Source organism: Klebsiella sp. KP20-425-1, assembly GCF_025813515.1.
In the GTDB taxonomy this organism is placed as follows: Bacteria; Pseudomonadota; Gammaproteobacteria; order Enterobacterales; family Enterobacteriaceae; genus Klebsiella; species Klebsiella pneumoniae.
In genome coordinates, this window is record NZ_CP109614.1 from 840,330 (window position 1) to 1,067,634 (window position 227,305).

General features: G+C 59.1%; 216 protein-coding genes, 4 tRNA genes, 1 CRISPR repeat array and 1 riboswitch (2 of these 222 only partly in view). Of the genes, 127 read left to right on the top strand and 93 right to left on the bottom strand.

Going from position 1 to position 227,305, the window contains the following annotated elements:
* On the top strand, positions 1-748 hold the end of the coding sequence (gene lysS, locus OHJ17_RS04210) for a lysine--tRNA ligase (RefSeq protein WP_002916299.1). 770 nt of this gene lie to the left of the window's left edge; 748 of the gene's 1,518 nt are visible here — the last part of the coding sequence; its start codon lies beyond the left edge, outside the window; the stop codon is at positions 746-748.
* Between the two features lie 234 nt (positions 749-982).
* Here the strand turns inward: lysS and idi are convergent, their stop codons facing one another.
* Positions 983-1,537, bottom strand: a complete 555-nt coding sequence (gene idi / locus OHJ17_RS04215; protein ID WP_023285541.1) for an isopentenyl-diphosphate Delta-isomerase — start codon at positions 1,535-1,537, stop codon at positions 983-985.
* 316 nt (positions 1,538-1,853) lie between these two features.
* Between idi and actS the strand changes: the two genes are divergently transcribed.
* Positions 1,854-2,567, top strand: coding sequence for an amidase activator ActS (gene actS, locus OHJ17_RS04220; RefSeq protein WP_004157874.1), 714 nt, complete (start codon positions 1,854-1,856; stop codon positions 2,565-2,567).
* 80 nt (positions 2,568-2,647) lie between these two features.
* A tRNA-Gly gene (locus OHJ17_RS04225) sits at positions 2,648-2,721 on the top strand.
* A gap of 167 nt (positions 2,722-2,888) precedes the next feature.
* Here the strand turns inward: OHJ17_RS04225 and OHJ17_RS04230 are convergent.
* Complete coding sequence (locus OHJ17_RS04230) at positions 2,889-4,277, bottom strand: MFS transporter (protein WP_032413023.1); 1,389 nt, start codon at positions 4,275-4,277, stop codon at positions 2,889-2,891.
* A gap of 129 nt (positions 4,278-4,406) precedes the next feature.
* On the opposite strand from OHJ17_RS04230, the gene OHJ17_RS04235 reads away from it, so the two are divergent.
* Positions 4,407-5,336, top strand: coding sequence for a LysR family transcriptional regulator (locus OHJ17_RS04235; protein WP_002916293.1), 930 nt, complete (start codon positions 4,407-4,409; stop codon positions 5,334-5,336).
* Positions 5,337-5,698: 362 nt separating this feature from the next.
* Here OHJ17_RS04235 and OHJ17_RS04240 read toward each other — a convergent pair whose 3' ends face one another.
* The 4 genes from OHJ17_RS04240 to OHJ17_RS04255 are packed head-to-tail and all read right to left on the bottom strand — an operon-like array spanning position 5,699 to position 8,450.
* Positions 5,699-6,502, bottom strand: coding sequence for a carboxymuconolactone decarboxylase family protein (locus OHJ17_RS04240; protein WP_009308612.1), 804 nt, complete (start codon positions 6,500-6,502; stop codon positions 5,699-5,701).
* A gap of 33 nt (positions 6,503-6,535) precedes the next feature.
* Positions 6,536-7,555, bottom strand: a complete 1,020-nt coding sequence (locus tag OHJ17_RS04245) for an aldo/keto reductase (protein WP_009308611.1) — start codon at positions 7,553-7,555, stop codon at positions 6,536-6,538.
* A 20-nt stretch (positions 7,556-7,575) separates the two neighbouring features.
* Positions 7,576-8,133, bottom strand: coding sequence for an NAD(P)H-dependent oxidoreductase (locus OHJ17_RS04250; RefSeq protein WP_004185537.1), 558 nt, complete (start codon positions 8,131-8,133; stop codon positions 7,576-7,578).
* An 8-nt stretch (positions 8,134-8,141) separates the two neighbouring features.
* A complete protein-coding gene (locus OHJ17_RS04255; RefSeq protein WP_004151785.1) occupies positions 8,142-8,450 on the bottom strand; it encodes a superoxide dismutase in 309 nt (102 codons plus the stop codon).
* Between the two features lie 138 nt (positions 8,451-8,588).
* Here OHJ17_RS04255 and OHJ17_RS04260 point away from each other — a divergent pair, with 138 nt between their 5' ends.
* Complete coding sequence (locus OHJ17_RS04260; protein WP_023282975.1) at positions 8,589-9,488, top strand: LysR family transcriptional regulator; 900 nt, start codon at positions 8,589-8,591, stop codon at positions 9,486-9,488.
* Positions 9,489-9,659: 171 nt separating this feature from the next.
* Positions 9,660-9,935: a hypothetical protein gene (locus tag OHJ17_RS26375; protein WP_004174494.1), complete on the top strand. Its 276-nt coding sequence runs from the start codon at positions 9,660-9,662 to the stop codon at positions 9,933-9,935.
* A gap of 3 nt (positions 9,936-9,938) precedes the next feature.
* Here OHJ17_RS26375 and OHJ17_RS04270 read toward each other — a convergent pair whose 3' ends face one another.
* Entirely contained in the window at positions 9,939-10,511 is a 573-nt protein-coding gene (locus OHJ17_RS04270; protein WP_002916283.1) for a DUF1349 domain-containing protein, read from the bottom strand.
* 30 nt (positions 10,512-10,541) lie between these two features.
* The gene (locus tag OHJ17_RS04275; RefSeq protein WP_023282974.1) at positions 10,542-10,835 is read right to left on the bottom strand and encodes a YciI family protein; all 294 of its coding nucleotides are present in this window, start codon (positions 10,833-10,835) and stop codon (positions 10,542-10,544) included.
* 218 nt (positions 10,836-11,053) lie between these two features.
* Here OHJ17_RS04275 and OHJ17_RS04280 point away from each other — a divergent pair, with 218 nt between their 5' ends.
* The 5 genes from OHJ17_RS04280 to OHJ17_RS04300 all read left to right on the top strand — a co-directional run bounded on the left by OHJ17_RS04280 (position 11,054) and on the right by OHJ17_RS04300 (position 15,669).
* Positions 11,054-11,383: a metalloregulator ArsR/SmtB family transcription factor gene (locus OHJ17_RS04280; RefSeq protein ID WP_002916281.1), complete on the top strand. Its 330-nt coding sequence runs from the start codon at positions 11,054-11,056 to the stop codon at positions 11,381-11,383.
* A 51-nt stretch (positions 11,384-11,434) separates the two neighbouring features.
* Positions 11,435-12,727: an arsenic transporter gene (locus OHJ17_RS04285; protein WP_023282973.1), complete on the top strand. Its 1,293-nt coding sequence runs from the start codon at positions 11,435-11,437 to the stop codon at positions 12,725-12,727.
* Positions 12,728-12,736: 9 nt separating this feature from the next.
* The gene (gene arsC, locus OHJ17_RS04290) at positions 12,737-13,159 is read left to right on the top strand and encodes a glutaredoxin-dependent arsenate reductase (RefSeq protein WP_016947386.1); all 423 of its coding nucleotides are present in this window, start codon (positions 12,737-12,739) and stop codon (positions 13,157-13,159) included.
* Between the two features lie 472 nt (positions 13,160-13,631).
* Positions 13,632-15,185 (top strand): peptide MFS transporter, encoded by a 1,554-nt coding sequence (locus OHJ17_RS04295; protein WP_002916277.1) that lies wholly within the window; start codon positions 13,632-13,634, stop codon positions 15,183-15,185.
* Between the two features lie 184 nt (positions 15,186-15,369).
* A complete protein-coding gene (locus OHJ17_RS04300; protein WP_032433512.1) occupies positions 15,370-15,669 on the top strand; it encodes a DUF1889 family protein in 300 nt (99 codons plus the stop codon).
* A gap of 62 nt (positions 15,670-15,731) precedes the next feature.
* Here the strand turns inward: OHJ17_RS04300 and OHJ17_RS04305 are convergent, their stop codons facing one another.
* Genes OHJ17_RS04305 through OHJ17_RS04320 form a run of 4 tightly spaced genes read right to left on the bottom strand, consistent with a single transcriptional unit; the run spans position 15,732 to position 20,431 of the window.
* Positions 15,732-17,180, bottom strand: a complete 1,449-nt coding sequence (locus OHJ17_RS04305; RefSeq protein WP_002916272.1) for an MdtP family multidrug efflux transporter outer membrane subunit — start codon at positions 17,178-17,180, stop codon at positions 15,732-15,734.
* Positions 17,177-19,114 carry a multidrug efflux transporter permease subunit MdtO gene (gene mdtO / locus OHJ17_RS04310; protein ID WP_004211776.1) on the bottom strand — a complete coding sequence of 646 codons (1,938 nt, stop codon included), beginning with the start codon at positions 19,112-19,114 and terminating at the stop codon, positions 17,177-17,179. The genes OHJ17_RS04305 and mdtO overlap by 4 nt, the downstream gene beginning before the upstream one ends.
* Positions 19,115-19,126: 12 nt before the next feature.
* Positions 19,127-20,152, bottom strand: a complete 1,026-nt coding sequence (gene mdtN / locus OHJ17_RS04315; protein ID WP_002916205.1) for a multidrug transporter subunit MdtN — start codon at positions 20,150-20,152, stop codon at positions 19,127-19,129.
* A 6-nt stretch (positions 20,153-20,158) separates the two neighbouring features.
* Complete coding sequence (locus OHJ17_RS04320; protein WP_002916204.1) at positions 20,159-20,431, bottom strand: YtcA family lipoprotein; 273 nt, start codon at positions 20,429-20,431, stop codon at positions 20,159-20,161.
* 205 nt (positions 20,432-20,636) lie between these two features.
* Here OHJ17_RS04320 and yjdI point away from each other — a divergent pair, with 205 nt between their 5' ends.
* A complete protein-coding gene (yjdI, locus tag OHJ17_RS04325) occupies positions 20,637-20,867 on the top strand; it encodes a 4Fe-4S mono-cluster protein YjdI (protein WP_002916202.1) in 231 nt (76 codons plus the stop codon).
* Positions 20,868-20,878: 11 nt separating this feature from the next.
* A complete protein-coding gene (locus OHJ17_RS04330; RefSeq protein WP_002916201.1) occupies positions 20,879-21,151 on the top strand; it encodes a GNAT family N-acetyltransferase in 273 nt (90 codons plus the stop codon).
* 42 nt (positions 21,152-21,193) lie between these two features.
* On the opposite strand, the gene OHJ17_RS04335 is transcribed toward OHJ17_RS04330, so the two are convergent.
* From OHJ17_RS04335 to OHJ17_RS26380, 11 genes are all read right to left on the bottom strand, one after another.
* Positions 21,194-22,606 carry an EAL domain-containing protein gene (locus OHJ17_RS04335; protein WP_023317266.1) on the bottom strand — a complete coding sequence of 471 codons (1,413 nt, stop codon included), beginning with the start codon at positions 22,604-22,606 and terminating at the stop codon, positions 21,194-21,196.
* Entirely contained in the window at positions 22,603-23,508 is a 906-nt protein-coding gene (locus tag OHJ17_RS04340) for a fimbrial protein (RefSeq protein ID WP_004151788.1), read from the bottom strand. Before OHJ17_RS04340 ends, OHJ17_RS04335 begins: the two co-directional genes overlap by 4 nt.
* A 17-nt stretch (positions 23,509-23,525) precedes the next feature.
* The gene (locus OHJ17_RS04345; RefSeq protein WP_004229447.1) at positions 23,526-24,011 is read right to left on the bottom strand and encodes a type 1 fimbrial minor subunit FimG; all 486 of its coding nucleotides are present in this window, start codon (positions 24,009-24,011) and stop codon (positions 23,526-23,528) included.
* 27 nt (positions 24,012-24,038) lie between these two features.
* Positions 24,039-24,566 carry a type 1 fimbrial adaptor subunit FimF gene (locus OHJ17_RS04350; protein ID WP_019705553.1) on the bottom strand — a complete coding sequence of 176 codons (528 nt, stop codon included), beginning with the start codon at positions 24,564-24,566 and terminating at the stop codon, positions 24,039-24,041.
* 10 nt (positions 24,567-24,576) lie between these two features.
* Positions 24,577-27,189, bottom strand: a complete 2,613-nt coding sequence (locus tag OHJ17_RS04355) for a fimbrial biogenesis usher protein (RefSeq protein WP_004900404.1) — start codon at positions 27,187-27,189, stop codon at positions 24,577-24,579.
* A gap of 81 nt (positions 27,190-27,270) precedes the next feature.
* Positions 27,271-27,957, bottom strand: coding sequence for a fimbria/pilus periplasmic chaperone (locus tag OHJ17_RS04360; RefSeq protein WP_045327653.1), 687 nt, complete (start codon positions 27,955-27,957; stop codon positions 27,271-27,273).
* A gap of 67 nt (positions 27,958-28,024) precedes the next feature.
* Positions 28,025-28,561, bottom strand: a complete 537-nt coding sequence (locus tag OHJ17_RS04365) for a type 1 fimbrial minor subunit FimI (RefSeq protein WP_004174507.1) — start codon at positions 28,559-28,561, stop codon at positions 28,025-28,027.
* A 70-nt stretch (positions 28,562-28,631) separates the two neighbouring features.
* Complete coding sequence (gene fimA, locus OHJ17_RS04370) at positions 28,632-29,180, bottom strand: type 1 fimbrial major subunit FimA (protein WP_002916190.1); 549 nt, start codon at positions 29,178-29,180, stop codon at positions 28,632-28,634.
* 479 nt (positions 29,181-29,659) lie between these two features.
* Positions 29,660-30,268 carry a type 1 fimbria switch DNA invertase FimE gene (gene fimE / locus OHJ17_RS04375; RefSeq protein ID WP_002916189.1) on the bottom strand — a complete coding sequence of 203 codons (609 nt, stop codon included), beginning with the start codon at positions 30,266-30,268 and terminating at the stop codon, positions 29,660-29,662.
* A gap of 465 nt (positions 30,269-30,733) precedes the next feature.
* Complete coding sequence (gene fimB, locus OHJ17_RS04380) at positions 30,734-31,339, bottom strand: type 1 fimbria switch DNA invertase FimB (protein ID WP_004151951.1); 606 nt, start codon at positions 31,337-31,339, stop codon at positions 30,734-30,736.
* A 150-nt stretch (positions 31,340-31,489) separates the two neighbouring features.
* Positions 31,490-31,738, bottom strand: coding sequence for a hypothetical protein (locus OHJ17_RS26380; RefSeq protein WP_002916186.1), 249 nt, complete (start codon positions 31,736-31,738; stop codon positions 31,490-31,492).
* Positions 31,739-32,556: 818 nt separating this feature from the next.
* Here OHJ17_RS26380 and OHJ17_RS04385 point away from each other — a divergent pair.
* Positions 32,557-33,513, top strand: coding sequence for a nickel/cobalt transporter (locus OHJ17_RS04385; protein ID WP_002916185.1), 957 nt, complete (start codon positions 32,557-32,559; stop codon positions 33,511-33,513).
* Here OHJ17_RS04385 and OHJ17_RS04390 read toward each other — a convergent pair.
* Complete coding sequence (locus OHJ17_RS04390; RefSeq protein ID WP_002916184.1) at positions 33,510-34,016, bottom strand: MarR family winged helix-turn-helix transcriptional regulator; 507 nt, start codon at positions 34,014-34,016, stop codon at positions 33,510-33,512. The two genes, OHJ17_RS04385 and OHJ17_RS04390, sit on opposite strands and share 4 nt — an antisense overlap.
* An 81-nt stretch (positions 34,017-34,097) precedes the next feature.
* Between OHJ17_RS04390 and OHJ17_RS04395 the strand changes: the two genes are divergently transcribed.
* Positions 34,098-34,994 (top strand): EamA family transporter, encoded by an 897-nt coding sequence (locus tag OHJ17_RS04395; protein ID WP_004151952.1) that lies wholly within the window; start codon positions 34,098-34,100, stop codon positions 34,992-34,994.
* 95 nt (positions 34,995-35,089) lie between these two features.
* Here OHJ17_RS04395 and OHJ17_RS04400 read toward each other — a convergent pair whose 3' ends face one another.
* Positions 35,090-35,299, bottom strand: coding sequence for a YdgH/BhsA/McbA family protein (locus OHJ17_RS04400; protein ID WP_002916131.1), 210 nt, complete (start codon positions 35,297-35,299; stop codon positions 35,090-35,092).
* 705 nt (positions 35,300-36,004) lie between these two features.
* Between OHJ17_RS04400 and mrkA the strand changes: the two genes are divergently transcribed.
* The 5 genes from mrkA to mrkF all read left to right on the top strand — a co-directional run bounded on the left by mrkA (position 36,005) and on the right by mrkF (position 41,543).
* Positions 36,005-36,613, top strand: coding sequence for a type 3 fimbria major subunit MrkA (gene mrkA, locus OHJ17_RS04405; RefSeq protein WP_000756959.1), 609 nt, complete (start codon positions 36,005-36,007; stop codon positions 36,611-36,613).
* Positions 36,614-36,708: 95 nt separating this feature from the next.
* Positions 36,709-37,410, top strand: a complete 702-nt coding sequence (gene mrkB / locus OHJ17_RS04410) for a type 3 fimbria chaperone MrkB (RefSeq protein WP_000820818.1) — start codon at positions 36,709-36,711, stop codon at positions 37,408-37,410.
* A gap of 11 nt (positions 37,411-37,421) precedes the next feature.
* Positions 37,422-39,908 (top strand): type 3 fimbria usher protein MrkC, encoded by a 2,487-nt coding sequence (mrkC, locus tag OHJ17_RS04415; protein ID WP_000813718.1) that lies wholly within the window; start codon positions 37,422-37,424, stop codon positions 39,906-39,908.
* The gene (gene mrkD, locus OHJ17_RS04420) at positions 39,899-40,894 is read left to right on the top strand and encodes a type 3 fimbria adhesin subunit MrkD (protein ID WP_002916123.1); all 996 of its coding nucleotides are present in this window, start codon (positions 39,899-39,901) and stop codon (positions 40,892-40,894) included. The genes mrkC and mrkD overlap by 10 nt, the downstream gene beginning before the upstream one ends.
* 13 nt (positions 40,895-40,907) lie before the next feature.
* Positions 40,908-41,543 (top strand): type 3 fimbria minor subunit MrkF, encoded by a 636-nt coding sequence (mrkF, locus tag OHJ17_RS04425; protein WP_002916122.1) that lies wholly within the window; start codon positions 40,908-40,910, stop codon positions 41,541-41,543.
* A 34-nt stretch (positions 41,544-41,577) separates the two neighbouring features.
* Here mrkF and mkrJ read toward each other — a convergent pair whose 3' ends face one another.
* The 6 genes from mkrJ to OHJ17_RS04455 form a co-directional block, all read right to left on the bottom strand.
* A complete protein-coding gene (mkrJ, locus tag OHJ17_RS04430; protein WP_004144002.1) occupies positions 41,578-42,294 on the bottom strand; it encodes a cyclic-di-GMP phosphodiesterase MrkJ in 717 nt (238 codons plus the stop codon).
* Positions 42,295-42,437: 143 nt separating this feature from the next.
* Positions 42,438-43,010, bottom strand: a complete 573-nt coding sequence (gene mrkI / locus OHJ17_RS04435; protein ID WP_002916079.1) for a transcriptional regulator MrkI — start codon at positions 43,008-43,010, stop codon at positions 42,438-42,440.
* 17 nt (positions 43,011-43,027) lie between these two features.
* Positions 43,028-43,732 (bottom strand): transcriptional activator MrkH, encoded by a 705-nt coding sequence (gene mrkH, locus OHJ17_RS04440; RefSeq protein ID WP_004152886.1) that lies wholly within the window; start codon positions 43,730-43,732, stop codon positions 43,028-43,030.
* Between the two features lie 382 nt (positions 43,733-44,114).
* A complete protein-coding gene (locus tag OHJ17_RS04445) occupies positions 44,115-44,993 on the bottom strand; it encodes an aldo/keto reductase family oxidoreductase (protein ID WP_002916061.1) in 879 nt (292 codons plus the stop codon).
* 118 nt (positions 44,994-45,111) lie between these two features.
* A complete protein-coding gene (locus OHJ17_RS04450; protein WP_002916058.1) occupies positions 45,112-46,341 on the bottom strand; it encodes an amino acid permease in 1,230 nt (409 codons plus the stop codon).
* 123 nt (positions 46,342-46,464) lie between these two features.
* Positions 46,465-46,926, bottom strand: coding sequence for a multidrug/biocide efflux PACE transporter (locus tag OHJ17_RS04455; RefSeq protein WP_002916056.1), 462 nt, complete (start codon positions 46,924-46,926; stop codon positions 46,465-46,467).
* Positions 46,927-47,028: 102 nt separating this feature from the next.
* On the opposite strand from OHJ17_RS04455, the gene OHJ17_RS04460 reads away from it, so the two are divergent.
* From OHJ17_RS04460 to ompK26, 3 genes are all read left to right on the top strand, one after another.
* Positions 47,029-47,898, top strand: coding sequence for a LysR family transcriptional regulator (locus OHJ17_RS04460; RefSeq protein WP_002916055.1), 870 nt, complete (start codon positions 47,029-47,031; stop codon positions 47,896-47,898).
* 118 nt (positions 47,899-48,016) lie between these two features.
* Positions 48,017-49,195 carry an acetyl-CoA C-acetyltransferase gene (locus OHJ17_RS04465; protein WP_002916052.1) on the top strand — a complete coding sequence of 393 codons (1,179 nt, stop codon included), beginning with the start codon at positions 48,017-48,019 and terminating at the stop codon, positions 49,193-49,195.
* A gap of 248 nt (positions 49,196-49,443) precedes the next feature.
* Complete coding sequence (gene ompK26 / locus OHJ17_RS04470; protein WP_032433510.1) at positions 49,444-50,139, top strand: KdgM family porin OmpK26; 696 nt, start codon at positions 49,444-49,446, stop codon at positions 50,137-50,139.
* A gap of 135 nt (positions 50,140-50,274) precedes the next feature.
* Here ompK26 and OHJ17_RS04475 read toward each other — a convergent pair whose 3' ends face one another.
* Positions 50,275-51,450, bottom strand: a complete 1,176-nt coding sequence (locus OHJ17_RS04475; protein ID WP_002916048.1) for an oligogalacturonate lyase family protein — start codon at positions 51,448-51,450, stop codon at positions 50,275-50,277.
* 143 nt (positions 51,451-51,593) lie between these two features.
* Positions 51,594-51,725 carry a hypothetical protein gene (locus OHJ17_RS04480; protein ID WP_004154563.1) on the bottom strand — a complete coding sequence of 44 codons (132 nt, stop codon included), beginning with the start codon at positions 51,723-51,725 and terminating at the stop codon, positions 51,594-51,596.
* 210 nt (positions 51,726-51,935) lie between these two features.
* Here OHJ17_RS04480 and kduD point away from each other — a divergent pair, with 210 nt between their 5' ends.
* Both kduD and OHJ17_RS04490 read left to right on the top strand, forming a co-directional pair.
* Complete coding sequence (gene kduD, locus OHJ17_RS04485; protein WP_002916003.1) at positions 51,936-52,697, top strand: 2-dehydro-3-deoxy-D-gluconate 5-dehydrogenase KduD; 762 nt, start codon at positions 51,936-51,938, stop codon at positions 52,695-52,697.
* Positions 52,698-52,992: 295 nt separating this feature from the next.
* A complete protein-coding gene (locus OHJ17_RS04490) occupies positions 52,993-54,414 on the top strand; it encodes an arabinose-proton symporter AraE (RefSeq protein ID WP_002916001.1) in 1,422 nt (473 codons plus the stop codon).
* Here the strand turns inward: OHJ17_RS04490 and OHJ17_RS04495 are convergent.
* Positions 54,411-55,406, bottom strand: coding sequence for a LacI family DNA-binding transcriptional regulator (locus OHJ17_RS04495; RefSeq protein WP_004149647.1), 996 nt, complete (start codon positions 55,404-55,406; stop codon positions 54,411-54,413). The two genes, OHJ17_RS04490 and OHJ17_RS04495, sit on opposite strands and share 4 nt — an antisense overlap.
* 94 nt (positions 55,407-55,500) lie before the next feature.
* Between OHJ17_RS04495 and OHJ17_RS04500 the strand changes: the two genes are divergently transcribed.
* The 4 genes from OHJ17_RS04500 to OHJ17_RS04515 all read left to right on the top strand — a co-directional run bounded on the left by OHJ17_RS04500 (position 55,501) and on the right by OHJ17_RS04515 (position 59,807).
* Positions 55,501-55,635: a hypothetical protein gene (locus tag OHJ17_RS04500; protein WP_004143987.1), complete on the top strand. Its 135-nt coding sequence runs from the start codon at positions 55,501-55,503 to the stop codon at positions 55,633-55,635.
* 12 nt (positions 55,636-55,647) lie between these two features.
* Complete coding sequence (locus OHJ17_RS04505) at positions 55,648-56,889, top strand: MFS transporter (RefSeq protein ID WP_032433508.1); 1,242 nt, start codon at positions 55,648-55,650, stop codon at positions 56,887-56,889.
* Between the two features lie 19 nt (positions 56,890-56,908).
* Positions 56,909-58,342, top strand: a complete 1,434-nt coding sequence (locus OHJ17_RS04510) for a glycoside hydrolase family 32 protein (protein WP_032433889.1) — start codon at positions 56,909-56,911, stop codon at positions 58,340-58,342.
* A gap of 121 nt (positions 58,343-58,463) precedes the next feature.
* A complete protein-coding gene (locus tag OHJ17_RS04515) occupies positions 58,464-59,807 on the top strand; it encodes a carbohydrate porin (protein WP_032433506.1) in 1,344 nt (447 codons plus the stop codon).
* A 59-nt stretch (positions 59,808-59,866) separates the two neighbouring features.
* On the opposite strand, the gene OHJ17_RS04520 is transcribed toward OHJ17_RS04515, so the two are convergent.
* The 5 genes from OHJ17_RS04520 to OHJ17_RS04540 all read right to left on the bottom strand — a co-directional run bounded on the left by OHJ17_RS04520 (position 59,867) and on the right by OHJ17_RS04540 (position 64,873).
* Positions 59,867-61,153: an ABC transporter substrate-binding protein gene (locus OHJ17_RS04520; RefSeq protein WP_002915998.1), complete on the bottom strand. Its 1,287-nt coding sequence runs from the start codon at positions 61,151-61,153 to the stop codon at positions 59,867-59,869.
* A 16-nt stretch (positions 61,154-61,169) separates the two neighbouring features.
* Positions 61,170-62,297 carry an ABC transporter ATP-binding protein gene (locus OHJ17_RS04525; protein ID WP_023287969.1) on the bottom strand — a complete coding sequence of 376 codons (1,128 nt, stop codon included), beginning with the start codon at positions 62,295-62,297 and terminating at the stop codon, positions 61,170-61,172.
* A 12-nt stretch (positions 62,298-62,309) separates the two neighbouring features.
* On the bottom strand, positions 62,310-63,212 hold the full coding sequence (locus OHJ17_RS04530; protein ID WP_002915996.1) for a carbohydrate ABC transporter permease: 903 nt from the start codon (positions 63,210-63,212) through the stop codon (positions 62,310-62,312).
* Entirely contained in the window at positions 63,205-64,095 is an 891-nt protein-coding gene (locus OHJ17_RS04535; RefSeq protein ID WP_002915995.1) for a carbohydrate ABC transporter permease, read from the bottom strand. The genes OHJ17_RS04530 and OHJ17_RS04535 overlap by 8 nt, the downstream gene beginning before the upstream one ends.
* A 451-nt stretch (positions 64,096-64,546) precedes the next feature.
* Positions 64,547-64,873, bottom strand: a complete 327-nt coding sequence (locus OHJ17_RS04540) for a cupin domain-containing protein (RefSeq protein WP_002915993.1) — start codon at positions 64,871-64,873, stop codon at positions 64,547-64,549.
* Positions 64,874-65,012: 139 nt separating this feature from the next.
* Between OHJ17_RS04540 and OHJ17_RS04545 the strand changes: the two genes are divergently transcribed.
* On the top strand, positions 65,013-65,726 hold the full coding sequence (locus tag OHJ17_RS04545; protein WP_002915992.1) for an aspartate/glutamate racemase: 714 nt from the start codon (positions 65,013-65,015) through the stop codon (positions 65,724-65,726).
* On the opposite strand, the gene OHJ17_RS04550 is transcribed toward OHJ17_RS04545, so the two are convergent.
* Positions 65,692-66,618, bottom strand: coding sequence for a LysR family transcriptional regulator (locus tag OHJ17_RS04550; protein ID WP_009308578.1), 927 nt, complete (start codon positions 66,616-66,618; stop codon positions 65,692-65,694). The genes OHJ17_RS04545 and OHJ17_RS04550 overlap by 35 nt on opposite strands.
* A 136-nt stretch (positions 66,619-66,754) precedes the next feature.
* Between OHJ17_RS04550 and lysA the strand changes: the two genes are divergently transcribed.
* Positions 66,755-68,017 (top strand): diaminopimelate decarboxylase, encoded by a 1,263-nt coding sequence (gene lysA / locus OHJ17_RS04555; RefSeq protein ID WP_002915990.1) that lies wholly within the window; start codon positions 66,755-66,757, stop codon positions 68,015-68,017.
* Here lysA and OHJ17_RS04560 read toward each other — a convergent pair.
* Complete coding sequence (locus tag OHJ17_RS04560; RefSeq protein ID WP_004229436.1) at positions 68,010-69,011, bottom strand: LacI family DNA-binding transcriptional regulator; 1,002 nt, start codon at positions 69,009-69,011, stop codon at positions 68,010-68,012. The two genes, lysA and OHJ17_RS04560, sit on opposite strands and share 8 nt — an antisense overlap.
* A 299-nt stretch (positions 69,012-69,310) precedes the next feature.
* Here OHJ17_RS04560 and OHJ17_RS04565 point away from each other — a divergent pair, with 299 nt between their 5' ends.
* The 4 genes from OHJ17_RS04565 (at position 69,311) to OHJ17_RS04580 (ending at position 73,400) form a co-directional block, all read left to right on the top strand.
* A complete protein-coding gene (locus OHJ17_RS04565) occupies positions 69,311-70,648 on the top strand; it encodes a PTS sugar transporter subunit IIC (protein WP_004174520.1) in 1,338 nt (445 codons plus the stop codon).
* Between the two features lie 7 nt (positions 70,649-70,655).
* Entirely contained in the window at positions 70,656-72,083 is a 1,428-nt protein-coding gene (locus OHJ17_RS04570) for a glycoside hydrolase family 1 protein (protein WP_004174521.1), read from the top strand.
* A gap of 67 nt (positions 72,084-72,150) precedes the next feature.
* Complete coding sequence (locus OHJ17_RS04575; protein ID WP_002915985.1) at positions 72,151-72,924, top strand: GntR family transcriptional regulator; 774 nt, start codon at positions 72,151-72,153, stop codon at positions 72,922-72,924.
* Positions 72,921-73,400: a GNAT family N-acetyltransferase gene (locus OHJ17_RS04580; protein WP_004174522.1), complete on the top strand. Its 480-nt coding sequence runs from the start codon at positions 72,921-72,923 to the stop codon at positions 73,398-73,400. Before OHJ17_RS04575 ends, OHJ17_RS04580 begins: the two co-directional genes overlap by 4 nt.
* Here the strand turns inward: OHJ17_RS04580 and galR are convergent.
* A complete protein-coding gene (gene galR, locus OHJ17_RS04585) occupies positions 73,361-74,377 on the bottom strand; it encodes an HTH-type transcriptional regulator GalR (protein ID WP_002915981.1) in 1,017 nt (338 codons plus the stop codon). The two genes, OHJ17_RS04580 and galR, sit on opposite strands and share 40 nt — an antisense overlap.
* 621 nt (positions 74,378-74,998) lie before the next feature.
* Here galR and aas point away from each other — a divergent pair.
* Both aas and lplT read left to right on the top strand, forming a co-directional pair.
* Positions 74,999-77,158, top strand: coding sequence for a bifunctional acyl-ACP--phospholipid O-acyltransferase/long-chain-fatty-acid--ACP ligase (gene aas, locus OHJ17_RS04595; RefSeq protein WP_002915977.1), 2,160 nt, complete (start codon positions 74,999-75,001; stop codon positions 77,156-77,158).
* On the top strand, positions 77,151-78,344 hold the full coding sequence (gene lplT / locus OHJ17_RS04600; RefSeq protein ID WP_002915976.1) for a lysophospholipid transporter LplT: 1,194 nt from the start codon (positions 77,151-77,153) through the stop codon (positions 78,342-78,344). Before aas ends, lplT begins: the two co-directional genes overlap by 8 nt.
* Before the next feature lie 102 nt (positions 78,345-78,446).
* On the opposite strand, the gene OHJ17_RS04605 is transcribed toward lplT, so the two are convergent.
* The 5 genes from OHJ17_RS04605 to OHJ17_RS04625 form a co-directional block, all read right to left on the bottom strand.
* Positions 78,447-79,487, bottom strand: coding sequence for an NADP(H)-dependent aldo-keto reductase (locus OHJ17_RS04605; RefSeq protein WP_002915975.1), 1,041 nt, complete (start codon positions 79,485-79,487; stop codon positions 78,447-78,449).
* A 220-nt stretch (positions 79,488-79,707) separates the two neighbouring features.
* On the bottom strand, positions 79,708-79,926 hold the full coding sequence (locus OHJ17_RS04610) for a YgdI/YgdR family lipoprotein (RefSeq protein WP_002915974.1): 219 nt from the start codon (positions 79,924-79,926) through the stop codon (positions 79,708-79,710).
* Positions 79,927-80,049: 123 nt separating this feature from the next.
* Entirely contained in the window at positions 80,050-80,763 is a 714-nt protein-coding gene (locus OHJ17_RS04615) for a TerC family protein (RefSeq protein WP_002915973.1), read from the bottom strand.
* 63 nt (positions 80,764-80,826) lie between these two features.
* The gene (mutH, locus tag OHJ17_RS04620; RefSeq protein ID WP_004143967.1) at positions 80,827-81,522 is read right to left on the bottom strand and encodes a DNA mismatch repair endonuclease MutH; all 696 of its coding nucleotides are present in this window, start codon (positions 81,520-81,522) and stop codon (positions 80,827-80,829) included.
* 85 nt (positions 81,523-81,607) lie between these two features.
* Positions 81,608-81,751 (bottom strand): hypothetical protein, encoded by a 144-nt coding sequence (locus tag OHJ17_RS04625; RefSeq protein WP_004218186.1) that lies wholly within the window; start codon positions 81,749-81,751, stop codon positions 81,608-81,610.
* 453 nt (positions 81,752-82,204) lie between these two features.
* On the opposite strand from OHJ17_RS04625, the gene rppH reads away from it, so the two are divergent.
* The 12 genes from rppH (at position 82,205) to recD (ending at position 100,690) form a co-directional block, all read left to right on the top strand.
* Positions 82,205-82,735 carry an RNA pyrophosphohydrolase gene (gene rppH / locus OHJ17_RS04630; protein WP_002915936.1) on the top strand — a complete coding sequence of 177 codons (531 nt, stop codon included), beginning with the start codon at positions 82,205-82,207 and terminating at the stop codon, positions 82,733-82,735.
* A 12-nt stretch (positions 82,736-82,747) separates the two neighbouring features.
* Positions 82,748-84,994: a phosphoenolpyruvate--protein phosphotransferase gene (gene ptsP, locus OHJ17_RS04635; protein WP_002915935.1), complete on the top strand. Its 2,247-nt coding sequence runs from the start codon at positions 82,748-82,750 to the stop codon at positions 84,992-84,994.
* A 245-nt stretch (positions 84,995-85,239) separates the two neighbouring features.
* Positions 85,240-86,115: a prolipoprotein diacylglyceryl transferase gene (lgt, locus tag OHJ17_RS04640; RefSeq protein WP_002915934.1), complete on the top strand. Its 876-nt coding sequence runs from the start codon at positions 85,240-85,242 to the stop codon at positions 86,113-86,115.
* Positions 86,116-86,121: 6 nt separating this feature from the next.
* Positions 86,122-86,916, top strand: coding sequence for a thymidylate synthase (gene thyA, locus OHJ17_RS04645; protein ID WP_002915933.1), 795 nt, complete (start codon positions 86,122-86,124; stop codon positions 86,914-86,916).
* 186 nt (positions 86,917-87,102) lie between these two features.
* Positions 87,103-87,654 carry a prepilin peptidase-dependent protein gene (locus tag OHJ17_RS04650; protein ID WP_002915932.1) on the top strand — a complete coding sequence of 184 codons (552 nt, stop codon included), beginning with the start codon at positions 87,103-87,105 and terminating at the stop codon, positions 87,652-87,654.
* Complete coding sequence (locus OHJ17_RS04655; RefSeq protein ID WP_009485674.1) at positions 87,651-88,208, top strand: prepilin peptidase-dependent protein; 558 nt, start codon at positions 87,651-87,653, stop codon at positions 88,206-88,208. Before OHJ17_RS04650 ends, OHJ17_RS04655 begins: the two co-directional genes overlap by 4 nt.
* Positions 88,205-88,612, top strand: coding sequence for a DUF2509 family protein (locus tag OHJ17_RS04660; RefSeq protein WP_020317270.1), 408 nt, complete (start codon positions 88,205-88,207; stop codon positions 88,610-88,612). Before OHJ17_RS04655 ends, OHJ17_RS04660 begins: the two co-directional genes overlap by 4 nt.
* Positions 88,597-88,920 (top strand): prepilin-type N-terminal cleavage/methylation domain-containing protein, encoded by a 324-nt coding sequence (locus tag OHJ17_RS04665; RefSeq protein ID WP_002915888.1) that lies wholly within the window; start codon positions 88,597-88,599, stop codon positions 88,918-88,920. The genes OHJ17_RS04660 and OHJ17_RS04665 overlap by 16 nt, the downstream gene beginning before the upstream one ends.
* Positions 88,921-88,932: 12 nt before the next feature.
* Entirely contained in the window at positions 88,933-92,310 is a 3,378-nt protein-coding gene (gene recC / locus OHJ17_RS04670; protein ID WP_032433505.1) for an exodeoxyribonuclease V subunit gamma, read from the top strand.
* Positions 92,311-92,430: 120 nt separating this feature from the next.
* Positions 92,431-95,316 carry a pitrilysin gene (gene ptrA, locus OHJ17_RS04675; protein WP_032433504.1) on the top strand — a complete coding sequence of 962 codons (2,886 nt, stop codon included), beginning with the start codon at positions 92,431-92,433 and terminating at the stop codon, positions 95,314-95,316.
* Positions 95,313-98,849: an exodeoxyribonuclease V subunit beta gene (gene recB / locus OHJ17_RS04680; protein WP_015875135.1), complete on the top strand. Its 3,537-nt coding sequence runs from the start codon at positions 95,313-95,315 to the stop codon at positions 98,847-98,849. Before ptrA ends, recB begins: the two co-directional genes overlap by 4 nt.
* Positions 98,846-100,690, top strand: a complete 1,845-nt coding sequence (gene recD / locus OHJ17_RS04685) for an exodeoxyribonuclease V subunit alpha (protein WP_004188670.1) — start codon at positions 98,846-98,848, stop codon at positions 100,688-100,690. Before recB ends, recD begins: the two co-directional genes overlap by 4 nt.
* Positions 100,691-100,747: 57 nt before the next feature.
* Here the strand turns inward: recD and OHJ17_RS04690 are convergent, their stop codons facing one another.
* Together OHJ17_RS04690 and argA are read right to left on the bottom strand one after the other, a co-directional pair.
* Complete coding sequence (locus tag OHJ17_RS04690; protein WP_023286839.1) at positions 100,748-101,068, bottom strand: hypothetical protein; 321 nt, start codon at positions 101,066-101,068, stop codon at positions 100,748-100,750.
* Between the two features lie 229 nt (positions 101,069-101,297).
* The gene (gene argA / locus OHJ17_RS04695; RefSeq protein ID WP_004149616.1) at positions 101,298-102,629 is read right to left on the bottom strand and encodes an amino-acid N-acetyltransferase; all 1,332 of its coding nucleotides are present in this window, start codon (positions 102,627-102,629) and stop codon (positions 101,298-101,300) included.
* 227 nt (positions 102,630-102,856) lie between these two features.
* On the opposite strand from argA, the gene amiC reads away from it, so the two are divergent.
* Complete coding sequence (gene amiC, locus OHJ17_RS04700) at positions 102,857-104,110, top strand: N-acetylmuramoyl-L-alanine amidase AmiC (protein WP_004174538.1); 1,254 nt, start codon at positions 102,857-102,859, stop codon at positions 104,108-104,110.
* A gap of 17 nt (positions 104,111-104,127) precedes the next feature.
* On the top strand, positions 104,128-105,204 hold the full coding sequence (gene cobD, locus OHJ17_RS04705; protein WP_004143954.1) for a threonine-phosphate decarboxylase CobD: 1,077 nt from the start codon (positions 104,128-104,130) through the stop codon (positions 105,202-105,204).
* A gap of 3 nt (positions 105,205-105,207) precedes the next feature.
* Here the strand turns inward: cobD and OHJ17_RS04710 are convergent, their stop codons facing one another.
* From OHJ17_RS04710 to pduA, 21 genes are all read right to left on the bottom strand, one after another.
* Positions 105,208-106,074: a GHMP family kinase ATP-binding protein gene (locus tag OHJ17_RS04710; RefSeq protein WP_032433887.1), complete on the bottom strand. Its 867-nt coding sequence runs from the start codon at positions 106,072-106,074 to the stop codon at positions 105,208-105,210.
* 91 nt (positions 106,075-106,165) lie between these two features.
* On the bottom strand, positions 106,166-107,380 hold the full coding sequence (locus OHJ17_RS04715) for an acetate/propionate family kinase (protein WP_023287962.1): 1,215 nt from the start codon (positions 107,378-107,380) through the stop codon (positions 106,166-106,168).
* Complete coding sequence (pduV, locus tag OHJ17_RS04720; RefSeq protein WP_002915858.1) at positions 107,377-107,817, bottom strand: propanediol utilization protein PduV; 441 nt, start codon at positions 107,815-107,817, stop codon at positions 107,377-107,379. The genes OHJ17_RS04715 and pduV overlap by 4 nt, the downstream gene beginning before the upstream one ends.
* Positions 107,818-107,821: 4 nt before the next feature.
* Positions 107,822-108,172 carry a propanediol utilization microcompartment protein PduU gene (gene pduU / locus OHJ17_RS04725; protein ID WP_002915850.1) on the bottom strand — a complete coding sequence of 117 codons (351 nt, stop codon included), beginning with the start codon at positions 108,170-108,172 and terminating at the stop codon, positions 107,822-107,824.
* Complete coding sequence (gene pduT, locus OHJ17_RS04730) at positions 108,172-108,726, bottom strand: propanediol utilization microcompartment protein PduT (RefSeq protein ID WP_004151971.1); 555 nt, start codon at positions 108,724-108,726, stop codon at positions 108,172-108,174. Before pduT ends, pduU begins: the two co-directional genes overlap by 1 nt.
* Before the next feature lie 2 nt (positions 108,727-108,728).
* Positions 108,729-110,081 carry a 4Fe-4S dicluster domain-containing protein gene (locus tag OHJ17_RS04735; RefSeq protein ID WP_023285520.1) on the bottom strand — a complete coding sequence of 451 codons (1,353 nt, stop codon included), beginning with the start codon at positions 110,079-110,081 and terminating at the stop codon, positions 108,729-108,731.
* On the bottom strand, positions 110,078-111,190 hold the full coding sequence (pduQ, locus tag OHJ17_RS04740) for a 1-propanol dehydrogenase PduQ (RefSeq protein ID WP_016946082.1): 1,113 nt from the start codon (positions 111,188-111,190) through the stop codon (positions 110,078-110,080). Before pduQ ends, OHJ17_RS04735 begins: the two co-directional genes overlap by 4 nt.
* Before the next feature lie 11 nt (positions 111,191-111,201).
* Positions 111,202-112,590 (bottom strand): CoA-acylating propionaldehyde dehydrogenase PduP, encoded by a 1,389-nt coding sequence (gene pduP / locus OHJ17_RS04745; protein ID WP_023282958.1) that lies wholly within the window; start codon positions 112,588-112,590, stop codon positions 111,202-111,204.
* Positions 112,587-113,603 (bottom strand): two-domain cob(I)yrinic acid a,c-diamide adenosyltransferase PduO, encoded by a 1,017-nt coding sequence (gene pduO, locus OHJ17_RS04750; RefSeq protein WP_032104148.1) that lies wholly within the window; start codon positions 113,601-113,603, stop codon positions 112,587-112,589. The genes pduP and pduO overlap by 4 nt, the downstream gene beginning before the upstream one ends.
* 10 nt (positions 113,604-113,613) lie before the next feature.
* Entirely contained in the window at positions 113,614-113,889 is a 276-nt protein-coding gene (locus OHJ17_RS04755) for a EutN/CcmL family microcompartment protein (RefSeq protein ID WP_002915814.1), read from the bottom strand.
* Between the two features lie 3 nt (positions 113,890-113,892).
* Positions 113,893-114,384 (bottom strand): microcompartment protein PduM, encoded by a 492-nt coding sequence (pduM, locus tag OHJ17_RS04760; protein WP_004181168.1) that lies wholly within the window; start codon positions 114,382-114,384, stop codon positions 113,893-113,895.
* Entirely contained in the window at positions 114,381-115,013 is a 633-nt protein-coding gene (locus OHJ17_RS04765) for a phosphate propanoyltransferase (protein ID WP_002915810.1), read from the bottom strand. The genes pduM and OHJ17_RS04765 overlap by 4 nt, the downstream gene beginning before the upstream one ends.
* Positions 115,013-115,459, bottom strand: coding sequence for a BMC domain-containing protein (locus tag OHJ17_RS04770; RefSeq protein ID WP_032423815.1), 447 nt, complete (start codon positions 115,457-115,459; stop codon positions 115,013-115,015). The genes OHJ17_RS04765 and OHJ17_RS04770 overlap by 1 nt, the downstream gene beginning before the upstream one ends.
* A 21-nt stretch (positions 115,460-115,480) precedes the next feature.
* A complete protein-coding gene (gene pduJ / locus OHJ17_RS04775) occupies positions 115,481-115,756 on the bottom strand; it encodes a propanediol utilization microcompartment protein PduJ (protein ID WP_002915806.1) in 276 nt (91 codons plus the stop codon).
* Positions 115,757-115,774: 18 nt separating this feature from the next.
* On the bottom strand, positions 115,775-116,125 hold the full coding sequence (locus OHJ17_RS04780; RefSeq protein ID WP_004900279.1) for a glycerol dehydratase reactivase beta/small subunit family protein: 351 nt from the start codon (positions 116,123-116,125) through the stop codon (positions 115,775-115,777).
* Entirely contained in the window at positions 116,115-117,947 is a 1,833-nt protein-coding gene (locus tag OHJ17_RS04785) for a diol dehydratase reactivase subunit alpha (RefSeq protein ID WP_009485657.1), read from the bottom strand. The genes OHJ17_RS04780 and OHJ17_RS04785 overlap by 11 nt, the downstream gene beginning before the upstream one ends.
* Positions 117,948-117,960: 13 nt before the next feature.
* The gene (pduE, locus tag OHJ17_RS04790; RefSeq protein ID WP_016946079.1) at positions 117,961-118,485 is read right to left on the bottom strand and encodes a propanediol dehydratase small subunit PduE; all 525 of its coding nucleotides are present in this window, start codon (positions 118,483-118,485) and stop codon (positions 117,961-117,963) included.
* Positions 118,486-118,499: 14 nt separating this feature from the next.
* On the bottom strand, positions 118,500-119,189 hold the full coding sequence (gene pduD, locus OHJ17_RS04795; protein WP_008806302.1) for a propanediol dehydratase medium subunit PduD: 690 nt from the start codon (positions 119,187-119,189) through the stop codon (positions 118,500-118,502).
* A gap of 10 nt (positions 119,190-119,199) precedes the next feature.
* A complete protein-coding gene (gene pduC / locus OHJ17_RS04800; RefSeq protein WP_002915744.1) occupies positions 119,200-120,864 on the bottom strand; it encodes a propanediol dehydratase large subunit PduC in 1,665 nt (554 codons plus the stop codon).
* A gap of 18 nt (positions 120,865-120,882) precedes the next feature.
* Positions 120,883-121,695 carry a propanediol utilization microcompartment protein PduB gene (pduB, locus tag OHJ17_RS04805; protein ID WP_032433503.1) on the bottom strand — a complete coding sequence of 271 codons (813 nt, stop codon included), beginning with the start codon at positions 121,693-121,695 and terminating at the stop codon, positions 120,883-120,885.
* Positions 121,692-121,976, bottom strand: a complete 285-nt coding sequence (gene pduA / locus OHJ17_RS04810) for a propanediol utilization microcompartment protein PduA (RefSeq protein WP_002915737.1) — start codon at positions 121,974-121,976, stop codon at positions 121,692-121,694. The genes pduB and pduA overlap by 4 nt, the downstream gene beginning before the upstream one ends.
* A 524-nt stretch (positions 121,977-122,500) precedes the next feature.
* Here pduA and pduF point away from each other — a divergent pair.
* From pduF to cobT, 21 genes are all read left to right on the top strand, one after another.
* Positions 122,501-123,310 carry a propanediol diffusion facilitator PduF gene (gene pduF / locus OHJ17_RS04815; RefSeq protein WP_002915732.1) on the top strand — a complete coding sequence of 270 codons (810 nt, stop codon included), beginning with the start codon at positions 122,501-122,503 and terminating at the stop codon, positions 123,308-123,310.
* Positions 123,311-123,513: 203 nt separating this feature from the next.
* The gene (pocR, locus tag OHJ17_RS04820; protein ID WP_004181164.1) at positions 123,514-124,425 is read left to right on the top strand and encodes a transcriptional regulator PocR; all 912 of its coding nucleotides are present in this window, start codon (positions 123,514-123,516) and stop codon (positions 124,423-124,425) included.
* A gap of 281 nt (positions 124,426-124,706) precedes the next feature.
* A riboswitch (cobalamin riboswitch) is annotated at positions 124,707-124,885 on the top strand.
* Positions 124,886-124,977: 92 nt separating this feature from the next.
* Positions 124,978-126,354 (top strand): cobyrinate a,c-diamide synthase, encoded by a 1,377-nt coding sequence (locus tag OHJ17_RS04825; protein ID WP_032433502.1) that lies wholly within the window; start codon positions 124,978-124,980, stop codon positions 126,352-126,354.
* Positions 126,351-127,310: an adenosylcobinamide-phosphate synthase CbiB gene (cbiB, locus tag OHJ17_RS04830; protein ID WP_002915724.1), complete on the top strand. Its 960-nt coding sequence runs from the start codon at positions 126,351-126,353 to the stop codon at positions 127,308-127,310. The genes OHJ17_RS04825 and cbiB overlap by 4 nt, the downstream gene beginning before the upstream one ends.
* A gap of 10 nt (positions 127,311-127,320) precedes the next feature.
* Positions 127,321-127,956: a cobalt-precorrin-8 methylmutase gene (locus tag OHJ17_RS04835; RefSeq protein ID WP_002915711.1), complete on the top strand. Its 636-nt coding sequence runs from the start codon at positions 127,321-127,323 to the stop codon at positions 127,954-127,956.
* Positions 127,953-129,092 carry a cobalt-precorrin-5B (C(1))-methyltransferase CbiD gene (cbiD, locus tag OHJ17_RS04840; protein WP_002915708.1) on the top strand — a complete coding sequence of 380 codons (1,140 nt, stop codon included), beginning with the start codon at positions 127,953-127,955 and terminating at the stop codon, positions 129,090-129,092. The genes OHJ17_RS04835 and cbiD overlap by 4 nt, the downstream gene beginning before the upstream one ends.
* Positions 129,086-129,691: a cobalt-precorrin-7 (C(5))-methyltransferase gene (locus tag OHJ17_RS04845; RefSeq protein WP_004174583.1), complete on the top strand. Its 606-nt coding sequence runs from the start codon at positions 129,086-129,088 to the stop codon at positions 129,689-129,691. The genes cbiD and OHJ17_RS04845 overlap by 7 nt, the downstream gene beginning before the upstream one ends.
* Positions 129,681-130,250, top strand: coding sequence for a decarboxylating cobalt-precorrin-6B (C(15))-methyltransferase (locus OHJ17_RS04850; RefSeq protein ID WP_002915684.1), 570 nt, complete (start codon positions 129,681-129,683; stop codon positions 130,248-130,250). The genes OHJ17_RS04845 and OHJ17_RS04850 overlap by 11 nt, the downstream gene beginning before the upstream one ends.
* On the top strand, positions 130,243-131,016 hold the full coding sequence (locus OHJ17_RS04855; RefSeq protein WP_004149602.1) for a cobalt-precorrin-4 methyltransferase: 774 nt from the start codon (positions 130,243-130,245) through the stop codon (positions 131,014-131,016). Before OHJ17_RS04850 ends, OHJ17_RS04855 begins: the two co-directional genes overlap by 8 nt.
* Positions 130,997-132,052 carry a cobalt-precorrin 5A hydrolase gene (cbiG, locus tag OHJ17_RS04860; protein WP_004174586.1) on the top strand — a complete coding sequence of 352 codons (1,056 nt, stop codon included), beginning with the start codon at positions 130,997-130,999 and terminating at the stop codon, positions 132,050-132,052. The genes OHJ17_RS04855 and cbiG overlap by 20 nt, the downstream gene beginning before the upstream one ends.
* The gene (locus OHJ17_RS04865; RefSeq protein WP_004143930.1) at positions 132,052-132,777 is read left to right on the top strand and encodes a precorrin-3B C(17)-methyltransferase; all 726 of its coding nucleotides are present in this window, start codon (positions 132,052-132,054) and stop codon (positions 132,775-132,777) included. Before cbiG ends, OHJ17_RS04865 begins: the two co-directional genes overlap by 1 nt.
* Positions 132,774-133,559, top strand: coding sequence for a cobalt-precorrin-6A reductase (locus OHJ17_RS04870; protein WP_002915627.1), 786 nt, complete (start codon positions 132,774-132,776; stop codon positions 133,557-133,559). Before OHJ17_RS04865 ends, OHJ17_RS04870 begins: the two co-directional genes overlap by 4 nt.
* A gap of 10 nt (positions 133,560-133,569) precedes the next feature.
* Complete coding sequence (gene cbiK, locus OHJ17_RS04875) at positions 133,570-134,364, top strand: sirohydrochlorin cobaltochelatase (RefSeq protein ID WP_004174588.1); 795 nt, start codon at positions 133,570-133,572, stop codon at positions 134,362-134,364.
* Complete coding sequence (locus tag OHJ17_RS04880) at positions 134,361-135,071, top strand: cobalt-factor II C(20)-methyltransferase (protein WP_002915624.1); 711 nt, start codon at positions 134,361-134,363, stop codon at positions 135,069-135,071. The genes cbiK and OHJ17_RS04880 overlap by 4 nt, the downstream gene beginning before the upstream one ends.
* Entirely contained in the window at positions 135,071-135,808 is a 738-nt protein-coding gene (gene cbiM / locus OHJ17_RS04885; protein ID WP_023159322.1) for a cobalt ECF transporter S component CbiM, read from the top strand. Before OHJ17_RS04880 ends, cbiM begins: the two co-directional genes overlap by 1 nt.
* Position 135,809: 1 nt before the next feature.
* On the top strand, positions 135,810-136,091 hold the full coding sequence (locus OHJ17_RS04890) for an energy-coupling factor ABC transporter substrate-binding protein (protein WP_002915619.1): 282 nt from the start codon (positions 135,810-135,812) through the stop codon (positions 136,089-136,091).
* Positions 136,078-136,755 (top strand): energy-coupling factor ABC transporter transmembrane protein, encoded by a 678-nt coding sequence (locus OHJ17_RS04895; RefSeq protein ID WP_032433501.1) that lies wholly within the window; start codon positions 136,078-136,080, stop codon positions 136,753-136,755. The genes OHJ17_RS04890 and OHJ17_RS04895 overlap by 14 nt, the downstream gene beginning before the upstream one ends.
* 8 nt (positions 136,756-136,763) lie before the next feature.
* Positions 136,764-137,588, top strand: a complete 825-nt coding sequence (locus OHJ17_RS04900; RefSeq protein WP_002915614.1) for an energy-coupling factor ABC transporter ATP-binding protein — start codon at positions 136,764-136,766, stop codon at positions 137,586-137,588.
* The gene (locus OHJ17_RS04905; RefSeq protein ID WP_023159325.1) at positions 137,585-139,108 is read left to right on the top strand and encodes a cobyric acid synthase; all 1,524 of its coding nucleotides are present in this window, start codon (positions 137,585-137,587) and stop codon (positions 139,106-139,108) included. The genes OHJ17_RS04900 and OHJ17_RS04905 overlap by 4 nt, the downstream gene beginning before the upstream one ends.
* A complete protein-coding gene (gene cobU / locus OHJ17_RS04910) occupies positions 139,102-139,647 on the top strand; it encodes a bifunctional adenosylcobinamide kinase/adenosylcobinamide-phosphate guanylyltransferase (RefSeq protein ID WP_002915611.1) in 546 nt (181 codons plus the stop codon). Before OHJ17_RS04905 ends, cobU begins: the two co-directional genes overlap by 7 nt.
* Before the next feature lie 43 nt (positions 139,648-139,690).
* Positions 139,691-140,746 carry a nicotinate-nucleotide--dimethylbenzimidazole phosphoribosyltransferase gene (cobT, locus tag OHJ17_RS04915; RefSeq protein WP_004143920.1) on the top strand — a complete coding sequence of 352 codons (1,056 nt, stop codon included), beginning with the start codon at positions 139,691-139,693 and terminating at the stop codon, positions 140,744-140,746.
* A gap of 95 nt (positions 140,747-140,841) precedes the next feature.
* Here cobT and OHJ17_RS04920 read toward each other — a convergent pair.
* From OHJ17_RS04920 to OHJ17_RS04930, 3 genes are all read right to left on the bottom strand, one after another.
* Positions 140,842-140,918, bottom strand: a tRNA-Met gene (locus OHJ17_RS04920).
* A gap of 32 nt (positions 140,919-140,950) precedes the next feature.
* Positions 140,951-141,027: transfer RNA gene (locus OHJ17_RS04925), tRNA-Met, on the bottom strand.
* Between the two features lie 33 nt (positions 141,028-141,060).
* Positions 141,061-141,137: transfer RNA gene (locus OHJ17_RS04930), tRNA-Met, on the bottom strand.
* 210 nt (positions 141,138-141,347) lie between these two features.
* Here OHJ17_RS04930 and mltA point away from each other — a divergent pair.
* Positions 141,348-142,445: a murein transglycosylase A gene (mltA, locus tag OHJ17_RS04935; protein WP_002915579.1), complete on the top strand. Its 1,098-nt coding sequence runs from the start codon at positions 141,348-141,350 to the stop codon at positions 142,443-142,445.
* 87 nt (positions 142,446-142,532) lie between these two features.
* Positions 142,533-143,354 (top strand): tRNA cyclic N6-threonylcarbamoyladenosine(37) synthase TcdA, encoded by an 822-nt coding sequence (gene tcdA / locus OHJ17_RS04940; protein ID WP_002915577.1) that lies wholly within the window; start codon positions 142,533-142,535, stop codon positions 143,352-143,354.
* A gap of 42 nt (positions 143,355-143,396) precedes the next feature.
* Here tcdA and csdE read toward each other — a convergent pair whose 3' ends face one another.
* Positions 143,397-143,828, bottom strand: a complete 432-nt coding sequence (gene csdE / locus OHJ17_RS04945; protein WP_023282953.1) for a cysteine desulfurase sulfur acceptor subunit CsdE — start codon at positions 143,826-143,828, stop codon at positions 143,397-143,399.
* Complete coding sequence (csdA, locus tag OHJ17_RS04950; protein WP_004174604.1) at positions 143,828-145,033, bottom strand: cysteine desulfurase CsdA; 1,206 nt, start codon at positions 145,031-145,033, stop codon at positions 143,828-143,830. Before csdA ends, csdE begins: the two co-directional genes overlap by 1 nt.
* 197 nt (positions 145,034-145,230) lie before the next feature.
* Here csdA and OHJ17_RS04955 point away from each other — a divergent pair, with 197 nt between their 5' ends.
* From OHJ17_RS04955 to rlmM, 4 genes are all read left to right on the top strand, one after another.
* Entirely contained in the window at positions 145,231-145,455 is a 225-nt protein-coding gene (locus OHJ17_RS04955) for a YgdI/YgdR family lipoprotein (RefSeq protein WP_002915549.1), read from the top strand.
* Positions 145,456-145,806: 351 nt separating this feature from the next.
* Positions 145,807-146,724 carry a glycine cleavage system transcriptional regulator GcvA gene (gcvA, locus tag OHJ17_RS04960; RefSeq protein WP_002915545.1) on the top strand — a complete coding sequence of 306 codons (918 nt, stop codon included), beginning with the start codon at positions 145,807-145,809 and terminating at the stop codon, positions 146,722-146,724.
* Positions 146,725-146,743: 19 nt separating this feature from the next.
* Positions 146,744-147,139 (top strand): DUF423 domain-containing protein, encoded by a 396-nt coding sequence (locus tag OHJ17_RS04965; protein ID WP_002915543.1) that lies wholly within the window; start codon positions 146,744-146,746, stop codon positions 147,137-147,139.
* Positions 147,132-148,232, top strand: a complete 1,101-nt coding sequence (rlmM, locus tag OHJ17_RS04970; RefSeq protein ID WP_002915541.1) for a 23S rRNA (cytidine(2498)-2'-O)-methyltransferase RlmM — start codon at positions 147,132-147,134, stop codon at positions 148,230-148,232. The genes OHJ17_RS04965 and rlmM overlap by 8 nt, the downstream gene beginning before the upstream one ends.
* 48 nt (positions 148,233-148,280) lie before the next feature.
* Here rlmM and fucR read toward each other — a convergent pair whose 3' ends face one another.
* From fucR to fucP, 5 genes are all read right to left on the bottom strand, one after another.
* Positions 148,281-148,991: an L-fucose operon activator gene (fucR, locus tag OHJ17_RS04975; RefSeq protein WP_004142883.1), complete on the bottom strand. Its 711-nt coding sequence runs from the start codon at positions 148,989-148,991 to the stop codon at positions 148,281-148,283.
* Between the two features lie 58 nt (positions 148,992-149,049).
* Positions 149,050-149,472: an L-fucose mutarotase gene (fucU, locus tag OHJ17_RS04980; RefSeq protein ID WP_017899197.1), complete on the bottom strand. Its 423-nt coding sequence runs from the start codon at positions 149,470-149,472 to the stop codon at positions 149,050-149,052.
* Position 149,473: 1 nt separating this feature from the next.
* The gene (gene fucK, locus OHJ17_RS04985) at positions 149,474-150,892 is read right to left on the bottom strand and encodes an L-fuculokinase (protein WP_032433500.1); all 1,419 of its coding nucleotides are present in this window, start codon (positions 150,890-150,892) and stop codon (positions 149,474-149,476) included.
* A 107-nt stretch (positions 150,893-150,999) separates the two neighbouring features.
* Positions 151,000-152,775, bottom strand: a complete 1,776-nt coding sequence (gene fucI / locus OHJ17_RS04990) for an L-fucose isomerase (RefSeq protein WP_032433499.1) — start codon at positions 152,773-152,775, stop codon at positions 151,000-151,002.
* A gap of 32 nt (positions 152,776-152,807) precedes the next feature.
* Positions 152,808-154,118 carry an L-fucose:H+ symporter permease gene (gene fucP, locus OHJ17_RS04995; RefSeq protein WP_032433498.1) on the bottom strand — a complete coding sequence of 437 codons (1,311 nt, stop codon included), beginning with the start codon at positions 154,116-154,118 and terminating at the stop codon, positions 152,808-152,810.
* A gap of 566 nt (positions 154,119-154,684) precedes the next feature.
* Here fucP and fucA point away from each other — a divergent pair.
* On the top strand, positions 154,685-155,332 hold the full coding sequence (gene fucA, locus OHJ17_RS05000) for an L-fuculose-phosphate aldolase (protein WP_002915470.1): 648 nt from the start codon (positions 154,685-154,687) through the stop codon (positions 155,330-155,332).
* Positions 155,333-155,359: 27 nt separating this feature from the next.
* Positions 155,360-156,508 carry a lactaldehyde reductase gene (gene fucO, locus OHJ17_RS05005; RefSeq protein WP_016947549.1) on the top strand — a complete coding sequence of 383 codons (1,149 nt, stop codon included), beginning with the start codon at positions 155,360-155,362 and terminating at the stop codon, positions 156,506-156,508.
* A 58-nt stretch (positions 156,509-156,566) separates the two neighbouring features.
* On the opposite strand, the gene xni is transcribed toward fucO, so the two are convergent.
* Both xni and OHJ17_RS05015 read right to left on the bottom strand, forming a co-directional pair.
* Entirely contained in the window at positions 156,567-157,322 is a 756-nt protein-coding gene (xni, locus tag OHJ17_RS05010) for a flap endonuclease Xni (protein ID WP_004142871.1), read from the bottom strand.
* A gap of 97 nt (positions 157,323-157,419) precedes the next feature.
* Positions 157,420-159,363, bottom strand: coding sequence for a sigma-54-dependent Fis family transcriptional regulator (locus OHJ17_RS05015; RefSeq protein ID WP_004149580.1), 1,944 nt, complete (start codon positions 159,361-159,363; stop codon positions 157,420-157,422).
* A gap of 77 nt (positions 159,364-159,440) precedes the next feature.
* Between OHJ17_RS05015 and OHJ17_RS05020 the strand changes: the two genes are divergently transcribed.
* The 9 genes from OHJ17_RS05020 (at position 159,441) to OHJ17_RS05060 (ending at position 169,172) form a co-directional block, all read left to right on the top strand.
* Positions 159,441-159,557 (top strand): hypothetical protein, encoded by a 117-nt coding sequence (locus tag OHJ17_RS05020; protein WP_004219275.1) that lies wholly within the window; start codon positions 159,441-159,443, stop codon positions 159,555-159,557.
* A 77-nt stretch (positions 159,558-159,634) separates the two neighbouring features.
* On the top strand, positions 159,635-160,807 hold the full coding sequence (gene ssuD / locus OHJ17_RS05025) for an FMNH2-dependent alkanesulfonate monooxygenase (protein ID WP_002915347.1): 1,173 nt from the start codon (positions 159,635-159,637) through the stop codon (positions 160,805-160,807).
* A gap of 46 nt (positions 160,808-160,853) precedes the next feature.
* On the top strand, positions 160,854-162,254 hold the full coding sequence (locus OHJ17_RS05030) for an FAD/NAD(P)-binding protein (RefSeq protein ID WP_032433497.1): 1,401 nt from the start codon (positions 160,854-160,856) through the stop codon (positions 162,252-162,254).
* A gap of 73 nt (positions 162,255-162,327) precedes the next feature.
* Positions 162,328-163,734: an LLM class flavin-dependent oxidoreductase gene (locus OHJ17_RS05035; protein ID WP_002915313.1), complete on the top strand. Its 1,407-nt coding sequence runs from the start codon at positions 162,328-162,330 to the stop codon at positions 163,732-163,734.
* A complete protein-coding gene (locus OHJ17_RS05040; protein WP_004151072.1) occupies positions 163,731-164,753 on the top strand; it encodes a methionine ABC transporter ATP-binding protein in 1,023 nt (340 codons plus the stop codon). Before OHJ17_RS05035 ends, OHJ17_RS05040 begins: the two co-directional genes overlap by 4 nt.
* Entirely contained in the window at positions 164,750-165,448 is a 699-nt protein-coding gene (locus OHJ17_RS05045; protein ID WP_015958893.1) for a methionine ABC transporter permease, read from the top strand. The genes OHJ17_RS05040 and OHJ17_RS05045 overlap by 4 nt, the downstream gene beginning before the upstream one ends.
* Positions 165,445-166,323, top strand: coding sequence for a MetQ/NlpA family ABC transporter substrate-binding protein (locus tag OHJ17_RS05050; protein WP_002915265.1), 879 nt, complete (start codon positions 165,445-165,447; stop codon positions 166,321-166,323). Before OHJ17_RS05045 ends, OHJ17_RS05050 begins: the two co-directional genes overlap by 4 nt.
* Before the next feature lie 193 nt (positions 166,324-166,516).
* Complete coding sequence (locus tag OHJ17_RS05055; protein ID WP_004149572.1) at positions 166,517-167,938, top strand: MFS transporter; 1,422 nt, start codon at positions 166,517-166,519, stop codon at positions 167,936-167,938.
* 10 nt (positions 167,939-167,948) lie between these two features.
* Positions 167,949-169,172, top strand: coding sequence for an acyl-CoA dehydrogenase family protein (locus tag OHJ17_RS05060; RefSeq protein WP_004890080.1), 1,224 nt, complete (start codon positions 167,949-167,951; stop codon positions 169,170-169,172).
* A gap of 45 nt (positions 169,173-169,217) precedes the next feature.
* Here the strand turns inward: OHJ17_RS05060 and OHJ17_RS05065 are convergent, their stop codons facing one another.
* The 5 genes from OHJ17_RS05065 to queF all read right to left on the bottom strand — a co-directional run bounded on the left by OHJ17_RS05065 (position 169,218) and on the right by queF (position 175,854).
* On the bottom strand, positions 169,218-170,159 hold the full coding sequence (locus OHJ17_RS05065; RefSeq protein WP_002915261.1) for an aliphatic sulfonate ABC transporter substrate-binding protein: 942 nt from the start codon (positions 170,157-170,159) through the stop codon (positions 169,218-169,220).
* Positions 170,160-170,297: 138 nt separating this feature from the next.
* Positions 170,298-171,665: an L-serine ammonia-lyase gene (locus OHJ17_RS05070; protein WP_002915259.1), complete on the bottom strand. Its 1,368-nt coding sequence runs from the start codon at positions 171,663-171,665 to the stop codon at positions 170,298-170,300.
* A 65-nt stretch (positions 171,666-171,730) separates the two neighbouring features.
* Positions 171,731-173,020 carry an HAAAP family serine/threonine permease gene (locus tag OHJ17_RS05075; protein ID WP_004151070.1) on the bottom strand — a complete coding sequence of 430 codons (1,290 nt, stop codon included), beginning with the start codon at positions 173,018-173,020 and terminating at the stop codon, positions 171,731-171,733.
* A 509-nt stretch (positions 173,021-173,529) separates the two neighbouring features.
* Positions 173,530-174,897 (bottom strand): nucleotide 5'-monophosphate nucleosidase PpnN, encoded by a 1,368-nt coding sequence (gene ppnN / locus OHJ17_RS05080; RefSeq protein WP_002915258.1) that lies wholly within the window; start codon positions 174,895-174,897, stop codon positions 173,530-173,532.
* Between the two features lie 111 nt (positions 174,898-175,008).
* Positions 175,009-175,854: an NADPH-dependent 7-cyano-7-deazaguanine reductase QueF gene (queF, locus tag OHJ17_RS05085; RefSeq protein WP_004174633.1), complete on the bottom strand. Its 846-nt coding sequence runs from the start codon at positions 175,852-175,854 to the stop codon at positions 175,009-175,011.
* Between the two features lie 68 nt (positions 175,855-175,922).
* On the opposite strand from queF, the gene syd reads away from it, so the two are divergent.
* From syd to OHJ17_RS05125, 8 genes are all read left to right on the top strand, one after another.
* A complete protein-coding gene (syd, locus tag OHJ17_RS05090; protein WP_002915253.1) occupies positions 175,923-176,468 on the top strand; it encodes a SecY-interacting protein in 546 nt (181 codons plus the stop codon).
* Between the two features lie 631 nt (positions 176,469-177,099).
* Positions 177,100-177,429 (top strand): YqcC family protein, encoded by a 330-nt coding sequence (locus OHJ17_RS05095; protein ID WP_002915249.1) that lies wholly within the window; start codon positions 177,100-177,102, stop codon positions 177,427-177,429.
* Complete coding sequence (gene truC, locus OHJ17_RS05100; RefSeq protein WP_002915236.1) at positions 177,429-178,223, top strand: tRNA pseudouridine(65) synthase TruC; 795 nt, start codon at positions 177,429-177,431, stop codon at positions 178,221-178,223. The genes OHJ17_RS05095 and truC overlap by 1 nt, the downstream gene beginning before the upstream one ends.
* 4 nt (positions 178,224-178,227) lie before the next feature.
* Positions 178,228-178,671 (top strand): flavodoxin, encoded by a 444-nt coding sequence (locus tag OHJ17_RS05105; RefSeq protein ID WP_002915235.1) that lies wholly within the window; start codon positions 178,228-178,230, stop codon positions 178,669-178,671.
* A 471-nt stretch (positions 178,672-179,142) separates the two neighbouring features.
* Positions 179,143-180,495 carry an MFS transporter gene (locus tag OHJ17_RS05110; RefSeq protein ID WP_002915225.1) on the top strand — a complete coding sequence of 451 codons (1,353 nt, stop codon included), beginning with the start codon at positions 179,143-179,145 and terminating at the stop codon, positions 180,493-180,495.
* Between the two features lie 2 nt (positions 180,496-180,497).
* A complete protein-coding gene (locus OHJ17_RS05115) occupies positions 180,498-181,838 on the top strand; it encodes an enolase C-terminal domain-like protein (RefSeq protein ID WP_004185436.1) in 1,341 nt (446 codons plus the stop codon).
* 17 nt (positions 181,839-181,855) lie between these two features.
* Positions 181,856-183,196 carry a glucarate dehydratase gene (gudD, locus tag OHJ17_RS05120; protein WP_023158721.1) on the top strand — a complete coding sequence of 447 codons (1,341 nt, stop codon included), beginning with the start codon at positions 181,856-181,858 and terminating at the stop codon, positions 183,194-183,196.
* A 72-nt stretch (positions 183,197-183,268) separates the two neighbouring features.
* Positions 183,269-184,408, top strand: coding sequence for a glycerate kinase (locus tag OHJ17_RS05125; RefSeq protein WP_032433495.1), 1,140 nt, complete (start codon positions 183,269-183,271; stop codon positions 184,406-184,408).
* Positions 184,409-184,565: 157 nt separating this feature from the next.
* On the opposite strand, the gene barA is transcribed toward OHJ17_RS05125, so the two are convergent.
* Complete coding sequence (gene barA, locus OHJ17_RS05130; protein ID WP_032433494.1) at positions 184,566-187,316, bottom strand: two-component sensor histidine kinase BarA; 2,751 nt, start codon at positions 187,314-187,316, stop codon at positions 184,566-184,568.
* Positions 187,317-187,429: 113 nt separating this feature from the next.
* Between barA and rlmD the strand changes: the two genes are divergently transcribed.
* From rlmD to eno, 5 genes are all read left to right on the top strand, one after another.
* A complete protein-coding gene (gene rlmD / locus OHJ17_RS05135) occupies positions 187,430-188,734 on the top strand; it encodes a 23S rRNA (uracil(1939)-C(5))-methyltransferase RlmD (protein ID WP_032433493.1) in 1,305 nt (434 codons plus the stop codon).
* A 121-nt stretch (positions 188,735-188,855) separates the two neighbouring features.
* A complete protein-coding gene (gene relA / locus OHJ17_RS05140; RefSeq protein WP_002915217.1) occupies positions 188,856-191,093 on the top strand; it encodes a GTP diphosphokinase in 2,238 nt (745 codons plus the stop codon).
* Positions 191,094-191,204: 111 nt separating this feature from the next.
* On the top strand, positions 191,205-191,996 hold the full coding sequence (mazG, locus tag OHJ17_RS05145; protein ID WP_002915215.1) for a nucleoside triphosphate pyrophosphohydrolase: 792 nt from the start codon (positions 191,205-191,207) through the stop codon (positions 191,994-191,996).
* A gap of 280 nt (positions 191,997-192,276) precedes the next feature.
* Positions 192,277-193,914 (top strand): glutamine hydrolyzing CTP synthase, encoded by a 1,638-nt coding sequence (pyrG, locus tag OHJ17_RS05150; RefSeq protein ID WP_004142808.1) that lies wholly within the window; start codon positions 192,277-192,279, stop codon positions 193,912-193,914.
* An 81-nt stretch (positions 193,915-193,995) separates the two neighbouring features.
* The gene (eno, locus tag OHJ17_RS05155) at positions 193,996-195,294 is read left to right on the top strand and encodes a phosphopyruvate hydratase (protein ID WP_002915213.1); all 1,299 of its coding nucleotides are present in this window, start codon (positions 193,996-193,998) and stop codon (positions 195,292-195,294) included.
* Between the two features lie 63 nt (positions 195,295-195,357).
* On the opposite strand, the gene OHJ17_RS05160 is transcribed toward eno, so the two are convergent.
* Positions 195,358-196,467 (bottom strand): SDR family oxidoreductase, encoded by a 1,110-nt coding sequence (locus OHJ17_RS05160; protein ID WP_004174640.1) that lies wholly within the window; start codon positions 196,465-196,467, stop codon positions 195,358-195,360.
* A gap of 474 nt (positions 196,468-196,941) precedes the next feature.
* Here OHJ17_RS05160 and queE point away from each other — a divergent pair, with 474 nt between their 5' ends.
* Positions 196,942-197,613 carry a 7-carboxy-7-deazaguanine synthase QueE gene (gene queE / locus OHJ17_RS05165; RefSeq protein ID WP_002915210.1) on the top strand — a complete coding sequence of 224 codons (672 nt, stop codon included), beginning with the start codon at positions 196,942-196,944 and terminating at the stop codon, positions 197,611-197,613.
* 40 nt (positions 197,614-197,653) lie between these two features.
* Here the strand turns inward: queE and queD are convergent, their stop codons facing one another.
* Positions 197,654-198,019 carry a 6-carboxytetrahydropterin synthase QueD gene (queD, locus tag OHJ17_RS05170; RefSeq protein ID WP_004174641.1) on the bottom strand — a complete coding sequence of 122 codons (366 nt, stop codon included), beginning with the start codon at positions 198,017-198,019 and terminating at the stop codon, positions 197,654-197,656.
* 316 nt (positions 198,020-198,335) lie between these two features.
* Between queD and cysJ the strand changes: the two genes are divergently transcribed.
* The 11 genes from cysJ (at position 198,336) to cas2e (ending at position 211,330) form a co-directional block, all read left to right on the top strand.
* A complete protein-coding gene (cysJ, locus tag OHJ17_RS05175; RefSeq protein WP_023278758.1) occupies positions 198,336-200,135 on the top strand; it encodes an NADPH-dependent assimilatory sulfite reductase flavoprotein subunit in 1,800 nt (599 codons plus the stop codon).
* Complete coding sequence (cysI, locus tag OHJ17_RS05180) at positions 200,135-201,847, top strand: assimilatory sulfite reductase (NADPH) hemoprotein subunit (protein ID WP_004142787.1); 1,713 nt, start codon at positions 200,135-200,137, stop codon at positions 201,845-201,847. The genes cysJ and cysI overlap by 1 nt, the downstream gene beginning before the upstream one ends.
* A gap of 98 nt (positions 201,848-201,945) precedes the next feature.
* Entirely contained in the window at positions 201,946-202,680 is a 735-nt protein-coding gene (gene cysH, locus OHJ17_RS05185) for a phosphoadenosine phosphosulfate reductase (RefSeq protein ID WP_002915177.1), read from the top strand.
* A 206-nt stretch (positions 202,681-202,886) separates the two neighbouring features.
* Positions 202,887-205,550 carry a CRISPR-associated helicase/endonuclease Cas3 gene (locus OHJ17_RS05190; RefSeq protein WP_032433490.1) on the top strand — a complete coding sequence of 888 codons (2,664 nt, stop codon included), beginning with the start codon at positions 202,887-202,889 and terminating at the stop codon, positions 205,548-205,550.
* Positions 205,551-205,561: 11 nt separating this feature from the next.
* Complete coding sequence (gene casA / locus OHJ17_RS05195; RefSeq protein ID WP_009486039.1) at positions 205,562-207,118, top strand: type I-E CRISPR-associated protein Cse1/CasA; 1,557 nt, start codon at positions 205,562-205,564, stop codon at positions 207,116-207,118.
* Positions 207,115-207,657 (top strand): type I-E CRISPR-associated protein Cse2/CasB, encoded by a 543-nt coding sequence (gene casB / locus OHJ17_RS05200; protein ID WP_004142782.1) that lies wholly within the window; start codon positions 207,115-207,117, stop codon positions 207,655-207,657. Before casA ends, casB begins: the two co-directional genes overlap by 4 nt.
* A gap of 18 nt (positions 207,658-207,675) precedes the next feature.
* Complete coding sequence (cas7e, locus tag OHJ17_RS05205; RefSeq protein WP_009308513.1) at positions 207,676-208,731, top strand: type I-E CRISPR-associated protein Cas7/Cse4/CasC; 1,056 nt, start codon at positions 207,676-207,678, stop codon at positions 208,729-208,731.
* 10 nt (positions 208,732-208,741) lie between these two features.
* A complete protein-coding gene (gene cas5e / locus OHJ17_RS05210; protein ID WP_009308512.1) occupies positions 208,742-209,488 on the top strand; it encodes a type I-E CRISPR-associated protein Cas5/CasD in 747 nt (248 codons plus the stop codon).
* Positions 209,470-210,120 carry a type I-E CRISPR-associated protein Cas6/Cse3/CasE gene (gene cas6e, locus OHJ17_RS05215; protein WP_009308511.1) on the top strand — a complete coding sequence of 217 codons (651 nt, stop codon included), beginning with the start codon at positions 209,470-209,472 and terminating at the stop codon, positions 210,118-210,120. The genes cas5e and cas6e overlap by 19 nt, the downstream gene beginning before the upstream one ends.
* Positions 210,117-211,037, top strand: coding sequence for a type I-E CRISPR-associated endonuclease Cas1e (gene cas1e, locus OHJ17_RS05220; protein ID WP_009308510.1), 921 nt, complete (start codon positions 210,117-210,119; stop codon positions 211,035-211,037). Before cas6e ends, cas1e begins: the two co-directional genes overlap by 4 nt.
* On the top strand, positions 211,037-211,330 hold the full coding sequence (cas2e, locus tag OHJ17_RS05225; RefSeq protein ID WP_032433488.1) for a type I-E CRISPR-associated endoribonuclease Cas2e: 294 nt from the start codon (positions 211,037-211,039) through the stop codon (positions 211,328-211,330). Before cas1e ends, cas2e begins: the two co-directional genes overlap by 1 nt.
* 96 nt (positions 211,331-211,426) lie before the next feature.
* A CRISPR array of direct repeats spans positions 211,427-212,188; the repeat unit is 29 nt; unit sequence GTGTTCCCCGCGCCAGCGGGGATAAACCG.
* 138 nt (positions 212,189-212,326) lie between these two features.
* Here cas2e and OHJ17_RS05230 read toward each other — a convergent pair.
* From OHJ17_RS05230 to OHJ17_RS05240, 3 genes are read right to left on the bottom strand one after another with little or no spacing between them, the layout of a single operon-like run.
* Positions 212,327-214,348, bottom strand: a complete 2,022-nt coding sequence (locus OHJ17_RS05230) for a hypothetical protein (RefSeq protein WP_009308508.1) — start codon at positions 214,346-214,348, stop codon at positions 212,327-212,329.
* On the bottom strand, positions 214,335-215,522 hold the full coding sequence (locus OHJ17_RS05235) for a DUF3142 domain-containing protein (RefSeq protein WP_032433886.1): 1,188 nt from the start codon (positions 215,520-215,522) through the stop codon (positions 214,335-214,337). Before OHJ17_RS05235 ends, OHJ17_RS05230 begins: the two co-directional genes overlap by 14 nt.
* 35 nt (positions 215,523-215,557) lie before the next feature.
* Positions 215,558-216,613, bottom strand: a complete 1,056-nt coding sequence (locus OHJ17_RS05240; protein WP_009308506.1) for an aminopeptidase — start codon at positions 216,611-216,613, stop codon at positions 215,558-215,560.
* Between the two features lie 246 nt (positions 216,614-216,859).
* Here OHJ17_RS05240 and cysG point away from each other — a divergent pair, with 246 nt between their 5' ends.
* The 13 genes from cysG to rpoS all read left to right on the top strand — a co-directional run.
* Positions 216,860-218,266 (top strand): siroheme synthase CysG, encoded by a 1,407-nt coding sequence (gene cysG / locus OHJ17_RS05245; RefSeq protein ID WP_072196938.1) that lies wholly within the window; start codon positions 216,860-216,862, stop codon positions 218,264-218,266.
* A 9-nt stretch (positions 218,267-218,275) separates the two neighbouring features.
* Positions 218,276-219,184 (top strand): sulfate adenylyltransferase subunit CysD, encoded by a 909-nt coding sequence (cysD, locus tag OHJ17_RS05250; protein WP_002915160.1) that lies wholly within the window; start codon positions 218,276-218,278, stop codon positions 219,182-219,184.
* Between the two features lie 9 nt (positions 219,185-219,193).
* On the top strand, positions 219,194-220,621 hold the full coding sequence (gene cysN, locus OHJ17_RS05255; protein WP_002915159.1) for a sulfate adenylyltransferase subunit CysN: 1,428 nt from the start codon (positions 219,194-219,196) through the stop codon (positions 220,619-220,621).
* Complete coding sequence (cysC, locus tag OHJ17_RS05260) at positions 220,621-221,226, top strand: adenylyl-sulfate kinase (protein ID WP_002915158.1); 606 nt, start codon at positions 220,621-220,623, stop codon at positions 221,224-221,226. Before cysN ends, cysC begins: the two co-directional genes overlap by 1 nt.
* Before the next feature lie 50 nt (positions 221,227-221,276).
* Positions 221,277-221,603: a DUF3561 family protein gene (locus OHJ17_RS05265; RefSeq protein ID WP_002915157.1), complete on the top strand. Its 327-nt coding sequence runs from the start codon at positions 221,277-221,279 to the stop codon at positions 221,601-221,603.
* 140 nt (positions 221,604-221,743) lie between these two features.
* Entirely contained in the window at positions 221,744-222,061 is a 318-nt protein-coding gene (ftsB, locus tag OHJ17_RS05270) for a cell division protein FtsB (RefSeq protein ID WP_002915156.1), read from the top strand.
* A 19-nt stretch (positions 222,062-222,080) separates the two neighbouring features.
* Positions 222,081-222,791, top strand: a complete 711-nt coding sequence (ispD, locus tag OHJ17_RS05275) for a 2-C-methyl-D-erythritol 4-phosphate cytidylyltransferase (protein ID WP_004151063.1) — start codon at positions 222,081-222,083, stop codon at positions 222,789-222,791.
* Positions 222,791-223,270 (top strand): 2-C-methyl-D-erythritol 2,4-cyclodiphosphate synthase, encoded by a 480-nt coding sequence (ispF, locus tag OHJ17_RS05280; RefSeq protein ID WP_004181093.1) that lies wholly within the window; start codon positions 222,791-222,793, stop codon positions 223,268-223,270. The genes ispD and ispF overlap by 1 nt, the downstream gene beginning before the upstream one ends.
* Positions 223,267-224,316, top strand: a complete 1,050-nt coding sequence (gene truD / locus OHJ17_RS05285) for a tRNA pseudouridine(13) synthase TruD (RefSeq protein ID WP_004185423.1) — start codon at positions 223,267-223,269, stop codon at positions 224,314-224,316. Before ispF ends, truD begins: the two co-directional genes overlap by 4 nt.
* On the top strand, positions 224,297-225,058 hold the full coding sequence (gene surE, locus OHJ17_RS05290) for a 5'/3'-nucleotidase SurE (RefSeq protein ID WP_004142750.1): 762 nt from the start codon (positions 224,297-224,299) through the stop codon (positions 225,056-225,058). The genes truD and surE overlap by 20 nt, the downstream gene beginning before the upstream one ends.
* On the top strand, positions 225,052-225,678 hold the full coding sequence (locus OHJ17_RS05295) for a protein-L-isoaspartate(D-aspartate) O-methyltransferase (protein WP_002915108.1): 627 nt from the start codon (positions 225,052-225,054) through the stop codon (positions 225,676-225,678). The genes surE and OHJ17_RS05295 overlap by 7 nt, the downstream gene beginning before the upstream one ends.
* A gap of 125 nt (positions 225,679-225,803) precedes the next feature.
* Positions 225,804-226,940, top strand: a complete 1,137-nt coding sequence (gene nlpD, locus OHJ17_RS05300) for a murein hydrolase activator NlpD (RefSeq protein WP_004149542.1) — start codon at positions 225,804-225,806, stop codon at positions 226,938-226,940.
* A gap of 157 nt (positions 226,941-227,097) precedes the next feature.
* On the top strand, positions 227,098-227,305 hold the 5' end (the start) of the coding sequence (gene rpoS / locus OHJ17_RS05305) for an RNA polymerase sigma factor RpoS (RefSeq protein ID WP_002915106.1). The gene runs 785 nt beyond the window's last position; 208 of the gene's 993 nt are visible here — the first part of the coding sequence; the start codon lies at positions 227,098-227,100; its stop codon lies off the right edge, out of view.

The window sequence follows — 227,305 nt, forward strand, 5'->3', positions numbered from 1 at the left end:
GATCAACCGTAACTTCCGTAACGAAGGGATCTCCGTTCGTCATAACCCAGAGTTCACCATGATGGAACTCTACATGGCTTATGCGGATTATAAAGATCTGATCGAGCTGACCGAATCTCTGTTCCGCACCCTGGCGCAGGACATCCTCGGCAACACCGAAGTGCCTTACGGCGACCAGGTGTTCGACTTCGGCAAGCCGTTTGAAAAACTGACCATGCGCGAAGCGATCAAGAAATACCGTCCGGAAACCGAGATGGCGGATCTGGATAACTTTGATTCCGCGAAAGCGATCGCTGAATCTATCGGCATCAAAGTGGAGAAGAGCTGGGGTCTGGGCCGTATCGTGACCGAGATCTTCGAAGAAGTGGCGGAAGCGCACCTGATCCAGCCGACCTTCATCACCGAATACCCGGCGGAAGTTTCTCCGCTGGCGCGCCGTAACGACGTCAACCCGGAAATCACCGACCGCTTTGAATTCTTCATTGGCGGCCGTGAGATCGGTAACGGCTTTAGCGAGCTGAACGACGCCGAAGACCAGGCGCAGCGCTTCCAGGATCAGGTTGATGCGAAAGCCGCAGGCGACGACGAAGCAATGTTCTATGACGAAGACTATGTCACCGCGCTGGAACACGGCCTGCCGCCGACCGCTGGTCTGGGTATCGGTATCGACCGTATGGTCATGCTGTTCACCAACAGCCACACCATCCGCGACGTTATTCTGTTCCCGGCGATGCGTCCGCAGAAATAATCGCCCTTCGCGAAAAGCAAAAAACCCGGCTTGCCGGGTTTTTTTATGTCTGATGTGAGGTCCTAAGGCTGGCGTAGCCTGGCTCAGCGCAGCGCAAGCCGGGGATCCCGGATGGCGGCGTAAACGCCTTATCCGGGCTACGCAATGGCGCAGAACCGTAGGCCTGTGCAAGCGTAGCGCCGCCAGGCATTAATGACAGGCACAGGGCTGCGCCTGGCCTGGAGAATAGTCAGCTTACCCGCGCATACGCGCAACAAAGTCGGTCAGCGCCTGGCGGGCGTCCCGATTTTCCGCTTCCAGCACCATCCACGGGCTGAACGCCCACGGCGTGGCGGCCAGCGCGCTTAACATGGTTGCCAGGTCAACCCACTGATAGTCCATGACTTCATCGTCGTTAGGCTGCACTTCGCTTACCACGCGCGCGGCATATACCGGGCACACTTCGTTCTCAACGATACCGTTTGGGGCGACCGCCCGGTAGCGGAAGGCCGGGTGAACCGGCGCGATATCAGAGATCTCCACACCGAGTTCGAAGCGACAGCGGCGCGTGACGGCCTGCTCGAAGGTCTCGCCCTGCTGGGGGTGTCCGCAGACCGAGTTGGTCCATACCCCGGGCCAGGCTTTTTTGCCCAACGAACGGCGAGTGACCAGTAACTGACCCTGCTGGTTAAACAGCCAGCAGGAAAACGCGAGATGTAAAGGGGTATCAAACGTATGGGCGGCATACTTCTCCAGCATACCGGCAGGCTGATCCTGCTCATCCAGCAAAATGACGTGTTCCCCGGCCATGACGACTCCTGAAAATAAAAAATGACCCGGCACAAACCCGCCGGGTCATGTACTCAGGCCACTAGGGTAGCCCATAAATGGGAGAAAGGCATTACCAAAACAAGCCCTGGAGGCAGCTCTGTGAACGGCAACGCGCAATAGCGAGGAGAGGCCGCCGCGCCGCGTGGCGCAAATATGAATTTCTGCCTGCCGCAGACCGCGCGCTAGGGACGGGGGATAATGGTTTCGCCATCAGGGATGACGCCCTGCGCCGCGGACTGGTATGATATTCGCCCTGATTGCGAGGTAAGTGGTTGTGTTAAGTGCAGGATGCCTGATGATGAAACGCTTTTATATGACACTGATGCTGGCGGCAAGCCTGGTGCTGGCCGGCTGCTCCAGCACCTCCGATTCCGGTGGCACCTACACCGTTAAACGCGGCGATACCCTGTACGGCATCTCCCGCACCACCGGCACCAGCGTTCGCGATCTGGCCCGCCTGAATAACATCTCCCCGCCTTACACCATTGAGGTGGGGCAGAAGCTGAAGCTTAACGGCAGCAGTTCAACGAAGACAACGAAGAAAAAATCTTCCTCTACGCGCACCGCGGCGGTCACGCCTTCGTCCGCGGTACCTCAGTCCTCCTGGCCGCCGGTGGGACAGCGCTGCTGGCGCTGGCCGACCAGCGGCAAAGTGGTCCTGCCTTATTCCACCGCCGATGGCGGCAATAAAGGTATTGATATCGCCGGAACCCGCGGCCAGCCGGTGTATGCCGCCGGGGCGGGCAAGGTGGTCTACGTCGGCAATCAGCTGCGCGGCTATGGCAATCTGATCATGATTAAGCACAGCGAGGATTACATCACCGCCTATGCCCACAACGATAAGCTAATGGTGAATAATGGCCAGAGCGTGAAGGCCGGCCAGCAAATTGCCACCATGGGCAGTACGGATGCCGATTCAGTGCGGCTGCATTTCCAGATCCGCTACCGGGCGACAGCCATCGATCCGCTGCGTTACCTGCCGCCGCAGGGAAGTAAACCTAAGTGCTAAAAGGTTATTTTATCGCCAGTCAGCATCCGGCAGGCTTGTCACAGGGTGCGTAAGGGCTATAATGCTTCTCGCACCTCTTCGCGGGCGTAGTTCAATGGTAGAACGAGAGCTTCCCAAGCTCTATACGAGGGTTCGATTCCCTTCGCCCGCTCCAAATTCAAGTCTCCTGAAGTCTACCTAACTCAATTTTCCCTTAATAAATCAGCGGTTATAGCATTCTGTTAGTCTATTGAACTCCGACGGAGGACTCCACTTTGGTTGCGGGATCGGCGTTTTGCGCTGCTGGCGCTGGAGTCGTAGCGTTTAGTGATATTTTCGCGCTTATCCTGTTTCCGCAGGATGAGCGATTTTACGCAACCGGCTCGCGCTGACGACGACCGATACCGCAGAGGCCGCGGCGGCGCTCCACAGCGCAACATGAATTGACCTTTCATCTGCTGCCAGCAGAACGGCTACGGCGGCGGCTCCCAGGCACTGCCCGAAAGTGCGCATAATGGATAAAACACCGGACGCATAACTCGCGTGCTCACGAATAACGTTTGAGAGCATTTCCCGGTTATTGGGACTCTGAAAGCAGCCAAACCCTATTCCGCATACCAGACTTCGCAGGCAGATATCCCACATTGAAGGGCTGGCGGGTAACGTCGCCAGCAGGATCAAACCGACGACAAATATCACCAGCCCCAGGGTGGATATCGCCGGGGCTGATATCGTGTCCGCCCAACGGCCTGCATGCGGCGCAATCAGCACGATCCCTAATGGCCACGGCGTAAACAGCAGGGCAGACACTACCGGACTGTAGCCGTATTCGCTCTGAAACAGGAAGGGTAGCGCAATAAAGGTGATCCCCTGGCTGACAAAAGCAACCATCGACGTGAAGGCCGCGAGGGTAAAACGTTCATTTTTAAACATGCTCGGCGGCAGTAAGGGATGACCCGTGCGGCGGATTTGCCAGATAAAAGCCATGCCGCTCAGCGCAGCGAGAGCCATCCAGCAAAGGCTGCCGAATTGAGAAGTAGCGTTCTGTAGGCTGTTCGCCGCCATGATCGTCGAACCCAACAGCAGCGCCGACAATATGGCGCCCACGGTGTCGAAGGGCGCCTGCATACGGATCGCATCCCGCGGCAGCGCTCTGACCGCCAGCAGTAAGGCGAGGGTGCCGGGAAGAATGTTTATCGCAAACAGCCATTGCCAGCTAAGAGTGTGAAGGATCGTACCGCCCAATACCGGGCCGATAGCGGAGCTCGAGGCAATGAGCAGGGCATGGAACCCCAGAATGCGGCCAAGTAAGCGTCCGGGAAATACGGACCTGAGTATTGCGGGGGCAATACTCAGCGTCGCCGCGCCGCCGATCCCCTGAAGCACGCGCATACCGATAAGCACTTCGGGCTTATTCGCCAGCGCACAACCCAGTGATGTCAGGGTAAAGGTCGTCAGGCCCGCCAGAAATACGGGGCGATAACCCAGACGGGCCGCAAGCGCCGCGAATATCGCCAGCGTCATCGCAGCCGCCAGCAGATACCCGTTGGCGAACCAGACGGCAATACTGGCAGGTACCTGCATCTCCTGAGCCATGGAGGGCAGGGCAATGTTGATCATGGTGCCATCAAACACGCCCATTAAGGTGGTGGTCATTATTGCGGCCATCACCCGTGCGCGCGCCGGGCCAGGCAGTCCTTCGTCGCCGGGTTGACTGGAAAAGAGCGTCATCATTTGTCCTCTGAGAAGAGTGTATGGATGACAAAACTATAAAGATGGCTTTTACCAGGCGGAAGGCGCACTATTTTCACTTTATTGTTGCATCAAACGCCTTATCTTAATGTGCTGGGAGGAAGGGTAATGTCTGATCCCGATTTTAATTTGCTGGTAGCTCTCGACGTATTGCTGAGTGAAGCGAGTGTCGCAGGTGCGGCTCGTCGTCTGAACCTCAGCACTTCGGCCATGAGCCGGACATTAAGCAGGTTACGCGATGTCACAGGAGACCCGATCCTGGTACGCGCCGGGCGTAACATGGTACTGACCCCGTGGGCCGAAGCGACCCGGGATCGCGCCAGGCGTGCAGTGCACGATGCCAGGGCGGTATTACAGCCCTCAACTGAAACGTTCAGCGCGCAAAATCTGGCGCGTCTTTTTACCATCAGGGCAAACGATGGTTTTGTGGTGGCGTTTGGGCCTGCGCTTATAGCAGCGGTTGCCGACGCAGCGCCGGACGTCTGTATACGCTTCGCGCCTAAGCCGGAAAAAACGTCGCGCTATCTTCGGGAAGGGCTGGTTGATCTGGAGATTGGCGTTCAGAGTAATATGGGGCCAGAAATACGGCTGCAACGACTGTTTGAGGATCGGTTTGTTGGCGTCGTCCGTAAAGGGCACCCGCTGGCTAAGCAGGCTGAAATAGGCGTGAGTGATTATGTCGCCTGGGGCCATGTGGTAGCGTCACCCGAGGGCGCGTTGCACGGATCCGTTGACGATGCGCTGGCCGAACTGGGGACAAAACGTAAAATTGCAAGCGTCGTACCGGGATTTCCGACAGCACTTTCCGTGGCGCTGGAATCGGATCTTATCGCCATGATACCCGCACTCTATTTACTCAATCAGCAGGTAACGGACCAGGTACACCTTTTCGAGCTGCCGTTCAAAAGCCGTCGTATTACGGTATCGCAGATGTGGCACCCAAGAATGGAACGCGACCCCGGTCACCGCTGGCTGAGAGAGCAAATTCTTGCGATATGCGGTGTGGCCCGGTCAGTCATGACTAAGGAGCCTGTATAGCGATTGCTATAACATCAATGTATATTAAATGAATAATTCAACTTACTGATATTTAAGGTTAAATGCATCAAACGAAGTAGCGGTGTAGTAGCTAAATTGAGATGTCCATCTCTGACCAAATAGACATGTCCGCGCTACCGTCTCGCCACAGCGATCGCTGCTTTCAAAGGATGAGACTCATGACGGCATACGGAACGGAAATTTTCTCAATGAGCGATGTGAACAGACTCACGATCGAAGTCTCCATACTTCGATAGACCGTTTATGTTCTTTCCGCGAGACCTGATCGAAAGCCCTCCAGGTACCTTTAAATTAACAATTAACGATAAATAAAGGACAGCTTCCCTGTCCTTTATTCTTTTTTATTCAGCTTTGCTCTCGCGCGCTCGCAATACCTCACCGACCACCGGGGCGGCGGTAAACGCATTTGGCCATCCCGCGTAGAACGCCGCCTGGGCGACCACTTCTCCGGCCTCTTCAGCCGAAAGCCCATTATCCATAGCTCTGTTTAGGTGGTAGCCAATCTGCGCGCTCTGTCCGGCGGCGATTAACGCGCTGACCGTCACCAGACTTCTGTCGCGGGGCGTAAGCGCGGGCCGTTGCCAGAGGTCGAGAAACAGCGGGTCGGCGGTAAATTTAACCAGGCCAGGCGAAATGGGGCCGACATTTTTTTCCACGGTGTCTGCACGCTGTTTCTCTACCTGTTCATTGAGTGGCAGCAGCGTTGGCGAGGCGGCGGGCAGGGCCTCTGCCGTCACGCCCCTGGCTTCAAAGATGGTTTTAGCGACGCTGACGGCTGACATCGCATTGGGCCAGCCAGCGTAGAAGGCGAGGTGAGTAATGATCTCTGACACTTCCGCTGGCGTCACGCCGCTATCGAGCGCAACGGCAATATAGTGCTTCAGCTCGCCTGGCTGGTTGCGGGCAATCAGCATCGCTACGGTCACGATGCTACGGTCGCGGGCGGACAGGGCGTCACGTTGCCAGAGGTCGTTGCTGATGGCCTCGCGGCCGAAGCGCGCCAGCGCCGGGGAGACCGCTTGAATATCAGCGTCAGCAAGGGTGGAAGGGGTAATTTTCATCATAGCTTCATCTCTTTGTTCGTTGGCATAGGCAAAATCAGACAGCACAAGCGACAAGGCTGCCGCGGCAATCACGTTTTTCATATTTGCTCCTTTCCCGATCAGCAGGGCGGAGCGTTACCGCGTCCAGACCTGCTTAACGTCCTTCGTTTGCGGCGTGTTTTGCGCCATGATCCCCGTCAGAACGTGCGGCTGGTAGGTTTCTTCAAGAAACTGGATTTCCTCCGGGCTCAGGTGAAGATTGACTGCGTTTACCGCGCCATCGACGTGATCTTTTTTTGTGGCCCCTACGACAGGCGACGTCACTTTTGTCAGCAGCCAGGCCAGCGAAATTTCGGTCATGGAGACCTGATGCCGTTCGGCAAGTTCGGCGACGCGGGCAATAATGATCCGGTCCTGTTCTGCCGTGCCGTCGTATTTGCCCCGGGCATAATCATCTTCCACCGCTCGCCGCGTGTGGCCTTCTAAGCGGGAGAGACGGCCGCTGGCCAGCGCGCTATAGGGAGTCATGGCGATACCCTCTTCCGCGCACAGCCCGAACAGCTCTCGTTCATCTTCACGCATAATCAGGTTGTAGTGGCTCTGCACAGAAACAAAGGATGTCAGCCCTTCGCGTTCGGCAAGGGCGTTCACCTTCGCCAACTGCCAGGCATAGCAATTGGAAATGCCAATCGCGCGCACCTTGCCGGCGGTCACTGCGGTGTGCAGCGCCTCCAGCACGTCGATAACCGGGGTGTTGTAATCCCAGATGTGGTAGATGTAGAGGTCGATGTAGTCCATCCCGAGGTTTCGCAGACTCTGGTCAAGCGAGCGGGCTATCGCCTGTTTTCCGCTGATCCCCTCGGCAATCTGCGCGGCGGTTCGTGGCAGAAACTTGGTGGCCAGCACCACCTCCTCGCGTTTTGCCATCTCCCGCAGCGCCCGGCCAACGTACCGTTCGCTGGAGCCGTTCTGATAGGCGATGGCGGTATCGTAAAAATTGATGCCCTGTTCCAGAGCGTGGCGGATGATGTCCCGGCTGGCTGTTTCGTCCAGCGTCCAGCGATGCTGACCCGTTGACGGATCGCCAAACCCCATACATCCCATGCAGATACGGGAGACCAGTAAGTCACTCTTCCCGAGCCGGGTATACTGCATCGTTATTTTCTCCCTTTGGGTTATTCCACCAGAGTATTAAGCCGCGCGATCAGTCTGGCCGCGTGTTCCCGGGCAAGCGTTTTTTGCTGAGCGATTTTGTCGGCATCCCGGTCGGCGTAGCTAATACCGCAGGTATAAACCGGCGCCAGCAGCTCAAGATTGCACAGCCTGGCCGTGGTCTCGAAGGGAAGGAGATACTCCTCAATGGCATGGCCAAAGAAACCGTCAGCGGTATAGAGCGCCTGTGGCGCTCCCGTGGTGAAGGAGAGGAGCAGCTTTTTACCACCCAGTTTCGCCGTTGAGCCATGGGCGAAGCCGTGGACAAATACCTCGTCCAGCCACTGTTTCATTAACCCGGGCAGCCCATACCAGCTAAAGGGAAACTGCCAGACAATCACATCCGCCTGCAGCAGGCTTTCCTGCTCAGCGGCGATGTTGAATTTGCCGTCCGGATAGAGCCAGTCCAGACGACGGATTTCCGCATCAGGCAGGGCGGTCGCCAGCTCATCGAGGATGGTGGCGTTGGCGATGGAATGGTTAAGATCCGGATGCCCGGAAACGACAAGAATATGAGCCATTCCCAACGTTACTCCTGATGTTTAAATTCAGCGGAGAAGAGATTTTCCCAGCTAATAAACGAGCCGAGTGGAATACACTCGAAGGTTAATAGACCCGCTTTTGCCAGCGGAAATTCGGCCATGACATTATTCGCCTCTTCCACGGTGTCGCACTCGAGGAAAATAGCGACGCCGGGTCGATCCTGACGGAAATAGATGTCGCGAATAAAACCTGACTTGTACAGTCCCCAGGCGTGCAGGGCTTCTGCGGTAAGGTGCGGCGCATAGTGTTCCAGCGTCGCGCCGGGGGCAGGGATATCCAGACATAAAATTCGCATAGTTGTCTCCGGAAAGTCGTTGTCAGCGGGAAGAGACAAAAGTATACGAGCCGCAGGGGGGGAAGATTAGGCGGTCATTGACTTAAGAATATTTAGCCTGTACTTAATAATCAGGCGAGGGTGTCTTAAGGAGATGCTATGAATAACGCGCTTTATAATCAGATACGCATCTTTCAGAGCATTGCGCGCGAGGGCAATATCTCGGCCGCTGCGCGCAAGCTCGAAATCACGCCGCCGTCGGTCAGCAATGCGCTCAGGCTGCTGGAGGAGCATATTGGCCACCCCCTTTTTGTGCGCACTACCCGGCGTATCGAGCTGACGGAAACCGGGCAACAGCTGCTGGAGCAGACCGCCGCGGCGGTGGAGACACTGGAAAAGTCGCTGGAAATCATCCGCGACCAGAATCAGGAGCCCTCCGGGGCAGTGAGAATAACCCTCTCGCGCTTTGCCTACCTGCTTATTCTCAAACCGGCGATGGCGGCATTTTGTCAGCAATATCCGGGGATCCAGCTGGAAATATCGGTCTATGACGGTACCGTCAATATTATTGAAGAGCGTTTCGACCTTGGGATCCGCTTTGGCGATATTCTCGAAGGCGGCGTGGTCGCCCGCCCGTTAATGAAGCCGTTTCGTGAAGGGCTATACGCCTCCTCTGCCTATCTTGCCGAATATGGCGTGCCCGTGATGCCTGCCGATCTCCATCATCACCGGCTGATTGGCTATCGCTTTATTACCAACAACCGCATCCTGCCGCTGATCCTCAATGACCACGGCGAGCAGCTCACCGTCGAGATGCCCGGACAGTTAATCAGCAATGATATTGACGTCATGGCCGACGGTATTCGCCACGGACTGGGGATTGGCCGTTTATTTGAACCAATCCTGCAATTACAGCCCGATCGTGAGCAGTTTATTCCCGTGATGGAGGACTACTGGAAAACCTATCCGCCGGTTTATCTCTATTACCCAAAAAACGCAGGCAGAACGAAAAGGGTGAAAGCCCTGATTGATTTCCTGATAATGCATGCCGCGGAATAAAGGCTATTTTGCGTGCGAAATATCTGAAGGCACAGATCCTGTCTTTCCCTCAGTCTTAACCCTATACTCCTTGCGGATAAAGCGGTTTTTATCGCGATGATTTTTGCCGCTCAACGGCTTAACCCATCACCAACGTCATAGGCTGGGAATATCAATAAGGGAGAGGTATCAATGGGCAGACGCTTCATAGTCTGTATATTCGCGCTGGTGGCGTTTTCGGCCAGTGCTGCGCATGGTGTTCACGGTGGCCATAACGGGCAGTCGGTGAGCGCTGGCGCCGACGGCGGCAACGGTTCGAACGGCGGCGATATCGATAATTCCTCGGGTCGGGCAGGGTGCCCTGGCGGCACCGATCCCGATAAGCACGGTCATTTTTATCTCCCTGGCACCAGCGAACCCTGCAATCCTGGGCCCCAGGATGCAGAGAAAGTCGGGTCTTCCCGCTAGCGTTCAGCTCAGATCGTGCAGCGCTTTGTCCAGCGGCGGGGAAAGCTGAATATCCTGAAACGCAACCGCCAGTCCGCCACGCTCCGGTGAGCAGCACATGACGCCCGCTTTCACCGGGCCTGGCGGAAAGTAGCCGAGCCGCAGCAGCGGCCAGCGCTCGCCGTCGGTTGAATACTGCAGCCTTAACGCGTCGCCCTTGCGGGTCAGCCGCAGCCAGAAGGTGCGCGGGTCGCCGGGGAAAAGCCCGGTGGCCCAGTCGGAGTGGGTTAGCGTCAGTACGCTGCCGATGGCCGGGGCATCGTCATTAAACTCAATTCCCGCCTTCAGCCAGGTCTGCTCGTCGGCCATCATCATCAGCCCAGCCTGGTCGTAAAGCGTGGTGAAATCCGCACAGATTTTTGCCTGCAGGGTAAAATCGCCCGCCACTTCTGCGGCATAGAGATGGCCAGAGAAGCGCTCGAAGCCATACCAGGTATGGCGCCAGAAGTCGGTATGCTTATTAGTGACCACCGTCAGGCCGTCGGAATCGCGGCGCCACTCGGCAGGTTCATTGATCCAGTGAAAGTACGGCTGCATTTTTCCTCCGGGATATGCTTTCAGACAGGGTTATAACAGCGACTGCAGCGCGGGTGACGCCATGCTGGCCTCAAAGGGAATAATCTCTGTACGGGCGAGACCCAGCAGCTGGAAGGGCTCCTGGCTCAGACGCGCTTGCAGAGTTTCCCGGCTATCGCATTTTGCCAGAATGACGCCGCCGGTGCGGGGAATACGGCGGCCGGAGGCGAGAAAGAGGCCGTCGGCATAGCCATTTTTGAACCATTCGATGTGGGCGGGGATCGCACGGTCAACCGCTTCGAGCGGTTTTATATACGTTAAAACAACCACATAAATCGTACTCATCCTGAAAGCCCTGGCAATCCAATGGGATCTCCAGCCTGACATATTTCGATGATGGATAAAAGAAAACGCGGCATTTTTCTGTGCTATTTAGCAGGGATGGCGGGGCGCAACATCCCGGATGCTCATCGCAGACGTGAATTAATATATATGTTTTTTCGCATGTGTATTGATCTTTCTTTGTGGCCCCGTATGCTGTCCGTCACGCTTGAGGAGAAATCATGTCTTTATTGCCCCTGCAACTGTTCAAAAACCTCGCCGATGAAACTCGGCTGGGGATCGTATTGCTGCTCAAGGCGCGTGGAGAGCTGTGCGTGTGCGATCTCTGTACGGCGCTCGCCCAGTCCCAGCCCAAGATCTCCCGCCATCTGGCGATGCTCCGTGAGAGCGGATTGCTGCTGGATCGTAAACAGGGTAAGTGGGTCCATTACCGCCTCTCTCCGCAGATGCCGGCCTGGGCGGCGCAGGTGATTGAGCAGGCCTGGCTCAGTCAGCAGGAGGATGTGCGGCTGATGATCAGCAGACTGGCTGGCGGGCCGGGTTGCCGGTAAAAAATTTATCTTAACATATATGATTTTTCGAATGTGATTTGCGGAGGAACGATGTTGCTGGCAGGTACGATTTTTATCCTGACCCTGGTGCTGGTAATCTGGCAGCCGCGGGGGTTAGGGATCGGCTGGAGCGCGGCATTTGGCGCGGCGCTGGCGCTGGCCACCGGTGGCGTACAGGTAGCCGATATCCCGGTGGTATGGCATATCGTCTGGAATGCGACCGCCACCTTTATCGCCGTTATCATTATCAGCCTGCTGCTTGATGAGTCTGGCTTTTTCGAATGGGCCGCGCTGCACGTTTCCCGCTGGGGAAGAGGCCGGGGTCGTCTGCTGTTTACCTGGATTATCCTGCTCGGCGCGGCTGTGGCGGCGCTGTTTGCCAACGATGGGGCGGCGCTGATCCTCACGCCAATCGTGATTGCCATGCTGCGAGCGCTGGGGTTCAGCAAGGGAACGATGCTGGCCTTTGTCATGGCCGCCGGATTTATTGCCGATACCGCCAGCCTGCCGCTGGTGGTGTCGAATCTGGTGAATATCGTTTCGGCAGATTTCTTTGCCATCGGCTTCAGGGAGTACGCTTCGGTGATGGTGCCGGTCGATCTCGCGGCGATCCTCACCACCCTGGCGATGCTGCACCTGTTCTTTCGCAAGGATATCCCGCCGGCCTGGGATATGGCGTTACTGAAAGCGCCGGCCACGGCAATAAAAGATCCAGCGACGTTCCGCACCGGCTGGGGCGTGCTGCTGCTGTTGCTGGCTGGCTTTTTCGTCCTTGAACCGCTGGGGATCCCGGTCAGCGCCATCGCGGCGCTCGGCGCCGGGATCCTGTTTGCTGTCGCGAAGCACGGGCGGGTAATTAACACCGGCAAGGTGCTGCGCGGCGCCCCGTGGCAGATAGTGATCTTCTCGCTGGGAATGTATCTGGTGGTGTATGGTCTGCGAAACGCCGGGTTAACGGATTATCTGACCACGGTGCTGAACATGCTGGCGGAGCGCGGGCTCTGGGCCGCGACGCTGGGCACCGGTATCCTGTCGGCCTTCCTCTCTTCAATAATGAATAATATGCCCAGCGTACTGGTCGGCGCCCTGTCGATTGATGGCAGCGCGGCAACAGGGACGATCAAAGAGGCCATGATTTATGCCAACGTCATCGGCTGCGATCTGGGGCCCAAGATCACGCCAATTGGTAGCCTGGCCACGCTGCTGTGGCTGCATGTGCTGGCGCAGAAGCACATCACCATCGGTTGGGGGTATTATTTCCGCTGCGGCATCACCATGACCCTGCCGGTGCTGCTTGTGACGCTGGCCGCGCTGGCGCTGCGTCTCTCCTTCAACCAGCCATGAGAACGTACTATGAGCATCACCATTTACCATAACCCTGACTGCGGCACCTCGCGTAATACGCTGGCGCTGATCCGTAACAGCGGCGCCGAGCCCACCATTATCTATTATCTGGAGACGCCGCCGTCGGGTGATGAGCTGCGCCAGCTGCTCGCCGCGATGGGGATCCCGGTGCGCGCGCTGCTGCGGAAAAACGTCGAACCCTACGACGCGCTGGGCCTGGCGGAAGACCGGTTTACTGACGACCAGATAATCGACTTTATGCTTCAGCATCCGATCCTGATTAACCGTCCGATCGTAACGACGCCGCAGGGCACCCGACTCTGCCGCCCGTCAGAGGTGGTGCTGGAGATCCTGACGGCGCCGCAAAAAGGCGCATTCGTGAAGGAGGACGGTGAGCCAGTCATTGATGCCGCAGGGCAGCGTGTGAAATAGCGCGCAGAATGGCGCCGGCTGTAGCAGCCGGCATGCCGTGTTAATCCTCCTGTATGGTAGGCTCTCCAGGTATGTAGCGCCTGGATTGCTGACAATATTCTCGATTAGCGCTATTTCTCCACTATCCAGTCTGTTTCCCTTACTTTTCCTGCCGTTATACACCGCCTCTGCGCCGGTGGTTTATGTCTCTCGATAAATTATTAACTGTTTGTTTTTAATGGGTAAAATTTCGTTTTGTGCGTAATGATATAAAGTCAACGTCGTTTGCATTATTGCGAACATTAAATCTGTAAAACTAGATGTTTGTCGACTTTTCATCTAAAAAGGGAAGGTAAGGGGCTGGACAAAACCATTGCGTGGTTATCAAATGGTTAAAAATGCTCGTGTTTGATGTTAATACAAACAAATTATAAATCGTCAGCCTGCTTTATACGGTTAACTTGCGCTGCGGCGCACCTTACCTGGAGAATTTATGCATTCCTCTGTTAATAAAAACGAAAGCCGTACCTTTTTCGGCCATCCTTATCCGCTGGGCTCCCTGTTCTTCACTGAAATGTGGGAGCGCTTCTCGTTTTACGGCATCCGTCCTTTACTGATCCTGTTTATGGCGGCGACAGTGTACGACGGCGGCATGGGCCTGGCGCGAGAGAACGCCTCGGCGATCGTTGGGATTTTTGCCGGCAGTATGTATCTGGCCGCGCTGCCGGGCGGCTGGCTGGCGGATAACTGGCTTGGCCAACAACGCGCCGTCTGGTACGGCTCTATCCTGATCGCCCTGGGGCACCTGTCGATCGCTCTGTCAGCATGGCTGGGCAACGATCTGTTCTTTATCGGTCTGATGTTTATCGTCCTGGGTTCCGGGTTGTTTAAAACCTGTATCTCGGTGATGGTCGGCACCCTGTATAAAAAGGGCGACGCGCGCCGCGACGGTGGTTTTTCGCTGTTCTATATGGGGATCAACATCGGCTCGTTTATCGCGCCATTGATCTCTGGCTGGCTTATCAAATCGCATGGCTGGCACTGGGGCTTCGGCATCGGGGGGATCGGGATGCTGGTGGCGCTGATCATTTTCCGTGTCTTTGCCGTACCGTCGATGAAGCGCTATGACGCGGAGGTTGGCCTCGATTCCACCTGGAACAGCCCGGTGGCGAAAAAGAATGGCGTTGGAGCGTGGCTGCTGGCGCTGGCTCTGGGAGTGGCGGTGCTGGTCACGCTTATCAGCCTGGGCACGATCGTGATTAACCCGGTGGCGGTGGCCAGCGTGCTGGTCTATGTAATTGCCGCCTCCGTGGCGCTCTATTTCATCTGGCTGTTCGTCTTCGCCGGACTCAACCGTAAAGAGCGGGCGCGCCTGCTGGTATGCTTTATTTTGCTGGTCTCGGCGGCCTTTTTCTGGTCCGCGTTTGAACAGAAACCGACCTCCTTCAACCTGTTTGCTAACGACTACACCAACCGGATGATCGGCGATTTTGAGATCCCCGCGGTCTGGTTCCAGTCGATTAACGCCTTGTTTATCATTCTCCTCGCGCCGGTATTCAGCTGGGCGTGGCCTGCGCTGGCGCGTAAAAACGTTCGTCCGGGCAGTATGACCAAATTCGTGATTGGCATCCTGTGCGCAGCGGCGGGCTTTGGCCTGATGATGCTGGCGGCGCAGAACGTTCTGAGCAACGGCGGGGCCGGTGTGTCGCCGCTGTGGCTGGTGGGCAGCATCCTGATGCTGACGCTCGGTGAACTGTGCCTCAGCCCGATTGGGCTGGCGACCATGACTCTGCTGGCGCCGGAGAGAATGCGCGGCCAGATGATGGGGCTGTGGTTCTGCGCCAGCGCGCTGGGTAACCTGGCGGCGGGCCTGATCGGCGGTCATGTGAAGGCCGATCAACTGTCGCTGCTGCCGGACCTCTTCGCCCGCTGCTCCATCGCATTGCTGATCTGCGCCGCCGTGCTGGCCGTGCTGATTGTCCCGGTCCGCCGGATGCTGGAGAACAGCCGGTCCAGCGCCGCGCAAAAATCCCTCAGCAACGCCTGACGCGATCCTCAGGCCGGCCCTACGGGGCCGGCTTGTTTTTTGTCCAATCCCCGCCCCAGCAGAACAAAATCCCCTTTTCACAATGCGCGATGTCCCATAACGTGAGCGTGTTCTTTGAAATCACGTCGCTTTCCGGTCCATAGTGTAGTCAGGTTTACTATGTGGTTAATATAAGGACACACCTATGCCAGCAGTCATTGATAAAGCATTGGATTTCATCGGTGGTATGAATACGTCTGAGCCAGTACCACAGTCTATGGATGAAAGTACCGCGAAGGGAATTCTCAAATATTTAAAAGAACTGGGCGTACCCGCCACCCCGGCCGACGTCGCTGCGCGCGGCCAACAGCAGGGCTGGAGCGCTGGGTTTACCGATAAAGTGGCGGAGTGGGCTGAACCGGTCGCCGCCGGCGAACGGCTGGTGATTAAGCATCCGGAATTCTTTTCCACCTATATGCGGGAAGAGCTGCGCGCCCTGGTGTAATCGCCGCGCATCCACCCCGCCTCTTCAGCTTAATGCCTTCCCCTATTGGGAAGGCATTTTTGTTATTGCCCTCGATAGCCGCCGCCCAGGGCTTTGATCAGGGTAATGTCGGTGCTTAGCCGCTGGGCCTCAATGTCCAGCAGCAACAGCTGCTGGGCGAGGACCGCCCGGCGGGCTTCTTCGGCGGCGTAGCGGCTGAGGAGGCCGCGCTGATAATGGGCGCGAGCGCTATCGGTGGTGGTCTGCGCCGCGGTGACTTTTAGCTGCTGCAGCGCGCGCTGCTGATTCAGGTCGTTAAGCTGGCTGGAGCTGATGGCGACATCGCGAACCGCATCCAGCACCGCCTGGTTGTACTGTTTGATCAGGATGTTGCTGGCGGTGCGTACCGACTGCAGATTAGCGTTCAGACGGCCGCCGTCGAAGATCGGCAGATACAGCCCGGGCAGCAGGTTGATCTGCTGGAAAGAGGACTTAAACAGATCCCCGACGCTCAGGGCGTTATAGCCCCAGAACGCTTTGATATCAAAATGGGGGTAGAAGGCCGCTTTCGCCGCATCGACCTGGCTCAGGGAGGCGGTGACGTAGCCGCGCAGCGCCTGCAGGTCCGGACGGCGGGCCAGCAGCTCGAAAGAGAGCGACGGCGGCAGCGTCTCCTGGAGCGCCGGCAGCGCCACCGGATGGATGGCCGGCATGCTCTGCGCATCGGCGCCGATCAGCGCCCGCAGGGTTTCACGATACTGGGTCAGCATCCCCTCGGCGCTAATGATCTGCTGGCGAGCGGCGAGCTGTTCGGCCTGGGCGTTGGCCACATCCACACTGTCTTCCAGGCCGCGCCGGGTCCGGTGCTCGTGGGCTTCCACCGAGAATCGGGCAATGCCCTCCAGCTCCTGCAGCAGCGCGATTTTCTGGAACGTCGCCTGCATGGCGAAATAGAGCTGCGCCACGCTGCTGGCGATGTCGAGCTCAATGCCGGCGGTCTCCGCCAGCCGGGCGTTTTTCTCGCCAATAGCGGCGGCGACCCGGGCGCGATCGGCCCCCCAGAGATCGATATTCAGCTGCGCCCCGACGCCAACGGTATTCAGCGTATACCAGGGGCCGTTTTTATCCACCGGCAGGGAGTATGAGTAGGGCCAGCTAAAGGATTTGTCGGTGATCCGCAGGCGGTTTTGCGCCGCGACGGCGGTGGCCTGCAGGCCCATCGCCGACCGGGCGAGTTCCACCGTGGACTGCGACTGGGAGATGCGCAGCCGGGCGGCCTGCATGGTCGGCGAGTTCTGCAGCGCCCGGTTGATCAGCATATTGAGCTGAGGATCATCATAGGCCTCCCACCAGCGGGCGGCCGGCCAGTCGCTGTTCGCCAGGTGGATCACCTGCGCCAGCTGGGCCTGCTGCGGATTGACGATGGCGACCTGGGCAGGCTCATCCTGGATCAGCGCGCAGCCGCTGAGCAGCGTCAGCGTCAGGGTAAAAAGAGTGCCGCGCAGGCGCGCGGAGAAAGGAAGGATCATCATGACGTTTTAGCCTGTTGCTCAGTCGCTATCGGTGTCGGCCCCCAGTCGGGCAGGGCGGCCAGCGCGGCGGCCAGCGCCGGGCCAAAGGGGTTAGTCAGGTCGGCGGTCAGCTGTTCGCCAGGCGCCGTCGCCTCCTGTTCGATACGTTCAGCGTAGCGCCGCAGCTGTTCGGCGCAGCGGGTCAGGGTCGGGTCTCCCGGCGCGGCGTTGAGTCGGTAGCCTTCGCTGAGGCGGGCGATCTCCTCGGCCTGGGCGAGGGTGGCGCGCATCGGCCAGCCTTTCGCCTGGGGCCAGGGGTGAGCATACGTGCCCAGCGGTTCGGCGCGAACCCGGTGGATCAGCGCTTCGCTGTCGGTGAAGGCGACAAGCAGGGGAGCCAGCGGAACCGCCTCCTTCGGGGCGGCGAGGCAGTCCGCCAGCCGGCGATAAAGTGCCGCAAGGCGGGTTTTCAGCTGCGGCGCTTCGCTGTCCGGCCAGAGATACAAATGAACAATGGAGGAGACCAGCACCCCGAGCAGGATGCCCAGCACCCGATCCCGCAGCTCGGTGAGGTTCGTCAGCGGAGCAAACCAGCTGAGAAAGGCCAGCGCAAAGGTGAAACCAATCTGGATCCCGGCGTAGGCGATACGCTCCGAGCCGGCGGCAATCCACGCCGCCAGCGCCAGCACCGGCAGGGACATCGCCAGCAGGCCCGTCAGCGAATCGGTCCAGGGCTGGACAAAGACGATTAACAGCAGCGCCAGCAGGGAGGCGAGCAGCGCCCCGCCGATGCGCAGCCATGTCTTTTGCATCGTGGCGCCCAGCCCGGGCTGGGCGACGATCACGCAGCTCAGCATAATGGTATGTAGACCCTGCCAGTCGGCAGCGGTATAGAAGACATAGCAGATTAGGGTCGCCAGCAGGGTCTTGAGCGCAAAATGGAGATATGCCGGGTTGCGCCAGGCGTCCGGCGCCAGCAGGGGCGCCTTCTCCACCTCACCCTGCGGCAGGGCAACCGGCTCACCCTGCGCCAGCCGCTGCAGAGTGGTAGCCATCTCCTGCAGAACAGCGCGATTGACGCCGCGACCGCTGAGCGTCAGGGGAGGAATAGCGCCGTCAAACGGCCCCTCGCTAAGGGCGTTCTTCAGCTGAAGTACCGCCTGCGACAGCTGCTGGCGATCGTCACTATCCGCCTCGTCTGCTTGCAGCAGGGCCGCCAGCTGGTAGCAGCGCAAAGTGGCGGCCAGCCGCGAGCGCCAGGCCTGGGGATCGGCGGCGATCTCCGGTGTCGCCCGGCTGGCCTGGGCGAATAGCGACTGCAGCTGATTGAACTGCGCGGCGGTCTCGCCGAAGGTCGGTGGCGCTTCAGCGTCCGGGGCCGCCAGCCGCCGGGCGACCTCGTGCAGCATCCCGGCCAGACGCGCCTTAAACTGGTTACCGGGAAAGGCCTGCTGAAAGCAGGCGTTGACCAGCAGGGTGACGAGGATCGCGGTGTTAATCGCCACCCACAGCCAAAGCAGCAGCCGCACCAGGATCTCGCTCTGGCTGGTCATCGACGGGAAGGTCTGAGCGTAAATCACCGCCAGCGCCACCACGAAAAAGGCCAGTCCCAGCTTGCCCAGCACCCGCATCAGATAGAGGGCGCAGAAAAAGAGCGCCACGGAGGCCGCCAGGCGGATCAGCGGGTAGTCATAGGTCCACTTGATGATCAGCAACACGCCGCCGAGCGCCACGGTGACGGTGACAAAAAAGACCACGCTGACCAGCTTAATCATCAACACGTTAGGCTGGCTGACGTAGAACACGACGATCAGCGCAACGGCCAGGAAAGGGATCTGCAGGGTCATAAACAGGGTGATGAGCACCGCGCAGCTTAGCGTCAGGCGCAGCGTGTAGCTGGCGCGTCCCGGCGCGTCGCGCAGTTCCTGGCGTAAAAAATGGGCGAGAGGAAACATAGCGTCGCCCGGCTACGGCTGCAGCACGGCGCTGGCCGAGGCGCCCATGCGGAACAGTTCCGGGTCGGGATCGCTGACGGCGATTTTCACCGGGAAGCGCTGCGAGACGTGGACCCAGTTAATGCTTTTCTGGATCAGCGGCAGCCCTTCGATGACGCTCCCACCTTCGGGCAGGACCCCGGAGCCGACCGAATCCACCACCCCGTTAAAGGTCCGGTTGTGGTTGGTCATCACGGTGATCCGCGCCGCCACGCCGGGGCGCACGTTGTTCAGGTCGGTTTCGCGGAAGTTCGCGATCACATACCAGCGGTCGTCATCCAGCAGGGTGAAGACCGGCTTCAGCGCCGAGGCGTACTGGCCGACGGTGGTTTTCAGCGCCACCACCACGCCGTTGAACGGCGCGCGCACTTCGGTAAATTCCAGATGCAGTTCAGCGAGGGCGATTTGCGCCAGGACCCCGGCGCGTTGCGCCACCATGGCATCCACGCCGGTTACGGCCGCCGAGGCCTGTTTGGCCTGCAGCAGCGTGGCCTCCAGCTCCGCCCGCGCCGCTTTCTCAGCGGTGCGCGCCTGATCGAGATCTTCCTGGGAAGCGAACCCCTGCGGCACCAGCGGCTCAAGGCGGATACGCGTGGAGGTGGTCTGCTTAACCAGCGCTCTGGCGCGCTCGACGGCGGCCGCCACCGACTGGGCGTTATACTCCTGCGCTTTGATGGTGCGCTGGGTCAGCATGATCTGCGCGTCGAGGGTCGTCAGCCGGGCTTTCGCGTCATCGAGCATTGCCTGATAGGGGCGGGGGTCGATGCGGAACAACAGATCGCCTTTTCTCACCCGCTGGTTATCGCGAATGGGCATCTCCACGATGCGTCCGCTGACCTCGGGCACTACATCGATGGTATCGGCATAGACATAGGCGTCATTGGTCTCCGGCGAGGTTTGCAACTGCCAGATAACGAGGATCAGCGCCAGGATGGCGGCAAGGACCAGCGCCAGCAGAGGCCACTTTTTGCGTAACAGGGAAGTGCGGGAAGTTGTCATAAGCGATCAGTGAACAAAAAACAGAAACCACAGCAACGTGGCGAACAGGAACATCAGCGCGACGTAGCTGAAGACCAGGGGAGAAAAGCGCGGCTGCCAGCCTTTACGGGTAATCAGGATATGGCAGGGGATCAGTAAAAACGCACCGCCCAGTAAGCAGAAAAACCAGCCGGGAAAAGCAGCGCCCAATACCGGGATCTCTGGCGAAAGTGAGCAGCCGGAAAGCGGCAAGACGAGCAGTAACCGCGCCGGGCGGGCGATGGTGGCAATATGATTCAATGGAACATCCCTGAGTGATCATACCAGTGTGTCATGAGTGTAATCGCCTCGTTGCGGGAATGAAAGTCAACCGATCGTTGACTGCGGGATCCTTGCGCGATGGGAGAGCATGATGTGAGGCGTCAATTCCCGCGCTTGCGCATAGTCAGCCGCCACGGCGAGGGCTATGCTTAGCCTGAAAGATAAAAACGACCGAGGCAATGTCATGGATAAGGAATTACTGGAAGCCGGCTACCGGGCCTACACCGGGGAGAAAATCGACGTCTACTTTAATACGGCGATCTGTCAGCATTCCGGGAACTGCGTGCGCGGCAGCGCGAAGCTCTTCAACCTGAAGCGTAAGCCGTGGATTATCCCGGATGAAGTGGATGTCGCGACGGTGGTAAACGTGATTGATACCTGCCCGAGCGGCGCTCTGCAATATCGTCATAAATAAGCGAGGAGAAGATGGAAATACTGGAAGGGCATAACAAATTTTATGTTAACGACGCGCAGGGAAACCAGGTGGCGGAGATTGTTTTTGTTCCCACCGGCGAACACCTCAGCATTATCGAACATACCGATGTTGATCCCAGCCTGAAAGGCCAGGGCGTGGGGAAACAGCTGGTGGCGAAGGTAGTGGAAAAAATGCGCCAGGAGCAGCGGAAGATTATCCCTCTCTGCCCGTTTGCCAAACATGAATTCGATAACACCCGCGAATACGACGATATTCGCGCATGACGTACCGGCACCGGTGCTAACCGGTGCGCTTTTCTCGCACCCTCAACGTTTCGCCGGATCGCGCTGGTGGGAAAAGCGGCGGATCAGATCCGGGAGATGTTCGCGCCGCATCGGTGGTGAAAACAGATAGCCCTGGAAGCGATCAATCCCCAGCGATTTTAACTGCGTAAATTTCGCCAGTGAATCCACACCTTCCGCCACACAGCGGCTGCCGCTCAACTGGCAGTAGTAGGCCAGGCTTTTTATTAGCGCAAGCGCCTTTGGATCGTGCTGGGCGTCATTGACGATGCTCATATCCAGTTTATACGCATTGAAGTGCAGTCGACGCGCCGGAAAGATAACGCTCCCCTGAGAAAAGCAGTCGTCCAGCATCACGCGCACGCCAGCACGTTGCAGCTGCGCCACGTGGGCGGCGGAGCGGCTCTGATGGCGAAAATCGATAGTTTCAGCATATTCCAGCACCAGCCTTGCCACGCCCTCTGGCTGCCGAAGCTGCTGGCGAGCGGCTTCCACCATCCGCAGCAGGCTGTCACTGTCGGCGAGTGAGGAGGGTATGTTGACCGAAAAATAGAAGGTGCCTGGATACTCATTAATATTCTGCACGGCCTCCTGCAGAACAAAGGCCGTAAGCAGCAGCCAGGTGTAGTCGGCGCGGAAGTGCGGCAGAAAGGTCTGGGGGTGAAGTACCTGGCCGCGGTGGCGCCAGCGGATCAGGATCTCCACCCCCTGTAGCTGTGAGCGACTATCGACGATAGGTTGAAAAACCGGGAAGACCTGGCGATCGTGAATCGCTTGTACCCATTCCTGTTCAAACGCCGTCAGTGCGTTTGCGGGTGAGCGCGGCAGCAGCGTGCGCGGAAAGCGGGGGGCCAGATGCGGATGACATTCCACCAGCTTTTTCACCCCAGCCAGCCGCTGGGTGTAGAGCGTTTTCTGGCTCAATCCGAGACGTTGGGCCTGCTCGCCTATCGTCTGCCCTTGCAGCAGGGCGAGGATCACCTTGAGCTCGGCGTGGGTCAACCCGACGACCCGTTTTCCGTGGATCAGGGCGGCTTCGCCGGCAAGCCGCTCAAGCCGCGGCGCATTCTCCAGCCGATGGGCCAGCTCCGCGCAGGACAGATCGGCGGGGGCAGTATGGACGTTGCGCAGACGATCCGGATGACTCACCTGATAGAGCAGCGTTTGCCACAGCCAGATGGCCGGGCTGCGGCTCAGAATCAACATCGGTAACGGCGGCAAGGCCTCGTCGAGTAGCCTTGCCGCCTGGCGCAGCGTGGTGAGCATCCACAGGGGATCGTCAGGGAGATACACCACGATCCGCTTCACGGCGGCCAGCTCGCGCAGGGACACGCCCTCGACCGGCAGCTCAACGGGCCGCTTCGCGGCGTTCAGCATCAGCTGGCTCAACCCGCGGGCGGCCAGCGAGCAGGGCGAGAGGATATAATCGGTCATCATTGATAGACAAAGGTGATGCCGATGATCGACTGCACGTTGCCGGCGGTAACCTGGCCTGTGGTCCGGGCATAGGTGGCCGTCAGGCCGAGGTTGACCGGCGAGGTGCCGACGGTGCCCAGCGAGACCGTGCTGTTCGCCGGGACGGCGCTGCCGTTGCGCGTCAGCTGAACGCCTATCCCCTGCGCCGGCGAGGCGGAGGCGGTATTGGTGAAGATCGCGTTGGCGCTGTCCGCGGTGGTGCCGGAGAGGTAATACCCCAGCTGCTGGCTTTGCGCGCAGTGGACGGTGAGCGGCACGGCCATCGATCCCGGGTAGTCCGGGAGGGTGACGGTGACATCGCGGGCGGAGACGTCGCAGCCGCCGGTGGGGACCACCACGTCGTTGTTGGCGTAAATGTTCCAGATGAACTGGAAGGAGTCGCTATTGTAGTTGTTGGTCTGATGCAGGATCAGCACCGCGATTAACGATCCTGCGGTGATGGCCACTCCACCGGCAGTGCTCACCGGCGTCAGATACAGGACGGCCGGCCAGGGTTTATCGGTCCGTGAATCATAAATCACCCGCGCGGTTTCCGTGGTGGTCGGGAACGGGTAAGAGGTGCCGTTATATTTCACGGTGCCTGAAAAACTCGACAGCACACCGCCATAGGCGGATCCGCGCTGCAGGGTCACGTAATCGGTGATCGTTTCCGGATAGTCGTTATGGCAAAAAATCTGCGTGGAGAGGTCGACCACCAGGTTTTGCCCGACGTTCACCGCCGGGGTCAGGTTAACGTAGACGTTGGCTGACCCGCCGCCGATGGGAATCGTCGCCCCGGTGGCCGTTTTGCAGGCAAAGGACCAGGCGTTCATCGACCAGCCCAGCAGCAGCAGGGTGGTGAACAGGGGGATTATTTTTTTCATCATGATGCTCTCCTGGCTCAGGCGTAGGTATAGGTGACGTTAATCACCGCCTGAATGGTGCCTTGCGTGGCGCCGCCGTTGACGGACAGCGCCCTGACCTGCAGCGGGAAGCGAGCGGACTGGCTGGCCTCATCCACCTGTACCGACTGGCTGCTGCCATTGTTCAGCGTGGTGCCGTCCTCGTTCTGCAGTTCGAGCTGAATATTGCCCGCCGTTCCCTGGTTTTTGTAATAGCCGGTGCTGTCCGCCGTTCCGCTGAAGGTGGCTTTCACCCGTGAAGTACCCACGGGGCAGTTGCTCAGATCCAGCGCCACGCTGTGCCAGGCCGATGCCGAGCCCGCACCGATCAGGCTAAAGGTATAGAGATCGCCCAGCTCGACGGTGGCATTGACGGTGGAAACCGTGCAGGGTCTGGCCACCACCTTCCCGTTGACGGTGAGAGTGACGTCGGCCGCCCGCAGGGAAGCGCTCGCGGTTAACAGGCCGGCCAGCAGCCAGCCCACATGAGTCCATTTCATTTCAGCCTCCGCTTACTGAAATTCCAGGGTGAATGTCGCTGTCGCATTGACATGCCCGGCGGTGACGGGCACCTGAGTGGCCATCAGCCGGGCGTAAAAGTTGAGAATATTGGTCTGGCCCGGGGTCAGCGTGGTCCAGGTCATGGTGGATGACGGCGCATTGACCGGCAGCCGGGACTGCTGCTGATCGAGAATTTCCACCCCCATTCCTGCCGCCGCCGAGGCCCCGGCATCGAGTTTTAACAGGCTGGTGTTGATGCTGTCCGCCACGCCGGTGAAACCGACCTTCACCGCGGTGACGGAAGTGCCGCAGGGCGACAGCACGATGCGGAACGGCACCGGCGGCGTCGTCGCCCCAACGGCATAAAACTGCTTCGCGGCGTTATCCTGTAAATCGACAGTAAAATCCTTCGATTCGCCGGCTACCGCGCAGGCGTTATCGCGGACATAGCCGCTGATGGCGATCGTGCTATCGGCGGCAAGCGCAGCCGGTGCGCCCAGGGTGAACAGGGCGCCCAGCAGATACTGCAGTGTTCTCATCATGATCTCCTTAGCGGCACGCGACCGAAAGCTGACTGAGCGCCTGCTGCTGGCTCTCCGGCGGCAGACGGTAATCGGCCACGCACTGAGCGTCCGGGCCATCGCCCCATTTCACCCGCACTTTGCCCGCCAGCGCCATCCCGCTCAGGTAGACCTGGCCGTTGTCCGCGACGATGCTGCCGCTCTGGTTGCTGTCGCCGGTGGCGAGGGCGCCAAACGGCACCGGTTTGCCGCGATGGGTCAGCGTCATCAGGATCTTCATCCCCACCTGGGCGTTAAAGTTGGCGCGGACAATCGCCCCATGGGTGGGCACCACGCTGACCACCGCATCGTCAAGGTCGACATTGTCCGCCAGGGTGTTGGTATCCAGCGCGATCCGGTTTTCGCGATACTCAGTGGCATAAGGCAGGACGGCATACCCGCGCCAGTCGGTGCGTACCCCGGTCTGGTTTTCCACTTTCACGCCGCCGGCGCCGGGGGCTTTCACCAGCACCACGGTATCGTTTAACGGTTGGCTCAGGGTGATGCCGTTGGCGTGCGCCAGCACGCCGCCGCTGACCCCGTAGTAGAGCTGTTTAAAGCCATCGCTGCGGCTGTAGCCGACGTTGGCGTTGCCGTAGCCGCCGCGGTAGTTGAGGGCGGTGTAGCCTGTGCTCCCGTTGTCGCCGTTGCCGCCGCCGGCATAGCCGGTCTGCACGCTATAGCTGAGGTTGTTGTCTTCCAGCAGGGTGCCGTACAGGCCCGCCAGATTGGTCATGCGGCCATTGAGATCGTGCGACAGGCTGTAGCTGGCGCTGGCGTGCCGCCAGACCGAGCGGCTGTCGGAACGCAGCCAGTGGCTGAAGGGGATATTGATATTGATCGCCAGCATTTGATCGCGCCCCTGCTGCCAGGCGTTTTTTGTCAGGCTGTAGCTTAGCGACCAGTTGATATCGTCCACGGCGGCGTTGAGGCCGGCCTGCAGCTGCTCATCGGCATCGTCGGTGCCCCAGTAAGTCTGGTGGCTACCGCTGAGATAGAGGGTGGCGGTGCGCCCCAACTGCTGAGTCACGCTCAGCTGCACCTTGCCGCGCTTGCTGTAAGCCAGATTGTAGTAGTCGGTAAATTTCGGTTTTACCTGGATAACGCCGTCCTGGGTTTCCACACTGTAGCCGCTCATCCGGCGGTAAGTGGTATCGGCAAAGTTATAATAGCCGCGGGTAGAGTAGCGGTAGCCCACCAGCTGCAGGTTGGTGCCGGTCTCATCCAGGGATTTGTTATAGAGAAAACGCACCGACTGCCCCTGATGTTCGCTGTCGTCAGCCAGGGTGGCGTTGGCCTGAGTGATATCCAGCGACAGGGCGCCGAAATAGCCCATGTTTTTCCCCACCCCAAGGTTAAAGGCGCGATAGCGGTCTGCCAGTTGGGTGCCGCCGTAGAGCGTCCAGCCTGCCGGCAGGCCATGCATGGCCGTGCCCTGGAAAAAATCGGGCGTTTCCTGCTGACTGTTGCCGCTGCGGTACTCCCCGGCGGTGAGGGCGAAGCGGGTATGGCCTTCACGCTGGAGAACCGGCACCGTTGACCAGGGCACGCTGAAGACCTGGCGGGAGCCATCCGCTTCTTTGATCGTGACCTGCAGATCGCCGCCATTGCCCGCGGCGTAGAGATCGTCGATGGTAAATGGTCCCGGCGGCACTGTGCTCTGGTAGATTTCGTAGCCGTTTTGCCTGATTGACACCTGCGCCGTGCCGCGGGCGATCCCGTGGATCACCGGCGCAAAGCCTTTCTGGCTGTCCGGTAGCATATTGTCGTCGGAGGCCAGCTGGGCGCCGCGGAAGTTGATCCCGTCGAAGACATCGCCGTTGGTGTAGCTGTCCCCTAGGGTGAGTCGCGAACGCAGAGGCGTGATGTCCCGCTCAAGCCAGCTGTTAACGTGCTGCCAGCGATTCTCGTTGGATGAGGTGCTACCGCCGCTGCTGTAGCTCCAGGTGCTGTTATCGCGCAGACGCCAGGCGCCAATGTTCAGGCCGCTCTGTAGATTCAGATAGGCGTAACGGCTGCTGCCACCTGTGGTGTTATGGGCGTTATTGCCCGTGAAGTTATAGTTTATCAGCCCGGCGGTGATACCGTTATCCCACAGCTCCGGCGGAATATAGCCGCGCGCATGGTTACCCATAAATGCCTGGGGGACGGTGAGGTACAGGCGCTGCTGTCCGACGTCGAAGCGCGTGGTAGCTTCGCTGATAAGCGTGGTCAGCGGCACGCAGGCCGTGCTGTCCAGCGTCGCCATGCCCGGCACCCGACCGGTATCCACACCCATGCTCGCCAGCTGGCCGCGTGTCAGGCAGGGTGACAGACCGTGACCCTGGGCATCGGCCTGGAAAGTGACGTCTCGGGTGGTCATAAAACCATTGTTGAGATAAATATCGACGCGATAGGTGCCTGGCGGAACCTCCTGGCCTTTTTCAAATCCCGACAGGTCAGCCACCGCCGCCGGATCGTCAGCTAAAAAGCGGGGGTTAAAATAGAGGTCCGCCCGCGCGGCAAACGGCTGTGAGCAGAGCCACAGCGCCAGCGCCGGAGATACCAGGCGCCGGGCAGTTCGGCAACCTAAATGATCCAGTCCATATTTCCGATGTGACATTATCCCTCCGGTCCGACGTTGCCCGGCTGTCATTGCTTCTGGTCATGCGCAGCGTGTCCCGCGCGGCGGGGCGCTTCTGGGTTAGCGCAGCACGCCATTCATTTTCGGCGTCAGCGCGCCGTAATCATTAATCGTGCGATAGGTGATGGTGTTCCCGGCATCCGCGGGTAGCTTGACGCTGGTTTTGCCCATCGGCGGTACGAGGGCGTTCTCCAGAATGCGTGTCCCGGCGTTCAGTTCGGTCACCGTCAGGTAATAGGGGGTGGGGTTCGTCAGCGTCAGCGACGATCCGCTACGGCTAAAGGTCAGCTTTTCCGCCGCTTGATCCGGAGGCAGGGCCAGTTTTCCCGGACGGTAGTAGAGCTTGATGCGGCTGATAATCGCCAGCTGCAGGGTATTGTCGCTGAGCTTTGATTTATCCATCGAAGGGATCGCCTTCACGTTCATCCAGAACAGACTTTCCCGATCCTGCGGCAGCTGGTTATTGGTGGCGTCGATAATGCGCAGGGTGTTCTCTTTTTTACCCTGCATGGCAAACAGCGGAGGAGTGATGACAAACCGGCCGTCTCGCTGACCATCGGCATTTTCCACCCATGACTGAATAAGCCAGGTACTGTTGTCATCATTATTGGTCACCGCGAGCTGGACCTGCTTCTGTCCCGCCGGGTAGATAACCCGGGTCGCGCCAAGCGCAACGCCCGCCTGCGCGCTGGCGCTAAAGATACTGGCGGCGAAAAGCACACATCCTGCCAGTAAGCCATACGCCATCGTTGCCGTTTTTCTCACATTATCTCCTTGTCTGCTCACCGTGTTGTCCTGTTTGTCTGCGGATTAATTACTGATAGGTCAATGAGAACCAGGCCTGGGCATTGGCTGCACCGCCGGTGACCTGGCGTCCGGTCGCCCGATATTTGGCGACGAAATTTAGCGTCGTCGGTCCGCGGTAGAGTGATATCCAGCGATCCGCTGGACGATTGAGCGGGAGCTGCTGGCCCTGGCTGTCGAATAGCGCAATACCGATCCCACTGGCGATCCCCGGACCTTCACCCACCGAAAGCACGTCGGGGTTTTTTCCATCAGCCACGCCGTGAAAGGTCACCCCCACATGCTGGCTGACCGCCGTACTGCAATCCTGTAAATGAATCGCGAAAGGGATTGGGTTGCTGTCTTCGCCGACGGCATGAAATCGATTACTGCTGATCTGCCCCAGATTGACCGTCATCTGCCGATCGCCGGCTTCGACGCGGCAGGAGCTCGCCATTATCAGGCCCTGAAAACGCATGCTGCCCCCCGGCAGCGTGACGTTCCAATGATTACCGGCCAGCGCCAGCGGAGGCAGTAGCAGCAGCAGACCAGATTTCATTCCCTGCATCGTTTCACTCCGGTTGAAAATAGAGAGCGGGCCCTCCTGGCCCGAATAGCTTCCCTGCCTGACTCGGGTCTTACTCGTACTGCACTTTGAACGTGGCATCCGCGTTCGCTATACCAGCCGTCGCTGCGCCGGTCGCGTAGTAACGTGCCTGGAACGGGATGATGTTGGGGCCGTCATTCAGCGTGGTCGCAGCACTGAAGGTGGCGCCGTCCAGTGCCAGTGGCGTACCGGTATTATCGAGGATCTGCACGCCGACGTTGGTTGCGCTGCCAGCGGCAGAGTTTTGCAGGGCCAGAACGGTGGTATTGCTGCTGTCGATGGCCGTACCGGCGAAGGCGACGGACGCTTTGGTGGCTACCGTAGTGTCGCAATCATCCAGCTGGATGTTGAAACCGACGGCCGAACTGGTGCTCCCCGCCGTGGCCAGTTTCGCGGAACGCACCTGGCCTAACTGAACGGTTTGATCGATAGAGCCGGCATCCACCGCACAGGCCGCATTAACGACTTCTCCTTTAAAATGCACGGTCCCGCCGTTGACCGTGGTGGTATCGGCCAGAGCTGCCGTGGAGCTCAGTGACAGGGCTGACACAACAATCATTGCCAGTGTTTTGATTTTCATACTGTTTTCCTTTGAACGATGTCGAAATAACGAACCGGATTGGCAGCCGTTGTGCCTTCCAGGCATTTCAGATTTCAGCCGAGTGGTCCGGCTGCCGGCTCTGCACAGTTTTCGCCCAACCGATGAGACAATTGGGGCCATTTTGACTCGTTGGGATAAATGATCTGTATTTTGTGTCAACCTGGTATTCTGTGGTTTTAAATGCTGCCAAATTTGGTTTTTATGGTAATATAATCTGGTGTGGTGGGAGGGGGTGCGAAAGGAATAGCGATGGCGTTGGCGACGGATCGCCGGTGCAGCAGAGATATGGTTAGAGAAAAGTGAGTAATTGCAGGTTTAAAAATAGATAATAATCAATGAGATATGATTTTTTTTGCGGAAATATGGCGCAGTGAGTTGCAAAATATGTCAAAACATTTTTATGATATAAACAGTTTGGCCCCAATTGACCTGTTCGTTATTTTTTTAATTCTTTAAAATCAATCTGTTATTTCATTTTTCGTCTTCTGGTCTTTTTCCTCTAAAAGATTATTTCTTTCCCAGATGCCAGCGAAACGTGCCGCATTACTGGCGGTGTAACGTACTGTGTGACGAATATTGCGATGTCCTAGATAATCCTGTATCAAACGCGTATCTGTCCCTCTTTCAGCCAGTTCATAGCCGCAGGCGTGACGCAGCATATGGGGGTGAGTGTGCGTGACGGTACCCGCATTTTCCCCGGCGGAGCGAATAATACGATACGCCTGCTGGCGGGAGAGCGCGGTGCCGCGGCGGGAGATAAACAGTGCGTCCGTTTTGTCCGCCGCTTTCCAGCCGGCACGGACCAGGCTCCAGCGCTCAATCGCCTCGCGCTCATCAAAACGCAGTGGATGAATCGTCGAAAAACCATTCTTTAATCGCCGCACATTAACCCGCCCTTCATGGAGATCCAGATCGTGATAATGCAGATCCAGCAGTTCGCTAATGCGCATGCCATGGCGAAAGGCCAGCAGAATGAGGCAGTAGTCCCGTTCGCCGGTAGGGCCCTGACGAGCAGCCTGCATCATGGCCTGAACTTCTTTGGCGGTTAGAAAACGACGTCGGTTCACAATAGTTGCTCCTGAAAATAGGTATGAATGACCGTCACAGCGAAACCATACGCCATGACGAGAAAGGTTCTGTAATGCTAAAACGGTACAGGGTGAAGATGATTAATCACGAATTGATAACATATTACATTGCCAGACACTAAAAATATCGTCGGGTGATAATTCTTAATTTTAAAGATTTTAATCATCGGCTCAATAGTATCTGTGCGGGTTGCCGCCAGGTATATAAAATGAAAGGATATTTTTCACTACCAGCCGTTATTAAAAACACAGCCGCGGAAATTTTTTCCCACCAATAAATACCCAGTCTTATTCCTGAGTAAACGCAGGGTTATATTAACTCTCAGTCATAAGGATTAAATAAGAACTTGTGGGAACAGTAATCCTAATTAACGCAGGGTTAATAATCATGAATATTTTAATTTGTCGACCGCTCGCGATACAACGCCATCCATGGCGTCAAGGCTATTGGATCAGCGACGATCGCTGTTTGTCACGGGGATTGTCCCAGATGCCATAGAAGCGCCCCGCATTGCTGGCGGTATACCAGACGGTGTGGCGGATATTGCGATGCCCGAGATAATCCTGTATCAAGCGGGTATCGATCCCCATATTCGCCAACGCAAAGCCACAGGAGTGCCGCAGCATGTGCGGGTGGATCTCCAGTGGCAGCCCCGCCAGTCCCCCTGAGGACGCGATAATCTGATAAAACTGTTGGCGGGAAAGGGGATTACCTTTGCGGGAGAGAAATAGCCATTCGCTGGCGGCCTGCGGCCAGCTGCTGCGAATGGCCAGCCAGCGCTTTAGGGCGTAGATCTCTTTATCCAGCAACGGGTGGGTAGTCGAAAACCCTTTTTTAAGCCGATGGATGTAAACACATCGGGCAGCAAGGTCGATATCCGATATTCGTAGACGACAGATCTCGCTGGCGCGCAGACCATGGATGAAGCACAGTAACGTCAGGCAATAATTACGTGCAGCATAAGGACCGGTATCGGCCGCTTTAAGTAAAGACTCAATTTCATTCTGAGTCAGGAAGTTCCTTTTTTTTATGTCGGCGTTATTCGTCATGGTTTTCCCTTTTATTGCAGGCATATTTTTGGTTTTCCGAGCCTGCGTCAGGTCATTGTTAAATTTGACTGCCTTTTTATTTTGAAACAGCGTGGTGATAACGTTTTAATTTGCTACGAGCGCGAGCGGTATCATGGGCTAGCTCCATTGCTAACGATAAGAGGCCGCGATCTGAAGGGTAAAGAAAGGGTGAGCTGGCTGAACTGATGAATCTTTCCTGGGGGTTTCCACGTCCTGTACATCCCTGATCCTCTTGATGATACCCGCATGATGATGAAGGCTTGGGCTTCCGGCCACGGCAAGGCGGCTATCAATGCCGTCATGATTGATTGCCTGTTTACTGGGCAATGTCACCCCTGTAAACCAGCCTCCCTCGCCGACAACCTTCGGGAATGGCATGAGAAATTTCTCAGACAAAATACAACCTTAAGTCGTCTGGATAGCATTCACTGCAAAACTACAACAGTGATTAAACCATACTGCAAAAAGCCTGGTGATAATAGCATTGTCTGTAATAGAGCACATTACGCCGTATTTCAACGGGTAAGCTTAATCTGGTACATGCGGTTGAATGAGATGAAAACTCGTCACGGTCAACGTATACAGGAAGATATCAATGGGAGGTAGTAGAGGACAGGTAAGTATTGCGACACGGTCTGGCGGCGGGTTGGAATACTCGCTTCGGCGCGGGAAGGACTCACATCCAGGATACGCCGAAGCCTGCCGGTTCACCACTTTTCGTCACGTGCCTCCTGGCGCTTGTCGCTGCGCCAGGTGGCCTGTACGGAAAGCGATGGCAGCAGTAACCAGGGTAAGTAAGCCTCTTTTCATGGAAGTGATCCTGCTGAAGAGTACAATAAATAGCAGTTAAAGAATATTCTTGCCGGAAGCGCAGCATAATAACTGACAAAAAATGCTCGCCAAGAAATAAGTTATTTATTTTTATCTGTGATTTTTTGAGTAATTATTCCTGTTAAAAGGTATTGGTAACCAATAACGCATAAAAAGATATAGCTGTGGTATGCTCAAGATATTGAGGCATTCTGCGCTAATACGGTGTCGGGAAGATAGCGATCGGTAGATAATGCGGAGCCTGGTGACTACGAACAATCCCGTGAACAGCTTCGACAAATTCCTCACCCTTCAGCGCTGACACCTTCGCTCGCCTGTCGTAAAGTTGCTGTCAGGCGGTTTACGTTTACTACAATGGTATAACGATGACGACTCCGATTGCGCTCCGCGACTGGCGCCTGCTGGCGGCCGGGTGCGGCGGCCTTCTACTGCTGGCCGCCGCTATCACCTTGCACAGCCACTGGGGTGACTTTCTCCAGTGGTGTCTCGCCACCCAAATTACCCTGCATCGCTATCTGGTGATGTACCTTCTGTTGCTGAATAACCATCAGTACAGCGGCGGTATCTGGCTGCTGGTGGGGGCCTTTCTCTATGGCGTGCTGCACGCCGTCGGACCGGGACACGGTAAATTTATCGTGACGACCTACCTGAGCACCAATCAGGAGAGCCTGACGGCGGCGCGGGTGGTGCCCTTTCTCGGCAGCCTGTTACAGGGCGTCACTGCGATACTCTTCGTCTTTATTCTTGCGGTGGGGCTGAATCTGGCCGCCGGCTATCTTAGCGCCAGCCGCTGGTACGTCGAGAAGATCAGCGCCCTGACCATCGGCGTCTTTGGGGCTTATGTTATCTTTCGCGCTCTGCAAAGCCTGTGGCCGACAAAACAGGTGATTCGCCGTCTGACGCCAGCGCATCAGCATGACGCCTCGTGCGGCTGCGGCCATCACGGCGTGGGGCAGGATCTGCAGGGCGCTGACTGGAAGACGCGCCTTGGCGTGGTGCTGGCTATCGGCGTTCGGCCCTGTAGCGGGGCGATCATGATTTTATTATTCGCCAATGCGTTGGGGATTGTTAGCTGGGGCATCGCCGCGGTGATGAGCATGGCGCTGGGCACCGCGCTCTCGATCCTCGGTCTGTCGCTACTGGTTCACTATGCGCGCCATCGGACGGTCAAACGATTGGCCACGAATCACCGCCCGCGGCCCTGGCTGGTACCGTTGGTGAAGATCCTCGGCGGTCTGGCGCTGATCCTCTTTGCCGTGGGATTGTTTTTCAGCGTGGTGCCGATCAGCGCCAACGGCGACTTTATCGCCGCTGGCTGTTAGCCCGTTTCCAGCAGTCGCATCAACACCCGCAGCGCCTGATCCAACTGCTGGCGTTCACCGTCACTGAGTCCTGCCAGCAGTTGCCGTTCGTTGTCGACGTGGGTTTCCACTGCGGCATCGATCCGTTCGCGTCCGGCGGAAGTCAGGGCGACCAGCATACTGCGGGCATCCTCCGGATTGGGCAGGCGGGTAATAAACCCGCGTTTCTCCAGCGCCTTCAGACGATGGGTCATGGTGCCGGAGGTAATCATCAGCGTGGAGAAGAGCTGGGTGGGCGAAAGTACGAAAGGCGCTCCGGCGCGCCGCAGCGTCGCCAGCATGTCAAACTCCCAGCGCACCAGATCGTGGCGCGTAAAGGCCACTTCCACCTGCGGCTCCAGCAGCATAGCGCATCGTTTCAGGCGACCTATCGGCCCCATGGGGCTGCAGTCGAGGTCTGGCCGCTCCCGCTGCCACTGGGCGAGGATGCGATCCACGGCGTCGATCGGCGGTGATTTGTCCATTAGTGCTCACTTGTCTTGATATCAAGATACTTGGCGGTACATACTTCACTCACTAATTTACCTTGAAGTGAAGATAAAATCATGGCTTTTCTCTCACGTAATCTGATTCTCGACCTGCTGCTCACCGCGCTGGCGCCCGCTATCTGGGGGACGACCTACATCGTCACCTCCCAGTTTCTTCCCCCTGACCGCCCATTTATTGCTGCGCTGCTGAGGGTGCTGCCGGCAGGTATCGCCCTGCTGATCTGGAGCCGTCGTTTTCCGCAACGCGGCGAATGGGCAAAGCTGATCGTTACCGGCATCTTAAATATCGGCGCGTTTCAGGCGCTGTTGTTTATCGCCGCCTATCGCTTACCCGGCGGGCTGGCGGCGGTGATCGGCGCGATCCAGCCGCTGCTGGTGATGCTCCTCGCCTGGTGTGTCGACCGGCAGCGCTCGCCCTGGCTGGCGGTGTTCTCCGCCATCGCCGGCATACTCGGTATGGCCATGCTGCTGCTGTCGCCGCACACCGTACTCGACCCGCTGGGCATCGGCGCGGCGTTTCTCGGGGCGATCAGTATGGCGCTGGGCACCTGGCTCTCCCGGCGCTGGGCGCTCTCCCTGCCGATCGTCGCGCTGACCGGCTGGCAGCTGACGATCGGTGGGGTGGTGCTGGCCCCGGTGGCGCTGATCGTTGACCCTCCTTTGCATCAGGTAACAGTGCTGCAGGCGGCCGGCTATCTGTGGCTGTGCCTGGCGGGCGCCATGCTGGCCTATGGCCTGTGGTTTCGGGGGATTGGCCGCCTCTCACCGGTGGCCGTGTCGGCGATGAGTCTGCTGAGCCCGGTGACCGCCGTGGTACTGGGATGGATATTCCTCGGACAAAAGATCCAGGGGATGGCGCTGATGGGATTGATCGTGGTGCTGGCGAGCGTGCTGTCTATCCAGCGCGCGCTGGCGCGTCAGGCGGCGGGAGCAAAAACGAAAAAAGCCCCGTAACGGGGCTCGACATTGCTGCGTGCGGGGTGGGCGGCGGGAGCCAGACCAGCCACCCGCAGGCGGCCTGTCCGGCAGCTCCCTCTGCAACCATTCGCTTATTTAGACAGCTCGGCGGTCATATGGACCTGGTTGCCGGTGTACGCTTCGGTAATGTGATAGGAAGCGCCTTGTTCTTTCGCAATGGTTGCGATTTTCGCTTCTGCGCTGTCCAGGGTGTCTGCTGTCACGCTCACCGGATGAGCGAAGCTAGCGAAAGAGACCAGGGAGAGCATACCGGCAGCGGCGAGTAATTTTACGTTTTTCATGGTGTTTGTCCTTTTAACTTTTATGGTGGAAAGCATGTTTGCTTTCGATGGACTTATAATAAGCCTGCTAACTATAACGCGCGTGGCAAAAAGTGCGATTTAGATCACATTTTTATGGCGGTTTGATGGCGTAAACATGATCGTTTATCTATTTTTTAGTTTAAAAACAATGGATTAATGATTTGTTTCTGAAAGGGGGGATCACATGGGCTGCCCTTGTTCAGGGAGAGGAATGCGCCTCATTCATGCTTTCACCATTCGTTGTGTGAATGGTTTGGTGCTGTTTTCACCACCGCAAAGGCAGATTCAGACTTATCGCGATGGCCTTCCGAGGGCTTTTTCTGCATGCTGTTGCGGTCACTTTCTCTCGCTCTGGCGTTAGGCTTGCTGCGCTGTAAACAACCACCCTCGCGTTTTCATCTATCAATGGCTGTTTATTAATAGTCGATGGTTATCTGTTATATAACTTAATGAAACGTGAACAAATGTATATTTGTCGGCGAATAAATAGCATTCTTTGACGCCGATAGCACCAGCGAACTTATATTTTTAGGTTCGTTACCTGACGCCTTAAATATTGCGGCTCCCGGTCAGTCGAAGATTCTATTAGCAGTGGCATAAATCAGCATCGCCTGATGTTTCTGGTTCTATGCGAATTCACAGTGTGCTCATTGATTCGTAATTCACTCTGACAAGGAAATGGCAATGAAAAAGGTTCTTCTCTCTGCAGCAATGGCAACCGCGTTTTTTGGCATGACTGCTGCCCATGCAGCTGATACCAATGTTGGCGGCGGCCAGGTTAATTTCTTCGGTAAAGTTACCGATGTATCCTGTACTGTTTCCGTTAACGGCCAGGGCAGCGATGCGAACGTTTACCTGTCTCCGGTAACCCTGACTGAAGTTAAAGCGGCAGCAGCGGATACTTACCTGAAACCGAAATCTTTCACCATTGACGTCTCTAACTGCCAGGCTGCTGATGGCACTAAACAGGATGACGTAAGCAAACTGGGCGTGAACTGGACCGGCGGTAACCTGCTGGCTGGCGCAACCAGCAAACAACAGGGCTACCTGGCGAACACCGAAGCTTCCGGTGCTCAGAACATCCAGCTGGTGCTGTCTACTGACAACGCTACCGCGCTGACCAACAAAATCATCCCGGGTGACAGCACTCAGCCGAAAGCGAAAGGCGACGCTTCCGCTGTAGCTGATGGCGCGCGTTTCACCTACTACGTAGGCTACGCCACCAGCGCGCCGACCACGGTAACCACCGGTGTGGTTAACAGCTACGCGACTTACGAAATTACTTACCAGTAATTCCGTCAGAAAATAAAACTGCCCCGCGATGGGGCAGTTAATAACAATAATAAAGCGGCAATGTCCGCCGCTTGTATTTTTATTCTGAGGTCAGCATGAAGCGTATTGCCCTTTTTTTCTGTTTCATTTTTAGTTTTGCGGCCCATGCCAACAATATTATTGTTAACGGTACCCGCTTTATTTATCCAGGAAATGAAAAAGAAATAACGGTACAGCTTTCAAATAACGCCGACCGTCCGGCGCTGGCGCAGGCCTGGCTGGATAACGGCGATGCCGATGCCACACCGGATACCATTACCACCCCGTTTATTATCACCCCGCCGATTTCGCGCGTTGACGCCAAGAGCGGCCAGACGCTGCGTATTAAGCTCGGCAGCAGCGCCGGTCTGGCGAAAGATAAAGAGACGCTGTGGTGGCTGAATCTGCTGGAAATTCCGCCGGTGGTGGCCAATCAGAAAAATGAAGGCCAGAACGTGCTGCAGCTGGCGATCCGTTCGCGCTTTAAATTTATTTATCGTCCTGCCGGACTGGGCAACCGCGATGCGGCGGCCGAGAAGCTGACCCTGACCGCCAGCGGCAGTAGTCTCGCCATCAACAACCCGACGCCGTTCTACATTACCGTCAGCCGTATTTCCCGCGACGGCGGTAAAGCCCTGAACAGTAAAACCGTGATGCTGGCGCCGCAGTCCAGCCAGACGGTGGCGCTCTCCTCCGCCGTCAACCGCGGCGAAACCCTGACCGTTAACAACATTAATGACTATGGCGCCGATGTCGCAGTGAAAGTGGCCGTTAAATAAGGGAAAAGCTAATGAAGCAGAGGTCATTCTGCCCGGGAAGATTAAGCACCGCGATCGCCATCGCGCTGTGCTGCTTTCCGCCATTTTCCAGCGGACAGGAAAACCCGGGAACGGTATATCAGTTTAACGACGGCTTTATTGTCGGCAGTCGCGAAAAGGTCGATCTGTCGCGCTTTTCGACCAGCGCGATTACCGAAGGCACTTACTCCCTTGACGTCTACACCAACGACGAGTGGAAAGGGCGCTACGATTTACGCATCGCGCGCGATAAAGATGGTCGGCTGGGCGTCTGCTACACCAAAGCGATGCTGGCCCAATATGGCATCGCGGCGGAAAAGCTCAATCCGCAGCTGAGCGAGCAGGAGGGCTACTGCGGTAGCCTCAAATCCTGGCGCAACGAAGAAAACGTCAAAGACAACCTGGTCCAGTCCTCCCTGCGGTTGAACATTTCGGTACCGCAGATCTATGAAGATCAACGCCTGAAAAACTATGTCAGCCCGGAGTTCTGGGACAAAGGTATTACCGCGCTCAATCTTGGCTGGATGGCGAACGCCTGGAACAGCCATACCTCTTCGGTAGGCGGGTCGGATAACAGCAGCGCCTATCTGGGCGTCAACGCCGGACTGTCGTGGGACGGCTGGCTGCTGAAGCACATCGGCAACCTGAACTGGCAGCAGCAGCAGGGTAAAGCGCACTGGAACAGCAACCAGACCTATCTCCAGCGCCCTATCCCACAGCTCAACTCCATCGTCAGCGGCGGGCAGATTTTCACCAATGGTGAATTTTTCGACACCATCGGTCTGCGCGGGGTTAATCTTTCCACCGATGACAATATGTTCCCGGACGGCATGCGCTCGTATGCTCCGGAAATTCGCGGCGTGGCGCAGAGCAACGCCCTCGTCACCGTGCGCCAGGGCAGCAATATTATCTATCAGACCACCGTTCCGCCCGGACCGTTTACCCTGCAGGATGTCTATCCTTCCGGCTATGGCAGCGATCTTGAGGTCTCGGTGAAAGAAGCGGATGGCTCGGTAGAAGTGTTTAGCGTGCCTTACGCCTCCGTCGCCCAGCTGCTGCGCCCGGGCATGACCCGCTACGCGCTCTCCGCCGGTAAAGTGGACGACAGCGCGCTGCGCAACAAGCCGATGCTCTATCAGGCGACCTGGCAGCACGGGATCAACAACCTGTTGACCGGCTACACCGGGGTCACCGGTTTTGACGACTATCAGGCCTTCCTGGTGGGGACCGGGATGAACACCGGCATCGGCGCGCTCTCTTTTGACGTCACCCATTCGCGGTTGAAGAGCGATGCCCATGATGACTCGGGTCAGAGCTATCGCGCGACCTTTAACCGCATGTTTACCGATACCCAGACCAGCATCGTGTTGGCGGCGTATCGCTACTCGACGAAAGGTTATTACAACCTCAACGACGCGCTGTACGCCGTCGATCAGGAAAAAAATAGTCGCAGCAACTACACCCTGTGGCGGCAAAAAAACGGCATGACCTTCACGGTGAACCAGAACCTGCCGGACGGCTGGGGCGGGTTTTATCTCAGCGGCCGTATCTCCGATTACTGGAACCGCTCCGGGACCGAGAAGCAGTATCAGGTCAGCTACAACAATTCATTTGGTCGTCTCTCCTGGTCGGCGAGCGCGCAGCGCGTCTATACGCCAGACAGCTCCGGTCATCGTCGCGACGATCGTATTTCACTCAACTTCAGCTACCCGCTGTGGTTTGGCGATAACCGCACCGCCAACCTGACGTCGAACACCTCGTTCAATAACTCGCGCTTTGCCAGCTCGCAGATTGGTATCAACGGTTCGCTGGACAGTGAAAACAACCTTAACTACGGCGTGTCGACCACCACCGCCACCGGCGGTCAGCATGATGTGGCGCTCAACGGCAGCTACCGTACGCCATGGACCACCCTCAACGGCAGCTACAGCCAGGGCGAAGGCTATCGTCAGAGCGGCATTGGCGCCAGCGGGACGATGATCGCCCACAGCGGCGGCGTGGTGCTCTCACCGGAAAGCGGCTCGACGATGGCCCTGATTGAAGCCAAAGACGCGGCCGGGGCGATGCTTCCGGGATCGCCGGGCACCCGTGTGGACAGCAATGGTTACGCCATCCTGCCGTATCTGCGCCCGTACCGGATTAACGCCGTGGAAATCGACCCGAAAGGCAGCCATGACGACGTGGCCTTCGATCGCACCGTGGCGCAGGTTGTGCCGTGGGAAGGCAGCGTGGTTAAGGTCGCGTTCGGCACTAAGGTGCAGAACAACCTCACCCTGCAGGCGCGCCAGGCGAACCACGAGCCGTTGCCGTTTGCGGCAAGTATTTTCTCCCCCGACGGCAAGGAGATCGGCGTTGTCGGCCAGGGCAGCATGATGTTTATCAGCGATGCGAACGCCAAACGCGCGATTGTGAAGTGGAGCGGCGGGCAGTGTTCGGTGGATCTGGGACAGCAAACAACAAAGGATAGCGTATGTCGCTGAGGAAATTACTAACGCTTTTTATCGTCTTAATGGCGCTGGGAACCACCTCGTCCTGGGCCTCCTGTACGCGTCTCTCATCGCCAACGGTGATGCTGGACATGGTGGTGGGCAGGGTGGTGGTGCCCCCGGATCTGCCGGTGGGCTCGGTGATCCTTACCCGCGACTGGACGATGAGCGCTCCCGGCGGGGCAAGCTATCGCTGTACTTCCGGCACCAACCGCTTTGCGGCGAAGATCGTGTCGCCAGGGGCCACGGACCTTGGAAATAAAATCTACTCCACCAACGTGCCGGGAATCGGCATGCGTTTCAGCCGCGGCGGCGCAACGGTAAATATCGTCTATCCCGACGTCTTTTCGTCCCGGGTATATAACACCACCAACTATTCCCTCGAAGGGTCGCGCTTTACGCTGCAGATTATCAAAACCGCGGCAACCACCGGCAGCGGCACCCTGGCGGCGGGTAAGTACACCTCCTACGACTGGGAGAGCGGCGGTAACCCGATCCTCGAAACCTATCTGAGCGCCAACGCCATCACCGTGGTCTCGCCCTCCTGTTCGGTGCTGAGCGGGAAAAATATGAATGTCGATGTGGGTTCCATCCGGCGCACCGACCTGAAAGGGGTCGGCACCACCGCCGGCGGGAAGGATTTTAATATCGACCTGCAGTGCAGCGGCGGCCTGAGTGAAACGGGATATGCCAACATTAGCACCTCGTTCTCCGGTACCCTGGCCACCAGCACTACCGCTACCATGGGCGCCTTGCTGAATGAAAAAGCCGGCAGCGGGATGGCGAAAGGCATTGGCATCCAGGTGCTGAAGGATGGCTCCCCGCTGCAGTTTAATAAGAAATACACCGTCGGCCGCTTGAATAATCAGGAGACCCGCTACATCACCATACCGCTGCACGCGCGTTTTTATCAGTATGGCCCGACGACCAGCACCGGCGAGGTGGAGTCGCATATGATCTTTAACCTGACGTACGATTAATACGGGAGGGGGAATGAAGGGATTGCCGAAAAACACTATCGCGTGGCTGCTATTTTGCGGCAGCCTCGCCGCCCCCTCGGCGTGGGGTTTTGAGACCAATTACGATCGCGGACGGGTCGATTTTGCCGGGCGGGTGACGGATATTTCCTGTAGCGTCGCGCTAAACGGCGGCCAGCATGCCGGCAGCGGTAATGTCTGGCTGGCGCCGGTCAGCCTGGCGGAAGTCCACGATCGCGGGGCCGGGGCGTTTATGAAACCGCAGCCGTTTACCCTGGCACTGTCAAACTGCCAGCTGCGCCATGATGGTGGGGCAGCCTCGCAGGATGAGGTGCGTCGGGTCAGCGTGCGCTGGGTCGATGGTTTTTTACTGACGGCGGTCGGTAACGAAAACGCCGGGTATCTGGCCAATACCTTGCCGGATGGAGCGCAGAATATTTATCTGGCCCTATCGACTAACGATAATAATACTCTGGATAAGAGTAATAAAATTGTCCCGGCGGACCCGCAGCAAAATCAGGTGCGTTTGCAGGAAAGCGCGGTCAGCGGCGGCCTGTTCACCTATTACGTTGGCTATGTTTCGCCAACGCCGAAAAGCGCCACCAGCGGGCCGATTACCAGCTGGGCAACGTGGGAATTAGTTTATAATTAAGTGACGTTAAAAAGCCGGGAATTCCCGGCTTTTTTTACATGGCAATATCATCGGCGACCAGTTGTTCAATACTGACTTCCCGCCAGTAATGTCCCTGGATAGCAAACCACTCCATTCCCTGCAGCCATTCTTTATGGGCTTCGCTTTCGACACCTTCAATAATCACATTATGATGGTTGCGCGATAAAAAGGTCACCAGCGCATCCATCAGCTGGCGGCCGGACTCTTTGCGCATCAGGTGCCAGAAAAAATCCTTATCAATTTTCACATAGTCAAAGTGATAACCGCGAATAGCGTTAATTCCCGCGTAGCCGGAGCCGAAGTCGTCGAGCCACAGTGAGGTATCCTGTGGGCTCTGCCAGGCGGCAAGAGAATTATGCAGCAGATTCTCGGCGTTTTCGGTTACCTCGAAATGGACGCAGGTCAGGGCGGCGACTTTGGCTTTTATATCCTTCTGGCGCAACAGGTTCAGGATATGGTCATCAACGTTAATTGTTGCGGAAATATGGTTACGTAAAAACCAGGCTTTATGCTTTTCAATCAGTGCCAGTTGTTCGAGGAAAATACGTTCACGAACGGCGGCGGTAGCATGGCGGAAAAAATCTTCGGGGGAAATAGAAAGATTATCAAAGCGGCTTAAGCATTCCACCGCGACCAGAGTACCTTGTGGGGAAAACATTTTCTGAAAGACGTAGCGTACAGCGATATCATTACGAGATAAAATGTTGTCTTCGAATATTTTAGTGTTCATTATCCCTCTTCACGAGGTTAGTCAGACAATAGGCAGAGGATACATTAATTATAGGCTACCTGATGATTAATGGGAATGGCGGGAAATGTAAATCAACAGCGAATAAGTACGCTTTATCCGCTACTGATTTACCGGGAGAACATTTAGCATTGATGGAGAGCGGCAATACGCTGATTCATAGTGCGGGAGTTATCAATACCCAGTTTTTGCATGATATGGATGCGGTGGCTATGAACCGTTTTATGAGCAATGCCGAGCAGGGCGGCAATACGCTTATTATTATTGTTGGCAATGAGCAGTTCGAGGATCTGACACTCCCGTGGTGAAAGCTGTTTGCGCAATCCTCGCGGCGGCAGTTCGCTGACGCCTTTGGCGCGCTGGACGATAGATGAAAAAAGAGTTAGCGGAGATTTCTCACTAATAATCATAGCGTTGTCAAAGTTTATCAACTCTCTGCACAGCCCGACAATGTCGCTTTTCACCATTAGCACCGGCTGCTGGCAGCGCAGCAGGGAAAGGCGGAGCGCATTCAGCAGATCGACGATTCTGATGGCAGAAATATCCTTATTAATTAAATTGAAAATAATCGTCTGGGCCAGTGGCAGATGTTTCTCATGGATGACATCGGCATAACTCAGTCGGGTGGCATTTTCATGGCTATCAATAAGGTAGTGATAGATTGAGTGACCAATGAGATTGTCATTGGTGTACAGCAATATACTGTCCAAGGTTGTCAGATTCTCTTTTTGCGCTTGGCTTCTAAGATCAGGTCCAGCAGTATCTTCTCTATTCTGCGCTGGTCATCGAGATGGCGGAACTTAAACTGGCAGGATATCTGATAGTAGCTCTCACTCTCTTCATTAGCGTTATCCAGGGTGATAACAATGACATTTTTGACCACCAGGTCGATGGTGATCTCGCCATATTCTGCAAGCATCAGTACGGCGTTTTTCAGTAAGGCGTTGTGGCTGAGGAATTTAAGATTCGGCGTTTTGGTCATCAATGCGCAACCGCCATCTGAAATGTCTTTGATATCGAAAAGATAGTTTTCGCCGTTTTTATGGCGGCCGCGGCAATAAAAGTCATGCTCATGGCGTAAACGAAAGCGGGGATCGCGGCGACGCTGCACTACCTGCAGGCATTCAGGCAATGAAAAAGCGTAGCGGATACCTTTATCGACACCGCTATTGTCATGTTTTGTCAGGGCCGCATTAAACTCTATTTTCCCTGAATCGCTATGCAGGAGAAAGCGAATTTTATGCCCGGACGGGATTTTGCGATGGGTCTGAATATGAAACTCGGCAAAGTCCACGCGCGTCAGTTGGGTTATGATACTGGTGTTGTTAAAAAATATTTCAATTTCAGTACGTTTGCGCAACTCCTCTCTGAAAATAGCAATAATTTCATACTTACTGGTCTTTATCGTTCCCTCTGTCATATGCATCCCTTGTAAATAGTTGTCGTGAGGCGTTTGATTTTTCTTATAGCAATAGCAACATTCTGATTGGGTTAATCAGATGTTTTTATGAGCGTTTGATGTTATTGACTATCTTTGCAGCCAGATTGATATGTATAAACTTGGAATTTGATATTGTATTTCCTGTAATCAAGAGTTTCGAATTTTGGTCATGACAAAAACGACAACGGCCTCCAAGCTGGAGACCGGTCGAAGGATAAAAACTTAAGTTTAATTAACGGGGATAATGAGAGAACGATCGTCGATCACGCCCCATTTGTAGGATCTATAGTGCCAGTAGCGGTGAGGTTTTTCCAGGCAAATATTGAGGAGGGATAGGGTTCCCTCCATTTTGTCTGGCAGGTCAGCGGCGCGCGGCGGTGGCGATATTATCGAGGGTGCGCAGCGCTTCCGCGGGCAGGACCAGCTCGGCAGCGGCAATATTTTCCGCGAGGTGCGTGCGGGAGGAGGTGCCGGGGATCAGCAGAATATTTGGCGCTCGCTGGAGCAGCCAGGCGAGGGCGACCTGCATCGGCGTCGCCTCAAGCGAAGCCGCGACCTCGTTCAACTCCTGCGCCTGCAACGGCGTAAAACCGCCCAGCGGGAAAAAGGGCACCCAGGCGATGTGCTGGGCGGCCAGCGCATCCACCAGCGCGTCGTCGGCGCGATGGGCAACGTTATAAAGATTTTGCACGCAGACGATGGGCGTCATTTTCTGCGCATCCGCGACCTGCTTTGCCGTCACGTTGCTGAGGCCGATATGGCGGATTAATCCTCGCTCTTTCAGTTCCAGCAGGGTGGCGAGTGGCGCCTCCAGCGAACCCTCCACCGGGCCGTGCGGGCTCAGCATACTGCGCAGATTAACCACTTCCAGTACCTCAAGCCCCAGGTGACGCAAATTGTCTTCAACGGCCTGGGTCAGTTCGGCGGGCGACATGGCCGGTAGCCAGTTGCCTTTCTCGTCACGGCGGGCGCTGACCTTGGTGACAATGCACAGATCGTCAGGGTAGGGGTGGAGCGCTTTGCGGATCAACTGATTGGTGACATGTGGACCGTAGAAATCAGAGGTATCGATATGGTTTATCCCGGCCTCGACGGCGGCCTGTAGTACGCGCACCGCTTCTTCAGGATCTTTGGGCGGGCCGAAGACACCGGGGCCGGCCAGCTGCATCGCGCCGTAACCTAAGCGATAGACCTGGCGATCGCCGAGCGTGCCGCGACCGGATAAGGTGACACTGGACATAAGAACTCTCCTCACGGTGGCTAAGCCGTAAGTGTAATCCGCTCACAAGGAAGGCAAGGGGGAGAATATTGTCAGAATGTGCGACAGCAGCTCAGGCAGCCGCTGTCGCCAGAGGGGATTAGCCGAAGAACATCACCGACACGCAGAGCAGGCCAACCACCAGCGTAATGGCGTTACCCACCGAGCGGTACGGCTTCAGCGCCGGAATGAGCCATGTCGACAGCGTGGGCATAATAAACAGGATCATGGCGATAAGCGGTCCGCTGATAGCGTAGATCATTGAGATCGCATTCGGGTTGATAAAGCACACCGCAAAAGTGAAGGCGGAGACCAGCAGGATCGACATCGCGCGGTTGAAAGCGCGGCTCTTACGCACGCCCAGCAGGCCCAGCGAGCTTTTGACGATTTCGCTGGCGCCCTCAATCACTCCGAAGTAGGTTCCGAGAAACGACTTCGACATAGCGACGACGGCGACGATGATGCCGGTCACCGCCAGCCATCCCGGCGCGCCTGGCACCATCGACAGGGCGGAGAGGATAGTCACCCCCTGATCGCGGGCGGTCTCTATATAGGTTGCCGGGATCGCCAGCAGACAACTGAAGACAAAAAACAGCACGCTGGCGCAGATGATGGTGTAGGCCACCTTCATGATTTTTTTGCATTTACCCATGGCCAGGTCGCCGTGTTTCTCCTGCTGATCGATAGCAAAAGTCGAGATGATCGGCGTATGGCTAAAAGCGAAAACCATCACGGGAATAGAGATCCAGACCTGGTGGAGCGTCTGCGGGCTGAACTGCATCTGGCTGGTGAGATGCTCCGGATGCCAGTCGCGGATTAAATAGAGGGAGAGAAACAGGAAACAGGCGATAAGCGGGAAGACCAGAAAGCCCATCACCTTGATGGTGACCTGCCGTCCCATGAGAAAGATCAGGTTGAGGACCAGCACGACCCCCAGACTCAGCAGCGCACGCAGCCCTGGGGTCATCGGCGTGCGATGCGCCACCTGTTCGGCCAGCGAGTTGGTGATGGCCACGGCGTAGATGAGCACCACCACAAAGAAGGCAAGGAAATAGAGGCCGGTGATCAGGTTGCCAATTTTCTTACCATAGTAGTGATTAACTGCGCCGGTGATCCCGGTTCCCGGCGCGATATTGGCCGAGAGAATAAACTGGCTCAGCGCTTTGTGGGGCCAGTAAGTGAGCGGCCAGGCGACCAGCGCGGTGATGAACAGCACAATGGCGCCAGCCGAACCCAGCTGGATCGGTAGAAATAGCGTCCCAGCGCCTACTGCAGTGCCATATAAGGCAAAACTCCATAGAGTTTCTTCTTTAGACCAAATTTTAGACATTATGCGACTTTATCAACCGTCAAACCAAAAAAAAGGAGTGCAATTTACCATATTTATGGTTCGTCTGTTGCGATAGTTTTTGGTGATAAAGTCGCGGCGGATCGTCGAAGATCCGCGCCGGGATTAACCGCGCGCCGTCTGGCGCGGGCGGCGGTGACGAATAACGCGCTCGCGCAGGGTGTCCCATACCCAGTTAAAGGCCATGGTGTAGGGCAGGAAGAAAAGCATAAAACCGATCTCCAGCATAAACGCCTGCAGCAGCGAGACGCCCAGCACGATCGCCACCATGGTGACGCCAATGATGACGAATCCGGTTTCGAAACCGAGCGCGTGCAGGGCGCGTACTTTCAGCTGGCGGGGGAAGCGGGAGACCGGCCACAGGCGATCGAACGCCGCGTTATAGATAATGTTCCATACCATCGCCAGGGTGGCGAGCAGAATGCTCAGTCCGCCCATCTCCACTACCGAGCGCTGCATCAGCCAGGCGGCGGTAGGGGCGAGGATCAGCGTCGCCAGTCCTTCGAAGGTGATGGCGTGGATAACGCGTTCGGTGAGCGTCTTGCGCTGATGTGGGGTCTGTTGCATGGCGAGCTACCTCCAGTTTTAGCCTGAACAGGAAATTACCCGGCAGTTTATGGAAAAATATGATAAACAAAAGATAGGACCCATCGATATTGTAGATACATCATGCGTTATTCACCGGAAGCCTTAACCGCCTTTGTCGAGGCGGTCGACAGCGGATCGTTCTCCGCCGCCGCCCGCCGCCTGCGTAAAAGTCAGTCGACGATCAGTACCGCCATCGCCAATCTGGAGGCCGATCTCGGTGTAATCCTCTTTGACAGGGCAACGCGGCAACCGACGCTGACCCCGCAGGGGGAGCAGGTGCTGAGCTATGTCAAAGCGATTCTTGCCGCCAGCGAGCGGCTGGACGAACTGGCTGTGTCGCTGTCCGGCGAGACGGAGCCGCGGCTGACCTTCGTGCTCTCCGATACTCTGCACCCGGACGTGCTGGAAGATCTGCTGGTGCAGTTTGACCGCCGCTTTCCTCATACCGAGTTTGAGTGTTTGATTGGCGAAGACGAGGATGTGATCGATCTCCTGCAAAAATCCCGCGCCCAGGTGGGGCTGATTGAGGCGAGGGAGCGCTACCCCACCGATATCGGCAGCACCCGCCTGCCGCTGCAGACGGCGATGGGCATTTATGTAGCCCCTGGCCATCCGCTGGCGGCGCAGGGTAAGGTCGCCTGGGATGAGCTGCGCAGCTGGCGCGAGCTGCGTTTGAGCACCTTTCTGGCCAGCGCCACCGAACCTGCCGCAGGCCAGGTCTGGTCGGCGCCAAACTACTTGCTGCTGCTCAGCATGGCGGCGCAGGGGTTCGGCTGGTGCATTCTGCCCAGCGCGCTGGTGGCGGAGTTTGCGCCGCAGGGCGGGCTGGTGGCGCTCGATATCCCCGGCTGGCCGCGGGCGATTTCAGTCGATCTGCTGTGGAATAAGAAAGCGCCGCCGGGAGCGGCCGGCAGCTGGCTGCGTCAGCATCTGCAGCGGCGTGAACGTTAACGAATAGCTATTTCTTTGTGATTGGCTTCACTTTTTTTAAACAATTACAAAGTTTTTTGATAACAATTATCTAGTATATCGCTGTTTCTTTGCGCAAATGCATGGGCAGGGGTAGAGGATGAAGGATGTCGTGATCGTCGGCGCGCTGCGAACGCCGATTGGCTGCTTTCAGGGCGCATTATCGCGCCATTCAGCCGTCGAGCTGGGGAGCGTGGTGGTGAAGGCGCTGGTGGAGAAGACGGGAATCGATCCGCACAGCGTGGATGAGGTGATCCTCGGCCAGGTACTGACCGCGGGGACCGGACAAAATCCGGCGCGTCAGTCCGCTATTCGCGGTGGGCTGCCTAACACCGTATCGGCTATCACCATTAACGATGTCTGCGGTTCCGGCCTGAAGGCTCTGCACCTCGCTACCCAGGCGATCCAGTGCGGGGAAGCGGACGTGGTGATCGCTGGCGGCCAGGAGAATATGAGCCGCGCTCCGCATGTGCTTACCGACAGCCGCACCGGCGCCCAGCTGGGCAACAGCCAGCTGATTGACAGTCTGGTGCATGATGGGCTGTGGGATGCTTTCAACGATTATCATATGGGCGTCACGGCGGAAAACCTGGCCCGGGAATTTGGCATCAGTCGCGAGCTGCAGGACGCCTGGGCGCTCAGCTCACAGCATAAGGCGCGCAAGGCGATTGATTCCGGTCGCTTTCGCGATGAGATCGTCCCGGTTGTCACCGAGCATAACGGCGCGGCGCGCACCGTGGATACCGATGAACAACCGCGGGTGGATGCCAGCGCGGAAGGGCTGGCCAGCCTGCAGCCCACCTTCGATCGCCTTGGATCGGTAACCGCCGGCAACGCCTCAAGCATCAATGACGGCGCGGCGGCGGTAATGATGATGAGCGAGGCTAAAGCGCTGGAGCTGGGGCTGCCGATCCTTGCGCGGATCCGCGCCTTCGCCAGCGTCGGCGTCGATCCGGCGCTGATGGGCATTGCCCCGGTGCATGCCACCCGTCGCTGTCTGGAGCGGGCCGGCTGGCGGCTGGACGACGTCGATCTGATCGAAGCCAATGAGGCCTTTGCCGCTCAGGCGATCTCGGTTGGCCGGGTACTGGAGTGGGATGAGCGCCGGGTCAACGTCAACGGCGGCGCGATCGCCCTCGGCCACCCCATCGGCGCCTCCGGCTGCCGGATTCTGGTGTCGCTGGTGCATGAAATGATCAAGCGCGATGCCCGCAAAGGTCTGGCGACGCTGTGCATTGGCGGCGGTCAGGGCGTGGCGCTGGCGGTAGAACGCGCATAGCGCTATACCTCGATTTCCATGGCCTCCTGCGGGAGGCCTTTTTTATGCGCCGTGCTTTGCCGAACCCTTATTTTTCCCCTCCCTCTTTCACTCTCCCCGGCGAAATTATTGAGCTTCGTCACGTCTTGTTGTGCCACCTTTTTTGAAACAAATAACTACGATCCTGGTCACTAAAACCATGGTGTCTAAAAAATAAAATGATGTTTCATAAAAACGAAATGTCATTTTATTTATTGTAAGGGTACCCTATGTTAAAACGATCTCTGGTTCTCGCCGCCCTCTGCGGTATGTCTTTTGCGGCAACCGCGGTAACGATAGATTTACGTCATGAATTTATTGATGGCGGAAAGAGTGATAAAAGTAATGCTGACCGCGTCTCCGTTTCTCACCGCTTTGCCAACGGCTTAGGCTTTACCGTCGAGGCCAAATGGCGTTCGGGTGGCGACAACGGTTCGCAACCCTATTCGGACGTGGTGGGCAATGGTCATGAAGACACCATCAGCTGGCGCTGGAAAGCAACGTCGAACTTTTTCCTCACCCCCGGGTTTACCATTGAGAGCAACGACAGCCGCTCCATCTACAAGCCGCACCTGCACGTGCAGTACAGCTTCGACAACGGCTTCTATGTCGCCGCTCGCTATCGCTATGAATACACCCGCTATCCGAACAACGCCGGCAAAGATGATGACAAAGTTAACCGCGGCGACGCGTGGGCCGGATTTGTCCTCGGCGACTGGCGTACAGAGCTGAACTATGTCTATGCCCGCAGCTCGGAAGGGGTCAGCCGCAACGACAATAAACCCTACTCGCAGGAATATAACGTGAAGGTGGCCTATAAGCTGGATAATAACTGGTCGCCGTATGGTGAAATTGGCAACGTCGGGGTGAACGACCGCAGCGATCGTCAGACCCGCTTCCGCGTTGGGGTGGCCTACTCGTTCTGACCGACCATTCATCCCTCATCGTTTGTTTTCCCCGGCGCCGTCAGCCGGGGTTTTTTTATGGGGGAAAGAGAAGGGACAAAAAAAGCCCTCCATGAAGGAGGGCAAGGCCAGTTACAGAAAGAAGTGTGGCGTGGATCAGGCGCTCAGCATTGACGGGTGCGCGGGTAATTTCGCGATATAGATGGCCGGTTTACCGTCTTTATCGGAGCTGAACAGAATGGCGCTATCGTCCGGGGTAAATGAGGGGTGCGGGTGCGTTACCTGGCGGCTGTTGGCCACCGTCGCCCACGAGGTATCATGGCGCGCGACGCGGAAGTAGCGCTTTTCCGCCACGTTAAAGACATACAGCCAGGGATCGTTATCAATGGAGTAGCCGCCGGTATCCTTGACATCCACCGGTGTACCTGAGCCATCGCCTACCAGCAGCGTGCCATCGAAATTGCTCATCAGATGCGAGCAGGCCGGCATCGTCATCAGGGCCTCGTTGACGCCGCTTTCGGGATCAAAGCGATAGATCGTCCGCCCCTGCTGGCCTTTCAGATAGGAGACGTAGATCAGCGCCGAACCGTCCGGCACCCAAAATTCATGAGTACAGCTTTCGCCTGGAGCATGCGCTTTGACTTTGCGAACATGGCTGCCATCCTCGTTGACCAGCCACATGCGGGCGTCCACCAGATCGTGCGGCCCTTCATGGCAGAAGGCGACGGTATGGTCGTCGAAGGGACGATAGATCGGGTGTCCCAGCCAGATTTTTTCCTCATGGATCACCTGGCTCTCACCGCTGCGCAGGTCGACGCGCAGCAGGCGGCAGTGCGGTCCTTTATGGAAGAAATCATGGAAAATCTGCCAGTCGTTGAGTGGCGTCCAGTCGCTTTTGGCAATCTCAATGCCCACCAGTTTGCTGCAATCGCTGTTTGCCACCCAGGTGCCATACCCTACCCAGTCATCGCTAACGCGATAAACTTCGCGCTCGGCGAGGGTGGTCAGGTTGACTTCCAGCAGGATACGGTCATTTTTCACGTAATAAAGCGACTTATCGTCCGGGGAGAGGAAGCCGCCGAAGGTGTTATCCCCGGCGCCTTCGGTTAGCTGGACGGCCTCGGCGCTGGCGATATTCAGCAGATAGTAGTTCCAGTGGCCGTCAAACTCGCCGGCGAACAGTAAATGGCTGCCATCGTTAAAAAAGCACTTCTGATAGAAGTAGTTGCGATGACAGGTGACCTCCGGGGGGGTTAAGCGGGTGACTTCCGCCCCGGTATCCGGATCGTGGCTGACGTGATAATTCAGTTTGACCCGCATGCCTTTAGCCATGTAGTGCTCCTTTCTTTCCTGCGATGCCGCTGGACCAGAGGCGTGTCGCTGAGTGATATGTTTTAAAAGATGGGTATTAATTTATCAAAACATTGTTTCATTATTTGTGATGGCTCACGCAGTTCAGCGTAATTCCCGCGTTTTCAGCGGGCTGCTGGCTTCGCTTCGGCACCTCTGCAGACAATCGGTTGAATCTTCATCTTTTCAAAACCTTTTCCGGCCTGGCGCGTGCCGGGAGGCTCCTTTGCTTTTTCTTTTTTTGTAATCATCATCATAAAAAATGAAACATCGTTTTAAATAATATTGAAAATGGCTGGGGGCGGGGCTAAGATGGCACCCATCAGCAAAACGGAACTCTGTTTTATTTTCATTATGGTGGGCTATGCCCGAGAGTTCGCCCCACGCTCAGTCGCGCCGCCGGCGCGGACCGGGCCGAGAGAACCTTGCCTGCAAACAGCAGGCTCTGAACGACTAAGGAACATAATATGATTCTTGATGCATTCTCCCTGCAGGGAAAAGTGGCCGTCGTGAGCGGATGCGATACCGGTTTAGGTCAGGGGATGGCCCTCGGGCTGGCGGAAGCGGGCTGCGATATTGTCGGTATCAATATCGTCGAACCGGTGGAGACTATCGAGCGAGTAACCGCGCTGGGACGCCGTTTTCTTAGCCTGACCGCCGACCTGCGCCAGATCGACGGTATTCCTCAGCTTCTGGAGCGGGCGGTGGCGGAGTTCGGCCATATTGATATTCTGGTCAACAATGCCGGCCTGATTCGCCGCGAGGACGCGCTGGCGTTCAGCGAAAAAGACTGGGACGACGTGATGAACCTCAACATCAAGAGCGTATTTTTTATGTCCCAGGCGGCGGCGAAACACTTTATCGCCCAGGGCAGCGGCGGGAAGATCATTAACATCGCCTCCATGCTGTCGTTCCAGGGGGGGATCCGCGTGCCGTCGTATACCGCATCCAAAAGCGCGGTGATGGGCGTCACCCGCCTGCTGGCCAACGAGTGGGCCAAACACAACATCAACGTCAACGCCATCGCCCCGGGGTATATGGCGACCAACAACACCCAGCAGCTGCGCGCCGACGAGCAGCGTAGCAGCGAAATCCTCGATCGCATTCCCGCCGGGCGCTGGGGGCTACCGGCCGATCTGATGGGGCCAGTCGTGTTCCTTGCCTCCTCAGCCTCCGATTACATCAATGGCTACACGGTGGCGGTGGACGGCGGCTGGCTGGCGCGCTAACCGTCCGCGATGGCCGGAGTCTGTGGTATCGCTCCGGCCATCTGAGCAATTATTGTCCATACGCAAAAGTGCGGATCGTCCATACTCCGGAACACAGGTATAATGTTACCGCTCTGTATAAACAGGGTTATTAACTATTGGAAACGCATTTTTTGTTACTTTGAAAGTTTAATGTCCATCACAAAACCCATCCTGCCAGCAATATAGTCCATATCTTTGGCTTATCCTGCCTGACCCATTCATCCACCAGTCACGTACTTTCGTCTTATGTCTTACTCTGTGTGGCAGGAAAAAAATGACTTCAATCAGTAACGACTCTACATTATCGCCGCGGACGCAACGTGATACCCGGCGGATGAACTGGTTTGTTTCCATCGCCGCGGCGGTGGCTGGCTTGCTTTTTGGCCTGGATATCGGCGTGATATCCGGAGCGTTGCCCTTTATAACCGACCATTTCACCTTATCCAGCCAGCTTCAGGAGTGGGTGGTTAGCAGCATGATGTTGGGGGCGGCGATAGGCGCGCTGTTTAACGGCTGGCTGTCGTTCCGCCTTGGCCGTAAATACAGCCTGATGGCGGGGGCCGTACTCTTTGTGGCCGGCTCTATCGGATCCGCTTTTGCCGCCAGCGTGGAGGTGCTGCTGGTGGCCCGCGTGGTGCTGGGCGTGGCAGTCGGGATTGCCTCTTATACCGCGCCGCTGTACCTCTCCGAGATGGCCAGCGAGAACGTGCGCGGGAAAATGATCAGTATGTATCAGCTGATGGTCACCCTTGGCATTGTGCTGGCGTTTCTTTCCGATACCGCCTTTAGCTACAGCGGTAACTGGCGCGCCATGCTGGGCGTGCTGGCGCTGCCGGCGGTGATCCTGATCATTCTGGTCGTCTTTTTGCCGAACAGCCCGCGCTGGCTGGCGGAGAAGGGACGCCATATCGAAGCGGAAGAAGTGCTGCGGATGCTGCGCGATACCTCGGAAAAGGCGCGCGACGAGCTTAACGAGATCCGTGAGAGCCTCAAGCTGAAGCAGGGCGGTTGGGCGTTGTTTAAGGTCAATCGTAACGTGCGCCGGGCGGTGTTCCTGGGCATGCTGCTGCAGGCGATGCAGCAGTTCACCGGCATGAACATCATCATGTACTATGCGCCGCGTATCTTTAAAATGGCGGGCTTTACCACTACTGAACAGCAGATGATCGCCACCCTGGTGGTGGGCCTGACCTTTATGTTTGCCACCTTTATTGCGGTGTTCACAGTGGATAAAGCGGGCCGCAAGCCAGCGCTGAAAATCGGCTTTAGCGTGATGGCGCTGGGCACTCTGGTGCTGGGCTACTGCCTGATGCAGTTCGACAATGGCACCGCATCCAGCGGCCTCTCCTGGCTCTCCGTCGGCATGACCATGATGTGTATTGCCGGGTATGCGATGAGCGCGGCGCCGGTGGTGTGGATCCTCTGCTCCGAGATCCAGCCGCTAAAATGCCGCGACTTCGGCATCACCTGCTCGACCACCACCAACTGGGTGTCGAACATGATCATCGGCGCCACTTTCCTGACGCTGCTTGACGCAATTGGCGCCGCCGGCACCTTCTGGCTCTACACGGCGCTCAACGTGGCCTTTATCGGCATCACCTTCTGGCTGATCCCGGAAACCAAGAATGTCACCCTCGAGCACATTGAGCGCAACCTGATGGCGGGCGAGAAGCTGCGCAACATCGGTAATCGTTAATGTGAGGCGCGCGGCAACCACGGGCTGGCGACTTTGCGCGTCTCCCGATGGTTGTCGCCGTGAATGATATGCAGGGCGCTCAGGCGCCCGATGTCATAATGCGGCAGTTGCACTGTGGAGAGCGGCGGTAGAAACAGATCGCCAATGCCCACCATGTTGTCGTATCCCACTACCGCCACGTCCTGTGGAATGCGTAACCCCTGGCCCAGCAGCGTCTGATAGACCATAAACGCGATGCGATCGTTGCCGCAGATCACTGAGTCAAAGCCAGGTTTACCCTCGCGGATATGCGCCAGCACCACCGCCGGGATATCGTGGTAATGCTCATCGCCCTGGCCCATATACGAATGGCTCAGATGGTCCGGTTCGATACCGGCCTCCCGGCAGGCGCGCTCCAGCCCCCGGCGGCGGCGGATCGTCGCCGGCTGGCTGGCGGGTAAGTGCAGGCACAGCGGACGACGATAGCCAGCGGCAAGCAGGGCTTTCACCGCGTCGTACTGCCCCTGTTCATCGTCCGGGATATAGCTGGCCACCGGCTGGCTGAGGCTTTCGCAGTTGGCCAGCACGCAGGGCAGAGTCAGCAGTTTTTCCGGCAGCGGTACCTGGCGCAGGCCCATGGTGGTAAAGATAATGCCGTCCGGACGGTGGGAGAGGAGCAGGTCGACCACCGCTTCCGGACGATCGTCAGAAAACATATTGACCACAAAGCTGTTCCAGCCGTGGGCGCGGGCCGTCTCTTCGATCGATAAGGTGATTTCCACCGAAAACGGTGTGGTCACGGTATCCAGCGCCAGCACGCCGATGGTGCTGGGGGTGGCGCGCGCCCCGCGGATCTTCTTCGCCGACAGGTCGGGGACGTAGTTGGTCTCGGCGATGGCGGCCTGCACGCGGGCCAGTGTCTCGGGCTTCAGCCGCTCCGGGGTGTTCAGCGCCCGTGAGACGGTCATCAGAGATACATTCGCCAGTTTTGCTACATCTTTCAGGGACGCCATTTTTTCCTCCGCCGTTGCCGCAGAGTACAGGCTATACAACTAAGTCGCTGATGTAAAAGAGTGAAACGATTTTCTGCTATCGCCGTCGTGAGCTATGTTGCGGTTGATTTTTGATCGCGATCGCATCTTCATTATGTTAACGTTAACTTTTGTGATTAACATCATATATCGCAGCGAATCCACCTGCGTTTTGTTTTTTGTTAACGTTACCATAATTGCATTCCTCTAACACGAGAATGTCATGATGAAAGCGCCTCACTCACACAGCTACCCGTTGCTCAGTGCCTTACTGTTTTTCTTTTTCGTGACCTGGTCGTCATCCGGCTCCTTGCTCTCTATCTGGCTTCACCAGGAGGTTAGGCTGAAGGCAGGCGATACCGGTATTATCTATGCCGTACTGTCGGTTTCCGCGCTGTTTGCGCAAGTTTGCTATGGATTTATCCAGGACAAGCTGGGGCTGCGCAAACATCTGCTCTGGTATATCACCGCGCTGCTGATCCTCTCTGGTCCGGCGTATCTGCTGTTCGGCCACCTGCTGAAAATCAACGTCCTGTTGGGCAGCATATTTGGCGGGATCTATATCGGTTTGACCTTTAACGGCGGCATCGGCGTGCTGGAATCTTACACCGAGAGGGTGGCGCGTCAGAGCCAGTTTGAATTCGGCAGGGCGCGGATGTGGGGCTCGCTGGGCTGGGCGGTGGCCACCTTCTTCGCCGGCCTGCTGTTTAACATCAATCCGCAGCTAAACTTCCTCGTCGCCAGCTGTTCCGGGCTGGTGTTCTTTATCCTGTTGGCGCGGCTGCGGGTCTCCTCGGCGCCGCATGCGATGCAGGAGGCGGTATCGGGCGGTAAGGTGACCCTCGAAGATGCGCTGCGCCTGCTGACGCTGCCGCGCTTTTGGGCGCTGGTCTTCTTCGTCATCGGCACCTGCATCTACGGCGTCTATGACCAGCAGTTCCCGGTCTATTTCTCATCGCAGTTCGCGACCCTGCAGGAAGGCAATGAGATGTATGGCTACCTCAACTCCTTCCAGGTGTTCCTCGAGGCGGCCGGCATGTTCTGCGCGCCGTGGCTGGTGAACCGCATCGGCGCCAAAAACGGTCTGATTTTCGCCGGCATGGTGATGGCGATGCGCATGGTGGCCTCCGGTCTGGTGGAGGGGCCGCTGCTGATCTCCATCACCAAACTGCTGCACGCGGTGGAGTTGCCGATACTGCTGGTGGCTATCTTTAAGTACAACAGCCTCAACTTCGATAAACGTCTCTCCTCCACCCTCTATCTGGTGGGCTTCGCCTGCACCAGCTCGATTATCGCCAGCGTATTGTCGCCGCTGGCGGGCTACAGCTATGAAAAATATGGCTTCGCCCAGTCCTACCTGATCATGGGCCTGCTGGTGTTCTGCACCACCTTTATTTCCATCTTCTTGTTGCGCTCCGGCAAATCCTCCGCCGATCCGCTGGTGTCGCAACCTACCGCTATCTGAATCAAAAAGAGTGAAAATGATGACTTACACAATCTCCCGGGCTGAACAGGTACTCCAGACACAACGCCAGGCGCTGAATCTGCGCTGGTATCCGCACTATCACCTGGCGGCCCGCGCCGGGTGGATCAACGACCCAAACGGTCTGGTGTGGTTCGACGGCTGGTACCATGCCTTTTATCAACATCACCCGTACTCCACCCAGTGGGGGCCGATGCACTGGGGGCACGCGCGCAGTAAGGATCTGGCGCACTGGGAGCATTTGCCGGTAGCCTTGGCGCCGGAGGGCCCGGAGGATAAAGACGGCTGCTTTTCCGGCTCGGCGGTGGTCGATGGCGATACCCTGGCGCTGATTTACACCGGGCATAAGTTCCACGGCGATCCTGGCGACGAAGCCAATCTGTATCAGGTGCAGTGTCTGGCCACCAGCCGCGACGGGATCCACTTTGAGCGCCAGGGGATGGTGGTCGACACCCCGCCGGGTATGCACCACTTCCGTGACCCGAAGGTCTGGCGTGAAGGAGACAGCTGGTACATGATCGTCGGCGCGCGCGAAGGCGATACCGGCCAGGTGCGGCTGTACCGTTCAGCCGATCTGCGCCAGTGGCAGGACGCGGGGGTGCTGGATGAAGCGGAAAGCACCATGGGCTATATGTGGGAGTGCCCGGACTTCTTCACCCTCAACGGCAAACGCGTTCTGATGTTTTCCCCACAGGGGATGCAGGCCGCGGGGTTCAGCAACCGCAATCTGTTCCAGAGCGGCTATCTGATCGGCGAGTGGCAGCCAGGCCAGCGTTTTATTCGCCATGGCGAATTCCGGGAGATGGATAACGGCCACGATTTCTATGCCCCGCAAAGCTTCTCCACCCCCGATGGCCGGCGGATCGTAATTGGCTGGCTGGATATGTGGGAATCGCCGCTGCCGGAGCAGCAGGACGGCTGGGCGGGCATGCTCTCCCTGCCGCGCGAGCTGAGCCTGAGCGCGGATGACCGCCTGCAGATGCGCCCGGCGAAAGAAGTGGAGAGCCTGCGCGGCGCCTGGTTCCCGTGGCCGGTCAGCACCCTGAACAACCAGCAGACGACGATGGTCGACAACTGCGAGGCGATGGAGGTGAATCTGCGCTGGGACTGCGCCCGCAGCAGCGCCGAGCAGTATGGTCTGCGCTTTGGCGATGGCCTGCGCATCTACGTGGATGCCCAACAGCAGCGTCTGGTGCTGGAGCGGCATTATCCGCAGTATGGCCTGTGCGGGACGCGCAGCGTGCCGTTGACCGCCGGGGCGGATCTCAACCTGCGAATATTTTTCGATAGCTCTTCGGTGGAGGTTTTTGTCAATGACGGCGAAGCCTGCCTGAGCAGCCGTATCTATCCGCAGGCTCCCCGCCGTGAATTAGCGTTATTTGCCTGGAGCGGCTCGGCGGCATTAACCGAAGCCGGCGCCTGGCAGCTCGAATAATAATAAGGCTGTTGTCGTTAATAACCCGTCTTTGACGATGGGCGGGTTATTATTGCCTGCATCGTCGTGCGTTACCCATTAATAAAAAATTCAGTTCATTCCATAATAAAAGGGTTTACCGATGAATAAAATCTGGGTCGGGTGTTTTCTGACGTCTCTGTATCTGCCATCCGTTATGGCGCAGGCGCCGTTATCGCTGGAGGAGCGACTGGCGCAAATGGAGCAGCGGCTAAAGGCGACGGAGGCGCGCGCCGCCAGCGCAGAGGCGGAAATTAAGACGCTGAAAGGCCAGCAGCAGGCCGCGACGGTCGCCCGCGCGGCGCCTGCTTCGCCGCGTTTGCAGCTAAATGACAATGGCGAATTAAAATTTTATGGCGACGTCGAATTTAACCTCGATGGCGCCAGTCGCACCGGCAGTCTGACGTCGGTCAAAACCAGCGCGAATAAAAGCTGGGCGCCCGGCGATAAAGAGCGCTGGGATATTAACGGTCGTATTCTGCTGGGTTTCGATGGCAGACGGAATGGCGCCGACGGGCAATACGCCGGATTCAGCGTGCAGCCTCTGGCGGATATGGATGGCAAAATGAATCTTGATGATGCGGTATTTTTCTTCGGCCAGCAGGATGACTGGAAAATAAAAATAGGCCGCTTTGAAGCCTGGGATATGTTCCCGCTGAATCAGGATACCTTTATTGAATATTCAGGTAATACCGCCAACGATCTCTATTCCGATGGCTATGGCTATATTTACATGATGAAAGAGGGGCGCGGGCGCAGCAGCAGCGGCGGTAACCTTCTGTTTAGCAAAACGGTGGATAACTGGTATTTCGAAGTTAACACCCTGGTGGAGGACGGCAGTTCGCTGTTTGTCGATCAGAACTATCATGGTAACGCGCTGGAAAACCGCAAAAATGTGGTGTACGTGCGGCCGGTGGCGGCGTGGCAGTCCGGCGCCTGGTCGGCGGCCGCGGCGATAGAGAGCAATCTCGTCAACAATGCTTACGGCTATCAGAGCCAGAGCGGACGCTGGGTCGACCAGTCAAACCGCACCGGCTACGGGCTGACCATGAGCTGGAACACCCTGAAACGCGATCCGCAGGATGGGGCGGTGGTTAATCTGAGTACCGCCCTGCTGGACGCGGCGGACGAAACCGACTTCAGCGCCGGGATCAACGCCCTTTGGCATCGCGTGGAGCTGGGCTATATCTATGCGCACAATAAAATCGACCAGTTCAATATGGCCGGGGTGACCAGCGAATGCGATGGCGATTGCGCTATCCTGGCGCCGGGGCGCTATGACATCCATACCCTGCACACCTCCTGGCAGTTGCCGAATATCATGGCGATGCCGAACTTCAATATTTACCTTGGCGCCTATGCCTCGTGGCTCGATTCCACGGCAGCGAAGAGCGGGAATCCCGATGAACGCTACGGCGCCCGGGTGCGCTTCAAATATTTCTTCTGACAGGGCCGTCTGGCAGACCCTCCCGCGGCGTGCGCCACGGGAGAGTTCAGGCGGGCAGGTTAGCGCATCGCGCGGCGCAGAATGCGGTCGGTCTGGCGCTGGAAGTCCTCGGCCGCTTCTTCCACCGACTTTTTACCGTAGTCGATGTACTGCAGGGTGGTGCCGAACTGGGCGACGATCTGCGGATCGTCGAAGTACGGGGAGACCGGCAGAGCGGTGGGCAGGGATTGCGCCAGCTTCAGGCCGGACACCGCCGGATCGTCGGCTTTGATTACCCCATCCTCGGTCAGGTAGGTGACCGCCGCTTTACTCAGCGGCACGCCGCGCTCCAGTCCAAGAATATCCACCCCTTCTTTGCTGTTCAGCAGGAAGTTAATCACTTTCGCCGCCGCCTGCGGGTTTTTCGTCGATTTGCCAATCGATAACATTTGCGCGGGCTTGAAGAACAGTCCGGCATCGGTGGCGCCCGGCAGCATCGGGTATTCCCCCAGCACCAGCTTCGCCGGCGGCTTCAGGTTATCGGAATATTTGTTGATGGTGGAGTTCCACATGTAGGTCCCGCCCCATTCGCCCTGGATCCACGGCTTCATTTCGTACATGTTGCTCTTGCCGAAGGAGGCATAGTAGCGGGTGTCCGGCATCACATGGCTGTCGATAAGCTTCTTATACATACCGAAGAAATCCGCCCACTGCGCTTTGCTGTAGGAGAATTTTCGCCCTTTCTCATCGATGGCCGGCTGATTGTATTTTTGCACCATATAAGAGTTGAGCAGGGCCAGCACGTCCTGGTGTTCGAGCACCACCGGGTAGTACTGTTTCCCGAGCTTGCTTTCGAAAGTTTTTCCCGCCGCCATGAGTTCATCCCAGGTTTTCGGGAAGGGGATGCCCGCCTTTTTCCATGCTTCGTCGTTAAAGTAGAAGACGCGGGCGGTGACGGAAATTGGAATACCGTTAAGCTTGCCGTTGACCGTGGTGGACTGCAGTTCTTTGGCGTCGAACTGGCTGAGGTCGATCTCGTCTTTCAGGGTATTCAGATCGTAAAAACCATCGCCATTTTTCGAAAAGATCGGCAGCCAGTTCCAGTTGGTCTGCATCACGTCAGGCTCGGTACCGCCGGCAATCTGGGTGGTCAGGCGTGAAAGATGGCCGTCCCAGCCGGTGTATTCTGCTTTGACGTTGATGTCTGGGTTTTGTTTGTGGAATTCCTCCAGCGCCTTGAGGGTGACCTGATGGCGGCCGTTGCCCCCCCACCAGGACATACGCAGGTCGACATCCTGCGCTAGCGAAGAGAAGGCGCTAAGGCCCAGGGTGGCGGAGAGGGTGGCGCTTATCAGCACGTTTTTCATTGTTATGCTCCAGGGTTCACAGAGAGAGGTTCTGTTCGGTTTTGGCGTCAAAGATGTGACACTTGTTGAGATCAAAGGTGAAATAGACTTTGCGATTCAGTCCCTTGGCAATCATCGGCTTCGCATCGTCCGACGGCACGCGGGCGGTCAGCTCATAATCAGCAACCTTCAGATAAACAAAGAATTCATGTCCCATGTTTTCCACACGTACCATTTCACCCGCGCAGGAACCTTCGGCAAACGGTTCATCGGAGAGAGAGACAAACTCCGGGCGCACGCCAAAGAACACCTGCTGATTCTTATGGGTTTCAACTTTGCTTTGCAGCCGATCGTTGAGCGGCAGCCGCTGATCGCCCAGCGTCAAATGCAGGCGACCACCGTGCTCAACCAGCTGGCTGGGACGAATATTCATCTCCGGCGCGCCGATAAACCCGGCGACAAACATATTTTTCGGCTGGTGGTAGAGATTGTCCGGGGTATCAACCTGCATAATGTGGCCGAGCTTCATCACGCAGATGCGGTCGCCCATGGTCATCGCTTCCGTCTGATCGTGGGTGACGTAGACGGTGGTCGCCGGTTTGCCAGATTTTTTCAACTGCTTATGCAGATCGGAAATGCGGATCCGCATCGAGGCGCGCAGCTTGGCGTCAAGGTTGGAGAGCGGTTCGTCGAACAGGAAGACGTCCGGTTTTTTGACGATCGCCCGGCCCACCGCCACGCGCTGCGCCTGGCCGCCGGAGAGCTGGCGCGGCAGGCGATCGAGCAGTTCTTCCAGTTCGAGAATTTTCGCCGCTTCTTCCACCTGTCTGTCGATTTGCGCCTTCGGCAGCTTGCTCAGCTTCAGGCCAAAGGCGAGGTTTTCGCGCACCGTCATGTGCGGATAGAGGGCGTAGTTCTGGAACACCATCGCGATGCCACGGGATTTAGGCGCCAGGTTGTTGACGATTTTGTCCCCAATCCGCACCTCGCCGCCGCTGATGGTCTCCAGGCCCGCCAGCATGCGCAGGGTGGTCGATTTGGCGCAGCCGGAGGGGCCGACGATCACCATAAATTCGCCATCGGCAATCTTCAGGTCGATACCATGCACCGCTTTAAACCCGTTGGAGTAGACTTTTTCCAGTTTGTTGAAAATCACTTCAGCCATGATATTTCCCTCTTAACCTTTGATTCCGCTGCTGGTCACGCCCTGCACGAAGTAGCGTTGAGCCAGGAAGAAGACAATGATGGACGGCAGAATGGAGATGCTCGCCATTGCCAGAATTTCGTTCCACGGCGCGCCTTCCGTGACGTCGATAGACATTTTTAGCGCCAGCGCGATGGGATACTTATCGACGCTGTAGACGTAGATCAGCGGACCGATAAAGTCGTTCATCGACCACATAAACTGGAACAGCGCCACCGAGATAATGGCCGGCTTGAGGATCGGCACCACCACATACCACAGCACCTGGATGGAGTTGCAGCCGTCGATCTGCGCCGCCTCTTCCATATCGCGCGGCACGCCGCGCAGAAACTGGATCAGCATGAAGACGAAGAATCCCTGGGTGGCGAAGGCCAGCGGCAAGTACAGCGGCAGATAGCTGTTCAGCATCCCCATTTCGCGGAACATCAGGTACTGCGGGATCAGCAGGACGGTGCTCGGCAGCAACATGGTGGTGATAAGCGTTGCGAACCAGAACTTCTTCCACGGGATCTCAAAGCGTGCGAAGCCGTACGCCACGATGGTGGAGGAAATGATCGTTAACACCACTTTCGGGATCACATACTTAAAGGTGTTCAGCATATAGTGGCCGAAATGGTATTCGGTGCCGGTCTTCCAGCCGTTGATAAACCCGTCCCAGGTGGCGTGGGCAGGCCACAGCCCGAGGGTGGTGAAGATCTCATGGTTCGGCTTGAACGAGGCGGAGAACATCCACGCCAGCGGGTAGAGCATCAGCAGGCCGACGAATATCAGCACGACGTAGCGCACCACCCGGCTCACCTTTTCCCGGCGCAGCGTACGGGCGACCTCACGATCGGCGTCGCTCATCACCGGCGCCATCTGTTGAATATCAGCCATTTTTGCCTCCCTTATCGGCGGAGTAGAAGACCCAGTATTTCGATGACTTAAAGGCGATCGACGCAAAGACCGCCACGACGAGGAACAGCACCCACGCCAGCGCGGCGCCATAGCCCATGTCGAAGTACTTAAAGGCGGTATCGTAGATATAGAGTGAGAACAGGTAGGTGTAATAGGTCGGACCGCCGCCGGTTATCACGTACGGGCCGGTAAACTCCTGGAACGCCTGGGTGGTCTGCATAATAAAGTTGAAGAAAATCACCGGGGTGATCAGCGGCACGGTGACCTTCATGAACATCTGCCACTTTGAGGCGCCGTCAATCATTGCCGCCTCATACTGCGACTGCGGAACGTTCTGCAGCGCGGCGAGGAAGATGACCATCGCGGAGCCAAACTGCCAGACGCGCAGCAGGGTGACCGACATCAGCGCCAGGGAGGGTTCCCCCAGCCAGTTGATGGCATCGATGCCAAAGACGGCGAGAAAACTGTTCAGCAGGCCGTCAATGGCGAACAGGGCGCGCCACAGCACGGCAATCGCCACCGAGCTGCCGAGGATCGACGGAATGTAGTAGGCGGTGCGGAAAAAGCCGATGCCGCGCAGTTTGAAATTGAGCACAAAAGCAATGCCGAGGGCGAAAGCCAGTTTTAAGGGGATGGTTAAAAAGACGTAGGCAAAGGTCACCCCCATCGATTTCCAGAACAGGCTATCCTCGGTCAACATATAGCGATAGTTTTCGATGCCGTTAAATACCGGCGGGCTCATCAAGTCGTACTCGGTAAAACTGAGAAAGAAAGATGAAACAAAGGGAAAAGCGGTAAAGACGATCAGCCCGATGATATAGGGCGATATCCATGCCAATCCCAGCAGCTTGTTTTCATTCATACATACCTACCTGGCTTACGAGTTGTAATACGGATCCGGTGACGCCGCGCTGTCGGCCTTTTACGCCTGACAACGCAAAAATGTCTGAACGCTTCCTCTGCTTAACATGTCCTTGTTAATTAATGGGTTATTCTTTAACTGGTCTAGCAGGTAAGGGCTGTCAGCCCTTTTTTTATGCTGAACTGTTTTTTATAAAACACCGTTTTAATTTCATTTTATTGCGATTTGTTTCTGCGTCATGCAGATCAGGATGGAAATGTGATCAAAGTCGAAACGATGTTTCAAAAAGGTGAGGTGGTAAGCATTTTGGCCGTAAAGGGCGCCTGAAAGGAATGAAAAATTAGGCTTAACTGAGCGGGAAATATAATTACCAGGATAATGATTGTGGCCGCATCTTTTTATTGAAGGGCGCCGGGCAGTAACCGGGGACGGCGAACGCCCCCGTTATGGATTAGCCTTCAAGAAAATCTTCGCGAATGGGAGTAAAGGTATCGAGCAGCGTGCCGGGCTGCAGGCAGACGCAGCCGTGCATAATCCCCGGCCGCTTATACAACGTATCGCCGGCGCTGACGACGCGCGTCTCCTCGCCGATGGTGAACTCGAACTCGCCGGAAAGCACATAGGTGAGCTGTTCGTGAGGATGGTTATGCATCGGGCCGACGGCGCCGGCGGCAAAATTCACCTCCACGGCCATCATTTTGCCGTCGTGGGCCAGAATGCGGCGGGTTACGCCATTGCCGAGGTCTTCAAGGGTGGTGTCTTTATGAAAAATAAACATCGGGCGATCCTGTTGTTAAAGTGAAACATTGTTTCATTTAACTTATCCCACTCTTCATGAAAAAGAAATACGCGGCCAGAGAAGTGGAAAGTTGATCACAAGTTTGCTTCACTGGCAGAAACGACATAAGGAGCAGAAGATGAAAACCATTGGCCTGTTAGGCGGCATGAGCTGGGAGTCCACGATCCCCTATTATCGGTTGATCAATGAGGGCGTTAAGGCGCGACTGGGCGGCCTGCACTCTGCCAGCCTGGTGCTGCACAGCGTCGATTTTCACGACATCGAAGCCTGCCAGTCCGCCGGCGACTGGGATCGCGCCGGAGAGATCCTTGCTGAGGCCGCGGTCGGGCTGCAGCAGGCGGGGGCCGAAGGCATTGTCCTGTGCACCAACACCATGCATAAAGTCGCAGATGCCATCGCCGCCCGCTGCCAGGTTCCCTTCCTGCATATTGCCGATGCCACCGGACGGGCGATTGCCGCCAAAGGTCAGCGCCGGGTCGCGCTGCTGGGCACCCGCTATACCATGGAGCAGACCTTTTACCGCGGTCGTCTGCAGGAGCAGTTTGCCATCGAGACGCTGATCCCTGAGGCTGACGATCGGGCGCAGATCAATCAGATCATCTTCGACGAACTTTGTCTCGGCACCTTCAGCGAGGCGTCGCGGGATTATTATCTGCAGACGATCGCCGCCCTGGCGGAGCAGGGGGCGGAAGGGGTTATTTTCGGCTGTACGGAGATTGGCCTGCTGGTGCCTGCCGAGCTCAGCCCGCTGCCGGTCTTTGACACCGCGGCGATCCACGCGGAAGACGCGGTCAACTTTATGCTCTCTGCAGGACCGACGCCAGCGGCGTGAGGATCTGCGGCAGACTCTGCTGCAGGTGGGCAACAAAGGCGTCGACCAGCGCCGAGCGCGGGCGGTGGAGAGGGCGGATCAGGCTGACGGTAAACGGCACCTCGACGCTGAAGCGGCGCACCACCACGCCGCTATCGGCATAGTCCAGGGCGGTTAACGGATTCACCACCGAGATCCCGGCGCCGGCGCGCACCATGGCGCAGATCGAGGCCGCGCTGTGGGTTTCGACCACCATCCGCCGTTTAACCTGATGCTCAAGGAACAGGGCGTCGAGCAGCTGGCGATAGCTGTCGGTGCGCGACAGGCTGATGTAGTTTTCGCCCTGAAAATCGGCGGGGGTCAGCGTCGCCTGCGCCGCCAGCGGATGGCCGGCGGGCAGCACGCAGACTTCATTCAGCGTCAGCAGCGGGGTGCGTTCGGTGCCCGCGGGGGTATGCAGGGTCTCCGTCAGGCCAAGGTCATGGCGCTGGGCGGAGAGCCACTCCTCCAGCAGCGGCGACTCCTGGGGGACGATCTGCAGGCTGACCTCCGGATAGCGAGAGAGAAACGGCGGCAACAGCAGCGGCAGAAAGGACTGGGAAAACACCGGCAGACAGGCGATCGACAGCTCGCCCTGGCGGAACTCGCGCAGGCTCTCGGCGGCGCTGACGATACGGTCCAGGCCATACCAGGAGCGCTGAACCTCCTCAAACAAACGCAGGCCCTGCACCGTCGGCTGCAGGCGACCGCGGGTCCGCTCAAACAGCTGCAGGCCGAGCACCTTCTCAAAGCGCGCCAGCTCGCGGCTGACCGTGGGTTGCGAGGTGTGCAGCATCCGCGCCGCTTCGGTCAGGTTGCCGGTGGTCATCACCGCGTGAAAGATTTCGATATGACGCAAATTGACGGCTGGCATGCGGTCTCCGTGAGGCTCGGCTGGAACCATATCATTTTTGCATAGAGTCGCGATAAAACGATATTTTTTATTCGTCTGTCACTGTGGCGTAATCAGAAAAAACAGCGACCAACACACGCACTGCACCGGAGTTCTTATGCCACACTCGCTTTACGCCACCGATACTGACCTGACCGCGGACAACCTGCTGCGCCTGCCGGCGGAATTTGGCTGCCCGGTCTGGGTCTATGATGCGCAGATTATTCGCCGCCAGATAGCCCAGCTCAGCCAGTTCGACGTGGTGCGTTTTGCGCAAAAAGCCTGCTCTAACATTCATATTCTGCGTCTGATGCGTGAGCAGGGGGTGAAGGTGGACTCGGTGTCGCTGGGGGAGATCGAGCGGGCGCTGGCGGCAGGCTACGATCCGCAGCAGAATCCCGAGGATATTGTCTTTACCGCCGATCTGATCGACGACGCCACCCTCGATAGGGTGAAGGCGTTACAGATCCCGGTGAACGCCGGCTCGATCGACATGCTGAGCCAGCTGGGCGAGGTGTCGCCGGGCCATCGCGTCTGGCTGCGCGTCAACCCGGGATTTGGCCACGGCCACAGTCAGAAAACCAATACCGGCGGTGAGAATAGCAAGCATGGCATCTGGTACAGCCACCTGCCGGCGGCGCTGGAAGTGATGCGTCGCTATCAGCTGCAGCTGGTCGGGATCCATATGCATATCGGCTCTGGCGTTGACTATGGTCACCTGGAGCAGGTGTGCGGCGCGATGGTGCGCCAGGTCGTCGACTTTGGCCAGGATCTGCAGGCCATCTCCGCCGGCGGCGGTCTGTCGATTCCTTACCGCGAAGGTGAAGAGGCCATCGACACCGCCCACTATTATGGCCTGTGGAACCGCGCCCGGGAGCAGATCGCGGCCCATCTGGGGCACCCGGTGAAACTGGAGATTGAGCCAGGACGCTTCCTGGTGGCCGAGTCCGGCGTGCTGGTGTCGCAGGTGCGCAGCGTGAAAGAGATGGGCAGCCGTCACTTCGTGCTGATTGACGCCGGCTTTAACGACCTGATGCGCCCGGCAATGTACGGTAGCTATCACCATATCACCGCTCTGGCGGGGGATGGCCGGGATCTCAGCGCCGCGCCGCAGGTCGAAACCGTGGTGGCCGGGCCGCTGTGCGAATCCGGGGATGTCTTTACCCAGCAGGAGGGGGGCAAAGTCGAGACCCGCCTGCTGCCGGCGGTGGCGCCTGGGGATTATCTGGTGCTCCATGACACCGGCGCCTACGGGGCTTCGATGTCGTCCAACTATAACAGCCGTCCGCTGCTGCCGGAGGTGCTGTTTGATGGCGGCAAGGCGCGGCTGATCCGCCGTCGCCAGACCATCCAGGAGCTGCTGGCCTTAGAGCTTATTTAAAAAAAGGTCCCGTCGTCACCGACTCGCGAAGCACCAGCGTGCCGGTAAACGGCGGGATCGTTTCTATCGGCTGCTGATTGGCAAGCTTGATCGCCTGGTCGATAGCCGTAGTGATCATGTTGTCGATGGGCAGATAAACCGTCGACAGCCCCGGCTCCAGCCATTTCGCGCTTGGCGCATCGTCGAAGCCAAACAGCGACACATCCTGTGGAATACGCAGCCCCGCCTGATGCAGCGCCTTTGACGCCCCCAGCGCCATATCATCGTTACAGGAAAACAGCGCGCTGAAGCGGGCTTTCTCGTCCAGCAGTTCCCGGCACAGTTCGTAGCCGCGGGTCATCGTCGAGTCCCCATACTTCACCCGGCTCGGATCCCACTCAATACCATGTTTTATCAGCGCGTTGCGGTAGCCCTGCAGGCGAGCCTGGCCGGTAGGGGTATGCATCGGGACGGTGATGCAGGCGATATCGCGGTGGCCCTGGGTAATCAGATACTCCACGGCCTGGAAGGCGGCTTCCTGCTGTTCGAAGAACACGCAGCGTTCGCGGGCCTGCGCCACATCGCGGTTAATCACCACCAGCGGCATGGCGATCGAGTTAATCAGCGACATGATCGCCTTCTCGCTCATGTGCCGGGTATAGAGGATGATCGCATCGCACTGCCGGTCGGCGAGCATCTGCACCGCTTCCTCTTCGCGCTCCGGCGTATCATGGCCGTCGGTGACGATAAGCTGCTTTCCCCAGGCTTCGGTCTGGCGTGACGCCTGCTGCAGCAGACGGCCAAAGTAGAAGCCGTCAAAGGTGGAGACGACCAGCCCGATACTATTGCTGGTCTGATTGGCCAGCGAGCGGGCAAGGAAATTGGGCCGGTAGCCCAGCTCTTCCATCGCTTTAAAGACCTGTTGGCGGGTGCTCTCTTTCACCTGACCTGTGCCGTTCAACACGCGGGAAACCGTCGCTTTCGAGACGCCTGCGCGAATTGAGACATCCAGCATTGTAGCCATTCATCGATTCCTGATTTCACGTGGTAAAGCGCAGTTTATCACAGACCGAAAAGGGACATATCGACGGGGCGGGGCGGAAAAACCATCGCGATCACGCTTTTGGCAGGAACTGACGAGCCGACAGACTCTGGTATGCCAATGTCGATTTTATTGGATATTTGGGATACCACTGTGCGCGTTGCGAGCGCTGTCACAGAACTATTTTTGCCTGGCGACTATGTTTTGGTATGCCAAAAGTCTCTGGCTGTTCACCTGGCCGCAATAAGCCCTTTACACTGAGGTACTCTTTTATGGCATTACAGGACAAACTGATCGACGCGCTGGGGCGTTTCGCGACGACATTCAACAGCTATCGCTACATTATGGCGATCAAATCGGCGTTTATTACCCTGATGCCGGTGATCATCGTCGGGGCCTTTTCGGTGCTGATCTCCAATATGGTGCTGGATCCGAAGAATGGGCTCGCCAGCTTTTCCTCGCTCTCCTTTCTTGCGGCGCTGAAGCCGATCACCAGCGCGCTAAACTACGCTACGCTCAACTTCCTCAATATCGGCGCCGTGTTTCTGATCGGTATTGAGCTGGGGCGGATCAACGGCATCAAAAGCCTGTTTCCCGGCCTGTTGGCGGTGATCTGCTTTATCTGCGTCACGCCGACCACGGTAGAGATGATGGTCGATGGCCAGATGCACGTGGTGAAAGATGTCCTGCTGCGCCAGTTTTCCGATACCCGCAGTCTGTTCCTTGGGATGTTCATCGCCATTCTGTCAGTGGAGATTTACTGCTGGCTGGAGGGGCGCAAGGGACTGAAGATCAAAATGCCGGATACCGTGCCGCCGAACGTCTCTGCCTCTTTTTCCGCGCTGATCCCGGCGATCATCACCACCACCGCGATCGCCACCTTTGGTTTTCTCTTTCACCAGCTGACGGGAATGTATCTCTACGATGCGGTCTACCAGGTGGTGCAGCAGCCGCTGGAGCGGGTGGTGCAGAGCCTGCCGGGGATCCTGCTGCTGATGTTCGTCGCCCAGCTGTTCTGGGTGATCGGCATTCACGGCAACCAGATGATCAAGCCGATCCGCGAGCCGCTGCTGCTGGGAGCGATCACCGTCAATATGAGCGCTTTTGAGCAGGGGAAAGAGGTACCGAACATCATCACGATGCCCTTCTGGGATGTCTACATGAGCATCGGCGGCTCGGGGCTGACCATCGGCCTGCTGATTGCGGTGATGATCGCCACCAGGCGCAAAGAGATGAAAGAGATCGCCAAGCTGTCGATAGGCCCGGGGCTGTTCAATATTAACGAGCCGGTGATCTTCGGGATGCCGATCATGCTCAACCCGATCCTCGCCATCCCGTTTATCATCACCCCGCTGGTGACCGGCAGCATCGGCTATTTCGCCACCCTGACCGGCTTCGCCGGCAAGGCGGTGGTGATGGTCCCCTGGACCACGCCGCCGCTGATCAACGCCTGGCTCTCCACCGCCGGCTCGATGGGGGCGGTGGTGACCCAGCTTATCTGCATCGTCGTCGCGGTGCTTATCTATCTGCCTTTCGTCAAAATCGCCTCCCGCCGTGCCGATGCCGCGCAGCGTCAGGTAGACAATCAACAAACCGCCAACCCTGTCTGAGGAGCCTATGACTACCGTACGGATGACCATTCCCGATGATTTTATCCTTGGCGCGGCGGCTTCCGCCTGGCAGACCGAAGGCTGGAGCGGGAAAAAACCAGGGCAGGACTCCTGGCCCGATCTCTGGTACAAAAACGATCGCCACGTCTGGCATAACGGCTATGGCCCGGCGGTGGCCACCGATTTTATCAACCGCTTTCAGGAAGATGTGCAGCTGATGAAGCTGGCTGGGCTGACCCACTACCGCACCTCAATCAACTGGTCGCGCTTTCTGACCGACTATGAAAACGTCACGGTGGATGAGGAGTATGCGGCCTATTATGACCAGCTGTTCGATGCGCTGCTGGCTAACGGCATCACGCCGATGATCTGCCTTGAGCATTATGAATTGCCCGGCTATCTGCTGGAAAAGTATGGCGGCTGGGGGTCGAAAACGGTGGTTGAGCTGTTTGTGCGCTACGCGGAGAAGGTGTTTGCCCGCTACCACCCGAAGGTGACGCGCTGGTTTACCTTTAATGAGCCAATTGTGGTGCAGACCCGGGTCTATCTGGATGCTCTGCGCTGGCCCTATGAGCAGAACACCAGCACCTGGATGCAGTGGAACTATCATAAGGTGCTGGCGACCGCCAGCGTCGTGAAGCGGTTTCGCGAGCTCGGCTATCCCGGGACCGTCGGCTGCATCCTCAATCCGGAGGTGACCTACCCACGCTCACGCGCCCCCCATGACCTGCGCGCGGCGGAGATCTACGATCTGTTCTACAACCGCATGTTCCTCGACCCGCTGGTGCACGGCGTCTGGCCGCCGGAGCTTCTCGCGCTGCTTGAGCAGCATCAGGTGACGTGGGAGACCAGCGAGGAGGATCTGGCGGTTATCCGCGAGCACACCGTCGATGAGCTGGGGATTAATCTTTACTACCCGCACCGGGTCAAAGCCCCGTCGCGGGCCTGGCATCCGCACACCCCGTTCCATCCGGCCTGGTATTATGAGCCGTTTGAGCTGCCCGGCCGGCGGATGAACGCCTCCCGCGGCTGGGAAATCTACCCGCAAATCATCTTTGATATGGCGATGCGGATAAAAAATGACTATCGCAACATCCCGTGGTTCGTGGCGGAGAGCGGGATGGGGGTGGAAAACGAAGGCCAGTTCCGTAACCGCGAAGGCGTCATCGATGACAGCTACCGCATTCGTTTTATCAGCGAACATCTGTGGCACACCCTGCGCGCCCGCGAGGCAGGGGCCAACTGCCAGGGCTATATGCTGTGGGCGTTTACCGACAACGTATCGCCGATGAACGCCTTTAAAAACCGCTACGGGCTTATCGAAATCGATCTGCAAAACCATCGCGCCCGGCGACCCAAAGCCTCGGCGCACTGGTTTCGTCAACTGGGCGAACGGCGTGAACTGGTGCTGGATATCGATGATGAATACCGCTAGCCGGGGGCAATATTTGCTAAGATAGCGGCGTATTTGACTCGCAGGCATGTAACGCACAGGTGATTTTGTGGAAAAAGCGATAGTTCCGCCGGAAAAGAAGCCCTATCAGGAGATTGGTGATGACCTGCGCGCCCAGATCGCGCAGGGGCGCTACCCGGTCGGGTCGCGTTTGCCGCCGGAACGCCATATTGCCGAAACCTATGGCGTCAGCCGGACCATCGTGCGCGAAGCGCTGCTGATGCTGGAGCTGCAGGGGACGGTGGATATTCGTCAGGGATCCGGGGTGTATGTCATGCGCATTCCCCACGAGAACGACAGCGAAGAGGAGCAGCTGCTCAGCAGCGACGTCGGCCCGTTTGAAATTCTCCAGGCGCGCCAGCTGCTGGAGAGCAACATCGCCGCCTTTGCCGCGAAAATGGCCACCCGCGCCGATATCGACAATCTGAAGCGGATTATTGAACAGGAGCAGCGGGCAATCGCTCTCAACGACACCGCGCAGGATAACGCCCGTCTGTTCCATCTGGTGCTCGCCGGGGCGACGCAGAACCAGATGCTGTTGGCGACGGTAGAGCGGATCTGGCTGCAGATGGACAGCAGCCCGCTGTGGCAGCAGTTCAATGTGCATATTGCCAGCCGCGCCTGGCGGCTGAAATGGCTCGGCGACCGGCAGACCCTGCTCGCCGCGCTGCGGCGTCGCGATGTGATGGGCGCCTGGCAGGCGATGTGGCAGCATCTGGAAAACGTCAAAAACAGCCTGCTGGAGCTGTCCGATGAGGACGCCCCCGACTTTGACGGCTATCTGTTCGACTCAGTGCCGATTTTTCAGGGGAAGCTGGTATGACGATCCTGCCGCTGTACGCTGCGCCGCAGTTCGCCCCGCAGGTGACCGACTGGCTGTGGCAGGCCTTTGGCGGCGAGACGCTGCCGCGGCAATTCTTCGCCAGCATCGTGCAGCATAGCCAGACGGCGGAGGCGCTGCCGTTGACCTTTATTGCCGTGGAAGGCGAGCAGTTGCTCGGCACGATTGGCCTCTGGCGCTGCGATTTGATCAGCCGCCAGGATCTGTTTCCCTGGCTGGCGGCGCTGTTCGTCGCGCCCGCCGCCCGCGGTCAGGGGCTGGCCGGAAAACTGCAGCGGCATGTGATCGATTATGCCCGCCGCGCGGGCTTTCGGGAGCTCTATCTCTACTCCGCCTGCCGGGATTTCTATGAACGCTTCGGCTGGCGCTACATCGGCGAGGGGCTGGATTACCCGGCCACCGCCGTGCACCTCTATCGCTATGACTTATCGCCTTCCTGCGGGGCGACCACCGAGTGACGACGGACCAGCGTCGGGCTGAACAGATGGGTGATCTCCGGCGCCGGCCGCTGCTCCGCCAGGGCTAAAGCCAGCTCGGCCGCCTGGGTCGCCATCGTGACGATCGGATAGCGGACGGTAGTCAACCGCGGGCGGACATAGCGCGAAATCAGGACATCGTCGAAGCCAATCAGCGAAATCTCCCGCGGAACGTCGATGCCGTTGTCATTCAGCACCCCCATCGCGCCGGCGGCCATCGAGTCGTTATAGCAGGCGACGGCGCTAAAGTGGCGGCCGCGGCCAAGCAGTTCGGTCATCGCCTGTTCGCCGCCGCTTTCATCCGGCTCGGCAAACGTGACCAGCCGGTCGTTGCACGGCAGGCCGCTCTCCTCCAGCGCCGCGTAGTACCCCTGCAGCCGATCTTCCGCATCGGAGATATCATGGTTTGAGCACAGATAGCCGATACGCGTGTGCCCCTGCTGGATCAAATGGCGGGTCGCCAGCCAGGCGCCGTAGCGGTCGTCCAGCGCGACGCAGCGGGTTTCATATCCGGGCAGGATGCGGTTGATCAGCACCATGCCGGGGATCTGCTTCATTAACCCCGCCAGTTCCTCATCGGGGATCATTTTGGCGTGCACCACCAGCGCCGCGCAGCGATGGCGGATCAGCTGCTCTATCGCCTGGCGCTCCTTCTGCACGTTGTGGTAGCCATTGCCAATCAGCAAAAAATTGCCGGTGCGGTAGGCCACCTGTTCGACGGCTTTGACCATCGCGCCGAAGAAGGGGTCGGAGACATCGCCCACCACCAGGCCGACGGTTTCCGTTGACTGCTGGGCCAGCGCCCGGGCGTTCGCGTTGGGGTGATAGTTCAGGGTTTCCATCGCCGCGCCCACGGACTGACGCGAAGCTTCGCTGGCTTTGGGAGAGTTGTTGATGACGCGGGAGACGGTAGCGACGGAGACTCCTGCGAGTCGGGCTACATCCTTAATAGTCGCCATACCATGCCTTTTCTAGGGTAAGCGTTTACATACTGCTATGTTACGGGAAAGAGCGGCAGATTCAAGGCGCGGCGGCGAAGGAATGGCGCAAATGTGATTCAGCGCGGGCTTATCGGTGACCTGTTTACATTGACGCGATCGGTAATTGAAACCGGCGCAGGGAAATACAAACCTTTGCTTACACTTTGCGATGCGCTGTTGCGAATGTTCGCTGGTTTGTTCGCGGATCCGGTTGATATTCTGGCTATCCCAGAGGTATTGATAGGTGGAGTCAACGTCACGTTGACCACTTTACTTACACCAGCCTGCGCAGATGCGCAGGTTTTTTTTTGCCCGCTATCGGCGTTGTTACAGATAGCGAAAATCGTAATACCTCGTTGCACTTAGGCTCACTCCCTTGCGTTTTCCCGCTGGCCCGTTACGGCCAAAAAACGTGACAATCGAGATCCCAGAGGTATTGATAGGTGAGTTTCTCAGGTACGCTCTTCGTACTGAACGTCTTACACCGACCTGCGCGGATGCGCAGGTTTTTTTTATTCCGAAAATCCCCCCGCTGCACTGCTTTCCCATGCCTTCTCGTGTAACCTGCTTTGACTCATCAACCGGTCACATGGAGTTGTTATGCTTTTGGGATTTTTCAGACTGCTGTTCAAGGGGTTATACCGGGTCAGACTGACCGGCGACACGCAGGCTTTATACCAGCAAAAGGTCTTAATCACCCCGAACCACGTCTCTTTCCTCGACGGCATTCTGCTGGCGCTGTTTTTGCCGGTCCGACCGGTTTTTGCGGTCTATACCTCAATCAGCCAGCGCTGGTTTATGCGCGCGCTGACGCCGATTATCGATTTTGTGCCGCTGGACCCGACCAAGCCGATGTCGATCAAACATCTGGTGCGCCTGATTGAGCAGGGGCGGCCGGTGGTTATTTTCCCGGAAGGGCGAATTTCGGTCAGCGGCTCGCTGATGAAAATTTATGACGGCGCCGCCTTTGTCGCCGCCAAATCGCAGGCGACCATTGTGCCGCTGCGTATTGAAGGCGCCGAACTGACGCCCTTCAGCCGGCTGAAGGGGCTGGTGAAACGTCGCCTGTTCCCGCGTATTCAGCTGCATCTCCTGCCGCCCACCCATCTGCCGATGCCCGAGGCGCCGCGCGCCCGCGACCGGCGGAAGATCGCCGGGGAGATGCTGCACCAGATCATGATGGAAGCCCGGATGGCGGTGCGCCCGCGGGAAACCCTGTATGAGTCGCTGCTGGCGGCGCAGGACCGCTTCGGCGCGCGCAAACCCTGCGTGGAGGATATCAACTTCCAGCCGGATACCTATCGCAAGCTGCTGACCAAAACCCTGTTTGTCGCCCGCATTCTGGAAAAATACAGCCAGCCGGGCGAGAAGATCGGCCTGATGCTGCCTAACGCCGGCATCAGCGCGGCGGTGATTTTCGGCGCTATCGCCCGCGGGCGTATTCCGGCGATGATGAACTATACCGCCGGGGTGAAAGGGCTCAGCAGCGCGATAGCCGCCGCGGAGCTCAACACCATTTTCACCTCGCGCACCTTCCTCGATAAAGGCAAACTCTGGCACCTGCCGGAGCAGCTGACCCAGGTGCGCTGGGTATTCCTGGAAGATCTTAAAGGCGATATCACCCTCGCTGACAAACTGTGGATTTTTGCTCATCTGCTGGCGCCGCGTCTGGCGCAGGTTAAGCAGCAGCCGGAAGACGCGGCGATGATCCTCTTCACCTCCGGTTCCGAGGGCAATCCGAAAGGGGTGGTGCACAGCCATAAGAGTCTGCTGTCCAACGTCGAGCAGATCAAAACTATCGCCGACTTTACCGCCAATGACCGCTTTATGTCGGCGCTGCCGCTGTTCCACTCTTTTGGCCTCACCGTCGGCCTGCTGACGCCGCTGCTTACCGGGGCGGAAGTGTTTCTCTATCCCAGCCCGCTGCACTATCGCGTGGTGCCGGAGCTGGTCTACGATCGCAACTGTACGGTGCTGTTCGGCACTTCGACCTTCCTCGCCAACTATGCCCGTTTCGCCAATCCGTACGATTTTTACCGCCTGCGCTACGTGGTCGCCGGGGCGGAGAAGCTGCAGGAGAGCACCAAACAGCTGTGGCAGGATAAATTCGGCCTGCGCATTCTCGAAGGCTATGGCGTGACCGAGTGCGCGCCGGTGGTCTCGATTAACGTGCCGATGGCGGCGAAGGTCGGCACCGTGGGCCGCATCCTGCCGGGGATGGACGCCCGCCTGCTGGCGATGCCAGGCATTGATCAAGGGGGGCGGCTGCAGCTGAAAGGGCCGAACATCATGAAAGGCTACCTGCGGGTGGAAAACCCCGGCGTGCTGGAAGCGCCTGCGGCGGAAAACCAGCACGGCGAGATGGAAGCGGGCTGGTATGACACCGGGGATATCGTTACCTTCGACGAGCAGGGCTATGTCCGCATTCAGGGCCGCGCGAAGCGCTTCGCCAAAATCGCCGGCGAGATGATCTCCCTCGAGATGGTGGAGCAGGTGGCCCTCGGCGCGTCGCCGGACAAAATGCACGCCACGGCGATTAAACAGGACGCCAGCAAAGGCGAGGCGCTGGTGCTGTTTACCACCGATAATGAACTGACTCGTGAAGCCCTGCTGCGCTACGCCCGCCAGCACGGCGTACCGGAGCTGGCGGTGCCGCGAGATATACGCTGGCTGAAACAGCTACCGGTGCTCGGCAGCGGCAAGCCAGACTATGTCACCCTGAAAAATATGGTCGACGAGGCGGAAACAACCCATGAGTGAGTCAGTACATACTAACCCTTCGCTGTACTCGAAAGGGATGCTGGCGGTGATCTGCGCCCAGTTCCTGTCGGCCTTCGGCGACAATGCGCTTCTCTTCGCCACCCTGGCGCTGATGAAGCAGCTCTATTATCCGGAGTGGAGCCAGCCGGTCCTGCAGATGTTGTTTGTGGGCGCTTACATCCTCTTTGCCCCCTTTGTCGGTCAGTTCGCCGATAGCTTTGCCAAAGGCCGGGTGATGATGGTGGCCAACGGCCTGAAACTGCTCGGCGCCGGCTGCATCTGCTTCGGCGTCAATCCGTTTATCGGCTATACGCTGGTGGGGATTGGCGCCGCCGCCTATTCGCCGGCCAAGTATGGCATTCTCGGCGAACTCACCACCGGCGATAAGTTAGTGAAGGCTAACGGACTGATGGAGTCCTCGACCATCGCGGCGATCCTGCTGGGCTCCATGGCCGGCGGGATCCTCGCCGACTGGCACGTGCTGGCGGCGCTGATCGTCTGCGCGCTGGTCTACGGCGGGGCGGTAGTGGCTAACCTGTGGATACCCAGGCTGCCGGCAGCGCGTCCGGGGCAGTCGTGGCGTTTTAAGCCAATGACGCACAGCTTCTTCAGCGCCTGCCGGACGCTGTGGCGCAACGGCGAAACCCGCTTTTCGCTGATGGGCACCAGCCTGTTCTGGGGCGCTGGCGTGACCCTGCGTTTCCTGCTGGTGATCTGGGTGCCGGTGGCGCTGGGCATTACCAGCAACGCCATGCCCACCTATCTTAATGCGATGGTGGCGGTGGGGATTGTGCTGGGTGCCGGGGCGGCGGCGAAGCTGGTGACCCTGGAGACGGTGTCGCGCTGTATGCCGGCCGGGATTTTGATCGGTATCGCGGTGATAGCCTTTGCGGTGCAGCAGTCGCTGCTGCCGGCGTTCGGTCTGCTGCTGCTGCTCGGGGTGTTCGGCGGGTTCTTTATCGTACCGCTGAACGCGCTGCTGCAGGAGCGTGGGAAACATTCGGTCGGGGCAGGTAACGCCATTGCGGTACAGAACCTCGGTGAGAACGTGGCGATGCTGCTGATGCTGGGGCTCTATTCCCTGGCGGTGAGCGTGGGCGTTCCACCGGTCGCCGTGGGGATAGGCTTTGGCGCGGTATTCGCCGTGGCCATTGCCGCGCTGTGGGTCTGGGGGCGGCGTAAATAACCTCCCGGCTTGCGCTGCGCTTGACTGGGCGAGGGGGTCGCCAATATCTGCTCTTCGGTAGCCCGGGTAAGGCGTATAAGCCTTACCCGGGGCTTTGCTTTCTTACGGCGCCGGGTAGGTATAAACCTGATGCACCGCCTCAATCTCCGCTAATACCTCTTCGCTCAGCTCAAGCTGCAAACTTTCCACGTTGGCCTGCAGCTGCGTCATGGTCGTCGCCCCCAGCAGGGTGCTGGCGACAAACGGCTGCCGACGCACAAAGGCCAGCGCCATTTGCGCCGGATCGAGGCCGTGGCGTTTGGCGATATCCACATAGGCCGCTACCGCTTTCTGCGACTGCTCGCTGCTGTAGCGCGTAAAGCGGCTGAACAGCGTATTGCGCGCCCCTGCCGGCTTCGCACCGTTGAGATACTTGCCGGTCAGTGTGCCGAAAGCCAGACAAGAGTAGGCCAGCAGCTCCACGCCTTCGAACTGACTCACTTCCGCGAGGCCGACTTCAAAGCTGCGGTTCAGCAGGCTGTAAGGATTCTGAATAGTCACGATCCGCGGGAGGTCGTGCTTATCCGCCAGGTGCAGATAACGCATCACGCCGAAGGCGGTTTCGTTCGACACGCCGATGTAGCGGATCTTCCCGGCGCGCTGGAACTCGGTCAGCGCTTCGAGGGTATCCAGCAGCGTCACGGCGGGCGCGGCGTCGGCCCAGGTATAGCCCAGCTTGCCAAAGCAGTTGGTTGGCCGCTGCGGCCAGTGAACCTGATATAAATCGAGATAATCGGTCTGCAGCCGCTTCAGGCTGGCGTGCAGCGCCTCGCGGATATTTTTGCGGTCCAGGACGTGATTGGGCCGAATGCTGCTGTCGTTATTGCGCGCGGGCCCGCTGACTTTGGAGGCGAGCACCAGCTTTTCGCGATTGCCGCGTTTCGCCAGCCAGTTGCCGACGTAGGTTTCAGTCAGCCCCTGGGTTTCCGGGCGCGGCGGGACCGGGTACATTTCGGCGACATCGATCAGGTTGATGCCGTTGGCAACCGCGTAATCGAGCTGCTGGTGGGCATCGGCCTCGCTATTCTGTTCGCCAAAAGTCATGGTTCCCAGCCCGAGGGTGCTGATTTCAAGAGAACTGTGTGGGATACGGTGATACTGCATAGCCAGCTTCCTTTTTATTTATAAGGTCAGGCATTCCCCGACAAAGGAGTATCAACATGGCAGAGGGTGAGAAAAAGAGGAAGTAAAAAATCAAAAAAGCCGGGTGACGAGGAGGGGCGGTGGGTGAAACCCGCGGCGTCCTGGTATATCCCGACTCTTCTCAAAAGACTGGTGGTCGGTAAGCGCAGCGTCAACAGAAGCTGGGGCCGACAGGGAAAGATTAACGCTTAATGATTTGCGAAACGTCGTCACGATTGATCTGCATTTTATTACCCTGCTGATCTTCGTAACTGATTAAACCGGTATCGTCATCCACGGTAGGTTTACCGTCGGTCAGGATCATTCGCCCATCTTTGGTCGCCATGACGTAATCGCTGCTGCAACCGGAAACCGAGAACGCCAGTCCTACGGCGGAAATCAATACTGCCCATTTCTTCATCGTCAACACCTCTTCAGTAGCTGCACCCCATACCCGTCTATTAATAGCCTGATTTGTGAGACATAAAAAGCAGTAAAGTCTGAAAAAGGGTTGCAGCCTGTGACCAGGCTGCAATTTTGTGGTTTACAGCGGGTTTTTCTTATTACGCAGCAGGTTAAGGCTCTCCACCGCGATAGAGAAGAACATGGCGAAATAGATGTATCCCTTCGGCACATGGACGTCGAAGCTTTCCAGCATCAGGGTAAAGCCGACGAGGATCAGAAACGACAGCGCCAGCATTTTCACCGAAGGATGACGGTCAACAAAATCGCCGATGGGTCGCGCGGCGAACATCATCACCCCCACCGCGATCACCACCGCCGCCATCATGATGAACAGATGATCCGACAGGCCGACGGCGGTGATGACGGAATCGAGGCTAAAGATGATATCCAGCAGCATGATCTGCACGATGGCGCCGAGGAAGGAGTGGACGTTGGTCTTCAGCCCCTCCTCTTCACCTTCGATAGATTCATGGATCTCTTTACTGGCTTTCCAGATAAGGAACAGCCCGCCGAGCAGCAAGATCAGATCGCGAAACGAGATCTCCTGACCGAAAACGGTAAAGAGCGGGTTGGTAAGCTTAACGACCCAGGCGATTGAGGCCAGCAGCGCCAGACGCATGACCATCGCGCCCATCAAACCGATCCGGCGCGCATGGGCGCGCTGGGCGGTGGGGAGCTTAGCCACGACCAGAGAGAGGAAAATAATATTGTCGATCCCGAGCACGATCTCCAGCAGCGTCAATGTGCCCAGCGCCAGCCAGGCGTTAGGATCGGTTATCCATGCAAATAACATTGTTCAAAGTCCTGCAAAATAGAAAGCAGCAATTATATGCAACCCCCAACGCAGAACAAAAAATTAATCGTGTTGTAACAAGAAATGGCGGGCAAGCAGAGCGGCGGTAAAATTCTTTTTCAGATAGAAACCGCGCGGCAGCGTGAGGATTGTCTCCCCGCGGGCACCGATGGCTTCGGTCAGCGCCTTGCTGTTGGCGGCTTTCGGTCTTAACTGCAGCACCTCGCCGTGGCGGGCGGTAATGCGCTCTACCTCACCGAGAACAATGAGATCCATCAGCTCTTCCCAGTCCATGCGCAGCTGGCGCTCCTCGTCTTCGTCCGGGCTCCACAGCAGCGGTGCGCCGACGCGCCGCGCCGCCAGCGGGATGGTGCGTTCACCCTCCACCGGGATCCACAGGACGCGCTGCAGCTTATGCCGTACATGGCTGCTCTCCCAGGTGACGCCGCTATTGCCGGTTAACGGGGCGACGCAGACGAAAGTGGTCTCCAGCGGGCGTCCCCGGCTGTCGATGGGGATCGTTTTGAGCTCGACCCCCAGCGCGGCGAAATCCTGCTCGGGTTTACTGCCTGCGCTGGCGCCCAGCCACAGCTCCAGCAGAATGCCCGTCCAGCCTTTATCGCGCTTCAGATCGCGCGGAATGGGGATCCCCGCCAGCGCCGCCAGCTCGCCCAGCGAATAGCCGGCCAGCTGGCGGGCCTGGGCCAACAGCTGTTCCTGACTTTGCGGCGGTGAGGCGAGCGGAGCGATAGCGGGCATAAGGCAATACCTTTGGTTAAAAAGTGAGCGCTAATTTTGCGCGTTGTGGATAGAGTTTACCGTTTTCTGAGTAACTATACCAATCTCATGATTTATATGGCTTTTTAAACTCATCATGCGGCTTATGAAAACGGTGTAAACGGGTTTTCCAGAACTGGTCACTGACAATAAACAGGATCTTACACCATGTTATCCACAGAAAAGTGGGATAACTGGGGAAAAGACTCACTACTGGTTCGATTTACAGCCTTGACGTGCGACGAAAATCGAATTTTTAGAGAAAATCTGCCGGTGGCCTGCGCGTAATCTGTGGATAAAATCGACATTGCTCGATCTTTCATCAGTCGGCGGATCGCATGTGTGATGATCGTCACGTTATGCTGTAATGTGTGAAAGGAATATATTCTAACTTTATGAATATGATACTATTATTTTCAGATGCTAGCGATGCGATGTTCGGATTACTCTGGGTTTTCCCGGGTTAATTCCGTACTTCTTCACAACTCTATCCACAGAAAAAGTGAATAAAATCGGCTGTCACGCGCTTTCATTGTTTATAACTCTGGCAATTACTGTGAGTTATTCAAATGTTATCCGTTCTCAGTGTGCGAACAGAGTGGTTTACCGTTTCCGGCGAGTGTGAAACAATCATTCACATTGAAGCTTATCTTGAGGTAGTCCGGTGATTGATGACGATGGCTACCGCCCAAATGTCGGTATTGTAATCTGTAATCGTCAGGGCCAGGTGATGTGGGCCCGGCGCTATGGTCAGCACTCGTGGCAGTTCCCGCAAGGGGGCATTAATCCAGGAGAATCCGCAGAGCAGGCGATGTATCGGGAATTGTTTGAAGAGGTCGGGTTAAGCCGTAAAGATGTGCGGATCCTGGCCTCAACCCGTAACTGGCTGCGTTACAAGTTGCCTAAACGTTTGGTGCGTTGGGACACAAAGCCGGTTTGTATCGGCCAGAAACAAAAGTGGTTTCTTTTGCAGTTGATCGGCAACGATGCGGACATCAATATGCAAACCAGCAGTACACCTGAATTTGATGGTTGGCGCTGGGTGAGTTACTGGTACCCGGTTCGCCAGGTGGTGTCGTTTAAGCGCGACGTCTACCGCCGGGTGATGAAAGAGTTCGCCAGCGTGACCATGTCGCTGGCGGAGAGCGCACCTAAGCCGCAAAACGCGCCTGCTTATCGACGTAAAAGAGGTTAAGCCACGCACATTATGCTCACTCGGTTGCGAGAAATAGTCGAGAAGGTCGCGAGCGCGCCGCGTTTAAACGAGGCGCTGGATATTCTGGTGACGGATGTCTGCCAGGCGATGGAGACGGAAGTCTGCTCGGTTTACCTGGCTGACAATGACCGACGCTGCTATTACCTGATGGCCACCCGCGGGTTAAAAAAACCTCGCGGGCGCACCGTTGCGCTGGCGTTCGATGAAGGCCTGGTGGGGCTGGTTGGCCGCCTGGCGGAACCCATCAACCTCGCCGATGCGCAAAAACACCCCAGCTTCAAATATATCCCCGCCGTCAAAGAGGACCGCTTCCGCGCCTTCCTTGGCGTGCCGATCATTCAGCGCCGCCAGCTGCTGGGCGTGCTGGTGGTCCAGCAGCGCGAGCTGCGTCAGTTTGATGAAAGCGAAGAGTCTTTCCTCGTCACCCTCGCCACCCAGATGGCGGCGATCCTCTCCCAGTCCCAGCTGAACGCCCTGTTCGGCCAGTATCGTCAAACGCGCATTCGCGCTCTGCCGGCCTCTTCCGGGGTGGCGATCGCCGAGGGCTGGATGGACGTCAGCCTGCCGCTGATGGAGCAGGTGTATGAAGCCTCGACGCTGGACACCGCCTCGGAACGCGAACGCCTGACCGGTGCGCTGGAAGAGGCGGCCAACGAGTTTCGTCGCTACAGCAAACGCTACGCCGCCGGGGCGCAAAAAGAGACGGCGGCGATCTTCGATCTCTACTCGCACCTGCTCTCTGACGCCCGCCTGCGTCGCGAGCTGTTTGCCGAAGTTGACAAAGGCGCCGTCGCCGAGTGGGCCGTCAAAAAGATCATTGAGAAGTTCGCCGAACAGTTTGCCGCGCTGAGCGACGGCTATTTGAAAGAGCGGGCCGGCGATCTGCGTACCCTGGGCCAGCGTCTGCTGTTCCATCTCGACGACAGTATTCAGGGGCCCAACACCTGGCCGGCGCGCATTATCCTCGTGGCGGACGAGCTGTCGGCCACCACCCTCGCCGAAGTGCCGCAGGATCGCCTGGCCGGCGTGGTGGTGCGCGATGGCGCCGCCAACTCCCATGCCGCTATTATGGTGCGGGCCCTCGGCATCCCAACGGTGATGGGCGCCGATATTCAGCCCTCGCTGCTGCATGGCCATACGCTGATTGTCGATGGCTATCGCGGTGAACTGCTGGTGGATCCTGAACCTGTCCTGTTGCAGGAGTATCAGCGCCTTATCAGCGAAGAGAACGAACTCAGCCGCCTGGCGGAGGACGATCTCCAGCGCGCGTCGGAGCTGAAAAGCGGCGAGCGGGTGAAAGTCATGCTCAACGCCGGCTTAAGCCCGGAGCACGAAGAGAAGCTCGGCAGCTTTGTTGACGGCATTGGCCTCTACCGCACCGAAATTCCCTTTATGCTGCAGAGCGGCTTCCCCTCAGAAGAGGAGCAGGTCGCCCAGTATCAGGGCATGCTGCAGATGTTTAACAGCAAACCGGTGACCCTGCGTACCCTGGACATCGGCGCGGATAAACAGCTGCCGTATATGCCGATCAGCGAAGAGAACCCGTGCCTCGGCTGGCGCGGGATCCGCATCACCCTCGATCAGCCGGAGATCTTTTTGATCCAGGTGCGGGCGATGCTGCGCGCCAACGCCGCCACCGGCAACCTCAGCATTTTGCTGCCGATGGTGACCAGTCTGGAGGAGGTGGATGAGGCCCGTCGGCTGATCGATCGCGCCAGCCGGGAAGTGGAAGAGATGATCGGCTACGCCATCCCACGTCCGCGCCTGGGGGTGATGCTGGAGGTCCCGTCGATGGTCTTTATGCTGCCGCAGCTGGCCAGCCGGATCGATTTTATCTCGGTAGGGACGAACGACCTGACCCAGTACCTGCTGGCCGTCGACCGCAACAATACCCGGGTCGCCAGCATGTATGACAGCCTGCATCCTGCGGTATTGCGTGCGCTGGCGATGATCGCCCATGACGCGGAGCGCTTTGGCATCGATCTGCGCCTGTGCGGCGAGATGGCGGGCGACCCGATGTGCGTGACGATCCTTATCGGCCTCGGTTACCGCCATCTGTCGATGAACGGCCGCTCGGTGGCGAGGGTGAAGTATCTGCTGCGCCGCATTGATATCGAAGAGGCGCAGGAGCTGTCGCGTCGCAGCCTCGATGCGCAGATGACCGCCGAGGTGCGCCATCAGGTGGCGGCCTTTATGGAGCGTCGCGGTCTCGGCGGCCTGATCCGCGGCGGGCGGTAGCGCCAGCCCGGGTGAGGCGTAAGCCGTAACCCGGGGATCCTCTGCTCGCACCCTCCGGCAAAGTAGGGTACCGCCGGGAAAACGGCATTCTGTTAGCATCCGTATACATATCTTTTACACGTTCGGCGCGGATCGCTCTTGTGGCTTATGCTATGATTCGCCTCCTTCGGCGTGCCCGTTTTGTTCGGGTATGGATCATCACCGCTGTCCACTTTCGGCGGAATAACAAGTCTTTATGGTGACAGATGAATAGTGGCTACCTGCATTTTCCGGAGTTCGATCCGGTCATTTTTTCTCTAGGCCCGGTCTCCCTCCACTGGTACGGTTTGATGTACCTGGTGGGCTTTGTCTTTGCGATGTGGCTGGCCACCCGTCGGGCGAATCGTCCGGGCAGCGGCTGGACGAAAAATGAAGTGGAAAACCTGCTCTACGCGGGCTTCCTCGGCGTCTTCCTGGGCGGTCGTATCGGCTACGTGCTGTTTTACAACCTGCCGGTATTTCTTGCCGATCCGCTGTATCTGTTCCGCGTCTGGGACGGCGGCATGTCGTTCCACGGCGGCCTGATCGGCGTGATCCTGGTGATGATTATCTTCGCCAGACGCACCAAACGCACCTTCTTCCAGGTCTCCGATTTTATCGCGCCGCTGATCCCGTTTGGTCTTGGCGCCGGGCGTCTGGGCAACTTTATAAACGGCGAGCTGTGGGGCCGCGTAGACCCGAGCTTCCACTACACGATGATTTTCCCGGGCTCCCGTGCCGAAGACCTGGCGCTGCTGCCGACGCATCCGGAATGGCAATCGCTGTTCGATACCTACGGCGCGCTGCCGCGTCACGCGTCGCAGCTGTACGAGCTGGCGCTGGAAGGCGTGGTACTGTTCCTGATCCTCAACCTGTTTATCCGTAAACCGCGCCCGACCGGCTCCGTTTCCGGTCTGTTCCTGATTGGCTACGGCCTGTTCCGCATCATCGTGGAATTCTTCCGCCAGCCCGACGCCCAGTTCACCGGCGGCTGGGTGCAGTACATCAGCATGGGGCAGATTCTTTCGATCCCGATGGTGCTTGCGGGTATCATTATGATGGTTTGGGCTTACCGCCACCGTCCGCAGCAACAGAATTCTTGAGGAACCATGAAACAGTATCTTGATTTGATGCAGAAAGTGCTCACCGAGGGCACGCCAAAAAATGACCGCACCGGCACTGGCACGATCTCCATTTTCGGCCATCAGATGCGTTTTAACCTGCAGGAAGGCTTCCCGCTGGTGACCACCAAGCGCTGTCATTTACGCTCCATCATCCATGAACTGCTGTGGTTCCTGCAGGGCGACACCAACATCGCCTATCTGCACGAGAACAACGTCACCATCTGGGACGAGTGGGCGGATGAGAATGGCGACCTGGGGCCGGTCTACGGCAAACAGTGGCGTTCCTGGCCTGCGCCGGACGGCCGCCATATCGACCAGATCAGCACGGTGATGAACCAGCTGAAAAACGACCCGGACTCCCGCCGGATCATCGTCTCGGCATGGAACGTCGGCGAGCTGGATAAAATGGCGCTGGCGCCGTGCCACGCCTTCTTCCAGTTCTACGTCGCCGACGGCAAGCTCTCCTGCCAGCTGTATCAGCGTTCCTGCGATGTGTTCCTCGGCCTGCCGTTCAATATCGCCAGCTACGCGCTGCTGGTGCATATGGTGGCGCAGCAGTGCGATCTGCAGGTCGGTGATTTCGTCTGGACCGGCGGAGACACCCATCTGTACAGCAACCATCTTGAGCAGACCAACCTGCAGCTAAGCCGCGAACCGCGTCCGCTGCCGAAGCTGGTCATCAAACGCAAGCCGGCGTCGATCTTCGACTACCGCTTTGAAGACTTCGAGATTGAAGGTTACGATCCGCACCCGGGCATTAAAGCGCCGGTGGCGATTTAACCCCCTAGCAGAGATGACTAACCGGCGCCCGATGGCGCCGGTTTTTTTATGCCCTTCGCACCACCCGATGGGAGCGCTTTCCGTTACCACCGGGAGAAGGTTGTTTTCACCTGCCCCCCAGGCCACAGGTGGTTGCGGTGGGCGAAGTTGGCTAGACGTTCGCAAAAAAATGTTCTTCTGTCGAGTATGCAAAGCTTTTTTGCGTATCTGGCCGGGAAAGCTATTTTCCGTCGTCGCGCCAGGGCCAATCGCCGCGGCATACTCGACGCCATGAACAGAGAACATGGCTACACCCTGATGGAAACCCTGGTAACGCTGACACTGATGATGATCCTCAGCGTCGGCGGCCTGTACGGCTGGCAGCGCTGGCAGCAGCAGCAACGACTGTGGCAAACTGCCGTCCAGGTGCGGGATTTTCTGCTCTTTCTGCGCGATGACGCCAACGCCTACAACCGGGACCGCGTGCTTCGCGTCGGCCAGGACGAAGTGGGCTGGTGCCTGAGCGCGGAGGGGGAGGGGCCTGACTGCGCCTCGGGGACATCCTTCACGCTGCGCCCGCGCTGGCCGGGGATCACGCTGGCTGGCGTTACGCCTGGTCTGGGGTTTTATGGTCTGCGCAGCACCGCCTGGGCGGGGAATCTGCGGCTGCAGAGCGCGGCCGGCAGCTGGAGCATTGTGATCTCACACTGGGGGCGGATTCGTTTATGCCGCAGCGACAGCGCAGGAGGGTGTCAGTGAGCCGCCGCGGATTTTCCCTGGCGGAGGCGCTTATCGCCATGGCCATCGGCTCGCTGCTGCTGATGGGGGCCTGCCGCTTTCTGCCTGCCCTGCAGCGTCATATTCTGCGCCAGGGCGAACAGCTGGCCCTGGAGAACGAGCTGTGGCAGCGTGTGCATGCCGTGGGAAAACATCTGCAGCGCGCCGGGTACTGCCGGGGAGCGTGCGGCGGAGCCGGGCTGGAGCTAGCCGCTGGCGGCGAGTGTCTGATTGTGCGCTGGGATGCGAACAGCAACGGGAGATGGGAAACCTCCCCCGCGGCAGCGGCGGAGAGCACCGGCTTTCGCCTGCACGACGGCGCGCTGGAGACCCTGCGCGGGGCCAGCGACTGCCGCGGCGGCGGATGGGAGAAAATCACCAACCCGGCCGCCATCGTGGTGACGCGCTTCTCGGTACAACGTCAAGTCACCCCGGGCTTCGCGCCGGAGCTGAGCGTGACGCTGGCGGCGCGCTCCGCGCAACAGACGGGCCTGACGAGCGAGGTTGAGCAGCGGGTGACGGGGTATAACCTGTGATCCGCCAGCGTGGAATGTCGTCGCTGCTGATGGTGCTCCTGTTGCTGACCCTCGGCAGCCTGTTACTCGAGGGGCTTAACCTGCAGCAGCGGGCGCTGCTGGCGCAAACCGCCAGCGAAACGCAGGCGATCCGCGATACGGCGATAGCCCATTCCGCGCTGCAGTGGGGAAAACAGCAGGTCTGGTCGGCGCAGGTGGCGCTGGCCTGCCGGGAGCAGGCGCCGCAGGGCTGGCGCGCCTGTCTGCGTATCTTCGGCGACGGTTCACTGTTGCTCAGCAGCGCCAGCGGCGAGGTGCAGGTCTGGCAGTCCGGCGAGGTGCGCGGCGGGCAGGTGCGTTTTTCCGGCCACGGCTGGAGCGATTTTTGCCCGCTCAGGGAGGCGAGCTTATGTCAAATGCCCTGAAGCGTCAGCGGGGGTTTAGCCTGCCGGAGACCGTGCTGGCGATGGCGCTGATGGTGCTGACGGTCACCGCGCTGGGCGGCTATCAGCGCGGAATGGCGCAAGGAATTGTCCAGTTGAACCAGACCCGTCAACTGTGGCGCGACGCGTGGCGCTATAGCCAGCTCTCCGCGCCGCCGTCGCCGGCACGCGGTCAGGTAAGCCGTATGCAGACATCGAGGCAAAGATGTGTCAGCATCACGGTAACGATCAGTAGACCCGTTGCAAAGCGGGTGCAGATGACCCGGCTGCATTGCCCGGTCAGCCAGTAGTCAGGAGCAATTATGTTAAGGGTATACCACTCAAACCGGCTGGATGTTCTCGAGGCGTTGATGGAGTTTATCGTCGAGCGCCAGCGGCTGGATGACCCTTTTCAGGCCGAAATGGTGCTGGTGCAGAGTACCGGCATGGCGCAGTGGCTGCAGATGACCCTGGCCGCGCGCTTCGGGATTGCCGCCAATATCGAGTTCCCGCTGCCGGCGAGCTTTATCTGGGATATGTTCGTGCGCGTCCTGAAAGATATTCCTGGCGAAAGCGCCTTCAGCAAGCAGAGCATGAGCTGGAAGCTGATGACCCTCCTGCCGCAGCACCTGGAGGAAGACGATTTTATCCTGCTGCGCCAGTATCTGAGTGATGACGGCGACAAGCGCAAGCTGTTTCAGCTGGCCGCCCGGGTGGCGGACCTCTATGACCAGTACCTCGTCTATCGCCCGGAGTGGCTGATGCGCTGGGAGGCCGGCCAGCGGGTGGAAGGTCTCGGCGATGCCCAGCAGTGGCAGGCGCCGCTGTGGCAGGCGCTGGTGAGCTACACCGCCGAGCTGGGGCAGCCGCAGTGGCACCGCGCCAATCTCTACCAGCGCTTTATCAGTACCCTGGAAAAAGCGGACGAACCGCCCGCCGGGCTGCCGTCGCGCGTCTTCATCTGCGGGATTTCCGCGCTGCCGCCGGTCTATCTTCAGGCCCTGCAGGCGCTGGGTAAGCATGTCGATGTCTACGTATTGTTTACCAACCCCTGCCGCTACTACTGGGGAGACATTAAGGATCCGGCGTTTCTGGCGAAGCTGCTGTCGCGTCAGCGGCGCCATCACCGCGAGGCGCGCGCGCTACCTCTGTTTCGCGACACCGAGCAGGCGCCGGGGTTGTTTAATGACGCCGGGGAACAGGATGTCGGCAACCCGTTGCTCGCCTCCTGGGGCAAACTGGGGCGCGACTATATCTACCTGCTGGCAGGGCTGGAGCGCTATGAGGAACTGGACGCTTTTGTCGACATCGCCCCCGATAACCTGTTGCATAACCTGCAGTCGGATGTCCTTGAACTACGCAACGCGGCGGTGGCCGGGCAGAGCGCAGAGGCATTCGCCCACAGTCGCGACAAACGTCCGCTGACGCTGGATGACCGCAGTCTGAGCATTCACGTCTGCCACAGTCCGCAGCGCGAAGTGGAGGTTCTGCACGATAGGCTACTGGCGATGCTGGAGGCGGATCCGACGCTCACGCCGCGGGATATCATCGTCATGGTGGCGGATATCGACAGCTACAGCCCCTATATACAGGCGGTGTTTGGCGCCGCCAGCGGCGATCGCTGGCTGCCGTGGGCGATCTCCGACCGTCGCGCCCGAGAGTCGCACCCGGTGCTGCAGGCGTTTATCACGCTGCTCTCGCTGCCGGACAGCCGCTTCGCCAGTGAAGATGTGCTGGCGCTGCTGGACGTCCCGGTGCTGGCGGCGCGCTTTAATATCACGGAAGAAGGGCTGCGCTACCTGCGCCAGTGGGTGAACGAGTCCGGCGTCCGCTGGGGAATGGATGACGACAACGTCCGTGAGCTGGACCTGCCGGCGACCGGGCAGCATACCTGGCGGTTCGGCCTCACCCGCATGCTGTTGGGCTACGCGATGGACAGCCGCGAGGGAGAATGGCAGTCGGTGCTGCCGTATGACGAATCCAGCGGTTTGATCGCCGAGCTGGTGGGCAACCTCGCGTCGCTGCTGATGCAGCTTAATCTGTGGCGACGCGGCCTGGCCCAGCAGCGGCCGCTGGCGGAGTGGCTGCCGGTCTGTCGCGATCTGCTGAATGACTTTTTCCTGCCGGACAGTGAGACCGAAGCGGCGCTGGCGCTGATTGAGCAGCAGTGGCTGGCGGTTATTGATAGCGGTCTGGAGGCGCAGTATGGCGAGCAGGTGCCGCTGACGCTGCTGCGCGATGAGCTGGCCCAGCGCCTCGATCAGCAGCGGATCAGCCAGCGCTTTCTTGCCGGCCCGGTCAATATCTGTACCCTGATGCCGATGCGTTCGATCCCCTTTAAGGTGGTGTGCCTGCTGGGGATGAATGACGGGGTTTATCCGCGCACGCTACCGCCGCTGGGCTTTGATTTAATGAGCCAGAAGCCGCAGCGCGGCGACCGCAGCCGGCGCGATGATGACCGCTATCTGTTCCTCGAGGCGCTGATGTCCGCCGAGCAGACGCTGTATATCAGCTATATCGGCCGTTCGATCCAGGACAACAGCGAGCGTTTTCCTTCGGTGCTGGTGCAGGAGCTGGTGGATTATATCGGCCAGAGCCACTGTCTCGCCGGTGACGAAGAGCTTGACTGCGACGCCAGCGAAGCGCGGGTTAAAGCCCACATCACCCATCTGCATACGCGCATGCCGTTCGACGTTGCCAATTTCCAGGAAGACGAGAACAAGAGCTACGCTCGTGAATGGCTGGCGGCCGCCGGCCAGCAGGGAGAGGCGCATAGCGATTTTATACAGCCGCTCACCGCGCCGCCGATTGACAGCCTGCCGTTCGATCAGCTTCTGCGCTTCTGGCAGCACCCGGTACGCGCGTTCTTTCAGCAGCGTTTGCGGGTCAATTTCCGCGCCGAAGAGGACGATATTCCAGACGACGAGCCGTTCACTCTTGAAGGGCTGAGCCGTTATCAACTGAATCAGCAACTGCTCAATACGCTTATTGAGGAGCAGGACGTCTCGGCTATGTTCCGCCGCTTTCGCGCCGCCGGCGAGCTGCCGTATGGCGCCTTTGGCGAGCTGGTCTGGGAGACGCAGCGCCTGGAGATGCAGGCGCTGGCCGAGCGGGTGATGGCCGAGCGCCAGCAGGCGCAGAGCATGGAGATCGATCTGCAGTGCGGCGGTGTGAACCTGACCGGCTGGCTGCAGCAGGTGCAGCCGGACGGTCTGCTGCGCTGGCGGCCTTCGCTGCTGAGCGTCTCCCAGGGGATGCAACTTTGGCTGGAACACCTTGTCTACTGCGCCAGCGGCGGCACCGGCGAGAGCCGGCTGTTTGTGCGGAAAGAGGGAGAGTGGCGCTTTCCGGCGCTGGCGCCCGCCGAGGCGCAGGCGTACCTTAACGAGCTGGTGGATGGCTATTTGCTGGGGATGTCGCAGCCGCTGCTGCTGCTGCCGGAAAGCGGTGGCGCCTGGCTGAAAGCCTGTTACGACGCCGAAAAGGATGTCATCTTAATGGACGAAGAGACGCAGCAGAAAGCGCGGAGCAAATTCCTGCAGACCTACGAAGGGAACATGGTGGTCAGCGGGGAGGGCGCCGATATCTGGTATCAACGCCTGTGGCGTTCGCTGGAGCCGGCGCATTACGAAGAAATCATTGCCCAGACGCAGCGTTATCTGTTACCGCTATATCGTTACCATCGGTCCACACAAATTTAAATAGTATAAAAATTGCGCAGTGAATGGCGGTTCATTTAATATGCGCAACGTATCACGGACTGATGGACATAAAAGGCTGCACGCTGTGCAGCGCAAGTTTGTTAATGATGAGGTTCGTGAATGCCCCGCAGTTTATGGTTCAAGGTTTTTGTTGTGCTGGCCGCCCTCTGGGCGCCGTTTAGTCAGGCCGACACCGGATGGCAGCCGATTCAGGAGACGATCCGCAAAAGCGAAAAAGATACGCGTCAGTATCAGGCGATCCGCCTTGATAACGACATGGTCGTGCTGCTGGTTTCCGATCCGCAGGCGGTGAAATCGCTGTCGGCGCTGGTGGTGCCGGTGGGATCCCTGCAGGATCCGGCAGATCATCAGGGGCTGGCGCATTTTCTGGAACATATGACGCTGATGGGGTCGCAAAAATATCCCCAGCCTGACAGCCTTGCAGAGTTTCTTAAGCTGCACGGCGGCAGCCATAACGCCAGTACCGCGCCCTACCGCACCGCGTTTTATCTTGAAGTGGAAAATGATGCGCTGGACGGGGCCGTAGATCGCCTGGCCGACGCCATCGCCGCGCCGCTGCTGGATAAAAAATATGCCGACCGCGAACGTAACGCGGTCAACGCCGAGCTGACGATGGCTCGGACGCGAGACGGGATGCGCATGGCCCAGGTCAGCGCGGAGACCATCAACCCGGCTCACCCGGCGGCCCACTTCTCGGGTGGCAACCTCGAGACGCTCAGCGATAAGCCCGGCAGCCCGGTGCTTGATGCGCTGCACACCTTCCGCGATAGCTGGTACTCCGCCAATCTGATGAAAGCGGTGATCTACAGCAACAAGCCGTTGCCGGCGCTGGCGCGCATGGCTGCGGACACCTTTGGCCGCGTGCCGAATCGTCAGATCAGCAGGCCGGATATTACCGTCCCGGTGGTCACGGATGCGCAAAAAGGCATCATTATTCACTATGTGCCGGCGATGCCGCGTAAAGTGCTGCGCGTCGAGTTTCGCATCGACAACAACAGCGATCGCTTCCGCAGCAAAACCGATGAGCTGGTCACCTATCTTATCGGCAACCGCAGCCCGGGCACGCTCTCTGACTGGTTGCAAAAACAGGGTCTGGCGGAAGGTATCCGCGCCGATTCCGATCCGGTGGTAAACGGCAACAGCGGCGTACTGGCGATCTCAGCCACCCTCACCGACAAAGGCCTGGCGCACCGCGATGAAGTGACGGCGGCCATTTTCAGCTACCTCGGCCTCCTGCGTACTCAGGGCATCGATAAACGGTACTTCGACGAACTGGCGCATGTACTGGCGCTGGATTTCCGCTATCCGTCGATCAACCGCGACATGGACTACGTGGAATGGCTGGCGGATACCATGATCCGAGTGCCGGTCGAGCATGCGCTGGACGTGGTGAATATTGCCGACCAGTACGACCCGCAGGCGATCAAAGACCGGCTGGCGATGATGACCCCGCAGAACGCCCGTATCTGGTATATCAGCCCCCAGGAGCCGCATAACAAGACGGCCTACTTTGTCGATGCGCCGTATCAGGTGGATAAGATTAGCGAGCAGACGTTCGCTGACTGGCAGCACAAATCGCAGGCCATCCAGCTGCAGCTGCCGGCGCTCAACCCCTATATTCCGGATGACTTCACCCTTATCAAAAGCGATAAAGCCTGGCCGCATCCGCAGCTGATCCTTGATGAACCGACGCTGCGGGTGGTGTATGCCCCGAGCCAGTATTTTGCCAGCGAGCCGAAGGCGGACATCTCCCTGGTGCTGCGTAATCCCCAGGCGATGGACAGCGCTCGCCGGCAGGTGATGTTTGCCCTCAACGATTATCTCGCCGGCATCGCCCTCGACCAGCTCAGTAACCAGGCGGCGGTCGGCGGCATTTCGTTCTCTACCGGCGCTAATAACGGATTAATGGTCAATGCCAACGGCTATACCCAGCATCTTCCGGCGCTGTTCAGCGATCTGCTGCAGGGATACTTCAGCTATACGCCGACCGAGGAGCAGCTGGAGCAGGCCAAATCCTGGTATGCGCAGATGATGGATTCCGCCGAGAAAGGCAAAGCCTACGATCAGGCGATAATGCCGATCCAGATGGTCTCGCAGGTGCCGTACTTCCAGCGCGAAGTGCGCCGGGCGCTGCTGCCCTCCATTACCCTTAAAGAGGTGCTCAACTACCGCGCCAACCTGAAAACCAGGGGGCGTCCTGAACTGATGGTGATAGGCAATATGACCGCCGATGCCGCCACGACGCTGGCCCGCCAGATCCAGCAGCAGCTGGGCGCTGACGGCAACGAATGGTGCCGCAATAAAGACGTGGTGGTGAACCGGCAGCAGCTGGCGATCTTCAATAAAGCGGGCAACAGCACCGACTCCGCGCTGGCCGCGGTGTTCGCGCCGCCCAACGTGGATGAGTTCAGCAGCACCGCCGCCAGCACCCTGCTGGGACAGATTATTCAGCCGTGGTTCTACAACCAGCTGCGTACTGAAGAGCAGCTCGGCTACGCGGTCTTTGCCTTCCCGATGAACGTGGGGCGCCAGTGGGGCATGGGCTTCCTGCTGCAGAGTAGCGATAAGCAGCCGGCCTTCCTCTGGCAGCGGTTCCAGGCCTTCTTCCCCACCGCGGAGGCGAAGCTGCGGGCGATGAAGCCGGAAGAGTTTGCCCAGCTCCAGCAGGCGGTGATAAGCCAGATGCTGCAGGCGCCGCAGACGCTGGGCGATGAAGCCTCGAAACTGAGCAAAGATTTCGATCGCGGTAATATGCGTTTTGATTCACGTGATAAAGTAGTGGCTCAGATTAAACTGCTGACGCCGCAAAAACTTGCCGACTTCTTCCATCAGACGGTGGTGGATCCGCAGGGCATGACGATCTTGTCCCAGATTTCCGGTAGCCAGAATGGCAAAGCGGACTATGCCCAGCCGAAAGGCGGCAAAGTGTGGGAAAACGTCAGCGCATTGCAGCAATCCTTACCCCTGATGCGAGAGAATGAATGACCGACACCGCTGAGTCTTTGGATCCCCTGCGCTTGCCCCTGATCGGCGAGCGCCTGATAGAAGCCTCTGCGGGCACCGGAAAAACCTTTACCATCGCCGCGCTGTATCTGCGGCTGCTGTTGGGGCTGGGCGGTGAGGCCGCCTATCCCCGCGCCATCAGCGTTGAAGAACTGCTGGTGGTGACCTTTACCGAGGCGGCGACCGAAGAGCTGCGCGGCCGTATCCGCAGCAACATCCACGAACTGCGCATCGCCTGCCTGCGCGGCGAATCCGACAATCCGCTCTACAGCGCGTTGTTGGCGGAGATCGCCGATAAAGACGACGCCGCGAAGACGCTGCTGCTGGCTGAACGGCAGATGGACGAGGCGGCGGTATTCACCATCCACGGCTTTTGCCAACGGATGCTGAGCCTTAACGCCTTCGAGTCGGGCATGCTGTTCGAGCAACAGCTGATCGAGGATGAATCCCGTCTGCGCTATCAGGCCTGCGCCGATTTCTGGCGCCGCCACTGCTATCCCCTGACCCGCGATATCGCGGCGGTGATCCACGACGTCTGGAAAGGGCCGCGCGATCTGCTGAAGTCCCTTGACCGCTGGCTGCAGGGCGAAGCGCCGCAGCTTAAGTCGCCGCCAGCCCCTAACGAGACGCTGGCCGAACGCCATCAGCAGATCATCGCCCGCATTGACTCGCTCAAGCAGCAGTGGCGCGAGCAGGTGGGCGAGATCGAAGGCGTGCTGGAAAATTCCGGCCTTGACCGGCGGAAGTTTAATCGCGGCAACCAGGGCAAGTGGATGGAGAAAGTGAACGCCTGGGCGCAGGAAGAGACGTTAAGCTACCAGCTGCCCGACGCGCTGGAGAAATTTGCCCAGTCGTTTCTGCTCGAGCGCACCAAAGCCGGTGGCGAACCGCCGGTGCATCCCCTGTTTAGCGCCGTAGAGTCGTTGCTGGCCTCCTCGCTGACGCTCACCGATCTGGTGCTGGCGAGAGCGATGGTCGAGATCCGCGATGCGGTCGCCCGCGAAAAGCGCCGCCGCGGCGAGCTGGGGTTTGACGATATGCTCAGCCGGCTTGACGAGGCGCTGCGCGGCGACAGCGGCGAGACGCTGGCCAGCGCTATTCGCCAGCGTTTTCCGGTGGCGATGATCGATGAATTTCAGGACACCGACCCTCAGCAGTACCGGATTTTTCGCCGCATCTGGCGCCGGCAGCCGGAGACGGCTCTGCTGCTGATCGGCGATCCGAAGCAGGCCATCTACGCCTTTCGCGGCGCCGATATCTTTACCTATATGAAAGCGCGCGGCGACGTTGCCGCGCACTACACCCTCGATACCAACTGGCGCTCCTCGCCGGGCATGGTGGGCAGCGTCAATCGGCTGTTCAGCCTCAGCGATAACCCCTTCATGTTCCACGAGATCCCGTTCCTGCCGGTGAAGGCGGCGGCGAAGAACAAGGGGCTGCGCTTTACCGTTGACGCGGCGGACGTACCGGCGATGAACGTCTGGCTGATGCCCGGCGACACTGTCGGGTCTGGCGATTATCAGACCTTTATGGCGCAGCTCTGCGCCACGCAGATCCGCGACTGGCTGAGCGCCGGTCAGCAGGGGCGCGCGCTGCTGTGGCGCGGGGAAACCTCGCGCCCGGTACAGGCTTCGGATATTACCGTGCTGGTGCGCAACCGGCTGGAGGCGGCGCAGGTGCGTGAAGCGCTGCAGACGCTGGGTATTCCCTCGGTCTACCTCTCCAACCGCGACAGCGTTTTTGAGACGCTGGAGGCCCAGGAGCTGCTCTGGCTATTGCAGGCGGTGCTGGCCCCGGAGCGGGAAAATACCCTGCGCAGCGCGCTGGCGACGTCGATGTTTGGCCTGACCGCGCTGGATATTGAAAACCTGAACCAGGACGAGCAGGCGTGGGACGCGCTGGTGGAAGAGTTCAGCGAATACCGCCAGATTTGGCGGCAGCGCGGGGTGATGCCGATGCTGCGGGCGTTGATGACAGCCCGGCATATCGCCGAGAACCTGCTGGCGACCCGCGGTGGCGAGCGGCGTTTAACCGACATTCTGCACATCAGCGAACTGCTGCAGGAGGCAGCCAGCCAGCTGGAAAGCGAGCATGCCCTGGTGCGCTGGCTGGCGCAGCATATCGCCGAGCCGGACAGCAACGCCGCCAGCCAGCAGATGCGTCTCGAAAGCGATAAGCACCTGGTGCAAATTGTCACCATTCACAAGTCAAAAGGGCTGGAATACCCCCTGGTCTGGCTGCCGTTTATCGCCCGGTTTCGTAAACAGGACCAGGCGTTTTACCACGATCGCGAGACGTTCGCGGCGGTGCTGGATCTGGGCCAGGATGAGGCCAGCCTCGAGCTGGCGGAGGCGGAACGACTGGCGGAAGATCTGCGCCTGCTGTACGTCGCCCTGACCCGCGCGGTCTGGCACTGCAGCCTCGGCGTGGCGCCGCTCAGCAGCCGGAAATCCGGCAACAGCGATTTCCACCTCAGCGCGCTGGGACGGCTGCTGCAGGCGGGCGAAGCCATGGACGCCGCCGGGCTGGCTGCGCGGCTGGCGGACTTCTGTCATGGCGATATTGCATTACAGATTCCGGGCGAACTGGATCTCACCCCGTGGCAGGCGCCCGCGGCGACCATCCCGCGATTGTCGGCGCGCGAGCTGCAGCGCCGCATCGCCGACGACTGGCGGGTGACCAGTTACTCCGGACTGCAGCAGCATGGTTTCAGCGGCGGGCAGGATTTGCTGCCGCGTCTGGATGTTGATGCCGCCGGCGTCGGCGAAGTCGTGGAAGAGCCGCAGCTGACTCCGCACCAGTTCCCGCGCGGCGCCGCGCCGGGGACCTTCCTGCACAGTCTGTTTGAGGAGCTGGACTTCACCCAGCCGGTGCCGGAAGGGTGGATGGCGGAGAAGCTGCAGCTGAGCGGGTTTGACGCGCAGTGGGCGCCGGTGCTGACCGACTGGCTGGGGGGCGTGCTGAAGACCCGCCTGCCGGGGCCGGATATCGCGCTCAATCAGCTTGCGGCGCGGGATAAACAGGTGGAGATGGCATTTTACCTGCCCATCGCCCAGCTGCTGACGGCGGAGCGCCTTGACGCGCTTATCCGCCAGTACGATCCCCTCTCTGCCGACACGCCGCCGCTGGATTTCCGCCAGGTGCGCGGCATGCTGAAGGGCTTTATCGATCTGGTCTTCCGTCACGAAGGCCGTTATTACCTGCTGGATTACAAATCCAACTGGCTGGGGGAAGATCGCGAGGCCTACACCCGGCCGGCGATGGAGCAGGCGATGCGTGCCCACCGCTACGATCTACAGTATCAGCTGTATAGCCTGGCGCTGCACCGCTATCTGCGCCACCGGCTGGCCGATTATGACTATGACCGCCATTTCGGCGGCGTGATTTATCTTTTCCTGCGCGGCATGGACGGGCAGGAGGGGGGGCAGGGGATCTTCACCACCCGGCCGGTGCGACCGCTGATTGACGGTCTGGATCAGCTTTTTGCCGGAGAAACTCAGGAGGAGGCCTCATGACTTTCGAACAACTACTGCTGGCGGCGGTGGAGCAGCGTCTGCTGCGGCCGCTGGACGTCCAGTTTGCCCTGATGGTGGCGCAAAACGACCCGCCGGCGGTCAAGCTGGCGGCGGCCTTGCTGAGCCGGGATGCCGGCGAGGGGCACGTCTGTCTGCCGCTCTCGCGGTTGAGCGGCGACGAGGCGCTGAGCGGTAAAGCGGGGGAGATCCGCGATCGGCTGCTGGCCGAAGCCGGCGCGCCGGAGGACTGGCCCGGGCTACTGCTCGCTTCGTCGGCGGTGAGCTGCGGCGATGCTCCGGCGCCGATGATTTTGTGCGGCGACCGGCTCTATCTGAATCGGATGTGGCGCAACGAGCTGACCGTCGCCCGCTTCTTCAATGAAGCCAACCGGGTGCTGGAGATGGATGAGGCCCGGCTGGCGTCAACCCTGAATGCCCTGTTCCCTGCCACCGGCGAAACCGACTGGCAAAAAGTGGCCGCGGCGGTGGCGCTGACCCGCCGCATCTCAGTGATCTCCGGCGGTCCCGGGACCGGGAAGACCACCACCGTGGCGAAGCTTCTGGCGGCGCTGATCCAGATCGAAGACAGCCCGCGCTGTCGTATTCGCCTGGCGGCGCCAACCGGGAAAGCGGCGGCGCGTCTGACCGAATCGCTGGGCGCGGCGCTGAGAAAATTGCCGCTGACCGACGCGCAGAAAGCGTTGATTCCCACCGAGGCCAGCACGCTGCATCGTCTGCTGGGCGCCCAGCCAGGCAGCCAGCGGATGCGCTATCACGCCGGCAACCCGCTGCATCTGGACGTGCTGGTGGTGGATGAAGCCTCGATGATCGACCTGCCGATGATGTCGCGGCTTATCGACGCGCTGCCGGCCCACGGGCGGGTGATTTTCCTCGGCGATCGCGACCAGCTGGCCTCCGTAGAAGCGGGGGCGGTGCTGGGGGATATCTGCGCCTGGGCGAGTTCGGGCTATACCGCCGCGCGGGCGCAGGAGCTGACCCGGCTGACCGGTTCGCCGGTGCCGGCGGGCGAGGGGGCTATCGCGGGCGCGCTGAGAGACAGTTTGTGCCTGCTGCAAAAGAGCTATCGCTTCGGTAGTCACTCCGGCATCGGGAGCCTGGCGCGGGCGGTGAACGCTGGCGCGCGCGCGGAGGTGAAGGCCACGCTGCGCCAGCCGTTTGACGATATCGCGCTTCATCCCCTCAGCACGACCGAAGAGTACGAAGCCATGCTCGGCGCGGCTCAGCAGGGCTATGAGCGCTACCTGCAGCTGCGCCGCGAGCGGGCCGAACCGCAGGCCATGCTGGCCGCTTTCAGCGAATTCCAGCTGCTGTGCGCGCTGCGCGAGGGGCCGTACGGCGTGAGCGGCGTCAATGAGCGGCTGGAGCAGCGGCTCAACCGACAGCGGGCGATCGCCCTGCCGCGCCACTCTCGCTGGTATGATGGCCGACCGATCATGATATCGCGCAACGACAGCGCGCTGGGGCTGTTTAACGGCGATATCGGCATCGCCCTGGAGCGCAACGGCGAGCTGCGGGTGTGGTTCCTGATGCCCGACGGCGCCATCAAGTCGGTGCAGCCGAGCCGTCTGCCGGAGCATGATACCGCCTGGGCGATGACCGTGCATAAATCGCAGGGCTCGGAGTTCGAACACGCGGCGCTGATCCTGCCGGCGCGCAGCGTCCCGCTGGTGACCCGCGAACTGGTCTACACGGCAATCACCCGCGCGAAACGGCGGTTGTCGCTCTATGCCGACGAGCAGGTGCTCTCCCAGGCCATTGTGACGCGCACCGAACGGCGCAGCGGCCTGGCGGAGATTTTCGCCGGGCGCGAAGCCCCCTGAGACGCCGGGTCCGGGCGATGGAAAATGCTGCAGCCGTTGCCCGGGCTGGCGGAAAAATCAGTAACTGAAGAACAGAGGGATAAGCCAGAGCGCCGAGATCGAGTTCATGGTGAAAAAGCGGACTGCTGCGCCGCCGGCCAGCGGTGGGGTGGAACAGCGGGCACAAAAAATCACCAGCGAGGAGATGAGAAGATTCATGCCGGACGTCAGGGCCAGCAGAAATAATATCGCGATGGCGGCGCCGAGCGCGGCATAGCCATGCTGATGATGGCGCTGGTTATCCCAGAGGAGCAGTATCATCAGCAACCACGGATAGAGGGCGACCGCGGTGGTGATGAGATTAATATGTCTGACCAGCCAGTTCGGTTTGGGTTCCATTCTTTAAGCGATCCTTACAGGGCGGGTGGCGGCCGCGGCGCCAGTCGACGTCCTGTCGACAGCCAATAGCATATCGGTGAGCCAGCGAGAAAGAAATGGCCTGCGCGGAAACCAGGAATTTCGCCCGCGTGCGTACGCCAGGCTGGCGGGAAGAGGGGCGGGAGACCGGCCGGGGATAAAGCGATAAGCGTCGCGCTATCCCGGGCCGTTAGATAGAGAGGAGAAGGGCTTAAGCGAGGTCGGCCATCAGCACCTTCGACCGGCGCTGATAGTTATACATCTGCTTTTTACTCTCCGGCAGCAGGTCGATATCCACCGGCGTGAAGCCGCGCTCCTGGAACCAGTGGATGCTGCGGGTGGTTAACACGAACAGTTTGCTCAGTCCCATCTGCCTGGCCTGAGCGGCAATACGCTCCAGCAGCACCTCTCCCCGCGACGAGCTCCGGTAATCCGGATGCACCGCCACGCAGGCCATTTCGCCGATCTTCTCTTCCGGGAAAGGATAGAGGGCGGCGCAGGCGATGGTGGTGTTATCGCGCTGAATAATGGTGAATTTGTCGATCTCCATCTCCAGCTGTTCGCGGGAACGGCGTACCAGAATGCCCTGCTGCTCGAGCGGGCTTATCAGCTCAAGAATACCGCCGATATCATTGATGGTCGCCCGACGGATCTGCTCCGCGCTCTCCATGACGATCTGAGTGCCGATGCCGTCGCGTGAAAACAGCTCCTGCAGCAGCGCGCCATTTTCCTGATAGCTGATCAGGTGGCAGCGCCGTACGCCGCTGCGGCAGGCCTTCACCGCCCCGCGCAGGAAGCGCACGGTGCCGGAGTTATAGTCTTCGTCTGCTTCCAGCTCTTCGACGCGGGCTTGCGCCTCATTAGGGAACAGTTCGGAGACAATTTCCCCGGCCTGGTTGTAAACCCCTTGCGACGAACAGAAGCCGATCATTTTCTCCGCCTTCAGCTTGATGGCCAGCTGGGTAGCGATCTCTTCCGAAGTCAGGTTAAAGCTCTCGCCGGTGACCGACACCGCGACCGGCCCCATCAGGACAATGGCGCCGCTGTCGAGCTGACGATGAATCGCCTCTTCGTCAATGCGGCGAATACGTCCGCTGTGGCAATAATCGACGCCGTCATCGACGCCCAGCGGCTGGGCAATGATAAAGTTGCCGCTGACGACGTTGATATGGGCCCCCTGCAACGGGGTGTTGTTGAGGCTCATCGACAGACGGGCGGTGATCTCCAGCTGCAGCATCCCCGCCGCCTGCTTAACCAGCTCCAGCGTTTTGGCGTCAGTCACTCGCGTCTGCTTGTGATAGACCGGCTCGTGATGGTGCTCGGCGAGGTTAGCGTCAATCTGCGGGCGGGCGCCATAGACCACCACCAGGCGAATGCCCAGGCTATGCAATAATCCTATGTCATTGACAATATTTGAGAAATTTTCATGCTCAATGGCTTCGCCGCCCAGCATGATGACAAACGTTTTTCCCCGATGGGCATTAATATAGGGAACAGAATGGCGGAATCCTTCTACCAGTTCAGTGCGACGTTCCTTCACCATGACAAACCCTCAATGCATGATTATTCGTAATTATTGTATTTTTATTCTGTTTTGCCGTTAAACGCAAGCCCCAATTTGAGGCTAAGCCGCGAAAAACATGTGACCCGGCGCAGGGTGTCAATGAATGTTTACCCTTTTATAGATGACAGGTTATATGCCTTTCGTTAAAGTTTCTGGTCAATCTGTTTGTTTTGGGTATAAATGCGTTTTTATTGCTTGGGAGTGGCATGTCGGGAAACAACTCTGGATTAAGCCGTCGCCGTTTATTGCAGGGGGCGGGCGCCATGTGGTTAATGAGCGTGAGCCCTGTCGGGCTGGCCGCCGCCGCGCGGGTGGTCGCTGTTCGCGTCTGGCCAGCATCGACCTACACCCGCGTCACGGTGGAATCGAATCATGTGCTGAAATACCGGCAGTTTGCCCTCAGTAATCCGGAACGGGTAGTGGTCGATCTGGAGGGGGTTAACCTGAACTCGGTACTGAAGGGCATGGGGGGGCAGATCCGCGCTGACGATCCCTTTATTAAGTCCGCCCGGGTGGGCCAGTTTGATCCGCAAACCGTGCGCATGGTCTTCGAACTCAAGCAGAACGTTAAGCCGCAGCTGTTTGCCCTCGCGCCGGTGGCCGGCTTTAAAGAGCGTCTGGTGATGGATCTCTACCCCGCCAACGCTACCGATGTTCAGGATCCGCTGCTGGCGCTGCTCGAGGATTACAACAAAGGCGATCTGGAGCGGCAGGTGCCGCCGGCGCAAAGCGGGCCGCAGCCGGGCAAAGCCGGGCGCGACCGGCCGATTGTCATCATGCTCGATCCCGGGCACGGCGGCGAAGACTCCGGCGCCGTGGGGAAGTATCGCACCCGCGAGAAAGATGTGGTGCTACAGATCGCCCGTCGCCTGCGGGCGCTGATCGACAAAGAAGGCAATATGAAGGCCTATATGACCCGCAATGAAGACGTGTTTATCCCGTTGAAAGTGCGTGTCGCCAAGGCGCAGAAGCAGCGCGCCGACCTGTTCGTGTCGATTCACGCTGACGCCTTTACCAGCCGCCAGCCCAGCGGCTCTTCGGTGTTTGCCCTCTCCACCAAGGGGGCCACCAGTACCGCGGCAAAATATCTCGCCCAGACGCAGAACGCCTCGGATCTGATCGGTGGGGTCAGCAAGAGCGGCGACCGCTATGTCGACCACACCATGTTCGATATGGTGCAGTCCCTCACCATCGCCGACAGCCTCAAATTCGGAAAGGCGGTGCTGGAGAAAATGGGCAATATCAATAATTTGCACAAGAATCGGGTAGAGCAGGCGGGCTTTGCGGTACTGAAGGCGCCTGATATCCCCTCCATTCTGGTGGAGACGGCGTTTATCAGTAACGTGGAAGAAGAGCGGAAACTGAAAACGGCCAAATTCCAGCAGGAGGTGGCCGAGTCGATCCTCGCCGGGATTAAAGCCTACTTCGCCGACGGCGCGACGCTGGCCCGCCGCGGATAACCACACAGGAAAGGGACATGGCCTTACTGAAAAGCGCCCATGGCGGCAATATCCGCGAGGCCGCCGCCCTGCTGGGCATAGCCCCCGGCGAGCTGCTGGATTTTAGCGCCAACATCAATCCGCTGGGGATGCCTGCCTCGCTCAGGCAGGCGATCGTTGACAACCCAGGCTGCGCCGAACGCTACCCTGACGTCGAGTATCAACAGCTGCATCAGGCGCTGGCTGCCCACCATCAGTTGCCGGCGGCGCATATCCTCGCCGGCAACGGCGAAACTGAATCGATCTTCACCCTCGTCCACGGCCTTAAGCCGCGGCGGGCGATGATCGTCATTCCCGGTTTTGCGGAGTACCGGCGGGCGCTGCAGACGGTGGACTGTGAGGTGGTGGAGTATGCCCTGCGGGAGCGCGATGGCTGGCAGCTGACCGACGCGATCCTCGATGCCCTGACTCCGGCGCTGGACTGCCTGTTTCTCTGCACCCCGAACAACCCCACCGGCCTGCTGCCGGAGCGGGGCCTGCTGGAAGCCATTGCGCAGCGCTGCCGGGCGCTGAACATCAGCCTGATCCTCGATGAGGCCTTCCTCGACTTTATCCCCGACCAGCCGGGGTTTATTCCTCTGCTGGCGCAGCATCCGCACGTCTGGGTTCTGCGATCGCTGACCAAATTTTATGCCATTCCGGGGCTGCGTCTCGGCTACCTGCTGAACGCTGATGCCCAGGCGGTGGCCCGACTGCGCGCGCGACAAATGCCGTGGTCCATCAACGCCTATGCCGCCCTGGCCGGGGAAATTATTCTCCAGGATCGGGCGTATCAGCGGGCCACCTGGCAGTGGCTGCAGGAGGAGGGAGCGCGTTTCTATGCGCAGCTGCAGGAGATGGCCGGGCTGACCGTGTGGCCCGGGCGTGCTAACTACCTGTTCTTGCGCTGCGACAGAGCCGATTTTGACCTGCAATATGCCCTGCTGCGCCAGCATGTGCTGATCCGCAGCTGCGCCAACTACCCGGGGCTGGATAGCCGCTATTTCCGCGTGGCGATCCGCAGCGCCGAGGAAAACGACCAGCTGCTGGCGGCGTTGCGCCGGGTGCTGGCCTGAGGCCTACTGCAGGATGACGCCCCCGGGCACCATCGCCAGCAGATGCTGCTGCGGCCAGTGGGCGGCGATATCGCTCTCTGCCAGCCGCCATTGCAGAAATTCGACGTCATGCCGACGGCGGTCCAGCAGCAGGCCGACGACGCTGCCGCTGTGTGCCACGTTGAGACCATAGAGCCCTGCGCTTTCCACCAGGTCCAGCAGCGCGTCAAACCCCGGCTTAGGCAACAGCTGCTGGCTGGCAATGGCGCTGATGGTCGCTGCTTCGCCCAGCAGCTGCGGGTTGCCGCATTGGCAGGCCTGCTGTACTTTCTCCCACGCCAGCTGCAGCCGGGAGGCGTTTGCCAACAGGCCCGGCTCGCGCGGCAGCTGGTGATAGTCGGTGGTGCGCAGCGTCAGCGGGCTCTCCAGCACTAACAGGTCGAGCGCCGGCGGAGGGGGACAGGCGATTTGCGTGGCGGCGGTATTATGGTCGAACAGCGTCAGCTGGCGAAACAGGGTGCTGTCGGTAGGCTCCAGCGCGACGCACAGGCGCGCCAGCGTCGGCTCATCCAGTAGATGGCCCAGATGATGGGCGGTGGCGACGGCGGTGGCAGCGATATCGGCGGTGCTGCTGGCCATCCCTTTGGCCACCGGGATCGTTGAGTGCAGGGTGATGCGGATCTGCTGGCTAAGCGCTGGGGGGTAGCCCCAGTGGGCCAGCAGCTGGTCGACCATCGCCCGCGACAGCGGCCGCTCGTCTTTTCGCGGTACCCCGGTCTCGACCTCGACGGTGCTGTACCAGTCCACCGGACAGGAGACCAGCTTTTCGCTGCCGAGGATCCAGCCCTGGATAAGTTCTCCGCACGAGGCGGGACATTGTGCAACAGCCACGTTTTCACCTTTCCGCTTACCTTCGCCAGGGCGCATAGTGGCATGGCGACCCGCCGGTTACCATGATTCTCCGCAAGAGGAGGCGCGTCGTTTATGCCGACACCGCCAGCTCGCGCGCCTGCGGCAATGCAAGACGCATGACGTCGCGGGCAATCATTAGCTCTTCATTGGTGTTGATCACCGCCACTTTGACCAGCGCATTATCCGCCTGAATAAAGGTCGCGCTCCGCTGGTTTTTCTCGTCGTCCAGCGCGAGGCCGAGAAAGTGCAAATTGCGGCAGATTGTCGCCCGCGCCCGGGCGGAATGCTCGCCTATGCCGCCGGTAAAGATCAGCGCGTCCAGACCTCCCATCTGCATGATATAGCTGCCGATAGTTGCGCGAATGCGTTCGGCAAACAGCGACAGCGCCAGAGCCGCCCTTTCGTTGCCGGCGTCGGCTGCCTGTTCGACGTCGCGGTAATCAGAAGACACGCCGGAGACGCCCAGCAGCCCGGATTCATTATTCAGCAGCTGGCTGAGCTGCAGGGCGGATTTCCCCTCTTTCTCCACCAGCCAGGGAAGAATCGACGGATCGATATCGCCGCTGCGGGTGCCCATCATCACCCCGGACTGGGGAGTAAAGCCCATTGAGGTATTCACCGACTGCCCGCCTTTGATGGCGCAGACGCTACAGCCATTGCCCAGATGGCAGCTTACTACCCGCAGGGCGCTCAGCGGTACGCCCAGCTTTTCCGCCAGCGCGCTGCTGACATAGTGATGGCTGGTACCGTGAAAACCGTAGCGGCGAATGCCCAGCTCGGCGTAATAGCGCCAGGGGAGGGGATAGAGCCAGGCCTCCGGCGCCAGGGTCTGGTGAAAGGCGGTATCAAAAACCGCCACCGCCGGTACCGCGGGTAACAGCTGGCGAAAGAGACGTATGCCCAGCGCATTGACCGGGTTATGCAACGGCGCCAGCTCCGCCAGGCGCTCGATCTCCCGCAGGGTATCGTCGCAGACCAGCGCGGCGTCTTTGAAGCGTTCGCCGCCGTGGGCGACGCGGTGGCCAACGCCGTCGATCTCCTGCAGGCTGCTGAGGATCCCGCGGCCGGTCAGCGCCTCCAGCAGCAGGGTCACTGCCTCATGGTGATCGGCGATGGGCAGCGTCTCCTGCCATTTCTGTGCCGACGTTTTCAGCGTGAAGCGGGCCTCGGGCAGGCCGATACGTTCGATCAACCCCTGACAGAGCAACGCCCCCTGCGGCATGTTAAGCAGCTGAAACTTCAGGGAGGAGCTGCCGGCGTTAATCGCCATGATTTTATAGGTCATTGATATTCCTCTGCATTCAGGCAGGCGAACAGGTCATCAAGCCCGTCGCCGGTTAACGCGCTGGTGATAAAGATATGTCCGGCGCCCGCCGTCTCGAGCCATGTCCGGACCTGTTGCAGACGGGGCGGGGCGGCCAAATCGGCTTTAGTGATCACCCCGATGACCGGGCGGTTCATCGGGGCGGTAAACCCCGGAGAAAAAGGTGACCAGGGCGCATCGGCATTTAGTACCAGCGCGATGACATCGGCCTCGCAGGCGCTGGTGAGCAGTGCACTGTACAGGCAGCGGTTTTCCAGATATTCCCCGGGGGTATCGATGGCGGCCGGCGTCCAGACGATGGCCTGGGTTTTCTGATAGCGCAGGGTTTCGCCACGCAATACCTGGGTCAGCGAGGTTTTACCGCACTGGCTGGGTCCGATTAGCATCAGGCGTTTCATGGGCTCAGGTCCGGGTAATTGGGCAAGCGGTGAAGCGCATCAGCTCACCGAGGGTGCGGGTGACCTGCCTGAGCGCGTACTCCACGGCGGAGACATCGCCGGTCAACACCACCGCGCCGGTGAAGCGATCGAGAAAACCGATCTCCACCGCGCCGGACTTGGTAGCGATGTCGCAGGCGATAATCGATGCTTCACTGGGGGTAATGGTAAGAATGCCGATGGCGGAGACTGCGTCCGGCAGACCCAGCTTTTTGAACAGATCTTTGCCAGGATTGGCAATGAGATGCGCCAGAGTAACCTGTTTGCCCGGGACATACTCCTGGATCATGCGTTCGGTAGGGGTTTGCGGTTCCATTATCCCTCCATCAGCTGTTGCCACAGCGCATCGTGCGGTCGCGGGATCACTGCCCGGTGAACCAGTAATCCTTTCTCGCCTGCGCTGTCGCTGGCCACCGTGACGGCGTTGTCGACATCGGCGATATCACCCGCCACCACCATGTAGCATTTGCCGCCGATACCAAACGCCATATGGACCCGCACCAGGGTGACGTTGGCCGCTTTCACCGCGCGGTCGGCGGCGCTGATGCACGCCGCCACGCTCCAGGTTTCGACGATCCCCGCCGCCTGCCGCTGCCCGACCACGTTGAGACCGCTGATCGCCGGTAGTACGCTGGGGTGAATGTTGGCCAGCACCAGGCTGTCCACCAGCATCTCCCCGGCGCGTGCGGTGCCGGCGGCGATTGCCTGCTGCACGGCGCCGACGTCGCCGCCGAGCATCAGCAGGAATTTCCCGGGGCAAAGGGTTCTGCAGAGCAGGAGCTGTACGTTCGCGCTTTTCAGCATGACGTCGCCCAGCTCCATCCCCCTGGCGATGCTGGTCAGTTCTAAAATTCCGATAGCCTGGGTCATGATTAACCTCTTACAAGCGTAATGGCCTGCTCCGTGATGGCGGAGACCAGGCCGTCAATACTGGCGTGCACCGGCGCGCCGAGGGCGTCGGCGGGGATATCCGCCAGTAGCTGGCCGCGCGTTACCCGCTCTCCCGGCGCGACGCAGGGCACGGCGCTGATGCCGATATGCTGGCGCAGGGGCAGGGTGACGCAGGCCACCTCCGGCTCCACCGCCGTCAGCGGCGCTTCCTGATACCAGGGATCAAGTCCCAGTTTGCTGATGAGCCGCTTGACCGGCACCAGGCGGTGCTTCGCCATCTCGTCCGCCGGACGCAGCGGTCCGTCGTAGCGCAGGTTTTTCGCCCTCAGCTCACGTTTCAGCAGACGGTTGATGCGCATGGGGGAAATACCCACCGGGCAGGCGACGCTCTCGCAAACGTTGCACTCCGAACAGGTCAGGGCGCTGAGCAGCAGCGACGGGGTGGCCGCCTGGCGATAGTTCACCGCCCGCACCAGCAGATGAGGGGAAAGCTCATGGCCGATCAGGTGCCGGGGGCATAAATCTGTGCATAAACGGCACTGTTCACAGACGGTGCGGGCGATGGCGAGCAGCGTTCGTTCATCCTGCCGCCGTCGCTGGATCAATGGATGGTTGCCCGGGAGCACCAGCAGGCCGCCGGTGGTTTTGGTGACCGGTGTCTCGAGGGAGGTAATAAGCGAGCCCATCATCGGACCGCCGTTGATAAACCCCGGATCGTCAACCGTCGCGCCGCCGGCCAGATCCAGCACCTCGCGCAGCGATATACCCAGTGGTACGGCCAGCGTCAGCGGACGGGCGACGGCGCCATTGACGGTCAACGTCCGGCGAGTTACCGGATAGCCCTGTTCCACGGCTCTGGCGATATTGAGCACCGTCTGCACGTTATTGACCACCACGCCGACGCTGACCGGCAGCGCGGCAGGTGGTACGCGGCGTCCCGTCGCCAGCCAGATAGTAAGCACCTCATCCCCGGCCGGATAGACGTCAGGCAGAATATGCAGCCGGGCCCATTCCGGGAGTCGTGGGGTTAATGCCGCAATCGCCGGAGCATATTTCGCCTTCAGGGCAATGATCCCTTCCCGGGCGCCAGTGGCGGTCATTGCGTAACCCAGGCCGCGAATCAGTCGGTCAGCCTGCTGAGCCATCAGCTGTTGGTCAACCTTCAGCATCGGTTCGCATTCGGCGGCGTTCACCAGCACGGTGTCCACCCGGGCCTGCAGTTTGATGTGGGTCGGAAAGCCTGCGCCACCGGCTCCTACGACGCCAGCGGCCCGAACGCGTTCGCGGATCTCCGCTGCATCAATGCTTGATAGTGGCACTATCGCTTCACTCATTGCAGGTTCTCCAGCAGTTGCGCGATGGCCGCGCCATCGACCGGACGCGGGTTGGTGCGCAGGGTGGCGTCGGCCAGCGCGGCCGGCACCATGGCGGGAATTCGCGATAAGAAAAGGGGATACTTTTCCTGCAGCGCGCCCTTGAGGGTGGGAATGGCGCACTGCTGTTTCAGCGTTTCCACCGCGGTAAGCAGCGCCTGGAAAGCCTCCTGTTCGCCAGCTGCGGGCGGGCAGAAGCGGCAGGCCCTGGCCAGGCGCGCATAGCGCTTAGCCGCTCGCGGCTCGCCGGCATTGAAGCGGATCACCGCGGTCAGCAGCAGCGCATTGGCCAGGCCATGGGGGAGGTGAAACTGGCCGCCAAGCTGATGGGCGATCGCATGATTGAGCCCAAGGCCAGCCTGGCTAAAGGCCATACCGGCGAGGGTTGATGCATTGTGCATTTTGCTGCGGGTCGCAATGCAGTCGCCCTGACGAATCGCAACGGGCAGGGCGCGAAACACCAGCCTTACGGCCTTTTCCGCCAGCGCATCGGTAAAATCGGTGGCCTGCGGCGAGACCCATGCCTCCAGGGCGTGGGTCAGCGCGTCCAGCCCGGTATGGGCTGTGATGGTGGGCGGTACGCTAACCACCAGCGTCGGGTCGATGATCGCCATGTCGGGACAGAGCGCCTCATGGAACAGCGGGTACTTGATCCCTTTTTCCGGGTCGCTGATGACGCAGGCGCTGGTCACTTCCGAACCGGTACCGCTGGTGGTGGGGATCGCCACGCAGGTGTCGACAGGCAGACCGCCCTGCTGGCTGAACCAGACGATAGCCTTGGCGGCATCCATCGCCGAGCCGCCGCCGAAGCCGATCACCACCTGCGGACGCAGGGCCTGCATCTGCGCTATCCCTTTCGCCACGGTGTGAATGGTCGGATCCGGTGTAATATCGCTGAACACGCTGACGCGGTTGCTGGCGGGCAGCGCGGCGCGCAGTCGGTCAAGCAGCGGCGAGCGCGCCAGGAAGCCGTCGCAGACGATCCAGATGTGCTGATGGCTAAAGCGCTGCAGCGCGGCCAGGCTGCCCGGGCCGCTGTAGAGGCGCGTTTGCAGAGAAAAGGTATGCATGGCGCCCCCGGTTAGCGAATGGAAAAACCGTTGGTCAACACGCAGCGCCGCAGGCGGGCGAACGTCCGCGCGGAGGTGGTGCCTTCTCCGGTTGGCGTGGCGATGGTGAAGGTGGTAAACCCTTCGCCGCCGACGCCGATTCCCGCGTAAGACGGGCCATTTTTGACAAAAATGGAGGTCTGCAGGGTGCGTGCCGCCAGATTGAGCCGCGAGACATTCTGCGAGTGCATAATGGCGGTGTGGTGCAGACCCTCCTCAACGCGCAGGGCCAGCGCCAGGGCGCTGTCAAAGTCGGCGACCCTGACGATCGGCAGCACCGGCATCAGCTGCTCGCAGGTCACCCAGGGGTCGTTCGCCTCCACCTCGGCTATCAGCAGGCGAGGGGGGCGAGGCGGAACGGCGAGACCCGCCGCCGCCAGCAGCGCAGCCGGGCTTTTACCGACCAGTTTTTTATTCGCCGCTCCGTCGGGCAGGCAGACGGCACGCAGGGTATCGGCCTCCTGTCGGCTCAACAGCAGCGCGTCAAAATCCTGCATCTGCTGGATCAGGCGGTCAGCGACGGAGGCGACGACGATCAGGCTTTTTTCGGCGATACAGGGCAGGTTGTAATCGAAGGCGGCGCCGCTGATGATATCTTCGGCGGCTTTGACGAGATCGGCGGTTTCATCAACGATGCACGGCGGATTGCCGGCGCCAGCGCCGATCACTTTTTTACCGCTTTTCATGCCCATCGCCACAATGCCAGGGCCACCGGTGATAGCCAGAACGGCAATCAGCGGGTGGGACATCATTTGCTGGGTGGCTTCAAAGGTCGGCTCGGCAACGGTCACCACCAGGTTACGGATCCCGCTGCAGCGGTAGGCGATCTCTTCGATCCTGGCGATAAGCTTCAACGAGACCTTTTTCGCGCCGGGATGGGGGCTGAAATAGACGCTGTTACCCGCCGCCAGCATGCTGATACTGTTGTTGATAATGGTTTCCGTTGGGTTGGTGCTGGGCGCCACGGCGCCAATAACCCCGAACGGCGAGTACTCAAACAGCACCATCCCGCCATCGCCGGTGAGGGCGCTGGTAGTGAGATCCTCTATGCCCGGCGTGTTTTCAAGAGCGGCTTTATTTTTCAGATATTTATCTTCTTTGTTGCCCATGCCGGTTTCCGTGGCGCTCTCTTCCGCCAGCGTCGCCAGCTCGGGGGCCAGCGTCTCCCGCAGGGCGCTGATAATGGCGCTGCGGGTTTTTAGCGGACACTGCTGATAGCGGAGAAAAGCCTGATGAGCGGCGTCGATGGCGCAGCCGACATCGCAGAAAATGCCCTGCTTTTGCTGAGGGGCAGGGGGCGTCGGCGCGAGCTTTTCACTGAGGATGGTGCGGATAAGGGTTTCCAGTTCTGCTGTATTCATTGATGAGTTCTCACGTTAATGGCCGCCATAGCAGCCTGTGCAATAGCCATATCCTGCTCGACGCTGCCGCCGCTAATGCCGAGGCCGGCTATTAGCTGGCCATCGCGCCACAGCGGATATCCGCCGCCAAAGGTGACGACTTTGCCCTGCAGATGGCTCTCCAGACCGTACAGCGCAGCGCCTGGCTGTACGGTCGTCGCGAGCTCGTGGGTGGCGGTTTTCATGGCGACGGCGGTCCAGGCTTTTTTCGGCGCCAGCTCGCTGCTGACCAGCAGCGCATCGGGCATTCGCCAGGTCACGGTTTCGGTGCCGTGTGCGTCAACGATGCTGATCACCACCGGCACCTGCAGCTGGCGGGCGTGTTCAATGGCCTGACGGATGAGCTGATGCAGCTCGTGAAAGGAGAGCGACCCGGCCTGGGCTTTGGGCGCGTCGGGCGCAGGCGACCTGCTGGCGGCCAGATATCGGGCCGCGATCTCCGTCACAAGGCGGCGCTGGTGAGCGGCATGATCCTCGCTGCGCGCCAGGGCATACAGGCAGTCAGATAAGCGGTTCAGATAACGCAGCAGTATCTGACGGATAGTAACCTCTGCCGCCAGCTCGACCAGCCGGCGCTCCGCCCGTCTGGCAACGGTGCGGGCCAGGTGCAGACGGCTGGCGGCTTCACAGCGTCCGGGCAATACAAACTGGTGCAGCGCCGGCACGCGGGCCATCTCGCGATCGATGGTCTGCTCCAGCAGGGCAATCTCTTCGCTGCTGATATAGCGCTTACCCGGCGATGGCTGTTCGCTGTCGCTGGCGAGCTCCGCGCTGAACCAAAAAATGTGCTGCTGCAGGGCTTCGAGCAGGGTGCGCTGTTCCTCTTCAGCGACGGCGCAGACGCACAGGCTCAGCATGGCGTTCAGTTCATCCAGGGTGCCGTAGGCTTCGACGCGCGGATGCGTCTTGCTGACCCGCTGGCCGGTAAAGAGTGATGTACTGCCGGCATCGCCGGTTCGGGTATAGATAGCCACAGGCGCCCCCTTAGCGTGAAAGTGAGTCAACAATGCCCACGACGGCAAGATCGATGGCCTCATTCGGGCCGCTGAAAACGTGGCGTGCGCTCGAGCCGCTGCAGAGCAGCACCAGCTCGCCGACGCCAGCGCCAACCGAATCTACCGCCACTTCATCGCCGCTCGTGGGGAGAATCGGACGATCGTCGTCCGCGCTTACCCGGCGCACCAGCAGCAGTTTTTTGCCGTTCAGAGAGGGCGATTTTTGCGTCGAGACGACGGCGCCGGTCACGCGTGCCAGATGCATAGTTCACTCCTGCTTAATCAATTGAACATGCCGCGCGACGGCCGCTTCGCGGGCGAGGGCGGTGATAATGGGGCGGCGGCGCAGCACCAGATAGCCGCCACTGAAACGGGCTACGTCGGCATAGGTGAGCACCGACGCGGCGTGAAGCCTGACGGGCTGGCCAAGCGGATCGCTGAACGTCAGCGGCAAGCGGGCGAGTTTTTTTACCGCCAGCGCGGGGAGCAGGGCGGGAAGCAGCGTTAGCTGTACCCGAACGCCCCAGGCCATCGCCTCATGCAGTGCGCAACCGGCTGCCGCCAGCGCACGCTGGCCGGCAAGCTGCTCCAGCAGCGGTAAATCGACCTGCACGATGCGCAGCGAAGCGTGCTGGCACAGCAGGCTGCGGATATCCGCTTCGCCGAGCTGGGCCACGCTGAGCGTGGCCGTGCTGAGGGCGCGACGGCGCAGACGGGCGGCGACCTCTTCGACGATACGCTGCAGCATCGCGTGGTTCATGGCTTCGTCACCAGCGTTGCCCAGGCTTGCGCAGCGTCAGCGCCTGCCGCATTAGCCTCGTCAGTATCGATGTGCATCTCAAGACGCATATCCGGGGCAACGCGGACCGCCACGTTGTCGAAGATAAGCCGCCTGTCGCTGCCTTCGATCGCCACCGCGACGCTATCGCCATGGGAGACGCGCAGGATCAACGCATCAAGTGGCGACATATGAATATGTCGCTGGGCAACAATCGTCCCGCCGCTCAACTCCAGTTCGGCAAAGGGGCTTATCAGGCGGATCCCCGGCGTGCCCTGCAGATTGCCGGACATGCGCAGCGGCGCGGCGATACCGAGGATCCGGGCGTCGGTGCGTGAGATTTCCACCTGGCTGGTCTGGCGCAAAGGGCCGAGCAGGCGCACGTTGTTTAATCGCCCTTTGGGGCCAACCAGGGTCACCGTCTGCTCTGCAGCATATTGTCCCGGCTGCAGCAGCGCTTTTTTCGGCTGGATGGGCTGCGCGGGAAAAAGCCTGGCATAGTCAGCCGCCGCTAAATGGATATGGCGACTGGAGATACCGATTGGAATGGGACGCTGGCGCATCTCATCCAGCACTTTGTTGACTGTCGAAGCCAGCTGTTGTTTATCCATTACGCGTCACCTCGTTTACCGGCGTGCAGGCACTGCGAGCGGGGATCGCCTTTTTGTCGTGGGCAGTGTGGGTCCAGGCACAGGTTGCAGGTCACCCGCTCCGTAGAGTGGGAGGGGGCGTCTGTGAGGGCCGTGTTCTCCTCCGTCACGGCGACGTCAGGCGCTGGTGAAGGCGCCTGGACGCGGGCCGCCAGCAGGCCTTCCCCGGGCCTGGCGATAACCTTCTGCGCTACCAGCCCCTGCTGCCGTTCGGCGAGTTCGGCCCCGGTCATCACCGCCGCCTGGACAGAGGCCACATCACCGGCGATCTTCACCACCATCCAGCCGGAACCGTTGGTCTTTTCCAGGGCGAGCAGCGTGATGGCGGCCGCTTTCGCCATAGCGTCGGCGCAGGTGATGGCCAGGGCCAGACCGCTGACCTCAAGTAATCCCAGTGATTGCTTCACGCGGTGCTCCTTTTTTGAGGGTCAGACGGATTTCGGCAGAATGGCCTCAACATCGCTATGCGGGCGCGGGATCACATGGCTGGACTTGACCTCGCCGACCACGCTGGCCGCCGCGCTGCCGGCGTCAACGGCGGCTTTGACCGCGCCGACGTCTCCGCGGACCATCACGGTAATCAGCCCGGAGCCAATTTTTTCGTAACCAATCAACTGCACGTTGGCGGATTTCACCATTGCATCAGCGGCTTCAATGGCGCCAACCAGGCCTTTCGTTTCAACCAGTCCTAGTGCGTTATTCATACTGCGTTCTCCTGTGGATTAAGCATGGCGATCCCGAAATGGGATCCCTTTGACGAGACGAGCCGCATTGTTGCCAGTGTTTCGCCGGGCCAGCCTGTTCTGGTGATACATCAGCGAAAACAGCGGAGTTGATGCGGGTAAATTTTTGTAGTGCACGATGAGCCGTTCCCGGTCGCAGGCGATGCCTACCTGCAGCGGCGAACGCTGCGCCGCCTGCCAGGCGTGATGAACAAGATCGCCGCCGGTCTGCGGCTGCAGAACAAAAGGAATGCCTTCCTCTTCAATGCCCAGCAGGACATCGCGCCACTGTTCGCTGCATTCGTCAGTGACGGCAATGACGATGGCGGGGGCGACTACGCTACTCTCCATGTGTGCCTCCTTTTTGCCAGGAAAGGAGTAATCCGCTGGCGACCGCATTGCGTGGGCCTTCACAGCCGCGGATGTTGCCGCGCCCGGCAACCAGCCGGTAGTGCGCCAGCGCGTCGGTGACCAGCTGGGGGATCTCGAAATCGAGGGACGAGCCGCCCACCAGCACCACGAACGGGATGTCGCGAATGTTGCCGGTAGGGCTCACCTGGCGTAACGCTCGCAGGGCGTTGGTGACAAAGACGCGTGATTTGGCGCTACGGCGAATGGCGCGCACTTTCTCCAGCGGCAGATCGCCGGGCAGAGGAACCAGTTCATCCGGTTTCACCACGCAGACGCGGGCAAATACCGCCGGTGGTAAGGCCGATGGAAAAAACTGGACGCTGCCGTCTTCATGACGCAGATGAAACAGGCTTTCGACTTTTGCCAGCGGATATTTTTTGATCTCTTCCGCCAGGTAGCGGTCCTCAAGCCCCAGCTCGCGGGCGATGATCATCGTGACCATATCGCCGGCGCCGGCCAGGTGAGTGGCGCTGATCTCTCCCTGCGCATTGATAATGGAGGCGTCGGTCGACCCGGCGCCCAGATCGAGGATCGCCAGCGGGCGCGTGGTGCCGGGAGTGGTGAGCGCCCCAAGAATGGCCGCCTCCGCTTCGGCGCCGCCCACCTGAACCGCAATCTGCAGTTTGTGCTCAATTTCACGGGCGATGAGGGCCATCTGCAGGCGATCCGACTTGACCATCGAGGCGATACCCACCGCCTGCTCCAGCGAGAACTCCCCCGCAAGACCGCCGGTCACGCTGACTGGCACCGCCGTATCAACGGCCAGCAGATCCTGAATGCGGATCTCCTGAGCTGGCTTATTGGTAAGCTCCGCCATGGTCTGGCGCACGTGCTCTAGCATGCCGCCGATATTGGTGCCCGCTTCTCCCGCGACGTTGTCCAGTTTGCCGCAGCCGTCAACCGCTTTCATGATGGCTTCCGCCCCGGCGGCCACATCAACCTGTACGCTGCGCCCCTGAGCGATGAGCAACAGATTACCTGCCGGAATAGCGCGGGCCTTGACGTCGCCGGAGGGGGTTTTCACCACCACGGCCGAGCGGTTGCCAATCAGCGCCCGCGCCATTGGCACGATATTTTTGGTCTCCTCGGCGTTGAGATCGAAAACGGTCGCAATACCGTAGGGGTTGGAGAGCGTTTCGATGATCTTACCGGGTAAAGCGACCTCGACGGCCGCCAGCATGCCAAGTGGAATCCGGTCGATATGCTGAACTTCGTCGATCACCGGTAGCGGTTGCTGTAGCCGGTTATTGACCAGCACGCCGTCATCCTGCTGCAAAATAATGCCGGTTATCTGATAGCCCGCTGCCGTTGCCGCATTGACCATCGCGGCGACATCGGCAAAGTCAAAGGCCGAGGAGACCACCAGAATATAGGGAGTGTCCGCGGAGCAGGACAGCAGCGCCTCTGGTGTGATGGTGATGCCGACCCCCAGTCCGACGCCGCCGGGTGTCTTCGGGTTATGGCCGATCATGGTGGACTCGGTGATGATGGTTTCCGTGATGGTTTCCATCGCCACATCGCCAATGACCGGCGTGGCTTCGTTAATGCGAATAAGCGAAATATCGCTGAGCTGAATGCCGGCCGCTTTTGCCGCCTGCGTTAGCGCCTCCTGGATACCGAACACATTTCGTAATGTGCCTTTTATACCCGTGGTTTCAGCCAACGCGCTGTGGCGAATGTTCAGCACTCCTGCGTCATCGACCGTCGCCAGGGCGACTTCTGTCGAGGAGTTGCCAATATCAATGCCAGCGATATAGCGCATGCTTACCCCCCTGTTAATCGTCGCCTTTGAGTTTCTTACGCTCGATGTACAGCCCGGCCGCTTCCCGAACAAAGGCGGCACAGAGTCGTGCCTGGTAGCGATGCTCGAGGTCATCAGCGATCGCCAGTAGCTCCGCCTGGGTGGAACGGTATGGGCGCAGGGCGTTGTAGATCTCAAGGATTCGGTCGTCGGGAACCGCGGTGAGCTCTGCGGCCCGCTCAAAGTTCATCGCCAGCCGATCGCGTCCGGCATCCTGGGCGATTGCCGCCTGCATACGCAGCGTTTCCGGAGTGATGCGCATGTCCTGCGCCGTAACGCGATCGCTTAATACGTCCTCCAGCGTCAGGTCATCGAGCGTTTTATTGGTAGCGGTTTTTACCCACTCCGGATGGCGGGTCGCTAACGGGTAGTCGCTAACTTTTGGCTGGCGAACGGTGTCGTTTGTCGGCGCGGCTGGCGCGGGCGTTATCCCGTCCTGTAGGCTGTTCATCCGGCTCAGCACGTCGCGTACCATGGATTCAATTGCGTCGGTATTCATCGGGATATCCTTTGTTAAAGCGCCACGCGCAGTTCCTGCGGGTTTTTGCCCGTCACCACGTATTTGGTCTCTTTAATGTGCAAAATGGCCGACTTCGCCTGGTATTTGGGACGAGCCATCTGATCGTTAAGCGTCGGCACCGGCTGCGGTGACTCGCGTTTGGCGTAGCGCGCGGCGTTTTTGCCAATCTGACGGTAGGTTTCCAGCGTCAGCAGCGGCGCCTGCGGGAAGAGTTCCAGATTGGAAAGCGGCGGCAGGCCGCGCTGGTGGATGACGGTGGTGCCTTTCGACTGAATACCGATCGAGATGCCGGAGCCGCTCAGGCGGTTGCCTTCCACTGCCACGAAGGCGACGTCAGAAGACTTAAAGCAGCGGATCACCCGGGCTTTGATGCCTTCTTCCTCAATGCCGGCGATCACTTCGCGCAGAATATTTTTATGCGGAATGCCGACGATATTGGCGGTTTGCGCCAGACCAAACGCTGGCCCGACGGCAATAATGACTTCATCCTGCTGCGTGCCGGGTTTGGCTTCGCCGATTTCCGTCAGGAAGCTGTCGCCGGACACAGGCGCAACGGCGACCGGCGCGGCAGAGGCGACAGAAGCCGCAGGCGCGCTAAAGGAGACCGGCTTATCTGCGCCTGATTTCATCTCCGACAGCACCTCTTCGATAATCTGGCGCAGCAGCGTTTCGTTAATTTCCATTTTTCACCCCTTAGCCAAGTTCATTGGGATCGAGCGCGCCCGGGATATTTTTAATCTCTTCCCAGCGCTCGCCTTGCAGGCGGTAGCCTGTTGCCGGACCGGCATAATCGTTCACGTCATTCACGGCCGAGAGCACCTGGCCCTCGCCAACAATGATGGCGGAGGTATGCAGGTAGTCGCCGGTGAGCTTGGCTTTCTGAATATTGAGCATGTCCTGGGCGACATCGGGGAAGCCGCCTTTCGCCAGGGCTTTCACCACCTCCAGGCCGTTGCGGTTCTTGTTGATGATCTCCTGAGCAAACTTGATGTCCTCGACGATATTGCGCTCAGGCATATCTTTTGAACCGTGGGCGTAGGTGGCGGCTTCTACTTCTTCATCCGTAATAGGCGGCAAACCCATGCCGGCAAATACCGCCTGCAGCGCGCGGGCGGCTTTGTTGCGAATGGCGATCACGTCCTCTTCACGCACCGGCCGCAGGCCGCCATCGACCTTCAGGTCGCGCTGGATCACGTTGTAGTCATCGAAGTCTTCGGCATCTTCGTTGGAACCGGCGAACATGTTGTCGTAGTTCGGCACCGCCGAGTAACCGGAGGAGATGAAGTCGGTGCCTGGCAGGAACTGCATCAGCAGACGCGCGGTACGCCGCATATCCGAGTGGGTAAAGGTTTGATCGTTGCTGGAGGCGCACTCCAGATCCAGCGCTGAGCAGATCAGGTTTTCCGCCAGTACGGCGCGGATCCCGGACGGCACGGCGGACGGTACGCCGATACAGCTGACGGAGCCATTCTGCAGGCCTTGCACCCCGGCGGCTTTGGTGATGTAGATGCAGCGCGCTTCGAGATAAAGCATCGATTTGCCTTCGGCATAGCCCATCTGTACTTCAGAACCGGAACCGGAGGTAAAGCGCATTTTCAGGCCGCGCGAGGCGTAGGAGGAGGCGAGGAAGCCTTTCGACCACGGGGTGTCATCGCCATCGGTAAACACCGGTTCCGTACCGTATACCGAAATGGTTTCGGCATAGCAGGTGTGGCCCAGCATACCCAGTTTCAGCTCGGTGGCTTCTTCCAGCGAACACTGGGTGAGGACGCCGGGACGGCCAACCTGTGAACCCACCAGCAGGGCGATGGCGTTGAACGGCGCGTAGCGCGCCACGGCGACGGTGGTCTCCTGTTCGTCAAAGCCGCGCCATGCGCCTTCAGCGGCGTCGGCGGCAATCTGTACCGGATTATCTTTGATATTAGTGACATGCGCCTGCTGGGACGGCGTGCGGCGGGCGCGCATTTTTTGCATCGCCATCATCATCTCGACCACGTTCATATGCGACACCACTTCCACGATTTTCGCCGGGGTCATCGCGGTAGTGAGCGGCACGATGTCGCTGCGTTTAACGTTCGGGTCGCAGAGCATGTTGGCGAGCTTAACCGAATCCATGGCCATCACTTCTTCGGCCCGGGCGAGATTAATGCCGTAGCGCGCGATAAAGTGGTCAATCAGGTCGAACTGCTCAACCGGTTTACCGTCGAGTTCGGTCACCGCGCCGTTGACGATGCGGATAGAAGGTTTGGGATCGTTAGGACTTTCCATCGCGATAAAGCCCTCTTCAATCCACTCCTTAACGAAACCATCCTGATTCACAGGGCGTTTCGCCAGTGCTTCAAATCTTTTCGATCTCATGAATCAGCCTCGCGGATATTAAATGTAGGAGGGGCGATCGTTTTTCGGTTCGGCGCCCAGCGTCGCCAGTACGGTTTTGCCGATCTCCCGGGCGGAGATCACCGCCTGGCGCACCGCGCCGGAGTCGCCGGAAATCACCAGAATGGCTTCGTTGCTGAAACTGGTGCCGTGGGCCGGTGAGCTGTAAGCTACCACCTCGACGTTGGCTGATTTCAGCGCGGTATCGGCCATCAGCACGCCAACGGACGCCGGGGCGCCGACGATAATGCCGCAGGCGCGGCCCAGTGGGGCGCCGAACGCTTTTTCCAGGGCATAACTGGCGCGCGCGGTATACTGCAGCTCAATATGACCCGCTTCGTTGCCGTAGACATCGCCGAAGGTACGGTCCAGCTCTTTCAGCGCGACCTCAATCCCGCGTTTGACGTCGGAAACATCATTCCCGCCCAGCACAATCAGCGAGCCATGGCCGGCGCCGCCTTTGGTGTCGCGAGGAAGCTCAATGCTGACCACTTCGGTGTTGGTGGCTTTGACCGCTTCATCGGCGGCCATGATGTGCGGCCCGGCGCCGGTGCGGGCGCCGAGGATGCCGATAGAGCGATAGCGTTTTTCGAGCTTCATCGCCTCCAGCAACGCGGCATCCACGTTGGCGATGACCAGCCCGAGGGTGTCGCCAATGGCGGTCCCGACAAATTCCGTTAAGCTGCAGCTTTTCTCTGCCATAGCCGTCTCTCCTGTGGGATGGGGGGTAACGGGAAGCGCCTGCTGCTCTGGCGTCGCTACACGGGCTATGACTTGCGCCATGATCTGTTCAACCAGCTCATTGCTGCTCATTGGCTATTCCCCTTCGGTAAGATTTTTTCAACATCGGTATGGGGGCGGGGAATGACGTGTACGGCTTTCACTTCGCCCACGTGGCGGGCTGCGGCGGCACCGGCGTCGGTGGCGGCTTTAACTGCCCCCACGTCGCCACGCACGATGACGGTCACCAGGCCTGAACCGATCCTTTCATAGCCAACTAATAAAACGTTGGCCGACTTAACCATTGCGTCAGCGGCCTCTATGGCTGCGGTTAAGCCTTTGGTTTCTACCATTCCTAATGCTTCTTGTTGCATAAAGACCTCGCAGGATATGTGCCAGTGAGGGAACTATATGGCGGAGCGGCGAAAAAGAATGGCTGAGTTGATGGTGGAGATCGAAAAAATAGTGGTTTTTATATAATATAAAATGGATTTATTTTATTTTATATCATTGTTTTTATTTGATTTTGTTGTTTGTATAAATGTGATTATATTGCAATTCACGCTCCGTATTTACATTTTAAGAGGTGATTTTTTAAATTGTTTTTGCTATGCGATATTTTGCGTGATGTGATATTTGTTGGAAAATAAGCACTGCGCTTTCGCAATTTTTTATCATTTAGTTGGAAATTAAAATACCCCCTGAACGCCCGCCATTGCTGCATGGATTCGCGAACAAATAGCAATAAATTATTCTTCTTCGGCGACTTTACGCCGCCCGATTTCCGCAGGATGCCAACACTTTGCCGCTGCCGGTTTCTATAGTGGGCCTCGCCGTACCCAACGAGCCAGCGGATGGTTGGCTGGCCTGGACACGAACTTCGTCACGAGGTGTCACAATGAATGGTTCTTTACGCGCGCAATGTATCGCCGAGTTTTTAGGCACCGGGCTGTTTCTGTTTTTTGGTATCTGCTGCCTGAGCGCCCTGAAACTGACCGGCGCCAGCCTGGGGCTGTGGGAGATCTGTATTATCTGGGGACTAGGTATTTCTCTGGCGGTCTACCTGACGGCCGGCATTTCGGGGGGACATCTGAACCCCGCGGTCACCGTCGCCCTGTGGCTGTTTGCCTGCTTCCCGGGCAGAAAAGTGGTGCCCTATATCGTGGCTCAGGTCGCCGGCGCGTTTGGCGGCGCCGTGCTGGCCTGGATACTTTACAGCACCCTGTTTACGCAATTTGAAACGGTGCATCATATGGTGCGCGGCAGCCTGGAAAGCCTGCAGCTGGCCAGTATATTCAGCACTTACCCGGCGCCTGAGCTCAGCATCTGGCATGCGGCGCTGGTGGAGGTGGTGATCACCTCGATGCTGATGGGGATGATCATGGCGCTCACCGATGATGGCAACGGCGTACCCAAGGGCCCACTGGCGCCGCTGTTGATTGGCATTCTGGTGGCGGTGATCGGCGCCTCGACCGGGCCGCTTACCGGCTTCGCGATGAATCCGGCACGCGATTTTGGCCCGAAATTGTTCACCTGGTTCGCCGGGTGGGGCAATATCGCCATGACCGGGGGAAGAGATATTCCCTATTTTATCGTGCCCATTATCGCACCGTTGTTAGGGGCCTGCCTCGGCGCCGCAATTTATCGTTTTCTTATCGCCAATAATCTGCCCTGTCATACCTGCGTGGAGGAAGAAAATACGCGTTAGCGTCATAAGGGGAATGTATCTGTGAAATAGCCAGGCTAATTTCATGAACCGATATCACGAACCGCTCAAAAAGTCTCCCCGGGTTGGGAGACTTTTGTTATTGTCAATGCACTTTTTTATCGTCGATGGGATCTGATGCTAAAAAAGGTAAATATGAAAAATATGTTTTATTTATAACAAAAAATTAACTGAGGGGTTTTATCATGATTTCTGCGAGTACCCTAAACTCAGAACTCATCAATAAAATCGCACAGGATTTTGCGCAAGCCACCAGTCTGGCGGTTGTGGTCGTCAATATTCACGGTGATGAGATTTCTGAATTGTTTAATTTCACGCCGTTTTGCCAGCTGATGCGTCAGCACCCGGAGCACAGCGGACGCTGTCGCATGAGCGACCGCTGCGGCGGGCTGGAAGCCTCGAAAAAAGACCAGCTGTGTATCTACCGCTGTCATGCGGGGTTAACCGATTTTTCCATCCCGCTGGTGATCGCCGGCCACCTGGTCGGTTTCGTGCTGTGCGGGCAGGTGCGTCTGAGCAATGATGTTGAACTGGTTGATATCTTGAACGTCGATGACCGCTGGCAGGACGATCCGGCGCTGGTCCAGGCGTTTCGCGATGTGCCGGAGATGGACTATTCGCGGGTTATCGCTTCGGCGGATCTGCTGAAGCTGATCGTCGAGAATTGCCTGAAAAAACAGCTCAACTTTGTGGTTATCAAAGATAACCCGTCGCAGAACGATCCGGCGCAGGCCAGCCGGGCGCCCTCGCCGCACGATGGCAAAATGAAGAAGGCGCTGCGCTATATCGACGCGCATCTCTCCGATGAGCTGCGTCTGGAGGATGTGGCGGCGCATGTCTATCTCAGCCCGTACTACTTCAGCAAACTGTTTAAAAAGTATCAGGGGATCGGTTTTAACGCCTGGGTCAATCAGCAGCGGATGGCGAGCGCAAAAGAGCTGCTATGCCACAGCGACTGGAGCATCGCCAGCATCGCGCGGAATTTAGGTTTTTCGCAAACCAGCTATTTTTGCAAAGTGTTTCGCCAGACCTATCAGGTAACGCCGCAGGCATTTCGTCAGCAAATTAATGCCGGATCACAAACTGAGTCTTTTTAAATGACAATATTTTGCTATTGCCGATTTTTGATATCCCCGAGTATCTTCATCAATATAAAATGAAAAAAACGACAGTAGAGCAATAAATTGTCATAGCGCAACAAAATAGTGATATTCGAGGGATAAACTACACCAGTTTTTATTTTTGTGATGAGATAGAGTGTCCGTTAATACGAGACAGCTGATTATCACAACACCGCTTTCCTTCACTGACGTCATTGTGACGAGTGATGAAACGGTAAAAGAAAACATAAAGTAATACCCGTCGATGCAGGGCGCATCGGCGAAACAAACCGACAGGTTCGACACCAGTTTGGTGTCAGGGAAGGGGGTGTAAATCCCCCGCAGCCCCCGCTGCTGTGATGCTGACGACCCCGCAAAAACCACTGATCGAAAGATTGGGAAGGGCGGGCGAGAACGAGGCTAAGCCAGAAGACCTGCCTGCCGGTAACTGACCAACAACTTCGGTGGGAAGTGGGTGGCTTAGCGGTGCGTGGTCGCAGGACCAGGCATGCGCGTAGCTATACCCTGACCGCCAGAACAGGACAGGGTATGGCAACCAGGCGTGCGTTCATTCTTGCGGGTACCGGCAGCGGTTGTGGCAAAACCACCGTTACGCTCGGCCTGCTCAGCTTGCTCCAACAGCGCGGTATGCGGGTGCAACCCTGTAAAGTAGGGCCTGACTACCTGGATACCGCCTGGCACACCGCCATCAGCGGCATCGCTTCCCGCAATCTCGACAGCTTTATGCTTCCCGCCCCGATACTCAACGCGCTGTTTACCGAACAGCTACAGCAGGCCGATATCGCGGTTATCGAAGGGGTGATGGGCCTGTATGACGGCTACGGCATCGACCCTAACTACTGCAGCAGCGCGGCAATGGCTAAGCAGCTTGGCTGCCCGGTGATTTTGCTGGTGGATGGCAAAGCGGTGTCGACCTCCATCGCCGCCACGGTGATGGGTTTTCAACATTTTGATCCGGCTCTCGACATCGCTGGCGTTATCGTCAATCGGGTCAACAGCGACGCGCACTTCCAGCTGCTGAAAAGCGCCATTGAGCGCTACTGTCAGGTGCCAGTGCTCGGCTATGTGCCGCGCGTGGAAGGCGTGGCGCTGCCCGAACGACATCTGGGACTGGTGACCGCCCGCGAGTCGGTGGTCAATCAGCAGGCATGGCGGGATTTTGCCAGCCTGCTGGGGCGCACCCTCGACATAGACCGGCTGCTGGCCCTCAGCGAACTGGCCGCCATGCCGATCGGCGAGTGGGGAGAACAGCTTGCCGCCGATGCCGGCGAAGGACTGACGTTGGCCCTCGCCGACGATGAGGCCTTCAATTTTTATTACCCCGATAACCTGGCGCTGCTGGCGCGCTGCGGCGTGAAGATGGTGCGCTTTAGCCCACTGCGCGATCGCCAGCTGCCGGCCTGCCAGATGATCTGGCTCGGCGGCGGCTATCCGGAGCTGCATGCGGCCGGGCTATCCGCTAACCACGAGATGCTGACACAGCTTCGCGCGGCGCACCGGCGCGGGGTGGCGATCTACGCCGAGTGCGGCGGCCTGATGTACCTGGGCACGACCCTGGAAGTCACCAGCGGCGAGCGCTACACGATGGCGGATATTATTCCCGGACACAGCCGAATGGGGAGGCGTCTGACCCGGTTCGGCTACTGCGAAGCGCAGGCGCAGCAGCAGACGCTGCTGGCAGCCCCTGGCGAGTGGCTGCGCGGCCATGAATTTCATTACTCCGATTTTTCTCCCGCCACCCCCGCCGTACTGGCCTGCCGTAAACAGCGAGACGGTAAGACGCTCCAGCAGTGGCAGGGAGGATGGCAGTCCGGCAGCGCCTTTGCCAGCTATCTCCATGTCCATTTTGCCCAGCGTCCCACCATGCTCAACCACTGGTTGCGGGCAGCAAGGAGGGCGCTATGACCCTTCTCGCCTGGTGTGTAGCCTGGATACTTGATGTCGTCATTGGCGATCCGCCGCACTGGCCGCATCCGGTGCGCTGGATAGGTCGCCTGATCGCCGTCAGCCAGCGTGTAGTGCGACGCGTCTGCCATAGCGACCGGGCGCTGCGCATCGGCGGCGGGGTGATGTGGCTGGTGGTTATCGGCCTGACATGGGGCGTGGCCTGGGGCGTACTGGCGCTGGCGCACGGGATCCACCCCTGGCTTGGATGGCTGGTGGAAGTGTGGATGATCTTCACCGCGCTGGCGGGACGCTGTCTGGCACAGTCGGCGATGGCGGTGGCCCGGCCGCTGCAGGCCGGAGATCTCGCCGAAAGCCGGCATAAGCTCTCCTGGATTGTCGGGCGCGATACCTCTCAGCTCCAGCCAGCGCAGATCAACCGTGCGGTGGTGGAGACCGTGGCGGAGAACACGGTGGATGGCATTATCGCGCCGCTCTTTTTCCTGCTCCTCGGCGGCGCGCCGCTGGCCATGGCCTATAAAGCGGTCAACACCCTCGATTCCATGGTCGGCTATAAACACGAAAAATACCGGGCGATCGGCATGGTCAGCGCTCGTCTTGATGATGTAGCCAACTTCCTTCCCGCCCGGCTGAGCTGGCTGCTGCTCAGCCTTGCCGCGGTGCTATGCCGGGAAGATGGCGCCCGGGCGCTGCGTACGGGCTGGCGCGATCGCTATCAGCACAGCAGTCCTAACTGCGCCTGGCCGGAAGCGACCGTCGCCGGCGCGCTGGGGATCCGCCTTGGCGGCCCGAACGATTACTTCGGCCAGCGCGTTGAAAAGCCCTGGATAGGCGACGCCGTCCGCGACATCGCGGTGGACGATATTTCCCGAACCATTCGATTAATGTGGGTGGCGTCAAGCCTGGCGCTGGCGCTGTTTATCGGCGTGCGCTACTGGCTGGTCGGCGCGGCCTGAGGAGAACCTGATGCAGTACATCCAACAACCGCAGGCGATCGAGGCGAAAAGCTTCGACATCATCAGCGAGATCATCGCCGAAACGCGACCGGACTACCGTTTCGCCAGCCCGCTGCACGAGGCGATTATCAAGCGGGTGATCCACACCACCGCTGACTTCGACTGGCTGGATATTCTGTGGTTTTCTCCGGATGCCCTGATCGCGCTGAGTGAGGCCTTGAGCCGGCCCTGCACGCTGTATACCGATACCACCATGGCGCTGTCCGGGATCAACAAAACCCTGCTGGCCCGCTTTGGCGGCGAATGCCGCTGCTATATCAGCGACCCGCGGGTGGTGCGCGAGGCGCAAAGCCGGGGGATGACCCGCTCGATGGCGGCGGTGGATATTGCGGTGCAGGAGCCCGGGGAGAAAGTGTTCGTCTTCGGCAATGCGCCAACCGCGCTGTTTCGCCTGCTGGAACATCGCGAGACCGCCATCGGCGGCGTGGTGGGGGTGCCGGTCGGGTTCGTCGGCGCCGCGGAGTCGAAAGCGGCGCTCAGCGAGAGCGGCCTGCCGGCCATCGCCGCGCTCGGCCGCAAAGGGGGAAGCAACGTGGCGGCAGCGATTGTGAACGCTCTGCTTTACCACCTGCGGGAGGCGCAATGAGCGATCAGACCTTTGACGCCCCGGTGTGGCATCACGGCAAAGCGCTGCGCAAGGGCTACACCACCGGCTCCTGCGCCACAGCGGCGGCAAAAGTGGCGGCGCTGATGGTGATGCGCCAGCATCTGATTCATCAGGTCTCGATCGTCACCCCCTCCGGCGTCACCCTGTGCCTGAACGTTGAGTCCCCGCACGTCGAAGGGCAGCAGGCGGTCGCCGCGATCCGTAAAGACGGCGGCGATGATGTCGACGCCACCCACGGCATGCTGATTTTTGCCCGGGTCACCCTCAATGACAGCGGAGAGATTAGCCTGCAGGGCGGGGAGGGTATCGGCACGGTGACCCGCAAAGGGATCGGCCTGCCGACAGGCAGCCCGGCGATAAACCGCACTCCGCGGCACACCATCGAGACCGCCGTGCGCGAAGCGATAGGTCCTACCCGCGGCGCGCAGGTGGAGATTTTTGCTCCGGAAGGCGTACTTCGCGCGCAAAAAACCTATAACGCCCGGCTGGGGATCCTCGGCGGGATCTCGATTATCGGCACCACGGGGATCGTTACCCCGATGTCGGAAGAGAGCTGGAAGCGCTCGCTCTCCCTCGAGCTGGAGATAAAACGCGCCGCCGGGCTGGAGCGCGTGGTGCTGGTGCCGGGCAACCACGGTGAGCGCTTTGTCCGCGAGCAGATGGGCATCGACCCGCAGATGGTGGTCACCATGAGCAACTTCGTCGGCTACATGATTGAAGAGGCGGTTCGGCTCGGTTTCCGCCAGATTGTGCTCATTGGCCATCCCGGCAAACTGATCAAAATCGCCGCCGGGATCTTTCATACCCACAGCCATATCGCCGATGCGCGGATGGAAACTCTCGTCGCTCATCTGGCGCTGCTTGGCGCGCCGCTGCCGCTGCTGACGCTGGTCAGCGAGTGCGACACTACCGAAGCGGCAATGGAGCATATCGACGCCTGGGGATACCAGCGCCTCTATAACCATCTGGCTGAGCGAATCTGCCAGCGTGTTCTTGAGATGCTGCGCTTCACTCAGCAACCGCCCACCTGCGACGCGGTTCTGTTTTCTTTTGATAACCAGGTACTGGGCAGCAGCCGTCCGCTGGAGGCGATTGCCCGGGAGCTGACATGTTGACGGTCGTGGGAATGGGCCCGGCGGGGCTGCAGTGGCTGATCCCGGCCGCGCGCGAGGCAATCGCCGCCGCTGAGGCGCTGGTGGGCGGCAGCCGCCATCTCCAGCAGTTTCCCGACTTCGCCGGCGAGCGCTTCGCGCTGGGGGCCGATATGCCGGCGCTGCTGGCGTGGATTGAGGCCCGTACCGGGCGCCGCGTCGTGGTGCTGGCCTCTGGCGACCCGCTGTTCTATGGCATTGGCACCCGACTGATTGCCCATTTTGGCCGGGAACGAGTGCAGGTGATCCCCGGCATCAGCGCGGTGCAGTACCTCTGCGCCCGGGCGGGCATCGACATGAACGATATGTGGCTGACCAGCAGCCATGGCCGGGCGGTGAGCTTCGATGCTCTGGCCGCCCACCGGAAAGTCGCCATGGTGACCGACGGCCGCTGCGGACCGCGGGAGATAGCCGCCCAGCTGATGGCCCGCGGCAAAGGCCATCGCTGGATGGTGATAGGCGAGAATCTGGCGATGGAAAACGAGCGGATCCACTGGCTGCCGGTCAGCGCCGTGGAGGACGAATATGAGATGAATGCGGTGGTGATCCTCGATGAAAGATGAGCTGTTTTTGCGCGGCGCCCAGGTGCCGATGACCAAAGAGGCCGTGCGCGCGCTGGCGCTGGCGAAGCTGGAGCTGCACCGGGCGCGCCATCTGATTGATATCGGCGCGGGCACCGGCAGCGTCAGCATTGAGGCTGCTCTACAGAACCCGGCGCTGCGGGTGACGGCGATTGAGCGTCAGGCCGACGCGCTGCGCCTGCTGGCGGAGAACCGGCAGCGCTTTGGCTGCGACAACATCGCTATCGTGGCGGGCGTTGCGCCGCTGGCGGTCGCCGACAAAGCCGACGCGATCTTTATGGGGGGCAGCGGCGGCCACCTGACGGCGCTGATCGACTGGTCGCTGGCGCAGCTGCATCCCGGCGGCCGGCTGGTGATGACTTTTATTTTGCAGGAAAACCTTCATAGCGCCCTGGCGCACCTGCGGCAGAGCGGCATCCACGAGGTGGACTGCCAGCAGCTGGCGGTCTCCACCCTGGCTACCCTGGGCAGCGGCCACTACTTCAAACCCCATAATCCCGTTTTTGTCATCGCCTGTCAGAAGGAAGAAAACCATGGCTGAGACTTTTGATCCCCATTGCGTGTGGTTCGTCGGCGCCGGTCCGGGCGATCGCGAACTGATTACTCTCAAAGGCTACCGTCTGCTACAGCAGGCGCAGGTAGTGATCTACGCCGGGTCGCTGATCAACACCGAGCTACTGGCCTACTGTCCGCCACAGGCGGAGTGCCACGACAGCGCCGCGCTGCATCTGGAGCAGATCCTCGACCTGATGGAGGCGGGGGTGAAGGCGGGAAAAACGGTGGTGCGTCTGCAGACGGGCGACGTCTCGCTATATGGCTCGGTGCGCGAGCAGGGCGAAGAGCTTACCCGCCGCGGGATCCGCTGGCAGGTGGTGCCGGGCGTCAGCGCTTTCCTCGGCGCGGCGGCGGAGCTGGGGGTGGAGTACACGGTACCCGAAGTCTCGCAGAGTCTGATTATTACCCGTCTGGAAGGGCGCACGCCGGTTCCCGCGCGCGAACAGCTGGAAGCCTTTGCCAGCCATCAAACCTCGATGGCGATTTACCTGTCGGTGCAACGTATTCACCGGGTGGCGGAGCGGCTGGTGGAGGGCGGCTACCCCGCGACCACCCCGGTCGCGGTGATCTACAAGGCCACCTGGCCGGAAAGCCAGACCGTCCGCGGTACCCTCGCGGACATCGGCGACAAAGTACGCGACGCAGGGATCCGCAAAACGGCGCTGATCCTGGTCGGCCCCTTCCTCGGCGATGAGTATCACTACTCAAAACTGTACGCAGCGGATTTTAGCCATGAATACCGTAAAGCCTGAATCCATTGCCCTGTTTTGCCTGACGCCCGGCGGCGTGCGGCTGGCAAAACGGCTGGCGGCCATGCTGCCGCTTACCTGTTACACCAGCGAAGCGCTGCAGGAAGAGGGGTTTATCCCCTTCAACGGCGGCTTTGCCAGCGCTGCCCGCGAGGCGTTCAGCAGCTTCTCGGCGCTGATTTTTATCGGCGCCACCGGGATTGCCGTGCGGGTGCTGGCCCCGCTGGTGAATGACAAGCTCAGCGACCCGGCGGTGGTGGTGATTGATGAGCGCGCCCGGCACGTCATCAGCTTGCTCTCCGGCCATGCCGGGGGGGCCAATGCGCTAACCCGCTATCTCGCCGGGATGCTCGACGCCGACCCGGTGATCACCACCGCCACCGACGTCAACGAGCTGGCCGCCCTCGACACGCTGGCCTTCCAGCTGAACGCCCGGATGACCGATTTTCGCGCGGCGGTGAAAACCGTTAACCAGATGCTGGTGAGCGGTAAGCGGGTGGGGCTGTGGTGCGACGGCGAATTTACCGGGGCGCTAAGCCGCTGCGACCGGCGCGGGTTTATCCCGGTAAGCGACCTGGCGCGCTTGCCGGCGCTCGACGCCCTGATCTGCGTCACCCTGCGCCGGTCGCTGCCGCCGCTGCCGGTGCCTCACTGGAAGCTGGTGCCCCAGCGGGTGGTGGCGGGGATCGGCTGTCGGCGCGACACCCCCTGCGCGCTGCTCAGTACGTTGCTGGATCGCCAGCTTGCCGCTCAGCGTCTTGACCCGCTGGCGCTGAAAGCGATCGGCAGCGTGAGCCTGAAGGCAAACGAGCCGGGGTTGCGCCAGCTGGCTCACCGCTGCCGGGTGCCGTTCGAAACCTTTAGCGCCGAGGCGCTGCGCGAGCACGAGCACCGCTTTCCGGCCTCGTCTTTTGTCCGGGAGACGGTCGGCGTCGGCAGCGTCTCCGGCCCGGTGGCCTGGCTGCTGAGTCAGGGAAACCTGTCCGGCGAAACCCTGCGTGAGCAGGGCGTGACCATTACTTTGGGAGTAACACACTGATGTTAAGCGTAATCGGAATTGGCCCTGGCTCGCAGGCGATGATGACCATGGAAGCCGTGGAGGCCCTGCAGGCGGCAGAGATCGTGGTGGGCTACAAGACCTACACCCACCTGGTAAAAGCCTTTACCGGCGACAAGCAGGTGATCAAAACCGGCATGTGCAAAGAGATTGAGCGCTGCCAGGCGGCCATCGAGCTGGCGCAGGCCGGGCACAACGTTGCGCTGATCAGCAGCGGCGACGCCGGCATCTACGGCATGGCGGGGCTGGTGCTGGAGCTGGTTAATAAGCAGCAGCTGGACATTGAGGTCCGTCTGATCCCAGGGATGACGGCCAGTATCGCCGCCGCCTCGCTGCTCGGCGCGCCGCTGATGCATGATTTCTGCCATATCAGCCTTAGCGATCTGCTGACGCCCTGGCCGGTGATTGAAAAACGCATAGTCGCCGCCGGGGAAGCGGACTTCGTTATCTGTTTCTACAACCCTCGCAGCCGCGGCCGCGAAGGACATCTGGCGCGCGCCTTTGCGCTGCTGGCGGCCAGTAAAAGCGCAGATACGCCGGTCGGCGTAGTCAAATCCGCCGGACGCAAAAAGCAGGAGAAATGGCTGACCACCCTCGGGGAGATGGATTTTGCCCCAGTGGATATGACCAGTCTGGTGATCGTTGGCAACAAAGCGACTTACATCGACAACGGCCTGATGATCACCCCGCGAGGCTACGCGCTGTGAATCACGGCGACGTGCTGGTTATCGGGGGCACCAGCGATGCGCGGGCGATCTGCCAGCAGCTGGACGCCGCCGACGTGCGCTACACCCTGTCGGTGGCAACCCCTACCGGCGAGCGGCTGGCCGGCGATATCCGCGGGCAGATACGCTGCGGGCGTATGGAGTGGCAGCAGATGGCGGAGTGGCTCAGAGCGCAGCGCACCCGCTGGGTGATAGATGCCTCTCACCCCTACGCCGAGGTGGTCAGCCAGAATATTGTGCGCGCCTGCGCCAGCGTCGGGGTTCTGCTCAGCCGCTATCAAAGGCCGGAGCAGCTGAGCGATCTGCGCCATCCGCTACTTCACGTGGTCGGCGATCTGAACGAGGCCTGCGCGGTGGCTCGTCGCCTCGGCGAGCGGATCCTGCTGACCACCGGCAGCAAAGATCTGGCGGCCTGGCGGGCGGGACTGGCGGAGAAAACGCTGCTCGCCCGGGTGCTGCCGGTGCCGGAGGTGGTTCAGCACTGTAGCGATCTGGGGTTTGGCGTCGGGGAGATCTTCGCCCTCTGCGGGCCGTTCAGCGCCGAATTTAACGCCGCCTTTTATCGCCAGTGCCGGGCCGATGTTGTGGTGACGAAAGCCTCGGGGGCGGAAGGAGGCTATCAGGAAAAAGTACAACCCTGTCTTGATGCGGGGATCCCCTGCATCGTCATTACCCGTCCGGCGCCGCTGGTGACGGGCGATGAACTACTGCAAAGCCAGGCCGATTTCACTGCGCGGTTGACGCGCTGGCTGTCGGCGACTTGAGGAAGAGGATATGAAAAAAGCACTTCTGGTGGTGAGCTTTGGCACCAGCTATCACGACACCCGCGAGAAGAACATCGCCGCCTGCGAGCGCGATCTGGCCGCCAGCTGCCCGGACCGCACGCTGTTCCGCGCCTTCACCTCGGGGATGATTATTCGCAAACTGCAGCAGCGCGACGGTATTCATATCGATACTCCGCTGCAGGCTCTGCAAAAGCTGGCCGAGCAGGGATACCAGGATGTGGCGATCCAGTCCCTGCACATTATCAACGGCGACGAGTACGAGAAGATCGTTCGCGAAGTGCAGAGCATGCGCCCGCGCTTTCAGCGTCTGACGCTGGGCGCGCCGCTGTTGAGCGGTCATGGCGATTACGTGCAGCTGATGCAGGCCCTGCGCCAGCAGATGCCGCCGCTGGCGGCGACGGAGCGAGTGGTGTTTATGGGGCACGGCGCCAGCCACCACGCCTTCGCGGCCTACGCCTGTCTGGATCATATGATGGCGGTGCAGGGTTTTCCGGCGCGGGTGGGGGCGGTGGAAAGCTATCCCGAAGTGGACATCGTCATTAACGAACTCTCCCGCCAGGGCGTGACCGGCGTGCATCTGATGCCGCTGATGCTGGTGGCCGGCGATCATGCCATTAATGATATGGCCTCCGACGAAGACGATTCGTGGAAAACCCGCTTCAATGCCGCCGGTATCCCCGCCACGCCGTGGCTTAACGGGTTAGGGGAGAATCCGGCGGTGCGGGCGATGTTTGTCGCCCATCTGCAGCAGGCGCTGAACGACACGATGGAGAAAGCAGCATGAGCGGCAAACTATACGCCCTGAGCAGCGGGCCGGGGGCGGCCGATCTGATCACCGTGCGTGCGGCGCGGATCCTCGGCCAGCTGGATGTGCTGTATGCGCCAGCCGGCCGCAAAGGCGGCGACAGCCTGGCGCTCTCCATCGTACGCGAGTACCTGGGCGCACACACGGAGGTCCGCTGCTGCCATTTTCCGATGAGCGCCGACAGCGCGGAAAAAGAGGCGGTGTGGAACGACGTTGCCGCGGCGCTGGCCCAGGAGGTGGCGGCGGGCAGGCAGGTCGGGTTTATCACCCTCGGCGACGCCATGTTGTTCAGCACCTGGGTCTTTCTGCTGCAGCGGATTGGCTGCCCGGAGTGGCTGGAGATTGTCCCTGGCGTTACCTCCTTCGCCGCCATTGCCGCCCGGGCGAAAACCCCGCTAGCCATGGAGCAGCAGTCGCTGGCGGTCATCTCCTGCACCGCGCCGGAAGCGGACATTGCCGCGGCGCTGCGCCAGCATGACAGTCTGGTGCTGATGAAAGTCTACGGCCGCTTCGCCCGCATTAAGGCGCTGCTGGCGCAGGCGGGGCTGCTGGATGCGGCGCTGATGATGTCAGAGGCCACCCTGCCGGGCGAGCAGTGCTGGCGCCGTCTGCGCGAGGTCAGCGATGACCAGCCGCTGCCCTATTTCTCGACCATTCTGGTTAACAAACAGTGGGAGGAGGCGTAATGAATCAGGTGAAATCGCTGAAGCAGCTTTCGTATGGGGGGCTGGCGGCCGCTGTTCTGCTGATCATCGTCCCGCAGGAGGCGTTCGCCATGCATATCATGGAGGGCTTTTTGCCGCCGATGTGGGCGCTGGCGTGGTGGCTGCTGTTTTTACCCTGCCTGTGGTACGGCCTGGTGCGCCTGCGGCGTATCGTCCGGGAAGAGAGCAATCAGAAGGTGCTGCTGGCCCTCTGCGGGGCGTTTATTTTTGTTCTTTCGGCGCTGAAGATCCCGTCGGTGACCGGCAGCTGCTCGCACCCGACCGGCGTTGGTCTGGCGGTGATCCTCTTCGGGCCGGGCGTGGTGGCGGTGCTGGGGGCGATCGTTCTGCTGTTCCAGGCGCTGCTGCTGGCGCATGGCGGCCTGACCACCCTTGGCGCCAACGGGATGTCGATGGCGGTGATCGGCCCGATGGTCGGCTATCTGGTGTGGAAGCTGGCCTGTCGGGCGGGGATCCGTCGCGATGTCGGGGTCTTTCTCTGCGCCATGCTGGCGGATCTGATGACCTACTTTGTCACCTCCGTCCAGCTCGGGGTGGCCTTTCCCGATCCGGCAACCGGGGCAGGCGGATCGATCGCCAAGTTTATGGGCATCTTCTGCCTGACGCAGATCCCGATCGCCATCGCGGAAGGCTTGCTCACCGTGATGATCTACGATCAGCTAACCAAACGGCGGCTGATCGCCGCGGAGGGACATTAATATGAAAAAGACCCTGATCCTGTTGGCGATGGTGGCCGCCCTGATGATCCTGCCATTTTTTATTAACCACGGCGGCGAGTTTGGCGGCTCGGACGGCGAAGCGGAGAGCCAGATCCAGGTGGTGGCGCCGGATTATCAACCCTGGTTCCAGCCGCTATATGAACCGGCGAGCGGCGAGATTGAGAGCCTGCTGTTTACCCTGCAGGGCTCGCTGGGCGCGGCGGTGATTTTTTACATTCTCGGATATGCGAGGGGCAGACAGCGCCGTGATGACCGGGTTTGACCTACTCAGCTACCAGAGCCGCTGGTTGCAGGTGGCGCCAGAGCGTAAGTTTCTGCTCTGGCTGCTGCTGATGGTGCTGGCCTTTACGCTGCCGGCGTGGGGCCAGGCGCTGACGCTGGCGCTGACCGCCGCGCTGACCTGCTGGCTGCTGCGGGTCTCATTCTGGCGCTGGTGCCGCTGGATGGCGCTACCCTTTGGCTTTTTGCTGGTCGGCGTGCTGACCATTCTGTTCAGCGTCAGCCGCGACCCGCAGATGCTGTTAGCGAGCTTTCGGTTGGGCGCTTTCTCGATAGGGATTTCCGCCCAGGGGCTGGCCGTGGCCGGGGAGACCTTCTGGCGCAGCCTGGCGGCGATGGCGGCGACGCTCTGGCTGGTGCTTAATCTGCCTTTCCCGCAGTTGATTATTTTACTCAAGCGCGGTCGCGTACCGCGGCTGTTGACGGAGCAGATCCTGCTGACCTGGCGCTTCATTTTTATTCTGTTAGACGAGGCGATGGCGATTCACCGCGCGCAAACCCTGCGTTTTGGCTATGGTAGCGTGCCGCAGGGCTATCGCTCGCTGGCGATGCTGGTGGGACTGCTGTTCACCCGCGTCCTCCTGCGCTATCAACAGATGAGCACGGCGCTGGATATCAAATTGTACCAGGGTGATTTTCACCTCTAAGGATAAGTATGCTTGCCACAACCGATCTCTGGTTTCGCTATCAGGATGAGCCGGTACTTAAAGGGCTGACGCTGGATTTTTCCCGCCATGCGGTGACCGGCCTGGTGGGGGCCAACGGCTGCGGAAAGTCGACGCTGTTTATGAACCTGAGCGGCCTGCTGCGCCCGCAGCAGGGGGCGGTGCTGTGGCAGGGAGAGGCGCTGAATTACAGCAAGCGCGGTCTGCTGGCGCTGCGCCAGCAGGTGGCGACGGTATTTCAGGATCCGGATCAGCAAATATTCTATACCGATATCGACAGCGATATCGCTTTTAGTCTGCGTAACCTCGGGGTGGCGGAAGAGGAGATCGCCCGCCGGGTGGATGAGGCGTTGACCCTCGTCGATGCCCAGGGGTTTCGCCAGCAGCCGATCCAGTGCCTCAGCCATGGGCAGAAAAAACGGGTGGCAATCGCCGGGGCGCTGGTGCTGCAGGCGCGCTACCTGCTGCTTGACGAGCCCACCGCGGGCCTCGATCCACGCGGGCGGGCGCAGATGATCGCCATCATCCGCCGCATTGTCGGGCAGGGGCGGCGCGTGGTGATCTCCAGCCACGATATCGATCTGATCTATGAGGTGAGCGACGCCGTTTACGTGCTGCGTCACGGCGAAGTACTGGCCGCGGGGGATCCCGGCGAGGTATTTGCCTGCGCGGAGACGATGGACAGGGCGGGATTGACGCAGCCGTGGCTGGTGAAACTTCATAGCGAACTGGGGCTGCCGCTGTGTAAAACCGAGGCGGAGTTTTTTCAGCGGATGCACAACAACGCGATAGGCGCGATAAAGGAGGCGTCATGACGCTGGCAGTGATGTTGCAGGGCACGGCTTCCGACGTGGGGAAAAGCGTGCTGGTGGCGGGACTGTGCCGCATTTTTCATCAGGATGGGCTGCGTACCGCGCCGTTTAAATCACAGAATATGGCGCTGAACTCCGGCATTACGCCGGATGGCAAAGAGATGGGCCGGGCGCAGATTTTCCAGGCCGAAGCGGCCGGGATTGCGCCAGATGTCCGCATGAATCCGATTTTGCTCAAGCCCACCAGCGACCGTCAGGCGCAGGTGGTGCTGATGGGGCAGGTGGCGACCAGCATGGATGCGATGAGCTATCATCAGTACAAGCCGCGCCTGCGCGAGCAGATCCTCGCGGTCTACCAGAGCCTGGCCGGAGAGTATGAGGCGCTGGTGCTGGAAGGCGCCGGCAGTCCGGCGGAGATTAACCTGCGCGACCGCGATATCGTCAATATGGGCATGGCCGAGATGGCGCAATGCCCGGTGATCCTGGTGGCCGATATCGACCGCGGCGGGGTGTTTGCCGCGATTTACGGCACGCTGGCGCTGCTGCAGCCTCAGGAGCGGGCGCGGGTGAAAGGGGTGATCATCAATAAATTCCGCGGCGATGTGGCGCTCCTGCGCTCCGGGATAGAGCAAATCGAGGCGTTGACCGGGGTGCCGGTGCTGGGCGTTATGCCATGGCTTGACGTGGATCTCGAGGATGAGGACGGCGTCGCGCTGCAGGCCGGGAAATACCATCGCACCGACCGGCGCGATATCGACATCGCCGTGGTTCACCTGCCGCATATCGCCAATTTTACCGACTTTAACGCCCTGGCGGCACAGCCAGACGTCCGGGTGCGCTATGTCCGCGATCCGCAGGCGCTGGCCGACGCCGACCTGGTCATTCTCCCGGGCAGTAAAAATACCCTCGGCGATCTGTGCTGGCTGCGCGAGAGCGGCATGGCGCACGCGGTCGAGCAGGCCCGGCAGCGCAAGGTGCCGCTGCTGGGGATCTGCGGCGGCTATCAGATGCTGGGCGAAACCATTATCGATGAGGTGGAGTCTGGCCTTGGCGCCCAGCCCGGGCTGGGGGTGCTGAAGACCGTGACCCACTTCGCCCAGCACAAAACCACCACCCAGGTGCAGGCGACCCTGGGGTCTGCGCTCCCGGATTGGTTAGCCGACGCGGCGGGGCTGCGCGTTAGTGGCTACGAAATTCATATGGGCGAGACGCGCCGCGAGGCAGGCTGCCCGCCGCTGCTGCAGCTGCATAAAGCGGGGCAGGCAGTAGACGACGGGGCGATAAGCGACGACGGCCTGGCGTTCGGCACCTATCTCCATGGCCTGTTCGACAGCGATGCCTTTACCCGGGCGCTGCTCAACGGCCTGCGCCAGCGCAAAGGGCTGGCGCCGCTGGACAGCGCCCTGGAGTATGCCCGCTATAAAACCCGGCAGTTTGATCGGCTGGCCGAGGCCATGCGCGAACATATCGCCATCGATAAAATTTACGCCATCATGCGCCAACATCAGGAGCCCCTATGCTGACTCTGGTTACCGGCGGCGCGCGCAGCGGCAAAAGTCGCCATGCCGAGGCGCTGATTGCCGATGCGCCGCAGGTGTTATATATCGCCACCTCGCAAATCTTTGACGACGAGATGGCCGCAAGGATCCAGCATCATCGCGACGGCAGGCCCGCCCACTGGCGCACCGCCGAGCGCTGGCAGCAGCTTGATGAACTGATCACCCCGGCTATCGCCCCAGCGGAGGCGATTTTGCTGGAATGCATCACCACCATGGTCACCAACCTGCTGTTCGCGCTCGGCGGCGACAGCGACCCCGACGGCTGGGATTACGCCGCCATGGAACGGGCTATTGATGACGAAATTGGCGTGCTGATTGCCGCCTGTCAGCGCTGTCCGGCGCACGTCGTGCTGGTGACCAACGAGGTGGGGATGGGCATTGTGCCGGAGAACCGCCTGGCGCGGCATTTTCGCGATATTGCCGGGCGGGTCAATCAGCGCCTGGCGGCCGCGGCGGATGCGGTCTGGCTGGTGGTCTCCGGCATCGGCGTCAAAATCAAATAACTCAATCGCTGGCTGACCGGGCCAGCCCTGGCAGGGATTCTGTATGCAAAATTTAAACACGGTTCTGCGGGCGATCCCCGCGCCGGACGCCGACGCCATGGCGCGGGCACAGCAACACATCGACGGCTTACTCAAGCCCCCCGGCAGCCTCGGGCGTCTGGAGGCGCTGGCGGTGCAGCTGGCGGGAATGCCCGGCCTGGGCGGCCAGCCGCAGGTGGCGAAAAAGGCCCTGCTGGTGATGTGCGCCGACCATGGGGTGTGGGACGAAGGGGTGGCGATTTCGCCGAAGGCGGTCACCGCCATCCAGGCGGCAAATATGACCCGCGGCACCACCGGCGTCTGCGTGCTCGCCGCTCAGGCCGGGGCGAAAGTGCATGTAATTGATGTCGGTATCGATAGCGAACCGCTGCCCGGCGTGGTGAATATGCGGGTGGCGCGGGGCTGCGGCAATATTGCCCGCGGCCCGGCGATGAGCCGTGAGCAGGGGCAGGAGCTGTTGCTGGAGGTGATGCGCTACACCCGCGCGCTGGCCCAGGAGGGCGTTACCCTGTTTGGCGTCGGCGAACTGGGGATGGCCAATACCACGCCGGCGGCGGCGATCGTCAGCGTCCTGACCGGCAGCGATGCGCAGGAGGTGGTCGGGATTGGCGCCAATCTGCCGCTGGCGAAGGTTGGCAACAAGGTGGAGGTGGTGCGGCGGGCTATCGCCGTCAATCAGCCCGACCCGAATGATGGCCTCGACGTACTGAGCAAAGTCGGTGGTTTCGATCTGCTGGGGATGACCGGTGTCATGCTGGGGGCGGCGTCCTGTGGGCTGCCGGTGGTGCTGGATGGCTTTCTCTCCTACGCGGCGGCGCTGGCGGCGTGTCAGATAGCGCCGGAGGTGAAACCGTATCTGATCCCGTCCCACTATTCGGCGGAGAAGGGGGCGCGTATCGCGTTGGCGCACCTGGGTCTCGAACCGTATCTCAATATGGGCATGCGTCTGGGAGAAGGCAGCGGCGCGGCGCTGGCGATGCCGATCGTCGAGGCGGCCTGCGCGATGTACCATCGCATGGGCATGCTGGCGGCAAGCAATATTGTGTTACCGAAGGGGTAAGCAGGAGATGGGGGCGGCAATGGCCGTTCCCGTTTTCGGCAGAGGTTTTGCCGGCGGCAGAAACAAAAAAACACCCTTGAGGGTGTTTGTAATGTTGGTTGCGGGGGCCGGATTTGAACCGACGACCTTCGGGTTATGAGCCCGACGAGCTACCAGGCTGCTCCACCCCGCGTCACCGTACTGCTTCACTTTGTCAAATTTGATTGGTTGCGGGGGCCGGATTTGAACCGACGACCTTCGGGTTATGAGCCCGACGAGCTACCAGGCTGCTCCACCCCGCGTCACCGTACTGCTTTACTTCATCAAATTTTAATTGGTTGCGGGGGCCGGATTTGAACCGACGACCTTCGGGTTATGAGCCCGACGAGCTACCAGGCTGCTCCACCCCGCGTCCGTGGAAGCGCACTATACTCCGCTAGCGAGATGATGCAACCTTTTTTCGACCAAATCGACATTTTTGTAAGAATTGGCTTATAAAACGCCACGTTGTGGTGTTTTTTTACACAAATCTGTGCCATCGATGAGATCGCGCATTTCAATAGCTCCGGCGCTTTGTTATCTTCAACACGCACTAAGGCTTCGCAGCAAAAGATGAGACACCATGAAAGGACGTTGGGCAAAATATGTAGCGACGGGGGCAATGCTGGCCATGCTCGCCGCCTGTTCCTCAAAACCGACCGACCGCGGTCAGCAATATAGCGATGGCAAGTTCACCCAGCCGTTTTCACTGGTAAACCAGCCGGATGCCGTCGGGGCACCGATCAACGCCGGCGACTTCTCCGAGCAGGTTAATCAAATTCGTAACGCCTCGCCACGCCTCTATAATAGCCAGAGCAACGTCTATAACGCGCTGCAGGAGTGGCTGCGCGCCGGCGGCGACACCCGTACGCTGCGCCAGTTTGGCATCGACGCCTGGCAGATGCAGGGCGTCGACAACTATGGCAACGTCCAGTTTACCGGCTACTACACGCCGGTGGTGCAGGCGCGCCACACCCGTCAGGGCGAATTCCAGTACCCCATTTACCGTATGCCGCCGAAACGCGGTAAGCTGCCGTCCCGCGCCAGCATCTATGCCGGCGCGCTGAGCGATAACTATGTGCTGGCGTACAGCAACTCGCTGATGGATAACTTCATCATGGACGTGCAGGGCAGCGGCTATATCGACTTTGGCGATGGTTCGCCGCTCAACTTCTTTAGCTATGCCGGAAAAAACGGCTGGCCCTATCGCAGCATCGGCAAAGTGCTGATCGACCGCGGGGAAGTGAAGAAAGAAGATATGTCGATGCAGGCGATCCGCGAGTGGGGTGAAAAGCACAGCGAAGCGGAAGTGCGCGAGCTGCTGGAGCAGAACCCGTCGTTCGTGTTCTTTAAACCGCAGTCTTTCGCGCCGGTGAAAGGGGCCAGCGCTGTGCCGCTGATCGGCCGCGCCTCGGTGGCCTCCGACCGGTCGATTATTCCGCCAGGGACCACCTTGCTGGCCGAGGTGCCTCTGCTGGATAATAACGGCAAGTTTAACGGCCAGTACGAACTGCGCCTGATGGTCGCCCTCGACGTCGGCGGGGCCATCAAAGGTCAGCATTTCGACATCTATCAGGGCATTGGGCCTGACGCGGGCCACCGTGCCGGCTGGTATAACCACTACGGCCGCGTATGGGTGCTGAAAAACGCCCCGGGCGCGGGGAATGTTTTTAGCGGCTAACTCCCCTGGCCGTGCCTGTTGACCAGGGCGCCCGGATGACGCCGCTTGCGGCGGCCTCCGGGCGCTGTCATTTTGTTCTGAGGTTCTATGTCTGTTGTAATCAGCGATGCCTGGCGCCAGCGTTTTGGCGGTACGGCACGTTTATATGGTGAAAAAGCGCTGCAATGTTTTGCCGACGCCCACGTCTGCGTGGTCGGGATCGGCGGGGTCGGCTCCTGGGCGGCGGAAGCGCTGGCGCGGACCGGCATCGGGGCGATCACCCTTATCGATATGGACGATGTCTGCGTCACCAACACCAATCGTCAGATCCACGCCCTCAGCGGCAACGTCGGGCTGGCGAAAGCGGAGGTGATGGCGGAGCGTATTCGCCTGATCAACCCGGAGTGTCGGGTGACGGTGGTGGATGATTTCGTGACCCCGGAAAACGTGGCGGAATATCTTGGCGTCGGCTTTAGCTATGTTATCGACGCCATCGATAGCGTCCGGCCGAAAGCGGCGCTTATCGCCTGGTGTCGCCGCTACAAGGTGCCGCTGGTGACTACCGGCGGGGCGGGTGGTCAGATTGACCCAACGCAGATCCAGGTCGCGGACCTGGCGAAGACCATCCAGGATCCGCTGGCGGCCAAACTGCGAGAGCGGCTGAAAAGCCAGTTTGGGGTGGTGAAAAACAGCAAAGGTAAGCTCGGTGTAGACTGCGTCTTCTCTACGGAAGCGCTGGTCTACCCGCAGGCGGACGGCAGCGTCTGCGCAATGAAGAGCACGGCGGAAGGGCCGAAGCGGATGGACTGCGCTTCCGGCTTTGGCGCGGCGACGATGGTGACCGCGACCTTTGGCTTCGTCGCGGTGTCGCATGCCCTGAAGAAGATGCTGGCGAAAGCGCAGCGTGACGCTGCGGCTTCCGGAAAATAGTTTCCCCACCGGGCGCGGCGGCGGGAAAGCGAAATCGGGAGATTACCTTTCGCGGGCGGCGGCGAGCACCGCCTCGCTCAGGGCGCTGAGGCCCTGGCTGCGCGAGGCGCTGAGCTGGCCGCGCAGCCCCAGCTCGTCGAACAGCGCCAGCGGATCCTGCGTCAGGATCCCGGCGCGGGTTTTTCCTTCCACGGCGGTTAAAAGTACCGCCAGCAGACCGCGCACAATCCTTCCTTCGCTGTCGCCAAAGAAGTGCAGCCTGCCCTCGGCGTCCTCCTCATAGCCCAGCCAGACGCGGTTCTCACAGCCGGCAATCTCATGGACCTGCGCTTTGCGCTCGTCGGTCAGCGTCGGCAGCTTTTTGCCCAATAAAATCAGCTGACGGTATTTATCCTCCCACTGGTTCAGCGGGGCGAAGATCTGGCGCAGCGTAGCGTCGGTAATGGTTGTGCCGAAGGGGTGCAGAGTTGTCATTAATCCACCAGAATTTCCAGGGCGCGATCCACCGCGTGGACCAGCGCCGCAACATCGTCTTGGGTATTGTAGGGGGCGAAAGAGGCCCGCAGGGTGCCGCTGACCCCTAAGGCAGCCAGCAGCGGCTGGGCGCAGTGTTGTCCGGCGCGCAGGGCAATGCCGGACTCCGCCAGCAGCGTCACCAGATCGCTGTGATGAATACCCTCAAATTCAAAGGCCAGCAGGCTTGACTGCTGGCAGCGGAAAGAGCGGAAGCCCGGCCGTTTCGCCAGTTCCTCTTCCGCCAGGCTCGCCAGACTGCGGCTCCAGTTTTCCGCCTGGCCGATATCGCTCTGCGCCAGCCACTCCAGCGCGGCGCTGAGGCCGATAACCCCGGCGACATTCGGCGTACCGGCCTCGAGGCCATAGGGGGCCGGCTGCGGCGTAAAGCCGTCAAAGCTGACCTCGGCGATCATTTTCCCGCCGCCGAGCCAGGGGGACATCGCTGCCAGCAGCTCGCTTTTGCCGTACAGGGCGCCGATCCCGGTCGGGCCATACAGCTTATGGCCGGAAAAGGCGTAAAAATCGATATCCAGCGCCTGCACGTCAGCGGGGAAATGCACCGCTCCCTGGGCGCCATCGACCATCACCACCATCCCGGCGGCGTGAGCAAGGCGGATAGCCTGCGCCAGGTCCGGGCAGCCGCCGGTGACGTTGGACATCTGACCGATGGCCAGCACCCGGCTGCGCGGGGTAATCAGCGCGCTGAGGCTGGCGATATCCGGCAGGCGGTCGGCGCCAAGCGGCAGCTTGACCACTCTGGCGCCGGTCTGCCCGGCCACCATCAGCCAGGGCACGAGGTTGGCATGATGCTCGGCTTCGCTAACGATAATTTCATCGCCAGGCTGCAGGCGCGGCCGGACGTAGCTCTGCGCCACCATATTGATGGCCTCGGTGGTCCCCCGCGTCCAGACGATATCTTTGCCGGACGGGGCGTTAAGCCACGCCGCCACGCGATCGCGGGCCGCCTCGTAGCGCTCGGTCAGCCGCTGGGCGGCGGCGAACTGGCTGCGATGGACATTGCCGGCGCTCAGGCGATAAAACTGGTCGCTGGCGTCGATCACCGCCAGCGGTTTGAGCGCTGTCGCCGCGCTGTCGAGATAGACGCCGGCATCGGCCAGAGCCGGAAACTGCGCGCGAAAGTGCGCCGGGTTGAATGCGTTCATGGAATTCCTCGTATCAATGCCGCGATCGTCGCGCAATTTGCCGGGCGTGACAAGGTCTCTGCGTCCTGTGGAATTGTCCGAATGTGACTCCACGTCGGTCAAAGAGGGTTATGCTGAAAAGTGTTGGGTTTGTGTTTTAACCTATTACTTAACGAGTTACGAATAGTATAAATAGCCGTAAGGAGAGAAGAATGAAAATGACTAAGGCCGCTGCGATTATCTCTGCCTGTATGCTGACTTTAGGCCTGAGCGCCTGTTCCTCTAACTATGTGATGCATACCAACGATGGGCGGACCATCGTTACCGACGGGAAACCGCAAACCGATAATGACACTGGCATGATCTCGTATAAAGACGCGTGGGGCAACAAACAGCAGATCAATCGCTCTGACGTGAAACAACTGGGTGAACTGGACGAGTAAGGCAGTAAAAAGGCAAAAAAAAGCACCGCGCGTTGCGGTGCTACATTAAATCACTATGGACAGACAGGGTAAATGTACAGGAAGTGAAAAGGGGTAGCTTTGCTACCAGGGTCTGCAAAAACAGACCAATTGCAAACACAACAACACAACATCACAACCGTAAGCCAAAAGCTTGATGGAACACGCATTCCAAAAAAAGCTTCTCGTTCCGGCTCAGGAAGTGCCGCCACTATAGGTATTTGCTGGTAGAACCTCAACGGACAATTTATAATGGCTCAGATAAAAAAAACTAATAGGTTAATCATTGTTTCCTATTTGTTAAATTGAGTTAACATCTAAGCCAGAATAACCATGTCGAAGCGATTACCACCTCTGAATGCATTACGTGTTTTTGATGCAGCCGCACGTCATCTCAGCTTCACTCGGGCAGCCGATGAGCTTTTTGTGACGCAGGCCGCAGTCAGCCATCAAATCAAGTCTCTCGAGGATTTTCTGGGCCTTAAGCTGTTCCGTCGGCGCAATCGTTCGCTGCTGTTAACGGAAGAAGGGCAGAGCTATTTTCAGGATATTAAAGAGATTTTTTCGCAACTGACGGAAGCGACGCGTAAACTGCAGGCGCGCAGCGCCAAAGGGGCATTAACGGTCAGTTTATTGCCAAGTTTCGCCATTCAGTGGCTGGTGCCAAGACTCACAAGCTTTAACTCAGCTTATCCGGGAATCGACGTCAGGATCCAGGCGGTGGACCGTCAGGAGGATAAGCTGGCGGACGATGTCGATGTGGCGATTTTTTACGGCCGCGGCAACTGGCCGGGCCTGCGTGTGGAAAAATTGTACGCCGAGTATCTGCTGCCGGTCTGTTCCCCGCTCTTGCTCACCGGCGACAAAGCATTGAAAACGCCTGCCGATCTGGCGCAACATACCCTGCTTCACGATGCGTCCCGCCGCGACTGGCAAACTTATACCCGTCAGCTTGGTCTAAGCCATATTAATGTGCAGCAGGGGCCGATTTTCAGCCATAGCGCGATGGTGCTGCAGGCGGCCATTCACGGGCAGGGCGTGGCGCTGGCCAACAACGTCATGGCGCAGTCCGAAATTGAAGCCGGTCGTCTGGTGTGTCCGTTTAATGATGTTCTGGTCAGTAAGAATGCGTTTTACCTTGTTTGCCATGACAGTCAGGCAGAACTGGGTAAAATAGCCGCTTTCCGGCAGTGGATCCTGGCGAAAGCGGCAAGTGAACAAGAAAAATTCCGCTTTCGTTATGAACAATAATTACTTGTAGGGTAACAACATGACCAGCCGTTTTATGCTGATATTCGCCGCGATTAGCGGCTTTATCTTTGTGGCTCTGGGCGCTTTTGGCGCGCATGTCTTAAGTCAATCGCTCGGCGCGGCGGAGATGGCCTGGATCCATACCGGCCTGGAGTATCAGGCCTTCCATACCCTGGCGATTTTTGGTCTGGCGGTGGCGATGCAGCGTCGGATCAGTATCTGGTTCTACTGGAGCAGCGTATTTCTGGCGTTAGGGACCGTGCTGTTCAGCGGCAGCCTCTATTGTCTGGCGCTCTCTCATTTACGTCTGTGGGCGTTCGTGACCCCGGTGGGCGGCGTAAGCTTCCTCGCCGGTTGGGTTTTAATGTTAATTGGTGCAATTCGTCTGAAACGTAAGGGCGTTGTTCATGAATAAGGTTGTCCTCTATTGTCGCCCTGGGTTTGAGAAAGAGTGCGCAGCAGAAATTACCGATAAGGCAGCCCGCCTTGAGGTGTTTGGTTTTGCCCGGGTCAAAGAAGACTCTGGCTATGTAATTTTTGAAGGTTATCAGCAGGACGACGGCGAGAAGCTGGTGCGCGATCTGCCGTTCAGCTCGCTAATTTTCGCCCGACAGATGTTTGTGGTCGGCGAACTGCTGCGCGACCTGCCGCCGGAGGATCGCATAACCCCGATCGTCGGCATGCTGCAGGGCGTGGTGGAGAAGGGTGGCGAGCTGCGTGTGGAAGTGGCGGATACCAACGAAAGCAAAGAGCTGATGAAGTTCTGCCGCAAGTTTACGGTACCGTTACGCGCGGCGCTGCGCGAGGCGGGCGTGCTGACCAACTATGAAACGCCAAAGCGACCGGTGGTGCATGTGTTCTTTATCGCACCCGGCTGCTGCTATACCGGCTACTCATACAGCAACAACAACTCACCGTTCTATATGGGCATTCCGCGGCTGAAGTTTCCCTCCGACGCCCCGAGCCGTTCCACCCTCAAGCTGGAAGAGGCGTTCCACGTCTTTATTCCGGCGGACGAGTGGGACGAGCGTCTGGCGAACGGCATGTATGCCGTCGATCTCGGCGCCTGCCCGGGCGGCTGGACCTATCAGCTGGTGAAGCGCAACATGTGGGTCTCTTCGGTCGATAACGGCCCGATGGCCCAGAGCCTGATGGATACCGGCCAGGTGACCTGGCTGCGCGAAGACGGTTTCCGCTATCGTCCGAACCGCAACAACATCTCGTGGATGGTCTGCGATATGGTGGAGAAACCGGCGAAGGTGGCGGCGCTGATGGCGCAGTGGCTGGTCAACGGCTGGTGCCGGGAGACCATCTTCAACCTCAAGCTGCCGATGAAAAAGCGCTATGAAGAGGTGTCGCAGAATCTGGCCTATATTCAGGCCCAGCTGGACGAGCACGGCGTTAACGCCCAGATCCAGGCGCGTCAGCTGTATCACGATCGTGAAGAGGTGACCGTTCACGTGCGCCGCCTGTGGGCCGCCGTCGGCGGACGTCGCGACGAGCGTTAATCCTTCCCCCTCAGGCCGGAGACGCGTGCGCGTCCTCCGGCCTTCCCCTTAAGGCTGCGGCGCATCCGACACAATATGCGTCACGTCATCCAGATGACCAATCCTCGCCTCGCCGGAGCGGTTGAACTTGCTTTTGTCGATCAGCAGTAGCGACTGCGCCGCCCGCTTAAGCAGGATCGATTTGAAGTCGGCATTGAACGCATTGGAGTCCCACAGCGCGCCCTGCGGGTCGATGCCTTCGCAGGAAAAAATAAACAGATCGATCTCCAGCGATTTCAGCTGGGAAATCAGCGCCGGGTTCACGTAGCAGCCATATTTCCGCTGCAGAGTGCCGCCGGAGCAGGTGAGCGTGATCTGGTCGCGTTTGGCCAGCTCCTGGCAGATGGGCTGGCTGTTGGTAAAGACGTGCAGCGGGCGGTCCGGCAGCTGGCGGGCGAGATACCAGCAGGTGGAGCTGGCATCGAGGGCGATCACCATCCCTTCGTCAATCCAGGCCAGCGCTTCGCGGGCGATGTCGGCTTTATGCGCGTAATGGCTTTTCAGGCGCATGTGGAAAGGATCGCCGCTGTCCTGGCTGCGCTGGTGGATCACTTTGGCCCGGCCGTGGTTACGCAGCACTTTGCCCTGCGCCTGCAGCTCGCTCAGATCGCGGCGAATAGTTTCCCTGCTGACGTTGAGCTGTTTTGACAACGTTTCGGTGGTCAGGCTGCTGTGGGTGATCAGGAGATCGACGATCGCCTGCTGGCGGGCTGCTTTCATTTATTCTCATCCCATCATTGATTGAGCGTCTGCATCAGGCAGACGCTCCGGCATGAGATTACGGCGTGACTCCTTTTTTTAAAAGGATATTTCCGTACTTAGCGCACTCTCCTGTGATAACGATCGCAAAGGCTTTTTGCGCCCGGTCGTAGAAGGCAAAGCGGTCAATCCGCACGATATCCGGGCAGGGGGCCTGCGCCGATAGCGCCTGCCGATAGCGCTGTTCCACCGTCGGGTCGAGCGCATCGCCTTCGACGGCGGCCATCATCACCAGCGGCGGCGCGTAGCTGTCTAACTCGAACAGCGGGATAATCGCCTGCAGCAGATCGCTGACCCGCAGGCCATCGGCGCGGATCACCTGTGGCCCCATGCTGTGCGCCGGGAAATGGGCATCGGAAAAAATGATTTCATCCCCATGGCCCATTTCGGCCAGCACTTTCAGCAGCTCCGGCGATATCAGCGGGGAAATGGTTTTGAGCATCTCAGGCTTCCTCTGTTAATTCAGGTTCAGTTTGCGGCCAAAAATAGCGGTAGCGGTACGCGACCTGCGCTCTGGCCTGTTCCGGCGAAGAGAACTCGCCCACGCCATACCAGCCAAACATCGCCGCGCCGGCCACCGTGGTTTCGGCATCATCGAGAACTTTGATCGGTATTCCAAGCCGGTCGGCCTTGATCTGGTTCCACAGCGCGTTGCGGCTGCCGCCGCCCACCAGCAGCAGCTCTTTCGCCCTGAAGCGGCCGATGTTTTCCAGGGTTTGCAGATGCTGCGCCAGCTGGTCGCTTAACCCCTCCAGCGCGGCGCGGTAAAAATGGCCGCGGGTGGTGTTGAGCGTGACGCCCTGCCAGCCGGCGTGCTGGCTGGCGAGCAGGTCGCACTGCATCCTGACGCCCTGGGCGCCGGGCGGGATCGCCTGCGCTTCGGCAATCAGCGTCTGCCACGGCGTGTCAGCGCTCCACAACAGCTTGCGCACCCATTCGAGCACGCCGGAGGCCAGCCACTGCATTCCCGGGTTATAGCGGCCCGGCTGGCTGTCCAGCTCGCAGGTGGAGCCGCTGTAGTCGCAGAGCAGCGAAGTGTCGACCTGGGCGCTGCGCACCATCAGGATCTCCCAGGTCCCGGAGGAGAGCACCGGCTCATCCTGCCCGGCGCCGGCGCCAAACAGAGCGAACTGGGTGTCATGCCCGGCCGAGATAACCGGGATCCCGACGGGAAGGCCCAGCAGCGCAGCGGCCTCCGGCAGCAGGGCGCCGATCGGCTGGCCTGCTTCAACCAGCCGCGGGAACAGGCGGCGCGGCAGGCCGGTCGCCTGCAGGATTGGCGCGCTGAAATCGCGCTGCCGCAGATCGAGCATCTGGCTGGTGCCCGCCATGGTGAGGTCGGTGGTGAACTCCCCGGTCAGCCGGTGGTTGATCAGCGACGAAATAAACAGCCAGGCATGGGCCTGCGCCAGCAGCTGCGGGTGGCACTCTTTCAGCCAGATCAGCTTATACAGGGTGTTGAACGCAAACGCGCCGACGCCGGCAATCTGCTGCAGCTGGTGTGCTGGCATATACTGGCTGATATTCTCCATCACCGCCGCGGTGCGCGGGCATTTCCAGCTGATGATCGGATACAGCAGGGCACCCTGCTCATCCACCAGCGTGCCATCGACGCCAAAGGTCGTGACGGTGATGCCGCGCACCGTGCAGGAGGCCAGCTGGTCATGGATCTGCCGACAGCAGTCGGCAAAGCGCTGCATAATGGCCTCCAGCGACCACTGGTGCCAGTCGCTGTTCTCCGCCGCGATGTCGCTGGCGTTCGCCGTTGCGGCGCGGGCGATAATGTTTCCCTGTCGGTCAACGGCCATCGCCCGCACGTTGGTGGCGCCGCAGTCGAGGACCAGGATAACGTCTTGCTTCATAGTAACTCCCGAAACAACATCGCCGGATGGCGCGGCGCTTATCCGGCCTACAGACCGCGCGCATCTGTAGGCCCGGTAAGCCTGCGCCACCGGGCGAAACCAACCTGTTAACGCTTATACAGCGGCCCGTAGTTCTGGCAGGCGCGGTAGTCCTGGCCCTCGATATCCATGCCATGCGCAGCCCAGGCGGAGGGGCGGTAGATTTTCGCCGCTTCCACGTTGTGCATGCAGACCGGAATGCGCAGCATGGCGGCGAGGGTAATGAAATCCGCGCCAACGTGGCCGATGGTCAGCACGCCGTGGTTGGCGCCCCAGTTGGCCATCACCGAGTACACATCGCTGAACGGACCCTTGCCGGTCAGGCGTGGGGCAAACCAGGTGGTGGGCCAGGTGGAGTTGGTACGGGCGTCGAGCTGGTCGTGCATCGCTTTGGGCAGCGCCACGCTCCAGCCTTCGGCAATTTGCAGCACCGGCCCCAGGCCTTTGATGATGTTCACCCGGGTCATGGTGAACGGCACGCCGCCTTCGGTCAGGAAGCGGGAAGAGAAGCCGCCGCCGCGGAAGTATTCGTGGATCGCCGGGCACCATTCGGTCGCCGCGAGGCAGGCATCCGCCTCGTTCTGTTCAATCTCCCAGTGAGGTTTCATCGTCGGGTTGCCCTGCGCGTCGCGTTGCTGGCAGGAGCCGTCCAGCGCCGCAGAGCCGGAGTTAATCAGGTGAATAATGCCGTGCTCCGCCCGCCCGGTGAGCGGCTGCCCGGTGACCCGCTCAACGGCGTCCGGCGACCAGTAGGTGCGCACGTCGGCAAACACCTGGGCGGTGCCGGTGAGCTGATGACCCATCAGCATGGCCACGCCGTTGAGGCTGTCGTTTTCGGTAGCGACGACAAATGGCTCGCGCACCCCGTTCCAGTCAAAAGAGCTGTTGAGCAGCGCTTCAGCGGTATCGCCATTGGGGTATTGATCGGTCCAGTGGCGCTGACCCTGGAAACCGGCGGCGATGGCGTTGTAGCCCAGTGACTCCTCCACCAGTCCTTTTTCCGCCAGCTTCGGGTTGCCCTGCATCATGTCGCGGATGCACATCGCCATCAGCAGGCTCTCTTTCAGCACCGCGCGGCTCTGCGCCTCATTGCGCTTATACTGCTCGGCGTTCTGATCTTCGCCGTAGCGGAAGTGTTTATCCGCCCACGCCAGCGCCATTTCCAGCTCGGTTTCATCATAGATTTTGTGATCGATTCGCCGGCGCAGCTCCGTCATGTCGACAGCCTGTACCTTCATGCCGAGCCAGGACTCAAAAAAGTTATGGTCGACGATGGAGCCGGCGATGCCCATTGAGACGCCGCCCAGCGACAGATAGCTTTTCCCTTTCATACTGGCGACGGCCAGGCCGGCGCGCGCGAAGCGCAACAGCTTTTCTTCGACGTCCGCCGGGATCGAGGTGTCATCGGCATCCTGCACGTCATGTCCGTAGATGGAGAACGCCGGGATCCCTTTCTGGCTATGGGCCGCCAGCGCGGCGGCCAGATAGACCGCCCCCGGACGTTCGGTGCCGTTAAAGCCCCAGATGGCCTTCGGGCGCAGCGGATCCATGTCGATGGTTTCGCTGCCGTAGCACCAGCAGGGGGTGACGGTGATGGTCACGCCGACGTTCTGGCTGCTGAATTTCTCTTCACAGGCGGCCGACTCGGCCATGCCGGCGATGCAGGTATCGGCAATCACGCACTCCACCCGGGCGCCGCAGGCGTGGCGCAGTTTCTCGCTGATAAGCGCGGCGGTGGCTTTCGCCATGTTCATGGTTTGCGCTTCCAGCGACTCGCGGACCCCCATGCGACGACCATCGATTACCGGGCGGATACCGATCTTCGGTAAGCTGATTTTTTTCATTACAGATCCCTCAGGTTATGCGGATAACAGGTTTAGTTCGTCGCCGCTTGTGAACGGAAACGGGCAAAAATAAAGATGATGGCGAAGCACAGCGCCGGGACCAGTTCGGCGGTCGGGATATTGCCGGCGGCGTCGCTGACAAAGCCCATCACCGGGGTGACGATCCCGCCGCCGATAATGGTCATGACGATAAAGGACGAGCCATATTTGGTGTCCTGGCCCAGATGCTTAATCCCCAGCGAGAAGATGGTCGGGTACTGAATGGACATAAAGGCGCTGCACAGGGTCAGGGCCAGCAGACCGACGTGGCCGCCGCTGAAGGCGGAGAGCAAACAGAGCAGCATGGCGATAAACGCATAGATAGCGAGCACGTTGTGCGGCGCGAAGCGGCGGATAAGCCAGGTGCCGGTAAAACGGCCGATAAAGAAGCAGACCATGGTGGCGGTCAGGTAGTTGGCGGCGAAACCGGCCGTCATGCCCGGGATCTCTTCGATAGCGTAGCGAATCAGGTAGCTCCAGCAGGCGGTTTGCGCGCCGACGTAGCAGAACTGGGCCAGTACCGCCCAGCGCCAGTGGCGGATGCGCATCAGGCGCGTCAGCGAGGCGAGGAAGGTGCTCTGCGCGCTGTCGCTGTGGTCATCGCTCTGCAGGGAGGGGAAGCGGGTACAGACGATCAGCAGGGCAACCAGCAGGACGATGGCCACGATAATCATATAGGGGGTTTGTACCGACAGGACCAGGCTGTGCTTCCAGGCGCTGAGCTGTTCTGGCGTCATTTTATCCAGCACATCCTGCGGCTGATGCGGGACGTTAGACAAAATAAGACTCTGGCCAAATACCACGGCAATAATGGCGCCAAATGAGTTAAAGGTCTGGGCCAGATTAAGGCGGAAGTGACCGCCGCTTTCCGGACCGAGAACGGTCACAAACGGGTTGGCCGCCGTTTCCAGGCAGCCAAGCCCGGCGGCGATAATAAATAATCCAATCAGGAATAAAGTGTAGTTCATCACTTCGGCGGCAGGCCAGAACAGCGCGGCGCCGCAGGCATATAAAAACAGACCCGTAAGAATGCCTACTTTATAGCTGAATTTTTTCATCAGCATCCCGGCGGGGATGGGAATAATAAAATAGCCAAAATAAAAGGCCGACTGAATTAATCCGGCCTGGAAATTAGTCAGGGTAAAGGCCTGTTGAAATTGCGGTAATAAAATATCATTCAGATTATTAGCCACGGCCCACAGAAAAAAGAGGGAGCACAGCAGAGCAAAAGGAATAATGTAGCTCTTACTCTGCCCGCTCTCCATGGCGCGGTAACTTTGCGTTGGTATCGTTGTGTTTCCCATAGCGTCCTCATCAGTTCAGAAGCATTTACAACAGCATTCAGGGCGCAGTCTGGTGCTGCAGCAGACCGCAAAATTAAGTGAGCTCAGGTGACGCGCCGGTGAGTGAAATGAAAGTCACGGCGGAACTCATGACTTCATTTTCAAATAAAAACCGCCTGTTAATATGATGATGGTCACACTTAACGCGCTGTGGACCATTTTATGTGATTATTGTCACTTTAATTTTTCAAAAACGCTGACCGTTTGAGAAAATAAATTCACAAAACCACAACGCTAATGACCGAATGAATATATATCGTGGAAAACGGGCAAATGTTACAAAGAAATAAAATGCCCGCTTGATGAAATATTATTAAGAACGGGCATTTTAATCTCTCTCGTAATGGGCATGGTTGCTTTATTCATGGCGGAATAATTGACGCGGCTCACAAAAAATAATCATGAAAATTCCCCTTTGAATATTCAGGTTGATGATGAAGACCATTATTCACCCTATCCCACGGTAGCCGACGATATTTCTGTTGCCCTGCCGTTGATGGATGATGAGTCACCAAAAGAGGAACGCAATGGAAAGAAACAGACTGGCCCGGCAGATTATCGATACCTGCCTGGAAATGACCCGCCTGGGGTTAAATCAGGGGACTGCCGGCAATGTCAGCGTGCGCTATCAGGGAGGAATGCTGATCACCCCTACCGGTATCCCATATGAAAAGCTGACGGAAGACAAGATCGTCTTTATTGATGCCGACGGCCAGCATGAGCAGGGAAAACTGCCCTCCAGCGAATGGCGTTTTCATCAGGCGGCCTACCAGACGCGACCCGATGCCCAGGCGGTGGTCCACAATCACGCTGTCCATTGTACGGCGGTGTCGATCCTCAACCGGCCCATCCCGGCCATTCACTATATGATCGCCGCGGCCGGCGGGAATTCGATCCCCTGCGCGCCCTATGCCACCTTCGGCACCCGCGAACTGTCTGAGCATGTCGCGGTGGCGCTGAAGCACCGCAAAGCCACGCTGCTGCAGCATCACGGCCTGATCGCCTGCGAGGCCAGCCTGGAGAAAGCGCTCTGGCTGGCGCATGAAGTGGAGGTCCTGGCCCAGCTCTACCTCAGTACGCTGGCGATTACCGACCCGGTCCCGGTGCTGGATGACGAGGCGATCGCCATCGTGCTGGAGAAGTTCAAAACCTACGGATTACGCATTGAAGAGTGATGCCGCAACGCTAACAGGAGAGCCACGATGGCAAACAGAATGATCCTCAATGAAACGGCATGGTTTGGCCGGGGGGCGATAAACGCATTAACCGATGAAGCGGCGCGGCGCGGCTATCGTAAAGCATTGATCGTCACCGACAGCACTCTCGCCCGCTGCGGCGTGGCGGCGAAAGTCACCGACAAACTGGATGCCGCCGGGCTGGCATGGGATATGTTCAGCGACGTGATCCCTAACCCGACCATCGCCGTGGTCCAGCAGGGGCTGCAGGCCTTTCAACGCAGCGGGGCGGATTACCTGATCGCCATCGGCGGCGGTTCGCCGCAGGATACCTGTAAGGCGATCGGTATTATTCAGCGTAACCCGGAATTCGCCGATGTCCGTAGCCTCGAGGGGCTGTCGCCCACCCGTCAGCCCAGCGTGCCGATCTTCGCGGTGCCGACCACCGCGGGTACCGCGGCGGAGGTGACGATTAACTATGTCATCACCGATGAAGAACAGCGGCGCAAATTCGTCTGTGTCGACCCGCACGATATTCCGCAGGTGGCCTTTATCGATGCCGATATGATGGACGCTATGCCGCCGGCGCTGAAGGCGGCTACCGGCGTGGACGCCTTGACGCATGCTATCGAAGGGTACCTCACTCGCGGCGCCTGGGCTTTGACCGATGCTCTGCACCTCAAGGCCATCGAGATCATCGCCGGCGCGCTGCGCGGCTCGGTTGCCGGAGACGCCGGCGCGGGGGAAGCTATGGCGCTCGGCCAGTATGTGGCGGGGATGGGATTTTCCAACGTTGGGCTTGGCCTGGTGCACGGCATGGCGCATCCGCTCGGCGCTTTTTACAACACGCCGCACGGCGTGGCGAATGCCATCCTGCTGCCGCACGTGATGCGCTTTAATGCTGAGGCGACCGGGGAAAAATATCGCGACATCGCCCGGGCGATGGGCGTCAGGGTGGAAGCGTTAAGCCTGACCGCCGCGCGCGAGGCGGCAGTAGAGGCGGTCTGCCAGCTTAACCGCGATGTCGGTATTCCCGGCCATCTGCGCGAGGTGGGCGTCAGGAAAGAGGATATTCCGGCGCTGGCCCAGGCGGCGCTGGCGGATGTGTGTACCGGCGGCAACCCGCGCGAGGCGAGCCTGGCGGATATCGTCGGGTTATATCAGGCGGCCTGGTGATTGCCTGTCCCGGGTAAAGCAGGCAGTTACCCTGCACCGGCGCACCTCTTAACGATGGTCAGCGCGTCAGCCGCAGCTGCTGCAGATTGCCGTCCAGCTGGAGGTCGGTCTGCAGGCGGGCCACCTCCCGGCAGGTGAAGGCCATCTCCTGATGCGCGGCCAGCTTTTTGCGCCACTTCTCCGGGACCTCGGCCAGGCGGGCGTACAGCCCCTCCAGGTCCTGAAACTCGTTCAGCAGCTGGGCGGCGCTTTTGGGTCCAATGCCCGCCACGCCCGGCACCTTCGAGCTGCTGATCCCCGCCAGCCCCCAGTAATCCGCCAGCTGCTCCGGGGTGACGCCGAACTCGCTGGCGATGAAGGGGGCGTCCAGCCAGCGCTTCTGAAAGTAGTCGCGGATGCGGATGGTGGGCGACAGCAGCTGGCAGTAGCCTTTGTCGGTGGAGACAATGGTGGCCTGATGGCCCGCCTGGGCCACCTTCACCGCCAGGGTGGCGGCGAGATCGTCTGCTTCGCTGCCCGGCGAGGCCCAGCAGCGGATCCCCCGCTGTTCGAAAGCGGCCCGCAGCGCCGGCATCTCGGCCACCAGCGTCTCCGGCATCGGCGCGCGTCCGGCTTTGTACTCCGGCAGGCGCTGGTGACGCCAACCGTGGGCGCGATCCTCATCGTCGAACACCGCCACCGCATGGGTGGGCTGACTGTGGACGATCAGCTGCTCCAGGGCATGCAGGCAGGTATCGACGCAGGGTGAACCCTGCACCGCGTGAATGCGGCGGATTAGATTTAACGCGTCGACGATTAACAGATGAACAGCCACAGATACCCCCCTTATTCTCAGCGTCTTTAGGGTAACATCGCCATCAGATCGAGGCTATCTGCGCCTGAACAATCAGGAAGATAACGCGCAAATTTCGCTAACTGACCGCCATCAGCGGTCTGATGACGTCCGGCGCGGGTTCGCCGTACCACACCGCTTCGCGCACCGGGACCGGTTTGGCGATAAGCCCGAGGGCGTAAAAGCGATCGGCGATGGTCTGCTGGGCGCGGATCACCGACAGATCCATCGGCCGCGGGCGATGGCTGCGGCGGGCGAGGGCCATGCTCAGCGACCGGGCGTCGATCCCCAGCTCTGCCGAGAGTAAGCGGGCCGCTTCGCCGCGATGCGAGTCGATAAACTGCCCGGTGTGGGTCAGCTCCGTCAGCAGGCAGCGCATGATATCGCCATGCTGAGCGAGGTAGTCCCGTCGCGAAAGATAAAACTGATGGTTGTTGACCCGGCCTTCGCCGCTGGCGACCACCCGCAGCTCGCCGGTGTGTTCGGCGTCGCTGAGCAGCGGATCCCACATCATCCAGGCGTCAACCGCCAGATAGTCGCTGGCGGTCAGCGGATATTTCGGCGGGGTATAGACCACCCGCACATCGTTCAGACCCAGGCCGGCGTCCTCGAGGATCTGCAGCAGCAGCCAGTGGACATTCGACCCTTTATTGAGGGCGATGCGTTTACCGCGCAGATCGCTGAGCTGGCGAATGTCGCTCTCCTGCGGGACGACCATCGCCACGCTGCGCGGCGCCGGCGGCTCCCACGCCACGTACATCAGTTCGCTATTGCTGGCCTGGGCAAACACCGGCGGCGCTTCTCCGGTGGTGCCGAAGTCGATCTCGTTGCAGGCGAGGGCGTGGAGGAGCTGCGGTCCGGCAGGAAACTCACTCCACAGCACGTTGACGCCGAGGCTGGCGAAGGCGGTTTCCAGGCTCTGACGGGCTTTCAGGATCCCGAGGCTGCCGAAGCGCTGGTAGCCAATGCGCAGTTCGCGATCGGCCCCGGCTGCGTTGGCGAACGCCCGCGGCGGCGCAGGCGGGCGGCGGCGGCTTTTGATCAGCCCGAGGTTAGCGAGCTGGGTGCGCAAGGTATGCCGGCTGATCCCCAACAGCGCGGCCGCCTGGCTCTGGTTATCGTCGCAATGCGCCATGGCGTGGCGAATCAGGGCGCTGGTCACTCGCTGCCACAGCGGCTCGCCGGGAAGCGCCAGCTGGTGGCGAATAAAGTCGTCCAGTTCATGATCGCTCGCCGGCCCCGGGGCGTCGTTGAGCGTCGCCAGGCGCAGCTGGGCAGGACTGATCTCCTCTTCTTTACTGAGCAGCACCGCGTTGTGCAGGGTGTTTTCCAGCTCGCGAATATTGCCCGGCCACGAATAGTCCATCAGCCGGGCCAGTGATTCCGGCGCCAGACGCAGGGTTGGCCGCCCGAGGCGCCGGGCGTAGAGTGATAAAAAGTGGTGCGCCAGCAGCGGGATATCCTGCCGACGCTGGCGCAGCGGCGGCAGCGGCACCACCGCGATATTCAGTCGATAGTAGAGATCCTCGCGAAAGCGGCGCTCGCGGATCGCCTGGGCCAGGTCAACGTGGGTGGCGGCAATCACCCGGACATTCACTTTAATCGCTTTGCGTGAGCCGACGCGGGTAATTTCACGCTCCTGCAGCACTCGCAGCAGCTTGACCTGCAACGGCAGGCTTAATTCGCCGATCTCGTCCAGCAGCAGCGTCCCCCCTTCCGCGGCTTCAAACCAGCCGGGCTGTCCCTGCTGCGCGCCGGTGAAGGCGCCTTTCTCATGGCCGAACAGTTCAGCTTCGGCGAGGCTCTCGGTCAGCGCGCCGCAGTTAACGGCCAGAAACGGCTGCTGGCGACGGGCGCTGTGATGATGGAGATAGCGGGCCACCACCTCCTTGCCGGTGCCGGTTTCGCCCACGATCAGCACGGTCGCCTCCGTTGGCGCGAGTTTGTCCAGCAGGCTCTGGAAGGCCTTCGACGCCGGGTCGATCAGCGCGGGAGCGGTGGAAGGGGATTCTGGGTTCAGCATAGCGGGCCTCCGATCGTTGACGCTCTGAACTTATCCTGCGGCGGCCGCAGAAACCAGAGGGGGAAGGCCCGCGGCTGTTGCAAATGCGCCAGCGGATGCGCGGCGGCTGCGCGATTTGCAACAGCGCGGCGCGGCGAAGCCGTTTTCAGTGCATTGATTTTAAAAGATTAATTTTTTATTCACCATTGGCATGATTATCGCTAACACCCATATAACCAAATTAAAACATCTCTTCGATAAATATCGGATATGGTTATATAGGAAATAGATAATGACGCAGCAAGCTCCCGACAAGATCAATGTCTTCTGGTTCTTACCTACCCACGGCGATGGCCGTTATCTGGGTACCACCGAGGGTGGACGCCCGGTCGATTTACCTTATCTGCAGCAGGTGGCGCTGGCAGCCGACAGCCTGGGCTACTACGGCGTGCTGATCCCCACCGGTAAAAGCTGTGAAGATTCGTGGCTGGTGGCCTCGGCGCTGGCGCCGTTGACCCGCCGTCTGCGCTATCTGGTGGCGGTCAGGCCGGGCCTGCAGCCGCCAACCCTGGCGGCGCGGATGGCGGCCACCCTCGACCGTTTATCGGAAGGTCGGCTGCTGATCAACGTCGTTACCGGCGGCGACCCGGTGGAAAACAAAGGCGACGGTATCTTCCTCAGCCACAGCGAGCGCTATCAGGTGACCCGCGAATTTCTTGATGTTTACACCCGCCTGCTGCGCGGGGAGAAAGTGGATTATCACGGCGAGCATATTCATGTGGAAGGCGCTGAGGTGTTGTTCCCGCCGGTGCAGGAGAATGGCCCGCCGCTCTATTTCGGCGGCTCTTCTGATGCGGCCATTGATGTGGCGGCCGAGCAGATCGACAGCTATCTGACGTGGGGCGAACCCCCGGAACTGGTGGCGGAGAAGCTGGCGGTGGTGCGCGAGCGCGCCGCGGCCCGCGGACGCACCCTGCAGTACGGCATTCGTCTGCATGTCATTGTGCGCGAAACGGAAGAAGAGGCATGGGCCGCCGCCGACCGGCTGATCGCCCATCTTGACGACGATACTATTGCCCAGGCGCAAAAGATCTTCGCCCGCATGGACTCGGCCGGCCAGGCGCGGATGAGCGCCCTGCATCAGGGATCGCGCGATAATCTGCGCATTGCGCCCAATCTGTGGGCCGGCGTCGGACTGGTGCGCGGCGGCGCGGGTACCGCGCTGGTAGGTAATCCGCAGCAGGTAGCGGAACGCATCCGCGAATATCAGGCGCTCGGCATCAGCAACTTTATCTTCTCCGGTTACCCACATCTGGAAGAAGCGCACCGCTTTGCTGAGCTGGTGATGCCTCTGTTGCCGCTGGAAAACGGGGCCTCGTCGAAGGCGCGTAGCGTGAACACCGGTCCGTTTGGCGAAACCATCGGCGGCGATAAGCGCCCGGTGCGCCAGGTCAGCGCCAGCTGATGGCCCGGAGCGCGACCATGAGACAGCATACCGGAGGAGGGCAGCGATGAGTGCAGAACCGCATATCGTGATTATCGGCGGCGGCTTTAGCGGCGCGGCGGTGGCGATTGAGCTGCTGCGCCTGGCGCCGAACGGGGTGCGCGTGACGCTGCTGGAGCCGCGCCAGTCCCCCGGGGCCGGGGTGGCCTACTCCACTGCGGAGCCGACGCACCGGATTAACGTTCCGGCCGCTCGCATGCAGCTGGCCGGCGACGAAGAGGGCGCCTTCGATCATTGGTACCGCCATCAGCCTGCCTTTACCGTCGATGTGCAGGCGCTGCGCCCGGACGGTTCCGTCTACCCTCAGCGCGGCCAGTTTGGTCGCTATGTGGCGCAGCGTTTTGCCGACGCCGCGGCGTCCAGCGGCGGACGGCTTCGCCACCTGCGCGATCGGGCGCTCGCTTTTCATCAGGGGACGGTGACCACCGACGGCGGCCTGCAGCTTAAGGCCGATCTGCTGGTGCTGGCGATCAGTCATCCACCGCCTTCGCTGCCGGCACAGGCCGAAGCCTGGCGTCATCATCCGGCGCTGATTGCCAACCCGTGGCAGCCAGGCGCGCTCGATGCCATCGCCCCGCACGCCCGGGTGGCGGTGATGGGCACCGGATTAACCATGGCCGATACGGTCGCGACGCTGGACCGGCTGGGCCACCGCAGCAGTATCGTCGCCTTTTCGCGCCATGGCCTGCTGTCGCGCGGCAACCTTAGCGGCGCAGGGGCAACCTGGCCTGGCGACTATCAGCAGGGCAGCCTGCGCCAGCGCCTGCGCCAGATCCGCCTCGACGTCGCGTATGCGGCGCAGCAGGGCCTGAGCTGGCAGGTGGTGCTGGATGCGGTTCGTCAGCAGGGGCAGCGGATCTGGCAGGCGCTCAGCGTCGCCGATCGCCAGCGTTTTCTGCGCCATCTGCGCCATTACTGGGATGTCCACCGCTACCGCGTGGCGCCGCAGGTCGCCGAGGTGCTGGAGGCGCGCCAGCGCACGGGCAGTCTGCAGGTGCAGGCGGCCAGGCTACTGTCGATAAGCGGTGAAGGCGAAACGCTGCGTCTGACGCTGGCGCGGCGCGGCGGCGGCGGCGTGCAGACGCTGAGCGTCGATCACCTGATCCTGACCACCGGACCCGCACACCGCGCCCTGACCGACAGCCAGCCATTTTTACAGGACCTCGCCCGCCGCGGCCTGATTCGCGCCGATGCCCTCGGCATGGGCCTGGAGGTGGACAGCCGTTCCCGGGCAGTGGCTGAGCCGCACGTTGAGGCGCTGCCGGTGCTGGTGGCCGGTCCGGCCGCCCGCGGGCGTTTTGGCGAACTGATGGGCCTGCCGCAGGTAGCCGACCATGCCGCTGACGTGGCGGCGCAAGCGTTACTCACGCTCGGGATCCCGCAGGACTCCCGATGTCCTGCGTACTGAATACCTCTCTTTCTTTTCCCTGATTCATTTTGCCGCGTGCGCCCCGGCGACGGGCCGCGCTATGGAGATTGCTATGTCATCACAACGTGAAATTCGTCTTAACGCTTTCGATATGAACTGCGTCGGCCATCAGTCGCCGGGCCTGTGGGCGCATCCCCGGGATCGCTCCTGGCAGTATAAAGATCTGGAGTACTGGGTGGATCTGGCGCGGCTGCTGGAGCGCGGCAAGTTCGACGGGCTGTTTATCGCCGACGTGCTGGGGATCTATGACGTGCTGAACGGCAGCGGCGATGCGGCGATCCGCCAGGCGACGCAGGTTCCGGTCAACGATCCGCTGGCTCTGATCACCCCAATGGCGCTGGTGACGGAGCATCTGGGCTTCGGCCTGACCGCCTCGCTGTCGTTTGAGCATCCTTACCCCTTCGCTCGTCGTCTGTCGACGCTCGATCATCTGACCAAAGGGCGGGTGGGCTGGAATATCGTCACCTCCTATCTGGAGAGCGGGGCGCGCAATATCGGCCAGCAGACCCAGACCGACCATGACACCCGCTATGACTATGCCGATGAGTATTTGCAGGTGATCTACAAACTGCTGGAGGGAAGCTGGGAGGACGGGGCGGTGCTGCGCGACAGAGAGCGGAAGATCTTCAGCGATCCGCGGAAAATCCATCCCATTAACCATCAGGGACAGTTCTTTTCCGTGCCGGGGATCCACCTCTGCGAGCCATCCCCGCAGCGCACGCCGGTGCTGTATCAGGCGGGGGCGTCCAGCCGCGGCAAACAGTTCGCCGCCGGCCATGCCGAATGCGTCTTCGTCGCAGCGCCGTCGAAGGTGCTGCTGAAGAAGACGGTGGCGGATATTCGCCGCCGGGCAGCTGAGGCGGGGCGCGATCCGCACAGCATCCTGATCTTCAACCTGCAGACGGTGATTGTCGGCGACACCGACCGCGAGGCACAGGCGAAGTGGCAGGAATATAAGCAGTACGTCAGCTATGAAGGCGCGCTGGCGCTGCTCTCCGGCTGGACGGGGATCGATTTCGGCCAGTATCAGCCGGATCAGGTGCTGAAGTATCTGCACACCAACGCCATTCAGTCGGCGGTGGAGGCCTTTTCGACCGCTGATCCGAACCGCCAGTGGACGGTGCAGGCCCTGGCCGATTGGGCGGGGATCGGCGGCTTCGGTCCGCTGGTGGTTGGCAGCGCGCAAACCGTGGCGGACGAACTGCAGTCCTGGGTCGAAGAGACGGACGTCGATGGCTTTAACCTCGCCTATGCCGTCACTCACGAAACCTTCCGCGATGTCGTCGAGCTGCTGGTGCCTGAGCTGCAAAAGCGCGGCGTCTTTAAGCAAGAGTACCGCGAGGGGACCCTGCGCGAAAAACTGTTCGGCGGCGGCCCGCGTCTGGCCGCGCCTCACCCGGGCGCCAGCTACCGCCGCGATGCGCGCACGGCGGCATCGGTAGAGGAGAAGGTGACATGATCGCTATTGATGACCTGCATAAAAGTTACCGCACGGCGGATGGCCGGCTCAGCGCGGTGCTGAAAGGGCTGTCGCTGCAGGTGCCTGAGCGCTCCATCACCGCGGTGGTGGGGCCGAGCGGCGCCGGTAAATCAACCCTGGCGCGCTGCATCAGCCTGCTGGAGCAACCGGACAGCGGCAGCATTCGTATCAATGGCAAGGATCTGTCGGCGCTGTCCGGCGAGGCGCTGCGCCGGGAACGGCGGGCGATTGGCACCGTTTTCCAGTCTTCGGCGCTGTTGAGCCGCAGGACCGCCTGGGAGAATGTCGCCCTGCCGCTGGCGTGGCTTGGTGTGGTGGAGCGCGATATCAAGGCGCGGGTTGGCGAGCTGCTGGAGAGCGTCGGCCTGAGCCACAAAGCGGATGCCTGGCCGGCCCAGCTCTCAGGCGGCCAGCGCCAGCGGATCGGCATTGCCCGCGCGCTGGCGCTGCGCCCGTCCGTTCTGCTGGCGGATGAAGCCACCTCCGGCCTCGATCCTCAGGCCACGGCCTCGGTGCTGGCTCTGCTCAAGCGGCTGCGTGATGAGTACCAGCTGGCGATCGTCCTGATTACCCATGAAATGGACGCGGTGCGCACGGCGGCGGATGCGGTGGCGGAGATCCGCGACGGGACGATCGTCCAGTACGGGCGGATCGAAGATCTGCTGGCGCGTCCCGATTCTCTGCTCGGCCAGCAGCTGTTGCCGCTGACGCCGGCGGCAGCTACCCACAGCGATCTGCTGCTGCGTCTGAGCTACCGCTGGGATGTGCCGGTGGCCACCGACTGGATCAGCCGCCTGAGCCAGCAGTGGGCGCTGCAGATCGATCTCCTTGGCGGTCACGTCGAGGTGATTAATGGTCGGCTGGCCGGTCGCCTGCAGGCCGGAGTGCGCTTTCAGGGCGAACGCCTGTCGCCCGCGCGACTGCAGGGCCTGCTGGCGCAGCTCGGCATAACGGCGGAGATCCTCGACAGCGCGCCGTTGCTCAGGGAGGCGGTATGAAACCGACAGTCATCAGTCAGGATACCCCCTGGGGCGAAATCCCTTCGCTGCTGCTCCCCGCCTATGGCGAAACCTGGCTGATGGTGGCCATTGTGATGCTGTTTGTCGTCACGCTGGGGGGGCTGGTGGGGGTGGTGTTGTTTAACGCCTCGCCGCGGGGCTTATTTCCGCACGCACTGCTGTACCGGCTGCTGAACTGGGTGGTCAATATGGGACGTTCGCTGCCGTTTCTGGTGCTGATGGCCGCCATTATCCCGTTCACTTACTGGCTGACCGGCACCACGATTGGCATCCCCGCCGCGGTAGTGCCGATGATCGCCGCCGGCGTCCCGTTCTTTGGCCGTCTGGTGGAGAACGCGCTGCGCGAGTTGCCGGCGGAGGTCACCGCGGTGGGGGTCGTCTGCGGCGGGTCGCGCTGGCAAATCATTGCCAGCGCGCAGCTCAGTGAAGCCATGCCCGCGCTGGCGGCGGCGGTGACGCTAAACCTGGTCTCGATGATCGAGTATTCGGCTATCGCCGGGACCATCGGCGCCGGCGGCATCGGCTACCTGGCCGTGGTGTACGGCTATCAGCGCTTCGACAACCACATCATGATCGCGACGATCGTTGCCCTGATCGCCACGATCCAGTTGATTCAATTTTTGGGTGACCGTCTGGTCAACCGTTTACGCCACACGCAGGGGAACCTTGTATGACAACAGAGCAATTTGAGTTACGTAAAGCGCGGCGCTGGCCCTGGCTGGCGGCGCTGGCGGTGATTATCCTGCTCGCCATCGCCTTCTGGTGGTGGCGGGGACATACCCAAAGCCAGCAGGTGGTCTTCGGCAGCACGTTAAAAATTCACTACGAGCCGGCGATGGCCGGCGAGCAGCGGATCATTGAGTATATTAATCAGCATATTGCGCCCGATTACGGTCTGAAACTGGAGGCGGTGGGGGTGCAGGATCCGGTCCAGGCTGACCGCGCGGTAGCGGAAGGTCAGTATGCCGGGACGATCTATCAGCATCAGTGGTGGCTTAAACAGGTGGTGGACGCTAACGGCTTTGCGCTGTCGACCACGGTGCCGGTGTTCCAGTGGGCGTTTGGCATCTATTCCGACCGCTACTCGTCGGTACAGGCGTTGCCCAACGGCGCGACCATTGTCGTGCCTGACGATGGCGCCAATCAGGGGCAGGCCCTGTGGCTGCTCCAGCGCATTGGGTTGATCTCGCTCGACCCGGCGGTGGAGCCGCGCACGGCGAAGCTGAAAAATATTGTCGGTAACCCGCATCAGTTTGTCTTTAAAGAGCTGGATCTGCTGACCATGCCGCGGGCGTTAAATTCGGTGGATGCCGCCATCGGCTATGTCTCGCAATTTGACGCCGGGAAAGTGCCGCGTGAGAAAGGCATATTATTCCCGCCGGCGCCGCGCACCTTTGCTTCGCAATTAGTGATTGGTACACCGTATTTATCGCAGGAAAATATCGTCAAATTAAAACAGGCTTTTTCTGATCCGCGGATCCAGACGTGGTTAAAAACCACCGATGACCCGCTGGTAAAAGACGTATTAGTTCCAGTGTCCGCGGAATAAGTGTCCTGCACGACGTCTATTTTCGTTGTTATTTATTTCCCTTGAGGATGCGTGAAAGCGCGTCCTTTTTGTGCTGGTGATATTTATTAACTTATTGATTATATTGATTTTTATAGAATGATTTGTTGTTTTGATTCTCGTCGCTCGCGGTCTATAACCGCTGATGACCTGCACAAAATAATAAGGTGAAAAAATGAGTACATTACCAGTGGATAATCCCGGTATCGCTTCGGTACCGGTCAGTAGCGTCGGGGATGTGGCGCGGCTAATTAATTCCGGCAAGGAACATGCGAAATATGCGCGGATGATTGTCTTCCTCGCGCTGGGGGGCGTTTTTCTCGACGCATATGACTTAACCACGCTCTCCTACGGTATTGATGACGTTGTACGTGAATTTCAGCTCTCACCGCTGCTGACCGGCCTGGTGACTTCGTCCATTATGGTCGGGACTATCGTCGGCAATATTATCGGCGGCTGGTTGACCGATAAATATGGTCGCTATTCGGTTTTTATGGCCGATATGTTCTTTTTCGTGATTTCGGCTATCGCCGCCGGGCTGGCGCCGAACGTCTGGGTGTTGATTGGCGCCCGTTTCCTGATGGGCATCGGCGTTGGCATCGACCTGCCGGTAGCGATGTCCTATCTGGCCGAGTTTTCCCGCTTTGCCGGCAAAGGCAACAAAGCGGCTCGCCTCGCGGCGTGGTGCCCGATGTGGTACGCCGCCTCAACCGTCTGCTTTCTCATTATCTTCGGCCTCTATTTCCTGCTGCCGCAGGAGCATCTTGACTGGCTATGGCGCGCCTCCCTGCTGTTCGGCGCCGTGCCGGCACTGCTGATTATTGCCGTCCGCAGTCGATTTATGAATGAATCCCCGCTGTGGGCGGCGAACCAGGGCGATCTGACCTCTGCAGTGCGTATTTTACGCGACTCCTGGGGGATCCATGCCCATGAGGTCCCGGCGGCGAAGCCCGCGCCAGCGCCGAAAGTGAGCTTCCGCGTGCTGTTCGAAAAACCCTACCGCGAGCGGACTATCGTCGCCGGGGTGATGAATATCTGTATCTCCTTCGAGTACACGGCGATTGCCTTTTTCCTGCCGTCAATTCTTGCCCAGTTCCTCGGGGCTGGCGTCTTCGAAACTATTTCGGCATCGCTGGGGCTGAACGCCCTGTTTGCTTTTACCGGTGGGCTGCTCGGTATGCATCTGGCGTGGAAATATCCTTCGCGTCATGTGGCGATAGCCGGCTTCGCCCTGCAGTTTGTGGCGCTGATTGTGCTGGCGCTGGTGGGGCAACCGCACGCGACGGCAGGTATCGTGCTGGCTATCGCGATGCTGGGGCTGTGGCTGTTCGCCGAAGGGTTTGGCCCGGGGGCGCAGCTGATGATCTACCCGGCGCTCTCCTATCCTACTGCCATTCGCGCCACCGGGGTCGGTTTCAGCCGGGCACTCTCCGGGATCGGCAGCGCGCTGGCGTTGTTTATTCTGCCGCTGCTGCAGGCCTCCCTCGGCACGCAGATGTTCTGGGTGGTCTCGCTTGCCGCCATTATTCCCATTTTCTTCCTGCTGGCGGTCCGTCATGAACCGACGCGAGAAGATATCGACGCACTTCATGAATAAGGAACTGACAATGACCCTGCTCTCCACTGGCACCGATTATGACGCGCTGGCGGCCGCCTTCCGCCCGATATTCACCCGTATCGCCCAGGGCGCTGCGGAGCGCGAACAGCAGCGCATTCTGCCCGATGAGCCGATCCGCTGGCTGAAAGAAGCGGGCTTCGGCACGCTGCGTATCCCGCGCGAGAAGGGCGGCTGGGGCGCTTCGCTGCCGCAGCTCAGCGCGCTGCTGATCGAGCTGGCGCAAGCGGACTCTAACCTGCCGCAGGCCCTGCGCGCGCACTTTGCCTTTGTGGAAGATCAGCTGAATCAGCCGGATTCCGCCGGGCGCGACCGCTGGTTTCGTCGCTTCCTCGACGGTGAGCTGGTGGGCAGCGGCTGGACGGAGATCGGCGCGGTTAAGCTGGGAGAGGTGAACACCAGAGTGACGCCGGCAGAGGGCGGCTGGCGACTCGACGGCGAGAAGTTTTACAGCACCGGCGCGCTGTACGCCGACTGGATCGATGTGTTTGCCCGGCGCAGTGATACCGCCAGCGATGTGATAGCCCTGGTCAGCACCCAGCAGACCGGCGTGGTGCGGGAAGATGACTGGGATGGCTTTGGCCAGCGGTTGACCGGCAGCGGGACCACCCGCTTTACCGGCGCTCGGGTGGAAACCGAACATGTCTATGATTTTGCCCAGCGCTTTCGCTATCAGACCGCCTTCTACCAGCATGTGCTGCTGGCGACCCTCGCGGGCATTGGCCTGGCGGTTGAGCGGGATGCCGCGCAGGGCGTCAAACATCGCTCCCGGATGTACAGCCACGGCAACGCCGCCGTGCCGCGCGATGACGCCCAGGTTCTGCAGGTCGTTGGGCAGATCAGCAGCTGGGCATGGGCGACCCGGGCCGCGGTCCTGCAGGCCGCGGAATCGCTGCAGCAGGCCTATGTGGCGCACGTCAGCGACGACGAAGCATTGATTGCCCGGCGTAACCAGCTGGCGGAAGTGGAAGCGGCGCAGGCGCAGGTGATCGCCAGCGACTGGATCCCGCGGGCGGCGACGGAGCTGTTTAATGCCCTCGGGGCGTCGGATACGCGAACTCGCCTTGCGCTGGATCGCCACTGGCGCAATGCGCGGACGGTTGCCTCGCATAATCCGGTGATTTATAAGGCACGTAATATCGGTAACTGGCTGGTGAACGGTGAAGCGCCCACCTTTATCTGGCAGATAGGCAATGGTGAGAAAACGGCGGGGTAAGCCTGTCGGCGACGGGAGGCGTAGTGCTTCCCGTCGTCAGGAAAATCAAGGTTTATCCAGCGACCAGGTGGCGCTGCGCACGTCGACTTTCACCGGCAGCAGGCCGATGCGCGTAAAGGTATCCGCCAGCGCCTGCTGTTCGTTATACACCGCCGGGGTCATGCGTTCGGCACCGTAGGGCAGGCGGGCCAGGGTCTTCAGCCAGATGGCTTTATCCAGTCCGGTTGAGGTCGACAGCAGCCCGGCGGCCTCGTCCTGATGGCTGTTCGCCCACGCGCTGAGTTTACCCAGCTCATCCACCACCTGCTTTGCTGTCTCCGGGTAGGTATCTGCAAACTTGCGGCTGGCGAGATAGAAGGTGTAGTGCGGCACCAGCCCCTCGGCATTGCGGATCTGTCGGGCTTTCGCGTTGGTTTCCACTTCTGCGAGGAACGGATCCCAGATCACCCACGCATCAATCGCCCCGCGCTGGAAAGCGGCGCGGGCGTCCGCCGGCGGCAGATAGACCGGGGTGATGTCTTTATAGCTGAGGCCCGCTTTTTCCAGTGCGGCAACCAGCAGGTAGTTGACGTCAGACCCCTTGTTCAACCCCACGCGCTTGCCCTTCAGGTCGGCCACGCTGTGGATTGCCGACTGTTCAGGCACCACAATCGCTTCCGTTTTCGGGTTAGCGGGGGAGTGGGCAAGGTAGACCAGATCGGCTTGCGCCGCCTGGGCAAAGGCCGGAGGTGCATCGCCGGTCGCGGCCAGATCGATACTACCGACGTTCAGCCCCTCCAGCATTTGCGGCCCGGCGGGGAATTCGACCCAGCGTACGGCAATGCCCTGTTTTTTCAGGCTCTCATCCAGTGTGCCGCGGTACTTCAGCAGCGCGAAGATATTCGCCTTTTGATAGCCGATGTTGACGGTTTCCGGCGCTTTGGCCAGCGCGGAGGTAGAGAGGGCGGCGAGGACCAGCAGCCAGGCGGGGCGGAATCGGTTGGACATTGTCTGTTCTCCTTAGCGGTTTTGCGTAAGGTAACAAACAGCGCTTATAACCATTAAATAACTAAAATTTTATTGATATAACAAAAAGAGTTATGCAGGACGATGGCCCGACACGCCGACGCGTGGCGGGCCAGCAGGTTAATCGCAGGCAACAATCTTCATCGCCAGACCACCGCGGGAGGTTTCCCGGTACTTGGCGTTCATGTCTTTGCCGGTTTCGTACATGGTCTCGATCACTTTATCGAGACACACGCGCGGCTCGCTGGTCCGGCGCAGCGCCATTCGCGCGGCGTTGACCGCTTTCACGGCAGCGATAGCGTTGCGTTCGATGCACGGCACCTGCACCTGGCCGGCGACCGGGTCGCAGGTCAGGCCGAGGTTATGCTCCATAGCGATCTCTGCCGCGATGCACACCTGACCCGGGCTGCCGCCCAGCAGTTCCGCCAGACCGGCCGCCGCCATCGAGCAGGCGACCCCCACTTCACCCTGGCAGCCGACTTCGGCGCCGGAGATGGAGGCGTTCATCTTATACAGCGAACCAATCGCGCTGGCGACCAGCATATAGCGGGCCAGGGAGTTGCTGTTCACCTTGCGGATAAACTTGTCATAGTAGGCCAGCACCGCCGGCACGATACCGCAAGCGCCGTTGGTTGGCGCGGTCACCACCCGGCCGCCGGCGGCGTTCTCTTCGTTCACCGCCAGGGCGAACATATTGATCCAGTCGACCACCGCCATCGGATCGCTGTTGGTGGTGTCCTGGCTCACCAGCATACGGCGCAGCGCGGCGGCGCGGCGCGGGACGCGCAGTTTGCCCGGCAGGACGCCTTCGGTGGTGATGCCGCGCTCGATACCGGCGCTCATCACTTCCCACACCGCGGCGAAGTGTTGCTCAAGGGCTTCTTTGCTGTGCAGCGCCAGTTCGTTCTGCATCATCAGGCCGGAGAGCGACAGCCCGGTTTCACGGCAGTGACGCTGCAGGTCGGCGGCGTTTTTGTAAGGGTAAGGAACGGCAACCGGCGCCTCGGTAGTCTGGCCGAAGTGCTCCTCATCAACGATAAAGCCGCCGCCGATAGAGTAATACGTCTGGCTGTAGAGCACCTTGTCGCCGGCCAGGGCGGTGATACGCATGCCGTTCTCATGCAGCGACAGGTTGTCGGCATGGAAATTCATGCACTGATCCACCGGGAAGTCCACTTCGTGCTGACCGTTGGCCAGCATCAGGCGGCCATGGGTATTAACATCCTGAATAAAGCCCGGAATGGCGTCGATGTCGACGGTGTCCGGCAGGTTGCCGGCGAGTCCCATGATAATCGCGATATCGGTATGGTGGCCTTTACCGGTCAGGGAGAGGGAGCCGTAGACGTCGACGACGACTTTGCTCACCTCGGCCAGCAGGCCGCGCGCGATCAGGTCGTCAGTGAATTGTTTGCCCGCTTTCATCGGTCCAACGGTATGGGAGCTGGAAGGGCCAATGCCGATTTTAAAGATATCGAATACGCTGATCATATGTATTCCCGTGCTGTCGGAAAGCGCGCCGCCGTAAAGCGGCGCGGGGGGAGGCGTTGAATGAATTAGCTGAACAGAGAGTAGAAGATCGCGGAGATGGCAATCAGGCCCATAATCACCACGAAGACGTTGCTGATATGGCCGCTGTATTTACGCATCGCCGGGACTTTCTGAATCGCATACATCGGCATCAGGAACAGGATCATCGCGATAATCGGGCCGCCAAGGGTCTCGATCATACCGAGGATGCTCGGGTTCAGGGTTGCCACAATCCAGGTGGTGATCAGCATGAACAGCGCGGTCAGCTTGTTCAGTTTGTTGATTTCAATCGATTTGCCTTTACTGCGCAGGGATTTAATCACCATGCCGTTAAAGCCTTCGCGAGCGCCCAGATAGTGGCCAAGGAAGGATTTGGTGATGGCGATCATCGCGATGATCGGTGCCATCCAGGCAATGATTGGCGCGTTAAAGTGGTTCGCCAGGTAAGACAGAATCGAGATGTTCTGCTCTTTCGCCGCCGCCAGGTCTGCCGGAGAGAGGCTCAGAACGCAGCTGAAGACGAAGAACATCACGGTCAGCACCATCATGATGTGGGCGCGAGCGAGGATACTGGAGCATTTCTTCTCAGCGCCTTCGCCGTACTCTTCACGTTTGGCTACCGCGAAGGAAGAGATGATCGGCGAGTGGTTGAAGGAGAAGACCATCACCGGGATCGCCAGCCACAGGGTCATCAGCAGGCCGTTGCCGGTAACGGAAGCGCCGCTCAGGGAGAGCGTCTCCAGCGCCGCGCCGTTCCACTGCGGGATCAGATACAGAGCCAGCACCATCAGCGCGATAACGAACGGGAACACCAGCACACTCATTGCCTTAACGATCATCTGCTCGCCGAAACGCACAATGGTCATCATGCCGACGATCAGGATCAGCGACAGAATGGCGCGCGGCGGCGGCGTCATGTGCAGCTGATGCGCCATGAAGGTTTCGACGGTGTTAGTGATCGCCACGCTGTAAACCAGCAGGATCGGGTAGATAGCGAAGAAATAAAGCAGGGTAATCAGCTTACCTGCGCCTACGCCGAAGTGTTCTTCCACTACTTCGGTGATGTCTTCGCCCGGGTTTTTCCCGGAGAGCACGAAGCGGGTCATGCCGCGGTGGGCGAAGAAAGTCATCGGGAAGGCCAGAATCGCCATGATGATCAGGGGGATCATGCCGCCAACGCCGGCGTTGATCGGCAGGAACAAGACGCCCGCGCCAATCGCTGTACCGTACAGGCCCAGCATCCACATGGTGTCGGTTTTACGCCATCCGCTGCGGGTTTCGCCCGAAACGATGGTGCTGGTTTGAGTGGTTTCCATCTGTATCTCCTGGAGGAATCAACAAAATCTAATGAATAAATACAATTGCGTAACATGAAATTCGTTTAATTACGGTTTTTTTAGAAATTTTCTCCGTAATAATTGGGCCGGAAAGATACATTTATATGGTTTATGCATCAGTGATCGCGATCTCAAATGCAATAATCCACTTTCAATGTGCGTATTTTTAGTCCAACAGCCTGTTTCTGGTGATCAGCCAGCGATTTGTGGCGCGAAGGCTACCATTTGCAGCATATGAGATAAAAGCGGAGCGGCGTAATAACGAGGGATTTACTGTAAAAAAGAGAACTAGTCGACGTTTTTGCGCTTAAAACCATTTTTTGCAGTGATAATTGTCGCAGTTTTTACCAACGCAAACGTTTGGCTATGTAGAAATAATTCAGGTGATTGATTAGTAACAGAAAGGTTTTTAGCGCGTTCTGGAAGTCAGAGGAAGAGAGCCCGCCGGGGGCAGGCGTCAGGCGATGCCCCGGCGGGAGAGTGGGAAATCAGGCGATGATTTCGTAGCAAGGAATATAGGCGGTGCCGCCCGGAAGCTTCATGCGGTGCTGGGCGACGAAGCCCTGCAGCAGATCGTCCATACGGCGCATCATCTCCGGATCGCCGTGCAGTTTGTAAGGGCCGTACTGCTCAATGGCCTGGATGCCCACCTCTTTGACGTTCCCCGCGACAATCCCGGAGAAGGCACGACGCAGGTCGGCGGCCAGCACTTCCACCGGCTGATCCGGGGAGAGTTTGAGGTTGGCCATGTTCTCGTGGGTCGGATCAAACGGCATCTGCAGGTCCGGCGAGATGCGAATCGACCAGTTAAAGCTATAGGCGTCATCGGTCTCGCGACGGCTCTCTTTCACCAGCGGCATCGCTTTTTTCATCTGCCGCGCCACTTCCGCGGGGTCGTCAATGATGATCCGGTAGTGGCGACGGGCCGATTCGCCCAGGGTATGGGTGATAAACTCGTCCAGTACACGGAAGTAGTCGGCGCTCTCCTTCGGCCCGGTGAGGATCAGCGGCAGCACCTGCGCTTTGTTGTCGGGATGCATCAGAATACCCAGCAGGTAGAGCAGCTCTTCGGCAGTGCCGACGCCGCCCGGGAAAATAATGATCCCGTGGGCGATACGTACGAAGGCCTCCAGACGCTTTTCGATATCCGGCATGATGATCAGTTCATTGACCAGCGGGTTCGGTGGTTCCGCAGCGATAATGGATGGTTCGGTCATGCCGATAAAGCGGCTGTCTTTGTAGCGCTGCTGCGCATGGCCGACAGCGGCGCCTTTCATCGGCGCCTCCATTGCGCCAGGCCCGCAGCCGGTGCAGATATTCAGTTCCCGCAGGCCCAGCTGCGTACCGACGCGGCGGGCGTAGAGATATTCGTTTTCGTTGATGGAGTGGCCGCCCCAGCAGACGATCATGTTCGGCGCCTCGCCGACGTGCAGCGCGCGGGCGTTGCGCAGGATCGAGAACACCAGGTTAGTGATATGAACCGAACTTTCGAGATCGAGGTTCGGGAAGCGAACGGTATTGTGGATCTGGCCGTAAACAAACAGGATATCGCGCAGCACGGCGAACAGGTTGGCCTGCAGGGAGCGGATAATCCGCCCGTCAACGAAGGCGTCTTCCGGCGGGTTGATCAGTTCCAGCTTCACGCCGCGTTCGCGCCGCAGCACGTTAATCTCGAAATTTTCGAAACGGGACAGGAGCTCCTTGCTGTTATCGGTCAGGCTCCCCGAATTGAGCACAGCAAGCGAGCAGTTGCGAAAGAGTTGGTACAGGTCGCTGCTGGCGGTGCGCTTAAGCATATCCACTTCCAGCTGCGACAGCATATCCATTGAACCAAGCGGGCTAACATGTGTAATCAAGTGAACTCCTTACAGGACGCTTATGGTCTTCCTGTGATTACAATAGCCCTGCGAACGGCGTTTCCACAACCTTGCGCGCGCCTAAACGCACGCAAATTGTGAAATTGTTTATTATTGACGGGCGAGGCGGCCGGTGGCGGGGGAAAAGTCGCCATTGCTGCGCCAGGGGTTGATATCCAGACCGCCGCGTCGCGTATAGCGGGCGTAAACGGAAAGCGATTCCGGCTGGCAGAAACGGAGAATATCGTTAAAGATACGTTCGACGCACTGCTCATGGAATTCGTTATGGTGGCGGAACGAAACCAGATAGCGCAGGAGCTGCTCGCGGTCGATTTTCGCCCCCCGATACTGGATCTGCACCGAGCCCCAGTCCGGCTGATGAGTGATAAGGCAATTAGACTTCAGCAGGTGGCTGACCAGCGTCTCCTCCACGATTTTGCCGCTGGCGGCGCCCTGCAGGTAATCGGCGCTGAACTGATAGTTATCGATCTCGATATCCTGATCGTCGATGCAGGTGCCGTGCAGGCGGGCAATCGGCTGGCCTTCCAGTTCATCCAAGCGGTAGAGCGATACCTTCACCTTCCCCTGCGCGCAGGCGCTGAGATCGCGAGTCAGGGTCTCTGCAACGTCCTGCCAGCTGGCGAAACGGGTCTGGTTAAAGCTGTTGAGATAGAGCTTAAAGCTTTTCGACTCCACCAGATTGAGGCTGGTATCGGGCAGCTCGACGTGGCCGACAGCTACCTGCGGCAGACCTTTGCCGTTCAGCCAGGAGAGTTCGTACAGCGTCCAGATATCGGCGCCGTGAAACGGCAGATTATCGGCATGCAGGCCCAGCGGGTCGCGGTTTAAACTGCGCGGCACGCCCTGCAGCAGCGAGGCGTCATAGGTATCGCGGTAATCGGTTGATTTACCGAGCGTCAGGCCGGCCAGCGCCTGATGATTATCGTAAGAAGACATGTTTCACCATAGTAAAGCGGGTACACTATTGCTCCAGTGTATCCTGTCTAACGTGAAGAGAGAAACCGGTGGACCATCAGACAGCAGAAGCGCTACGCGCTTTTACCCAACGATATTGCGCCGTCTGGCAGCAGCAGCGCCACAGCCTGCCGCGCAGTGAAGAGCTTTACGGCGTCCCGTCGCCTTGCGTTGTCGACACCCAGGGCGAGGCCGTTTTCTGGCAGCCGCAGCCGTTTTCGCTGGCGCAAAATATCAGCGCGGTTGAACGCGCCCTCGACATTGTGGTACAACAGCCGCTTCATTCTTATTATACCACTCAGTTTGCCGGCGATATGTCCGGCCGGTTTGCCGGCGAAACCTTGACGCTGCTGCAGACCTGGAGTGAAGAGGATTTCCAGCGGGTGCAGGAAAATTTAATCGGGCACCTGGTGGTGCAGAAGCGGTTGAAGCTGTCGCCGACGCTGTTCATCGCCACCCTCGAGAGTGAACTGGATGTGATATCCGTCTGTAATCTCAGCGGCGAGGTAGTCAAAGAGACCCTCGGCACCGCCAAACGCATTACGCTTTCTCCCTCACTTGCGGGTTTCCTCAACCACCTTGAGCCAGTTCTGTAATCCAGTCTGCCAGATCGTTTGTGAGAGATCTCTTACAAAACCTGTAAGAGATCGTCATCATTTAAGGTAAATTTAATCCATACTTTTTTATATAAGTTGTTGGTATTAAATCAGATCTTAATTTTTTCGTCCTTTTGAGTGGGGACTAATCTTAAGAGATTGTCTCAAGAAGGGTTGTAAGAAGGGGCAGAATCAGTGATCCTATGTCTGTCGACAGGACGTCGCGAAATGAAGCGAACATCAGGATGATGGCGCTTCTGCAGGACCCGCCAGGACGGCGTTGCAGGGACAGGCTTCAGGATGAAGCAAGGATAACGCAGGATCGCGTAATGGACACCTCCAGGATGGAGAACGAGAGCCGCTCAGGATGAACGGTGGATCAGGAAGATCGGGACAAACTTATGGATAAGTCATTTCGCATCGGGGTGGTGTGAAAGCAGGATGCACGTGTTTATGGATGAACATGGTCAGGAGACCTCAGGAAAAGTTTTCAAGGACGAGCAGGGAGCACCAATGTAGCGGGACTGCTGCAAAACGAACCGGGAGCACTGTTTATACAGTGCTCCCTTTTTTTATTTCTCCTGCGGATTTGCTATCCTGCGCCCGGTTTTTAACTCATCGAGGTTTCCCCATGACTCTTCACGATAGCGTGCGCGATCGCCTGCGCGCCATTGAAGCCCTGCTGCGCGAAACGGAGCACTGGCAGGAGACGGCGCCGGACAGCAGCGCCTTCGCCAGCGATAAGCCGTTTTGCCTGGATACCCTGGAGCCGCTGGAGTGGCTGCAGTGGGTCCTGATCCCGCGTATGCACCAGCTGCTGGAGAGCGGCCAGCCGCTGCCGCAAAATTTTGCCGTTGCGCCTTATTACGAAATGGCTCTGGATCAGGCCCACCCGGTCCGCGAATCCATGCTGGCGGAACTTCTGCTGTTAGACGCGCTGTTTGCCGGTGAGCAGGCCTGATGCTGGAGATTATCTACCAGGACGACTGGCTGGTGGCGGTCAACAAACCCTCGGGCTGGCTGGTGCATCGCAGCTGGCTCGATCGCGACGAGAAAGTGGTGGTGATGCAGACCGTGCGCGACCAGATCGGTCAGCACGTTTTTACCGCTCATCGTCTCGACCGGCCCACCTCCGGCGTGCTGCTGATGGGATTGTCGAGCGAGGCGGGCCGGCTGCTGGCGCAACAGTTCGAGCAGCACCAGATCCGGAAGCGCTACCATGCGATCGTCCGCGGCTGGCTGATGGAAGAGGCGCTGCTGGATTACCCGCTGGTAGAGGAGCTGGATAGAATCGCCGATAAGTTCGCCCGCGAAGATAAAGGGCCGCAGCCAGCGGTAACCCACTACCGCGGTCTGGCGACAGTGGAGATGCCAGTGGCGACTGGGCGCTATCCCACCTCGCGCTATGGGCTGGTGGAACTGGAGCCGAAAACCGGCCGCAAGCACCAGCTGCGCCGTCATCTGGCCCACCTCCGTCATCCGATCCTCGGCGACAGCAAGCACGGCGATCTGCGGCAAAACCGCAGCGCCGCGGAACATTTCGGCTGTCACCGCCTGATGCTGCACGCCAGCGAGCTGTCGTTAACCCATCCTTTTACCGGCGAGCCGCTGACCCTGCGCGCCGGTTTTGACGACGTCTGGATGCGCGCGCTGTCGCAGTTTGGCTGGCGCGGGCTTCTCCCGCTAAATGAAAGGGTTGAGTTTGCCGACGACAGCGGTCAGGATGAAGAGAATAAGGTCAATCCAGGGAGATAATAGCATGGCGGAAGTCGGAATTTTTGTCGGCACCATGTACGGCAACTCGCTGCTGGTCGCGGAAGAAGCGGAAGCGATCCTCAGCGGACTGGGACACAAGGCTACCGTGTATGAGGATCCGCAGGTCAACGACTGGGAATCCTACACGGGTAAGTATGTGCTGGTGGTCACCTCCACCACCGGGCAGGGCGACCTGCCGGACAGCATCGTCCCGCTGTATGAGGGCATCAAAGATATGTATCAGCCTCACCTGCGGTACGGCATTATCGCGCTCGGCGACAGCACCTATGCCAACTTTTGCGGCGGCGGCCTGAAGTTCGATCAGCTGCTGCAGGAGCAGGGCGCGAAGCGCATCGGCGAGATGCTGAAGATTGACGCCAGCGAAGACCCGGAGCCGGAGAGCGTCTCCAATCCGTGGGTTGAGCAGTGGGCCACCCTGCTCGCATAAAAGCGCTGCCCTCTCCCTACGCAGAGGGCGCTCTTTCAATACGTCGCGGCCAGATACGCGGACGTCAAAATAGTAGCGCTTTCCAGGCGCCACGCCTTTAGGCAAACGCCACAATATCCTTAACAATATCATGGCTTAAGCCAGCCAGTTTCACCGGGTCAAGTGAGGTATTTCACACTCCGGCCCTTTTTGCTGCGCTATGCGGCGCCAGCGGCGCTGGCTTTTCATTTCCGTGAACTTCCCCCCATTCTTTCAGGCATTCGCCACAAACCACCTGCAATAGCGGCGTAAAAGCTGTGTGGATGCACGGTGAGCCGCGGTGTGCCTCTTCATATACTGCTCCAGCCAGTGATAAATGCAGTGCCAGATATAACGACAACTATCAAAACACGACCACGTCATTCTGATTACCCTACAGGTTGTGCTGTTCAGAATGAACGTAGCTAAACGCTATGATTCAGGAGTACAACAATGAGTTCATTAAGTCAGGCGGCGACGGCGGCTGAAAAGCGCACCAACGCCCGCTACTGGATAGTGGTGATGCTGTTTATCGTCACCTCTTTTAACTATGGCGACCGGGCGACGCTGTCGATCGCCGGTTCGGAAATGGCCAGGGATATCGGCCTTGATCCGGTGGGGATGGGGTATGTGTTCTCCGCCTTCTCATGGGCTTATGTCATCGGCCAGATCCCGGGCGGCTGGCTGCTCGACCGCTTCGGCTCGAAGCGCGTCTATTTCTGGTCGATCTTCATCTGGTCGATGTTTACCCTGCTGCAGGGCTTCGTCGATATCTTCAGCGGCTTTGGCATTATCGTTGCGCTGTTTACCCTGCGCTTCCTCGTCGGCCTTGCCGAGTCGCCGTCATTCCCCGGCAACAGCCGGATCGTCGCCGCCTGGTTCCCGGCGCAGGAGAGGGGGACAGCGGTATCGATTTTTAACTCCGCCCAGTACTTTGCCACCGTTATTTTCGCGCCGATCATGGGCTGGCTGACGCATGAGGTGGGTTGGTCGCATGTGTTCTTCTTTATGGGCGGGCTGGGGATTGTGATCAGCTTTGTGTGGCTGAAAGTGATCCACGATCCGAACAACCACCCGGGCGTGAACCAGAAAGAGCTGGACTATATCGCCGAAGGCGGGGCGCTGATCAACATGGATCAGAAGAGCAGCGCGCAGAAAGTGCCGTTTAGCGTCAAAATGGGGCAGATCAAGCAACTGATCGGCTCGCGGATGATGATCGGCATCTATATCGGTCAGTACTGCATCAACGCCTTAACCTACTTCTTTATCACCTGGTTCCCGGTTTATCTGGTGCAGGCGCGCGGCATGTCGATCCTCAAAGCCGGCTTTGTCGCCTCCATTCCGGCGGTGTGCGGCTTTGTCGGCGGGGTGCTGGGCGGGGTGATCTCCGACTGGTTAATGCGCCGCACCGGCTCGCTGAACATTGCGCGCAAAACGCCGATTGTGCTGGGGATGCTGCTCTCCATGACCATGCTGATGTGTAACTATGTCAACGTGGAGTGGATGGTGATCGGCTTTATGGCAATGGCCTTCTTCGGCAAAGGGATCGGCGCCCTCGGCTGGGCGGTGATGGCGGATACCGCGCCGAAAGAGATTAGCGGTCTCTCCGGCGGTCTGTTCAATATGTTCGGCAATATCTCCGGCATCGTCACCCCGATCGCCATCGGCTATATCGTCGGCACCACCGGCTCGTTCAACGGCGCGCTGATCTACGTCGGTATCCATGCCCTGGTGGCGGTGCTGAGCTATCTGGTGCTGGTGGGCGATATCAAACGTATCGAACTGAAACCTGTAGCGGGACGTTAATCATGACTACTCAATCCAGCCCGATTATCACAGAGATGAAGGTCATTCCGGTGGCCGGGCACGACAGCATGCTGCTGAACATCGGCGGAGCGCATAACGCCTGGTTTACCCGCAATATCGTGGTGTTAACCGATAACGCCGGCCATACCGGCGTCGGCGAAGCGCCCGGCGGAGAGGTCATCTACCAGACGCTGCTGGCGGCGATCCCGCAGGTGGTGGGCCAGGAGGTCGCCCGACTCAATCGCGTGGTGCAGCAGGTGCACAAAGGCAATCAGGCGGCGGATTTCGACACCTTCGGCAAAGGGGCGTGGACCTTCGAACTGAAGGTTAACGCGGTGGCGGCGCTGGAAGCGGCGCTGCTGGACCTGCTCGGCCAGGTGCTTAATGTGCCGGTCTGCGAGCTGCTGGGCCCGGGTAAGCAGCGTGATGCCGTCACCGTGCTGGGCTACCTGTTCTATATTGGCGATCGGCAGAAAACCGACCTTGGCTATCTGGACCATACGCCGGGCGATCACGAATGGTACCGCCTGCGCCACCAGCAGGCTTTGAGCAGCGAGGCGGTAGTACGTCTGGCGGAAGCCGCCCAGGATCGCTACGGTTTCAAAGACTTTAAGCTCAAAGGCGGCGTGCTGCCCGGCGAGCAGGAGATCGACACCGCGCGGGCGCTGAAAAAGCGTTTCCCGGATGCGCGCATCACCGTCGACCCTAACGGCGCCTGGCTGCTGGATGAGGCCATCGCGCTGTGTAAAGGGCTGCAGGATGTTCTGACCTACGCCGAAGATCCGTGCGGCGCCGAGCAGGGTTTCTCCGGCCGGGAGGTGATGGCCGAGTTCCGCCGCGCCACCGGGCTGCCGGTCGCCACCAATATGATAGCCACTAACTGGCGCGAAATGGGCCATGCGGTGATGCTCAACGCCGTCGATATCCCGCTGGCGGACCCGCACTTCTGGACGCTCTCCGGCGCGGTGCGGGTGGCGCAGCTGTGCGACGACTGGGGGCTCACCTGGGGCTGCCATTCCAACAACCACTTTGATATTTCCCTGGCGATGTTTACCCACGTCGGCGCCGCCGCGCCGGGCAACCCCACCGCCATCGATACCCACTGGATCTGGCAGGAGGGCGACGCGCGCCTGACCAAAAATCCGCTGCAGATTATTAACGGCAGCATTGCCGTGCCAGACGCGCCGGGACTCGGCGTGGAACTTGACTGGGAGCAGGTGCGCAGAGCCCATGAGGCCTATAAAGCGCTGCCGGGCGGCGCGCGCAACGACGCAGGCCCGATGCAGTACCTGATCCCCGGCTGGACATTCGACCGCAAACGTCCCGTTTTCGGCCGCCACTAATTAAAAAGGATGATGCTATGACGACTTTCTCTTCAACGCCCGCTGTCACCACCATGCAGGTGATCCCGGTTGCCGGCCATGACAGCATGCTGATGAACCTGAGCGGCGCGCACGCCCCGTACTTCACCCGCAATATCGTAATTATCAAAGATAACGCCGGCCATACCGGCGTCGGTGAAATCCCGGGCGGTGAAAAAATTCGCCAGACCCTGGAGGATGCCATTCCGCTGGTGGTGGGCAAAACGCTGGGCGAGTATAAAAACGTGCTGGGCGCGGTGCGCAATCAGTTTGCCGACCGCGACGCCGGGGGCCGCGGCCTGCAGACCTTTGACCTGCGCACCACCATTCACGTGGTGACCGGCATCGAAGCGGCACTGCTGGATCTGCTGGGCCAGCACCTTGGGGTCAACGTCGCCTCGCTGCTAGGCGATGGCCAGCAGCGCAGCGAAGTCGAAATGCTGGGCTATCTGTTCTTTGTCGGTAATCGCCATGCGACGCCGCTGGCCTATCAGAGCCAGCCGGATGAGCAGTGCGAGTGGTATCGCCTGCGCCATGAAGAGGCGATGACGCCGGATGCGGTGGTCCGCCTGGCGGAAGCGGCGTATGAAAAATATGGTTTCAACGACTTTAAGCTGAAGGGCGGCGTGCTGGCCGGTTTTGAAGAAGCCGAAGCGATCAGCGCCCTGGCGAAGCGCTTCCCGAATGCTCGCGTCACTCTCGACCCGAATGGCGCCTGGCTGCTTGAGGAGGCCATTCAGATTGGTAAACAGCTGAAGGGCGTGCTGGCCTATGCGGAAGATCCGTGCGGCGCCGAACAGGGCTTCTCCGGCCGCGAAGTGATGGCCGAGTTCCGCCGCGCGACGGGCCTGCCGACCGCCACCAATATGATCGCCACCGACTGGCGGCAGATGGGCCATACGCTGTCGCTACAATCGGTGGATATCCCGCTGGCGGACCCGCACTTCTGGACCATGCAGGGGTCGGTGCGCGTAGCGCAGATGTGCCATGAGTTCGGCCTGACCTGGGGTTCGCACTCTAATAATCACTTCGACGTGTCGCTGGCGATGTTCACCCACGTCGCGGCAGCGGCGCCGGGCAAGATCACCGCTATCGATACCCACTGGATCTGGCAGGAGGGCAACCAGCGTCTGACCAAACAACCTTTTGAAATCAAAGGCGGCATGGTGCAGGTACCGAGTACCCCGGGCCTGGGGGTTGAGCTGGATATGGACCGCGTGATGCAGGCAAATGAGCTATATAAGAAACATGGTCTTGGCGCCCGCGACGATGCGATGGCGATGCAGTATCTGATCCCGGGCTGGACCTTTGACAACAAGCGTCCATGCATGGTGCGCTAAAAGTCCGCCGGCCTCTGCGGGGGCCGGCATTGCGCGACAGCGCCAGGGGTTGGCTCAGAGTAAGGACAGCAGATGAAAATAGTGATCGCACCGGATTCCTGGAAGGAGAGCCTGAGCGCGCTGGAAGTGGCCAGTGCGATAGAGCAAGGCTTTCGCGAGATTTATCCTGACGCCGAGTACGTCAAGCTGCCGGTTGCCGATGGTGGGGAAGGGACGGTGGAAGCCATGGTGGCGGCGACCGGCGGGCTTCTGGTTCCGCTGACGGTCACCGGGCCGCTGGGCGAGCCGGTTGAGGCATTTTACGGGCTGTCCGGCGATCGCCAGTGCGCCTTTATCGAAATGGCGGCGGCCAGCGGCCTGGAGAGCGTCCCGCCGGCGCAGCGTAACCCGCTGCTGACCACTTCCTGGGGTACCGGGGAGCTTATCCGCCATGCGCTGGACGCCGGGGTAAGACAGATCATTATTGGTATTGGCGGCAGTGCGACCAATGACGGCGGCGCCGGGATGGCGCAGGCGCTGGGGGCGAAACTGCTGACCGCCGAGGGCCAGCAAATCGCCTCCGGGGGCGGCGCGCTGGAGACGCTGGCGCGAATCGATCTCAGCGAACTCGATTCGCGGCTGGCAGATTGCCGGATTGACGTTGCCTGCGACGTCACCAACCCGTTGACCGGCCCGCAGGGCGCCAGCGCGGTGTTCGGCCCGCAAAAAGGGGCGACGGCGCAAATGATCGAACGGCTCGACAGCGGCCTGCGGCACTATGCCCGGATTATCGCCCGTGATTTAGATATCGACGTGCTGAGCCTTGAGGGCGGCGGCGCGGCGGGCGGCATGGGTGCGGCGCTGTATGCGTTCTGTGGTGCTCAGTTGCGTCCGGGCATTGAGATTGTCACCGATGCGCTACAGCTGGCTGAGCGGGTGGCGGATGCCGATTTAGTGATCACCGGCGAAGGGCGTATCGATAGCCAGACGATCCACGGCAAAGTGCCGGTGGGGGTGGCGAGGGTGGCGAAGCGTTTTAACGTCCCGGTGATCGGGATTGCCGGCAGTCTTACCGCCGATGTTGGCGTCGTGCATCAGCACGGGCTGGATGCGGTATTCAGCGTGTTGTATACCATCTGTACCCTTGATGAAGCGTTGGCCAATGCCGCCGCCAACCTGCGAATGACGGCGCGTAACGTAGCTGCGGTTTTGCAGATGGGCGACAGGCGGTAACCCGGCTGGCGCAGTGGTATTTGTAGTCCGGATAAGGTGCGTAGCACCGCGATCCGGGAACCATCCCCGGTGGCGCTTACGCTTACCGGGGCTACCAACCGAATACCGGACCGTAGGGCGTAGCCCGGATGAGGCGCGTAGCGCCGCTATCCGGGGTTTACACCCCCATCCGGCACGCTTCGCGGGCCACATTATCCATCTCATCTAACAGCTCAAGCAGCTCCGGCTCCAGATCCTCGGCGGCGGTGCCTGCCCGCAGCTGACTTTCCAGGGTATGGCACAGCTTTTTGAGCCGCGGCACGCCGCTATAGCTGCAGCTGCCGTGCAGTTTATGGATCAGATCCACCAGCCCTTCCGGCTGCTCGCCCACCAGCTGCTCCTCAACTTTGTTACGCACCTCCGGCATAAAGGCGATCAGCATTTGCAGCATCTCCCGCGCCAGGTCCGGCTTCATGGCCGCCTGGCGCAGCGCCAGCTGCCAGTCGAGCGTCTGGTTATGATCGACGATCGGCTCTGCGGGCAGTAGCGACGCCGGAACGACGCTGTGCAGGCCGGGCTGATAGCGCAGCAGCAGTGCGTGCAGTTTCTCTTCTTCGATTGGCTTCGCCAGATAGTCGTTCATGCCGGCGCTCAGTAATTTCTCACGCTGGCCCTCCAGGGCGTGCGCGGTGACCGCAATAACCGGGGTTTGCTGATGATGGGACAGGTGATGGATAAGCTCACAGGCGCGGATGCCGTCCATATCCGGCATCTGAATATCCATCAGGATCAGATCCACCTGCAGCTGCTTGGCCTTGTCCACCGCCTGCTGGCCGCTGTCGCAGAGGATCACCTGCTGCACAAGATCATCCAGCAGGGCGCCAATCAGCTTCAGGTTAGCCGGGTTGTCGTCGACGGCCATTACCGTCATTGGCAACTTATGACTGTCGATCTGCATCAGCGGCGCGGAGGCAAGCGCGTGGCTGGTAGCCACCAGCGCCGGTAGCAGACGGGTGGTGGTGAGCGGCTTTAACAGGCAGGCGGCAACGCCGTCGCGCTTCAGGGCTTCGGCGCTGACCTGGGCATGGCACGGCAGGGCCAGCAGTACGTTATCGGACATCGCGCAGGCTTTGGCTAATTTTTCCCGATGCGGCGACAAATCGCGCATTGAAACCGGGATACCGACCAGCAGAATGTCATACTGCGCTTCCGCCAGCGAGGAGAAGGTAGGGCTATAGATAACCTCCAGCGGCGTAGCGGCCAGCATCTCCAGGGTACACTGCGCCGCCGTCGCGTTGGCTTCCACATAGGCCAGACGTTTGCCGACAAGCCCGTCGGTGTTCAGCGTATCCGGAATGGCGTTCGGGTTGAGATCGAGGCTGATATGGAACCAGAAGGTGGAGCCGCGGTTCGGCTGGCTGTGGAACGAAATATCCCCGCCCATCTCTTTGACCAGACGCTGAGTGATCACCAGCCCGAGCCCGGTGCCGCCGTGGCGGCGTGAAATACTGGCATCGGCCTGACGGAAGGCCTGGAATAGCCGGGACTGGTCGCGCTCGGGGATGCCGATGCCGGTATCGTGGATCTGAATTTCGATCTGTACCCGGGAATTACTGATGGCCCGCTGCTCCACCAGTACGTCGATATTGCCGTGCTCGGTAAATTTGATGGCGTTGCCCACGAGGTTGGTCACAATCTGCTGCAGACGCAGCGGATCGCCGATAACGTTGTCCGGTACATTGTTCTTAATATTCAGCGTCAGCTCCAGCCCTTTATCGTGCGCGGAATGCGCCAGCAGGGTGACCACTTCATCAAGCGAAGTGCGCAGCAGGAACGGAATACTCTCCAGGATCAGCTTCCCGGCTTCCAGCTTGGAAAAGTCGAGCACGTCATTGATGATCGCCAGCAGATTGTTGGCCGAACGTTCGATGGTGGTCAGGTGGTCGCGCTGCGTAGCGTTGAGATCGGTTTTCAGCGTCAGGCGGGTAAAGCCGATCACCCCATTGAGCGGGGTGCGCAGCTCGTGAGACATATTGGCCAGGAACTCAGACTTAATGCGCGCCGCCTCCTGGGCGCGCTTTTTCGCCAGGTCCAGCTCGACGTTCTGGATCTCCATCTGCTCAAGCGTTTCCCGTAGATCGGAGGTCGCCTGGTCGACGTTGTGTTGCATCTCTTCGTGGTATGCCGCCAGCGACATGGCCATCGAGTTAATGCCGTTTTTCAGCATATCCAGTTCGCCGAGCATAAAGCCTTCGACCCGGCTGTCCAGCTGTCCGCGGCGGATGCGGTCGACAGTGTTAACCATATTGCGGATTGGCCCGGTGACGTCGCGCATCAGCCTCCAGCCGAAGATTAACGCGATGCCGATACAGAACAGCATCATTACGCTGGAGATAAAAATCTCTTTGTACTGCTGGAGGCGAACCGATTTTAGATCCAGCTCCAGGGCGACGTAGCCCAGCATATTGCCCGGCATTTTAGCGTCAGATTCGGGTGATTCATCCGGAGAATAGCTTTCCGAGACAATAGGCGTGCGCAGGATCATCATGTCGCCATCGCGGATGACGCTGAGGTGACGGGGGAATGCCTCGCCTTTCGGGATCTGCAGTTCGCTGGGATTGAGCTGGTAATTGGAGGTGACAAATAAGCGGTTATGCGAATCGTACACCGAGATGGCCCGCACGATCTCCGAGTGGCGACGATGCAGAACGCTGATCAGCTGGCCGATGGATTCGCGGTTTTGCAAGTTCATGCCATATTCGCTGGAGACCGCCAGCGGTTCGATAATACTGGCGCCAGCGTCCTCCAGCTGGCGTTGCAGGTCGTTATAACGATGAGCGACAAAGAAAATACTGAGCAACAGTCCTATCAGGACGGTTGGCGCCAGAATCAGAATCATCATGCGAGCACGCAGGCTGTAGTTGGTCATGCGGTTCCATTATGGGAGAATATAGACATCATCGTTCTGTGCAGCGTCGCTGCGCCTCGCGGCGCTGCCGCTCTGAACGAGCTCGTTTTATTTGATTGAGACAACTCTCTACGATGGCGCAATTCTACTCTGCAAAACGGCGTGTGACGACGCGCCAGATCATAACCGTTACAGTCAACGACCTCGATCCCTTTGGTCAGGGTGTTGCCCGCCACCAGGGGAAGGCGCTGTTCGTGAGCGGCGTGCTGCCCCACGAGCAGGCCGAGGTGGTGCTGGTGGAAGATAAAAAACAGTACGCCCGCGCCGAGGTGAAACGCCGACTGACCGACAGCCCGCAGCGCCAGGCGCCGCGCTGCCCCCATTTTGGCGTCTGCGGCGGATGCCAACAACAACATGCCAGCGTTCCGCTTCAGCAGCAAAGTAAACGCGCCGCGCTGGGGCGACTGATGAAGCGCGAGGTAGATGACGTCATCGCCGGCGCGCCGTGGGGCTACCGCCGTCGCGCACGCTTGAGCTTGAATTATCAGCCGAAGACCCAACAATTGCAGATGGGTTTTCGCCAGGCCAACGCCAAAGCGATCGTCGATGTGGTGCAGTGCCCTGTTTTGGTGCCCCAACTTGAGGCATTGCTGCCCGCTGTGCGCGAGTGCTTAAGCGCGCTGAGCGCATTACGCCATCTCGGCCACGTCGAGCTGGTGCAGGCGGACAATGGCCCGCTGATGGTGCTGCGCCATACCGCAGCCCTGCCGGCGACAGACAGGGAAAAACTGGAACGCTTTTCGCAAACTCACGGTCTTTCCCTGTACCTCGCGCCACAAAGCGAGATACTGGAGCATATTCATGGCGAAGCGCCATGGTATACCTCAGACGGACTACGCTTAGTGTTCAGCCCGCGGGATTTTATCCAGGTCAACGACGGCGTAAATCAGCAGATGGTGCGTACCGCACTGGAGTGGCTGGATCTGCGGCCAGAGGACCGGGTGCTGGATCTGTTCTGCGGGATGGGCAACTTTACCCTGCCGCTGGCGACACGCGCCGCCCATGTGGTGGGCGTGGAAGGGGTGCCGGCGCTGGTGGAGAAGGGGCGGGAAAACGCCGCCCGCAATGGTTTATCAAATGTCACTTTCTTCCATGAAAATCTGGAAGAAGACGTCACCCGTCAGGCCTGGGCGAAGCACGGCTTTGATAAAGTGCTGCTGGACCCGGCCCGCGCCGGCGCGCCGGGCGTGATGCTGCATATAATAAAACTGGCACCGCGGCGGGTGGTGTATGTTTCCTGCAACCCGGCGACGCTGGCGCGAGACAGCGAAACCCTGTTGCAGGCTGGATATCAGATTCAACGCCTGGCGATGCTGGATATGTTCCCGCATACCGGCCATCTGGAATCAATGGTGTTGTTTGAGCGCAGGCTTACATAAGGTCATTCACAACGTCGCAGAAGAGCCACCCTGGCCATGAATGCTGACGCGACCTGCAGGATGACATGTAGAAAGTTGAGGCTTGCCGACTTCGGCAGGCCGGTCCCTTAAGGAGAGGACAATGGTTGCGGTAAGAAGTGCACATCTTAATAAAGCTGGTGAATTTGACCCGAAGAAATGGATCGCGAGTCTGGGAATTTCCAGCCAGCAGTCGTGTGAGCGCTTAGCCGAAACCTGGGATTATTGTCGCGAAAAAACGCAAGGACACCCGCAGGCGGACCTGCTGCTGTGGCGGGGCGTCGAAATGGTGGAGATCCTCTCCACCCTAAGTATGGACATCGATACGCTGCGCGCGGCGCTGCTGTTCCCGCTGGCCGACGGCGAAGTTGTCAGCGAAGAGGTGATGCAGGAGAGCGTAGGTAAATCGGTCGTGACCCTGATTCACGGGGTGCGGGACATGGCCGCTATCCGCCAGCTGAAAGCTACCCATACCGACTCGGTCTCTTCCGAGCAGGTGGATAACATTCGCCGTATGCTGCTGGCGATGGTTGACGATTTCCGCTGCGTGGTCATCAAACTTGCTGAGCGGATCGCGCATCTGCGCGAGGTCAAGGACGCGCCGGAAGATGAGCGCGTTCTTGCGGCGAAAGAGTGCACCAATATCTATGCTCCCCTGGCGAACCGCTTAGGTATCGGCCAGCTGAAGTGGGAGCTGGAAGATTACTGCTTCCGCTATCTGCACCCGGCGGAATACAAGCGCATTGCCAAACTGCTCCACGAGCGCCGTATCGACCGCGAGCATTACATCGAAGAGTTTGTCGGCCACCTGCGCTCAGAGATGAAAGCCGAAGGCGTCAAGGCGGAAGTCTATGGCCGGCCGAAGCATATCTACAGTATCTGGCGCAAAATGCAGAAAAAACACCTCGCTTTCGACGAGCTGTTTGACGTTCGCGCGGTGCGTATTGTGGCTGAGCGTTTGCAGGATTGCTATGCCGCGCTGGGGATCGTCCATACTCACTACCGCCATCTGCCGGATGAATTCGACGACTACGTGGCCAACCCGAAACCCAACGGTTACCAGTCTATCCATACCGTGGTGCTGGGGCCGAGCGGCAAGACGGTGGAGATTCAGATCCGCACCCGGCAGATGCATGAAGATGCCGAGCTGGGCGTGGCCGCACACTGGAAGTACAAAGAGGGCGCGGGAGCCGGCACCAGCGGCGGCCGCGGCTATGAAGACCGTATCGCCTGGCTGCGTAAGCTGATTGCCTGGCAGGAAGAGATGGCCGACTCCGGCGAGATGCTCGACGAAGTGCGCAGCCAGGTCTTCGACGACCGGGTGTATGTCTTTACGCCGAAAGGCGACGTGGTGGACCTGCCTGCGGGGTCGACGCCGCTGGACTTTGCCTATCATATTCACAGCGATGTCGGCCATCGCTGCATCGGCGCCAAAATTGGCGGCCGCATCGTGCCGTTCACCTACCAGCTGCAGATGGGCGATCAGATCGAAATTATTACCCAGAAGCAGCCGAACCCGAGCCGTGACTGGCTGAACCCTAACCTCGGCTATGTGACCACCAGCCGCGGACGTTCGAAGATCCACGCCTGGTTCCGTAAGCAGGATCGCGACAAGAACATTCTCGCCGGTCGGCAGATCCTCGACGACGAGCTGGAGCATTTGGGCATCAGCCTGAAGGATGCGGAAAAGCACCTGCTGCCGCGCTATAACTTCAACGAGCTCGATGAACTGCTGGCCGCCATCGGCGGTGGCGATATCCGTCTCAACCAGATGGTCAACTTCCTGCAGGCGCAGTTCAATAAACCTAGCGCCGCCGAGCAGGATGCGGCCGCGCTGAAGCAACTGCAGCAGAAAACCTACACGCCGCAAAATCGCACCAAGGACAATGGCCGGGTAGTGGTGGAAGGGGTAGGCAACCTGATGCACCATATTGCCCGCTGCTGCCAGCCAATCCCGGGCGACGAGATCGTCGGCTTTATCACCCAGGGGCGCGGGATCTCCGTGCATCGCGCGGACTGCGATCAGCTGGCTGAACTGCAGTCGCATGCTCCGGAGCGCATCGTCGATGCGGTATGGGGCGAAAGCTACTCGGCGGGCTACTCGCTGGTGGTCAGGGTGGAGGCGAACGATCGCAGCGGTTTACTGCGCGATATCACTACCATCCTCGCCAATGAGAAGGTGAACGTGCTGGGCGTCGCCAGCCGCAGCGATACCCGTCAGCAGCTGGCAACCATCGATATGACCATCGAGATTTACAACCTGCAGGTGCTGGGCCGGGTGCTCGGTAAGCTCAACCAGGTGCCGGATGTGATCGACGCGCGCCGTCTGCACGGCGGTTAATTCATCTGCAGGCCGGATAAGGCGAAGCCGCCATCCGGCAATTTCGCAACGTCGGATAAGGTCTAAACGCCTTATCCGGCCGACTATTTTTTAAATTTCCAGGATTGTCACATGACTCAAATTGACCGCTTGCTCGGCATCATGCGCCGCCTGCGCGACCCGGAAAACGGCTGCCCATGGGATAAAGAGCAGACCTTTGCCACCATCGCCCCTTACACCCTTGAGGAGACCTACGAGGTCCTCGATGCTATCCAGCGGGAAGATTTTGACGATCTGCGCGGTGAGCTGGGCGATCTGCTGTTCCAGGTGGTGTTCTATGCGCAAATGGCGCAGGAAGAGGGACGCTTTAACTTTGACGATATCTGCGCCGCCATCAGCGACAAGCTGGAGCGTCGCCACCCGCATATCTTCGGCGAGGCATCGGCGGGCAATAGCACGGAAGTCCTGGCCCGCTGGGAGCAAATCAAAAGCGCGGAGCGGGCGGAAAAAGCCCAGCATTCGGCACTGGACGATATTCCCCATAGCCTGCCGGCGCTAATGCGCGCGCATAAAATCCAGCGCCGCTGCTCGGCAGTGGGTTTCGACTGGACCTCGCTGGGCCCGGTGCTCGACAAAGTGCATGAAGAAATTGATGAAGTGATGCATGAAGCGCAGCAGGCGGTGGTGGATGAAGCAAAACTGGAAGAGGAAGTGGGCGATCTGCTGTTTGCCACGGTGAATTTATCCCGTCATTTGGGCGTCAAAGCCGAGGTGGCGCTGCAGAAAGCAAACCTCAAATTTGAGCGTCGTTTCCGCGAGGTCGAGCGTATTGTCGCCGCCCGAGGCCTGGAAATGACCGGCGTCGACCTCGATACCATGGAAGAAGTGTGGCAGGAAGTAAAACGCCAGGAAACTGATCTCTAACGGATTTTCGTGATCAAGCGCGATTTGTGTGATTTTATAAATAACAAGCGCTTGATTTACGTCAAAAACATTTCGCCAAAAGCGTCTATTTTCTCTTTCCGTTATGTCGTTGAAACACCATGTAGCCTGCCTCTTCGAGTTGTTCGAGTCGCAACACAGGTGCAACTTGAAGAACGAAGGGGAGGGGAAGAATGAAAGTTTGTGGCGTCACGCATGTTCGGGTATACTACTTTCCCGTCCTGGTTATTCCATCGTTTTACCCTAACTTCTCAGGTTCAGCATGACAACGAACTATATTTTTGTGACCGGCGGGGTCGTATCCTCTCTGGGTAAAGGCATTGCCGCAGCCTCCCTGGCAGCCATTCTTGAAGCCCGTGGTCTCAACGTGACCATCATGAAACTGGATCCGTATATCAACGTCGATCCGGGCACCATGAGCCCAATCCAGCATGGGGAAGTGTTCGTTACTGAAGACGGCGCAGAAACCGATCTGGACCTGGGCCACTATGAGCGTTTTATCCGCACCAAGATGACGCGCCGCAATAACTTCACCACCGGCCGTATCTACTCCGACGTGCTGCGCAAAGAGCGCCGTGGCGACTACCTGGGCGCGACCGTTCAGGTTATCCCGCACATCACCAACGCTATCAAAGAGCGCGTACTGGCGGGCGGCGAAGGCCATGACGTCGTGCTGGTGGAAATCGGCGGTACCGTAGGCGATATCGAATCCCTGCCGTTCCTCGAAGCGATTCGTCAGATGGCGGTAGAGATCGGCCGCGAGCATACCCTGTTCATGCACCTGACTCTGGTGCCGTACATGGCCGCCGCGGGCGAAGTCAAAACCAAGCCGACCCAGCACTCCGTGAAAGAGCTGCTCTCCATCGGTATTCAGCCTGATATTCTGATCTGCCGCTCCGATCGCGCGGTTCCGGCCAACGAACGAGCCAAAATTGCTTTGTTCTGTAACGTTCCGGAAAAGGCTGTGATTTCTCTGAAAGATGTCGATTCCATTTATAAAATTCCGGGCCTGTTGAAATCTCAGGGGCTGGACGATTATATTTGTAAACGATTCAGCTTAACTTGTCCGGAAGCAAACCTGGCCGAATGGGAACAGGTAATCTATGAAGAAGCTAATCCGGCAGGCGAAGTCACCATCGGTATGGTCGGTAAGTACATTGAACTGCCGGATGCCTACAAGTCGGTGATTGAAGCGCTGAAACACGGCGGTCTGAAAAATCGCGTTACCGTCAACATCAAGCTGATCGATTCGCAGGATGTGGAAACGCGCGGCGTCGAAATCCTCAAGGATTTAGACGCTATCCTGATCCCGGGTGGCTTCGGCTACCGCGGCGTTGAAGGCAAGATCGCCACCGCGCGCTATGCGCGTGAAAACAATATTCCTTATCTGGGCATCTGCCTGGGTATGCAGGTTGCGCTGATTGAGTTCGCGCGTAACGTAGCGGGTATGGAAAACGCCAACTCGACGGAATTTGTGCCAGACTGTAAATACCCGGTCGTGGCCCTGATTACCGAATGGCGTGACGAAGATGGCAACGTTGAAGTCCGCTCTGAGAAGAGCGATCTGGGCGGCACCATGCGCCTGGGCGCGCAGCAGTGCCAGCTGAGTGATGATTCTCTGGTACGCCAGCTTTACGGCGAGCCGACCATCACCGAGCGTCATCGTCACCGCTACGAAGTCAACAACATGTTGTTGAAACCGATTGAAGCTGCCGGTCTGCGCGTTGCGGGCCGTTCCGGGGATGATCAGTTGGTCGAGATCATCGAAGTGCCGAACCATCCGTGGTTTGTGGCCTGCCAGTTCCACCCGGAGTTTACTTCGACGCCGCGTGATGGACACCCGCTGTTTGCCGGCTTTGTGAAAGCCGCGAGCGAGTACCAGAAACGCCAGGCGAAGTAAAAAGAGTTTGAACGGCAATGCACCCATCCGGGTGCATTGTTTGTCTGGAGTTTTAGTTTAACTTGTACTGAGGAAAACCTAATGTCCAAAATCGTTAAAGTCATCGGTCGTGAAATCATCGACTCCCGTGGTAACCCGACTGTTGAAGCCGAAGTACACCTGGAAGGTGGTTTCGTCGGTATGGCAGCTGCTCCGTCAGGTGCTTCTACTGGTTCCCGCGAAGCGCTGGAACTGCGCGATGGCGACAAATCCCGTTTCCTGGGTAAAGGCGTAACCAAAGCTGTTGCTGCGGTAAACGGCCCGATCGCTCAGGCAATCCTGGGCAAAGATGCTAAAGATCAGGCTGGCATCGACAAGATCATGATCGACCTGGACGGTACTGAAAACAAATCTAACTTCGGTGCGAACGCTATCCTGGCCGTTTCTCTGGCGAACGCCAAAGCAGCTGCTGCGTCCAAAGGCCTGCCGCTGTACGCGCACATCGCTGAACTGAACGGCACTCCGGGCAAATACTCCATGCCGGTTCCGATGATGAACATCATCAACGGCGGTGAGCACGCTGACAACAACGTCGACATCCAGGAATTCATGATTCAGCCGGTTGGCGCGCCGACCCTGAAAGAAGCAGTACGCATGGGTTCTGAAGTGTTCCATCACCTGGCGAAAGTGCTGAAGTCCAAAGGCATGAACACTGCCGTTGGTGACGAAGGCGGCTACGCGCCGAACCTGGGTTCCAACGCCGAAGCGCTGGCTGTTATCGCTGAAGCGGTTAAAGCTGCAGGCTACGAGCTGGGCAAAGACATCACCCTGGCGATGGACTGCGCGGCGTCTGAATTCTACAAAGACGGTAAATACGTTCTGGCTGGCGAAGGCAACAAAGCGTTCACCTCTGAAGAGTTCACTCACTTCCTGGAAGAGCTGACCAAACAGTACCCGATCGTCTCCATCGAAGATGGTCTGGACGAATCTGACTGGGAAGGTTTCGCTTACCAGACTAAAGTACTGGGCGACAAAATCCAGCTGGTTGGTGACGACCTGTTCGTAACCAACACCAAGATCCTGAAAGAAGGCATCGAAAAAGGCATCGCTAACTCCATCCTGATCAAGTTCAACCAGATCGGTTCTCTGACCGAAACTCTGGCTGCTATCAAGATGGCGAAAGACGCTGGCTACACCGCTGTTATCTCTCACCGTTCTGGCGAAACTGAAGACGCTACCATTGCCGACCTGGCTGTTGGTACCGCTGCAGGCCAGATCAAAACTGGTTCTATGAGCCGTTCTGACCGCGTTGCTAAATACAACCAGCTGATTCGTATCGAAGAAGCGCTGGGTGAGCAAGCGCCGTTCAACGGTCGTAAAGAGATCAAAGGTCAGGCTTAATCCTGTCCTTGTGAAATAATCATGCCAGCCTTCGGGCTGGCATTTTTTTTACGCCTGCGGCCATTATTTAAAGTCGACGGCCATTTGCTGAGGGATCGACAACCCGCGGGTGGTTTCCACGCAGCGGTCGATGTAATCGGTAAAGCGCGGCGGTTTTGGCATCCCCATGCTCAGCAGCTTGTCGTTACTAAAGCGCACGTTCAGGGTGGCGAACGCGCCGTATAAGCGCATGGCTTTCAGCATCAGCCGCTCATTGCATGGCCCAAATATCCCTTTCAGTTCGCGTCTCATTTTGACCAGCGTTTCATAGCTCACCTGGGCGTACTTATCCCCCACCGGCGCCTGCTCCAGGGCCTGAGCCATCGCCCGGTCGATTTCGGCAAACTTCACGCTGTTCTCTTCGCCAGCAGAGATATGCACCACCTCGCCGTGAGCCAGAGGCTGGTTAAGCAGCATTAGCAGGGCGTCGGCGCAGTAGTCCACCGGGATAACGTCAATTCGGTCCTCCATGGAGCACATGAATTTCTGCAGCATCAGCCCCATGCTGAACACCCAGAAAATACTGCTGGAAGGCCGGCAGCCGTGATGGGTATGACCCACCACGATAGAGGGGCGGGCAATTACCAGCGGTAGCGTAGGGCACTGCTGCTGCATCAGCTGCTCGATGGTCGACTTCGAGTGGGTATATTCCACCAGGTGCTCAGCGCGTTCCCGAAACTCCGCGCTTTCGGCGACCAGTGAATCCGGTTCAGGCGAACATGACATCGCCGTACCGACGTGCAGAAAGCGCTGCAGACCCGTCACCTGCGCCATACGTTGCGCCAGGCGCAGCGTGCCCTCAACGTTAACCTTCCAGATAAGCGGGTTGCTGCCAAATGAGGCGACAGCGGCGCAGTTGAGGACATGGGTGACCTGCTCAAGGCGCGGATCGTTAAGAAAATGCTCCGGAGAGGCGAGATCGCCCAGCAGGATATGCTGCTGGCGCAACATCGCCAGCTTCTCCTCGGCGATGTTGAACTTACGCATGTTCTCTTTGACCCGTTCGAGGCCAGCCTCGGGGCTATCAGCACGTACCAGCAGCAGCAGATCTAACCGGGTTTCCTGATGGAGTATTTTCTCTAACGCGGCACCGCCCAGAAACCCCGTAACGCCGGTAATTAATAATGTGGTCATAAACGCTATCTCATTATGGTTGGTCTGCGGGATTCTAGGCGGGCAAAAGTAAACGACAATTAAATAAAAAAGGGGCCCGATCAGGGCTTTATTAAGACCAGTTTAAGGTTATTATTACCGGGGGATAGAATTGGACTCGCAGATCGGCCAGATAATTCACTCTTTCATGTATCAGTTTGTACATTACTGTATTTTAAGGTTTTTTATTTTGGTTCTTGGACCTTTTATTTTATCCTGAATGACAGGAATAACATTTTCTGTTACATATTTCCCCCCGCGCGTCAGAATGCTATTTATTTTAATTCTTACCATGCTAATAAACTAAGCCAAAAGAAAAGATTGCTTTTTTAATCAATAATATTATTCCCGACACGGATATTGACGGAGGGGTAAAAAAGCGATCGCAGCGCAGGACAAGACCTGGGCAGCGAAATCTGCGATAATGAACGTTTATCACCCTAAACAGAGATGACTATGCAGTACCCGATTAACGAGATGTTCCAGACCCTGCAAGGCGAGGGTTACTTCACCGGCGTGCCTGCCATCTTTATTCGTCTGCAGGGATGCCCGGTAGGATGCGCGTGGTGTGACACCAAGCATACCTGGGACAAGCTGGCCGATCGGGAAGTGTCGTTGTTCAGCATCCTGGCGAAAACCAAAGAGAGCGACAAGTGGGGCCCGGCAAGCAGCGAGGATCTGCTGGCGATTATTGGGCGGCAGGGGTGGACAGCCCGCCACGTGGTTATTACCGGCGGTGAGCCCTGCATTCATGATTTAACGCCGTTAACCTCGCTTCTGGAACAAAACGGCTTTAGCTGTCAGATTGAAACCAGCGGCACCCATGAAGTACGCTGCAGCCCCAATACCTGGGTGACGGTTTCCCCGAAGGTCAACATGCGCGGTGGCTATGACGTGCTGTCTCAGGCCCTGCAGCGGGCGGATGAGATCAAGCATCCGGTAGGGCGCGTCCGCGACATAGAAGCGCTGGACGAACTGCTGGAAACGCTGAGCGATGACAAACCGCGGATCATCGCCCTGCAGCCGATCAGTCAGAAAGAAGATGCGACGCGCCTGTGTATCGACACCTGCATCGCCCGCAACTGGCGCCTGTCTATGCAGACGCACAAGTATCTGAATATTGCCTGATAAAAAAGCCCGGCAGCGTACTGACCGGGCTTTTTTTCGCTTACTCGCCGCGATAGACGCAGCCGGCGGTGCAGGTCTCTTTGACCATCACGGCGCTGAGCAGCGGCACCCGCGGTTTCATCTCATCCCAGATCCATTTGGCCAGCACTTCGCTGGTGGGGTTTTCCAGACCAGGAATATCGTTCAGATAATAGTGGTCGAGGCGATCGTATGTCGGCTTAAAGGCGGCCTTCAGCTCGGCAAAATCCATGATCCACCCGGTATGGGGATCGACTTCACCGGTGATCTCCAGACGCACCATAAAGGAGTGGCCATGCAGGCGACCGCATTTGTGTCCTTCCGGGACGTGCGGCAGGTGGTGGGCGGCTTCGAAGGTGAAATCTTTAAACAGCGTGGTGGACATCATTGACTCTCAACAGGACGAAAAAAACCGCCGTAGGGTACCGGAAAGTACATTTTTTCGCATTAACTAAAACGGCCGTGAACAGAAAATGGACATGTTTATCTGCTTTATTTGATTTAATCTATTATATTTCAATTACTTATTTAATCGATTTTGTTGTTAATAACTACAACTAAAACAGGTTAGTCCATTTGGTTATTTATTATTTCTATCCCTTCTTTAATTGTTACTATGCCCGCCGTTAACCTTCTATTCTCTTCTGTTTTTGTCGCGCTGACAGGGTGCGAATAACAGCTTTGCTTACTGGAACAAACGACGCATGACGACACAGGCCCCACCTTCCAACTTTCTGCCGCTCAACCCGGAGCAACTGGCGCGCCTTCAGGCGGCCACCACTGACTTCACGCCCACTCAGCTCGCCTGGGTATCTGGCTATTTCTGGGGCGTGCTGAATCAGCAGTCCGGTGCGGCGGTAGCCGCCCCCGCCCCGGCCGCCGAGGTACCGACGATCACGCTGATTTCCGCCTCGCAAACCGGCAACGCCCGCCGCGTCGCCGAAGCGCTGCGTGACGATCTGCTGGCGGCGAAGCTGAACGTGAAGCTGGTGAATGCAGGCGATTATAAATTCAAACAAATTGCTGCGGAAAAACTGCTGGTGGTTGTAACGTCCACCCAGGGGGAAGGAGAGCCGCCGGAAGAAGCGGTCGCATTGCATAAGTTCCTGTTCTCTAAGAAAGCGCCGAAGCTGGACGGGACCGCGTTCGCCGTCTTTGGTCTCGGCGATACCTCTTATGAATTTTTCTGTCAGTCCGGCAAAGATTTCGACAACAAGCTGGCCGAGCTCGGCGCGGAACGTCTGCTCGATCGCGTTGATGCCGACGTTGAATATCAGGCCGCGGCCGCTGAATGGCGCGCGCGCGTGGTTGAGGCGCTGAAGGCCCGTGCGCCGGTCGCTGCGCCCGCTCAGCTGGCCACCAGCGGCGCGGTGAACGATATTCACACCAGCCCATATACCAAAGAAGCGCCCCTGACGGCGACCCTGTCGGTCAATCAGAAAATCACCGGCCGCAATTCAGAAAAAGATGTGCGCCATATCGAAATAGACCTCGGTGATTCCGGTCTGCGCTATCAGCCGGGCGACGCCCTGGGCGTCTGGTACCATAACGATCCTCAGCTGGTGAAAGAGCTGGTGGAGCTGCTGTGGCTGAAAGGCGACGAGCCGGTGACCGTTGAGGGCAAAACTCTGCCGCTGTCGGAAGCCCTGCAGTGGCATTTTGAGCTGACGGTTAACACCGCGACTATCGTTGAAAATTACGCCACCCTGACGCGCAGCGAATCGCTGCTGCCGCTGGTGGGCGATAAAGCTCAGTTGCAGCAGTATGCCGCCGCGACGCCGATCGTCGATATGGTCCGTTTCTCTCCAGCGCAGCTGGACGCCGAGGCGTTAATCGGTCTGCTGCGTCCGCTGACGCCGCGCCTGTACTCCATTGCTTCCTCACAGGCGGAAGTGGAGAGCGAGGTGCATGTCACCGTGGGCGTGGTGCGCTATGAAATTGAAGGCCGCGCCCGGGCTGGCGGCGCCTCCAGCTTCCTCGCCGACCGCGTGGAAGAGGATGGCGAAGTCCGTGTCTTTATCGAACACAACGACAACTTCCGTCTGCCAGTCAACCCGGAGACCCCGGTGATCATGATTGGCCCGGGCACCGGTATTGCGCCGTTCCGCGCCTTTATGCAGCAGCGCGCTGCGGACGGAGCGCAAGGCAAGAACTGGTTGTTCTTCGGCAACCCGCACTTCACCGAAGATTTCCTCTATCAGGTGGAGTGGCAGAGCTATGTGAAGGAAGGTCTGCTGACCCGTATCGATCTGGCCTGGTCCCGCGATCAACAACAAAAAATCTATGTGCAGGACAAACTGCGCGAGCAGGGGGCCGAGCTGTGGCGCTGGATCAATGACGGCGCCCACATTTATGTCTGCGGCGACGCCAATCGTATGGCGAAGGACGTGGAAAACACCTTACTGGAAGTGATTGCCGAATACGGCGCGATGGACGCCGAAGCGGCGGACGAATTTTTAAGTGAGCTGCGCGTTGAGCGCCGTTATCAGCGAGATGTCTACTAATGAGCGAAAAACATCCGGGGCCTTTAGTGGTCGAAGGTAAACTGAGCGATGCCGAGCGCATGAAGCTTGAGAGCAACTACCTGCGCGGCACCATTGCGGAAGATTTAAACGACGGTCTGACCGGCGGTTTTAAAGGCGATAACTTCCTGCTGATCCGTTTCCACGGCATGTACCAGCAGGACGATCGCGATATCCGCGCGGAGCGCGCCGCCCAGAAGCTGGAGCCGCGTCATGCGATGCTGCTCCGCTGCCGTCTGCCGGGCGGGGTGATCACCACCACCCAGTGGAAGGCGATCGATAAGTTTGCCGCTGAGAACACCATTTACGGCAGTATTCGCCTGACCAACCGGCAGACCTTTCAGTTCCACGGCATTCTGAAAAAGAACGTCAAGCCGGTGCATCAGATGCTGCACTCGGTGGGGCTGGACGCGCTGGCCACCGCCAACGATATGAACCGTAACGTGCTGTGCACCTCCAACCCGTACGAGTCGCAGCTGCACGCTGAGGCCTACGAGTGGGCGAAAAAGATCTCCGAGCATCTGCTGCCGCGTACCCGCGCTTATGCCGAGATCTGGCTGGATCAGAAAAAGGTCGCCACTACCGACGAAGAGCCGATCCTCGGCCAGACCTATCTGCCGCGTAAGTTTAAAACCACGGTGGTGATCCCGCCGCAGAACGATATCGATCTGCACGCCAACGACATGAACTTCGTGGCGATCGCCGAAAACGGCAAGCTGGTGGGCTTTAACCTGCTGGTGGGCGGCGGTCTCTCTATCGAACATGGTAACAAAAAAACCTACGCCCGCACGGCGAGCGAATTCGGTTATCTGCCGCTGGAGCATACTCTGGCGGTGGCGGAAGCGGTTGTGACCACCCAGCGCGACTGGGGCAACCGTACCGACCGTAAGAATGCGAAAACCAAGTACACCCTTGAGCGCGTCGGTGTCGAAACCTTCAAAGCGGAAGTGGAGCGCCGGGCAGGCATTAAGTTTGAGCCGATCCGCCCGTACGAATTTACCGGCCGCGGCGATCGCATCGGCTGGGTGAAGGGGATTGATGATAAGTGGCACCTGACGCTGTTTATTGAAAACGGCCGCATTCTCGATTATCCGGGTCGTCCGCTGAAGACTGGCCTGCTGGAGATTGCTAAGGTCCATCAAGGCGAATTCCGCATCACCGCTAACCAGAACCTGATTGTCGCCAGCGTACCGGAAGATCAGAAGGCGCGGATCGAGAAGCTCGCGCGGGATCATGGCCTGATGAATGCCGTCACCCCGCAGCGCGAAAACTCGATGGCCTGCGTCTCCTTCCCGACCTGTCCGCTGGCGATGGCGGAAGCCGAGCGTTTCCTGCCGTCGTTTATCGACAAGGTGGAAGGGGTGATGAGCAAGCACGGCGTGAGCGATGAGCATATCGTCACCCGCGTCACCGGCTGCCCGAACGGCTGCGGCCGCGCGATGCTGGCGGAAGTGGGACTGGTGGGCAAAGCGCCGGGCCGCTATAACCTGCACATCGGCGGTAACCGCAACGGCACCCGCATCCCGCGGATGTACCGGGAGAATATTACCGAGTCGGAAATTCTCGACTCGCTAGACGAACTGGTAGGGCGCTGGGCGAAAGAGCGCGAAGCGGGTGAAGGCTTCGGCGATTTTACGGTGCGTGCGGGCATCATTCGCCCGGTGCTCGACCCAGCCCGCGATTTCTGGGAATAACATCCTGGTGCCCGGTGGCGCGTAGCGATCCGGGCCAGCGAAACCCGTAGGCCGGACGAACGCAGTGTCGTCCGGCAAAACAGGCAAACGAGGTTCATATGTCCGTACTCGATCTAAACGCGCTTAATGCATTGCCGAAAGTGGAACGCATTCTGGCACTCGCGGAAACCAACGCCCAACTGGAAAAGCTTGACGCCGAAGGGCGTGTGGCGTGGGCGCTGGAAAATCTGCCGGGAAACTATGTGCTGTCGTCGAGCTTTGGCATTCAGGCGGCGGTCAGTTTGCATCTGGTGAATCAGATCCGCCCGGATATTCCGGTGATCCTCACCGATACCGGCTACCTGTTCCCGGAAACCTATCAATTTATTGACGAGCTGACGGACAAGCTCAAGCTGAACCTGAAGGTCTACCGCGCGGCTGAAAGCGCAGCCTGGCAGGAGGCGCGCTACGGCAAGCTGTGGGAGCAGGGCGTTGAGGGCATTGAGAAATACAATGAGATCAACAAGGTTGAGCCGATGAACCGGGCGCTGAAAGAGCTCAATGCGCAGACGTGGTTTGCCGGTCTGCGCCGCGAGCAGTCGGGCAGCCGGGCAACGCTTCCGGTGCTGGCGGTCCAGCGCGGGGTGTTCAAGGTGCTACCGATTATCGACTGGGATAACCGCACGGTGTATCAGTACCTGCAAAAGCACGGGCTGAAGTACCACCCGCTGTGGGATCAGGGCTATCTGTCGGTAGGCGATACCCACACCACCCGCAAATGGGAGCCGGGCATGGCAGAAGAAGAGACCCGGTTCTTCGGGCTTAAACGCGAGTGCGGATTGCACGAGGGTTAAGCGCGGTTGTCTCCTCTATTATTTAATCCCGGTCATTCCGGGATTTTTTATATTTAAAAACTATATCCTTATTTTATTAATTCAGTGAATGTAGCCCATTATTTTATATGCGTTAATAATAAACAACTATCTTGAGTTATATCATTTTTAAATTGGCTTAAAAGCGTACATTATCAGTTCACTGTCGATTCTGCACTGGACATGCTGTGTCAATTTATAACTACTGGGGTAAAACTCGCCAGGGAGAACCCGGCGGGGGTGATGATTACCATCTGCTGTGCTGGCATTCCCTTGATGTCGCCGCAATGGGCTACTGGATGGTAAAGCGAGATATCTATGGTCTGGCAGGTTATTTCAGGCGTTTAGGGATTAATGATATTGAAAACGCCGCGCAATTCTTTGCCTGGCTATTATGCTGGCATGATATTGGGAAATTCTCCCGTTCATTTCAACAATTATATTCCCATGATAATCTCTGCGTGCAGAAGGATAGTCGAAATACATATGAAAAAATATCCCATGCGTCACTGGGATATTGGCTATGGAATTCCCACTTCAGCGATTGTCCAGAATTATTTCCGAACTCATCGCTTTCCATTCGTAAACTTAAGCGTGTAATTACTCTGTGGATGCCCTTAACCACTGGCCATCACGGGCGTCCGCCGGTGGGGATGCGCGCTCTGGATAATTTCCATCCATCCGATATTAAAGCAGCGCATGACTTTCTGTTAGCTATTAAATCGCTATTCCCGGACATGGAAATCCCGTCCTTTTGGGATGATGATGCAGGTGTGGAGCTGTTCAGTCACCTGTCGTGGTTTATTTCGGCTGCGGTGGTACTGGCTGACTGGACTGGCTCATCGACCCGCTTTTTTCCCCGGGTCTCCCAACGAATGCCGCTTGATGTCTACTGGCGGCAGGCAAACGCGCAGGCAGAGCAGGCAGTGAATGTTTTTCCTCCTGCTGCGGCTGTTGCACCATTTACGGGAATAGAGACATTGTTTCCTTTTATCCAGCATCCTACGCCGCTCCAGAAGGCGGTGCTTGAGCTGGATATCAGCCAGCCTGGACCGCTGCTGTTTATCCTTGAAGATGTTACCGGAGCAGGCAAAACGGAGGCGGCGTTAATCCTGACCCACCGCTTGATGTCTGCCGGAAAGGCGCAGGGGCTGTTTTTCGGTCTGCCGACGATGGCGACGGCCAATGCGATGTTTGACCGGCTGGCACAATCGTGGCTTGCCTTATACCAGTCTGACGCGCGCCCCAGCCTGGTGCTGGCGCACAGCGCTCGCGGGTTGATGGAGGGCTTTAATCAGCGTATCTGGCCCGGCGCTGTCTCCGGTTCGGAAGAGCCTGATGAGGAACAGCCATTCAGCCAGGGCTGCGCGGCATGGTTTGCCGACAGCAATAAAAAAGCGCTTCTGGCCGAGGTGGGGGTGGGCACGCTTGATCAGGCGCTGATGGCAGTCATGCCCTTTAAACATAACAACCTGCGGTTGTTGGGACTCGACAATAAAGTGCTGCTGGCCGATGAGATCCATGCCTACGATGCCTATATGTCGCGGATTCTGGAAAGCCTGATTGAGCAACAGGCGCGCAGCGGCAACTGCGTTATCTTGCTTTCCGCTACGCTCTCGCAGCAGCAGCGCGATAAGTTGGTTGCTTCCTTTAGTCGCGGTAGCGGCTGCGCGCTTGCGGCGCCGCTTCTGGGTGATGACGATTATCCCTGGCTGACGCAGGTGGCGGGGCGAGAGGTGATCTCCCGCTATGTCGCCACCCGCAAAGAGGTCGAGCGCAGCGTGAACATCGGCTGGCTGGATAACGAAGAAGCCTGCCTCACCCGTATCGAACAATCCGCCAGCGAAGGCCGCTGTATCGCCTGGATACGCAATTCCATTGACGACGCCGTGCGTATCTATCGCCAACTGCTGGCCCGAGGCGCGATCCCCGCCGAAAAAATCTCGTTATTCCATAGCCGCTTTGCCTTTTATGACCGTCAGCGAATTGAGACGGAAACCTTATCGCACTTCGGCAAGGACGACAGCACGCAGCGGGCGGGGAGGGTGCTGATTGCCACTCAGGTCATAGAGCAGAGCCTGGATATCGATATGGACGACATGATCTCTGATTTAGCGCCGATCGACTTGCTGATTCAGCGCGCGGGTCGGCTTCAACGCCATATCCGGGATCGTCGCGGTCGGCTGAAAATCGGCGGAGAGGACGAGCGTGCGGCGCCACAGTTGCTGATCCTCGCCCCGGAGTGGGATGAAGCGCCGCAAGAAGAGTGGCTGACCAGCGCGTTGCGTAACAGCGCTTATGTCTATCCCGATCACGGCCGTCTGTGGCTGACGCAGCGCGTTTTGCGACAGCAGGGGGCCATTCGGATGCCACAATCTGCCCGATTATTGATTGAATCCGTCTACGGGGAAGGTATCGCTATTCCCGATGGTTTAGCCAAAGCCGAGCAAGCGCAGTTGGCAAAATATTACTGCGATCGCGCGTTTGCTCACCAAATGCTCCTGAACTTCAAGCCGGGATATAGCCCCGATAGCAGTGATTTCCTGGCTGACAAGCTCTCTACTCGCCTGGCAGAAGAGTCGATCACGCTGTGGCTGGCGAAAAACGTCGATGGACAGTTGCTGCCTTACGCCTGCGGCGCGCATCCGTGGGAAATGAGCATGCTGCGGGTGCGGGAAAGCTGGTGGCGTAAACACAAAGCTGAATTCACGCTCCTGGCTGAAAAGTCGCTGCAGCAGTGGTGTGTACAACAGCATCAAAACCCGGATTTCGCCGTGGTGATTATTGTTACAGACTCGCCGGATTGCGGTTATTCGGCCAGTGAAGGACTCATCGGAACAATGGAGGTCTAGCAGCTAACTACATGAATACTTTCTCTCTTTTAACTACTGCCTGGCTTCCGGTCCGTTACCGCGATGGTACAACGGGTAAGCTGGCGCCGGTCGGTCTGACGGATGAGGACGTGGTGGATATTGCCGCCACGCGAGCAGATTTACAAGGTGCTGCCTGGCAATTTCTGATTGGACTGTTGCAGTGCGCTGTTGCTCCCAAAAACCGCAATGGCTGGGAAGATACCTGGGAAGAGGGGTTAAGCGCAGAGACGCTCGTTGCGGCATTAGCGCCGCTGGAGGCTGCCTTTCAGTTTGGCCCGGATACACCTTCGTTTATGCAGGATTTCGATTCGTTAGGGGGCGATAAGGTGTCGATTGCCTCCCTGTTACCGGAGGTCCCCGGCGCGCAGACCACTAAATTCAATAAAGACCATTTTATCAAACGTGGCGTGACCAACTCTTTTTGCCCGCACTGCGCTGCGCTGGCGTTGTTTTCTTTACAGCTGAATGCGCCAGCAGGCGGCAAAGGCTACCGCACCGGACTGCGCGGCGGTGGGCCGCTGACCACGCTGATTGAACTGCAGGAGTATGAGGGGGAGCGACTCACGCCGCTATGGCGCAAGCTGTGGCTCAACGTGCTGCCGCAGGATGCCGCGGATATGCCGTTACCTGCCGCTTACGATGAGTCCGTTTTCCCGTGGCTTGCTCCGACGCGCACCAGCGAACAAGCCAGCGCCATCACTACCCCGGAGCAGGTAGATAAGCTGCAGGCGTACTGGGGAATGCCCCGCCGTATTCGCCTGGATTTTGCCGCCACTCAGCCAGGGACCTGCGACACCTGCGCCAGCGAAAGCGATGGGCTACTCAGCCAGATGGCGGTCAAAAACTACGGCATAAACTACGACGGCTGGCGCCACCCGCTCACGCCGTATCGTCTGGCGCTGAAAGGTGACGGCGGCTTCTTTTCCGTCAAACCCCAGCCCGGCGGGCTTATCTGGCGCGACTGGCTGGGGTTAAGCCAGGACAATCAGACGGAAAGCAACAGTGAATACCCAGCCCAGGTCGTGAAGGTGTTCAATGCACGCGGTCTCAGGAACATCAAAGCCGGGCTATGGGGATTTGGCGCCGACTTCGACAACATGAAGATTCGCTGCTGGTACGAACATCATTTCCCGCTGTTGACGGATGAAAGCACGATCCCGGATTTACGCAAAGCAGCACAAACCGCCGCACGCCTGCTGAGCCTGCTGCGCAGCGCGCTAAAAGAGGCATGGTTTGACGATCCCAAAGGCGCGCGCGGCGACTTTAGCTTTATTGATATCGATTTCTGGAACCAGACCCAGCCGCTTTTTTTGAACCTCATACACGAACTGGAGAATGGCCAACCCGCGCAGGAGCGGCTGGACAAATGGCAAAGAGAGCTGTGGTTATTCGTTCGTCGCTGCTTTGACGATCGTGTCTTTACCAATCCCTATGAAAACAACGACCTGGCGCGCTGCATGACCGCGCGTAAAAAATATTTCGCCACGTCGGCGGAAAAGCAGAGTGCAAAAGCCGCCAGGGCTAAAAAGCAGGAGGCTGCGCAATGAATGTTGTAAGTGATGAACATAAGGCCACTCTGCGCCAATGGCATGAAGAGCTGCAGGAGAAGCGCGGTCTGCGGGCCAGCCTCCGGCGTAGCGCGACGTTGAACGATGTCTGCCTGTCGGAAGGCTTCCACTCCCTGATGGTGCAAACACATTCTCTGTGGAACACCCAGGGGAAGGCGTGGCGTTTTACCGCGCTGGCGCTGGTGGCGGCGCTGGCGGCGCAGGTCAAAACGATTGATGACCGCCAGACGTTCGCCGCTCAGCTGGGGCAGAAAACGGGCGATACCCCGGTGATGTCGAGACTGAGGTTTGCCCGGCTTTCGGCGGTCAAAACCCCCGATGAGCTGCTGCGCCAGCTGCGTCGCGCGATAAGTCTGCTCCACGGCTCTGTCAATCTCTTGTCGCTGGCGGAAGATATCTTTCGCTGGTGTCGTGAGCAAGACGATTTACTGAATCACCGCCGCCGTCAGCAGCGGCCAATCGAGTTTATCCGTATCCGCTGGGCGCTGGACTATTACCAGGCCGGCGATGCCGAATGATTTTAAAAGGAATTTCAAATGACGACTTTTATTCAGCTTCACTTACTGACTGCTTATCCTGCCGCTAACCTCAACCGCGACGATACCGGCGCGCCGAAAACGGTGATGCTTGGTGGGGCGACCCGTTTGCGCATCTCTTCACAGAGCCTGAAACGCGCATGGCGTACCTCCGAACTTTTTGAGCACGCACTGGCCGGCCATATTGGCATCCGCAGCGGCCGCATCGCCCGCGAAGCCGCGGAAATTCTGGTGAAGAGCGGGATTGAACCCAGGAAAGCGGTGGATTACGTCAAAGCTATTGGTGAATGCTTTGGCAAAGTTAAAACTAAAGCGGATCAAAACGATCCGCTGAAGTGTTCGGAAACGGAACAGCTGGCGCACATTAGCCCCGCAGAGTTTGACGCCGTGAAAGCGCTGGCGCACCGCCTGGCGGAAGAAAAACGTGCGGCCACGAAAGAAGAAGCGGCGCTGCTGCGCCATGACCGCATGGCGGTGGATATCGCGATGTTTGGCCGTATGCTGGCGGACCAACCGACCTATAACGTTGAAGCTGCCTGCCAGGTGGCGCACGCTTTTGGCGTTAGCGAAACCATTGTTGAGGACGATTTCTTTACGGCGGTGGATGACTTACGCGCGGCCTCTGAAGACGCCGGCGCGGGCCACTTAGGGGAGACAGGTTTTGGCTCGGCGCTGTTTTATACCTATATCTGCATTGATAAAGATCTGCTGGTGAACAACCTCAACGGTAATGAAGAACTGGCGAACAAAACGCTGCGCGCCTTCACCGAAGCGGCGCTAAAAGTCTCTCCAACCGGCAAACAGAACAGCTTCGCCAGCCGCGCCTATGCGTCCTGGGCGCTGGCGGAAAAAGGTACCGATCAACCACGCTCACTGGCGGCGGCATTTTATCAGCCCATTAATGGCGGCGATCAGCTGGATGTCGCGGTGCAGCGGATTACTGCGCTGCGGGAAAATATGAATACCGTCTACGGGCAGCAGACGGCATTTCAGCACTTTGACGTGATGAATAAGCAGGGAAGCATGAATGACGTGCTTGATTTCATCTGCGCGTAAGGGGCGGCTAATGAGCCAATATCTGGTTTTTCAGCTTCATGGTCCGATGGCGTCGTGGGGCGTGGACGCCCCCGGCGAGGTCCGTCATAGCCATGAGCTACCCTCCCGTTCAGCATTGCTGGGGCTGCTGGCGGCGGCATTAGGGATCCGCCGTGAAGAAGAACAGCGGTTAAACGCCTTCAACCAGCATTACTCCTTTTTGCTCTGCGCCAGCAGCGAACCGCGCTGGGCGAGGGATTATCATACTGTACAGATGCCGAAAGAAGTGCGTAAGGCGCGCTATTTCAGTCGCCGCGAAGAGTTACAGGATCCTGAGCTACTCAGCGCGCTGATCTCCCGGCGCGATTATTATACCGATGCCTGGTGGATGATTGCGGTGGCGGTCACGCCTGATGCGCCTTACTCGCTGGAGCAGTTGCATGAGGCGCTACGTTACCCGGTATTTCCGCTGTATCTGGGACGCAAAAGTCATCCGCTGGCGCTGCCGTTAATGCCGCTGCTGCTTGAAGGCCACGCCGCAGAGGTACTTCGCCAGGCTTATCGCCAGTATCAGGAAAGATTTAACCTGCTGAGGCTTTCTCTGCGACAGCTGCAGGATCAATGCTGGTGGGAGGGTGAGCATGCTGGTTTAGTCGCCAATAAAATACTGCGGCGCCGCGACTGTCCGCTTAACCGCCAGCATTGGCTGTTTGGCGAGCGCTCCATGAATCAGGGAACCTGGCTCAGTAAGGAGGAAACGTGTACCTCTCAAGAATAACGTTGTATACCGCGCAGCTTTCGCCATTACAGCTCTTGCACCTGGTGGAACGCGGTGAATATGTCATGCATCAGTGGTTGTGGCAGCTTTTTCCAGGCGGGCAACAGCGGCAGTTTCTCTATCGGCGCGAAGCGTTGCAGGGCGCATTTCGCTTTTTCGTTTTGTCACCACAGCTGCCTGCTGAGAGCGAGATTTTTGAGATCCAAAGCCGTTCGTTTAATCCCGAACTGCGGGCTGGCCAGAGATTGTGTTTTAGCTTGCGGGCAAATCCAACGATTTGTAAAGCCGGCAAGCGCCACGATCTGCTGATGGACGCTAAGCGCCAGGTTAAAGAGCAGGTTGAACCTCGGGATATCTGGGCGCATCAGCAACAGGCGGCGCTGGCCTGGTTAACGCGGCAAGGTGAACAAAGCGGGTTTTCTTTAGCGGAGACCGTGGTGGATGCTTATCGTCAGCAGCAGATACGGCGCGAAAAATCGCGCCAGACCATTCAGTTCAGCAGTGTGGATTACACCGGCATGTTGGTGGTGAACGATCCAGCGTTATTTTTGCAGCGTCTGGCGTCGGGATACGGTAAAAGCCGGGCTTTTGGCTGCGGAATGATGATGATTAAACCCGGGGATGGCGAGTGACCTTCGTGCCGTTAAACCCCATCCCGCTGAAAGATCGGACATCGATGATCTTTCTCCAGTACGGGCAGATCGATGTACTTGATGGCGCATTTGTATTAATCGATAAGACCGGGATCCGCACGCATATCCCGGTAGGATCGGTGGCCTGCATTATGCTGGAGCCGGGAACGCGGGTTTCTCATGCGGCAGTGCGTTTGGCCTCGACCGTCGGGACGCTGCTGGTGTGGGTGGGGGAGGCGGGCGTGCGGGTTTACTCTTCCGGCCAGCCCGGCGGCGCGCGGGCCGACAAACTCTTGTACCAGGCTAAGCTGGCGCTGGATGATGATTTGCGCTTGAAGGTGGTGCGCAAAATGTATGAACTGCGTTTTCGTGAAGCGCCACCCGCGCGCCGTTCTGTGGAGCAGCTACGCGGTATTGAAGGATCTCGCGTTCGGCAAACCTACGCTCTGTTGGCGAAACGCTACGGTGTGAAATGGCACGGGCGCAATTATGATCCAAAAGACTGGGCCAGGGGGGATGTTGTAAACCAGTGTATTAGTGCAGCGACGTCGTGTTTATACGGTATATCTGAAGCAGCGATTCTGGCGGCAGGCTATGCGCCTGCCATCGGTTTTATTCACAGCGGTAAGCCGCTTTCGTTTGTTTATGATATTGCTGACATTATTAAATTTGATTCCGTCGTGCCAAAAGCATTTGAGATCGCCGCCAGCCATCCTGCGGAGCCGGATAAAGAAGTCAGGCTGGCCTGTCGCGATATTTTCCGCAGTACAAAGCTGACAGGCAAATTGATTCCGTTGATTGAAGAGGTGCTGTCTGCTGGCGAAATTGAACCGCCTCAACCACCGCCGGATATGCTGCCGCCGGCGATACCCGAGCCCGAGTCGATGGGAGATAAAGGGCATCGAGGGCATGGCTGATGAGTATGCTTATGGTGGTGACGGAAAATGTTCCACCTCGCCTGCGAGGACGGCTCGCAATCTGGCTGCTTGAGATCCGCGCTGGGGTATATGTTGGTGATACCTCAAAACGGATCCGGGAAATGATCTGGCAGCAGGTGATACAGCTAAGTGACGGTGGAAATGTCGTGATGGCCTGGGCGACAAACAGCGAATCAGGTTTTGAGTTTCAAACCTGGGGAGAAAACCGCCGTATACCGGTAGATTTAGATGGCCTACGACTGGTTTCATTCCTTCCCCTTGAAAATCAATGAGTTGGATGTTCTTTAATAATGTGAGATTGTTGTGATAAAGTTGGTAAATTGTTGTGTGCTTAAAAAGCTATTATAAAACAGTAATATATCTTTAGTGTGTTCCCCGCGCCAGCGGGGATAAACCGGAGCAGGCACCCGCCGCAACGACGAAGAGCGCGTGTTCCCCGCGCCAGCGGGGATAAACCGAAATCAGCCAGCACCACGATTCTGGGAAATTTGTGTTCCCCGCGCCAGCGGGGATAAACCGACAGGCTTACCCGTATTGAGACGGTTGCTGAAGTGTTCCCCGCGCCAGCGGGGATAAACCGGAAACCCCATCAGATGACCCTCCCCATGTTGGCGTGTTCCCCGCGCCAGCGGGGATAAACCGTTGCCTGGTCTGCTTGGTGATGATCCGTGGTAGTGTTCCCCGCGCCAGCGGGGATAAACCGTACAGAACGACTGAGGCGGCGTGTATTGCATAGTGTTCCCCGCGCCAGCGGGGATAAACCGGATCTTAACTCTATTGCCAATGGCGCAATTCAGTGTTCCCCGCGCCAGCGGGGATAAACCGGGCGATGCGCGCTCTGCTGGCTATCGGTAAAAGTGTTCCCCGCGCCAGCGGGGATAAACCGGACATGGCGCGCGAGTTTATCGACGCCTGCGCGTGTTCCCCGCGCCAGCGGGGATAAACCGGGGATGAGCGTTTTCCGGTGGATTCTGATGTGGTGTTCCCCGCGCCAGCGGGGATAAACCGGTGATCGTCATGGATATCACTGCCGTTCCGTCGTGTTCCCCGCGCCAGCGGGGATAAACCGCAGACAGACAGCAGGCAGCAAACAGGGAAGACGTGTTCCCCGCGCCAGCGGGGATAAACCGGGGTTCACTTGGGTGAAACTGAACTAACTGTGTTCCCCGCATTCGCGAGGATAAGCCCGTCCACTAACGTTATCGATCCTGAGAGTGGGCACGAAAGCTTGCGGAGAATAAATATCGCTACCTGCCGCTCTAGCGATATCACTGTTTTTTTACCGTCTCCTGGATCGCGCTAAAATCCGGCTCCGGGCAATCCCGACCAAAATTTTCGGCCCATGGGAACGGGGCGCCGTACTTAACATAGCGCTGATACAGGCGTTTGGTTAATTGAGCATCCCGCCCCCATACCCATCCTGTTGCATTACACAGCACGGCAGCATAGGCCTGTGATTTATATGGCAACAGGTCGGCCGCTTTTTCCGCCAGCGTCACCGCCTGCCAGCGATAGTGTAAGAAATGACTGTCCTGTTTTAGCAGGGATCGCTGAACGCGTTGCCGTTCGCCATCACTTATCCACGATGTCACGGCCGAATTATCTTCCGGTCCCTGGTTGTAATAGGGCCATGAATACCCGCCTCCATACAGCGCAAAATCGGGCGCCATCTCATAGCCTGTCAATTCCATCCCTTGATGACGCAGGATTAGCGCCGCTTGCCACCAGCCCTGCGCCTGAGCTGTTTTGTGTCCCTTTTTCGGAAAGGCATCGATAAACGCCCGGGCGGCGTCTCGATCTTCGGCCAGCGCAAAATAGACCAGCGCTTTTTGATACTGGCCCGCGCGCATCAGGCGTCGGGCGAGCAGGTTGCGTAGCCTGGCGTCAGCGCTATCGCGCCCGGCATTTTTCGGCGTAGTAGGGGCTGAAGGAGAAGGTGCCGGGACATATTTATCCACGAAAGCAAGGAGTTCATTGACCGTGAGCACTCGTTCGGCAATGTGCGCGACATCCGGCCAGTAATTTTCTTTCGCCTGATACATCAGCCGCATTGCCTGCAGATAGTCGTCGCGGTTGAGCGCGAGTATCGCCTGCTCGGCATGAATACGGCAGACCGGCGTAACAAACTCCTCGCCGACAATGTCATCACTATAGGACTGGAAACCCCAGGTTTCATTTGGCGGAAATGACGCCGCGGCTTTGGCGTACCATGCCGCTGCCGCGTTGACATCACCGGCCCGCAGCGCCATTTTGGCCCTTACCCAGGCGGTGAGCCCATTTTCTTTGGCGTTTTTCAACATCAGCGTCACCAGCGGATATTGGCCGTTACGATAGGCGAGGGCGATCAGGCGGTCGCTACCGGCCATATCGCGATCGACTTTCTGCGCCAGCTTCGCTATCAGCTCATTATGGTAATTTTTGACCTCTGTCGGATCAAAGGGCCGCGGTTCCGGCTCGTACAACAAATTGGACGAACGAGTAAAAAAACTCGCAATCAGCAGTTGCTGAATAACCGGATCGTCCAGGCCAGGTTGCAGGAACTGTTCGTTTTCCGGGTGGTTGAGGACGTCGACAGTGTAGCGTAAAGAGAGGCTGCCACTGGGGGAACCCTGCGCCGCCTGCCGGGCATAAAGATGAGCCGCGGCAATGGGGTCGCTTTGCCAGTGTTTGATACGTCCCTGCTGGCCAAGACTTGCCAGCGAGAGCAGCTCCGGATCCTGCTGACCTTCACGAACGGCGTCAATGATCTGCTGGTAGAGATCGAAGGCTTCGCGCAATTCCTGCTCACTACCGTGAGAAGAACGACTATCAGTAAGCGGATAATCACGCATCAAATTGCGGGCCAGCGAATAACGCGCCTTGAGCCCCCACTCGCCCTGTTGTTCCACGGGCAAGGCCAAAAGCTGGCGAAAATAGTCACGCGCCCGGCTATCGCGTTCAGCAAACGCCACTGCGCCGAGCACGTACAGGCGGCTGGCGGTCGGGAGATCAGCGGCCATTTTTTCCGCGGCGGCTAACGAACCGCTGGCCCGGATCGTCTTCAGCAGCGTCTCCTCGGCCGTGGGAGAGGTAGGCTTGTCGGCAGATGTATCACGCCATTGCGGAAGTCGCGGATCGGCAAGCACCAGGCGGCTGCTCTCTAAAGCAAAGCTCCCCTCCGGCAGATACAGCAGATTAGCCTGGCGATCTGCTAACAAATAGTTGGGGAAAAACGGCCCACAGGCGTGGCTGCTGGCAGCAACAAGCGTCGCCGCCAGGAAGGCGGCCAGAGGTAATTTACGGGTTAACATGAAACTTTCCTTGTGGTGGCGTTGAGCATCTTGCCCAACCAATGGCTTGCGTCCGCCCGGCGCGCAACAGCGCAGGGGCGGTGAGGGAAAACGTTTGTTCGATAAAGCGGTAGCTTCCGGCGCCGTCGGCGGCCAGACAATCTTCCGTGGTTAGCGTTATTTTCGCCGGGAGTGGGGCATCAATATTGCCTGTGTTTTTAATCGCCAGTTCGTAGAGCGTGGACTCTGCGCTGGCGTTGGCCTTATCGGGAAGCGCCAGCCACTGCCAGCGGGAGGTTAACGGCTGATGGCGGATGACTGCCGCCAGCGTACTAAGCGACCAGGCGCGGGTATCGTTATCCAGAGGCAGACGAAACCAGACGATACCTGAAAAATGATGCGGCGGCTGTTGTTCCAGTTCGCGAGTAAACGTGTCGATTTGCCGCGGTGAAACGCTCAGTTCTTGTTTTTCAGCCGCAATCCACAGCGGCGACTCGCTTTCAACGCTGGCGGGCTGTCCCGGGGCAGCGATGAGCGCGGAACCATAGGCCGGGAGCGCGAGGTAAAAAGGGTGAGGAGCGATAAGCGCATATTGCCTGCTCCAGCGCCGGGCCAGTGTCGGGTCGAACAAGCCGGTCCCCGGGGATTGCACGCTATGAAGTTGCAATACGGAGCTATCTACCGCTTTCAGCAAAGGACGCAGTCCGGGGGAGGTGAGCCAGGTCGGGAGCGCCGTGATGCTGAGCGTAATATCTGAAGGCAGCCCCTGGCGCATGGCCATCAGGAGGCGTTGATAATCGGAGAGCCGCGAAGTGGGAGCATCATAATCGATTTCAATGGCGGTGAGATTAACGCCTGCCTTGCGCCAGTGGGTCACAAGGCGCTTTATCTGCGGCAGCATTGTGGTGGTATCAAGCTGCGTCAGGCTGCCGTCCAGGCGGACGACCAGCCACACCGGGCGGCCATCCTGCTGTAATAATGAAGTGTTAACGCGGGCAAGGCGGACGCCTTCCTGAGGATGAAACTGGATCCCCAGAACGCGCAAAGTGGCAAACAGCGCCTGGCTTTGCTGTAGCGCGGTCTTATGCTGGTCATTCCAGACCCGCTGCCAGATATAGACCTGGCTGTCGGCGAGGGCGCCTGCGCTGGCAGCCAGCAGCAGAAAAAAAACGCCCGAACAGCGTAAATTGATCATGGCGACAATCCTTGTTGCCGGTGATGACTACCCGATTATTTTAATGACGATGGCTTCTCCACCTTCGCCAGCTCTTTCACCAGCGGCAGCATGACTTTCACTACCTCGCGTCCGCGGTGTTCGATGCGCCCCGGCAGCGCGTGGTCGATATACTGCTGATTATCCAGCTGGACGTCATGCCAACTGGTTCCCTGCGGGAAACTGGCCGATTTGCTCCGCTGCTGATAGCCATCTTTTTTGCCGAGTGACCAGTTAGTCGCCTCGACCGACAGCACCGGGATCCCGGCGTTGTCGAAGACGCTGGCGTCATTGCAGCAGCTGGTGCCTTTCGGATAAGCCGGATTAAGTCCCGGGTTGGTGTAGGCGGCGATGCCCTTGCTGCGAGCGATAGCCAGCGCGCGGTCGCGGGTCAGCTTGCGCACCGAGGCCGGCGTGCTGCGGCCGCTGTTGAAGTAAAGCTTATCGCCCACCACCAGATTATCGAGATTGATCACCAGCAGGGTATTTTTCTTTTCCGCTTCGCTCATCCGCTGCAGCAGGTTTTGCGCGCCGAGACGGCCTTCCTCTTCACCGCTGGTGGCGATAAAGCGGATGCCATAGCGGGTAGGGACGTTCTTTAAATGCTCCGCCAGCTCCAGCAATACGCCAAGTCCCATCGCGTTGTCGTCGATGCCCTGCAGCGTCAGGCCGCCGAGGTTGTTCTCCACGTCTTTATCGCTCTGCGGCGCATAGGTGTCGAGGTGTGCCATGATAATAATCTGCTGGCGCACTTTACCTTCATGGGCGGCGATCACCGTACTGCCGGTGGCGTTATGCCAGTTCTTACGCTGATTGCTGTCGGTATAGATATAGCGGGTATTGAAGCTTCGCACGTCGCTCTGATACCCCATCAGGGCGAACTGCTGGCGCAGATAGTCAGCTGAGAGCATTTCCGGCGGCGTTCCGGTCATTCGTCCCGGGAAGACGGTGGCGATATGGCGGGCCTGGCTACTGGCGGTGTCGCCCAGCGCGCTGAATGCGGGGGCGGCGGCAAAAACAAAACCGGTGCCGAGCGCCAGCGGAAGCAGACGGCGGCACAACGCGGAAAACATAAGGGGTCCTTACACGAACAAGACAATTTGACGCGTACAGTATGAAACTGTGACCGCGGTTAAACAATTTCAATTGCTCTTAAATAGCGGAAAAATAGCGCGTTAAGCACTTTTTGATATTTGTATTTCCGCCGCGTTATTCCTTTGTGTCACAACTCATTCCATTTCGTAATTTCATTTGCTCTAAGGCGCACCCTATAGTCGCAGTATCGCTGAATGTAAGAGAGTTGTTGCACCGTGGATTACTTGCCCCTTTTTGCCGAACTGAAACAAAGGCCCGTGCTGGTGATCGGCGGCGGCGAGATTGCTGAACGTAAGATCAAGTTCCTGCTGCGCGCCCAGGCGCAGGTGCAGGTGGTCGCTGAAACGCTGTCACCGGCGCTGGCCGATCTGGCTGCGCGCCAGGCACTCAGCTGGCGGGCGACGGCATTCAGCGACTCGCTGGTGGATGATGTCTTTCTGGTGATTGCGGCCACCGAGGATGAGGCGCTTAACCAGCGGGTGTTTGCGGCAGCTAACGCGCGCTACCGGTTGGTCAACGTGGTGGATAACCAGGCGCTGTGCTCGTTTGTTTTCCCTTCTATCGTCGACCGTTCGCCGCTGCTGGTGGCGATCTCCTCCAGCGGTAAAGCGCCGGTGCTGTCGCGCATTCTGCGTGAAAAAATCGAAGCGCTGCTGCCGACGAATCTCGGTCGGCTGGCGGAATCAGCAAGCTACTGGCGCAACCATCTGAAAACCCGCCTGACGACCACCGAAGCGCGTCGCCGCTTCTGGGAGCGCGTCTTTACCGGCCGCTTCGCCAGCCTGATGGTGGCGGGCAACTCTGCGGAGGCGGAAAAAGCGCTGCAGGATGAGCTGGATAAGCCCGAACGCGAGACGGGAGAAATTATTCTGGTCGGCGCCGGACCGGGCGATGCCGGGCTGCTGACCCTTCGCGGTCTGCAGGCGATCCAGCAGGCGGACGTGGTTTTCCACGACCATCTGGTGACTCAGCCGGTTCTCGAGCTGGTGCGCCGCGATGCCGAACTTATTTGCGTCGGCAAACGCGCCGGCGAGCATTCGGTGCCGCAGCATGAAACCAATCAGCTGCTGGTGGAGGCGGCGAAGGCGGGGAAAACCGTCGTGCGTCTGAAGGGCGGCGATCCGTTTATTTTTGGCCGCGGCGCAGAAGAGCTGCAGGCTGCCGCCGAGGCGGGGATCCCGTTCCAGGTGGTGCCGGGCGTCACCGCCGCCGCCGGAGCGACAGCCTACGCCGGTATTCCGCTGACCCATCGCGATTATGCGCAAAGCGCCGTCTTTGTCACCGGCCACTATAAGCCGGACAGCGCCCCCTTCGACTGGTCGCTGCTGGCGAAGAGCCAACAAACGCTGGCGATCTACATGGGCACCATGAAGGCGGCGGAAATCAGCGCCCAGCTGATCGCCCACGGTCGCGACAGCGACACGCCGGTGGCGGTGATTTCCCGCGGCACCCGTGACGATCAGCAGACGATAACCGGCACATTGCAACAACTCGAACACCTGGCGAAAGACGCCCCGATGCCCTCCCTGCTGGTGGTAGGCGAAGTGGTGCAGCTGCATCAGCAGCTCGCCTGGTTTCAACATACATCATCCGCCGAGGGGTTTAACGCTTCGGTGGTCAATCTGGCTTAAGGAACGGTTATGGACCAAAAACGACTCACTCACCTGCGGCAACTGGAGGCGGAAAGCATCCATATTATTCGTGAGGTGGCCGCCGAATTTTCTAACCCGGTAATGATGTACTCCATCGGGAAAGATTCCAGCGTAATGCTGCATCTGGCGCGCAAAGCGTTTTATCCGGGAACCCTGCCGTTCCCGCTGCTGCACGTCGATACCGGCTGGAAATTCCGTGAGATGTATGAGTTCCGCGACCGGACCGCTAAAGCCTACGGCTGTGAACTGCTGGTGCATAAAAACCCGGAAGGGGTGGCGATGGGCATCAACCCGTTTGTCCACGGCAGCGCCAAGCATACCGATATCATGAAAACCGAAGGGCTGAAGCAGGCGCTGAACAAATACGGCTTTGACGCCGCGTTCGGCGGCGCGCGTCGCGACGAAGAGAAATCCCGCGCGAAAGAGCGCATCTACTCCTTCCGCGACCGCTTCCACCGCTGGGACCCGAAAAATCAGCGTCCGGAGCTGTGGCACAACTACAACGGCCAGATTAACAAAGGCGAAAGCATCCGCGTCTTCCCGCTCTCCAACTGGACCGAGCTGGATATCTGGCAGTACATCTATCTGGAAAATATTGAAATCGTGCCGCTGTATCTGGCCGCTGAGCGTCCGGTGCTGGAGCGCGACGGTATGCTGATGATGATCGATGACGACCGTATCGATCTGCAGCCGGGCGAGGTGATTGAAAAACGGATGGTGCGTTTCCGTACCCTCGGCTGCTGGCCGCTGACCGGCGCGGTGGAGTCTGAAGCGCAGACGCTACCCGAAATTATTGAAGAGATGCTGGTATCGACCACCAGCGAACGTCAGGGGCGCGTCATTGACCGCGACCAGGCCGGCTCGATGGAGCTGAAGAAACGTCAGGGGTATTTCTAAGGAGCCGCCATGAACACGACCATTGCCCAACAAATTGCCAACGAAGGCGGCGTAGAAGCTTACCTGCACGCGCAACAGCACAAGAGCCTGCTGCGTTTTTTGACCTGCGGCAGCGTCGATGACGGCAAAAGCACCTTAATTGGCCGCCTGCTGCACGATACGCGCCAGATCTATGAAGACCAGCTCTCTTCGCTGCACAACGACAGCAAGCGTCACGGCACCCAGGGCGAAAAGCTGGACCTGGCGCTGCTGGTGGACGGCCTGCAGGCCGAGCGCGAGCAGGGCATCACCATCGACGTGGCCTATCGCTACTTCTCGACCGAAAAGCGCAAATTTATCATCGCCGACACCCCGGGGCACGAGCAGTACACGCGCAATATGGCCACCGGCGCGTCCACCTGCGACCTGGCGATCCTGCTGATCGATGCGCGCAAGGGCGTGCTCGACCAGACCCGCCGTCACAGCTTCATCTCGACGCTGCTGGGCATTAAACACCTGGTAGTGGCGATCAACAAAATGGATCTCGTCGAGTTTAGCGAAGCGCGCTTCAACGAGATCCGGGAAGATTATCTGACCTTTGCCGAGCAGCTGCCGGGCAACCTTGATATCCGCTTTGTGCCGTTGTCGGCGCTGGAAGGCGATAATGTCGCCAGCCAGAGCGCGAATATGCCGTGGTACAGTGGCCCGACGCTGCTGGAAGTCCTCGAAACAGTGGAGATCCAGCGGGTGGTCGAGAGCCAGCCGCTGCGCTTCCCGGTGCAGTATGTTAACCGTCCGAACCTTGATTTCCGCGGCTTCTCCGGCACGGTCGCCTCCGGTACCGTGCAGGTTGGCCAGCGTCTGAAGGTGCTGCCGTCGGGCGTCGAATCGAGCGTGGCGCGTATCGTCACCTTCGACGGCGACCTGCAGGAAGCCGCCGCCGGCGAAGCCATTACCCTTGTGCTGAAAGATGAAATCGACATCAGTCGCGGCGACCTGCTGGTTGACGCGCAAGCCTCGCTGCCGGCGGTACAAAGCGCCAGCATCGACGTGGTGTGGATGGCCGAACAGCCGCTGACCCCGGGCCAGAGCTACGACATCAAAATCGCCGGCAAGAAGACCCGCGCTCGCGTCGACGCTATCCGCTACCAGGTCGATATTAACAACCTGACCCAGCGTGAAGTCGAGTCTCTGCCGCTGAACGGCATCGGCCTGGTGGAGCTGACCTTTGACGAACCTTTAGTGCTGGATCCGTATCAGCAAAACCCGGTGACCGGCGGGCTTATCTTTATCGATCGCCTGACCAACGTCACCGTCGGCGCCGGGATGGTCAACGAGCCGCACCTGCAGGCATCGACTTCGGCATCACAGTACAGCGCCTTCGAGCTGGAGCTGAACCAGCTGATCCGTAAACATTTCCCGCACTGGGACGCCCGCGACCTGCTGGGAGGCAAATAATGGCCCAGCATGACGAAAACGTCGTCTGGCATGCCCACCCTGTGACCCAACAGCAGCGGGAACAGCATCACGGCCATCGCGGCGTGGTGCTGTGGTTTACCGGCCTTTCGGGGTCGGGTAAATCCACCGTCGCCGGGGCGCTGGAGGAGGCCCTGCATGAGCGCGGCGTCAGCACCTATCTGCTGGACGGCGATAACGTGCGCCATGGCCTGTGCAGCGACCTGGGATTCAGCGATGAGGATCGCAAAGAGAACATTCGCCGCGTCGGGGAAGTGGCCAGGCTGATGGTCGATGCCGGGCTGGTGGTATTGACGGCATTTATATCTCCGCACCGTGCGGAACGGCAGATGGTGCGCGAGCGCCTCGGGGAAGGACGCTTTATCGAAGTGTTCGTCGATACCCCGCTGGCCATCTGCGAGGCGCGGGATCCGAAAGGATTGTATAAGAAAGCGCGGGCAGGGGAATTACGCAATTTCACCGGTATAGACTCGGTCTATGAGGCACCGGAAAAGGCGGAAATTCATCTGGATGGTGAACAATTGGTAACAAATTTGGTGCACCAACTATTAGACCTGCTGCAACAGAGCGATATTATCAGATCCTGAAACGGCAGCGGCATCGAGGGGTGCCGGTTGCCCGGTCTACAGGATTCGATATGCGCAATACCCAGAACCTCAGTATTATTCGTTCAGAACCGCCTCCGGCGATCGGCGACGAGACCACCTGGTCTTTGTCGGGCGCTGCCGTGGGCTTTATTTCGTGGCTGCTGGCGCTGGGTATTCCCTTCCTTCTCTATGGCAGTAATACACTCTTCTTTCTCCTCTACACCTGGCCATTCTTCCTTGCGTTGATGCCGGTGGCGGTGGTGGTCGGTATTGCGCTGCACTCTCTGCTCAATGGCAAACTGCTCTATAGCGTCAGCGCGACCATCCTGACCGTTGGGCTGATGTTTGCGCTACTCTTCCTCTGGCTGTTGGGATAACCCGTTGCTGGTATGAATCAAGCATGGGTATCGACAGCAAAAATATGGTACAGTCCCCGCGTTACGCGGCATCGTCCGCGCGCCCCGGTAGCGTACCCGGGCGAGTTTTGGGATGATGATGCCGTTTTTCAGGGGGCAGGATGGGTAAACTAACGCTGCTATTATTAGCTTTGCTGGTCTGGCTACAGTATTCGCTGTGGTTCGGTAAAAACGGCCTGCATGACTACACGCGGGTTAACGACGACGTCACCGCCCAGCAGGCGACTAACGCCAAATTAAAAGCACGCAACGATCAGCTGTTTGCCGAAATTGACGACCTCAACGGCGGGCAGGAAGCGATTGAGGAGCGTGCGCGCAATGAACTCAGCATGACCCGCCCGGGCGAAACCTTCTATCGTCTGGTACCGGATGCGTCTAAACGCAATCAGGCATCGGGGCAACAGCAGAACAATCGATAACCAGGCCCAGGATTACAACATGGCAGCCACTTTTCCGGGCGTTTGCGCCGTGGTGCCGGCAGCCGGTTTCGGCCGCCGCATGCAAACGGAATGCCCGAAACAATATCTCTCAATCGGTAACAAAACGATTCTCGAACACGCGGTCGCCGCGCTGCTGGCGGATGCGCGCGTCCAGCGGGTGGTGATTGCCGTCAGCCCCGGCGATCGCCGCTTCAGCCAGCTGCCGCTGGCGCAGCATCCGCAGATTACCGTGGTGGATGGCGGCGCCGAGCGTGCCGATTCGGTGCTCGCCGGCCTGCAGGCGTTGCCGGAGGCGCAGTGGGTGCTGGTGCATGACGCCGCGCGCCCCTGCCTGCATCAGGACGACCTCAGCCGCCTGCTGTCGCTCTGCGAAACCAGCCGCGTCGGCGGGATCCTTGCGGCGCCAGTGCGCGACACCATGAAGCGCGCCGAGCCGGACAAAACCGCTATCGCCCATACCGTCGACCGCAATGACCTGTGGCATGCGCTCACCCCGCAATTTTTCCCTCGCGAGCTGCTGGTGGATTGCCTCACTCGCGCGCTAAACGAGGGAGCCACTATCACCGATGAAGCCTCGGCGCTGGAGTACTGCGGCTTCCATCCGCAGCTGGTCGCCGGACGCGCGGATAATATTAAAGTGACGCGCCCGGAAGACCTGGCGCTGGCTGAATTTTACCTCACCCGTTCCCGACACCAGGAGAAAGCTTAATGCGAATTGGACATGGTTTTGACGTACACGCTTTTGGCGGTGAAGGCCCAATCATCATTGGCGGGGTACGCATTCCTTATGAAAAAGGGCTGCTGGCCCACTCCGACGGCGACGTCGCGCTGCATGCGCTGACCGACGCGCTGCTTGGCGCCGCGGCGCTGGGCGATATCGGCAAGCTGTTCCCCGATACCGATCCGGCGTTTAAAGGCGCCGATAGCCGCGAACTGCTACGCGAAGCATGGCGCCGCATTCAGGCCAAGGGCTATACGCTCGGCAACGTCGACGTCACGATTATTGCCCAGGCGCCGAAAATGCTGCCGCATATTCCGCAGATGCGCGTCTTTATCGCTGAGGATCTCGGCTGCCATATGGACGACGTCAACGTGAAAGCGACCACCACCGAGAAGCTCGGCTTCACCGGCCGCGGGGAAGGGATCGCCTGCGAAGCGGTTGCGCTGCTGCGTAAGGCCGACAAATGATCGCCTTTGACCAACTGACCTGGCTGCACGGCAAGCCGCAGAGCAGTGGGCTGCTGAAAGCCAATCCGGAAGATTTTCTGGTGGTGGAAGATCTGGGCTTTGCCCCGGACGGCGAAGGCGAACACGTGCTGGTGCGGATCCTGAAAAACGGCTGCAATACGCGCTTTGTCGCCGACGCGCTGGCAAAATTCCTTAAGATCCACGCCCGTGAAGTGAGCTTCGCCGGGCAAAAAGATAAGCACGCGGTCACCGAGCAGTGGCTGTGCGCCCGGGTGCCCGGCAAAGAGATGCCGGACCTGAGCAAATTTCAGCTCGAGGGCTGCCAGGTACTGGAATATGCTCGCCATAAGCGTAAGCTGCGTTTAGGCGCGCTGAAAGGCAACCAGTTTACCGTGATCCTGCGCGAGATTAGCGATCGCCAGGACGTGGAGACGCGTCTGCAGGCCATCGCTGAACGGGGAGTGCCGAACTATTTCGGCGCGCAGCGCTTCGGCATTGGCGGCAGTAACCTGCAGGGCGCCCTGCGCTGGGCGGAGAGCGGCGCGCCAGTGCGCGATCGCAATAAGCGCAGTTTTTGGTTGTCGGCAGCCCGCAGCGCGTTGTTTAATCAGCAAGTGAGTATTAGATTAAAAAAAACGGAATTTAATCAGGTCGTTGATGGCGATGCGCTACAATTAGCGGGGCGCGGGAGCTGGTTTGTCGTCACACCGGAAGAACTCGAGGTTTCGCAGGCGCGGGTGCATAACCGCGAACTGATGATTACGGCCACGCTGCCGGGCAGCGGCGACTGGGGAAGCCAGCGCGACGCCCTGGCTTTCGAGCAGGCCGCGATCGCCGAGGAAACCGCGTTGCAGGCGCTGCTGGTACGGGAGAAAGTCGAGGCGGCGCGCCGGGCGATGCTTCTCTATCCACAGCAGCTCAGCTGGAACTGGTGGGATGACGTAACCGTTGAACTGCGTTTCTGGCTGCCGGCGGGCAGCTTCGCCACCAGCGTGGTCAGGGAGCTTATCAATACAACGGGTGACTATGCGAATATTGCTGAGTAACGATGACGGGATCCATGCGCCGGGGATACAGACCCTGGCGAAGGCCTTAAGGGAGTTTGCCGAGGTCCAGGTGGTTGCACCCGATCGTAACCGCAGCGGGGCCTCAAATTCGCTGACGCTGGAATCGTCCCTGCGTACGTTTACCTTTGAAAATGGCGACATCGCCGTCCAGATGGGCACCCCGACCGACTGTGTCTATCTCGGCGTGAACGCGCTGATGCGCCCGCGTCCGGACATCGTGGTTTCCGGCATTAATGCCGGCCCCAACCTGGGCGACGACGTCATCTATTCCGGCACCGTGGCCGCGGCGATGGAAGGCCGTCATCTGGGGTTCCCCGCGCTGGCCGTGTCGCTGAACGGCTATCAGCATTACGATACCGCCGCGGCGGTAACCTGCACCATTCTGCGCGCCTTAAGCCGCGAGCCGCTGCGTACCGGGCGGATCCTTAACATCAACGTGCCGGATCTCCCGCTTGATCAAATCAAGGGCATTCGCGTGACCCGCTGCGGCAACCGCCATCCGGCCGACCAGGTGATCCCGCAAAAAGATCCGCGCGGCAACACCCTGTACTGGATTGGCCCGCCGGGCGATAAGCGCGATGCCGGGCCGGGCACCGATTTTGCGGCAGTGGATGAAGGCTATGTTTCCGTGACGCCATTGCACGTCGATTTAACCGCCCATCAGGCGCATGAGGTGGTCACCGATTGGCTGGAACGTGTCGGGGTTGACAGGCAATGGTAAGTAAACGTGTTGAAAGTTTGTTGAATCAACTGCGCACGCAGGGCATCGTCGATGAACGTGTCCTCGAGGCGATCGCGCTGGTCCCGCGCGAAAAGTTTGTTGATGAAGCCTTTGAACATAAAGCGTGGGAAAACACCGCGCTGCCGATTGGCCAGGGGCAGACCATCTCCCAGCCGTATATGGTGGCGCGGATGACCGAGCTGCTGACGCTGACGCCGGAGTCGCGGGTGCTGGAGATCGGCACCGGTTCCGGCTACCAGACGGCCATCCTGGCGCATCTGGTGCATCACGTATGCTCGGTAGAGCGAATTAAGAGTTTACAGTGGCAGGCGCGTCGTCGCCTGAAACAACTTGATTTACATAATGTTTCAACCCGTCATGGCGATGGGTGGCAAGGTTGGCAGGCGCGGGCGCCGTTTGATGCCATTATTGTGACGGCGGCGCCGCCGGAAATACCGACCGCGCTGCTGGCGCAGCTGGATGATGACGGCGTGCTGGTGCTGCCGGTCGGCGAAGAGCATCAGTTTCTCAAACGGATCCGTCGTCGGGGCAACGAATTTATCATTGATACCGTCGAGGCCGTTCGCTTTGTTCCCCTGGTGAAGGGGGAGCTGGCCTGAGACCCGGATTATTCCAGGTTTTTTTTGCCTGACTTTAGGCGTAGGGTGGACACATTTTTCAGTGTCCTGGCCGGGCGCCGCCCGGTAAGCAAGATATTGGCAGTTAACATATTCCTGGGGGATAAATGAGCGCGGGAAGCACCAAATTTACCGTCAGCCGTATTGCGGCTCTTTCACTGGTTTCACTCTGGCTGGCCGGGTGTACCAACACCAATAATCCGCCTGCGCCGGTTAGCTCTGCCGGCGGCGCCGCCTCTTCCAGCACCAACTCCGGCATGCTGATTACGCCGCCACCCTCCGGCGTCAAGTCCGCTCCTCAGGCGCAGCCGATTCAGCCGATGCAGACCCAGACCATTCAGCCGCAGCCGGCGCCGGTGGCGCAGGAGCCGGTACAGACGGTAAATGGCCGGATCGTTTACAACCGCAAATATGGCGATATTCCGAAAGGTAGCTATACCGGCGGCAGTACCTATACGGTAAAACGCGGCGACACGCTATTCTATATCGCCTGGGTCACCGGCAACGATTTCCGCGACCTGGCGCAACGCAACAATATCCCGGCCCCGTACGCGCTGAACGTGGGGCAGGTACTGCAGGTCGGTAACGCCTCAGGCCAGCCGATCACCGGCGAAAACGCCGTTTCTCAGGCCAGCGCCAGAGCGAGCGGCGGTGCGACGACCAGCACAACTTCTGCACAAAAATCGACCGCGGTGGTTGCTTCACAACCGACTATTACGTATTCTGAATCTTCAGGTGAACAGAGTGCTACCAAGATGTTGCCTAATAATAAACCAGCGACTACAACCACAACGGTTGTCGCGCCGGTGACGGCACCAACAACGGTGAGCACAACCCAGCCGACTGCAAGCAGTACGTCAACCAGTTCGCCGATCTCAGCATGGCGCTGGCCGACTGATGGCAAGGTTATCGAGAACTTTAGCGGCGCGGAAGGCGGCAATAAAGGTATCGATATTGCAGGCAGTAAGGGACAGGCTATTGTCGCGACCGCCGATGGGCGCGTCGTCTATGCCGGTAACGCACTGCGCGGCTACGGTAATCTTATTATCATCAAACACAACGATGATTACCTGAGTGCCTACGCTCATAACGATACCATGCTGGTTCGGGAGCAACAGGAAGTCAAAGCGGGGCAGAAAATCGCTACCATGGGTAGCACCGGAACCAGCTCAACAAGATTACATTTTGAAATTCGTTACAAGGGGAAATCCGTCAACCCGCTGCAGTACTTACCGCAGCGATAATTTGGCAAAGTACGGATAAGCGAAGCATCAGCTAACAGGCGCCAGGGCGGTGTCTACGTTCCTCTCGCAGAGAGGGCAGGGGAAATCGTCCAGGCGTCGTTTGTTGATGTGCCGTGGAAGGTGCTTTGCTCAGGGATCACGGGTAGGAGCCACCTTTATGAGTCAGAATACGCTGAAAGTTCATGATTTAAATGAAGACGCGGAATTTGATGAGAACGGAATTGAGGTTTTCGACGAGAAAGCCTTAGTAGAAGAGGAACCCAGTGATAGCGATCTGGCTGAGGAAGAGCTGCTGTCGCAAGGCGCAACCCAGCGCGTACTTGACGCCACTCAGCTTTATCTTGGAGAGATTGGTTATTCCCCAC

Coding starts and splice junctions, on each gene's coding strand:
- OHJ17_RS04500 (WP_004143987.1), top strand. CDS start 55,501: ATGTTGCGGTTGATTTTTGATCGCGATCGCATCTTCATTATGTTAACG.
- queD (WP_004174641.1), bottom strand. CDS start 198,019: ATGATGTCCACCACGCTGTTTAAAGATTTCACCTTCGAAGCCGCCCAC.
- OHJ17_RS05235 (WP_032433886.1), bottom strand. CDS start 215,522: ATGATCAATTTACGCTGTTCGGGCGTTTTTTTTCTGCTGCTGGCTGCC.
- ompK26 (WP_032433510.1), top strand. CDS start 49,444: ATGTTAAAACGATCTCTGGTTCTCGCCGCCCTCTGCGGTATGTCTTTT.
- cbiB (WP_002915724.1), top strand. CDS start 126,351: ATGACCCTTCTCGCCTGGTGTGTAGCCTGGATACTTGATGTCGTCATT.
- OHJ17_RS04650 (WP_002915932.1), top strand. CDS start 87,103: ATGCAAAGCTTTTTTGCGTATCTGGCCGGGAAAGCTATTTTCCGTCGT.
- OHJ17_RS04340 (WP_004151788.1), bottom strand. CDS start 23,508: ATGAAAAAAATAATCCCCCTGTTCACCACCCTGCTGCTGCTGGGCTGG.
- recB (WP_015875135.1), top strand. CDS start 95,313: ATGACCGACACCGCTGAGTCTTTGGATCCCCTGCGCTTGCCCCTGATC.
- OHJ17_RS04445 (WP_002916061.1), bottom strand. CDS start 44,993: ATGTCCAGTGTCACCTTATCCGGTCGCGGCACGCTCGGCGATCGCCAG.
- tcdA (WP_002915577.1), top strand. CDS start 142,533: ATGTCTGTTGTAATCAGCGATGCCTGGCGCCAGCGTTTTGGCGGTACG.
- arsC (WP_016947386.1), top strand. CDS start 12,737: ATGAGCATCACCATTTACCATAACCCTGACTGCGGCACCTCGCGTAAT.
- mdtN (WP_002916205.1), bottom strand. CDS start 20,152: ATGACAACTTCCCGCACTTCCCTGTTACGCAAAAAGTGGCCTCTGCTG.
- mrkC (WP_000813718.1), top strand. CDS start 37,422: ATGAAGCAGAGGTCATTCTGCCCGGGAAGATTAAGCACCGCGATCGCC.
- ftsB (WP_002915156.1), top strand. CDS start 221,744: ATGGGTAAACTAACGCTGCTATTATTAGCTTTGCTGGTCTGGCTACAG.
- lgt (WP_002915934.1), top strand. CDS start 85,240: ATGAATAGTGGCTACCTGCATTTTCCGGAGTTCGATCCGGTCATTTTT.
- argA (WP_004149616.1), bottom strand. CDS start 102,629: ATGGTGAAGGAACGTCGCACTGAACTGGTAGAAGGATTCCGCCATTCT.
- OHJ17_RS04780 (WP_004900279.1), bottom strand. CDS start 116,125: ATGGAGAGTAGCGTAGTCGCCCCCGCCATCGTCATTGCCGTCACTGAC.
- csdA (WP_004174604.1), bottom strand. CDS start 145,033: ATGAACGCATTCAACCCGGCGCACTTTCGCGCGCAGTTTCCGGCTCTG.
- ptrA (WP_032433504.1), top strand. CDS start 92,431: ATGCCCCGCAGTTTATGGTTCAAGGTTTTTGTTGTGCTGGCCGCCCTC.
- thyA (WP_002915933.1), top strand. CDS start 86,122: ATGAAACAGTATCTTGATTTGATGCAGAAAGTGCTCACCGAGGGCACG.
- OHJ17_RS26380 (WP_002916186.1), bottom strand. CDS start 31,738: ATGCCATTCCCGAAGGTTGTCGGCGAGGGAGGCTGGTTTACAGGGGTG.
- gcvA (WP_002915545.1), top strand. CDS start 145,807: ATGTCGAAGCGATTACCACCTCTGAATGCATTACGTGTTTTTGATGCA.
- pduM (WP_004181168.1), bottom strand. CDS start 114,384: ATGAACCACGCGATGCTGCAGCGTATCGTCGAAGAGGTCGCCGCCCGT.
- OHJ17_RS04560 (WP_004229436.1), bottom strand. CDS start 69,011: ATGCTGGATGTCTCAATTCGCGCAGGCGTCTCGAAAGCGACGGTTTCC.
- OHJ17_RS05240 (WP_009308506.1), bottom strand. CDS start 216,613: ATGTTTTCCGCGTTGTGCCGCCGTCTGCTTCCGCTGGCGCTCGGCACC.
- ssuD (WP_002915347.1), top strand. CDS start 159,635: ATGACGCAGCAAGCTCCCGACAAGATCAATGTCTTCTGGTTCTTACCT.
- OHJ17_RS04390 (WP_002916184.1), bottom strand. CDS start 34,016: ATGGACAAATCACCGCCGATCGACGCCGTGGATCGCATCCTCGCCCAG.
- cbiG (WP_004174586.1), top strand. CDS start 130,997: ATGAATACCGTAAAGCCTGAATCCATTGCCCTGTTTTGCCTGACGCCC.
- pduF (WP_002915732.1), top strand. CDS start 122,501: ATGAATGGTTCTTTACGCGCGCAATGTATCGCCGAGTTTTTAGGCACC.
- idi (WP_023285541.1), bottom strand. CDS start 1,537: ATGGCCGGGGAACACGTCATTTTGCTGGATGAGCAGGATCAGCCTGCC.
- OHJ17_RS04245 (WP_009308611.1), bottom strand. CDS start 7,555: ATGCAGTATACCCGGCTCGGGAAGAGTGACTTACTGGTCTCCCGTATC.
- OHJ17_RS04955 (WP_002915549.1), top strand. CDS start 145,231: ATGACTAAGGCCGCTGCGATTATCTCTGCCTGTATGCTGACTTTAGGC.
- OHJ17_RS04690 (WP_023286839.1), bottom strand. CDS start 101,068: ATGGAACCCAAACCGAACTGGCTGGTCAGACATATTAATCTCATCACC.
- OHJ17_RS04330 (WP_002916201.1), top strand. CDS start 20,879: ATGGAAATACTGGAAGGGCATAACAAATTTTATGTTAACGACGCGCAG.
- mutH (WP_004143967.1), bottom strand. CDS start 81,522: ATGCCCGCTATCGCTCCGCTCGCCTCACCGCCGCAAAGTCAGGAACAG.
- cobD (WP_004143954.1), top strand. CDS start 104,128: ATGGCCTTACTGAAAAGCGCCCATGGCGGCAATATCCGCGAGGCCGCC.
- OHJ17_RS04280 (WP_002916281.1), top strand. CDS start 11,054: ATGTCTTTATTGCCCCTGCAACTGTTCAAAAACCTCGCCGATGAAACT.
- cobT (WP_004143920.1), top strand. CDS start 139,691: ATGCAAAATTTAAACACGGTTCTGCGGGCGATCCCCGCGCCGGACGCC.
- fucA (WP_002915470.1), top strand. CDS start 154,685: ATGGAAAGAAACAGACTGGCCCGGCAGATTATCGATACCTGCCTGGAA.
- mdtO (WP_004211776.1), bottom strand. CDS start 19,114: ATGTTTCCTCTCGCCCATTTTTTACGCCAGGAACTGCGCGACGCGCCG.
- OHJ17_RS05015 (WP_004149580.1), bottom strand. CDS start 159,363: ATGCTGAACCCAGAATCCCCTTCCACCGCTCCCGCGCTGATCGACCCG.
- cysJ (WP_023278758.1), top strand. CDS start 198,336: ATGACGACACAGGCCCCACCTTCCAACTTTCTGCCGCTCAACCCGGAG.
- OHJ17_RS04545 (WP_002915992.1), top strand. CDS start 65,013: ATGAAAACCATTGGCCTGTTAGGCGGCATGAGCTGGGAGTCCACGATC.
- OHJ17_RS04540 (WP_002915993.1), bottom strand. CDS start 64,873: ATGTTTATTTTTCATAAAGACACCACCCTTGAAGACCTCGGCAATGGC.
- OHJ17_RS04400 (WP_002916131.1), bottom strand. CDS start 35,299: ATGAAAAACGTAAAATTACTCGCCGCTGCCGGTATGCTCTCCCTGGTC.
- galR (WP_002915981.1), bottom strand. CDS start 74,377: ATGGCGACTATTAAGGATGTAGCCCGACTCGCAGGAGTCTCCGTCGCT.
- OHJ17_RS04605 (WP_002915975.1), bottom strand. CDS start 79,487: ATGCAGTATCACCGTATCCCACACAGTTCTCTTGAAATCAGCACCCTC.
- OHJ17_RS05160 (WP_004174640.1), bottom strand. CDS start 196,467: ATGACCACATTATTAATTACCGGCGTTACGGGGTTTCTGGGCGGTGCC.
- OHJ17_RS04460 (WP_002916055.1), top strand. CDS start 47,029: ATGCGTTATTCACCGGAAGCCTTAACCGCCTTTGTCGAGGCGGTCGAC.
- OHJ17_RS04285 (WP_023282973.1), top strand. CDS start 11,435: ATGTTGCTGGCAGGTACGATTTTTATCCTGACCCTGGTGCTGGTAATC.
- cas5e (WP_009308512.1), top strand. CDS start 208,742: ATGAGCCAATATCTGGTTTTTCAGCTTCATGGTCCGATGGCGTCGTGG.
- csdE (WP_023282953.1), bottom strand. CDS start 143,828: ATGACAACTCTGCACCCCTTCGGCACAACCATTACCGACGCTACGCTG.
- pduJ (WP_002915806.1), bottom strand. CDS start 115,756: ATGAATAACGCACTAGGACTGGTTGAAACGAAAGGCCTGGTTGGCGCC.
- cbiM (WP_023159322.1), top strand. CDS start 135,071: ATGAATCAGGTGAAATCGCTGAAGCAGCTTTCGTATGGGGGGCTGGCG.
- amiC (WP_004174538.1), top strand. CDS start 102,857: ATGTCGGGAAACAACTCTGGATTAAGCCGTCGCCGTTTATTGCAGGGG.
- OHJ17_RS04495 (WP_004149647.1), bottom strand. CDS start 55,406: ATGGCGTCCCTGAAAGATGTAGCAAAACTGGCGAATGTATCTCTGATG.
- OHJ17_RS04505 (WP_032433508.1), top strand. CDS start 55,648: ATGATGAAAGCGCCTCACTCACACAGCTACCCGTTGCTCAGTGCCTTA.
- mrkA (WP_000756959.1), top strand. CDS start 36,005: ATGAAAAAGGTTCTTCTCTCTGCAGCAATGGCAACCGCGTTTTTTGGC.
- OHJ17_RS04365 (WP_004174507.1), bottom strand. CDS start 28,561: ATGCAGGGAATGAAATCTGGTCTGCTGCTGCTACTGCCTCCGCTGGCG.
- OHJ17_RS04610 (WP_002915974.1), bottom strand. CDS start 79,926: ATGAAGAAATGGGCAGTATTGATTTCCGCCGTAGGACTGGCGTTCTCG.
- relA (WP_002915217.1), top strand. CDS start 188,856: ATGGTTGCGGTAAGAAGTGCACATCTTAATAAAGCTGGTGAATTTGAC.
- OHJ17_RS04295 (WP_002916277.1), top strand. CDS start 13,632: ATGCATTCCTCTGTTAATAAAAACGAAAGCCGTACCTTTTTCGGCCAT.
- OHJ17_RS04235 (WP_002916293.1), top strand. CDS start 4,407: ATGTCTGATCCCGATTTTAATTTGCTGGTAGCTCTCGACGTATTGCTG.
- OHJ17_RS04300 (WP_032433512.1), top strand. CDS start 15,370: ATGCCAGCAGTCATTGATAAAGCATTGGATTTCATCGGTGGTATGAAT.
- aas (WP_002915977.1), top strand. CDS start 74,999: ATGCTTTTGGGATTTTTCAGACTGCTGTTCAAGGGGTTATACCGGGTC.
- OHJ17_RS04965 (WP_002915543.1), top strand. CDS start 146,744: ATGACCAGCCGTTTTATGCTGATATTCGCCGCGATTAGCGGCTTTATC.
- OHJ17_RS04550 (WP_009308578.1), bottom strand. CDS start 66,618: ATGCCAGCCGTCAATTTGCGTCATATCGAAATCTTTCACGCGGTGATG.
- cbiD (WP_002915708.1), top strand. CDS start 127,953: ATGAGCGATCAGACCTTTGACGCCCCGGTGTGGCATCACGGCAAAGCG.
- OHJ17_RS04455 (WP_002916056.1), bottom strand. CDS start 46,926: ATGCAACAGACCCCACATCAGCGCAAGACGCTCACCGAACGCGTTATC.
- OHJ17_RS04480 (WP_004154563.1), bottom strand. CDS start 51,725: ATGATGATGATTACAAAAAAAGAAAAAGCAAAGGAGCCTCCCGGCACG.
- OHJ17_RS05045 (WP_015958893.1), top strand. CDS start 164,750: ATGAAACCGACAGTCATCAGTCAGGATACCCCCTGGGGCGAAATCCCT.
- OHJ17_RS04260 (WP_023282975.1), top strand. CDS start 8,589: ATGAATAACGCGCTTTATAATCAGATACGCATCTTTCAGAGCATTGCG.
- cysC (WP_002915158.1), top strand. CDS start 220,621: ATGGCCCAGCATGACGAAAACGTCGTCTGGCATGCCCACCCTGTGACC.
- recC (WP_032433505.1), top strand. CDS start 88,933: ATGTTAAGGGTATACCACTCAAACCGGCTGGATGTTCTCGAGGCGTTG.
- pduC (WP_002915744.1), bottom strand. CDS start 120,864: ATGAGATCGAAAAGATTTGAAGCACTGGCGAAACGCCCTGTGAATCAG.
- OHJ17_RS05040 (WP_004151072.1), top strand. CDS start 163,731: ATGATCGCTATTGATGACCTGCATAAAAGTTACCGCACGGCGGATGGC.
- queF (WP_004174633.1), bottom strand. CDS start 175,854: ATGTCTTCTTACGATAATCATCAGGCGCTGGCCGGCCTGACGCTCGGT.
- eno (WP_002915213.1), top strand. CDS start 193,996: ATGTCCAAAATCGTTAAAGTCATCGGTCGTGAAATCATCGACTCCCGT.
- fucK (WP_032433500.1), bottom strand. CDS start 150,892: ATGAAGCAAGACGTTATCCTGGTCCTCGACTGCGGCGCCACCAACGTG.
- OHJ17_RS05030 (WP_032433497.1), top strand. CDS start 160,854: ATGAGTGCAGAACCGCATATCGTGATTATCGGCGGCGGCTTTAGCGGC.
- nlpD (WP_004149542.1), top strand. CDS start 225,804: ATGAGCGCGGGAAGCACCAAATTTACCGTCAGCCGTATTGCGGCTCTT.
- OHJ17_RS04735 (WP_023285520.1), bottom strand. CDS start 110,081: ATGAGTGAAGCGATAGTGCCACTATCAAGCATTGATGCAGCGGAGATC.
- cysH (WP_002915177.1), top strand. CDS start 201,946: ATGTCCGTACTCGATCTAAACGCGCTTAATGCATTGCCGAAAGTGGAA.
- OHJ17_RS04855 (WP_004149602.1), top strand. CDS start 130,243: ATGGCTGAGACTTTTGATCCCCATTGCGTGTGGTTCGTCGGCGCCGGT.
- OHJ17_RS04520 (WP_002915998.1), bottom strand. CDS start 61,153: ATGAAAAACGTGCTGATAAGCGCCACCCTCTCCGCCACCCTGGGCCTT.
- OHJ17_RS04905 (WP_023159325.1), top strand. CDS start 137,585: ATGACGCTGGCAGTGATGTTGCAGGGCACGGCTTCCGACGTGGGGAAA.
- rlmD (WP_032433493.1), top strand. CDS start 187,430: ATGGCGCAATTCTACTCTGCAAAACGGCGTGTGACGACGCGCCAGATC.
- ispD (WP_004151063.1), top strand. CDS start 222,081: ATGGCAGCCACTTTTCCGGGCGTTTGCGCCGTGGTGCCGGCAGCCGGT.
- pduE (WP_016946079.1), bottom strand. CDS start 118,485: ATGAATACCGACGCAATTGAATCCATGGTACGCGACGTGCTGAGCCGG.
- OHJ17_RS05265 (WP_002915157.1), top strand. CDS start 221,277: ATGCGCAATACCCAGAACCTCAGTATTATTCGTTCAGAACCGCCTCCG.
- OHJ17_RS05095 (WP_002915249.1), top strand. CDS start 177,100: ATGACTCTTCACGATAGCGTGCGCGATCGCCTGCGCGCCATTGAAGCC.
- fucO (WP_016947549.1), top strand. CDS start 155,360: ATGGCAAACAGAATGATCCTCAATGAAACGGCATGGTTTGGCCGGGGG.
- OHJ17_RS04305 (WP_002916272.1), bottom strand. CDS start 17,180: ATGATGATCCTTCCTTTCTCCGCGCGCCTGCGCGGCACTCTTTTTACC.
- OHJ17_RS04865 (WP_004143930.1), top strand. CDS start 132,052: ATGTTAAGCGTAATCGGAATTGGCCCTGGCTCGCAGGCGATGATGACC.
- barA (WP_032433494.1), bottom strand. CDS start 187,316: ATGACCAACTACAGCCTGCGTGCTCGCATGATGATTCTGATTCTGGCG.
- OHJ17_RS04350 (WP_019705553.1), bottom strand. CDS start 24,566: ATGAGAACACTGCAGTATCTGCTGGGCGCCCTGTTCACCCTGGGCGCA.
- mrkH (WP_004152886.1), bottom strand. CDS start 43,732: ATGACAGAGGGAACGATAAAGACCAGTAAGTATGAAATTATTGCTATT.
- OHJ17_RS05050 (WP_002915265.1), top strand. CDS start 165,445: ATGACAACAGAGCAATTTGAGTTACGTAAAGCGCGGCGCTGGCCCTGG.
- OHJ17_RS05110 (WP_002915225.1), top strand. CDS start 179,143: ATGAGTTCATTAAGTCAGGCGGCGACGGCGGCTGAAAAGCGCACCAAC.
- OHJ17_RS04465 (WP_002916052.1), top strand. CDS start 48,017: ATGAAGGATGTCGTGATCGTCGGCGCGCTGCGAACGCCGATTGGCTGC.
- OHJ17_RS04880 (WP_002915624.1), top strand. CDS start 134,361: ATGAGCGGCAAACTATACGCCCTGAGCAGCGGGCCGGGGGCGGCCGAT.
- kduD (WP_002916003.1), top strand. CDS start 51,936: ATGATTCTTGATGCATTCTCCCTGCAGGGAAAAGTGGCCGTCGTGAGC.
- pduA (WP_002915737.1), bottom strand. CDS start 121,976: ATGCAACAAGAAGCATTAGGAATGGTAGAAACCAAAGGCTTAACCGCA.
- OHJ17_RS04355 (WP_004900404.1), bottom strand. CDS start 27,189: ATGTCACATCGGAAATATGGACTGGATCATTTAGGTTGCCGAACTGCC.
- OHJ17_RS04395 (WP_004151952.1), top strand. CDS start 34,098: ATGGCTTTTCTCTCACGTAATCTGATTCTCGACCTGCTGCTCACCGCG.
- OHJ17_RS04385 (WP_002916185.1), top strand. CDS start 32,557: ATGACGACTCCGATTGCGCTCCGCGACTGGCGCCTGCTGGCGGCCGGG.
- cobU (WP_002915611.1), top strand. CDS start 139,102: ATGCTGACTCTGGTTACCGGCGGCGCGCGCAGCGGCAAAAGTCGCCAT.
- cysD (WP_002915160.1), top strand. CDS start 218,276: ATGGACCAAAAACGACTCACTCACCTGCGGCAACTGGAGGCGGAAAGC.
- casB (WP_004142782.1), top strand. CDS start 207,115: ATGAATGTTGTAAGTGATGAACATAAGGCCACTCTGCGCCAATGGCAT.
- OHJ17_RS04765 (WP_002915810.1), bottom strand. CDS start 115,013: ATGGATAAACAACAGCTGGCTTCGACAGTCAACAAAGTGCTGGATGAG.
- truD (WP_004185423.1), top strand. CDS start 223,267: ATGATCGCCTTTGACCAACTGACCTGGCTGCACGGCAAGCCGCAGAGC.
- pyrG (WP_004142808.1), top strand. CDS start 192,277: ATGACAACGAACTATATTTTTGTGACCGGCGGGGTCGTATCCTCTCTG.
- pduB (WP_032433503.1), bottom strand. CDS start 121,695: ATGAGCAGCAATGAGCTGGTTGAACAGATCATGGCGCAAGTCATAGCC.
- ptsP (WP_002915935.1), top strand. CDS start 82,748: ATGCTCACTCGGTTGCGAGAAATAGTCGAGAAGGTCGCGAGCGCGCCG.
- OHJ17_RS04525 (WP_023287969.1), bottom strand. CDS start 62,297: ATGGCTGAAGTGATTTTCAACAAACTGGAAAAAGTCTACTCCAACGGG.
- mrkB (WP_000820818.1), top strand. CDS start 36,709: ATGAAGCGTATTGCCCTTTTTTTCTGTTTCATTTTTAGTTTTGCGGCC.
- OHJ17_RS05070 (WP_002915259.1), bottom strand. CDS start 171,665: ATGATCAGCGTATTCGATATCTTTAAAATCGGCATTGGCCCTTCCAGC.
- truC (WP_002915236.1), top strand. CDS start 177,429: ATGCTGGAGATTATCTACCAGGACGACTGGCTGGTGGCGGTCAACAAA.
- OHJ17_RS04785 (WP_009485657.1), bottom strand. CDS start 117,947: ATGCGCTATATCGCTGGCATTGATATTGGCAACTCCTCGACAGAAGTC.
- rlmM (WP_002915541.1), top strand. CDS start 147,132: ATGAATAAGGTTGTCCTCTATTGTCGCCCTGGGTTTGAGAAAGAGTGC.
- actS (WP_004157874.1), top strand. CDS start 1,854: ATGATGAAACGCTTTTATATGACACTGATGCTGGCGGCAAGCCTGGTG.
- mrkF (WP_002916122.1), top strand. CDS start 40,908: ATGAAGGGATTGCCGAAAAACACTATCGCGTGGCTGCTATTTTGCGGC.
- pduU (WP_002915850.1), bottom strand. CDS start 108,172: ATGGAACCGCAAACCCCTACCGAACGCATGATCCAGGAGTATGTCCCG.
- OHJ17_RS04510 (WP_032433889.1), top strand. CDS start 56,909: ATGACTTACACAATCTCCCGGGCTGAACAGGTACTCCAGACACAACGC.
- lplT (WP_002915976.1), top strand. CDS start 77,151: ATGAGTGAGTCAGTACATACTAACCCTTCGCTGTACTCGAAAGGGATG.
- lysA (WP_002915990.1), top strand. CDS start 66,755: ATGCCACACTCGCTTTACGCCACCGATACTGACCTGACCGCGGACAAC.
- fucI (WP_032433499.1), bottom strand. CDS start 152,775: ATGAAAAAAATCAGCTTACCGAAGATCGGTATCCGCCCGGTAATCGAT.
- fucR (WP_004142883.1), bottom strand. CDS start 148,991: ATGAAAGCAGCCCGCCAGCAGGCGATCGTCGATCTCCTGATCACCCAC.
- OHJ17_RS04270 (WP_002916283.1), bottom strand. CDS start 10,511: ATGCAGCCGTACTTTCACTGGATCAATGAACCTGCCGAGTGGCGCCGC.
- mrkD (WP_002916123.1), top strand. CDS start 39,899: ATGTCGCTGAGGAAATTACTAACGCTTTTTATCGTCTTAATGGCGCTG.
- OHJ17_RS05055 (WP_004149572.1), top strand. CDS start 166,517: ATGAGTACATTACCAGTGGATAATCCCGGTATCGCTTCGGTACCGGTC.
- OHJ17_RS05075 (WP_004151070.1), bottom strand. CDS start 173,020: ATGGAAACCACTCAAACCAGCACCATCGTTTCGGGCGAAACCCGCAGC.
- OHJ17_RS04535 (WP_002915995.1), bottom strand. CDS start 64,095: ATGAATGAAAACAAGCTGCTGGGATTGGCATGGATATCGCCCTATATC.
- OHJ17_RS05115 (WP_004185436.1), top strand. CDS start 180,498: ATGACTACTCAATCCAGCCCGATTATCACAGAGATGAAGGTCATTCCG.
- OHJ17_RS04615 (WP_002915973.1), bottom strand. CDS start 80,763: ATGTTATTTGCATGGATAACCGATCCTAACGCCTGGCTGGCGCTGGGC.
- pduP (WP_023282958.1), bottom strand. CDS start 112,590: ATGAATACAGCAGAACTGGAAACCCTTATCCGCACCATCCTCAGTGAA.
- pduQ (WP_016946082.1), bottom strand. CDS start 111,190: ATGCATACCTTTTCTCTGCAAACGCGCCTCTACAGCGGCCCGGGCAGC.
- OHJ17_RS04895 (WP_032433501.1), top strand. CDS start 136,078: ATGACCGGGTTTGACCTACTCAGCTACCAGAGCCGCTGGTTGCAGGTG.
- OHJ17_RS04890 (WP_002915619.1), top strand. CDS start 135,810: ATGAAAAAGACCCTGATCCTGTTGGCGATGGTGGCCGCCCTGATGATC.
- OHJ17_RS04565 (WP_004174520.1), top strand. CDS start 69,311: ATGGCATTACAGGACAAACTGATCGACGCGCTGGGGCGTTTCGCGACG.
- OHJ17_RS04475 (WP_002916048.1), bottom strand. CDS start 51,450: ATGGCTAAAGGCATGCGGGTCAAACTGAATTATCACGTCAGCCACGAT.
- OHJ17_RS04755 (WP_002915814.1), bottom strand. CDS start 113,889: ATGCATCTGGCACGCGTGACCGGCGCCGTCGTCTCGACGCAAAAATCG.
- pduV (WP_002915858.1), bottom strand. CDS start 107,817: ATGAAACGCCTGATGCTAATCGGACCCAGCCAGTGCGGTAAAACCTCG.
- OHJ17_RS04715 (WP_023287962.1), bottom strand. CDS start 107,380: ATGACCTATAAAATCATGGCGATTAACGCCGGCAGCTCCTCCCTGAAG.
- OHJ17_RS04835 (WP_002915711.1), top strand. CDS start 127,321: ATGCAGTACATCCAACAACCGCAGGCGATCGAGGCGAAAAGCTTCGAC.
- OHJ17_RS04825 (WP_032433502.1), top strand. CDS start 124,978: ATGGCAACCAGGCGTGCGTTCATTCTTGCGGGTACCGGCAGCGGTTGT.
- OHJ17_RS04570 (WP_004174521.1), top strand. CDS start 70,656: ATGACTACCGTACGGATGACCATTCCCGATGATTTTATCCTTGGCGCG.
- OHJ17_RS04845 (WP_004174583.1), top strand. CDS start 129,086: ATGTTGACGGTCGTGGGAATGGGCCCGGCGGGGCTGCAGTGGCTGATC.
- fimA (WP_002916190.1), bottom strand. CDS start 29,180: ATGAAAATCAAAACACTGGCAATGATTGTTGTGTCAGCCCTGTCACTG.
- pduD (WP_008806302.1), bottom strand. CDS start 119,189: ATGGAAATTAACGAAACGCTGCTGCGCCAGATTATCGAAGAGGTGCTG.
- OHJ17_RS04900 (WP_002915614.1), top strand. CDS start 136,764: ATGCTTGCCACAACCGATCTCTGGTTTCGCTATCAGGATGAGCCGGTA.
- OHJ17_RS05125 (WP_032433495.1), top strand. CDS start 183,269: ATGAAAATAGTGATCGCACCGGATTCCTGGAAGGAGAGCCTGAGCGCG.
- gudD (WP_023158721.1), top strand. CDS start 181,856: ATGACGACTTTCTCTTCAACGCCCGCTGTCACCACCATGCAGGTGATC.
- mkrJ (WP_004144002.1), bottom strand. CDS start 42,294: ATGAACACTAAAATATTCGAAGACAACATTTTATCTCGTAATGATATC.
- mazG (WP_002915215.1), top strand. CDS start 191,205: ATGACTCAAATTGACCGCTTGCTCGGCATCATGCGCCGCCTGCGCGAC.
- OHJ17_RS04850 (WP_002915684.1), top strand. CDS start 129,681: ATGAAAGATGAGCTGTTTTTGCGCGGCGCCCAGGTGCCGATGACCAAA.
- pduT (WP_004151971.1), bottom strand. CDS start 108,726: ATGACCCAGGCTATCGGAATTTTAGAACTGACCAGCATCGCCAGGGGG.
- pocR (WP_004181164.1), top strand. CDS start 123,514: ATGATTTCTGCGAGTACCCTAAACTCAGAACTCATCAATAAAATCGCA.
- fucP (WP_032433498.1), bottom strand. CDS start 154,118: ATGGGAAACACAACGATACCAACGCAAAGTTACCGCGCCATGGAGAGC.
- casA (WP_009486039.1), top strand. CDS start 205,562: ATGAATACTTTCTCTCTTTTAACTACTGCCTGGCTTCCGGTCCGTTAC.
- surE (WP_004142750.1), top strand. CDS start 224,297: ATGCGAATATTGCTGAGTAACGATGACGGGATCCATGCGCCGGGGATA.
- recD (WP_004188670.1), top strand. CDS start 98,846: ATGACTTTCGAACAACTACTGCTGGCGGCGGTGGAGCAGCGTCTGCTG.
- fimB (WP_004151951.1), bottom strand. CDS start 31,339: ATGACGAATAACGCCGACATAAAAAAAAGGAACTTCCTGACTCAGAAT.
- OHJ17_RS04230 (WP_032413023.1), bottom strand. CDS start 4,277: ATGACGCTCTTTTCCAGTCAACCCGGCGACGAAGGACTGCCTGGCCCG.
- cysN (WP_002915159.1), top strand. CDS start 219,194: ATGAACACGACCATTGCCCAACAAATTGCCAACGAAGGCGGCGTAGAA.
- OHJ17_RS04275 (WP_023282974.1), bottom strand. CDS start 10,835: ATGAGTACGATTTATGTGGTTGTTTTAACGTATATAAAACCGCTCGAA.
- OHJ17_RS05230 (WP_009308508.1), bottom strand. CDS start 214,348: ATGTTAACCCGTAAATTACCTCTGGCCGCCTTCCTGGCGGCGACGCTT.
- OHJ17_RS04255 (WP_004151785.1), bottom strand. CDS start 8,450: ATGCGAATTTTATGTCTGGATATCCCTGCCCCCGGCGCGACGCTGGAA.
- OHJ17_RS04490 (WP_002916001.1), top strand. CDS start 52,993: ATGACTTCAATCAGTAACGACTCTACATTATCGCCGCGGACGCAACGT.
- OHJ17_RS04665 (WP_002915888.1), top strand. CDS start 88,597: ATGTCAAATGCCCTGAAGCGTCAGCGGGGGTTTAGCCTGCCGGAGACC.
- yjdI (WP_002916202.1), top strand. CDS start 20,637: ATGGATAAGGAATTACTGGAAGCCGGCTACCGGGCCTACACCGGGGAG.
- OHJ17_RS04450 (WP_002916058.1), bottom strand. CDS start 46,341: ATGTCTAAAATTTGGTCTAAAGAAGAAACTCTATGGAGTTTTGCCTTA.
- OHJ17_RS05105 (WP_002915235.1), top strand. CDS start 178,228: ATGGCGGAAGTCGGAATTTTTGTCGGCACCATGTACGGCAACTCGCTG.
- mltA (WP_002915579.1), top strand. CDS start 141,348: ATGAAAGGACGTTGGGCAAAATATGTAGCGACGGGGGCAATGCTGGCC.
- fucU (WP_017899197.1), bottom strand. CDS start 149,472: ATGCTCAAAACCATTTCCCCGCTGATATCGCCGGAGCTGCTGAAAGTG.
- queE (WP_002915210.1), top strand. CDS start 196,942: ATGCAGTACCCGATTAACGAGATGTTCCAGACCCTGCAAGGCGAGGGT.
- OHJ17_RS04515 (WP_032433506.1), top strand. CDS start 58,464: ATGAATAAAATCTGGGTCGGGTGTTTTCTGACGTCTCTGTATCTGCCA.
- OHJ17_RS04360 (WP_045327653.1), bottom strand. CDS start 27,957: ATGGCGTATGGCTTACTGGCAGGATGTGTGCTTTTCGCCGCCAGTATC.
- OHJ17_RS05065 (WP_002915261.1), bottom strand. CDS start 170,159: ATGTCCAACCGATTCCGCCCCGCCTGGCTGCTGGTCCTCGCCGCCCTC.
- ispF (WP_004181093.1), top strand. CDS start 222,791: ATGCGAATTGGACATGGTTTTGACGTACACGCTTTTGGCGGTGAAGGC.
- cbiK (WP_004174588.1), top strand. CDS start 133,570: ATGAAAAAAGCACTTCTGGTGGTGAGCTTTGGCACCAGCTATCACGAC.
- OHJ17_RS26375 (WP_004174494.1), top strand. CDS start 9,660: ATGGGCAGACGCTTCATAGTCTGTATATTCGCGCTGGTGGCGTTTTCG.
- cas7e (WP_009308513.1), top strand. CDS start 207,676: ATGACGACTTTTATTCAGCTTCACTTACTGACTGCTTATCCTGCCGCT.
- OHJ17_RS04530 (WP_002915996.1), bottom strand. CDS start 63,212: ATGGCTGATATTCAACAGATGGCGCCGGTGATGAGCGACGCCGATCGT.
- OHJ17_RS04250 (WP_004185537.1), bottom strand. CDS start 8,133: ATGGCTCATATTCTTGTCGTTTCCGGGCATCCGGATCTTAACCATTCC.
- OHJ17_RS05295 (WP_002915108.1), top strand. CDS start 225,052: ATGGTAAGTAAACGTGTTGAAAGTTTGTTGAATCAACTGCGCACGCAG.
- OHJ17_RS05060 (WP_004890080.1), top strand. CDS start 167,949: ATGACCCTGCTCTCCACTGGCACCGATTATGACGCGCTGGCGGCCGCC.
- cas2e (WP_032433488.1), top strand. CDS start 211,037: ATGAGTATGCTTATGGTGGTGACGGAAAATGTTCCACCTCGCCTGCGA.
- cysI (WP_004142787.1), top strand. CDS start 200,135: ATGAGCGAAAAACATCCGGGGCCTTTAGTGGTCGAAGGTAAACTGAGC.
- OHJ17_RS04240 (WP_009308612.1), bottom strand. CDS start 6,502: ATGAAAAACGTGATTGCCGCGGCAGCCTTGTCGCTTGTGCTGTCTGAT.
- OHJ17_RS05035 (WP_002915313.1), top strand. CDS start 162,328: ATGTCATCACAACGTGAAATTCGTCTTAACGCTTTCGATATGAACTGC.
- OHJ17_RS04580 (WP_004174522.1), top strand. CDS start 72,921: ATGACGATCCTGCCGCTGTACGCTGCGCCGCAGTTCGCCCCGCAGGTG.
- OHJ17_RS04335 (WP_023317266.1), bottom strand. CDS start 22,606: ATGATGACCGATTATATCCTCTCGCCCTGCTCGCTGGCCGCCCGCGGG.